We start from the raw sequence: 181576 nt of genomic DNA, 5'->3' as shown, positions 1-181576 counted from the left end.
CCAGAATCCCTCCTTTCGGGAACATATAGAGAAATGATAATAAGAGCCAACGATCAAAAGAAAACGTGTATGAAATCAGCTGTTAATGAAAGAATCGACTGTGGATAAAAAAAGTCGAAAAAAAGGGATTCCGCTCGGATAAGCGAAAAAAAGTAGACGTTATCCGCACCTTTGTGAATAAAATGATTCACAGATGAGGAAATCTGTCCACAAACTTATCCACACGCTGTGGAAAAGTAAAATGTTCGGCTGAAGTTATTCACGTTCCAAAACAAAAACATAATAACAGATAAAAGGCATGACAGCAATGGTTTTTTCATACTTATCCACAAACACAACTGATTGTATACTACACATATTCACACCCCAATATTTTGTGTACAAGCTGTAGATAATCTTGTCGAAAGATGGAAATGTGGATAATAGGATATCCACAGTCTTGGGAAATATCTCTTTGGGGATATTTACCGAGATCCCTGATTTCCAGCCTTTCTTGACTTTTTAGGCGAATCTCCTTATAATGCGTAGGTAATGGTTTTTGAGGACGGAGGTGTATAGAAATGAAACCATCGTTTAACCCAAATAATCGCAAACGTAAAAAGGACCACGGGTTCCGCAAGCGTATGAGCACGAAAAACGGCCGGAAAGTCTTGGCTGCCCGCCGTCGTAAAGGTAGAAAGGTACTTTCCGCATAGGCCACAACTTCAGTGGCCTTTTTTGCTGCATATCGGTCGGGAAAATCTCCTTGTGCGCAGGCTCCCTGGGGGGAGAGACATGTGCTTCTTTATCATTCAGATTTGTGAAACTTTCAGGCGTTGGAATCGTTTTATAGATCGATGCCCGGATTGTTTCGCAGAAAAAGAGGGTTTGATGAGGAGGCTAGCATGGAGCGCCAAGGGGATTTCACCGACTTTTTTCTTACATTGGCTGATGTATATCTGAAGCAAAACCCGTTTCCGGGAATGATCTGTGCGTATGCAGGGGCGTACCGGTACGTGTACGAAGCCCGTTGCGTTTATGATCCAGATGGCCGCTACCGGGCGTGGAAAGAAGAAGCGATTCGTTTCTTGGAGTCGGAGGAAGGAAAAAGCAAAATGCTGGTTCAAGCCCGCACGGTCGTGGACGAGAGGAAGCGATGGGCGGAGGAAGCGCTGCTTGGCGGACTTGCCAAGACAGCATGGCTGGCCGGTGTTTCGGCATGGCTGGATGCAGTCATCATGTACGCCTGGTTCGAGAAGCGTACGCTTGCAACGGGGAAGCTCGTCCCGGCGATGAGGGAGCTGGCGGCCTACGGTGAATTCGTTTCACTGTTTCCGGCCATGTACCGAGATGATCATGATCTGTGGGAGCGCTTTCATTCCGTCGCGGCTTATCGTCGCTACTTCAGGGAGGCAGGAGGGGACGAATTTGCTTGCTCCGAGCTGCAGGATCTGCTGATGGAGCGAAAACTCGAGCGCCTTGTCCGGCAACGAGACGAAGAAGCGGCCCGCTGGCTTTTGCTGACCGAAGCAGCCTGGCTGTATCTGTCCTGTTCCGAAGAGGAGAGCCTTGATGAGCATGTCGCCGCACTGCCGCTGCCTTTGCAAGAAAAGCTGGGGAAAATCGGGTTTTCCGAAGCAAATGCAGACATGATCCGGCACGTCGGCAGGTTGTCCGATCAGGTTGTCGAAGCTGTTTTCCAAAGAAGGAATTGAAGAATAGATGCCGTTTTTGGGAAAAAAGTGGTCGAAACAAGGATATACTGGTAGATGCTGCATACGTTTTCTACTATAATTATGATGTTAGGGGTTGTTTACCTTGCATCGTTCCCATCGGCTCAGAAAGAATGAGCAATTTCAGGAAGTGTTTCAAAAAGGAAACTCAGCAGCCAACAAGCAGTTTGTTCTCTATTCTGCCAAACAGGAGGGACAAGCCGCTTTTCGCGCCGGGATTTCTGTCAGTAAAAAAATAGGTAACGCGGTTATCCGCAATCGGGTCAAACGGTTGATTCGCGAGGCGCTCTCCCGTTTGGAAAGCAAGATCCCATCCGGACTTGACTTGATCATTATCGCCCGTCCTGGTGTGGAAGCGATGTCATTGGATGCCATCGAGCAATCTTTGGTCCATGTCATGAAGCGGGCCAAGGTAATCAGGCAGGTACCGGTACAAAACCACAAAAGAGGGTGAGGCGGTCATGGGGCGCGTATTCATATGGCTGATACGAGGATACCAGTTGTTCATCTCGCCGTATAAGCCGCCATCCTGCCGTTTTGCTCCTACGTGTTCCCATTATGCGATAGAGGCTATTCGCCGTTTTGGGGCATGGAAAGGAAGCTGGCTGGCCATTCGCCGCATACTGAAGTGCCATCCCTTTCATCCGGGTGGATTCGATCCTGTACCCGAACGCCGCAATCATTAGCAGTTTTGATGAAATATAACCGATAACCGTTACAGGGAAAAGGAGGACCATCCCTTGAGCAGACGCATCCTCAGCATATCCATGCTGGCCCTGCTGGTTTTGATTCTGTCGGGCTGTAATCCTCAAGCGGCAGCACCTATTGGGCCGGACGCAGAAGGAATTTGGGACAAGTATTTTGTCTACCCGCTGTCCTGGCTGATCCAAGAGAGTGCCATGCTGCTCGGAGGCAGCTACGGCTTGGGAATTTTGGTAGCGACCATCATCATCCGGCTGATCGTGCTTCCGCTGATGGTGAAACAGATCAAAAGTTCCAAGAAGATGCAGGAGCTGCAGCCTGAGCTGCAGAAAATCCGCGAAAAACACAAGAACGATCCGCAAAAGGCCCAACAGGAAACGATGCTTTTGTTCCAGAAAAATCAAGTGAATCCATTGGCCGGTTGTTTGCCGCTGCTCGTGCAAATGCCGATCCTCATTGCGTTCTATCACGCGATTATCCGGACAGAAGATATCAAGACACATACGTTCCTGTGGATGTCCTTGGGCGAGAAGGACCCGTATTACATCTTGCCGATCATCGCCGGGATTACCACGTATTTGCAGTCCAAAATGATGGGTTCGGTCACTCAAGGCAACCCGCAAATGCAAATGATGCTGGTAATCATGCCGCTGATGATTCTGGCGATCGCCGTCACCTTGCCGTCCGCTCTGTCTCTCTACTGGGTATACGGCAACCTGTTTACCATTGTGCAAACATATTTCTTGTATCGCGATACCAATAAAGCGCCCCGTCCGAAGGAGGGAACCTCCAAGTGAAAAAGGTGGTAGCTACGGCTAAAACGATTGACGATGCTGTGCAAAAGGCCTTGGAAGAGCTGAGTGTGCCTCGTGAAAAAGTTAGCGTTCGCATCCTGGAAGAACCGAGCCGCGGTTTGTTCGGTCTGATCGGTTCCCGCGATGCCAAAGTGGAAGTAGAAGTTCAATTCGATCCGGTTGATCAAGGGCTTGCTTTCCTTCAGGACGTACTTGCCAACATGAACGTGGACGCCAGAGTAGAAATGCGCCGTGGAGAAGAAGGCATGCTGTTTGACATTCAAGGTGCCAACCTGGGAATTATCATTGGCCGCAGGGGACAGACGCTGGATTCGCTGCAGTATCTCGTAAACGTCGTAGCAAACCGCCATGCGGACAAGCATGTACGAATCGTACTCGATGCCGAAAACTACAGGCAGCGCCGCAAAGAAACACTGGAGCAGCTTGCCGAGCGCGTAAGCAGAAAGGCGCTGGCGATGAAACGAAGCGTCCGTCTGGAGCCAATGTCTGCAGCCGAACGAAAAGTCATCCATTCGTTTTTGCAAAAGCGTACGGATGTGGTAACGTACAGCGAGGGTGAAGAGCCCAACCGCTATATTGTCATCGCACCGAAAGAAGCCTCGTCGTAGGCTTCTTTTTTTGCCCATTTGCTCATAAAACGCCAGAGACCGGCGGAATGGAATGGACAGTCTACCGAGTAAAAGGCAATGGGAATAGGCGTCAACGCACAAAAGACATGGATCTATATCTGTCTCTATTCAGGGGACTATAGTCAGGAAGGGAGCACGCTTATCGTGCTTCCTTTTTCTTATCAATTGGTAGAGGTCAACCCGCCGGGTCGAGGCAACGAACAACAATGATAAAAGAATCGAATCATTGAAGAGCTAGTAAATGTGGATAACCAAAGTATAATGGGTTGGAGTCAAATCAAATCGAACATACTGTGGATAACGCTAAAAACAGGGCAATCAGTCGAGCTTGTGGATAAATTCCGGGAAAAGTGCATCAGGATTGTTTCTTTTCTTGGAATTTTTCTAGGTGTTCTGTTATGCTAATAAGTTAGTGGCTGACTCGTTTGTTTGGAAAGCTAGAGGTGAACAACATGAATTTTGATACGATCGCAGCAGTTGCGACTCCGATGGGAGAAGGTGGGGTCGCGATTATCCGGGTCAGTGGACCGGAGGCGATTGAAGTTGTGGATAAAATTTATCGAGGGAAAAAAACGCTGTCCACTGTGGATAGCCATACGATAAACTACGGACATTTGCGAAATCCACAGACAGGGGATTTGGTGGAAGAGGTGCTGGTGTCGGTCATGCGGGCGCCGCGTACGTTTACACGAGAAGATGTGGTAGAGGTCAACTGTCATGGTGGAATTGTTTCTGTAGAGCGGGTGCTCGAGCTGATTCTGGAAAACGGTGCAAGGCTGGCCGAGCCGGGCGAGTTTACGAAGCGTGCGTTTTTGAACGGACGCGTCGATCTGTCTCAGGCGGAGGCGGTCATCGATTTGATCCGGGCAAAGACGGACAGGGCGATGAAGGTAGCGTTGAACCAGGTGGAAGGCAAGCTGTCCAGACTGATTCGGAGCCTGCGACAAAATCTGATCGAAGCAATGGCCCATATTGAAGTCACGCTGGACTATCCGGAGCATGATGTAGAGGATGTTACCCAGAAGCTGCTTCGAGACAAGTGCCTGGAGGTAAAAGCGGAGATCGGCCGCTTGCTGCAGACGGCAAGACAGGGGAAAATTTTGCGGGAAGGGCTCTCCACAGCGATTATTGGGCGTCCTAACGTAGGGAAATCATCGCTGTTGAACAGCCTCGTTCAAGAGGAAAAAGCGATTGTCACAGACGTGGCGGGAACTACGAGGGATGTCATCGAGGAATTCGTAAATGTCCGTGGCGTGCCGCTTCGCTTGATCGATACTGCCGGGATCAGGGAAACAGAGGACATCGTCGAGAAAATCGGCGTGGAAAAATCTCGTCAGCTTTTGCAAAAAGCCGACCTCGTCCTGCTTGTACTCAATTATAATGAACAATTGACAGAGGATGACTATCGGATTTTTGAAGCCGCCAAAGGCTTTGAAGTGATCCTGATCATCAATAAATTCGATTTGCCCCAGCGCATCGATCTGGAGGAGGTTAAGCGTCATTTCCCCAACCAGCCGTTAATCATGACGTCTGCCAAGGAGGAAACCGGCATTGACCTGTTGGAGAAGGCGATCGCCGATCTGTTCTTCTCCGGTCGCGTTCAGCAGGATGATCTGACCTATGTGAGCAACGCGAGACATATCCAGCTGCTGCGGCAAGCGGAGCAGGCCATTGATGATGCGGTAAACGGGATTGAAGACAGAATGCCTGTCGATATGGTCCAGATCGATATCAAGAAAGCCTGGGAATTGCTCGGTGAAGTGATCGGAGAGAGCGTAGGAGAGGATTTGATTGACCAGATTTTCTCTCAATTTTGTCTTGGCAAGTAAACAGCTTTAGAGAATTGACTCACCCAAGAGGAGGAGAATTCATGATCCCAACCTATGAAGCGGAATCGTATGACGTCATCGTCATTGGAGCAGGGCATGCCGGAAGCGAGGCGGCTCTGGCAACTGCGCGAATGGGGTGCAGCACGCTGCTGTTGACCATTAATCTCGATTCCGTTGCGTATATGCCCTGCAACCCGTCCGTCGGCGGTCCGGCGAAAGGACATGTAGTCCGGGAGATCGACGCCCTGGGCGGTGAGATGGGGAAAAATACAGACAAAACGCATATTCAAATGCGTTTGCTCAATACCGGTAAAGGACCGGCTGTACATGCTCTGCGAGCGCAAGCGGACAAAATTGCCTACCAGCACGAGATGAAAAAGACGATTGAAAACACGCCAAATCTGATTCTTCGCCAAGCGATGGTAGAAGAGCTGATCATTAATAACGGCGTCTGCGAAGGAGTTATTACCCAGACTGGGGCTCGTTACAAGGCAAAGGCTGTCGTTCTGACGACCGGGACTTATTTGCGCGGAAAAATCATTTTGGGTGATTTGCAGTACGAAAGCGGCCCGAATAACATGCGCCCCTCTGTCCGGCTCGCTTACCACTTGAAAGAGCTCGGCTTTGACATGGTGCGATTCAAGACGGGAACGCCGCCCCGCGTCCACAAGAGCAGCGTTGACTTTTCCAAAATGGAAATTCAGCCCGGGGACGATGTTCCGCGTGCGTTTTCCTATGAAACAACCGAGTTCATCATGGACCAGCTCCCTTGCTGGCTGACGTATACGAACGAAGAAACGCACCATCTGATTAACGACAACCTGCACCGCGCGCCGATGTATTCCGGCACGATTGAAGGGACAGGGCCGCGTTACTGTCCGTCCATTGAAGACAAGATTGTTCGCTTCAACGACAAGCCGCGCCATCAGATCTTCCTGGAACCGGAAGGCCGCAATACGGAAGAGATGTACGTTCAGGGCTTGTCTACCAGCTTGCCGGAGGAAGTGCAGGTTCAAATGCTGCGCTCTTTGTCTGGGATGGAGAACGTCCGCATGATGCGTCCGGGATATGCCATCGAGTACGATGCGATCATTCCGACACAGCTTTGGCCGACTTTGGAGACAAAGAAAATTGAAGGATTGTTTACAGCAGGCCAGATCAACGGCACCTCGGGGTATGAAGAGGCTGCCGCACAAGGCTTGATGGCGGGGATCAACGCTGCCCGCAAGATCCAGGGCAAGACTCCTGTCATCCTCGGCCGCGAGCAAGCGTATATCGGCGTTCTGATTGACGATCTGGTCACAAAAGGCACCAGTGAGCCTTATCGTCTGCTCACTTCCCGGGCGGAATACCGTCTGCTGTTGCGTCACGACAACGCAGATTTGCGTCTGACCGATATTGGCCATGAGATCGGCTTGATCAGCGAAGAGCGGTACCAGAAGTTCTGTGCAAAACGCGAGCTGATCGAAAAGGAGAAGGAGCGGATCACCAATACCCGTGTTCGCCCAGACATGGCGGAAGTGCAGGAAGTCCTGCGTCAGGCAGGTTCTCCGGAACTGACAGAGGTAATCGAGCTGGCGCAGCTTTTGCGTCGTCCAGAGATCACGTATCAGCATATCGCCCAAATGGCGCCGTCGCCGGAGCCTCTGCCGGAGGATGTGACAGAACAAGTTGAAATCCAGATCAAGTACGACGGCTATATCCGCAAGTCATTGCAGCAAGTCGAGCGGATGAAGAAGATGGAGGAGCGGCGCATACCGGAATCGCTCGACTATCACCAGATTTCCGGCATGTCCAAGGAATCTCGCGAAAACCTGAGCAAAATCCGACCGCTCAACATCGGCCAGGCTTCTCGTATCTCGGGCGTAAACCCGGCAGACATTTCCGTTCTGATGGTCTATCTGGAGCAATACAATCGTGCAGGGACGGCAGCGGAGTAAGCCGCAGGCTGGGTCTGATTTGGCCAGATTGGGCCTCATTTGGTCAATTTGGACCAGCTTGGATCAGATTGGATCCGTTTTGTTCAGTTTGAACCAGGCTGGACCAACTTGGAACAGCTTGAACCAGTCTGAACCAGTCTGAACCAGTCAAAACGTGCTTAGCCGTATAAACCTGCGAGTAAGCCAGTGGGTAAGGGAGTATAGCGTATGAACAAGGAGCAATTTGCCGAAGCTTTGTCTGCCAGGGGAATCGAGCTTTCTGAACGCCAACGGGAGCAATTTGATGGATACTACCGTTTGTTGGTGGAATGGAATGAGAAGATGAACCTGACGGCGATCACCGAAGAAGAACAGGTGTACAACAAGCATTTTTACGATTCGATCACACCGGCTTTCTACTTTCCCTTTGATCAGGTAGAAAAGGTGGCAGATATCGGGGGAGGAGCGGGCTTTCCCAGCATTCCGCTGAAGATTGTCTTTCCCCACCTGCATATGACCATCATTGACTCCCTGAACAAGCGGATGAACTTTTTGCAGCATGTAGCGGACGAACTGGGATTGGAAAACCTCTACCCCGTACACGGAAGGGCCGAGGATCGGGGACAGGAGCCCCAGTACCGGCAGGCGTTCGACTTGGTCGTTGCCCGTGCGGTCGCCAGGTTAAACGTATTGTCCGAATACTGCCTTCCTTTTGCCCGTGTCGGAGGGCACTTCATCGCTTTGAAAGGAGCGGACATTTCCCCAGAGCTAAATGAAGCCAAAAAAGCGATCAAAACGCTCGGAGGCAAGACCAAGCAGGTAGAGACATTCCAGCTTATGGAGGATGCGGGAGAGCGGAACATTGTCATCATGGAAAAGGTAGAGAATACGCCAAAGGGATATCCGCGCAAAGCCGGAACCCCGGCAAAAAAACCTCTGATTTGATTGGTGACAGGGATACGCCATCTTGTAAGGGCTGATCCCGTTATATATGTACGTTCAAGGGCTGTGGCATTTTTGCCGCAGCTCTTTTTTGTATGGAGCGTGCCCAGCAAGCCGTTAATTGCTAGTTGGTGAAAGTCCAACCGAGGCAGGAGCCAAGTCACCTCGTAGCTGACAGGCAACTGGTGGAGAAATCCTAAGGTTGAAGCCCTGTGACAAAGTAACTCGAAAGAGTGCGAGCAAATCAGCAGGCCGTAACATAAAGTGAATCCTGCAGCCTCGTTAAGAAAGACCACCGAGAGGTGGACAAAGGGAAGCCGAGCTTGTTTCATATGGGCGAAGGCCAAGGACGGTGTGGAGAACTTGGAATACAGCACCTATGAATCCCTCGGGGTATGGGGAGCGGTATGTTGAGAAAGTAGTTAACGGAACTGGGGAGACCCTACTCTGCACGCCCCGTCAGGAGCGTAAAACGGAAACCTATAACCGTAAGGGAAGTGGTGGATGGCAGAGAGGGAGTCGGAGGGGTTCATAGTACCGATGAACATAAGGACAACACAACCTTATGGAGGGAAGGAGCCCTGCTTTGTTCACGGGTCGAAGGAGGTAAGAGTGAGTGAATGCAAGTAAACTTGCTAACTACACCGATGTAAAAGCTCGACAACTTTGGACAACCCTATATCTTTGTGCCAAGGCAAACTCAAAACGGCGATTTCATGCCTTGTATGACAAAATCTACCGCCCGGATATTCTAGCGACAGCTTGGAGGAGAGTAAAAGCAAATAAAGGGAGCGGAGGAATCGACGGACAATCCATCGCACAGATTGTGGAGGAGTATGGGGAGAGCCGTTTTCTTAACGAGATCTATCTAGATTTAAAAGAAAAGCGGTATCGTCCACATCCGGTTCGTCGAACTTACATCCCTAAACCGGATGGCAAGAAACGTCCACTCGGCATCCCGACGATCAAGGATCGGGTGGTCCAAATGGCTACTAAGCTAGTCATTGAACCGATCTTTGAAGCTGATTTTCGGGACTGTTCTTATGGCTTTCGGCCAGGAAGAAATGCTCACCAGGCAATTGCACAGATACGCAAAGCAAGCAAGAGGTGTTATTGGGTCGTAGATGTTGACATTAAAGGGTATTTCGACAACATCAACCATGAGAAGTTGATGAAACTGGTCGAAATGAGAATCAGCGACAGACGTGTTCTGAAACTTATCCGACAATGGCTGCAGGCTGGGGTCATGGAAAATGATCAATTCCATGAAACAGAACTGGGAACTCCGCAAGGAGGGGTAATCTCGCCTCTTCTTTCAAACATCTATCTAAACTACATGGACACCATTTGGGAAAATCAATTCTCCCATCTTGGCACACTTATCCGCTATGCGGATGACTTCGTTATCATGTGCAGAACCAAACAAGAAGCATTGGAAAGCATTCAAGTGCTGATGGCTATTCTAAACAAGCTGGAGCTTAGTCTCAGTAAAGAGAAATCTAGACTCGTTAATATTTGGGACAATTCCACTGGGTTTGACTTTCTTGGGCTGCACCATCGCAAATTCCCCGTGTTCAACAAAGGGGGGAGCAAGGTATTTGCTATGTCTCATGTACCAGCTAAGAAAGCAATGAAGGAAATGAGACGTAAAATTAAGGAATACACTGCACCAAGGAACAAACTGTTTCTGTCTCTAGAAGAGCTAGTGAAAGGGCTAAATCGCAAGCTAAGGGGGTTCAAGAACTACTACTTCATCTCGCCCATCGCCAAACGATGGGCAAGACGGATAGACTGGTATGTGATTGAACGCCTTACAATCTTCTGCAACAAGAAAAGAAGCAAGCGGAATAAACATGCCGGAAAGCTGAAGGTCATACAAAACACGCAGGGTAGTTTATTGAAATTAGCCGGATAAAGTAAGCCGAATGCCAAAGAAAGAAGAACATCGGAAAGCCGTATGAGGGAAAACCTCACGTACGGTTTGATGAGGGGGAGCTGAAATGAGCAAGGCGACCATACGGTCGCCCGAAAGTTTCAGTTCTCTACTCTACAATGCTGGTCTTTTGTATGGAAATAGTGGCCTTTTGGGCAAATGTCTGATGCAGCCAACTGCAGAATGAATGTGGGCTGAACCGCCTCAGAGCACCGGAACGCGTGGTTCTTCAGGCGAAAGGCATCGTTCAAAAGGCCGTATGCCCAATTTTTTAAGTTGAACAAGTGATCCTTTAACAAAATGGAGGAAATACTGCAAGCAAATCGAATAAGCTGTCGCTTTGCAAACTGGGAGGTAAGCTCAGGTAAATCAAACGGCTGTCCGTTGGCAAAATGGAAGTAAGCCGCAGGCAAATCGAGCAAAACGTCCCCTTTGTAACCCGGAAGGAGAGCTGTGGGCAAACGCTTGTTTTATTCGGAGAACTGATAAATGGAGTCTTGTCTGCATACATGTAACTAAGGCAGGATTCGTAATGGAGCATACAGGAATGAAGGAATGTTGGAGAGGGGGAATAGGAATGAATACTGCCTTGACGACATTTTTTCCACCGGAATTGCCGACCATACTATTGCGACTGTTTCTGGCTTTTATTGCCGGTGCTGTAATGGGATTGGAGCGGGAGCGTTTTATGAAAGGGGTCAACAGGCAACGCGGGGCTGGCTTTCGGACGTATAGTCTGGTCTGTTTCGGCTCCTGCCTGTTCGGTTTGGCATCCATCTACGGATTTTCGTCAAGCGGAGTAAATAACGATCCGGGACGTGTAGCAGCCCAAGTGGTCACTGGAATGGGCTTTCTGGGAGCGGGGGCCATTATCAAGCTAAATGGAAATGTAAAAGGGCTGACAACGGCCGCCGGCATGTGGGTCGCTTCTGCGATTGGCTTGCTGTTCAGCGCTGGAATGTACATTACGGCTATCGTCGCTGCTTTTTTTGCTTACCTCACACTGGACTTTCATCGTCTGTTCCCGCATCTGTTTCTTTTTTCAAATGATGCGCATGACGCTGATGATGATGTTTTTTCGGAAGATGAACGAAGGCATAAAGAAGAGGATCGAGCCAGGCATCCGGATGAGGATAGTTGATATGCGATTTGTTTCACGTGAAACATAGGAACTCATTCTCTTGTGCTATTTTCGATTTAGCTGGAGAAATAGGAGCATGTAAAAAAGGCTAGGAGGCTGCTGATTCGGGGATACCGATATGGGAATGCAAGAGATAAGCCACAAAGGGAGAAAGGTGTTTCCGTACAAATGTACGTTGAAGGGGCTATGGTGTTATCATCATGGCCCATTTCTTTTTAAAAGGCCGATTTCGGGAGGATGACAGATGATTTTGTTAATGGCGGTGAATTTCCAAGTGCCGTTCCGTCTCTATCCAGAATGATGGAATAACCGACAGGTCTTGGGGAGACTACCTTTTTTGGTGGATGGAGATTTTCCTATGATACATCTATCATTAGTCTCTTTCTATTGTATCGTATGCGACTTTGCGACAAGTCTATAGCCAAGGCTTGGCTGAGAGACGGAAGGCAGGGGACAGAAGACAGAGGCATTGATAGTAATAAAGACAGTGAAAGTGAAAGAGGTAGGGGCGGAGAATTGTAAGAATAAGAGACAGTCACAGAAATAGAAGCAGACACAGAGGCAAAGACAAAGACAAAGACAAAGACAAAGACAAAGACAAAGACAAAGACAAAGACAAAGACAAAGACAAAGACAGTAACTCATAGACAGTAGCCATAGCTAAGCTATACCCAACTATAGCAGTAACAGGGGCAGATTCCTACTTCTATAATTGACTGTGTCATATATTTTCTCCCAAACCAGTGGCCATTCCAAAACTCCCTATCAGCAACTTCTCGGTAAAAAATAATCGCCTAAAAAGGATCTCGGTACTGGTGACGTTACTTTCAACTGACTTCCAAATCCAACCATCCCCGCAATTGTGGCACTAGGGTGAAAGTAGCACATGTTTCACGTGAAACACGCTTTTCACAGCAGGAATTGGCCCTTTGATGCAGAAGTATTTCATTACGAATATAAACAGAAAAGTTGTCGCGATTTTTGCCATAGAAAGCTAATGAACGCAACGGCTGATGGAACGGTTGGAAGTGGGGGATTTTACCATGGCAGTAAAGGATTCGTTTTCTCGTATCTTCGGGTTGACGGACAAGACAGAAAATGAGGAGATCAGGCAAATACCGGTAGATGAGATTGTTCCCAATCCGTATCAGCCTCGTACGGTGTTTGACGATGAAAAGCTTGATGAGCTTTGCCAGACGATTCGGACGCACGGCTTAATTCAACCTATCGTTGTACGGATGAGAGATAACCGATACGAGTTGATAGCCGGTGAACGTCGCTGGCGTGCGACAAAGAAGCTGGGATTGGAACGAATACCTGCGATTGTTAAAGAGTTTAACGATACGCAAACAGCTTCGATCGCGCTGATCGAGAACCTGCAGCGGGAAGGATTAACGGCGATTGAAGAAGCGGTAGCTTACCAGAAGTTGATCGATTTGCATGATCTGACCCAGGAAAGCCTGGCACAGCGTTTGGGAAAAGGGCAATCCACGATTGCCAACAAGCTTCGTTTGCTTAACCTCCCTCAGGAAATTCAGGATGCGCTGTTGGCTCGACATGTGACGGAGAGGCATGCTCGCGCGTTAATCCCATTGAAGGACAGCGAGCTTCAGTTGAAAGTTCTGCAAGAGATTCTGGAGCGGGATTGGAACGTTAAGCAGACTGAGACGAGAGTGAAGCAGCTGTTGGAAGCATCGGAAAACCCGAAGCCGGAAAAAGAACCGAAACCAAAGTGGAAAGCTTTTTCCAGAGATACGCGGATTGCAATCAATACGGTGAGACAGTCGATCGATATGGTCATGCAAACGGGTCTTCCTGTAGAAACAGACGAGGAAGACCACGAGGAGTTTTACCAATTTACGATCCGCATTCCCAAACGCAGGGACGGCAAGTAACGATTGTTTTGATCCGGAATGACAAGACAATCAACCATTGGCATAGCAGCAAGCTGGAAAATGATTGATAGGAAGCAGGACCAAAAAAAGGAGCTATAGTGGGGAGCAGGGGCTGTAAAAAAGGAGAAGATGGTGGCACAGCAGGCCGCCTTTCTTTTTGGCCGAGCTTTCGCGGAAGCCTTCTTCAAGCGTCAGCCGAAGCTCGCAGGGAGTGTTTCTATCTGGCGGGACATTTGTCCAAGAGGTTTGCTGTCATGAGGAAAAATGCTCAATTCAAGAGAAGTAAGTGGGATGGATAGAGAAAAGAGGCGCTGGGAGAGGTGCCTTTTTTCCGCTTTAATCAACAGGCTGACTCACATGAAAAAACGTTTGTACAAACGATACGTTTCAAGCATCGTCTACCGCAGATGCAGTGTTTTTTGGCAACCTGCAGCCAGCCTGAGTCCCGATTGGATGACGATAGAAGCACTTTGGGAAATATTTCTCTTCCAAAAAACAGGGTATGTCAACAATAAATCTGGTAACATGTTTAGTAGATTGGTGTAAAAATGAGGTGGAGAAGTTGGGTAAAATCATTGCGGTAGCAAACCAGAAAGGTGGCGTAGGAAAGACAACCACATCTGTCAATCTGAGCGCATGTTTGGCCTCCCTGGGGAAAAAGGTACTGCTGGTGGATATAGACCCCCAGGGAAATGCTACAAGCGGAGTTGGCGTGAACAAAGCAGACGTGCGTTATTGCATCTACGACGTGCTGATTAACGACATCAGTCCTGTGGATGCTACTTTGCCTACTGAAATCGATGGTCTCAAGATCATTCCTGCTACCATTCAATTGGCCGGTGCGGAAATCGAGTTAGTCCCAACCATCTCGCGTGAGGTTCGCTTGAAAAAAGCACTGGAAGTTGTAAAAGATAAATACGACTATATTATTATTGATTGTCCGCCTTCATTGGGGATTTTAACGGTAAACTCTCTAACCGCATCCGACTCGGTACTGATCCCGATTCAATGTGAATACTATGCGTTGGAGGGCTTGAGCCAACTGCTCAATACGATTCGTCTGGTTCAAAAACATCTGAATTCTCAGTTGGCTATTGAAGGTGTCGTTTTGACCATGCTGGACGCACGGACCAATCTCGGATTGCAGGTCATCGAGGAAGTGAAAAAGTACTTTCAAGACAAGGTATACAAGACAATCATCCCTCGCAATGTACGGTTAAGTGAAGCTCCTTCGCATGGACAGGCCATTATTACGTACGATCCGCGTTCCAGAGGGGCGGAGGTATATACTGACTTGGCGAAGGAAGTGGTAGGTGTATGAGCAGAGGGCTTGGAAAAGGTCTGAATGCACTGATTACGTCCAACATGATTGAAGAAGAAGAGCATGTTTTGGAAATTCCTGTCGCAGATATTCGGCCCAATCCGTATCAGCCTCGAAAGGAGTTCGAATCGTCGGCGATCGAGGAATTGGCTCAATCGATCAAGGAGCATGGCATCATTCAGCCGCTAATCGTCAGAAAGAGCATAAAAGGATATGAATTGGTTGCAGGGGAAAGACGGCTTCGTGCAGCCAAATCACTAGGGCTGAAGAAGGTTGCGGCTGTTGTAAAGGATTACTCTGACCAGCAGTTGATGGAAATTGCGCTGATTGAAAACCTGCAGCGTGAAAATCTGAATCCGCTGGAAGAAGCGGAAGCCTATGAGAAATTGATCAGCCATCACTCTTATACGCAGGAGCAGCTGGCCAAAAAAATCGGCAAAAGCAGACCGCATGTCGCCAATATGCTTCGTTTGCTGCAGCTGCCCGAGCAAATCAGGAAGATGGTCTCGGCATCAGACTTAAGCATGGGACACGCGCGTGCTTTGCTTGGGGTAGAAAAGGAAGAGCTTCAGCTTCAACTCGCCAAAGAGGCAGTAAAGAAGGGGCTCAGCGTACGGCAACTGGAAGAGCTGGTGAAACAGGCAAATGTTTCACGTGAAACATCGAAAAAGAAGCCGCTGAAAAAGGAGCCCCAGCTTATTCAATTGGAAGAAAGATTAAGAAGCAGACTGGGTACCTCGGTAAAAATCAAAAAAGGGACCAAAAGAGGAAAAATCGAAATCGACTTTTACTCCCAAGAAGATTTGCAGAGGATCCTGGAAATATTGGAGCAGGAGTAAGATCACAAGGAGGAAGCCATGCGAGTGATTTACTTGGACAATGCTGCATCAACGTGGCCTAAACCGCCGGCAGTAAAGGAAAACATGGCAGAGGTAATCGAGCATTTTGCAGCCAATCCGGGACGGGGCGGTCATGCGTTGGCAATGAAAGCGAGCAAGGCTGTGTTCCGAACGCGGGTCGAGCTTTCACGGTTGTTTGGGATTCAAAACCCGAATGACCTCTTTTTTTATATGAACGCAACCCAAGCCCTAAATCAGGCGATCAAAGGGCTGCTGAAAGAGGGAGACCATGTCGTTTCCTCTTCAATCGAGCATAACTCGGTGCGGCGTCCATTGGAATATATGGCACGTACAAAAAAGGTCGAGATTACGTTTGTAGAACCACGTGAAGATCAACTGTATTACACAGAAGACTTTGAACGGGCGATGAAGCCGAATACGAGACTGTTGGCAGTCAGTCACGCATCGAATCTGACCGGAGTTATTCTTCCGATTGCAGAGCTGGGAGAACTGGCAAAACGGCATCAGGCTTTGTTTCTCGTGGATGCTTCGCAGACGGCAGGCGTTTTGCCCATTCATGTAGGAGAGATGAAGATTGACATGCTTGCTTTCCCCGGGCACAAAGGACTGTATGGGCCGCAGGGAACTGGCGGACTGTACGTCCATCCTTCTGTCGATTTGGAACCGTTGATTCACGGCGGCACCGGGAGTCAGTCAGAGGCCATCGATCAACCGACGACCAGACCGGATCGCTATGAGAGCGGTACAGCGAATACAGTGGGACTGGCCGGATTGCAAGCAGGTGTATCGTTTGTCCTGGAAAAAGGGGTAGAGAACATCCATGCCCATGAATGGAAGCTGACAAAACAAACAATCAAAGGCTTGCGCCAAATAAAAGGCGTAGAAGTTTACGGACCGGGAGAAGAGGTCGAAAGAGTCGGTGTGATTTCGTTTAACATCGAGGGTGTCGATGCGTCAGAAGCATCGTTTATCCTCGATCAGCAGTACGGAATTGCGACTCGTGCAGGATATCATTGCACACCTCTGGGACATCGGACAGCCGGAACAGAGCAACGTGGAGCAGTGCGGGCCAGCTTTGGCGTATTTAACACTGAACAGGACGTGGAAGCACTGTTGAACGCGGTACGGGAAATCGCATCCGCCTTTCAGTCTTCATGATTCGCAGGGGAGTGGAGTAAGTGATTTTGTTGGGGACTCTGGTTAATGCGATTGCCATTATCGCAGGAGCGTTGTTGGGACGCTTGCTGTCAGGCATACCAGAATCAATTCGGAAAACCGTTATGCAAGGAATTGGGCTTGCGATTGTCTTGCTGGGAATCAAAATGAGTCTGGAAACACAAAATTTCTTGCTCGTTATCCTGAGTATCGTGATCGGTTCGATCCTGGGAGAACTCATTGGCATTGAGTCAGGCTTAAACAAGCTGGGACAGTGGCTGGAGAGCAAAATGGGGGGAAGGAGCCAGGGAAGCATTGCGACTGGCTTTGTCACTACGACACTGGTTTATTGCATTGGCGCCATGGCGGTGCTTGGGGCAATGGACAGCGGACTCAGAAACAACCACGAAATATTGTACACAAAGGCAATGCTGGACGGCTTCTCTGCGATTATTTTTTCATCGACGCTTGGAATTGGCGTTTTGTTCTCTGCAGTGCCCGTTTTCTTGTACCAGGGCGCGATTGCGCTTTTATCCACACAGATTTATAACTTTGTCAGTCAGGAAACACTCGATGCCATGCTGGTTGAAGTGACAGCCGTTGGGGGCTTGATGATCATCGCGATCGGCATCAATATTTTGGAGCTGAAAAAAATCAATGTAGCCAATATGCTGCCGGCTTTGGTTATTGCAGCAATAGGAGTGCCCATCGTACGTTGGTTGGCAGTGTGGTTTGGGTGAGGGGCAGAGAGAAATGAATTCCTTAAAAGAAAAGGCGTGAAGCCAAAAGCAGACGGATTCCCTGAAAAAGGAGTCCGTTTTTTTAGAAGGATTTTGCTAGGCAAAGAAAAAGCAGCATGTAATAATACAGAAAAAACAGCACAGATCGCGGGGAGAGTGCAGATGCTCGGATTTATCGTAAATCCAGTGTCGGGAAATGGAAGAGGGCTGCTGGTGTGGAAGCGCCTTGAGAAGGAACTGGAGAGGCGCAGAGCCATTTTTCGAGTAAAAATGACAACAAAGCAGGGGGAAGCCAAAAAGTTGGCTGTCGAGCTGCTGCAAAAAGAGGAAGTAAGCAAAATTATTGCGGTCGGGGGGGACGGCACAGTAAACGAAGTCATCAGCGGGATGAAAAAAGCCAACATTCCTTGCATATTTGGTCATATTCCGGCTGGCTCGGGAAACGATTTTGCCCGCGGACATTCGTTGCCGGGTGACCCGGTTGCCGCACTTGAACATATCTTGTCCGGCATGGAGGGCAAAGCGATTGACCTGTTCCGGGTAAACGGAGAAATCGCCGTGAACGCGGTAGGAGCCGGTTTCGACGGAGAGGTAGCCCGGGTAACCAATGAAGCTGCTTATAAAAACTGGTTGAATCGTTGGCGGCTTGGAAGGATGTCCTACATCATTTCTGTAATTCGGGTATTTTTGTCTTATCGGACGAGTCGGGTAAAGCTGACGGTTGACGGAAAAGAGACAAGATTGGAGAAGGTCTGGCTGGTGGCGGTGGCAAACATTCCGAATTACGGCGGGGGGATGCTGATTTGCCCGAAAGCTGTGCCTGATGACGGGATGGCAGAAGTATGTGTAGTGAGCAATGTATCAAAATGGTCACTGATTAGGGCCTTTCCGATGATTTTTAACGGTTCCCATGTACGCCACCCTGGCGTTCGGTTTTTCCGGGGAAAACAGATTGTGATAGAGGCGGATAGAGAATTGAAGGTGCACGTAGACGGAGAAGTATCGGCATCAACGCCGATTACGGTAGAAGTAGAGCCAAGAAGCCAGTTGATATGTGGATAGAGCTCCAAGTCACCCGTTCATTTTTATAAGCGCAAAAAGAAGAAAGACTTGGAAATCCCGCGGTACGGGAGGCAAGTCTTCTTTGATCGCCATGATTTCATTTCGGTTTGATCATAATTTTGCAAGCACCGTTAAAAGACGTGGCGGAGCTGTCGTTCTGTGCCTTACTCAGGAAAAGCGCTCACCCGCTGGGAGTCGCCCGACGAGTGAAGCAAGGAAGCTTTAAACAGACCGGCCGCAATGATTTCAGCCATCCGCATGACCACGTACAGCCGGGTATTTTGCAGGACAAAGTATTCCATAAACCCGCCGACATTGACGATTCCTGTGATGTGAAAGGTCCCGACGGCAGGAAGCTCTTTTTTGACACCGGCACCGGGCTTGAGCGGGCCATCGATCACGTTGATATTTCCGACATTGCTGAATTGCCCGAGACAGGCATCGATGGCAATGATCAAGGAGTGCGGATGCTCCTGGCGGATTGCCTCCAGCTTCTCGCTCAGATTCATGGCATGCACGGGATCCTCCAGGGTACCGTAGACATGCAACGGAAGGGGCTTGTATGACAACAGCTTGCTGCCCACGAGGGGGCCGAGCGCGTCTCCGGTCGAACGGTCGGTACCTATACAAACAATGACAATCTCATCGCTGTACGTATGCGAATGAAATCGCTGGACAAGATGTTGAGCCAGTTGGTCGACAGCAGTCTCATTGCGATAATCCACTTTCAGCGGCGGAAGCAATTGTTCCTTGCAGTTATCAGAGAGATTCATGACTACCCCCAATCCTGGCCACGGCCGAAATCAAAAGAGTATTCACAGTATAGTACCGAGAGAGCTTTTTTATACCCGCAAATGCCAACGTTGGGCAGGTTTCGAACAGTTTGCCAACTATCGCGACTCTCATTAGCATGAACAATGGAAACAGAACGGATGATGCAGAGGGGAAGAGAACTGGCGCGAACAGGGCTGAACAAGTAAAATAAGGAGTAGCACATGCGGGCTCCACAGAGCTTTTTTGGCGCGGGCTTGGTAACCGAGGACAGAAGTCTCGCTTGCTCACTTTGCGATCAAAGTCTCGCAGCGGTACCCTATTGCCGATATCACATCGTGTTTTCCTGTCGGCCAAGCAAAAAGAGGGAGGGAAAGGCGTGGAGCAGGATACGGTCTTGATCGCATTTGATTCGACTCAGCAGGCTTTGCGGGCGGAAATGCTGCTGGAGTATGCCGATATCGACATTGATACCCGTCCGACCCCGAAAGAGATCACGGCCGGTTGTGCCCTTTCCATCGAATTTCCCGTGGACAATTACCAACAGGCCCGGGAAATCATTTCTGAGCAGCATGTTGAGATACGCGGCTACTTTCGCTTGTTTTCCGACTGCTACCATGAAATTGACGAATGCGGAAACAGGAAGGAGCAGGATAGATGAACGAAGAAATCGCAAAACAGGGAAGCTGGTTGGAATCGGTATATGAGAAAACCGTGGCCTATGTGACGGACCCGGAGATGTGGGTTCGGATCGGGCTGATCCTGTTGAAAATATTGCTGATTGTGGTTGTATCAAGGATTGTTGTGTCGATCGTCAATGCGGCGGTCAACAAAGTGTTTCAGCACCGGCAGGGAAGCAAGCTCCAGATGGAGCAGCGCCGTGTGGATACTTTGCGTGTACTGGTAAACAATGTTGTACGCTACGGGATTTACTTTTTGGCGATACTGCTTGTCCTTCAGCAGCTAGGAGTGGATCTGAGGCCAGTATTGGTCAGCGCGGGCGTGCTGGGGCTGGCGGTAGGCTTTGGTGCACAGAGCCTGGTGAGGGATGTCATTACCGGATTTTTCATTATTTTTGAAGACCAGTTTGCGGTCGGTGACGTGGTGACTATTAACAATATGACGGGAACCGTTCAGGAGATCGGATTGCGCATTACGCGGATTCGAAGCTGGACAGGCGAGGTGCATATTTTCCCCAACGGTACCATCAATCAGGTCACAAACTTTTCCCTGCAGAACACGTTGTCTGTGGTCGATGTGTCTGTCGCTTATGAGGAAGACCTGAATCGGGTAGAAGAAATCATCAAGGGGACATTGAAAAAGGCACAGGAGGAATTGGAAGACATCGTGGCCGAACCACAGTTTTTGGGCGTTCACGCATTGGGTCCGTCCGAGGTTACGATGCGGATTACTGCCGAATGCAAACCAAATACGCATCACGGCGTAAACCGGAAGCTGCGAGCGATGATTAGACAGGACCTGAGCAAGCAGGGAATAGAGATTCCTTATCCGCGTGTGGTGACCATGCCGGGGAGAGGATTTGAACAGGGGCAACAAAAGCAGTCGCAGTCGTAAAAAACAAGGAAAGAACAAGCAGCCGGCGAGGCAGCTGGAGCGGCAGATAAAGAGAAACAAGGGGGCACCAACATGCAGAGAAAGCAATTTACATTGGGGGATGTGGTCCAGATGAAAAAGGCCCATCCCTGTGGCACGAACGCCTGGAAGGTGATCCGGATGGGGATGGACGTCCGGATCAAATGTACAGGATGTGAGCACAGTGTAATGATTCCGCGGCTGGAATTTGAGCGCAAGATGAAAAAAGTGCTGATCCACGCCGAAGGGACCCCGGAAGAGTAAAGAGAACCGAATAGCGAGACGAAAAGAGGATGCAGCCACTATACTGGGCGTGCATCCTTTTTCATCTAGTCGGTGATGAAAGGTAACCTTACACCCCTTCGACTGGCTGGATGGCAGAGGGATGGTTAGTCGCAATCACAACCAACGATAACAAGCAGGATAAAGAGAACCAGCACGAGCGCGAAATCGTCGAAGTTGCCGTTGAAGAGACCCACTAGCTGACACCTCCTACCATGGATTCAATACCTATGCTATGTCGCAGAGGCAAAAGCGGTATGGGCGTTTGTCACGGGTCTGGGTAAAAATAAGTTATGCACATGCTATCCACAGAAAATGTGGACAACTTGATGCTGAATTGGGCTAATCCAACAATCAACTGTGGATAATAGTTTGTTCGATGAAAAGTTATCCACAAAATTATTCACAAAACAGAAAATTCTTTGGATAAATCAACCCCTTTTCCGTAATATTTAAAAAATTTTTATTAATAAGAAGGGATTTTTGGAGATGGATATAATTAGACTATATAGCAAACGGTAGAAAAGAGAGTAAAGGGGCGATTTTGTTGAAAAAGCAAGCATTTATCACACTGACAGCGATGGCAATTGCGCTGTCAACCGTCAGCACACCGTTTATCCCTTACAGTACACAAGTGGTTGCGGCAGCAGAGAAAGCACCCGTCTACAAAGACCGCTCCGAAATACCGGACGCCTACAAGTGGAAGCTCGACCACATTTATGCGAATGTGAAGGATTGGGAAAATGATGTGAAGAAAGCGGAAGACCTCGCAAATGCCTTTACCAAGCATCAAGGCAAGCTGGGCCAGTCTGCCGATTCTTTGAAAAAGGCGCTCGACGACTACAGCGATCTCATGCGTGTCACTGAGAAGGCCTATGTATACGCCAATATGGCGCTGGATGTAAACTCCGCGAATGCCGATCTGCAAAAGCTGGCTGACCGCGCAGAAAAAATGTACACTCTGGTCTCGGAAAAGACAGCCTGGATGCAGCCGGAAATTGTCGCGATACCGGATGGCAAAATGAAGAACCTGCTTGAGGCAAAGGATCTTGCTGCTTACAAAATGATGTTGGAGGATATGATTCGTACAAAGCCGCACTCCTTGTCAAAAGAAATCGAAGAGCTGCTGGCCAAATCGTCGCCACTGGGCAGCTCGCCGACCAACATTTACGGCATGCTTTCCAAGGACGTCCGTTTTCCGAAAATCAAGGATGAAAACGGAAAAGAAGTGCAGCTGACGAGAGCCAATTTCGTTTCGTATCTGGAAAGCAAGGACCAGCGGGTGCGCAGGGATGCGTATCAGGCTTACTACAAGTCCTTGATCGATTTTCAGGACTCGTTCGCTCAGACGCTGGCAGCCAAGGTAAAGGCGGACAATTTTTACGCGGATGTCCGCAATTACGACTCGGCTCTGGAGGCGAGCCTGAATCCGAACAATATCCCGACCAAGGTGTACGATGAACTGATCGAGACTGTCAATGACAATTTGCCGCTTCTGCACCGCTATATTTCCTTGAAAAAGAAAATGCTTGGCGTTCCCGAATTGCACATGTACGACATCTATGTGCCGATCGTACCGTCCGACGACAAGTACATCCCGTATGAGGAAGGCAAGAAAATGGTCGTGGATGGCCTCAAAGCAATGGGGGACGAATACGTCAAAGTGCTGGCCGAGGGATTGGAGAGCGGCTGGGTGGATGTCTATTCCACAGATGACAAGCGGAACGGCGCGTATCAGTGGGGAACGTACGATACTCATCCTTACGTGCTGTTGAACTACCAGGGCACGCTCGACGATGTTTACACCATCGCTCATGAGATGGGGCATGCCATGCAGTCTTATTACACGAACAAAAACCAACCGTATATTACGTCCAACTATCCGACATTTACCGCGGAAGTCGCTTCCACGATGAATGAGACGCTTTTGTTCAAGAGCATGTACGCTCAGGCCAAAACGAAGGAAGAAAAAATGTATCTCTTGAATCACTATCTGGAAAACTTCCGTTCGACCCTGTTCCGACAAACGCAGTTTGCCGAATTCGAGCGGGCGATCCACGAGAAGGAGCAGGCGGGAGAGTCCCTCAACGCGGAAGCGATCAAGAAGATCTACCTGGACATCAACAAAAAGTACTATGGCAAGGATATGGTTTCTGACGAAGAAATCTCGATGGAGTGGGCACGCGTTTCTCATTTCTTCAATTACAAATACTACGTCTATCAATACGCGACCAGCTTTGCCGCATCACAGGCGCTGGCCAAGCAAGTGATGGACGAGGGAGAAACAGCCGTAGAGCGCATTCAGAAAAACTTCCTCGAAGCAGGCAACTCCGCGCCGCCGATCGAAGTGTTGAAAGCAGCGGGCGTAGATATGTCTACCTCTCAGCCGATCGAACAGGCTATGCAAATCTTTGAAGAGACATTGAACGAGCTGGAAAAACTGGTGAATGAGAAGTAGAGAGCGGGCAAAAGCAGGAAAGCAGGAGAGTAATCTCTCCTGCTTTTTTGTATTCACCCGTGCCATTCGCTCTTCAGCAGGGAGAACATGATGACATCAACGAGTTTTCCTTTCGACATTTCGTATTCCCGCAGTCGTCCTTCTTCCGTAAACTGCAGCCGCTTCAACAGCTTGATCGAAGAGACGTTCTCCGGTTCGACCTTGGCCTCGATCCGGTTCAAACCCAACTGTTCAAACCCAAAGCCGAGCATAGCGCGGATGGCCTCCGAGGCATAGCCGCTGCCCCAAAAGAAACGTCCGAGGTCATAGCCGATTTCCGCCCGTTTATTTTCGTGATCCAGGTAATTGAATCCGCAAGAGCCGATAATTTCAAATGGCTGCCGCAGCGTAATCGTCCACCTGCACGCTTTTCCTTCCTGACTGAGTTCTTGCAGAAGCGAAATCATCTGTTCCGCTTGCGCCACATCTGTAAAAGCTTCAATGTTCATGTGCTTTGTCACAGCAGGATCAGACCAAAACGAAAACAGCGCGGGAGCATCCGTCAGCTCCATTGGCTTCAATTCCAGGCGGTCGGTTGTTACCTTATTCATATTCATTGCGTGTCCTCCCATCTATTGATGCAACTAAATTGAAAAACTGCAGTCTCTACCTGGGCATAATTCAGTCCTTTCAAAAAGAGGGATGACAAGCAATTCCCATAATATCACAAATAAACCGCCAATGCCCTCTCGTAAATAAGGAGAAGGTGCAACTCGTTTGCGTACATGCCTTTCATTGCCGGAAAAATCAAGCGGGAGCACGAATTTTGGCGGAGCCGAGAAATTTTTGACAAGAGCTCTGTCTTTCGAAAAGATATAAATAATAGAAGAAAGAGGAAAGAAGAACGAGTTTCCACATGGATTCGATTGTAATCCGCGTCGCAAGTTTTTATACTAGAAAGGATGTGAATGAAAAAAGGTACAAGGAGTTGTATATAGATGGGTGCATCTTGTGGCATTGTAGGACTTCCCAACGTAGGCAAGTCGACTCTGTTTAACGCGATTACGCAGGCGGGCGCAGAATCGGCCAACTATCCGTTCTGTACCATCGATCCCAACGTGGGGATTGTCGAGGTGCCGGACCCGCGCCTGAACAAACTGACGGAGATCGTCGTTCCGAATAAAGTGGTTCCGACGGCGTTTGAGTTCGTGGATATTGCCGGTCTCGTAAAAGGAGCCAGCAAAGGAGAGGGCTTGGGCAACCAGTTTCTCGGACACATCCGGGAAGTGGACGCAATTGCTCACGTCGTTCGCTGCTTTGAGGATGAAAACATCACACACGTAGCGGGACGGGTAGATCCGTTAAGCGATATTGAAACGATTAATCTGGAGCTGATCTTTGCCGACCTGGACTCGGTAGAGCGCCGGATCGACCGGATTGGCCGCAAGGTAAAAGCGGGAGACAAGGAAGCCAAGCTGGAGCTTGACGTGCTGGAGCGGCTGAAGGCTGCGTTTGAAGCGGGACAGTCCGCGCGCAGCGTCGAGATCAGCGATGACGAATTCAAGCTGATCCGCGAGCTTCACCTGCTCACAATCAAGCCGGTACTTTACGTTTGCAACGTGGCCGAGGACGGGATTCACGATGCCGACAACAATCCTCATGTACAGGCTGTCCGCAAGCACGCTGCGGAAGAAGGCGCACAGGTAGTCGTCATCAGCGCCAAGGTCGAAGCCGAGATCGCCGAGCTGGAGGGCGAGGACAAGCAGATGTTTTTGGAAGAGCTGGGACTGCAGGAATCCGGTCTCGACCGCCTCATCCGGGCTGCGTATGAACTGCTTGGCCTGATCACTTACTTTACGGCTGGCGTGCAAGAGGTGCGTGCGTGGACCATCCGTCAGGGAACGAAGGCTCCCCAGGCTGCAGGCGTTATCCACACCGACTTTGAGCGCGGCTTTATCCGTGCCGAGGTGATCGCTTACGACGACCTGGTTGAGGCCGGATCTGTAGCAGCAGCGAGGGAAAAAGGAAAATACCGTCTGGAGGGCAAGGAATACCTCGTCAAAGACGGAGATGTCATGCATTTCCGGTTCAACGTATAGAACTCAACCTTGCTTCGAACTAGGCATTTTGCTATAATACGATAATGCGAGTATTTATGGAGTGCATGTTTCATGCGTTTCGCAGCACTCGCTCCTTGCCCGCTTGCGGGCCGCTAAGTCCATAAGGAGGTGAAAAGGTATGCGTCAATACGAAGTGATGTACGTATTGCGTCCAGACCTTGAAGAGGAGAAAATCAAAGCTAACGTTGCACGTTACAGCGAAGTTGTAACCAGCTTTGGCGGAGAAGTAACCAAGCTTCAAGAAATGGGCAAGCGTCGTCTTGCGTATGAGATTCAAAAGTTCCGTGAAGGTTACTACGTTTTGATGAACTTCAAAGCGAATGCTGACGCTGTTGCGGAAGCAGATCGTCTCATGAAAATCAACGACGACATTATCCGCTTCTTGTTCGTACGTGAAGAGAAGTAATTGTCGTCTCGGGCAGAGGGGGACCCAAGATGAATAAAGTCATTCTCATCGGCAACCTGACAAAAGATCCGGAGCTGCGCTATACGCCAAACGGCGTGGCCGTTACTACCTTTACCCTGGCGATCAACCGTCCGCGTACCAACCAGGCAGGCGAACGCGAAGCCGACTTTATTAACATCGTCGCATGGCAGAAGCTGGCTGACTTGTGCGCTACCTATCTGCGCAAAGGCAGACAAGCGGCTGTGGAGGGCCGTATTCAAACGCGCTCTTATGATAATAAAGAAGGAAAAAAGGTTTACGTAACGGAAGTCGTCGCTGAAAACGTCCAGTTCTTGGGCGGAAAAGGCGGAGAAGGCGGCGGTTACGATCCAGGCTTTGGCGGCATGAAGCCGTCGGGCGGTCAGAGAGATGAGATGGATGCGTTTGGGGATCCCTTTGCGAATACAGGCAAGCCGATCAACATCTCGGATGATGACTTGCCGTTTTGATTGAAGGACACTCGATCGTATAACGTTCACATTTCCTGATAAAAGGAGGGACTTTCATGGCACGTAAAGGACGTCCAAATAAACGCCGCAAGGTATGTTTCTTTAAGGTTAATAAAATCAAGCATATCGATTACAAAGATACCGATCTGCTGAAGAAATTTATCAGCGAGCGCGGCAAAATCCTGCCTCGTCGTGTAACTGGTACTTCTGCGAAGTATCAACGTGCTTTGACAGTAGCGATCAAACGCGCTCGTCAAGTAGCACTGCTGCCGTACACCACTGAATAATTGTTACAAGCAAAAAAAGGGGGACACAATCGCGTGGCCCTCTTTTTTCCATATTTTTTATTGGTCGTATTGCTTTTACTTTGAAGATACACGATGAGGTGTCGCCATGCCTTCAAAAACAAAACAATTGGCGGAAAACGCCCTTTTGCTGGGAATTGCACTAGTGCTGCTGTTTATCAGTACATACACAATTGCAGGGATGGTCACCAGCCTGCTTTTGCCGTTGCCGTTTGTCATCCTCGGGATGCGGCGGCCGATTTCATCCTCCATATGGATTGTCGCCGTGTTCACGTTTTTAGCTGGAGTGCTAACCGGGATATTCTCGGCTATGATGGCTTTGATGATCGCGCTCTGGGGAACAGTAATGGGTCACATGTACGCCAAAAGAGGGACAGCTATGTCCGCGATTGTCGCGGGAGCTGCAGTCGTTTTCCTCGGGTATGTGGCGATGCTCGCTCTCTCCACGTACGTCATCGGGATGGGCTTGAATGAAATGATTCAGGAGGCAACGAAGCTAAGGCCTGATTTCGTGCCCAAAGAGCAATTTGAACAGGGAATGCAGCTCATCAAAATGGTCATGCCGGCCTTTTTAGTCATGATGAGTTTTATACAAAGCGGGATTACGCACTGGATAGCCCGACTGGTGGGCAAACGGATGAGATTGTCGGTTCCGGCCTTGCCTCCTGCCAGAGAGTGGTCTTTTCCGCGTTCGATCCTCTACTACTATTTTATTTCCATGGTAAGTATTCTTTTGATGGGAGAAGAATTGCAGGGAACATTTTGGACAAGCGCCGTACTCAACGTAAAGGTGATCCTGGATGTGATCCTGACGTTGCAGGGCCTTGCTTTCTGTCTGTTTGCCATTCATTTGTACAACAGGAAGGGATTGGCCCCCGTGCTTATTGTCTCTCTATTTATTTTTCCCCCGCTAACCACTATACTTAGTTTATTAGGCATCTTTGATTTGGGTTTAGGCTTGCGAAAGAGACTGGAAACAAGAGTGAAGAGGGGCTGAGGAAATGCCCAAATTCCTGTTAAAGCGTTGGTACGGGCTACACATGGTCTTGGCTCTAAGCTTTAGCTTGTTGCTGTTGGGAATTTTGACGCTTCATCACTGGATGTACGGGGCGATCGGGATCATTTGCCTGATCGGGCTCGTGGTTTACGCGCTGCAGGCCGAAAAAGGCTTCCAGCGGGATCTTCGTCTGTACTTGGCTACGGTTACCCACCGGGTGAAGAAGGCGGGCGAAGGCGTCATCCAGGAAATGCCGATCGGGATTTTGTTGTTCAACGAAGAAAAGACCATCGAATGGGTAAATCCCTTTATGACCAATATGTCCGGTGATGAAATGTTGATCGGGAAAACACTGCCTGATGTATTCCCGCAGCTCGTTCTGAAACCGGACCAGAAGCGGCTGGAGTTTGTTTACAACGAGCGGACCTATGAAGTGCTTGTCCGAGCAGAGGAGCGTCTGCTTTACTTTACGGACATCACGAATTTCAAAGAATTGACGCTTCGCTACCACCGTGAAAAGGCTGTGCTTGCCATCATCCACCTCGACAACCTGGACGAGGTCGGACAAGTGATGGACGATCAAAGCCGGACACTGCTTTCTACGAGTGTGGCAGGGGTCATTACCGAATGGGCAAACAGGCACGGCATCTATCTGCGCCGCATTTCCGCAGATAAATTCCTGGCGTTGATGGAGCGGGAGACGCTGGACAAACTGGAAGAAAGCCGTTTTGACATTCTGGATGTGGTCAGGGAGATGACTGCAGACAACAAGATACCGATCACGCTTAGCATCGGAGCCGGAGCTGCAGCCAATTCCTATATCGAGCTGGGACAAATGGCCCAATCGAGTTTGGACATTGCTTTGGGCCGCGGCGGAGACCAGGCAGCGGTCAAGATCGGAAACAAGCTGACGTTTTTCGGCGGCAAGTCCAATGCCGTGGAAAAGCGGACGCGTGTACGTGCCCGCGTGATCGCCCATGCGCTGCGCGATCTGATTCACGAAGCGGAGCACGTCATCGTCATGGGACACAAGCAGCCTGACATGGATTCGATCGGCGCCTCCCTGGGCGTACTGAAAGCCGTACAGCTTCATAAAAAAGACGCATATATCGTGATGGATGAAGGCAATTCGTCTGTGGAGCGTCTGATGAAGGAAATTTACGCGCATGAGGAACTGGCCGAGGCTTTCATAACACCGGAGCAAGCGATACGTCTGATTACCGGGCGGACGCTCTTGGTAATCGTCGACACGCATCGCCCGTCGCTGGTAATCGAGCCGCGCCTGCTCAGCGAAACAAGCCGGATTGTGGTGATCGACCACCACAGGCGCTCGGAAGAATTTATCGAGCCGGTGCTTTTGTATCTGGAGCCGTATGCTTCTTCTACAAGCGAGCTGGTTACAGAGCTTCTGCAATATCAAAGCGACCGTCTGAACATCGACAATCTGATCGCTACGGCCTTGTTGGCGGGGATTGTGGTCGATACGAAAAGCTTTGCTTTCCGCACAGGCTCGCGAACCTTTGAGGCAGCTTCGTTTCTTCGCCGGAATGGCGCGGATACTGCGGCTGTCCAGCGCTTGCTGAAAGAGGATTTGACGCAATATGTAAAACGTGCTCGGGTGATCATGAATACCGAGACCTATCGGGATAACATGGCGATTGCCGTGGGCGACCCCAGTGAGGAGTACACGCAGGTACAGGTGGCCCAGGCAGCCGAGCAGCTGTTGACGCTCTCGGGCATTCAGGCGTCCTTTGTCGTTGCCAGAAGAGCTGACGATACGGTGCTGATCAGTGCCCGCTCACTGGGCGACATCAATGTCCAGTCGATCATGGAACACATGGGCGGAGGCGGCCATTTGACCGCAGCAGCCAACCAGATCGAAGGAATTTCCTTAAAAGAGGCCGTCAGACGTCTGAAGGAAGCTATCGATGCAGTCGTCTAGAACAGCCGTCTAGAGGAGGAGGAAGCACAGATGAAAGTTATTTTTCTGAAAGACGTAAAGGGTCAAGGGAAAAAAGGCGAAGTCAAGGATTTGTCGGAAGGCTACGTACGCAACTTCCTGCTGCCGCGGGGATTGGTCAAGGAAGCCACCGAAGCCAATATGAAGACGCTGGACGCGCAGCAGCGCAGCGAAGCCAAGCGTAAAGAGCAGGAAAAGATTGAAGCTCAGCAGCTAGCTGAAAAGATGAACGAGATCACCGTAAAGGTATCGGGAAAAGCAGGGGAAGGCGGCCGCTTGTTCGGGGCTATTTCCAGCAAGCAGGTCGCGCAGGCTTTGGAAGACCAGTTCCAAATCAAACTGGACAAACGCAAGCTGGAAATGGAAGCGATCCGCGCACTGGGCGTTACCCAGGTGAAAGTGAAGCTGCATAATGAAGTGACGGCAACGCTCAAGGTTCATGTAGTGGAAGAATAATGAAGCAGTAATTCATGCTAATACGGGATAAGCGAGGGGTGTGACGTGAGCGACCTGTTTTTGGACCGTGTGCCGCCGCAAAACAACGAAGCGGAACAGTCAGTTCTGGGGGCCGTGTTCTTATCGAAGGAAGCTCTCATCACGGCAATTGAAATTCTTCGACCTGAAGATTTTTATAAAACCGCCCATCAGCGCATCTTTAAAACGATGCAGGACCTCTACGACAAGGGGGAGCCGGTCGACCTCGTAACGGTGACGGCAGAGCTGCAGGACCACAAGCTGCTGGATGAGGTGGGCGGCGTTCCCTATCTCACGGAGATTGCCAGCTCGGTTCCGACTGCGGCCAACATTGAGTATTACGCGAAGATCGTCGAGGAAAAGTCGCTCTTGCGGCGGTTGATCCTGACGGCGACGAAAATTGCCAATGAAGGGTACTCCCGTGAAGACGAGGTCGGGGAGATCATCGCGGATGCAGAGAAATACATCCTCGAAATTGCCCAGAACCGGAACAGCGGCGGCTTTACGCCGATCCGCGACGTACTGCTGGAGACGTATGAACGGATTGAGTTTCTCAGTCAGCGGCGCGGGGATGTGACGGGGATTCCTTCGGGATACCCGGATTTGGACAAGATGACAGCCGGCTTCCAACGAAGCGACCTGATTATCCTGGCAGCCCGTCCGTCTGTAGGGAAAACGGCCTTTGCCTTGAATGTAGCCCAGAACGTAGCTGCTCGCGCCGGCGAGACAGTGGCCATCTTCTCGCTGGAGATGGCCGCTTCTCAGTTGGTACAGCGGATGATTTGTGCGGAGGGCAATTTGGATGCCTCCCGCATGCGTTCGGGTTGGCTGGAAGAGGATGACTGGCAAAAGCTGACGATGGCCATCGGGACATTGGCGAAAGCGCCGATCTACATCGACGATACGCCGGGTGTGACGGTACAGGACATCAGGGCGAAATGCCGCCGTCTGCAAGCGGAGCGCGGTTTGGGCATGATCCTGATCGACTACCTGCAGTTGATTCACGGACGGGGAAAAGGCGACAACCGCCAACAGGAGGTATCGGAAATTTCCCGGACCTTGAAGGGGATCGCCAGGGAATTGAACGTGCCTGTAATCGCCTTGTCCCAGCTAAGCCGTTCGGTGGAGCAGCGTCAGGACAAGCGGCCGATGATGTCGGACATCCGTGAATCCGGTTCGATCGAGCAGGACGCCGATATTGTTGCGTTCCTTTATCGCGATGACTACTACGACAAAGAAACAGAGAACAAAAACGTCATCGAAATCATCATTGCCAAGCAGCGTAACGGCCCGACCGGAACGGTGGAGCTGGCATTTTTGAAGGAATACAACAAGTTTGTCAGCCTGGACAATCGCTATCGCGATGCAGCGGGGTAAAAAGCAATAATAAAAATAAGTTCTACCCAGGTAAAAATCGCCTGTTTTTACGGAAAAGCCGGAACATACTCCGGCTTTTTTTCTATTATGAAAATACCGAACGTATAAACTTTCTAAATTGTTAACGTTCGTATTTTCATTGACAGCAACAAAATCGTTTAGTACACTTAGATTGTTTCAGGCCCAGTAAGGCAATGATGAAATCAGGAGGTGTTTTTCGATGTCAACTGTAGTTGTCGTCGGAACCCAATGGGGCGATGAAGGTAAAGGGAAAATTACCGATTATCTGGCGGAAAGCGCCGAAGTGGTGGCCAGATATCAGGGTGGCAACAATGCTGGACACACGATTATTTTTGGTGGCAACAAATACAAGCTGCACTTGATTCCATCCGGAATTTTTTATACAGATAAAACTTGCGTCATCGGCAACGGCATGGTTATCGATCCGAAAGCGCTGGTAGCGGAGCTGGATTACATTCACAGCTTTGGTTTCAAGACGCACAACTTGAAAATCAGCGATCGCGCGCACGTGATCCTGCCTTACCACATCAAGCTGGATGCTGTGGAAGAAGACAGCCGCGGCGCAAACAAGATCGGTACGACCCGCAAAGGGATCGGACCGGCTTATATGGACAAAGCTGCCCGTATCGGTATTCGCATTGCCGATCTGATGGACAAAGAAGAGTTCGCCCGCAAGCTTGAGCGCAACCTCGCTGAGAAAAATCTTCTGCTGGAGAAAATGTACAATACCAGCGGCTTTGAACTGAACGAAGTGCTGGAAGAATACCTGGGCTATGCCGAGATCATTCGCCCTTATGTCACCGATACGTCTGTCGTCTTGAACGATGCCATCGATCAGGGCAGCCGCGTGCTGTTTGAAGGCGCCCAAGGCGTTCTGCTGGACATCGATCAAGGTACGTATCCGTTCGTGACTTCTTCCAACCCGATTGCCGGTGGGGTCACTATCGGTTCCGGTGTAGGACCGACCAAGATCAACCAGGTTATCGGTGTGGCAAAATCGTACACCACTCGCGTAGGGGATGGTCCGTTCCTGACCGAATTGACTGATGCGACAGGCGATCATATCCGCGAAGTAGGATTTGAGTACGGTACGACGACAGGCCGTCCGCGCCGTGTCGGCTGGTTTGACAGCGTAGTTGTCCGCCATGCACGCCGTGTGAGCGGCATTACGGGACTGGCGATCACCAAGCTGGACACGCTGAGCGGCATTGACACGCTGCGCATTTGCACAGCCTACAAATACAACGGCAAAGTGATCGAGTCCTTCCCGGCGAATCTGAACCAGCTCGCCAAGTGCGAGCCGGTATACGAGGAGCTCCCAGGCTGGAAGGAAGACATCACTGGCGTTCGCAGCCTGCACGAGCTGCCTGAAAACGCACGTCACTACATCGAGCGCATCACGCAACTGACCGGCATTCCGCTCTCCATCTTCTCGGTTGGACCGGATCGCGAACAAACTGTGGTTGTTCGCGGTATCTACGGATAAACAATTGGCTCTATGCGAAAAAGCTGTCGAACCTGGTTCGGCAGCTTTTTTATTGAAAGTAGGAAGGATGCACCTCTCCCGGCGCACGTTGCGGCGCTGCATGGCAGTGGTCGAAAACGATCAGGAAGCAAAAATGGACGACAGGGCTTCTTCTTTTTTTGCAAGGACAGACACGAAAAGCAGACTTCTGGGCATATGGTAAGGCATATCAAGGAAAAATGAGGTGGTCACGATGATGGGATTTGATCAGAAGGCGATGAAGCTTCTGGGCAAGAATGTTCAGGTTAAGATGTTTAACGGCGTCGTCATCAAAGGAACCATGACTCATTTTAACAACGGCTATCTTTGTTTTATTACCACGTACAAACAGCGGGACGACCAAAAAACGACGATTCGCCGTTTGGCGGTCAAAGACATCACGTCGATGGTAGAGGTGTAGATGTGTAACGGCATATAGCCACCTGTCCCGAAAGAGGGGAGGTGGCTCTGTTGGTGCGCCCAGCATGGGCGATAGCTATAGGGTGAAAGTCCCGAACGGGGGTTGGCTGTACCAACCGTTAGCTCAAGGCAAGGGTGTCGACCGCGAGGTCGAATCTGAAGGAAGCCGGCGGCAAAATCCCGACCTGAGGTACACGAACCCAATTTGAGGCTGTTGTATCCGGGCGAGTCTGCCAAACAAGACAAAGCCCCATACAGCCAAGGGATACAGTAGTAAACTTGGGCAGGTACATGGGATGAAAGTTATCGTTCTTACCTGGGGAGGTCTGCATGAAACGCCTTCAACTGTTGGTAACCGTCTCCGTAAGGAGACGCTGAACATGCAGAAGTCAGCAGAGGCCATAGTACCCGAGTAGAGGACGCTTGAATGGGGAAGGGCCGAACATCAAGTCAGCATGCGATCCATGTCTTTTGATACGGTACGTCGAAGCAGAATTCTGTCAAGGAACTACTTTTGAAGAGCAGGGGTGAAGCCCCGAGGGTACAAAAGAGGGCTGAGTATCGTACAGCAAGCACGGAGTCCGCATGTGCGAAGGAAGGAACATCATTATGGATTTGCTGGAAAAAGTCTTATCACGGGAAAACTTACGGATGGCACTCCAACGAGTGGAGGAAAACAAAGGTGTCGGTGGAGTCGATGGTGTTTCAACCGAACAACTACGCGATTATCTACGTGAACACTGGCAAGCCATCCGCGAGAAGATGGAAAGGGGAACCTATAGACCTTCACCTGTTCGCAGAGTCGAAATCCCGAAACCTGACGGTGGTGTAAGGTTATTAGGCATTCCCACCGTGGTAGACCGCTTTATTCAGCAGGCCATCCTCCAAGTGTTAACGCCGATCTTCGACCCCACCTTCTCGGAATCTAGCTATGGGTTCCGTCCAAAACGTAGCGCTCACATGGCAGTAAGGAAAGCGCAAGCGTATATCTCCGAAGGATATCGTTTCGTGGTGGACATCGATCTAGAGAAATTCTTTGATCGCGTAAATCATGATATTCTAATGAGCCGTGTGGCTCGAAAAGTTCAGGACAAGAGAATTTTAAGACTGATTCGTTCCTACTTGAATGCGGGGATCATGATAAATGGCGTCTGTACAACATCAAGTGAAGGAACACCGCAAGGTGGGCCGTTAAGCCCACTTTTGGCAAATATCCTACTTGATGATTTGGACAAGGAACTCGAAAAGAGAGGCCACCGTTTCTGCCGCTACGCAGACGATTGTAATATCTACGTGAAAACAAAACGGGCAGGGGAACGAGTAAAGAAGAGTATTCAAAACCACTTGGAGAAGGTACTAAGGCTAAAAGTAAATGAGGAGAAAAGCGCGATAGACCGACCATGGAAACGAAAATTCTTGGGCTTTAGTTTTACCTTTGCAAAACAGACAAGGATTCGCATCCACCCCAAATCCCTCCTCAAGCTAAAAGAGAAAATCCGCACGATCACGAATCCGGTGTGGAGCATCTCGATGGAGAAGCGGATTGAAAGAATAAATCAGTACCTCATGGGCTGGATTGGATATTTCGCCCTTGCAGACGCGAAGGGCATTCTACAATCCATTGAGGAATGGACAAGGCGCAGGCTCCGTCTTTGTTTGTGGATGCAGTGGAAACGCGTGAGAACCAGATATCGAGAACTTCGTTCTCTTGGCATATCTCACGTAAAAGCCATTGAAATTGCAAATACCCGCAAGGGTGCATGGCGTACCACAAAATCTCCGCATATACACAAAGCCCTCGGCATTGCCTACTGGCAACAACAAGGGCTGAAAAGCTTAGTGCAACGATATTCTCAAATTCGTCAAGCTTGGTGAACCGCCGTATACCGAACGGTACGTACGGTGGTGTGAGAGGACGGGGGTTAGTCGCCCCCTCCTACTCGATTTGTGTTTGGTTTCCTTTGCTGCTGCCTGCAGGAAGCAATCGTTTAGATGGTGCCTCCGAACGATTCGATGATCTGTACGGCTTCATCGCCTCGTTCTTCCGGTACGACTGCTGTCAGTAGAATGTTTCCGATGTTTTCTACTCCGCGATCAGCCATCCCGCTGGCATCCGGACCTGCGGCTGCCAGGACGCTGGCATCCCGGCCATTCGGAAAGTCACCGGCCTGGGTCAGTGTGGCCAGGCTGGGGAAATCGCTTGTAATCGGATTTGTGATCTCTTCCAGTCCGTCGCCCGGGTATTGTCCAATATGGGCGATCTGAATGGTTTCAAAGCCTGCCTGACGAAGGGATTGTGCCGCTTTCTCTGCCGCTTCAATCGTTTTAAAACCAGCCAAAATGTTGCGTTCCTTCACTGCCTGCCGCTCCTCTCGTACCCTTTTGTTAATAACCGTCAAATATGGTGTACCTATTATGAGCAAGAAACCAAAAATCCATTCGACAGCATTTTACACTTGATGTTGTCGTTATTTTTGTGGTAAAGTCGACATAGTTGGTTTCTTTAGGCAATTTGGCAGATAATTGAAACTGAATATCCGGGTTATTAGACCTAGTACATATCGCAAAAAAATTCAAAATAGTTACGTTCATGAAGGAGATGTATCTGTTTTCAGGAGGGACAAGGTATGCAATGGGCCGAATGGATGGCCAAGCTGCAAAACAAGACGAAGCGCATCGTCGAGAATAGCAGCCGAGCTACACAGCGGGCGGTCGAGAGAGCAAGCACGTTTGTCCGCACTCACAAAAAGCAAACGGCAACGATCACAGCAGGACTCGTACTCACAACAGCAATCGGGGCATCCGCCTACTTCTATTACAAGAGCAACATTATTTCGATTTATCATGTAGCAGTGAATGGACAGGAGATTGGTGTCGTCAACAATCCGGAGGTTGTCCATTCGTGGACAAAGGCCAAGCTGGACGAGGAAAAGGCAAAGCACGGCTTGAACCTGACGTTGTCCGACTATATCACATTTACTGAAGAAAAACTGTATAAGGGACACTACGATAACGAGGCAGCCATCAAAGCTCTGTCGGATATTGCCGACATCAAGGTAGAGGCTGTCAAATTGGTCGTTGACGGAAAAGTGGTCGGTTATGCCGAGAATGCAGAGGCAGCCGAGAAAGCGTTGGAATCTGTGAAGGAGAAGTTCTCCGGAATACCCGCAAACAACGTGAAGAAACAGGCGGTAGCAGCCGCATCCATAGACCAGCCGAAAGCTCCTCCTGCGGTGCAAGTGTCGATCAAGGAAGACGTGAAGCTGGAAAGCGATTCGGTAACCGCTGCTCAGGTTCTTCCGGTGGACAAGCTGGAGGAACTCTTGGCCAAGGGTACGTTCAAGCAAGTAACCCATACCGTAGTCGAGGGCGACTGCGTAGGCTGCATCGCCAAAAAGTACGGCATTACGTCGAAAGATATTTATGCCAATAACCCTGGCATAACGGAAAATACATTGCTGCAATTGGGACAAAAGATTAATGTAACGGCGCTTCGCCCGTTGGTGACTGTACAGGTGAAGGAAGAGGTCAGTCAAAAAGAAACCATTCCGTTTGCCACGCAGGTAAGGAATAACGACAAGCTGCCAAAAGGCGAAACAAAGGTTGTCCAGGAAGGAAAAGAGGGCAGCAAAACCGTCCGTTATCTCGTTGTGAAAGAAAATGGACAAGTTGTCGACAAAAGCATCCTGGATCAGCAAGTCATTGACCAGCCGCTGGTCAAAATCGTCGAGCGCGGAACCAAAGTCATTCCGTCTCGCGGGACAGGCCGTCTTTCTTGGCCGGCCAGAGGCTCTATCAGCAGCGGTTTTGGCATGCGCTGGGGCCGTTTGCACAAAGGAATCGACATTGCCGGTTCCGGAGCTGTTCGTGCTGCCGACAATGGCCGCGTCGTACAAGCTGGATGGGATGGCGATTACGGAAATTCCATTTTGATCGACCATGGAAACGGCATGAAGACCCGTTATGGGCATCTTCGCTCCATCAGCGTCAAAGTAGGAGATGTCGTCTCCCAAGGAAAAGCAATTGGGGTCATGGGTTCTACCGGAGACTCTACCGGTGTCCACCTGCATTTTGAGGTTATACAAAATGGACGACTGCAAAACCCGGTCCGTTTCCTAAAATAAGCAGGAAAGTATAGGAAAATCAAAATAATGATTTTCTTTGATTCTTACAATAAAGGGTTCTCTCAAATGAGGGGGCCCTTTTCCTATTGGATGAGGGAAGCGTCCAAGGCGGCTGTCTGATACAATAAGAGCATGTGGAGATGGCAGGAAACATTACCAAGCATCAGATGTGGAGGAAAACACGGACGTTTCGTGGAATCCATTACGTACAGAAGGGGGAGAGCGCTATGGCAAAACTCCTGGTTGTGGACGATGAAAAACCAATTGCCGATATCTTGAAGTTTACCTTTGAAAAGGAAGGGTACCAGGTAGTCTGCGCCTATGACGGAGAGGAAGCTCTTCTTCTCGTGCAGAATGAAAAACCGGACCTTATTTTATTGGATGTGATGCTTCCGGGCCGGGATGGCATGGATGTCTGCCGCTCCGTTCGGAAAAGCTGCGATGTGCCGATCATCATGCTGACGGCCAAGGATTCCGAGGTGGACAAGGTGCTCGGCCTGGAGCTGGGTGCGGATGATTACGTGACCAAGCCATTCAGCGCACGGGAGCTGGTGGCCAGAGTCAAAGCGCAGCTCCGCCGCCAGCAGCCCAAGAGCGAAGAGCAGGACAATCATCTGCTGCGGATTCATGAACTGGAGATCGATCTGAATTCCTATACCGTCGAGAAGATCGGGGAGCAGCTTGAGCTGACCCATCGGGAATTTGAGCTGCTTGTCTATCTGGCTCGCCACCAGGGACAGGTCATGACGAGGGAGCATCTGCTCCAATCCGTCTGGGGATTTGATTACTTCGGGGATGTGCGGACAGTCGATGTGACGATCCGCCGGTTGCGTGAAAAAATCGAAGACGATCCGAGCCAGCCGAAGTATATCATCACGAGGCGCGGACTTGGCTATACCATGCGTAATCCGGGAGCGGGAGGAACTCCCGGATGAGTCCGTTTCGCCTTTTTCGTCTGTTTCGCCTGTTCAAGACGGTCCAGTGGAAAATGGTCGTCATTTACATGCTCCTGATCCTGATGGCGATGCAGTTTATCGGGGCGTACTTTGCCCGGGAAGTGGAAAGCTACTACATCAATAACTTCTCGGAGACGTTGAATGCGCAGGCGAGCCTTTTGGCGACGCTTTCCCAAGGATACCTGCGGCCAAACGAAGGCAAGGAGCAAAGCCAGGATGAGGTCAGGCAGGGAATCGACAATCTGATCACCCATCTGGTGAAGCTGAACGGGGCCAATGTCCGCGTCATCGACTCGAACGGGACGGTTATCAGCACGACGGAAGACAAGCGTACGATCGGGCAGCGAAACACTCAGCCAGAGGTAACGATTGCGCTTTTGGGGACACGCAGCGAGTCGACCCGGATCGATCCGCGGACAGGCGATCGGGTCAAGGTGCTCGTGCTGCCGGTGAAAGGAGACAACATTGTCTACGGGGCAGTATACATGGCTGCTTCCATGGAGGCGACCTATACGACGATCCGCAAGATGAACGGGATTCTCGCTTCCGGGACGATGATCGCACTGCTTTTCACCGCAGCCTTGGGTGTCGTGCTGGCCCGGACGATTACGACGCCGGTCAAGGAAATGACTCGTCAGGCCCGGGCGGTTGCCGATGGAGATTTTAATAGAAATGTACGTGTGTATAGTGATGATGAAATTGGGCAGCTCGGGATGGCCTTCAACCATATGACTTTCAGGCTGCAAGAGGCGATCATGCAGCAGGAGGAAGAGCGGGAGAAGCTGGCCGGTATCCTGCGCAACATGTCTGATGGGGTAGTCGCCTCCAACCGCAACGGTCAGATCATTTTGATGAACCGGTCGGCGGAAGAGATGCTGCAGGTCACCATGGACGACTGCATGGCCAAAGGATTGACGCTGTACGATCTCTTGAAGCTGCCGCCGGAGGAAGAAATGCCGCTGTATTCGCAGGTGGAGCCGTTGATCATTGAAATGGTGCTGCCGAACCGCGAAGTCCTGATCCTTCGTGTGACATTTACACCGCTTCAGCATGACAGCGGGAAGCGGGGCGGCATTATTACGGTGCTGCAGGACGTGACGGAGCAGCAGCGGCTGGACCAGCAGCGCAAGGAGTTCGTCGCCAACGTATCGCATGAGCTGCGGACGCCGTTGACGACGATCAAAAGCTATGTGGAAGCGCTGTTGGACGGCGCAGTAGAGGAACCGGAGCTGTCCAACCGCTTTTTAAAGGTGACCATGTCAGAGACAGAGCGGATGATCCGTCTCGTAAACGACCTGCTTCAGCTGTCCCGTTTTGACTCGCAGGGCATTCACCTCCACTACAAAGAGGTAGACGCCGATCAGCTGCTTCGTTATGCGGCAGACCGCTTTTCCATGTTCGGGGAACAGCAGGGCGTCCAGCTAAAGCTGGAGGTGCCGGAAAATCTGCCTCCTATATACGTGGACAAGGATGCGATCAACCAGGTGCTGGACAATCTGCTGTCCAATGCAGTCAAGTATACGCCCGAGGGAGGCACGGTCGTCCTCATGGCACAGGTCAACCGGCACCAAAAGCGTCTCCACATCTCCATTTCCGATACCGGGATCGGGATTCCCAGCCGGGATTTAAAGCGCATCTTTGAACGCTTTTACCGGGTGGACAAGGCTCGTTCGCGCGGGCAAGGCGGAACCGGTCTCGGCCTCGCCATCGCCCGGGAATTGGTACAGGCTCACGGCGCGGAAATCGAGATCTCCAGCGAATTGAATGTGGGCACGACGGTCACCTTTTGGGTGCCATTTGCAAAAGGAGGGACGGCGGGATGATACGGTGGAAGGAGCCGGCCAAAACCTTGCTGCTCACCTTGCTGGTTCTGTCCAGCTTTCTGTTGACCGCGCTTTTGTGGACAAACCAGCCCCAATTTCAACTGATCGAGCCTGCTCAGTACAAGGAATCAAAGCCGGTACAGGAAAGGCAACTGGAGGACTTGATCGCACCGGAATCGGTCATCTTTCACTACGGGGAGGACCGGCATACAAAGGCGACAGCGACAGACGGCCAGTATCGCATCGTCAAAGAAGAGATGAAGAAATGGATCTTCCTCGATTTCGCGCCATTTTCCTTGCCGATTGAGAAGTGGGAGAAAATCTCCCGGGAGAAGCAAGGAATTGAAATACGCTTTCGCAACAGCGTCCCTCTTTCTGTCGTTGGACGGCTTGTGACATTTCGCGATGAGGTCAGCGACAAAGGAAAGGGAATCGACCGCCTGGTGCTTTATTACGAGGAAGAGGAAGACGTGGTCTATGCCTTGTTTATCCTCTCCGGCGAGGAAATGGTGCTTCGCAGCCGTACCTCGATCAGTCCAAAGGATTTGCGGCAGTCTTATCTGCCGACGGGCAACCTGATGCCGGAACAAATCATGAAGGTCGTCAAGCCGAATCCTGTCCCCCCGATCATAGAGCAGGGGAGGGCGGCAGGGACGATTTACTATTTGCCGAAAAACCCGGTGAAAATGCAGGCCTTTCGCTTTACATTCCGGACGATCGACAACGATCAGCTACTGGATGCGTATTTTCTCGATCGGACACTGGTCCGCCAAATCGTGGAGCGGGACAAGACGATCATCTACACCGATGGCAGCCGCTCCATCCAGTTGCGTTCGGATCAGCAGGCCATTACGTTTACGGACCCGGCCATCCTGTCAGTCGCACCGGAGCTGACGGATGAGGAGAAGGTAAAGGCAGCCATTTCATTTATTAACAAACATTTGGGATGGACGGATGATTTTCATTTCGAGACAATCAGAAAAAGCTATAACGACAAAGACGTTGTTACCTTCCGCCAGTACGTCGGAGCGTATCCGCTCTACAGCAAGGAAGGCTATCCGATCGACACCATCCGGGTGACGATGGAGGCGGGCCAGGTAGTGACGATGGACCGCTCACTGATCGATCTGGACCGCTACATCCAGAACAAAGGGTGGACGGCGATGTCGGGACCGGAATTGTTTCAATACATCCGCGAAAAGGGATTGGCGAATACAGAGCAGATCAGAAACGCATATCTGTCGTATCAGACGGTTACACACGAGGATTATGTGGAGCTGATCCCGATCTGGGTAGTAGAAGTGAACAATTATCCCAACCTGTACATTCCTGCCCAATTGAATCAGGGAGGAGGGCCGGAGCATGGATTGGAGTAAAACGAAAACGATCTTGATCTGGGCCTTTCTCCTGCTGGACGTGTTTCTCGGCTATCAGGTATACGCGACGAGGGGCGGCTACTGGCAAAATCCCGAGGCGTCCCAGAGCGAAAAGTGGGAAATGGATGACTATCTCAGACAGCACAACGTCACACTTGACGCAGAGGTGCCGTCGGACACGCCGGACATGACCTATCTCAATGCAGAGTATGTAGGGATCGGAGCGTTGGAGCTGCAGGGGATGGCAGGCATTGACGCTACCCTGGAAAAAATGGCCCTGGCGGCCAGACTGAAGCCGCCGATCGCCATAAATGGCCAGATCACCCCCAACGAGCTGTTGCGCCAAATCGGACCGCGCATGATGTATTCCGATCAGTACACGGCTGACCTGTACCAATCGAATCAGGGAAGACTTTTGTATTGGCAGGTGTACGATAAGGTGCCGATATTCATCGCGCCGCTCGAAGTCTACTTGGCCGATGGCTCGATTCTCGGGTATCGGCAAACCTATCTGAATATACGCAGCCAGGGTACGAGCCGCCCGATCATTTCTGCATATAAAGCGATCCGTTCGCTGGTGGAAAAACAGGTGATCCATCAGGGCGAGCGTATCGAAAATGTAACGCTGGGCTACTACGGTTCCTATGACGCGGAAATTCAGGGGCTGGCTCCGGTATGGCGGATCATTCACGATGGGAAGCAGCATTTTGTCAACGGATTTACAGGAGCCCAGGAACGCCCTTTGGTCACGAATTATTTCCCGGGGAAATAGGGATGGCGAAAGTAGCGGACAAGCAGGTGTTGGAAGACAGACCGAAAAGCCATCGTTAAAAGGGCAGCAGTTTCACAGCTATAGACAGCATGTTCGATATAGACAACATTTTGCAAGGGAAGCAGGTACACGGCCGCGGTGTGGGGAGATGGAAGGGACGATTCTGCTTACACTGCGGCTCCCTTGTGTGCGTGCAAGCGAGAGAAGAGGGATTTGTAGTGAGATTTAGTGTATTGGCAAGCGGGAGTACCGGCAATGCGATCTACGTGGCAACGGATCGCATCTCGGTGTTGATCGATGTGGGGATTACCGGCAAACAGGCAGAGGCGGCTCTGCGCGAGATCGGCGTGGACCCGACAGAGCTGAGCGCCATTTTGGTAACGCACGAGCACGTCGACCATATTAAAGGAATTGGCGTCATGGCCCGCAGGTACAATCTCCCAATTTATGCCAATCAAAAAACGTGGTCTGAATTGGATGGCCAGATCGGTACGATTCGGGAGGACCAGAAGCAGCTGTTTGAGGTAGGCGAGAAAAAAGAGCTGGAGGATTTGGGAATCGAGTCTTTTGGCATTTCTCACGACGCCGTCGAGCCGATGGGCTTTTGCTTTTACCACAATAACAAGAAGCTGAGTGTGGCGACCGACCTCGGCTACGTCAGCGACCGGATCAAGGAGACGATTCGCGGTGCGGATGCCTATGTGTTTGAATCCAATCACGATGTCGAATTGCTTCGCATGTCGCAGTATCCGTGGAGCATCAAGCGGCGTATTTTGAGCGACGTCGGCCATCTGTCGAACGAAGCGGCTGGCGAAGCGATGATTGACGTTTTAGGCGGACGGGCAGAGAGGGTATACCTCGCGCATCTGAGCAAAGAGAATAACATGATCGATCTGGCGCGTCTGACCGTAAAAGGGATTTTGGAGGAGAGCGGTCTCAAGGTCGGAGATGACGTCCATCTGCGGGAAACGTACCCGGACCGCCCGACCAAGCTGGAGTTTTTATAGACGGCACCCGTATGGATTTCCTGCCGCCAGTTCCACAACCTTTCCATAATTCTCACGCCATTTTGCCGAAAACAGGTCGTATACTGAAGGTGTGAAATGGTATACGCGATAGCAAAATCTGCAAAGCTAGGTAATAGAGAAAGGAGAGCGTGAACCATGGGTTTTTACGATGACATGGCACAAGTGGAACGGAAAAAGCGTTCGAATGGAATCGGGCGCTTGGTGATGACCTCCATTACTTCCGCGGTGATTGGAGGGATGGTAGTTCTCTTGATGCTGCCGTCTCTCTCCAAATCAGGATACATTTCCATGGTAGAGCCGGGTACGGCCAATGCCATGAGCAATCCGGCCGCCAATCTGTTCGCCCAGCCTGTATCGGTCGAGGTTACTTCGGCTACGGTGGATGCGGTGGAAAAAACGGAAGATGCGGTCGTGGGGATCATCAATACGCGCCGGGTCGTGAACTGGTTTAATGAAGAACAGGTTCAGCGCGGCGAGGGTTCTGGCGTCATCTTTGAAAACAAAAACGGCAAAGCGCACATTATTACCAATAATCACGTTATTTCCGGAGGAAGCAAGATCCAGGTAGCACTGCCAAACGGCGACACTGTCGACGCCAAAGTACTGGGAGCCGATCCGTTTACCGATCTGGCCGTTCTGGAAATCGACGGCAGCAAGGTGAAAAAGGTAGCCGAGCTGGGCGACTCCGGTACGCTGAAGGTAGGAGAGCCGGCGATCGCCATCGGCAACCCGCTCGGACTGGAATTTTCCCGTACGGTAACGCAAGGGATCATCAGCTCGCTGAACCGTTCGATGCCGGTGGATATCAACGAAGACGGCCAGGATGACTGGGAGCTGGACGTGCTGCAAACGGATGCGGCGATCAACCCGGGGAATAGCGGGGGCGCTCTGGTCAATATCAAGGGACAGGTAATCGGCATCAATACGATGAAAATCTCCAAGACAGGTGTGGAAGGGCTCGGCTTTGCCATTCCGATCAACGACGTGAAAAAAATCGTCGGCGACCTGATGCAGTATGGGGAGCTGAAACGGGCTTATCTGGGCATCGAGCCGTACAATTTGACCAGTGTGCCGCGCTACCACTGGAAAGAGACGCTGAACCTGCCAAACGATGTGAAAGCGGGCGTCGTGATCAGCAAACAGCCGGGCAGATTTTCGCCAGCAGGCAAGGCTGATCTGAGGCAATACGACGTCATCGTCAAGCTGGATGGCAAAGACATCGACAACGGCGCGCAATTGCGCAAATACTTGACGCTGAACAAAAAGCCGGGAGAAAAAATGGAAGTTACCTTCTACCGCGATGGATTTATGAAAACCACGACGGTGACACTGGAAAATCAACCTTCCAGCAATTAAAGCGGGAACACCGGTTATCCATACTGGCAAGAGCAAAAGCAAATGAAAGACGGAGGCACCCTTTGCGGGACCTCCGTTTTCTTGTTTCGGCTTTAAATTTTGACAACAAGCTGATTGAGGTTTTCCGCCATTCTAGCCAGATCAACGACGGCATTGGAGGTTTCTTCGGTGCTTGCTGACGTTTCCTCGGTCACGGCCGCGATGTTTTGCGCAGCCTTGAGAACTTCCGAGGTCTGGGCGCTTTGCTCCTCGCAGCTCGCGGCTATTTCCGCAATCCGGGTCGACGTCTCTCTAACGTAGCTGACGATTTCATCAAAGGATTGATACGCTTGCGATACGAGGGCGCTGCCGTTGTTGACCGTATCGACTGTTTTTTGTGTGCTCGTCTGCATTTGGCCGATCAGTTCGATGATTTCTTTCGTGGCGATACTGCTTTGCTTAGCCAGTTTGCCTACTTCACTGGCTACGACGGCAAAGCCGCGGCCGTGCTCGCCGGCCCGTGCCGCCTCGATCGAAGCGTTAAGGGCCAGCAGGTTGGTTTGGTTGGCGATATCCTGGATCGAGCTGATGATGCTGTCGATCTTTTGGGAGTTCGCCAGCAGCTCGTCTACCTTGAGCGTGATGTCTTTCATGCCCTCGATAGAGTTTGCCATCATCTGTACGCCGCTGTGCGCGACATCGACCGTTTTGTTGACGAACTCATTGGTCTGCTCGATGTTTACGGCAACCTGGGTAATTGCCTGATTCATCTGCTCGATCATTTCCGAGACATTCGTTACGGTGCTGGCCTGGAATTGGCTGCCGGAAGCGATTTCTTCGACGCTCGCCGAGATTTCTTCCGAGGAGCTGGCAACGCTCTCGGAGGATTGCTGGATCTGCTGCGTGACCTTTTGAATGTCACGCATAATGATGAGGATCAGGAGAATGCCGATGACGATTGCAATCACGCTGATCGCGATCACCGTAATAAATCCGGTGTTATTGAGCGAGACAGCATTCGATGTCGCTGCATTGGCACCATTTCCGTTTAATTCGACGAGCGATGAGATAACCTTTTTCGCATCAGTCCATTGAGCTTGCGTGCGGTTAATGGCCGCTACGGTTTTTGCGGTATCCGTGTTTCTGGCTACTTGCAGTACGGCCGGAATTTGCTGGGCATAGGCTTCCCAGTGGGTTGAAAAACTGCTGTAGATTTCTTTTTCTTCATCGGAAGAAATGAGCTTTTCGTATTCCGCCCGTTTTTGCTCGATGTCCTTCAGAGCATTGTTTACCTGTACTTCAAGGGCATTGATTTTATCGAGATCGGTTTCAAGGCCGATCTGTGAGATAATCATCGGCAGGTTGGTGATGTCTTCATCCAGATCGCCGAGCACCAAAACGCTTGGCATCCAGTTTGTATTTATCTCTTCTGCCTTATTTCCGATTTTCCCCATCAGAAATAACGATATTGTGGAAGCGAGCAGCAATAAACATAATAGCACGATAAAACCGACTAAAACCTTTTTCCGTATGGTCATCGTTGTTCCCCTCTCCATCTGCGGTGTCATACATAGTAAGTACCCACTGGATAACGGGATTGAAACATGCTTGGATGAGATGTCGCCGATTTTTACTTTTACAAAGGATTAGGTAAGTGCTGCGGCATCGTGTACAATGAGATCAAACGGGATAAGGAGAAACTCTGTGACGGGACGTCAACATACAGGAGAGATCAACGCTCAGGGGCAGGGGTGGTTCAGCGAAATGGAGCTGTTTCAACAAATCTATACCGGCCTGTCGATAGTCAATTTGCTGTTGGCAGCGGTTTTAATATTCATGGAGAGGCGAAACATCGCTTCTACCTGGGCGTGGCTCATGGTCTTGCTGTTTTTGCCGGGGATTGGCTTTGTCATCTACCTGGTGTTTGGCCAAAGGCTGTCGCGCCGCAAGCTCTACAAGCTGAGGGAAGGGGAATTTTCCCGTTATCAGGTGGTGCTGGAGGAGCAAATCAGGAAGATGGAAAGCGGGACCATCCGCTTCCACGATCCAGCCATCGTCGACCACCGCGATATGATCCACATGAATCTCGTCAGTGATGCCGCGCTGTATACGCAGGATAATCACATTGACATATATACCGAGGGGCAGGCAAAATTTGAAGCGCTGTTTGCCGACATTGCCAAGGCAGAAGACCATGTCCACCTGCTCTATTACATCATCCGCAAAGACGAGCTGGGAGAGAGGCTGATCCGCGCTTTGACCGAGCGGGCGGCGGCGGGCGTAAAGGTGAGGCTGCTGTACGACGCGATCGGTTCGTCCGAGCTGACGCCGCGCTTTTTCCGCCCGCTGGTGGAAGCGGGGGGAGAAGTGGCCGCGTTTTTCTCATCGCCGATTCCATATGTAAACATGTGGGTCAACTTCCGCAATCACCGCAAGCTGGTGATCATCGACGGCGAGGTCGGCTATATCGGCGGCTTTAACATCGGAAACGAGTATTTGGGGATGGATCGGAAGCTCGGGTACTGGCGGGACACCCATCTGCGGATTACCGGCAGCGCCGTCCATCTGCTGCAGGCGCGCTTTTACCTGGACTGGAATCTGTCGGCCCAGGTACAGCGGAGGATGGAGGACGAGCCGCGCTATTTCCCGCCGAGTCAGAGGACCGGAAACGTCGGCATCCAGATCGTTTCCAGCGGCCCCAACTCCGAGAAGCAGCAGATCAAGCACGGCTATTTGAAAATGATTTACAAGGCAAAAGAGCGCATTTATTTGCAGTCGCCTTATCTAATCCCCGACGACAGCCTGCTGACGGCACTGAAAATGGCCGCCATGTCCGGCGTCGATGTCCGGGTCATGATACCCGGCCGGGCCGATCACAAGCTCGTCTACTGGGCGTCCCAGTCGTATCTGGGCGAGCTGTTGAAGAGCGGCGTGCGCTGCTTCCGCTACGAGAAAGGATTCCTGCACGCCAAAACGATGGTCGTGGACGGACAGATCGCTTCCGTGGGCACGGCCAATCTGGATATACGGAGTTTCAAGATCAACTTTGAGACGAACGCTTTTTTGTTTGACTCGGCTACGGCGGAGCGGCTGGAGCAGATTTTCCTTGAGGATTTGGCTGAGTGTCATGAGGTGACACGGGAGGAGTATGAGAGCAGGCCGCTGAAGGCGCGGTTGCAGGAGTCGCTGACGAGGCTGTTGTCGCCGATTTTGTAGGGCACAAATGGATGGGGCGTTGAAGGGGGAAAGCAAAGCGGCTGGCTGTGGTGGATCGGACTGCATGTCGGGGCAGCCGGTGTGTTGGTGAGCCGGTATGAGGGACTGTAATGTCAGATAGCAGATAAACGGAGCTGACCGCATGCCATAGAGAGCAGGCGAGCAGCAGCTGGTAGGCAGAGAAAATAAGCAGAGCCTGCGAGCAGTAGCAGGTAGACAGAGAAGATAGGCAGAGCGGGCGAACAGTAGCAGGCAGCAAAGTACACAGCAGGAATTGACAGGAAAAAGCGACCGTTTCATCGGCCGCTTTTTTTGTTTTCAGCATTCTTTTCGATTTTCAAAAAATGATGTGTCGATCCCCGAAAGGATGGCGTCTAATTCATGTGAAGGGAGTGAGGGAGGGAAGTGGAAGAATCGACGCCTTTTGATCCGGCCTACTGGGTTTCGCGAGCCAAACGGAAGCGCGAGGATTTTGCTCCGCTGTACGATTTTTATTTTGAGCGAATTTACCGCTATTTTGCATTCAAGGTGGGGAGGTCGCATGCAGAAGATTTGACACAGCTCACTTTTATGAAAGCCCTGAATGGACTGTCGAGCTACCGGGAAGAATCGCTTTTCTCCACCTGGCTGTTTCAGATTGCAAAGCGTGTGCTGCTGGACGAAAACCGGAGGCTTCGACGGCGGCCGAAGGAGACGGAGCTGGATATCATACAGACCGAGCTATCGGAGGGGCATGCTGAGAGGACAGCGATTCAGCTTGACCTGTTATCCGCTTTGCAGCAGTTGCCCGAAATTGAGCGGGAGATCATCATGCTGAGATTTTTCGCAGACTGTACGCTCGTCGAAGTCGCAGAAATTCTGGAGATGGGCGAAAGCGCAGTGAAAAACCGGCTCTACCGGGCTCTGGAAAAGCTGAAAGGCAAATTACGCGGATGGGGGGATTTGAATGAACGGCGACAGGAGAAAAACAGCTTCGTCTGAGCAGACCGAGCAGCTTGCCAAGCAGATGATGAAACCCCGGACGGATTTGCGAAGCGATGTTCTTGAACGGGAATTTCCCGGTTTCATCGAGGTCGTACAGGGGCTTGAACGAGAGAGAGAGGCGCTTTCCCCCGATCCAGGCACGCGAGAGAGAATCAGACAAACATTGTTTGAAACGGCAGGGACCACGAAAGCTCCCGTTCGCCAGCGAAGGGTCGCGAGAAAATGGATGTTTGCAGCAACCGCTGCATGCTTTTTCTTTGTCATCTTGATTGCTGCCGGTTTCTCATCGCCGACGATGGCCGAAAAGCTGAAAAGCATTCCGCTAATCCGATCCGTGTTTTCCCTGTTCAAGGATGAAACCTTGCATATCGCCAGGGAAAAGGGGCTTGTCACACCGGCCAGTCAAAGCGTGACGGTGAACGGAATTACGGTGACAGTGAACGAAGTCTTCTATGACGGCTCGCGTATCGATATCGGGTATGCCATCCAGGTGCCCGAAGCCGCAAGCGAAACAGAAGCCCTTGAAATCGCCCGCAATATCAAGATATGGGAATTTACCGTGGACGATTCCGACAAGCCTGTTCCTTACAAAGGCAGTCAAGATGTGGAGCGGGTGGACAAAAACCTGTTTGCGGGGATGAAGCATATGGAAGTGACAGTGCCGTTGCCTGACAAGTTTACTTTTCATGCAAAGGTATCGGTTGGCGACGACTTGTCAGATCCGAAGACAACGGGGCAGCTGGACATTCCGGTGGTAAAACAGATGAAGCCGGGAGACGGCGCAAAGCTGTCCCCGGACATTTCCCAGACCATGGAAAGCGGCTATGTGTTTGAAGTGGAATCCGTAACGCTTACTCCGGCGTCGACGACCATTTTGCTGAAAGAGATTCCGCCGGACGATAAACCGTATGACCCTGCGTACAGGCTGCTGAACGACAAGGGAGAAGCCATCGAAGAGGCGGAAGAAACCCTCACTTGGGACGAAAAGGGAATCTGGAGAAGGTTTGTCATTCCACTCCGGGAAAGACCGGAGTCCGTGAAGCTCATCCCGAGCATGAACGGCGTCGAGGAAACGGAGAAGGCCGTAGTCATTCCGCTCAAAGCGGACAGTCAAAACAAATAAATGAAAAGAGGAGAGATCATGATGGGAAACAAACGGACACCGCAAACAATCGGCGGTCTAGTTTTGGCCGGCGTGGTCACAGTCGCGGGCATAACGGCAGCGCTTCCGGGGGAGACATCAACCGTGCAAGCGGCGCCTGCGAAAACCGCAACCGGAGCACAGACAAAAGCCGCACAGGCCAGTCCAAGTGTGACGGTGAACGGAATGACAGTGACGGTGAACGAAGTCTTCTATGACGGCTCGCGTATGGATATCGGTTATGCCATCCAGATGCCCAAAACCCAGAATGAAGCAGAAGCTCTCAAAATGGCCCAAACAATCAAGCTTTGGCAATTTACCGTGGACAATTCCGACAAGCCCGTTCCTTACAAAGGCAGTCAAGAAGTGGAGCGGGTAAACGGAAACCAGTTTAAAGGGATCAGGAATATCGAAATCACGGAGCCGTTGCCAGACAAGTTTACCTTGCATGCGAAGGTGGCATTTGGCAATGATGTGACAGATCCAAAGACAACGGGCGAGCTGGACATTCCGGTGGCAAAACAGCAGAAGTCGGGAGTTGGCGCAGGGCTTTCTCCCAAAGGGTCTCCGTCCGGGCAAAGCGGTGCAGGGGGCTCGGCAACGCCTGCTCCTGACAAAGCAAAGGAACCTTTGCCCAAGCATGTTCAGCAAAACTATCAAAAATTATTGGAGGCTGAACCGCTGCTGAAAGGCCTGAAAATGACGGGGTATTCCAAAAGCCCGATGACAGACAACAGGCAAATTCGCGGAGTATGGGGAATCGTGCTCCATGAAACCGGGAATTTTGACGACAAGGGGAAAATGTTTGCCTCGATGCAGTTTGACAGTACGACAGGAGAGCTATTGGATTATGGCTCCTTTGGTTCTCCCACCTTCAGGGAAGAGCCAGAAAAAAGTGCGCAAACGGAGGCTTTTTACAGACAAAAAGCAGCCGAATTTTTTCAGAAGCTGCTCGGCGATGAGCATGTGAAGCAGTATCAGAAGACCGGAACAGTGGAAATAAGCATGAGAACCTACAATAAGACCGTGGAAAGACAAACGGGTACTGCCCAATTTGATTACAAAGGCGAACGTTTTCAGATGGTTGTGGACGTCAACGGCTACCTGCACACGTACAATCGCATACCGCTGTCCCATTTGCTGAAACAGCGGTAAAGGACAAAAAGAATAACAAAGGAAAAAACATCCCGACCCACTATTTTGCAGTGGAACGGGATGTTTTTTAGTGATGCTCTACCAGGCTGTCTACGGGCACGCTTTGTTCGCGCTCTGGCTCGTCCAGCGGATAGACTCTGGCCATCTCGGTTTCTTCATCAACGTGCTGGATATAGACCGGCACCTTATTCAAGGTGACATTCGCCATGACGGGGGAAGCCGCGATTTCCTTGGCGCGCTGCTTGTTCATTTTACAGACCTCCTCGTGATGTTGTCCCCACTAGTATTTGCTGGAGGGGTGGGAGAGCATTCCGAGACGTGTTTTTATGGGGATGAGATTCTCGGGTAGCATATGCCGGGGAACGCTCATTTTTTCCAATGGGGAAACGACATGTGAGGCAGCAGACCGGCCCCATTTGAAAACGAGGCATTCTGGGGTAGAATAAGGACGACAAACAGGAACGGAAAGGACGATTTACGAATGGACAAGAAAGAAAAAACGATTCGCATCGAGGGCAAGGACGTAGCGCTGCACCCGGAGCATCCGGTGCGCTTTGCCTGCATGGAGCATGCGGATACGCAGATAGACGAGTATGTGGATGAGTTCGAGGCTGCGCCGGATACGTACCGCGCCGCTTCTATTGAAGACGACAAGCTGGACAAGCGCTGCCGCGAGTGCGGAGCTCCGGCTGAGATTGCGTTGTTGCGCGAGAAGGGAATGTAAGGGCGTGCAGATTACGATCGTAACGGTAGGCAAGCTGAAGGAGAAATACTTGCGGGAAGGGATCGCGGAGTACACCAAGCGCCTGTCGGCATATTGCAAGCTGCAGATCGTGGAGGTCAGCGACGAGAAAGCGCCGGAAGAGCTGAGTGCAAGCGAAATGGAGCAGGTCAAGCGCAAGGAGGGCGAGCGCATCCTGGCCCAGATCAAGCCGGATCATTACGTGATCGCGCTCGCCATCGACGGGCAGATGTGGTCGTCGGAGAAGCTGTCCAGCGAGCTGGACAAGCTGGCTTTGCACGGGCGCAGCCAGGTGGCGTTTGTCATTGGCGGGTCGCTGGGGCTGTCGGCTGAGGTGCTGAAGCGGGGGGATGTGCAGTTGTCGTTTTCGAAGATGACGTTTCCGCATCAGTTGGTGAGGCTGGTGCTGGTGGAGCAGGTTTATCGGGCGTTTCGGATTGGGCGGGGGGAACCGTATCATCGCTAATGGTAAAATGTTAAGGGAGTTCATCACCTCCCCGAGCCCGGTTTTGTGAAAATTTGCAAGGGTTACACCATCCAGCAAGCGAGGGTCAAAATCAGCGATAAAATCATAGTCGCTATAGATCCTCTTTAACAACTCATAAGTATCGGATTGCAGTGCTTCAATCGTGAAGTCAAAGAGCAAGTTTATTTTTGTTACTCGTCGCCCAATCATTCTTGGCGAATCTTTTGTGATTTGGATATCCTTGATGATCAGCGAAAGAAGGGATTTTTGTTCATTGGGATCGACGCTCATTAGTACGTTATAGAAGTCTGAAAGCAATTTCTTCAGTGAATTGAAGTCCACTGGCTCAGATTCCCGATTGTCCAATTGGAAAAGCAACTCTTCACGTTGTTGCTGGAGAGTTTTTAACTCGTCTTGAAGTGCGATCAGATTCGGCTTAAACATGTCCAATAACTCGGTATCCACTATGATTTTTTCTTTGAGGTTATTGAGTTTTTTTAGTGTCTTGTCAATTTTGCTTTCGATACGCTTCTTTTCTTCGAGAAGCGGTTTCTCTGCATTCATTCTGTCCGTATTAATCTTCTGCACCAGTTTTTTTAGAAGGAGATCGTTTGTTACGATGCGGGAGAGCTCATCGAAAACTTGTTTTTCCGCCACATCGGCACGAATCCCATGAGCACTGCAAACCGTTTTACCTTTATTATGGTATTGACCGCAGTTGTAGTATCGGTAAATTCGTCCGGATGAGCCTGGAGAACGCCCTGCAACCATCCCGTGTCCGCATTCTGGGCATCGTAGCAATCCTGCAAGAATAAATGGAGTATGAGAACGAACTGGCTTATATGAACGTTTTTTCATGATTCGCTGAACATTTTCCCATTGTTCGATAGAGATAATTGGATCGTGGTTGCCGTCGGAAAGGATGTAGTCGGTATTCTTGCCGCTACGCCGCTTTTCAGCCCAGTTTTCTAATTGATTAAAACGAATTTTCCCAATATAGATCGGGTTATTTAAGATGTTTTTAACCGAAAGAGTACTGAATGGATTGCCCTTTTTCGTTCTATATCCCATCTCATTTAATCTGCGTGTGATGGCTTTTAAACCCATATCTTGTTCGGCAAAATTGAAGATGGTACGTACAATATGAGCTTCATCCTCATTGATTATCAATTCCTTGTTAACAGCGTCGTACCCTAAGACAATGCCACCGTTGTACTTGCCTTGCTTGGCCCTCTCAGTCATACCCATTTTGACACGAGTAATAATGGTATTGCGTTCGAGCTCATTGATAGAACTCATGATCTGAAACATCGCAATGCCTACCGGGTTTGAGAGGTCAACATTCTCAGTAATGCTAAGTAACTGAATGTTGTTCTTTTGAAATATTTCAATAATCTCAAGGGAGTCCTTTGTTCTTCTTGAAAGACGGTCAGTTCTGTATATAAGGACTGATTGAAATTGCCGTTGTTTTACCTCCTTTAGTAATCGCCTCATTTGCGGACGGCCTTCAATGGTTTTTCCGCTAAATCCCTCGTCTATGTACCTTTCCACAATGTCTAAATTATTCTGCAATGCATAACGCTCCAACTCAGATAGTTGGGCTTGGATGCTGAACCCTTCGGTTGCTTGTTCCTCTGTACTTACACGAACATAAATAGCGGCTGTTTTCTTATTCATCAATTCCTCACCTCGTTGCTGTACTTTTCTAGTATTTTAGAAATTTGTTCTAACATGTCCTCGGTCTGGTCGTTGCCTAATTTTAATAACGTGACCGTTATCATGTGTAGAATGTCAGAGATGCATGAGAATATCTGATGGTTATATTGCAGTGAAGATAGCTCGGTCAGCAATTTTATACGATCAGTGAGTTCATGTTGGTCTGCAATATTATGGAGTCGATTAAGGGTATTCATTGCAAAATCGTGAATCATAGTATCTTCACGATTCAGCGGTTGTAGAGGCAGACTAGTCTCCAACCATTTGTCGTAAGGCATTTTGACGTTGTACTTATGACAAGTCGAGATCAGGTCAAAAAGTGATTGGCGAAATTGGGCTTGGTATGTCAATAAAACAATTTGCTCCATCTCGATTCCAAGTACATTCGCCAACTTTTCTGCATTTTCAAAGGACGGTGCGTATTTACCGGTTTCTACATCCCGGATGTAGGTATGAGATACACCGGTCTTTTCCGAAAGCTCCCGATAACTCAGTTCCATTTTGACTCGCTTCGATTTTATTAAATCTGCAATATTCATTGTTTTCACCTCAAACTTAGTATAATCGTAAAATAAAAACTTTACAACAATAAATCATTATGATAAAAATATAAATCAAGAACTGTAAATAAAATACTTTACAATAAAAAGAGGTGATGTCGGGTGTCAAGAAAGCCATATGATTTCATTGACACAAAAAATGCATTTGCTCCTGAAGATAGTCAAGATTTAGTTGAGTTTCTTCAAGAGCGGCGGCGTGTAGAGCAACTTTTTCTGTCCAAGCTTGCTCTGATCATTGATTATTATTTGCACAAAAATCGTGATCCACCAGCCGGGACAGATGGTTGTACTCAATAATTTTGAAATTGAATACAGAAAATGCTGTTCCCACTAAGTAGGTCATAAACCGTTCGGGACTACGGACTGAAGGAGGACGAAACCTTGGTAGATACAACGAAATTCGACATTGCGGTTAAACTTACAGAAGCACAAATTGAGCAAATTTCTTGGAGCGAAGTTAAGAAAACCATGAAAAAAGGGCTCGTCACATGCGAGTTGTTTGACCAGTACGATGACACCCAACCACGCCTTATTTACAAATACAAGGAAGATGACCCGAAAAGGGCGTGGTTGAAACTCGAATTATCGGTGCCGCGATTTCTGTACGGAAGCAACGTCTACGAGTTGAAGCAAGTTGAAGTTGAGCCCCTGTTTAGGAAGCTCCGCCGATTTGTCGCAAGTATGTTGCAGATTCCCCTTTCGCAAGTGCCTCATTACAGCGAATGGGAAGTCGAAAAACTGCATGTTTGCAAAAACTTCAATGTCGGCCCGCTGATACAGGATTACCTCAGCCTGCTGTCTGGCATACAAAAGCCCGGCGGGTACAAGACTGTCCCATTCAGGGCCGCCGACAGCAACAAACTGGAATCCGTCGCCTATCAACGTAAATCAAAAAAGAACCGGAGCATCCATAAGTTTTACGATAAGCGGGCAGAAGTGGATCAGATGTCAACTCACCCGAATAAAGCACAACATCTGCGAGATGCTCAAGGCTTGCTACGGTACGAGATTGAACTTACCTACAATGAAATGAGGAAATTCAGCCCCTCAAGGCGGGCAATTGAGTTGCTGACCCCTCAGATTGCCGTTAAGGTACTTCAAGACGGTCTGAGTTCTCTGGGGCTAACGAAACCAATTAAGCATTCTTCAATAAGGGGCATGCTCGACGCCATAAACAGGACAAGCCTCAACGTCAGGACGAAAAACATGCTGATTGCATTTCTCTCCGAATTGCATCTTTATGGCAAGGGCTATTGCAAGAATAAATACCCGAGGACAACCTACTACGACAACTACAACAAGCTAAAGGAAGTCCTCGGGATGGATGAGATTCTTTTCTCCGAAGTTGACCTGCCACCACTCAAAGTCCATAAAGATTCGTTTAAGAACAAAAAAAGTCGCTCCATCAGCAGGCGAGCTGAGGAAACGACCATCCAATAAATTGACTAATGAAATTATAACATACTTCATTCCAATTCAGATACAGCGGAGGTAAAAATACATGATTCAATACATTGAATTTCGCATGTTTGTAGATCTGGATGAAGAGCAAGCAATGCATCTGCAAAAGCGTAAGTCCAACCTTGATATTTCTGTCGAGTTGCCAAGAGTCCGCAACGCACCTCTGCAAGTTGTAAATGTGCGGGTCGATGTTCCTTCTCTGCTTGCGGCTGGGGAGTACGAAGAAAATCTATCGATTGGAAATGTGAGCTCTTTTATCACTAAAATTCAACAATACATCTGCAATTGGTACTATATCAGGCCAGAGCAAGTGCTTCACATTAATCAACTCCCTTATTGCATTGTTGACAAGCTCACTATTGGGCAAAATGTCTTTCTCGGAAATCGGATTTTCTATTACGAAGATATTCCGAAAACAGAATTCATTCGATACCAATCAGATAGTAGATGGGTATACCATTTAGGCCCCAAAGCCGATTTTCTGACAGCATTCCACGGACAAGGTAAAAAGCTTTTTCAGTTGACCGATTCCTTCGCCAAAAGTGATTATACCAGGAACATTCGCATTTCTGAGGGCATATTCAGTTATCGATTTGATCTTACCCGGGAGCAGATGACAAAGATCAGCCAAAAGCGACTATTACATGAGCTTATCGACGATGTCAAGCTTTACGGCTTGCTTAAGGAATGGGCCAACAAATTGCCCAAAATGCCGATGTTTTATTCGATGGAGGAAATCAAGCTGTACATCAGGAGTACTCAGACCTCAATACGAAATAAAGAACGCCTGCTGAGATTCCTTCACCTTTTTTTGACTTGTGGCTATGAAGGATGCAAGCAGTATTATTCACCCGCATCGTTCTCGCGGAATTACTCGGATTTGAAAAAGTTACTTGCAGTTCCGGCTATTCTGCTGGCAGAGCATAACGATCATGTATTGTTTCTCCAACCGTACCGCGAATGGCTGGCAGACAGCCGTCAAGGCCGAGGCGAAGCCGAGCTTGTACCAGCCTTGACGAGCGGATTCTAACGCCAACACTAATGTCTTGTCCTTAGCGTTTAGCTAAGGTACGCCACACGGCGAGTGACGGGATTGCAAAGGGTGGTAATCCTTTGCGTTTCCCCGGACGGGGACGGAAGGGGCGATCTTTTGTTTTGAGTATCGCCACTCTATCCCGACACATCGCTGTGAAGTAATGGGTGGCGGGCGGCGAGTGCAAACGAGCCGCCCAACTTCCCATTACTGGCATGTCGATTGGTTTTCTTGTAGAATCAATCGGCGTATTCATCAAATTGAAGCTCAAAGCCCGGCCCTAATGCTTGTAAAACATCTTGAGGTAAAGCGACCATATATGCGTCATCCTCAACAGATACAGCTACTTTGTACGCATAGAAGGGCAATATAACCGCAGGCCGATGAATCCATCGGCGTCGGCCAGCAAAGATGCAAAGCTCGGTGTCAATTGATGTAACTCGCATCATCCACTCTTCGGCACTCAGTACAAAGCCGGATGGAAACTGCAAGCCTTTCTCGCTTGCTACGAGGCTAATACGGGCGTTCTTACTAGCCGATAGACCCTTTATGCCTCTCGGCACTCTAAGTTCATCTACAGCGGATTTTACGCTCCTTAACGCCATTTCGATCATTCGCGGTAATCCGCCAATCAACTTCAGCAGAGTACGGTATGGCATCCGCAAAACATCCGCGTTGATTAGTAGTATCCTTCCGGCCCGGTCGATCATCATTTTGTAATGGTCAGCGGCAGAGTCACATGCATTGAAGAATTGAACTCGCCAACCGCCGCACAGCTTTTCTAAAGTCCGCCAGAAGAAGCCTGCTTTACTTCGTCCGCTAACTGCATTATTGTCTTCTAATGCTATAATCTCGAAGCGTTCATTTGTCAATTCGAAGATGCATTCAATCTTCCTCATACCTCCTGTGGATTCATCGTGAAGTGAGGCTTCAATAGTACCAACGACGACGATAATTTGCGGATGAAGCCCGACAACGCTATCCGTATCTGCTTGTTGCACCGCCACCGGTAAAAACTGCTGTTCGTCATTTTTGTTCATGTAGATCGTCCTCCAATGTGTGATTTGATGATGCTTAATGAAATGGATGAAGCCCATCGATAAACCGGGCGAGAATCGCTTTCTGAAGGCGTATATGATAATACCTCTGCATCACGTCGGCCTGAATCTCCGCCAACACTTGAATCAAAATGCGGGCCTCATGGTCATCATGCTCGCCGCGATATACATGAACCAGCAGTTTATCAATCAGCCGTCCGCACGAATCAATGCGATGATGCAGATCATCGGCGGCGACCACCAAACGCTCGTACTCTTCCAACCATTGTTTACGCATATCTGTTGCCTCACTTTCATTGTGAAATGAAAACAGCGGCCCGCCGATAAGAGCGAACCGCTGTTGATAATGCGGATGATGAAAAATGACGATGAATTGTTTCGTTACAGAAGGCCGCGTTCCTTAAGACTTGTATAATCTGAACCGCTGACAATGACGTGATCCAGAAGTTCGATACCGATGATTTCACCAGCTTCAGCAAGTCGTTTGGTTAGCTGAATATCTTCTGGGCTAGGAAGCGTACATATTTGAGAAGGGTGATTATGCGAAACGATGATGGAACATGCAGAACGGCGAATGGCCGCTTTATAGACCTCTCTAGGATGGACAATTGCACTATTCAAGCTTCCAATGCTGATCGTCTCTTTTCCAATGATGTGATTCTTAGTCGAAAGAAAGATCACGATGAAGTGTTCTTTCTGCTCATAACCGATTTCCCAACGGAGGTACTCGAAAACATCCCGAGGACTGCGAATGATTGTCGGCTCTGTTTTCGGTACATTCATCATCTTAGCAAGTTGGATGGCGGCAACGATCTGCTTCGCTTTCACTTTACCGATACCACGAATGCTCAACAATTCTTGCTCGGTTACGTCCAGTAGTTGTTGCGGAGAATTAAAATGAGTAACGATTTTTTCTACCAGATAGCTGTTGGCGGATTCACGAAGCGTCTCAGCAAGAAGAGATTTGAATGTATGGTTAATGTTCATGTGTTTAACCTCCATAAAATGCAAAAGGAGAAGCCGCGGCGGCCTCTCCCATTGCGTGATGTGATAAAACCGAGTATTCTTTAAGTAAGCTTATTTTCTTTAGTCGCTCCGTTTACCGGGCGGCTTTTTCTTTTTCAATTTGTTCGATCTCTAGTTCAATAAGCACCAGTTTCGTCAGCACGCGGGCGTATTGAAATCCTTCCTCGGTATGCATCGGGGCATCTTTGTCCAGCGTGCGTTTCACCGACATCCAGAATTGTTTTTGCTTCTGAAGTGTTTGCAGACGATCCATGCGTATCACCTCCTTCGCAAGTAATAAAAAATCCGTCCATCGTTGCCCATCAAAGCAACATTAGACTGATACTTCGTGCTTCACGCAGTATGTGATCAAGACTTCAACTTGCCCGTTCTTCAGGGCAACGACAGCGTTTTTGTTACTGTCGATCTGCACGCTGTATACAAAGCCCTTCAGTTCACAGTAGCCGAGATATTCCTTCTGGCTGTTGCGTTTGAACGCCTGATAATCCATCTTCGTTTCACCTCCTTGCCTTAGTCTGGAACCGACGGTCATTTTGCACCTGCATGTTTCCGGTGAGACTGGAGTTGACGGCTGAAATACTTTTCAAAGTATCGCCGCATGTAATAGGCCGCTGTCTCATCGTCCAACTCCCAACAGCGTCTGAACCATGCGTACAGCAATGTGCCCGCGATTCGCACACTGCCGTTGGCGACCAGCCGCTTTAATAACGTCTGCAACTCATCCGGTAAACCTCTGCGTACGACCATTTGCGTTCACCTCCCTTCCATGTTCCGGCACTCTCACAACCGGTGATTTTCACTGTCAAATGCCCGCGACAAATAACCCGCTTTGATGCAAGCAGGCAAATCAACGATATTGAGTTAAATGTCAGGCTGTTAGGACTGCAACCGCACGGCAATCCGCAACTGACGGCTCAAATACCAACCGTCATGCTGTAAATCCCGGGCGATCTTGCCGTAATCCAGATATGGGATCACTGACGGCGGCACATGGCCGAACAATCCTTCTTCTACCATCTGCTCCGCAACGTCGGCCAAATCATCGATGTCGTAGTACACGATGAACTCCCCGGCCTGCAATGCCTGAATCACCTCATTACGATTGCCTAGAAATTCACACAGTGCTACGACCAGCCTGTCGTCGTAACGGTTCAATATCTTCATGTCATCATTTATGGCAAACACATCCTCGTATTCGCCAATGGCAAAGGGAGATTCATAATCATGAATCGCGTATTCTTCGTCTTTGCCAAGCACATCCCGGATGCATTGCTTCAGTTCATGCCGTTCCATTGGCAACGTGACCCAACGGCCAACCAGTTTCCCTTCGTTGTATTTCGCCAGATTGGCGATATACACGTTGATCAACATTCTGCATCTTCCTTTCTTATTGTTTTTTCAACATAAAGACATCAATTTCAGTTAGTGTTCAGCGGCGGGGCAAAAGCTTGTCGTACTTCACATAGCACTCACTGCATACCACTCTGGATTCGGGCACGGAATAAACAAATGCATCAACAAAGATGTCCTCTCCCTCCTGCACATCCAAAACCTTTCCGCAGTCATCACAATTCACTTTGCCGCTGTCGTATGATTGGGCATTGATTGGATTTCGCTGATCGCCGTCGTTAAGGCTCAATCCCAAGACGGCAATTCTGCTCAACGATAATCGCTTCCGAAGCATGGTAGCACCTCCTTTCTTTGTGATTTGGCAAGCCTCTCACCTTGCCGCTGTGTCCTCGCTGTCAAAACGGTATTTATCGCCTGAAAAACAAAAAAGGACTGCTATCTGCCAAATGAGCAGACAACAGTCCTATGCAACCGGGTGGGGCATGAAACGGAAGGCCCCCCGCCTTCAATTATGCATGGGGGTGCCGCCGGAAAATGTATATCATTTTTCTTCTATATAGGGCCGATTAATGCTGTGCATACGATATTTTCAACGAGTCTTCCGATCAATGGTGTTTAGAAATTCACGGGCCAACGTCAGAACAAAGTCCACTTCTTCAATTTGACGCTCACTCAGTAAAGTGATCAAGTCTTCGATTTTGTTTTGTATTTCGCCATTCCCGGAATGTTCCGTTATTTCATCTATATCCTCAAACAGTTGAGCGGGCCTTACGCCCAAAGCATTGATAATCTTGCCCAACGATTCCAGCGATATATTGCGGGTTCCACGTTCAACATCACTTATATAGCTGAAGCTAAGTCCAGATTGCTCCGCCAGACGTTCCTGCGTCATGCCTCTTAACTTTCGAATCTTGCGGATTTGTTCACCTACCATTTGCTTGAAATCCATTATGTATCACCTCTACTTCAGCTTAGTAGAGTGTGATTGTGACTTTTATCCTAACATAGTGTTGGTAATACTACACTTAAAAGTGAAGTTTGTAGTATAATTGCCTTGGATACATCTGCCAAGATTCTACAATTTCTATCAAGGGGGGACCTATATCAGCAACCGAAATGAGAGATGAATGTGAACCATGTTCAAAAGGGACAAGGAGAAAAGATAGCCATGATGCCCATCCTACGCTACTATCCTATCCTTCAGTCCATTGATAATGTAGCTCTGTTTTTTCAGTAGATTCATAGCTTACGGAGGAATGAAAATGGTACATAAGAAAATCGCATCTGCACTAATAGCAATCCTCATGATATTCACCCTGACCGGAACGATGTTTGCGGCTCCTGTTGAATACGGCGAAGAGCTTCAGAACATGCCGCAGAATACGCCGACAGTATCGTTTACCGATTTGCCGAACACCCATTGGGCGTATAAATATATCGCAGAAATGGTGAACAAGAAAGTGCTTGAAGGTTATCCGGATCATAAGTTCCGCCCGGATAACACAATATCCCGTGCTGAATTTGCAACCATCATCGTCAAAGCGGCTGGCCTGCAAGCGAAAAAAGTCAACTATTCGTCGTTCAGCGACGTAAAGGTAACGGACTGGTACTCGCCTTGGATTGAGACCGCCAAAGACTACCTTACCGGTTACAGGGCGGCAAACGGTGAGTACATCTACAATCCGACAGCACCGGCGTTGAGGGAAGATATTACCGTCGCCATCGTCAAACTGAAGGGGTACGATGTTGCACGTCTGGCCAATCGCTCCATCATCGAAGCAATGTTCAAGGATTACGAGGGCATTTCGGAAAGTGCGAAGGACTACGTTGCCATCGCTGTTGAGAACGGTCTTGTTTCTGGGTATCCCGATGAAACGTTCCGTCCGCAAAACAGCATCACCCGGGCCGAAGCCGCCGCGTTGTTGTGGCGGGCATTCATGTATGGCAACGACAACAAAGGCGTCGGAGGGGGCGACCAATCGACGACAACCCCAACAATACCTACACCGCCCGTAACTCAACCGGGACAAACAACACCGACCCAGCCGCAACAACCGTCGCAGGCGGCAAAATTCAGCGTGGATACCCTTGTTAGCGGGATGGGAGCCGGTATTGTAGATGGGCCGGTCAGACAGGCAAAAATATCGTCAGTGAAGAGCATGACTCTTGATAGAGACGGAGACATTTTCTTTCTTGACAGTGCAGATAATAAAAATAAAGTCCGCAAATTTAATAAATCAAATGGTACAGTCGAAACCATCACAATAGACCGCTCATTCGACTGGGATTATAGAAAAGACGGTAAAGCTGTCCACTACGACTACACGAAATTAATCCCGAAAAAATTGTTATACAATCAAGCAAGCAATAAAGTCTATTTATTAGGGATGAACGATGCCAGTGAACTAATATACGAAATCTACCCAACAGTACAAATGGCAGTATATAATCTGAATTCATATCGCTCGATATACAAATCCTATAACTTTTTTCAATTCTTAAATGACAAAACACTTGTATATGCAGAGACGGAAAGTGATCGTGGTGAATCTTTTGTTTATCAAGGGGAGACAGGTTCGGAAGCTACTCGGATTGCCGCGAGCAACGATCATACTGGAGTGAAGTTTTGGACTAATTTCTATGCGTCTTATTGGGATGAAGATAATAAATATGGCAAAGGTGACGCGGTTCTAACAGATTCAGACTTTTATGTTTTTGACACTGGCAATAAGACTCTCAGTAAGATTCATCTATTCCCTCGAAAAGTAGAGTCAGTCATCAAATTTGACAATATGAGCTTTGATAGTCTTACAGCTTATGAAGGGAAGTTTTATTTATCCAGCGGTACGACAATTTATGAGTTAACCACAGATGGTAAACTGAACATCTTCATCAACGGCAATGACCTGACCTACAACGACGGCAATCCGATCAAAAAAATCAGTCAATTGAGTTTTGACAGCAACGGTAACGTCATTATTTATGATGACGACAATAAAGCGATTCGTCGCATCAATTTGTAGTTTTCTAATCAATCTGTGGGAGCCGCTGTGCTCCCTCTATTTACATTAAGACTTCACTCCAAACATACGAAAGAAGGTACATTCAATGGCAACCTTGGCATTGCTGTTAAAAATCATCGGTGCTGTTTCGGAAGTTTCCGGCATTGTACATATCATTGCTTCGATTAGAAAGAAGAAGAGAACACAAATAGGAATCGGATTCATCATTTTGGTTGTTGGCGTAATTTTGCTTGTGATTGCGACTAACATCGAAGACAAGATGAGAGCCGGATACTACTAAGCATTGAAAGGAAGGTAACCAGTGAGGCTGTTTATAAAGATCATGTTGTCCTTGCTAGCGTGTTGTATTGCCGTCGTAATGATCATCAAGCTCATACCGAAGGAACGGTTATTGTTATCCGCAGTAAACGAACGAGACATGAACATGGTGGACTGGATGTTGAAACTCGGGGCCGATCCGAATGCACATACCGATTCTGCGTACACACCATTGAATCTTGCTGTCAGAAACGGCGACATAAACATGATAAGAAAACTTCTGGCCCATGGTGCCAGTCCGAATGAGCAAGCGAACTACGGAAGCGGGGAGAAGATACTCGTTGGCAATCTATCTATCGCCATAAATTACGTTGATGATCCGGTGCCGGTCATTCAATTATTAATTGAAGCGGGCATAAATGTTGCTGATGATCCATATGCACTGAAAGATGCAATCGAGAGGGGACAAATAAAAGCAGTGGAGTTATTGATTCGGCACGGGGCCGATATTAACGGCGGTCTTCAGTTCGCGATCATGTATGACAAACTCGACATTATCAGATTGATGCTGGAAAGCGGTGCAGACCCAAATCAAGGAGTCATGCTGGCCAAAATGACGTATAACCAAGAGGCATTGCTCATGCTTGAAGAAGCCGGAGCAACCGTAACATCTCCGCCGCGGGAACAAACACATCCAGAGGACTATACAACCGTTAACGGTGCCAAGATTCGGCTTCATTAACGAGAAAAGTTACCTCGAAGATTACGGCAAAGGAGTTAGACATGAACTGCACAAATTGCGGACATACACTACAGGACAATCAAAATTTTTGCGGGCAATGCGGGCAACGGATAGATGCCGGTAATAGTACCAGTTATCATCGACCGCAGAACATCACTGAGACCCAAACGAAAGGTGTTTCCGAAGAAGAGCTTTCTTGGTTCATTGGCAGAAACGCCGATGTATACTTACAGAAATGGAGACGCAATAGCCGTTGGAACTGGCCTGCCTTTCTGTTTGATGCTTACTGGCTGATGTACCGAAAGATGTACCTTTACTGTGTCTTCTATCTCATCATTTGGTTTGTTTGGAGCAACGTGATTGTTGCCTCGGTGTTCAGTGAATGGAACCCGATCGAGAGCCCCGGCCTTCTCCCATTGGTGCTGGTTATCTGTTGCATCCCTAAACCGGTGCTGGGCATTTTTGCAAACAAGTTGTATCTATATCAAGCAAAAAGGAAAATCATCGCCATTGTCCGAGACCCAAATAAGCATGAGTCACGGGAAGCAGAGATCGCAGCGGCAGGCGGAACGAATATGGTATTGCCTCTCACCGTGTTGACGTTGCCTTATTTACTGGCTTTAATTGCAGGGCTGTTTTTCTTTTTCAAATACTATCTGATGTTTAATGACGCTCTTGAGAAGGCAACGGTAACGACCAAGACGGCGGTGACAAATGAAAGCAAAGCACCAGCGACTCAGACAACCGCTCCTGCAAAGTGGGAGAGCACGGACAGGATTAATATTCTGTTATTGGGCGGCGATTCCCGGAAGAAAGACGAGATTCATTCTGCGGACAGCTTGATGATCGTTTCTATCGACCCTGCAACGAAAAAAGTCAAATTGCTCTCCATTCTCCGTGATACATATGTAAAGATTCCGGGTTATGGTGAAGATCGTATCAGCAAGGCGATTACAATGGGCGGTTCCAGTCTCGCCATGCGAACCGTCGAAGAATGGGCGGGTATCCCGATCCAATATTATGTGTACATGAACTTGCCGGGTTTTATCAATTTGATTGACGTAATCGGCGGCATTGATATAGAAGTAGAGAAAGATATGAACTATGTTGATTCCAACGACGATCCGACGTCGATATATCAAATCCATTTGAAAAAAGGCTATCAGCATCTGGATGGAATAAAGGCATTGCAGTACGTTCGATTTCGCCATGATGCCTACGGCGACTTCGCCCGCACGGAACGGCAACGAAATCTTTTGAAGGCCGTCGCCGAAGAGTTGAAAACAAAAACGACGATTACGGAGATTCCGAAACTGATAGAAGCTATCGGACTCTACGTCGAAACGAATCTCAATGTCGATGATATGATAAAGCTGAGCAAACTTGGCTTTGAAATCGACACAGACAGCATCGACAGCATCCAATTGCCGCCAATGGAACTCCTCCAGATGAAATCCGTGAACGGGAAAGACGTGCTGTATGTTGAACCTGATCAGATACAATCATACGTTAAAAGTGTATTTAACGATGAGTCCAAGACTCAAGGCGATTGAATAATCTTCTAATCCAATAGAATCAGCATCCGGCGGAGGGGGCGAACCTCTCCGCTTTTTTAATGATGGCCGAAAGGCGGGATTTGGTCTTGGATAATGAATGTATGCTGCATAGGAACGTGTGATATGACTCAACGAAAGGTGGATAAAATTTGCGATTTTGAGACTAATTTAGAATTCGGCTTTTTATGTAGAGGTTCGTAACAATTTATCAATATTGACGATATATAGAATATAGATAGCCGATTTTAACCATTCACTGATTGAAATGTCGACGTAGGACTAATATCCATAAGGATTTCAGCCTGTGCCAAGTGGTACTGGGCCACAAAATTCCGAATTTGGCGATTCTTTTCCCAATAGGGTAACAAAATATCAATTGTGGTCAACATATTGATCCAAGTTTAGGAAGTAAGACCCAGTGCCTTGTGATAGAATTAAAGAGGTATCTGTCGTTTAGGAGGTTCATCACGGCAATATTCTGAAGGAAGATAATTGGCAAATTTCCCTCGCGGAGTTTTAGGTTTAAAGCCCCTATTCGCCATCAACCAAACGGAGAGCATAGACAACAACAAGATCAATTGTCTCCTCCAATACAAAACATAACAAGTTGGCGTCACCGGCGATCATAAAGTCTATTTAATCCTGCAAGGTAAGGAAGGGTACAAAATCGCTGTTAAATGCACACAATGAATGTCGGCAACGACTTAAAGCCGGAACCATTTTGTTCTCATTAGGAGGCAGAGTTTGCAGGGAAATAATACTTATTGTCGAATAATAACATGATATTATTCAAATGACAACAGATACATCAATTTGATAAAATAGGAACAAATGTTCGCATAGAAAGGTAATGAATATGAGAGTAGCAGATTTCTTTTGCGGTGCTGGAGGTTTTTCTGAAGGATTTAGACAGGCGGGTTTTAAAACTATTTTTGCTGTTGATAAATGGTTGCCTGCTGTAAATACCCACAAAGGAAATCATCCAGAATCCAATACTATATTAGATGATGTTGAAAGAATTTCTTTACTGCCTGATAATGAATTTCATCAATTAGTCCCAGACACAGAAATAATAATCGGATCGCCTCCTTGCGTGGCATTCTCAAACTCAAACAAATCAGGTAAAGCTGATAAGTCACTAGGAATTAGGTTGCTTGAATCCTATCTAAGGATAGTAGCCCGAAAAAAGTTTAAATCGGGCTCAATTTTGAAGTATTGGGTTCTTGAGAATGTACCTAATATTCAAAAGTATATAAAACCATTTTACTCAGCGAAAGATTTGGGATTGAACGATGACTTTATTTTACAAGTTATTTATGAGAACTCAGGCATCTATAATTCCAAAAATTTTGGAGTAGCTCAAAATAGAAAAAGATTTTTATGTGGAGAGTTTCCTAGTCCTCAATTTACTATTATTGATGACAAGGATGTTATTCCGCTGCGGGTTATCTTAAATTCTCTGAGAGATCCCGGAGAAGAACTAGATATGGTTATTTATGACCCATGTTATAATTTTCAAATGGTTTCAAAGGATGTCACTGATCATCATTATATTAAGGAGCTTGCTGAATATGAGTGGAAAAAAGCGAAACAGTTAAAAGAAGATAAAGGGTACATGGGCAAAATGTCTTTCCCAGAAGATGTAAATAAACCAGCAAGAACTGTAATGGCCAATTCATCTGTGGCTTCCAGAGAATCAATCATTTACAGCTACAAAAATGATAGATATAGAATGCCGACAGTTCGTGAGTTAGCATCTGTAATGAGTTTTCCTATTGATTATCGTTTTTATGGTGAATCTAGGGGAGTAAAGTCAAAATTAGTAGGTAATGCGGTTCCTCCTAAAATGGCATATGCATTTGCTAAAGCTATGGCCGAAAGTTTAGGTAGAGTTGTACCTTCACAATACAGGCCGATTCAACATTCACCTAATATTAATTTCCTTAATCTGAATGGCACATTATTTCCTGTTAACAAAGAAAAACGAAAAAGAAACACTGCTCGTTATAAATATCACATCCCATACTTGATAATTAAAGCCTTTAGGGTGGAACTTACTAATTACAAATCCGATTTTGAGAATGAAAAATATAGGTGGAATGTTGAGATTCATAAAAGCCAGGGGCCTAGAGCGAGGATATTTACTCCTTCCATTCACAGTGGCATATTTGACGCGGAGATAGGAAATAAAATTGACTCGTTTATCAATTCCATAGAATGTAGATTAGTCTCTTTCAATATATTCCAGAAACATTATTGTTTAACAACTGAAGAGAGACAAGGTTTATTGGGGCCAGATGAACTTTTGGAATCAGTAAAAAATTTTATAGTAAATATAAGTGAAAACAACCTACCAGGGACAATAGATATTGATGAAGAACCTCTAGTACTTCCTACTCAGATTGCAATAGGTTACGTTGTACTCTCCCAAATAATTGATAAGATGAGAGGAAAAAATGATGAATAAAGATTTGAGAATTAAAAAGCTTAAAGAAATTGTTGACAAACAAACTCCATATATGACCGGTATCAGAATCAGATATAAAGGTGAAATTCGTGAGTTTAATGCTTATCAAATTCCATTAGAATTTTTAATTTATAACAAATATAACGGTAGAATTGGAAGTGTAGTAAAATCGTTTGAAAAGCAACATAGACCACTTAATCCAGAAGATCCTGAAGATATAAAGCGTATTGAAGATTACTTGTATGCTTCGAAGCCCGGTAGAAATGATATAACATTAAAAAACTTGGTTGAGAATGGGCAGCAACAATATGGAATAGTAACTAATGATGGAGTAATAATTGATGGAAATAGACGTGCTTGCTTATTAAATAGGATTTATCGTGACAGAAAAAAATGGCCAAATCATAACTTAGATCATTGTCAGTATTTTATTGCAGTAATATTGCCTGATACCCCGGAGCCGAAAGAAATTATGAGGCTAGAGACTACATATCAAATGGGGGCGGATGAAAAACTTGATTATAATCCTATTGAAAAGTACCTGAAATGTAAAGATTTATGTGAGGTTGGCTATAGTGAATCTGATATAGCAGATATGATGAACGAAAAAGAAAGTACTATCAAAGAGTGGCTTGAGATTATGAAGCTAATGGACAGTTATCTAGAATACTTGGAATATGATGGAATATATACAAGGTTAGAAAAAAGAGAAGGTCAGTTTGTGGATTTAAATGATTATCTAAAAGCTTATGAAAAGGGGACTTCAAAAGTTGAGTGGGGATATAAAGACTCTGATATCTCTGATTTAAAGGCAGTTTGTTTTGATTATATTAGAGCACAATATGAAGGTAAAGAGTTTAGAACAATTGCAAAACCAAGCAAAAAAGATGGGATTTTTTGTGACGAAGCTATATGGAAAGCATTCTTAAATGAACATATTAAGAATATAGAATCTATTAAAGAAGAACCTATTGATCAATTATATAAAGATCACCCGGATGCTGATTTATCGATTTTACTTGAGAATCGAGATGACTATTGGACAAGTAAAGTTAAAGGAATGCTTCAAGGAAATTTAAATATATCTGTTAGAAAATTAGAAGATAAAAAGGATGCTAATCAACCACAAGAGTTACTGAGAAAAGCTAAAAATGCACTCGAAGCAATTAATCCTGATGCATTGGACAAGGGTAATATGAGCCTTATAAAAGAAATCAGTTCAATTATTTGGGATTTCAAAAAATTAATTGAGAAGAAATAGGTGTTACCAATATGCAAATTGAGGTTGGTATTAACCAAGATAAGAAAGAGTTTATATTAACTGGTTCGATAAGTGACCTACTATCTTTTCGTCGTGCAAAGATTTACATGAAAGATTACTTAAAAGCAAGGATATTAGATGATGAGGTCGTTATCCCATATGAAGAAGAAGATAAAGAAAAGACCTTAACAAATATACGTGAAATGCTTTCTAAGTATGGATTTGAAGAAATAAAATCTGAACTTGTAAAAAAAACATTAGATGATTATTTTCAAGAAGAAAAAAACTTTGAAATGTTTTCGAAGCAAGCTAAAGAAATTCGTAATAATAATTGCAGTGTTGATGATTTCGCTGAGTTTACTAAAAGTCTAGCCCAGAATATGAAAAAAAGAACACTGTATAGCCTTCAGTTGTTATCGGCATACCATTTGGCATTTTCTCAAAACGCATGTAATTTTTCGGTTCCGGGAGCTGGTAAAACCAGTATTGTATATGGTGCATATACTTATCTAAAAAATCTTAGCGAAGACAACCCAAAACATGTAAATAGAATTTTAATTATAGGGCCATTAAGTTCATTTGGTCCTTGGGAAAATGAGTATGAGGAATGTTTTGGAGTAAAAGTAAAAGCTAAGAGGCTCTCTGGGGGGATGTCAAAACAAGAAAAATTGAAATACTTTTATTCATTTGAACCTGCTGAATTAACCTTAATGTCATACCAAGCTGTGAGTAGTGTGTTAGACGGACTAATTTATTTTATCAAAAAAAATAAAGTGATGGTAGTTCTTGATGAAGCACATAAAATAAAAAACACAGAAGGTGGGATAATTGCTGAATCAGTACTCAGTATTGCAAAGTATTGCAGATCTCGTGTTGTATTGACTGGTACTCCAGCACCTAATGGTTATGAAGATTTAACAAACTTGTTTCAATTTTTGTGGCCATCAAAACAAATTATTAGATTTCATAAATATCAATTGAAGGAAATGTCAGAAAACCTTCATGATAAAAGAGTTAATGAGTTAATAGAAGATATTTCACCATTTTATATAAGAATTCGAAAAAGTGATTTAGGTCTTCCAGAAGCTATAAATAATCCACCTATTATTGTAAATATGGGTGTACATCAAAAAGAAATATATGATTTTATTGAAAAGAATTATATGGATTATTTTATCGACAAGAGCGATCTGAGTGATATTAGAGGAACGTTAATAAAAGCACGATTAGTTAGATTAATGCAGGCAGCCACAAATCCAAATCTATTAATGAAACCAATCGATGAGTATTTTAAAGAACACGGGTTAATCGAAGGTACATATATAGACGATTCGGAGATTATTAATAAAATTATTAAATATAAAGAAGCCGAGGTCCCTGAAAAATTTAAAGCTGTTCAGAAGTTAGTCAAAACAATCATTGATAATAATCAAAAAGTAATAATATGGGCAGTATTTATTGAAAATATGATAGAGTTACAGAAATATTTAGAAGATCATGGGATAGAATCTCGTTTGCTTTATGGAGAAGTCCCTGTAGAATCCGATGATAAATTTACAATGATTGAAACTCGCGAAAGTATAATTCGAGAGTTTCATAGCCATGATTCAAAGTTTAAGGTTATCATTGCAAATCCATTTGCTGTATCGGAATCAATTTCTCTACATAAGGCATGTCATAATGCTATATATTTAGAACGTACTTTTAACGCTGCACAATTTATACAATCTAAAGATAGAATACATCGTTTTGGTTTAAAACCGAACGATAAAATTAATTATTATTTTATATTATCGAATAATTCCATAGACCTAACTATACACGAAAGACTTGAGTTTAAAGAGAATAGAATGAATCAAATTATTGAAAATGAACCTATTCCTTTATTCTCTTTAGTTGATGAGGATGACTTTGGATACGATGATATAAAGGCGTTGATAAACGATTATGTCAACAGAGTTAAGAAAGTACAGTAACTTAGGAAATCTTGAGGAAGTAATATTTGTGATCACTCAGGTGGTATCTCATGAACCCAGATCATTAACAGATATTGAAAAATTTTGTTTGAGTAACACTTCTTTTTATAATATACCTATAAAGGGAATAGTGGCTTTGTTGGAGTTCATTTCAGCAGTTTCACATAACGACAATGGACTGTTTTTAACTAAGTTCGGTCAGGAGCTAATAGACTCAATAATAGATAATACTATCTCGAAAAGAATATCAATAGCATTACTTACAAAAATTATATCAGAGGAGGTTTATTCGGATTTTTTAGATTTAGAATCAATTAATTTTGATCATATTCATGAAGCTTATATTATAAAAAATAATTATATACCTTTTAAATATTCTGGAATTAGAAATCTGTTAATTAATTTGGGTTTCTTTAAATATAGCCTTCAGGTTAAAAATATATTGATAATCGATGAAAGTTATAATGATTTTTTAATTTCAATTCTTAAACCTGTTAGAGAGAAGATTAGTTTAGAAAAGTTAAAAGAAATGTTTGTGCTTAAAGAAAAATATGGGAAGGAGGCAGAAGAATTTGTATTAGACTATGAAAAAAAACGTCTTTATGGGCACTTACAGATAGATAAAATATCACGGATTTCAGAAATAGATGTTAATGCAGGCTATGATATTATATCATTTGATTCAGTAAATTCAGAGACTCTTGATAGATTCATTGAGGTCAAATCATATTCAAAGAATATGAGCTTTTATTGGACAAAAAACGAAATTGATGTATCGAAAAATAAAGGATCAAGTTATTATCTATATTTAGTAGATAGGGAAAAAATGAATCAACCTGATTTCCAACCTTACATCATTGCTAATCCCTACGATTTAGTGTTTAAAAATAATACTTGGAAACGAGAGGCACAGAACTGGATTTTTTATCCACCATCTCAATACTGATTTTTTATGAGGAGAGGCAAAATCGCCCCTCCATTTTTAGTTTACCATATCAAGTGATACGGTGAACCGTATCATAAGTGAGGGCGAAAAATATCCCAGAAATACAAGTGATTTAGAATTATGTTAATATAGAGTGAATTATAACTAAGGGAATGGTCAAAGAATGATATTGGGCGTATTTATTAATGGATTCAAATCTTATGCTCAAACAGCATATATTCACCTGTGCATAAATGAAAATTATAAATTTACAACTATTGTTGGGAAAAATGGAACAGGTAAGAGCGCAATATTGGAGGCTTTAAACTACTATTTTAAACAGGGAATATGGAATATTAATAGAGAAAGTAAAAACAGAGAGGATTTATTTATATCCCCTGTATTCCTCATGGAAAAAAAATCCTTAGAGCAGTGGTTAGAGAATTCCGATTTTAAATCAAAAGCTGAGGAAATTAAGGCTGCTTTAGAACGTGTGAGTAATTATCTTTGGAAAGAAGCAAATGATTCGTTTAAAGGCGCTACACGGAGGGCAAATATAGTTGAGTTTTTTAGTCAAATTGAAAAACTTAAAGCAAGCTATTCTGAATCCCACTATTTGTTAGTAGTAGGTCGGGACGTTGATTCTAAAAGCACAAGCAAGCCGTTCTCAAATATAGCTAAGGATTTAGGTTCAGTTTCGTTAGACCAGGTTAACAATCTCATAGAGGGGTACTATAACTATATTTATATTCCCGTAGAACAGCAGGCAAATTCAACCCTTCGAATTGAGAATATACAAATGCAAAAAATAATGAATCAAAATGTTATTCTAAAAATCGAACAGCTTCTAAGGGAAAAGATGAATGTAGACGATAAAAATCAATCATTAATTGATCATATAAATAGTCAATTGTCGGTGTTTATTAATGATATTAATAGTGTCATAAAGTCGGTAAACCCTGAGTATGAATTTAAAGCAGTAAGAAATAGAAAACAAAATATAACTCCTTCTGATATTGTTGATAATATATTAGAAGGATACTTCTCTAAGAGAACACTAAAAAGTTCTCAAAAAGAAATTGAAGAATTGAGTTCGGGAGAACAGCGGAGAGCACTTATTGATGTAATATATGCATTTTTAAGTAATAGAGGAAAAGAAGAAGAGTCAAAGGGTAGGAATGTAATATTAGCTATTGATGAACCTGAGGTTTCACAAGACCTTACTCACTGCTTTGAACAATTTGAAAGGCTAGAAAAGCTTTCGAATGTACTTGGAAATCAAGTTTTGGTAACAACTCACTGGTACGGTGTGTTACCAGTAATAGAGAATGGAACTTTATTGCATTTAGCTGATACTGAAGAGTCAAATTATGAGGGGAAGTTTTCAATTTTCGACTTTTATAATTATCTTGATAATCAAGAGTATTTCCCCGATGAGATAAAATTAAAAAGTGTCTATGATTTGGCGATAAGTCTCTCAGCATATATTAGAAAAGAATCTTCAAAACATTTAATTTTGTGTGAAGGAGGAACAGATAAGAGATATTTAGAAACATTTCTAAACGTGGAGAAAGTTAGGGTTTTACCGGTCGGGGGAGTTAACAATGTAAGGAACCTTTACAATTTATTAGTTATGCCCCTTAAAATTGACAAGAGAGCGAATAGTGTTAAGAGAGTTCTTTGTTTGACTGATACTGATCCGAATCTTACGGACAGCACAGACTTTGGCAAAGATCCTTCTGGAAAAATACAGTTGAAACGTATACAAATAAATCATGAGAGTAATAAAGTAGATTTGGTTAGCTTTGACAGTTATAATCCAAGTATGGTTTATACGGTTACAAGAATTGAAGATGTCCTAATCCCGAAGATATACAAGAAAGTAATTGAACTCATTATAGATAAGTACAGGGGAGAGTATCAGGACATATTATTTGATGAATACGAATTTATAGAAACATCTTTTTTTACCAATCTTCGAGGAGAAACAAAGTTTTTATTTTGTAAGTCACATAAAGCTAGTGAAGGGAAGAATAATTTAGTTTCATTTATTGAATCTAAGAAATCAGAGATATCTTATCTATATGTAGAGGAGTTTAATACTTCATTATCCAAAGAAGTAATTCAGCCGCCTCCTGTTTTTGAAAGTCTTAATGACTTTTTTAAAGAAGATGTACTCAAGAAACTAACTCCAACGACCGAGATGTCTGTGGGGGTTGTTAATTAGCGACAAACCCCTCCAAAAAACCGCGTGTTGTTCCTGCAGGAAAAAATTAAAGGAGAATAGTTATAATAGTGTTCTTTTTTTGGAGTCTGTAAAATATTTTGTGTAAACTCTCAACCTCTAAACTACATTTAGGAAATAGAAAGGTTGGGAGATTTTTATTATGTCAAAGAGCAGATCAAGCAGTGGATCAAAGAGAAAAACATGAAGTCAGTGGACGATGTACAGTCAGCGTTAAAGGATCTATTCGGAGACACAATCTAAGAAATGCTGGAAGCTGAAATAGAGTCCTCTCTTAGATACGCCAAGCATGACATGAAAAACAAGCCGACAACCAACAGCCGCAAAGGGTATGGCAAGAAAACCGTCCGTTCTGAGAACGGGGATGTTGACATTTTTGAACCGAACATTGTAAAGAAACATCAATCCAATGTTACAGGGATCGAAGATCAAATTCTTGCCTTCTATACCAAAGGCGTATCCACTCGCGCTATCCAAGACCATCTGCAGCAGCTCTATGGCATCGAAGTCTCACCAACGCTCATGTTGAATGTAACTAATAAGATTGTACCGTTGATCAAAGAGTGGCAAAATCGCCCCTTGCAAGCGGTTTATGCTGTTGTTTTCCTCGACGCCATTCACTTTAAGGTAAAGCAGGACGGAGCTATCGTCAACAAAGCAGCCCTTATGGTAATGGGTATTGACCTTGACGGTCATAAAGGTGTACTTGGGATCTGGATTGGGGAGAATGAATGGGCAAAATTCTGGATGAATGTTCCCAATGAACTGAAAAATCGTGGGGTCCAGGATATTCTCATTACAAGGGTCGATAACCTTCGCAGCTTTACAGAAGCCATTTTAGAATGTTATCCGACAACGGAGATTCAGAAATATGTAATCCCATCCATCAAATCCGAAGCTCCATCAAGTATGTTTCCAATAAGGATCTCAAAAAGGTCACGTCCGAGCTAAAACTCATCTATAAAGCTCCAACGTAGCAAGCCGCGTTGGAAGAACTCGAGCAGTTTGAACAAATCTGGGGCAGTAAATGTGTTTATGGCAGACTAAAAATGTAGGTTATGGCAGTTAATTTATGCAGACCCGTAGGGGCTGCATAAATTAAAAAACCACTTGCCAACATCCCCTTATCAAAATACACTCCTGTTGGGCATTACAGACGACGGGAGGTATAAAGTTAGGAGATGTTAGCAGTGGCAGAAATTAATTATATCAGGCATGAGGCAAACAAAAAAGGGCGAGCTTATAGCAAGATTGCCAAACAAATGAATCGTGATTCAAGGACGGTTCAGAAGTATGCAGAAATGGATGATTTCAATCTACAAGAAAAGCCCAAGCAAATTCGAAAAGCTAGAGTCATGGAGCCCGTTAAACCTATTCTTGATCAATGGATCAAAGAGGACTTGAACAAGAAAAAGAAGTTCCGAAGAACAGCACAACGCTTGTTCACGCAATTAGTGGAGGAATACCAATTTACAGGATCATCTCGCTCTGTCAGACAATATGTTTCCCAACGTAAGCACCAGTTAGCGGAGACAAGTGATGCTGCGGCATTGCCATTGGAAACGAGACCTGGATCAGCTCAAGTTGATTTTGGAGAAGCACCATTCAAATATCAGGGAGAAAGTGTTACCTTGCCATTCCTCGTTCTCTCGTTTCCTTATAGCAACACGTTCTACTTTCAAGTTTTCCAGTCTCAGAATCGAGAATGCTTTCTGGAGGGATTAAAGCGTATCTTTCACTATATAGGTGGAGTTCCAAAGGTCATTCGATTTGATAATTTATCACCAGCGGTGAAAAAGATCATGCCAAATGGTCAGCGTGAACTGACGGAGGAATTTCAAAACTTCGTTTTTCATTATGACTTTGAATACGAGTTTTGCAATCCCGGTAGTGGCAATGAAAAAGGGCACGTAGAGGCGATGGTCAAGTACGTTCGCAACAACTTCCTGCTTCCTGAGTTGCAGATACACAATCTTGATCAGCTAAACGAAACCCTTTGGAAAAAAGCCGAGAAAGATCGGGAGAGACCTCATTATGTGAAAGAAACCATGCTTTCCGAACTATATTTGGCAGACAAGGAACACCTTCTTCAATTACCTGCCAAAGAGTTTGATTGTATCCGATATGAACGAGTAAAAGCGGATAAATACGGATATATCCGAGTCGAAAATAAACTCTACTCAACGTCTCCCCGTTTTGCCAAATGTATGGTTTTGGCAAAGATCTCATTTGACCGAGTCGATATTTTAACTGAAGAATATGAGCTGATCGTACAGCATCCCAGGCTGTATGGCAAAGAGCCAAAATCAGTGATTTGGCAGCCATATTTGATATTGATGGCAAAACGGCCAACTGCTATTAAATACACAAGTTTTTATGAACAATTGCCAATCGAATGGCAAGTCTATCTCTCGAATTGCACGGTCCCAGAGAAGCAAGAAGCTCTCCAGCTACTATCCGTCATTTTAAAAAACGATGATATGAAAATACCCACGCAAGCTTTGCAGCTTGCCTCTGAGAATGGTCACCCAGCCGTTGATTCTATTAAGCAGATCTATTATCAACTCATGAATGGCCGTGGACAAAGGGATACCATCCAACCGAAAGGTTTTGTTCCTGCCGTTCCAACAGCCACTAGAGGATTAGCCCATTACAATGAATTTTTTAAGGGAACGGGAGGTCATCACTAGTGGATGCATTGATAAAAGAATATTCAAAGCGTCTCAAGTTGAGTTGGGTTCGGCAACATTTCCATGAGGTTGAAGCTACTACAAATGAAGAGTACTTACTCAAAATACTAGAAAACGAGATACAACAACGAGAAGTACGGAAAATCAATCTGCTCTTTAAACAATCTTCCTTGCCAAGAATAACAGGAAAGCCATTTGAATGGGGTCATATTCAGATGGGACAAGGTCTCACGCAGGATCATATCCTTCATGGTGGATTTATAGAGGAGAAAGAAAATCTGATCTTTTATGGCGGTGTGGGAACGGGGAAAACGTACTTATCCACTCTGATTGGCTTAAATGCCATTCAGCAGCAAGGGAAAAAGATAAAGTTCTTTACTGTCGCTGGATTAGTCAATCGGCTGCTAGACGCTCACGAGACTGGCTCGTTGAGCCGATTCTTTAACCATATTGAGAAGCTAGATCTGTTAATACTCGACGAACTGGGGTATATTCCTCTGCATAAACAAGGTGCAGAACTGCTATTTCAGATTATCTCCATGTGCTACGAAAGAAAAAGTATTATTATCACGACCAATCTACAGTTTGGCCAATGGAATCATATATTTGGTGATCCAATTTTAACAGAGGCAGTTATTGATCGCTTGATTCATCACTCTCATTTGATCGTCTTCAATGGCGAAAGCCATCGATACAAAGAATCGCTATTACACGGTAAATAATTTAGGGGTTGGCAAGTGGTACATTTTTAATTGCCATTTGCTACATTTCTTACTTGCCAAAAACATAAATATCCCTTGATGGTTCGTTTCTGGTGGGGATAACTGGGACGAGATTGCCACCTTCTTTAGATATCCTCCAGTTAACAAATAAAAGGCTTCATCCCCGAAGGGGTGATCTTTCTCCCCACCAAAACGTCAAGGGTTCACTTCGCCTTACGCCCTTGACTCTATTGGTTTCGAAAAAGACGCCCCAATTAGAGAGGCCTGCAAAATACCTCTTTTGAGGTTTGCGGATCGGGTAACCCACACTATTTTTTACAAAAAAGGACTTTAACGAAAAATGCAGCCCATTCTCCTTTAAGAGGCGGGCTGCATTTTTTCTGCCAATTTTATCATCCGTTTTACATTTACGACGAAAGTCGTAAGTATTGCCTGTATTCGCATACGAAAGAGACCACGGTACTTGGCCTTGGTCATCCCATGATACCTTTTTAATTCAGCATTTTTGTGCTCAATAATCGATCTGCGACGAATACGTTCTTTGAACGTATCGCTGTTTTCAAACTCGATTTGCGCCTTGTAGGTTTCCGCCACGATCCGGATGGAGTAGGTCTTGCTCTTCGCTCCTGGTTTGAAACAGCCTTCCCTAAGTGGGCATGTCTTACATTTCTCCGTATCGAAGTAGAAAACGAGAGAACGACTTTTGCCACTCTTGCTTCCTTGGACAGCCTTTCGGATACTATGTTGTCCTGCCGGACAAATAACAAAGTCTGCATCCTTGTTGTACTCAAAACCTTCTTGCCTTAGCCCTCCGTTATGTACGATTGGGTTTAGTGGGACGACGGGTTGAATCTTCTTGGCTTTCATCTCGTCCAAGTTATCTTTACCCGAATATGCGGTGTCAGCAATCACTTCTTGTACTTCTATTCCTACGTCAAGCGATTGGTTCAAAAGTTGTTTGAATTGTTTTCCGTCATCCGTACTTCCTCCGGTGACCTCCACAGCCGTAATGATTTCTTCTTCGGTCATGGCAATATGCTCTTTGTAGCCAAAAAAGGATTTCGTATTACTCTTCCATCCAAAGCGTGCATCTGGATCAATGGCCGACATAATACCTTTATTGGCGAGGAGACGTTCGTCTTCCACGATGGCCTTGGCGATCTTGACCTTCTCCGAGATGGAACCCTCATGATCGGGTAACAAAGTCTCGACAGTCTCTCCAAGTTCCGCCAAGTAGTGAAGCATGATCTTCTCAGCATCCTCTTGATCTTTCTTCAACTCCGGTAACCGTGGGAGTTTCTTTTCGAGTTTTGGATGCTTTTTCACCACAACACGGAATAAGCGCTTCGCCGCATCCCGCAGTACTTCAAGCGGCTTTTGTTTTTGTGAAGCTGCCAGTGTATGGGTGGAATCCATGATGATCGTCTTTGACTTCACAAGTCCTTTTTCGATGCACTGACGTACAACTGATTTAAGCACCTCATCCACGGCTCCGGCCCCTAACCGATGATTACGAAAGCGGGATAATTGAGAGGGGTCAGGAAGGGGATCTTCTGGATTTAAACCTAAAAACCACTTATAAGCGAGGTTTACCTGCGTTTCCTGAATGATGCGTTCATCCGAAAGATTGTAGAGAACTTGTAAAAACAATAGACGAAACAGGAGTTCGGGTTCGTTAGCAGGTCTTCCGTAATGCTCACAATAAGAGGAACGAACCAACTCATGAATGAATGTGAAATCTACGATTTCATTGATTTTACGTAAAGGGTGATCCGCGGGAATTAGTTTATATAATTCGGCATGGAAGGATGCCGTGATTTGTTTAGAGGGCTGTAGCAATGGTTCCAACTCTTTCGTTTTCTTTTCATTGTACAACAAACCCAGTGTCGAAGGGGCATTGGGTTTCAGCCTGTTGAAAACCTACTGTTTCGGAGGAGAAGCATGTTTCCAGGCGGAGCGACTGGCGGAGTCCAGCCAAGCGGAACAGCGAGCCCGGGGAAACAGAAGCGCAATCTATGAGTAAACCCCGGAGCTGCGCGCCGTTTTGCGCTTCCCCCGGGATCGCTGTGGAGCGGACAGTTTCACATCCTTGCAGGACGTAGACCGGAGCGCAGATCGGAAACATGCTTCTCCCCACTACAGCTACATTCTCGATACTTAAAACCCCAGTACCTAAGGGCACTAGGGTTACGGTTTACAGATATTAGGTGGACTTTTGCAGGACTCTCAATTAGGGGGATGAAATCTTTTCATATCTCGGTTGACTGAGTTTACACAAAAATCTTGACAGACCCCCAAAAATACACGACTTTAACACAACAAGGACAACCTGAAGGCTGTTCCTGTTTCCATTTGTTACCACTTAGCATACAACGTCATCTTCCAATAAGCACCTATATCTGCAGAATTGATAGGTGGAAAAACTTCATCATTCTCCAGTTTAATCTTTATTTCCTCATCTATAGGTCTCGGTGAATAAGTCCCATCGGTGTAACCATCCCATGCATAATACCCATTTGCCGAGGATTTTTGTCCGGTTTTGTAACGATCCCCAATTGCCATGGTAGAAATACTCCTTAGATAATATAGAACATACGTTCCTGTGATATTGTAAAATTCCTATTCAATTATTTCAAGCATTTCCTCGCAAAACTATCAAACAATTTTTAGCAAAGATGGTAAGATAAGAATGAGCTATGTAACCAAAAGAGATATACATAACCAACGGCGAGATAATAAAAGAAAGCTTGCCAACCAAATAGGTTACTTCATATAGACATTCATGGGGGAGGTACTCTTTTGTCGAATAATCATTCCCTTGCCAACTATAAAGCCATAACCGAAGCCAAATACCTGTCAGTAGAAAACGCATACCGCTACCGACCAATCTTGCGCTATTTCTACGAGCAACAACAGCGACTTCGCTACTGGCTAAGACCGGAAGAAATTTTGCAAGCGGTAAAAGAACGGATGGAGCCAAGCGAGGCATCCGTATACACCGAAGACTTGCTTCAGTTGGATTTACAACAGTTGCACGATTGGGGAAACTTGCAGCGAAAACAATCGGGCAAGGTGAACAAAATAGAAGATTTCAAGAAAAAAAGGTATCGCTATCAAGCGAGCCCGTACACAATTAAGTTCGAGCGTTTGATCGAAGAGTTGGAAGAAATGGGAGATACATACGGTGGCTCTCTGGAGTCTACCCAGTTTGATAAACTGGTAGAAACCTTGAGATTCTTGACACGACTGGCTCGTACCTCCTTTCACAAACCGGGAGAGCGTCCGCGTTTTGAGATAGAAGATTGGACAGATGAGAAAATGTACCATTGGTGGACGGAATTGTACGAATTGTTTCGTAAGGTGACCAATAACGCCCGGGACTATATGGCGAACCTAGATAGCGTTCAAGTTGAAGATGTAATGATGACGGAACAGTTTCTTCTTTACAAAGATAAAGTGACCGACTACCTGAGACGCTTCATGATGGGATTGCAGCGAAGCTCTTACCAGATAGAAGGCTTGCTCGAACAAGTGAATCGGGCCTTATTGAATGACATTTTCCATAGGATAGCAGATTACGAAGTCTCTATCCCTCGTTTTGAAACGACACCCCTGGTAAAAGAGGATCTTGTGAAGCGCTATTACGATCAGTGGGAAGGAATCTGGCAATGGTTTCTGGGAGACGGAAGCGGTCGGGGCAGTGATCTGGAAGACTTGCAGCGGGAGACTACTGAAGCGATACGCCGCATCACCCGTTATGCTCAGCGCATGGGGGAACGGCAATCCAGCATGCGGAGCCGCAGGGCAGACTACCTGTATCTCGCAAAATGGTTTGCCTCTTTAGAAGATGTGAAAGAGGCCCATTGTTTATCGGCAGCAGTATTCGGTATTTCCCGGATGAGGCATATGTGGGTAGATACACCGAAGGTTACGGAAGACATCTACTCCACCATCTGGGACATGAAGCCAGCCGAATATGTGGTGAAGCCGCGCGTGCAGGAATACCGCGAGAGAACGAGACCAAGCAAAATCGACTCGAAAGAAGAGGAGAAAAAAGCGATGTTGGCTGAATATTTGAAACAGAAGGCGGAGCGGCAAGCCAGATTGAATCAGATATTTGCAGGGTATCGGGTGAGTGTGCGGGAGCTTCCGGTCATCGAACCATTTGTACGGCAAACCTTGCTTGGATGGATCGGTAAAAGTATGGCGTCACCAGGAAGAGAAGGAAAGACAGACGACGGCAGACGGTTCAAAGTGGTCGAGTCTGGTACAGGAGAACGGGTGCGTTTGCGGTGCACAGACGGCATTCTGGAAATGCCCGATTATGTGCTTTACTTTCTTGATGAAAGCAAGGTGAAGAGATGAGCCAGGTTGAGCGAACCGACGCGAAGTATACACCTCGTTTTGATGAGTTGGCTCAGCAAGCGGCGTGGGAATTGCTGGAGAGATTCTGGATTCCACGCAGCGACATGGTTTGGTATCAGGCGGTTCGAGATCGCGAGCATGTGCTAAGACCCTTTTTTAATGAAAAGCTGGGGTTTCGTCTGCTGATACATTACGAATTTGTCAAATTGGAAAAGTTTGTGAGCAGGCAAATAGAACCGTGCATGGGATTGCCTGGGTTTGTGGAAGTCCGGGATTATACGTTTTTTTCTTTGTTGATGGCGTATTTGGAGGCAAAAAGCATCGACGATCAATTCTTGCTTTCCGATATATGCGAGGAAATAAAAGTCACCTACTCGGGCCCCGGTACGGTGGATTGGACCAATTACAACCATCGCAAGTCGCTAGTCCGCGTCCTGCAGCTTGCCCGTGAATGGAAGCTACTGGTTGTTGTGGATGGCGACGATCAAGGGTTTGCGGCTTCAGAACAATCGGATGTCTTGTATGAGTCTACCCCTTTGGTGAAATATTTTCTACGAGCATATCCGCGTGACTTGATGCAATTCCAGACGACAGAGGATCTTTTGAAAATCGTTGACACCGAAAACGAAACATTGGCGCGGAGGCATCGTGTTTACCGCCAATTGTTGCTAACTCCCGGAATACGGGAGGAAGAGATGGCGGATGGGGATTGGACGTATCTTCGCAACCAGCGAAATGTAATAATGCGAGACTTTGAAGAGACAGTGGGACTTGATTTGGAGATCTATGGACAAGATGCAATGCTGGTGCATCATGGGAGAAGCCTGGGAAGCACACTTTATCCTGATACCAGAGCGATCAGCGATGTGGTTTTCTTTTTTGCCGGGACTGTTCGCGCAGCGGTTGAAGCAGGCTCTTTTCCCCTGCAGAACGACGGCCGTCTGCTCTTGACACAAGTGGATTATGAGATGCTTTTGGATCAATGCCAGGCTGAATATGGCCATGGCTGGGGAAAAGCGTTGCGTGAGATGTCGACCAGGCAGTTGGCGCATCAGTTACTGGAAGAGATGGAGGCATGGAGATTGGCTTATCGGGATGAAATGGAACAATTGATCGCGATCATGCCACGATTGGGGAGAATTATGTCCCAATATCCGAAAGATTACCTGAAGAAGCGAAAGGAAGGGGAGGAGTAGCAGGATGGAAGCGAATAGATGGCAGTTGTCCAGAGCGGGTTTGGTCAATTTCTGGTATTACGATGACGAGTGTTTTGAATTTGCCAATGGCAAGCTGTTGCTGCGTGGAACCAACGGCTCTGGAAAGTCGGTAACGATGCAAAGTTTGCTGCCGGTAGTACTGGACGGCAAAAAAAGTCCGGATCGCCTGGACCCTTTTGGTTCCAAGGCAAGGCGGATGGAAGACTACTTGCTGGGGGAAAAGGAAGTAACCGGCCGTGATGAGAGAACCGGCTATCTGTATTTGGAATTTTGCAAACCGTACACGAATCAATTCATGACGATCGGGATCGGTTTAAGAGCCAAGCGCAATGCGCAGATGGACTTCTGGGGCTTTTCCGTTCAGGACAACAGAAGGATTGGGCATGACCTGTTTTTGTACCGGCTGGTATACAATGCGGAAAAGCAGGAGCAAGAGCGCATTCCGCTGGGTAAACGGGAACTGGAGAAGGAGATCGGCCCCGGGGGCAGGGTCGTTTTCTCGCAAAGCGATTACGCGGAGATGGTGAACAAACTTCTTTTTGGGTTCCCTTCACTGGAAGCTTATGAAGATTTGATCAAGCTTCTGATTCATTTGCGGAGTCCCAAACTGTCCAAAGACTTTAAACCGACTGTGATCTACAATATCCTGGAAAATTCGTTGCCGGGTCTCTCTGATGAAGAGCTGCGCCCTTTGTCCGAGGCGATTGAATCAATGGACCGTACGAAACTGCAACTGGAACAATTGGAGCGGGACCAGAAGGCGCTCTCGAGGATTGCTAGGGAGTACACCGAATACAACCGGTATATCTGGTACGATAAAGCGAAGGGGTTGGCCGATGCTGTCAACGCAGCTCGGGCTGCGCAAAACAAGGTGGAGGAGTACCGGCACCTGCTAGTCCAAAAGGATGATGAAAGAATTCGATTGCAATCCCAACTGGATACCTTCAGAATAGAACAGCAAACCCTTACAGAAGAACATGAGCGTTTACAGGATCACGACATCTCAAAGGCGGAAGAAGAACGGATCAAGGTTAAGCAGCAGCTACAGCAGGAACAGCGTCGCTTGGAGGATAAGCAGAAAGAAAGCGATGGCAAACGGGTAAAGGTCAATCAGTTGCGACTGACCATTGAAGATATCGGTGTGAATATCAAAAACGCCGAAGATCAAATGGCCGATCTGCTCGAAGATATGGAGCAGGCGGTGGAGGAAAACGAATTTCCTGCGCATGAGATGGCCCGCAGGGAGTTTGAAAAGGCGCAGCCAGGATATTCGATGGAACTGTGGCAAAAGGAGTCGCGGGAATATCGGAACCAACTACAGCTGACTCATCATCAGGCCGTAAAGACAGCAGAGGCGGAACGGATTCGCATGGAAGCGGAGCGTGCGCTGGGTGACGCTCAAAAGCAGGTGGATGAATATCAACGGGAAAAAGAAAAATGGGAACTTGTGGTAGAGGAGGAAAAAGAGAAATTGATCGCCCGTATGCACCAATGGCAGGGAGAGGTGAGCGAGCTTCTGCTATCACCCGAGACGGTGCGTGAAACGATTCGGCAGATTGCTCAGTTCGAATCGTCAGTTCGCTTTGAAACGGTTAGAGATCCGATCGTTTACGCCTATCAGCTACTGCGCCAGGATTTGCGCGATCTCCATGGGAATGTGCAAAGGCAGGTGCAGGAAAAGCAACGGGAGCGTGAGCAAGCCGAAGAAGAGTATCGCATGTGGCAAACTAGAAAAGATCCAGAACCACCCCGCCATGAGCAAACAACCAGAGCGAGAGAGTGGCTGAGTGAGCAGGGAATTCCACATGTGCCGCTCTATGCTGCAGTGGAGTTTCGACAGGAAGTGCCGGAGATGGTACGCGCTGCAATAGAATCTGCTTTGTCGGAAGCGGGACTGCTGGACGCATTGATCATTCCCACGTCATATCTGGATCACATAGATGTTTGGGCCGAATATGTAAAAGACAAAGTGATCGTGCCGGATCCTCAACTACTTTCGTATACGATCAGCGAATGGTTGATACCAACCCCTACGGAAGGGACAGGAATTATTCAAGAGGAGATTGAAGCGGTACTGCATACAATTTTGGCGGAAAGAACTACCGGGTCATCCTTACCTGCGTTTGTTACAGCAAGCGGAAGCTTTGGAGTGGGCGTCTTGAGCGGACATGCTCCTGTCATTGAGAAGTCGGTATATGTGGGACGCGAAGCGAGACGCAGGTATCGTGAGGAGCAATTGGCGCTCTGGAAACAGCGTTTGGAGGATTTGGACAAGGAACTGGAAAGCCTTCAGGAAAAAATGAGTGATATAGAAAAACGTCTCCAGATTCTTGCCGAAGAATTTCAGGGCATTCCCTCCGAAAAGGATTTGTTGGACGCTTTGCAAGCGGTGGAACAATCAAAACAGCGGTTGACAGTATGGCAGGAGGAAGTACACAGACGCAACCAAAGAGTGCGAGAAGCGATCGAAATGCTTTATAAGGAACGTGATCTCCTGAAACAAACAGCAGAGGGGCTGACGATCCCGTTGGATGTAGATACGCTTCGCCATGCCCTTCTGTCCATGCAGGACTACATGGACGATCTGCGCAAACTGGAAACCGCCTACCGCGAAAAGTGTAACCTGCTCCTACGGCAGCGAGAGACCGAGGAGATGCTGGAAGATACGAACTATGAATGGGATCGGTTGCGCGGAGAGGTTAATGTCGCTGAGGGGGAAGTGGAAAAGCAGAAGCAACGCTTGCAAGCGATTGACCGCATGCTGGCCACTCAGGGAGCCGAAGAGATCCGGGAAAGAATCCGCTATTGTAAGAATAGACTACACAGGCTGCCCGACGAGTTGCAAGCCACATCGAGGGCAATCGGGGAAGCCGACAACAGCAGTAAGCAACTTCAGGAAAATCTGCTCGAAGCGGAAAAGGTCGCAGAAGTGCGAGAACAACTTCAGACCGCTTGGTGGAAAGTTTTCTCTGACGAATATGCGCTTGGGCTCTGGGGTTATCTCGACGGCTTTAAGGAAGATGGTGATCCGGCAGAAGGTGAAATGCACAGGCTGGATGACGTGGCATTTCGCGTACTGAAAAAGTTGCAAGCAGTAATGACTAGTCGTGAGCGAGAAACTTTTAACAATCAACTGCAAAGGATCTTTGAAACAGAACGGCAAATCAACTTGCTTGAGTATCAGCCATCACTCGATTACGCGCTACAGTTCAAGGTGGAAGAAGGATGGGAGGAACAAGCGGAAGCGCTGTCGCTGTCCCATCTTTGGACCGAGCTGAAAACAAGAGCAAGACGTCGCACGGTGCTGTTAGAGTATGAAGGAAAGAGATGCCACCCGTACATGCTGCTGGAAAGGCTGGATCACGAGATTGACTTGCACCGCCTGTATCTGACCGCAGAGGATCGGAAAATCTTTGAAGAGGTAATCCTGCAGAGTGTTGGACGGGTGATCAAACATCGAATTCACCGTGCGGAAAAATGGGTTGAAAGAATGAATGAACTGATGAGACAGCGGAACAGTTCGAGCGGCCTCACCTTCTCCTTAAAATGGATACCCCGAACTGCGGAAGACGAGTCTCAGATAGACACGGCTGAGCTGGTCGAGTATTTGCGAAAAGACCCAGCCTTGATGAGGGATCAAGACATCGAGCGAATCACCAACCATTTCCGTTCCCGTATCGAGCGGGCCAAGCGAGATCTGGCAGACTCTGCGGAAGGTGGCGGACAAACCCTCCACCAAATCATGAGGAGGATTCTGGATTATCGCCACTGGTTCACCTTTAAACTGTTCCATAAGCGGGAAGGAGAAGCAAACAAAGAGCTGACAGATCGCATCTTTTTCACATTTAGCGGCGGAGAAAAGGCAATGGCCATGTATATCCCGCTCTTTTCGGCTGCCTATTCCCGATATATGGAAGCTGACCCGCAGGCACCCAGGGTCATTTCACTTGACGAAGCATTTGCCGGAGTGGACGAAAACAACATACGTGACATGTTTATGCTGGTTGAACAACTAGGTTTTAATTATATCATGAACTCGCAAGCGCTTTGGGGAGATTATGACACGGTCTCTCGTCTGGCTATCTGCGAATTGATACGGCTCAAAAATGCCGCTTTTGTATCCGTAGCCCGATACCTGTGGGATGGCAGCACCTTGTATGTATTGAATGAAGAATGGGAGGACTGGAGCCAGACTGAGGTGGCAGTTAGCTTGGAAGAGGAGAATACGGATGATGATGACAGACCATAAACTGCTGCAGCAAGCGGTGGCCTATTTTCGTTCACAATCCCAAGGTTATGATCGACTTTTTCGGGAACTAAAGCGAAAATATAGAAGTTTGGGTTACCTTGGTGGGAAAGTATCGATACGGAGCATGACCCCGGCAGAAGCAGAGGCACTGACAGGCTTGCTGAATCGTCCATTAGATACCGGTACTAATGAAATCATCCGTGTAACAGATATAGAACAGGGATTAACGAAAACTAAGTTTTCTGAAGTGCCACTGCTGGATATTTTGGAGGGGTATTTCGGCGAGTCTCTGATCAGTAAAAAAGAGGAACAACTCCAGAATCTCCAGGTTTGGAATAAATTCTGGGAGGAAGTATTAGTTGAAACAAGTGCTTACAACCATCCCTTAGCGAAAGAGTGGATACAGGGGTTGTCCCAACACGAAGGAGTAGGCGCGATGGCAGTTCGGCAATGGTGGAATACGTCTCCCCAAGATATCAAGCGATGGTTGCTGTTAGTAGTAAAGGCGATGTACTATCTTGATCGCATGGAGCCGACAGCATATATACGCCTGCCCGTTCTGTCTACTCATATGACAGGAAATCCGCATGCTTTTGACATGAATTCACCATTGGGAAGATTGTTGCTCTATGCCCTTTGTTACATAAGAGGGAAAAACGCTCCAACCAATTCAGAGGATACCATGCAAATTCTGTACGATCATCGTATATTGCGGGATGATCTGTCTTCACAGGTTGTGGTTAGCGGGATCCGTGGTAAAAATGATTGGGGAAGCAGTAAAGTGGGGAGCAAAAAAGAAGTAGTTAGCCTTCCTCTTCGCACAGTTGTTAGATGTACGGATTTTGAGCCATATTTGCAGGAAGAATCGCCCAAACATGTGTGGATAGTGGAGAATCCCTCAGTATTCTCATCATTATTGGATCAATGGGAACATGAATTTAAAGAGAGACCATTACCTCCTTTGGTCTGTTCTTCCGGGCAGTTCTCCCTGGCGGTTCTTGCTTTATGTGATCGACTGGTATCTGCAGGTTGTCAATTGCATTATTCAGGAGATTTCGATCCTGAAGGCTTTCAGATGGCCGTACGGTTATGGCGTCGCTATGGAACAGGGAACATACTATTCTGGCGATACACCCCGGAGGACTACGCTTCCGTGACCCAAGATATTCATATCGAGGAGTGGAGGTGGAACAATCTTCACAAGCTGATTGTTGAAGTGGAAAACCAAGGATTTCCCACCCCATTTGTCCAGACCGTTAAAACAGCTCTTCAACAGCGAACCCCGGTATATCAGGAATCACTAGTGGATCAACTTTATAACGATATAAAATCAGCGTTGATACCAATATCCGTTTGAAAGGCTTCAAAATATGCTAAGGTGGCTAATAAGAAGATCAGTAAGAGGTAATTCCGGATGAATCCACTGAATAAATCTTCGAAGCGTACGGATCAGGTTAGATATGAGATTGTACTCATTCCTGCAGAGCTTATAGATATTGTAAAAGAAAAACTGGGTGTTTATTTGGGATTACGATGAGAATACACAGGAAAGCAGCGGAGGTCGGGGTGGAGACATTGGAGGACTATCGAGGAAAAGGATATGCAATTCGATTGGCATCTTCCTGGGCTAACGCTATACGCCAGTCTCAAAGAATCCCTTTATATAGTACATCATGGGAAAATTACTCGTCGCAGTCTGTTGCAAAACGCCTTCAACTTCACTTTTATGGAACGGATATCTCAATATATTAAGATCTGCAAAAAGAGTACTCTACAAAAAGGCCATCCCAAAAGGATGGCCTCAAAACTTTTCGTAACAGACAACACGGTGAGCCCTACTACAAATAACCGCAACGGTTTTTTGAATTGTTTCCATTACTAGCACTTGAGTCCCAGAGTGTAATAAATAATACCTATGTTCCTGCTAGGAGGGAAAAAATGGCGGTACCTGCGAGGAAAGTTACAGCGACTAACCTGTCGAAACACCAAAAGAAACTTTTATCGATCAAAGAAAACTTGAATTACCCAGTTCGTCATTGTAAAATTTGTAAAATATAGGATAGTTTTTCCGGGGGCGATTTATTTTGAGTTCAACGATTGGAACATATACAACGATAGGCGACCTCATAAAGAAATACAGGGGCGACTTATCTTGGGGGGAGTTGTCAAAGCTAACAGGCATTGAAAAAAGCATCATCAGAAAGATTGAAAACGGCGACACAAAGAGACCCGAGTTAAAAACAATTATACCTATATTCAAAGCGCTAAACGCTCCACGCGAAGAAGTAATCGAAACTTGCATCATGACGGAGAATCGGTTGTCCGTTTTGCGTGAATTATTGTCGGAAGCGATTCATTTAGTAAACGCAAACCTCATCGAGAAAGCAACCGTTCGTTTGCTGGAATGCCCCCAAGCGAAAAGCGAGGAGATCGTCGAAGAGTTGTACCATACTGCAATTTCAGTTGACGATACAGGTGTGAAATGCCTGCTTTTCAACAATATCGTACAGTATTGCAGGCTGCGCGGTATTCAACCCTATACAGCGAAGGCTTTATTTCAAAAATACCGCATTGATCGGACAGAGGTCAGTCAACTGGAGGAAGCTTATCGTCTTGGAAAAGAGGTTTTGTATTACACAGACTTTTTAAGCCAGGAAGAGAAGATCACGCTCTACTATCTGATGGCGTACGATGCCCACGATATGGAAAAATACGAGGAATGTATTGCGTACGGAAAAACGGGACATGCCGAGGACCCAACAAACAATGAGGTGAAAGAGCGGGTCGCTCTGGCTATATGCAACTCTTACTTTCATTTAGGCCGATATGATGAGATGGAAGAGCATATTCAACAGTATGAGAGCTTGGGCTATGAATTTATCAAGGTACGTTCCAAATACCTCCGGGCTATCATTTTATCGAAAAAAGGGTACTACAACGAGGCTATACCGTTATTGCGCGAGTGTGTAACAGAGGCAACCAAGAACAATCGGATCCATCGGGTGAATCAGCTGCTAGAGGCATTGCTAGGCATAAACGATACAGACTCGATTCAACAGATCATCGACACCGAGGAGAAACATTTTGCGTTTGATTTTCAGAATACATACACATTTTCAGAGCTAGGCAAATTTTTTCGCTATAAGGGTTCCTTTCTGGTCTCGCGTGGTTTGTTTGATGAGGGGATGGAGGCCTATTTGCAAAGTATTATGTACTTTGGGAAAATAAATGATCGCGACAAAATCTTGTCTTGCGCGGTAGAAATCAATAAGCATCACTGTGAGTTCGGTAAAGAACATTTGGGACTTCTGAAAAGGCTTAATGAGGTATATAATATAGTAAATATAAATTGAAGGAAAAGGAAGGGATGTAAAATGAAGAAATTCTTTCATATTTTTTCCTCGGTCACATTGGTAATTGCCTGCGCCTTTTTTATCGGTTCTATTGATGCCGGAAAGAATGCCGGAAAGAATGTCGGAAAAGACAAACCTATTGTTGTATACACTGACAACCCACAGGGATAATAAACCAGTCATGATTCCTACTTTATGATCTATATGATCAAAACTCGGTTCAAAAGGAACGCTCTTTTCAAGGGCGTTCCTTTTTATTTTCAAAGAGAAACGGGTGGGTCAAAGGCATTTTTTTCCAAGGTTTTCTTGCCCCATCTTGTAAACTACAGTTGGAGATGATCCAGATAACCGGATTGCTTGGTGTACAACATATTCTGGCGACTCGAAGGAGGTTGACAACATGGGAGCTGTTGAACGTAAAAAGGACGTTCCTCTATGCTGCCAAGCAAAAGGAACGCCTTCACCACGAGCGACAACATATATCGTTTCTATACATTGCAACCCTTTGTGTTTCGTAGAGGAAAGAGACTTGTACCAGACAATAGAAGATTTACGGCGCGAACTTGTTCGACTGGTGCAGGAGAAGGGAAGCTTTACGGATGAAGTTGTGGTAGAGCTGAGTCAGCGTTTGGACGGTTACATTTACGCTATTCAATCAGATAGACATAAACGGTCAAACATTACTACAGAGGAAGGCTAAGGCAGGGGTAAAGGGATTGTAGATGGATTTGCACGTTTTGTGATATTACGGAAAAAATATCAAAATACAGATAATTGGTGAAAAATCACGAAAGTAAAAAGCTGAATAAAATTGTGATACTTACTAATAAAACTAAGGTAAGGGGGAGGGGATTAAAGTGAGCAAGAAATCAGTATTACTCATTTTTGGGTTAGCGGTGGTCTTTATGACTATTTGGGTTTATGCCACTCAAAATAGTAGCTTGACTTTCAATGGGGAAAGTGACCACTGGAAAGGGAATCTTAAGATTACAGGAGCCCGACAACAACTTGATCAAGAACTGACTTTGACATTTAAAGATGCTGATGCACCCGATACTCCCATAAATTTTTCTTTTAAAACTACCTTTGGTGGCGGAGAGGTAGCCGGAGCTAGACTTAGAAAAGATCAATCAATTACGTTTATAAGTGGTGGATCAGGGGGTGATCTCACTCAAGTCCCAGACGAAGAAATTACGGTAAATATTTATTGGGGAAGTTTCCATGAAGAACTGGTTCTAGGAAAAACTAAATAAGAAAGTGAGGAGATTCTACCCTCACTTTTTAAAATCCTGTTGGTTCAGTTCTTGTATTTATAGTCTTTTGAAAAGAGCCGTCGCAATAGATATCCGCTTTTACATACGCCTGAATCCAAGTGGTTCCAGTTGAGTTAACTGGAGGAACATTGATAATTGATGAATTCCAGATCCAAGAATATGATGTTGTGCTTGTCTCCCATCCGGGGGTGTGAATGCTAATCTAATAATTGACCACCTAGTGGTACATTGCTCATAAAAAAGTTGACCACCTGAGCACCTCTTTCCTGTATCTTGAAGTTGTCGGACCACAAGATATAGGAGGAAAGGAAATGCTTCAGATGGCTAATTACGAGTTTATCAGGAAACAACACATTCTGCTAGGAAAGTCGATTCGCCAAATTTCTCGAGAGACCGGCTATTCCCGTCAAGTGATACGAAAGGCTTTGAAATCCTCTGAGATTCCTGTGTATCAGCTTTCAAAACCGAAGCCAAAGCCAGTCATTGATTCTGTCAAGCCCATCATCTTGGAGTGGCTGCATCAAGATGAACAAGCTCCCCCGAAGCAGCGTCATACTGCCAAACGCATTTACCAGAGACTCGTTGACGAACATGGATTCACCGGCGGTGAATCTACTGTACGACGCTACGTCAGAGAGTTGCGGGTTTCTCCCCCTAAAGCATTTGTCCCTCTCGATTTCCCGCCAGGGCGCTTTGCTCAATTTGACTGGGGTGAGGTTACGGTTCATTTACAAGGGAAACAAGTAAAGGTTCAAGTCTTTTGTATGCGTTGCACATACAGCAGAAAGATTTTTATCAAAACATTTGCTCATCAGAAGCAAGAGGCTCTTCTCCAAGGTCATGTAGATGCTTTTGAATTTTTCGGTGCTGTTCCCCAAGTCATCACATACGACAACCTGACAACAGCCGTTAAGAAGGTATTGGAGGGTAAAAATCGCGAGGAACAAGAGCGATTTACTCAGCTACGTGCCCACTACCTGTTTGAAAGCTATTTCTGTGATCCCGGAAAAGGGCATCAAAAAGGCCAGGTGGAAAACCTCGTACAGTTTGCTCAGAGGCAATTTTTTACCCCTGTACCCAGTGTTTCTTCTCTGGAGGAGCTCAATCAAATCCTCCTCGAAAAATGTATCTCTTACGAGAATACAACCGTTCCAAGGTCTTCACTAACGGTTGGAGAAGCATTTGCTCAAGAGTTGCCTATCATGCTTCCATTGCCTCCACGGCCATTGGATTGTTTCCGTGTTGTACCCGTGAAAAGCAATACGCTATCCATGATCCACATTGAGAAAAATGCCTATTCCGTCCCCGTTTCCTATGCATCGACCCAGCTTACTTGCCGAGTGTTTGCTGAAAAAGTTGAGGTGTATCACGGAAAAAGCCTGATTGCGACGCATGAGCGGTGTTTGGAAAAGGGAAAGGAGATTTTGCAATACGATCATTATCTGGATTTACTTCTTATTCGTCCAGGAGCAGTTCTTTATGCTAGACCATTGCATCAGGCAGGATTACCCGCCATTTACCAAAAGTTCTTGGACAAGTGCCGCAACCGACCAGGAGGGATGAAGGAGTTCGTTCGACTCTTGCTTTTGCACCGTGAATTCGATACTTCTCTTGTCGAAGAAGCACTGGAGGAGGCCTGCCAAAAAGGGATGTTCCAATATGATGCCGTAAGGCAATTATTGTTTCAGCGAACATTGCCGGAACACCGTCTACCCCAACTCTCGTTGGTGGAGGATAGCTCTGTTCCACGTATTCAGGTAAAGGCCCCAGATCTTAGCCAGTACAATCGTTTGTTACAGAAAAGGAGTGTGGTTCATTGAGTACGAGTTTCCTGCTTGAAACCTACGCGAAACGCCTTCGCTTACCTGCGATTAAACGTGTCTATAAGGAAATCGCCCATGATGCTGCTGAACGGCAAATTCCCTACGAGGAGTTCCTCTTAGCCCTACTAGAGCAAGAAGTTCAGCAAAGGGATGCTAACCAAATCGCGAGTCGCATCAAGCACGCCAAATTCCCTTCTATGAAAACGCTCGATCAATTTGAATTCTCGGCGATTCCGTCCCTCAATAAGCCCAAATTGCTTCAACTGGCTCGTTGTGAGTACATCGAAAAGGCAGAGAACATCATGTTTATCGGAAACTCTGGCACTGGCAAAACTCATCTCTCCATTGCACTCGGGAAGGAAGCTTGCCATCATGGCTATTCCGTTCAGTTTTGGACTGCCGCTAAAATATGTAACGAGCTTATGGAAGCTCAGTCCCAAAAGCGAATCCTCCAGCTAGAGAGGCAATGGTTGAAAACAGATTTGATTATTTTGGATGAAGTCGGGTTTGTCCCTCTGAGTCGGACCGGGGCGGAGTTATTATTCCAATTTTGTGCGGCCCGCTATGAGAAAGGAAGCATGATCATTACCAGTAATCTGGAATTTACGGAATGGACACAGATTTTCAAAGATGAGCAAATGACGTCAGCCCTGGTTGATCGGCTTACCCATCGTGCCCATATCTTTGCAATGAATGGAGACAGCTATCGCTTTAAGCAGAGCATTCAAAGATCGTGATCATGAAAAAGTTACCCACCCGACGGGTGGATTGATTTTTGCCATGGTGGTCAATTTTTTGATGAGCACTGTGGTCAACATTTTGGTTGACATTCACACGGGGGAGTCCCATGGATTATCACTGTTCGGGTAATTTTTGGATATTGTACCACCGCACCAGCTCGTTTATCGGGCGTTTCGGATTGGGCGGGGGGAACCGTATCACAAATAGTGGTAAAGCAGAGAGTGGAAGTAACTCTGGATAAAGATTTCTTAAAGAGGCTAATTTAAATTGAAGGAGACCGTTGGTTATTTAAACGGTCTCCTTTTGGTTTTCTTATACTTGTACTTCACTCATAAATGCATGAGTATTATCTTCTGTATCTTTAAAAAATACCATCCATGTTTCTGTTTGTCCCATTTTCGCTACAACATGTGGTTCATCAATAAAGATAACTTCTTTACCTACTAAGCGCTCATAAGTATCTTTAATATTAGTTACTTGAAAATAAATAACTGAACTTGAATGAGCGAATTCATCTTTTTCTGGTAGTGATAACATTAGTCGCAACCCATCACATTCAAAGAAAGCCATACTATCAGTGTTAAATAAAAGGGAGAGACCTAATTTCTCTTTGTAAAAATCTAATGCTCTATTCAAGTCTTTGACAGGTACACCAATCTGTCCAACCTTTTGAACCATCGTTGTTTCCATAATACATTTCTCCTTTCAAATATCTATTCAAGATAAGCATAAATAATTCCCTCTAATTTTTCTTATCCAATATCACCTTTTTTCGATATTCTATAGGAGATATACCAACATGCTGTTTAAACATTTTACTAAAGGACACAGGGTTTTGAAATCCAAGTTCAAAGGTTATATCAGTCATATTTTTATCTACTTTTGATAATAGTTGCTTTGCTTTTTGTATTCTAAATTCTGAAATATGCTGATGGGGTGTTCTACCGTATATTTGATTGTATGTTCTTAATAAATGGTTAGGTGATAAACATGCAATCCTAGAAATTTCATCTAGTTTTATAGGTTGATTAAAATATGATCTAATATAATCATGTGCAATACTTACTCTTCTATATAATTCTTCACGTGTAGAATTGCGAATTGCATGTAATGATTCTATTTCTGTATATGTATTTAAGTGTTCATTTATAATGGAATACATTATCTTATGAAATTGTTCCTCATAACCAACGGAATCAATATCAAGACTAGGTAATATCTTCATGAAATTTTCCAGTTGAGAAGATAAAATACTATTTTTATGATAGGTTTTTTCAAAAAAGCCAATAGAACTTGTATCCTTAAACGGATCGCTTAGAAGACGATCATTTGTTTCTTTTAAGGAATGAAGGACTTCTTCTGCAAACCCATCTTTAAAGAAAAGACAAAAGGATTCTACAACTTTAGGTTCATCAATTGAAATTGTGTATGCACCTTTATTGAGGAGTAGGTATCTACTCTCTTCAACAGCAAAAAAGCCTTTGTTAGTTTTATAATGGGCTTTACCATTAAAGAATGTTTTAATGGACAGTTGACCATTTCCTTCCCAGTAAAACTGTTCACTTTTTGCATGCAATACGAAATTGTTAGATTCATTTTTTGTCATAATACAAACTCCATAATAGATAACTTATTTTTCCATAGTATTATTATACATAATAATAGAATTTTAAGTATGTTCATATATGTTACCAATGAATTTGGATGAACCGTATCATAAGTGACGGCAAGTTTTTTCGGTCTTGGAAAAGCGCATTGCCGGGCATGGGTTTGGGAAGGGCCACGCACGGCTGAAAAGTCGGCGCAAACGGGTTTCTGCAAGCGTTTTGGGGTCCACCAAACGATGCGGTACCTGGAGGGGGACTTTCGCTTGCGGAAAGCGAAAGTCCCCCTCCGCCGTCTTGGCGGAAGGGGCCAGTTCAAAAAATGCTTTTGGACAGTCGGGTCAAACTCAAGCTTGATTACGCTACGTCACTTATCGGCAGTTTACCATCCGACGCTTCGCAGTAGGAAAGGAACGTGGGTCCGGGCATAGCCCGCAAACCGCCTCACGGCCAGGCTTCGTCGACCCCTTCGAGCTCGGGGAGCCCCGCCTTGCGCCGCTGCTCGATGATATATTGGACGTACCACTCCGGGTTCTCGGTATTTTTCCGGATCGAGCGAATCGTACCCAGCCAGCGGTCGTTCCAGCTCATGCCGTCGGAGTTCACGTGTCCCCGCTTCTCCATCTCGATCGTCTGGTCGTACGAGGAGGCGGCAAAGATGCGCATCCTGGGCGTATCGAGCAGGATCACGTTGCCGTTCTCGTCCCGCCTGGTGTCGAATTCGTTGCTTCTTCCCTTGAGCACCGCGTAAGTTCCCGCCGCCGCCACGAATAGAATTGCGACTGCGGCGAGCGAACCGAATATCCACAGCATGACGTTCATCTTCCGGCCTCCCGAATCAAGGTATAGGCGGAACCCGAATGACCGAATCGGTCCGATATCTCGATCATAACACAAGGCGACCTTCCGACAGGGAAGTTTTTTTGTTATGGCTGCAGCGCATCGAAAGGGCGACACAGTGCAGGTCAAGGGCGGTTGAAAAGCCTTGCTGGTCTTGGAAAGTGCAGCAGGAATTAGTCAAAGAAAGTCAAGGTCATAACGGAGAAAACTTGCCGTTACAGGCAGCACGGAGAGCCGTACCATCAGTAGGGCAAAATATTCCCCCCACAATACCCATGCTATATCCACAGTACCCATGCTATATCTCTTCAGGTTACATTTAAACCCTTGCCATGCAAATACTCCGTCATGCCGCTGAGCGGCAATTGCAATTTGAGCAGGTCGATGTGACTTCGCGACCAGCCGGCGTCGCGGTTATTCTCGCTGCGGGTTTGGTAGTAGTGTCTCATGTCATGATCGTACGCTTCGATTCATTCCTTCAAATCGCTTTCGGATGGGTACCTATTTTCGAAGTAAACGGCTTCTAGCGGAAGGCGGGGCTTAATCTCAGGCTGCTGGTCGGGTACGCCGACAGCGATGCCGAAGAGCGGGACGACATATTCCGGCAGTGCAAGCATCTGGTCAAGCCGCCGAATATCTTTGGAGACTGATCCTATAATAACGGCGCCAAGCCCTAAAGATTCTGCAGCCAGTACGGCGTTCTGAGCGGCGAGCGCTGTGTCGGTGACAGCGATTTGATAAAAAACAGAGCTTTCCAGCATCATTCGCATATCCTGCTTCTCTTGCTCGGTACCCATAACCGTGAGTCGTTTTAAATCCGCGCAGAAAATGAACAGGTGTCCGTTCTCCTCAATATACGGCGTCTTTGTGATTTCGCTTAACTCCCGCTTCAGGGCGGAATCGGTAAGCCCGATAATCGAGTAGGCTTGCATGAATCTGGATGACGAGGCCATCTGGGCGGCCCGAACGATAGTTTCGATCTGGGATGGTGTCAGCTTTTCGTTTTTGAATTTGCGGATCGAGCGATGACTCATAATAGCTGCCAGCACTTCATTAAAGGTGTTATTCATGGCAAGGCACTCCTTATTCACTTTTGTTTCCTGGAAACAATATAACAGAAGGGATTTCGGGTGTCAATATTGTTTCCGGGAAACATTATTTACGAATCTTGATTTAATTTGTTATACTGAGGACAATGCTACGGTGAAAAGGAAAGGAACAAAGGGAACATGAATCAGCCTCACGATGAACGGTTGCTCCGGGAAGTGTTTGAGGTATTTACACGATTTGCAAAAAAAATACAGGAAGAGGACGATGAGGAAAAGGCTTGGATGTTGGCGCAAACCTCGGATGAGCAAGTGCAGGCCATATTGAGCGAGATGACGTTTATGATGCTTCATGTGTTGGATGGAATCGGCAAGCTCGGCCGGACGAATGGAAGCACGCTGTCTAGCCAATTCGGCATTCCTAAGGGAACCGTTTCTAAACTAACGAAACGTCTTAAGGTGCTCGGCTTGATCGCGTTCGAGACTATTCCGGGCAATAAAAAGGAACTGTATTTTGTGCTTACACCGCAGGGAGAGACGATCTATAAGCTACATGAGCGGCTGGAAGAACGCATCCAGGCCGCTGCGGCCCACTTTATGGCCGGGTATACAAGGGAACAACTGGAGTTCATCAGGGATTTCATGAACAAGCTGACGTCCCACTCTTTTCTTCAGCTTGACGAAGAACAAGCACGAGAGTCAAATTCTTGACGCTGCTTGGCGGTCCGCAATTCAAATTCACAGAGGCTATATCTTTTATTGTCCATTGTGATCATCAAGAAGAATTGGATTACTTCTGGGACAAGCTCTCCGAGGGTGGAGACGAGAAGGCACAGGTGTGCGGGTGGTTGAAACACAAGTTCGGAGTATCGTGGCAAATTGTCCCAAGCAATTTAACCGAAATGATATGCAGCCCCGATCCGGAAAGATCAGAAGGAGTAATGAAGGCATTACTTCAAACGAAAGCGAAAATCGATATGAGATCATTAGAGCAAGCATACGAGGGGTAATGTATATCCCGTGATGAAAAGGCCGTCCCACAAGGATGGCCTTTTCAATTTTCAACTTGCCGTTACCAGATTTGGCATCATGAAGCGCGCTCGCGGGAGAAAGATTATGATTCCGATTTCTGTCCATGAAACGCAGCAGTCGGTTGAAGACGATGGAGTCGGAATGGACGACGTTTTATTACAACGAATATTGGACAGAAAAGCAGATGGCAGGTCAGGGGTTGGATTGATAAATACAGATCGGCGATGAAAACGGTCACTCCGGGACGGGGCTTCTGTTTAAAAGTGCGGTAGGTACAGGGGCAACGGTAACTTTTCGTGTCCACAGCAGGATGAATAACAAGTAGTTGGGATAATGGAGGTGTCGTAATACATTCACCCTGTTCGCACCTCCAGAAGTCTGCGATGATGAATCCATCAAGGGTTCGATGTCACCGGGCTTCGCGCTTTGACCTCGGCCTTTGGCCTTCAGGCTATTGCGATCCTTCCTTCTATGACAAAATTGGAAAAGTAGGGTCGCAGCTTTCCTGAAGGATCATCAGGAGAGGAGGCATCCGGGCTTTCATATCCACCTTATCCTTCATTCTCTAACACGGAGTACGGATATAAAATTGCCTGGAGTCTTTGCGATGATCAATACCATCTATTTGCGGCGAGCAAACAAACTGATTGTGAACACGGAAAACGCGGTGCAAGGGTCTCCCCGACTTTCGGAAGCTTATTTGGCTACGGCCATGAAAAATATCGAACATCTCGGGTTTACGTTCTCGCCTCAATTCATGTACACCGTTCGTAGCTTGTCCAAAGAGCAGTTCGAAGCGTTCTATCATCAATTGGTAGCCGATCTAAAGCTGCTGGTTGGCGCTCACGTGGAGTACAAGCCGATGTACCCGGGCTTCCCGATGCAAGTGATGGAGTATCACGATGCCGAGCTTTACCTGAATGCCATCTATCACTATCTGACTCTGGATTTGCCTGAGTACGAGACGGTGCACAGACAGCCTTTATTGGATAAAGGAAACCTGAAAGTGATCGATCTTGGAACCAAAGCGGAGTTTCATGCCATGATCCGCCGGCTGATTCAAGCCAAGGTGTCGATCTCCGAGACAGACAGAGAAGACATCGATGCGGCGATCGGGTGGGCGGATTCGGCTGACTTGGATGAGATTCTCCCTTCGGAGATTCCGTTCAAGGAGAATGTCGGATTCGTGGTCGGTTCCCTATTAAAGCATGACAAGGCAGATATAAAGCTTATCGGGCGTTACATAAAGACCGCAACAGATGTCCTTCGTCTGGCTGTAGCCTGGTCACAAGGCGATGTCAGTCTCGCCGAGGCTGCGCGTTTCCGCAAATTCAAGCGCTCAGAGAGACGGCTGCTGCTTGGCTTGCTGGAACAATGCCACCCGATAACAGAGGATATGCTGAGATATAAACAGCGCTGGATTCGATTGGGCGAAATCCTGCATCCATCGAAATACAAGCATCAGTTTCCGCGATGTCAGGAAGCCTTCGATATTTTGCGCAATAACAAGTCATTTGCGACCTTCAACGCAAGCGTTGAACTCGCCTTCCAATCTCGTGATGTGTGGTCACTGATCGATCTATTGATGCAGCGTCCGGGCGAGTTTGCAAGAAGATTGGATCAGTTGCTAAGATCAACCGATGAGACGGAGTATGTAGTGCTGGCATTCGGCGAGGTCGCGAGCCAAGTATCGACGCCTGTGCTCTTGCAAGTGAAGTCTCATTTTGCACATCGCCATGAGCCTCACGATCTGCGAATCTTTTTCCCAAAAGGAATTGTGGCCAAAGCGTTTGCGATCCCCAATGCTCTCCCCGAGATAGATGCAGCGGTATGCCAAGACATCGTGCAGTTGTGCGATCAGGTGCTCATCCAGCGGTTTTCGGCGCTGGCTCCGCTCGGGAAGACGTATATCGATGAACGCTTGAAGCGGTACCATGTCCCGTTCTCCCAAAGATCGGCAAGCAAAGCCTTGCGTACGATTTTCCGGGGAAGCCGTTTGCCGATACCAGAGGGGGATACGATTCGTTTCTTCAACTGGTGGAAGGAGGGCATGGTTGACGGCAAGCCTACGGATCGTGTAGATATTGATTTGTCCGCTGTCATGTATGATCGAAACTGGGAGTATGTCGAGCATATTTCCTATACCAATCTCCGATCCTCCAAGTATCGGGCCGTGCACAGCGGTGATATCGTGGCAGCTCCCCAGGGAGCGTGCGAGTTCATTGATCTGCATATTCCGTCCATTGTCGATTATGGCGGTCGTTATATTGTGGCTGCGCTTCATTCTTTTACCGATCAGCCTTATTGCGACTTGCCGGAGTGTTTCGTGGGCTGGATGATGCGAAAGAAACCGGGGTCTGGCGAGATCTTCGAGCCAGCGACGGTGGAAAATAAAATCGATGTCGCAGCCGATACGCAGATTGCGATCCCCGTCATTTTCGATCTGGTGGAACGCACAATCATCTGGACCGACTTGGCGCTGACGAGAAATCCCGGCTACTACAACAACATAGAGGGGAACCAAAAAGGGATGGTCTTGATGGGGAAAGCCATGACTGCATTGCGGAAGCCAGACCTGTACGATTTATTTACGCTCCATGCCCAGGCAAGAGGGGAGCAAGTGAATACTCCGGAGCTGGCAGATGCGATTTTTTCCGTGGAAAACGGAGTAACTCCGTTTGATATTGAGCAGATTATGGCTGAGTTTCTTGTTTGAGTGAGAGTTTTATGCCTATCTCGGGTTGAGAGGAGCAGCATTGTACTGCTCTTTTTTTCATGGGGCTGTACAGTCTCAAAGGATAAACGTAAGCGTATGACTAGGCTGACTTTTGTTAGCTTCAATCAAAAAACGATTGATCAATAACATATTTTTTACTTTATATTTACACGAGACACATTGATTTACCAAATGTTTTTCCACCGAATATAATTGTGTTCACCAAAAAAACATATTACAATAAAAGCAATTCAGCAACGAACCCAAGGGGAATAGATGTTCCAGTTTTCTTACTATTGGGAATGCTGAGTAAAAAATGTGCAATCATGGAGTAGAACGGTTTCTTTCTATTACGTACAAACTATATGTACAAACACGGATACCCGCCTCTTCACTGCGGATCGGACCCAGGGTATCGAGAGCTTTCCCGAGAATTCAGCCAGAGGCAGCAGAAAGGAAGAGAACCGGAGTGGCAAACAAAGAATTGAACAGGGGCCTGCAAGCGCGTCACATCCAGATGATCGCTTTGGGCGGGACAATTGGTGTCGGTTTGTTTATGGGGTCGGCAAGCACGATCAAATGGACTGGTCCGTCCGTTATGCTTGCGTATGCAATTGTTGGGATTTTCATCTTTTTCATCATGCGTGCGATGGGAGAAATGCTGTATCTGGAGCCAAGCACAGGTTCGTTTGCGACCTTTGGCCACAAGTACATCCATCCCTTGGCCGGATATTTGACGGCTTGGAGCAACTGGTTCCAGTGGGTCATTGTCGGGATGTCGGAGATTATCGCGGTCGGGACGTATATGAAGTACTGGTTCCCGGATTTGCCCGCCTGGATACCGGGTTTGATCGCGATGGTGATTCTCGGTGCAGCGAACTTGTTCTCGGTGAAATCATTTGGCGAATTCGAGTTTTGGTTTGCGATGATCAAAATCGTCACCATCGTCTTGATGATCGTTGCCGGGTTTGGCTTGATTTTCTTTGGTATCGGCAACGGAGGAGACGCGATCGGATTATCGAACCTGTGGGAGCACGGTGGCTTCTTTACTGGCGGTTGGACAGGCTTTTTCTTTGCGCTCTCGTTGGTGATCGGGGCCTATCAGGGTGTCGAGCTCATCGGGATTACAGCAGGGGAAGCCAAGGACCCGCGCAAAACGTTGACGAGCGCGATTCAAACTATCATTTGGCGCATTTTGATCTTCTATATTGGCGCGATCTTTGTTATTGTAACCGTTTACCCGTGGGATCAATTGGACGCGATCGGCAGTCCGTTCGTGGCAACCTTTGCGAAAGTGGGGATTACGGCTGCGGCGGGGCTTATTAACTTCGTCGTCATTACGGCTGCGATGTCTGGCTGCAACAGCGGCATTTACAGTGCGGGACGCATGCTGTATACGCTCGGTGTAAACGGACAGGCTCCCAAAATATTTACGAAGCTGTCCGGCAACGGCGTGCCTTTGCTCGGAACGATCGGCGTTCTGGTCGGCTTGTTCGTAGGCGTTGTTCTGAGCTACATTGCGCCGGAAAATCTGTTTGTGTATGTGTACAGCGCAAGCGTGCTTCCCGGTATGGTTCCATGGTTTGTCATCCTGATCAGTCAAATCCGTTTCAGAAAAGCAAAAGGAGCGGAAATGGCCAACCATCCATTCAAAATGCCGTTTGCACCGGTGACAAACTACGCGACGATCGCATTTTTGATCATGGTACTGATCGGCATGTGGATTAACGATGAAACACGCGTCTCCCTGATTGCGGGTATTGTTTTCCTGGGTATTGTCGTGATCAGCTATTACGCTTTTGGCGTCGGCAAGGCCGCTCCATTGGCTGCGGACACGGATGATGAACACACGAACTGATAGAGTATCGGGCAAAAATAGAATAATCGCGATAATCGGGACATTGCTAAGCGATGTCCCGATTTTATTTTCTCAATCGAAGGCAGAAGCGGTGCTTTTGGCGAAAAAGTATTCTCAAAAGCTTTCCAAACAAGCGCGCAGGCCGCACAAAAACAAGGGAGGAAGCGTTGGCAACCAACGTGATACATAACAATGCGGGTAGATCGATTACTTTCCATGGTCCTGATCATCTCCAAAAAAGGGACGGTTACAGGCAAAGAGCTTGCAGAGCATTTTGAGGTATCGTTGCGAACCATTTACAGAGATATTTGTCCCATTTCAGCATGGAAAAAGAACTGCGGGAGTACTTGTTTCTGATCAACAAGGCGCTTAAGTTCTCGGTATAGGGATTTAAAGCCACCCTTTCTCATCGGCAATTTGCACGGCCTGCTGTCTCGATTCGGCTTCCAGCTTTTGTATCGCCGAAGATAAATAGTTTCGCACGGTTCCTTTTGTTAAGTACAGGGCCTTGCTGATGTCATCTGTCGTCATTCCTATTTTGGTCAGGCGCAGCATTTCGATTTCCCGTTCGCTTAACGGATTTTCCTCTTTCATAAAGAGTGTTGCCGCCAAATCCGTGCTGACCACGCGTTCTCCCTTCATCACTTTGCGGATGGATTCAATCAGAAAATCAATCGGTTCATCTTTTAGCAAGTAGCCATCCACCTGGGCATCGATCGCTTTCTTTAAATAGCCGGGACGGGCAAAGGTCGTGACAATCATGATTTTACAGGGCAGGTTGGCTCTTCTTATCAGCTCGGCCAACTCAAGACCGCTGATAAGAGGCATTTCGATGTCAAGCACGCACACATCAGGCTGGTGCTTTTGTATTGCCTCCCAGGCTTGCTTCCCATCCGAAGCTTCTGCCAGCACCTCAATATCGGTTTCAAATTTTAACAAAGAGGCGAAGGCGCCGCGAAGCATTTGTTGATCTTCTGCAATGACGACGCGAATCATAGCGCAGGGTCCTCCTTTCCTTGCCGACGGAGTGGAAGCTTCATGGAAACAACGGTTCCGCCCGTAGGCGAATCAGTTACGATGAAGGTTCCGTGAAGAGCTTGCATCCGCTCGTTCATCGACTGAATTCCATTTCCGCTTTTTTGGTTTACAAGCCCGACTCCGTCATCGGTAATCGTTACCCAATAATGATTGTCCATGGTTTCCAATTGTAGCGTACACCGCTTGGCCCGGCTGTGCTTGACGATATTCGTCATGGCTTCGCGGATAGAGAGAGCGACCATCGTCTCCTCCACACTGGATAACAGCGGAGGCTTCCCCTTTTCCACGACTTCAAATTCGATACCCGCTGTGTGCAGCAGCTCTCGGGAATGCTCTATTTCATTTGCCAGAGAGGTGAATTTCATATCAGAGACCAGTTCTCTGACTTGTTTCAAAGCGATTCTCGATGTGGCCAGGATATCCTTCAGCTCTTCCTTGGCCTGCGAGGGATCTTTGTCTATCCATTTTGTAGCCAGCTCGCTTTTCAATTTGATCATGGTCAGGGTTTGCCCCAGTGTATCATGCAGATCTCTCGCGATACGCTGCCTTTCCTCCTGTTGGATAAATTTTCCGAGCTGTTTATTTGCGGCATCCAACTCACCTTGCAGGGTCTTCGCTTTTTCTTTGATATAAATCACAATCGGAAAAAACATTTGAATAATCATAAACGGGAGAAGGATCGAATTCTCATCGAGAAGGTTGCCCGTTCTCTTCCAGAAAACAGCCATAAACATGAGGGCGATGGCTGCAATCCCTACACCAATATGCCATTTGGACTTTGATCTTCCCAGAAGATCAGCAAAGATGAACCCATAAAACAGGAGATTCGGACCGACATACATACCGAGCAGAGCAAGCGTAACAAAGCCGGTGAGAACGGCCGCCAAAAGGTATAGATTCCGATACCAAAGCCCCATGTAAAATGAAACGAGGAATGCCAGCAGAAGAATGAAGCTTCCCGAGAGACCAAGCGTTGAATTCGAACGTAGAACATAATAAAACAAAAACACAACCGATATGACATCTAAGAGCAGATAGTTTTTGATTTGTTCTCTCGGGTAGAGCTTCCTTATCATTGATAGCCTCCAGAGCGGTTATCTCGTATCGAAAATCCCTATTGCACGTCTACGGAGCGTTTCCATAGGTCCAAACCTGAAACCTTGAAGCCATGCCGTTGCAAACAGTATTTGGAATACGGATATTCCGATCCAAACTACGATAATTGTCACGGAATCCAGCTTTCCGCCAAGAGCAAAACCCCAACCGTAGAAAAGAATGGAACAAATGATATTTTGCATGACATAGCAGCTTAAAGACATTTTTCCGGCATTTTCAAGAAGGCCCCAAAGCCAATTCAACTTCGTATATTGTATCATTCTTCCAATAATCGCCAAATACCCTACGGAAAGAAGGGGCGCGAATAAATAGCGAACAGGGAGATCAAAAACGCCTCCAGGGATAAAAATCAACAGGTTTAAAGGCAAGCCGATAAACATTCCCAGTTTGAAAAGCTTGTCGCGCTGTTTTTTGCCGTTCTCATCTTGAGAAAAGACCCCCGCACGCATGAAGCGAACACCAAGCAAAAATAAAAAGACATTCATGGGAATCGTGAAGATCGCTTCCAATCTAAGCGGGACGAAATGAGACAGGCGATAATGGACTTGCTGCAGCCAAGAGCCGTCTCTATAAAGAGCGATGACTTCGTCAGAACCGCGCAGTGTCATATTGGCATCAATCAGACTAATCACCAGGATCCCCAGGATGGCAGTTGCATGCAGGCTTCCAAGCACTTTCATCGTTATGGATATCAAGCGGTCGCCGCCTTTGACGATGTAGGCGACGATCATTGCAGTTATGCCATAGCTCATTAAGATGTCATACTCCATGACCAGGGTAAAATGCAGCAAGCCTTCCAGGAATAAAAGCGAGGATACCCAAATATAGATTCCAGGCCAAGCGTTCCCTTTGCGAATGGCTTGCTGATATTTTAGCTCAAGTCCTACTCCAAACATGATTGTCAACAATCCCAGCAGCTTCCCGTTGACGAGAAATAACACGATCATCCTGATGAGATCGTCTTTTGCCCACCACCCAGAATAATCATATGTCGTAAGGTAGGTAAGATCCCCCAAATGGGCGAAAATCCATATGTTTGTCCCTAACGTCCCGAGGATTGCAAAGCCTCGCAGAATATCAAGAAGACGGATTCTTTCTTTGCGTTGTTCCATATCCCTCACCCTTTTGCGTATGAATTTCATGTAGTCTTAGTGTAGCCATGAAAAGAGCGAGGGAACATTCACACCTGTAAAGAGATGTTTATGACTCGTGTCATAAAGTTTGTAACAAGCAATCAAATCAAGCCGTTTGCTGGTCGGCCTCAGATGGTGGAATTGGCTCAAGGCTGTTTTCCAAGGGACAGGAAGAGGATGGGAGTCCCCGCTATGGTAAGTAACAAATGATAAAATACGGGTGATGCTATGTTTATAAGGAGATTGGTACCGTTCGTCGTCTGTTTCCTGCTGGCTGCTTGTGCGAGCTCTACTGTAAGCATTGATAAAATAAAAAAACTGAGCTTTCAAGTATTCTTACCGGAGTCTCTGCCGGATGGTTATACTGAACAAAAAACGCTCTTGGATCTAAATGAAGGGTCTCTCTTAATCTCGTACGTAAACAGCGATACGTACATTGAACTTCTGCAAATGAAGAAATCAACATACGACTACCATCCGATGATCGAGTGGTACGCAAATAAAGGCAACAGTCAGAAATCCGATGATCGGTTTGAGATAGTCGGCAATTATGTGGTAGATATGGATAATTCGTTAAACAAACAAGGTGTGTGGGAAGCAGTATTTCTGCCGAAACAAGACTTGGACAGTCAGACGAAATACAACGAGCTTCGCTATTATCATCTGCAGTCAAACAGCAACGAAGAAGAGCGGAAAACATTCATGGAGAGCCTCGCCCCCATACATTGATGAGAGGAATAAGTCTTTTTGCGCATACAGGAACGCAAAAAATAGTCTGCCAGCATCATTTGGAGAAAAGACCCAGGTTGACAGAATTAACATAACATTGTAAACTCAAAAACATAATTGAATATGGACCTCACTTAAAACAGTGAGGTAGAGGTTGCGATATTTAACAGTCCTTGGCGGAGTTCGAGAAAGCGTTGATGCCAGGGAGAAGGAAATGTCGCCGAAGCTTGCAATATTTCTCGGTATTGCATTGCTGGGTCTGCAGTTAAGAGCTGCAGGACTGTCTCAATAAATGACCCGATTTATTGAGTTGTGCTATCTCATCTGGGAAAAGAGAGGTATTTGGGCAACTATGTTTGTAGTGCGACCTGAGTCTATCTCAGGTCGCTTTTTGCATTTTTTCAGCCAAAAAACCAGAAGCCAAAGGAGAAAATGAACCATGAAAAAACAGTCATCATTCATAGCTATGTTTCTATCCGCTGTACTTTTGCTCGCAGGATGTGGGACAGGCGGAGGCAGCTCGCAATCTGCCTCAACCGATGAGGGAACATTCAAGGTAGGGATGGAAGCGGGATACGCTCCGTTCAACTGGACCCAAATGGACGATTCCAACGGTGCTGTGAAAATCGACGGCAATGCGGAGTACGCAGGCGGATACGATGTAGAAATTGCGAAAAAGATTGCGGATGGCCTGGGCAAAAAATTGGTCATCGTGAAAACGGAGTGGGATGGCCTTGTTCCTGCATTAACCTCCGGCAAAATCGATGCGATCATTGCAGGGATGTCTCCAACTGCAGAGCGCAAACAAACGATCGATTTCTCGGACAACTACTATAAATCCAATTTGGTCATGGTCGTGAAAAAAGGCGGAAAATACGAGAACGCTACTTCGATCCAGGATTTCAAAGGGGCAAAAGTGACTGCCCAATTGAATACATTCCACTATTCCGTGATCAATCAAATCGAGGGCGTCGTTCAGGAGCCTGCGATGGACAACTTCCCGGCGATGCGCGTAGCGCTTGAATCCGGAATGATTGACGGTTACGTCTCTGAGCGTCCGGAAGCCGTCAGTGCCTCCACGGCCAACCCGAACTTTGCCATGGTCGAGTTTACGGATGGATTTACGACCTCGGAAGATGATACGGCCATCGCTGTCGGCGTGAAAAAAGACAGTGAATGGACGAAAAAAATCAATGAGATTTTATCCGGCATTTCGGAGGAAGAGCGTACCAGGATCATGGATACAGCCATCAAAAATCAACCAGCAGCACAATAATCGCTTGCGAACCGGCTGCATCTCCATGCAGTCGGTTTTATGCGCATAGGGCAGGGGAGCTTCCCTGCATGAACGGAGGAGAACGATGAGCTTCGAGTGGATTGTAAAAATCATTTCCGAAAACTGGCCCATGTTCCTTCGCGGAGCGGGAATGACCCTATTCATCGCTTTGCTCGGAACGATTTTGGGAGCCATCATTGGCCTATTGATCGGGCTTATCCGGACGATCCCCGTTCCGGAGCGGGGAGCCAAAAGGGCGATTTTGAAAGCAGTCAATGCCATTCTAGCTACGTATATCGAATTTTTCCGGGGAACACCGATGATTGTGCAGGCGATGGTCATCTACTACGGTTCCGCCTTGGCATTCGGGGTTGATATGGACCGGATTCTGGCCGCCGTCTTCGTCGTGTCGATTAATACGGGAGCGTACATGGCCGAGATTGTTCGCGGCGGGATTATTTCGATTGACAAGGGACAGTTTGAAGCAGCCCATGCGATTGGGATGAATCACGTTCAAACGATGATGAATGTCGTGCTGCCGCAAGTGATTCGCAATATCCTGCCGGCAACGGGGAACCAGTTTGTCATCAATATCAAGGATACTTCCGTACTCAATGTCATTTCGGTCACCGAATTGTATTTCACGACCAAATCGATTGCCGGGAATAACTTCAGATATTTCGAGTCCTTTTTTGTTGCGTGTGTGATGTATTTCATCATGACCCTGATCGTCACGAAAATTTTGCGCTATTTCGAAAGAAAGCTGGAAGGCCCGGACAATTACGCCGTAATGGCGAATCCCGTGCAGGTAGAAGGCAAGAAATAATCGAGGAAGGAGGCGAGCATATGGAGGCCATCATAGAAATTAAACACGTCAACAAATACTTTGGCAGTCACGAGGTATTAAAGGACATCGATTTTTCGGTCAAAAAAGGAGAAGTCGTCACGATTATCGGTTCCTCCGGATCGGGCAAATCAACGCTGCTTCGATGCATCAATCTATTGGAAAAGCCGAGCGGCGGGGAAATTATGTATAAGGGTGAAAACATTTTAGACGAGAAGCACGACATTTTCACCTACCGCCGAAAGCTGGGCATGGTATTCCAGCAGTTTAACCTGTTCAATAATCACAATGTGCTGAGCAATTGCGTGGTCGGGCAAGTAAAGGTGTTAAAGCGATCCAAGGATGAAGCTGAAAAAGTCGCGATGAAGTATCTCAAAATTGTCGGGATGGACAAGTATGTGAACGCCAGGCCGAATCAATTGTCGGGCGGGCAAAAGCAGCGCGTGGCCATTGCGCGGGCTCTTTCCATGGAACCGGATGTGATGCTGTTCGATGAACCGACATCGGCGCTTGACCCGGAAATGGTGGGCGAGGTGCTGAAGGTGATGAAGCAGCTTGCCGAATCCGGTCTGACGATGTTGATCGTCACGCATGAAATGGAGTTCGCAAAGGAAGTCTCCGATCGCGTGGTCTTTATGGACAAGGGAGTCATCGCAGAGGAAGGAAGTCCCGAGCAAATTTTCAACCATCCGACTCAAGAGCGGACGAGAGAATTCTTGAAGCGGACGTTGCGCAGCTCCTGAGTGTCTGATACGTTTCGGAATGTTGATACGTTCCAGAGTGTCTGATACGTTGCTGAGCGGTGAGCGTCTCCTGCACGCGCATCATTATAAAAAGAACGCAGTGAAGGCAGTTTTTACGCCAAAAGCCAGGTTCCTCCGGTGAGGGAGCCTGGCTTTTCGTATTTGTTATCACATTTGGCAAGTTCATGTAAAGAAAACACTTATCGCGCCCGTTCTCCGGGGACATTGATTACGCACAAGACCAGGAGGGCAAGTTTACAGCGACTCGGCCATCTTCTTTAGCTCATCAATGGGGGCGTTCGCTTTCAGGCTATACACCACGCCGTCTTTTTCCCATACCAATACCGGGAGCTGTTTTAATTCAGGATGCATAAAGCTTGACAGAGGTGCCGTTCCGACGAAGGCAGTTCCCTGGCCAAGTTGAACAGGCTTCATGTCTGCGGTATCCTCTTTCGAGAGAGTTCTCTTTTCGTGCACCAGAGAGAAGTAGCTTCCTGTGATCCCTGCTGCCCCGTCGTAAATCGTGATGGTCGAGCTGCCTTTGTAGATGTTGGCGCTAATTTTGACGTTCTCTTTTTTCACGTTGCCGGGTAGATAGGCCGGCAATTTGACAGCCGCGCCAAACAGTTCCGAGGCTTTGGCGGTATCAAGCTCATGTACCAGTACTTGCTCCTCGTCCGAATCCTCAATGACGTTTACTTTATTGCCTTTTTCCACAGACTCGGCGATTTTGACCAATTCCTCGGGCGAAAGCCTGCTGGTCAAACGATAAAGAATGCCGTTTTCCTCTTCCCAGATCAACACATGTACATCGCCGTGCGCTTCCTTTTGCACTCCCTGGTAGGCTGGCCCCTTCTTGGTTGCAATCCTGGTCAAGCCTTTGCTCTCTGCGGCGAAATCGCCTTTCCACATTTCCAGGTAGAACGGCAATTCTGTTTGACTGAAAAAAGAACCTGCGACATGTTTGGTTTTCTCCGAGAAACGCAGAGTAACGGATGTCCTGTCTCCCGGAATGTAGCTGGGAAAGTGCAGCTCGAATCCGGCTTGCCTGGAAATGACGGTAGCCTTGTCTTCCGCTTTGGAAGAGGCAGGTTGTTTCGGCAACTGCGTTTGGTTTAGGGATGGTGCTGAAGATGGCGGGAGCGGTGATTTTGCATCACTCGCCGCACTTGCCGGAGAAATCGACACGATCAACATCGCTCCAAGTGCATACGCAGAAATTTGTTTTTTGAGATTCGTTTTCTTTTTCATTTCAGAAGCCTCCTGTTTTTTACATGATTTGGCATACACTCCTCATTACTGAATTGCGCTTGTGAATCTTACAGTAAAAATGATTGATTGGCTCATTCGGCGATTTGTGGAAAAAAGGTGTAAGTTTTTGTTTGGTTTTTCAGTATTGGTTGGGTAGGGAGCGTGAAAAGGAGGAACATCGATGGATGAAGATCGGAACTGGGTCCTTCAGGTGTTGGACGGCAACAAACAGGCGTATGCGCATCTCATTACCAAATATAAAGACAGAATATACAACGTCCTGTACCGCATGGTTCACTCAAGAGAAGAGGCAAAAGACCTGACGCAGGAATGCTTTATAAAAGCGTTTCAAAAGCTCGCCAGCTATGATCTGAACAGAAAGTTTTACCCGTGGCTCTGTCGGATCGCGATCAACCATTGCATTGATATGCAGAAAAGTCAAAGGCTTCAGACTGTAGATTTTCATGAGATCGATCAGCTTTCGATGACGAATGAACAAACGCCGGAAAGCGCCTATATTCAAAAGGAGTTTGCTTCCGAAATGCGGGAAATGCTAGACGCGTTGCCAGAGAGCTATCGGCTTGTCTTGCTTCTCCGCTATAGCAATGACCTTTCTTACCAGGAAATCAGCGACATCCTTGGCATCCCCGTCAGTACAATCCAGGTAAAGCTGCATCGCGCCAAACAAAAATTACGAGCGAATACCATGCGCTGCTCGCCAAAGGGGTGGTCCGTATGAAATGTGAGGAATGCCAAGCGCTTCTGCCCACCTATGCAGACCGGGAAACAGACGCGGCCGATACTCTGCGGGTGGAGGCTCACTTGCGCCATTGCAGGAAATGCCAGGCTGTCTATGCGAGGGTGAGTGAAGAGGTTGAATTGATCCGGGATGGATGGATGATGGAGATGCTCCCTGACGATTTTGCAAACGAGGTGATGCAGCAAATCCAAGACGAAGGAATAGAAGTAGAAAAATCTGATCCAGTGCTGAAGAAGGGCGGGGGGCCAGCCAAAAGGAGAGGACTGCTAGTCTCATCTGTTGTCGCGGCGGCTGTGCTGGTTATGGCGATCGGTACCCAGGTTTCTCCTGCGTTTGCTGCTTTTCTGTCTTCCTTTTTCCAGACGATCACAGGCGAGGCAGGCTTGAGACAAGCGGCAAAACAAGGCTTCTCCACCGAACTGAATCAAGCGGTGTCGGACAACGGAATAACGCTGAGGGTAAAGGAAGTCATAGCCGATCCCACCAGGATTGTGCTGTCGTATGTCCTGGAGGATGCGCAAGGACGGATACTCCCGGACCAGTTTTTTCCTGCCTATGGAGCAAACAACGTATATGTTGTGGACGCAAATGACAAGGTAATCCGGCGAAGCCCGCTGTTTCGTAGGACAGATAAGTATGCAGACCTGGTGTTTCCTCTCGAAAATCCCCCTGAGCAGGTCACAGTCCATCTGGAGATTAAGGGCATCGGTTCCAAGGAGCTGCATAAGACCCATCTGAATATGGAGATTCCTGTTGATTTGCGCAAAGGTATTGCTGCAACCAAAAAGCTGAAGGTTGAAGAGCAGTACACAAGCCCAAAGGGAATGACCGTCAAGTTGGGACAAATCACATATGCGCCAAGTGCGACCGCATTGGAAGTAGAGACGGAGTGGACCTTGGAAGCAAGGGAGAAAATAGTGCGGCAAGTGGAAGAGTTGAAAGCAAAGGGCGCAAGGGAAGAGGTGGCCACTCGACTGCTCTCATCCCATCACCCGGAATTTACGATCCGTGATAAAGAAGGCAACATACTCGCAGATTCCCGCCAAAACAGCAATTATCAATTCGAGTCGGGGTTGATTTATACACTTCCCGGCTCAAACGAGCAGCAAGCGGGCAGCAACAAAATGACCTATTACTTCGCACCGTTTGAAGAACCGGCAGAAGACGTGTTTTTCCATTTGGAAGACGTCTTCATTACCGAAAGGGCAGATTTCTCGCTGGTTGTTCCTCTTCATGGCGAAGGCTTACGGGGAGGGGAATACGAAGGGAATCACTACGAGGTACTAGACGTTCGGGAAGAAAAAGCAACGGAGTCTGCCTTCTCTACCTACAGGATTACGGTTGATTCTATCCAGAAATCTATTGGCAACGATCCTCCAGAATGGCTGGTCACGGATAAAGAGGGAAACGTGTATAAAGCGGAGTTTGATGTAGAGAAAACAAGAAGCTATTCGGATCAGAAGGGAAGTCATACGGTGACGACCCTGATCGTCAAAGAAGTGCCCAAAGAGGCAAAAGAAGTAACGCTATCGCTTGTCCTTGTAGAAAGGCAGCTTCCCGGTGGAGAGTGGAAGATAAAGCTGCCTGATAAAAATGCACATTTTCTTTGGCAGATCAGGCAATAATCGGTATAGCCAAAAGTAATCCGCATACGCCCAAAGGGGGAATCCAATATGAATGTGTTAGTGGTAGGTTCGCACGGAAAAATAGGAAAGCAGGTCGTGTCTTTGCTTGGCCAAAAAGGCTTCCATCCCGTAGCGATGATTCGCGATAAAAATCAAACAGAAGAAATGGAAGCGTTGGGTGGCGAAGTGGTCGTCGCCGATCTAGAAGAAGATTTCAGCCATGCACTGGAAAATGTCGATGCTATTGTCTTTACAGCCGGTTCGGGAGGGCATACGGGCAGCGATAAAACGGAGCTCGTCGATCGCCTGGGAGCAATCAAAATGATTGAAGCGGCGGAGCGGAAAGGCATTACCCGATTCATCATGGTAAGCTCGATGAACGCCGATACGCCCGAAAAGGGGCCGGAATCGATGAGACATTACTATCAGGCAAAAGGAGACGCCGATGAAAAGCTGGCATCAACCAGGCTCAACTATACAATCATCCGGCCTGGCAGGCTGCTGGACGTTCCGGGAACGGGGAAAATCCAAGCGGCCGAGCGGATAACGGGAGATCGAACGGTCGGCATCCCCCGTGCTGATGTGGCCCAAGTAATAGTTGCAGTCATCAATGCGGAAAACACATACCGTAAAACCTTTGAACTTCTGTCGGGAGAAACACCTGTTGAAGAGGCTGTTGGTTCCTTGTAAAGCGCGTGGCGGGAGTAGGGGAGTATGTGCGGGCTGTTTGCTTGCCTGGGCAAGGAAAACGAACGGGGTACAGGTTGGGCAGGAAAAGGCTCATCCGCCATTTTTCAGGTAAGGGGGATGAGCCTTTGGTGGCAACAAAACGGTTGACTGAACGGTTTTGCGTCATTTTCTCAGCAACAGGTAAATAAAGTACGGCGCTCCGATCAGAGCAACCATGATCCCTGCCGGAATGCCTTCGGGGTCCACGAGATTGTGCCCGATGGTATCTGCGAATAACAGCAGCCATCCGCCGATCAGAATCGCGATGGGGAGCGACAGTTGGTGTCTCGGGCCGACGAGAGCCTTCGCGATGTGGGGGGCCATCAGTCCGATAAACGCGATCCCTCCCGTAATTGAAACAGCCGCAGCAGCCAGCGCGACAGCCGTCACCAGCAACACGAGACGTTCTTTTTCAATCTCCAGCCCGACGCCGATCACCACAGGCTCGTTTAACGAAAGGAGATTCAATCGCTGGCTTTTGTAGAACGCAAACGGAACCAGGATCACCAGCCACGGGAGAATGGCCCAAATGAAAGGCCAGTCCGAGCCCCAAATATTCCCCGCCAGCCATTTGGCGATAAAATCCACCTTCTCGCGTTCGGCAGATGAGATGAGCACGATCATGACGCCTGACAATGCCATCGAAAAGCCAACCCCGGTCAGCACGAGCCGCACGGACTGCAGACCGGATTTTTTGCTGTAGGAAAACAGGTAGATCAGGCAGGCCGTGACGATAGCCCCGGCAAACGCGACCAGCGGAAGCAAATAGACAAAAGCGCCGGCCTTCACCGGGAAAAACAAAAAGAAAACGGCCAGGGCGACGCCTGCTCCCGAGTTGATGCCGATGACTCCGGGATCAGCCAGGTCATTTCGGGCGATGCCCTGCAAAATGGAGCCCGACAACGCGAGCGCCATCCCCGCAAGCAGGGTGACGATCATGCGGGGCAAACGGATGGAAAACAACACGAATTCCTCTTTGAACGTGCCTTGGCCGAGAAGCGTCGGGATCAGCCGGTCATAAGACAGGGAGGAGTACCCGATACCCATGGCGATGGCAAAGGTCGCGATAATCAGAGCGAGCAGAACAGCCAGCACGACGCGCTGTTTTCGGAGCAAAGCGGGATGAATCATGAGAATGCTTTCCCTCCCTTGCGCACGACGAACAGGAAAAACGGAAGCCCCATCATCGCAACGATAGCCGCCACTGGCGTTTCATACGGGGCGTTCATGGTCCGTCCGAGCATATCGGCAAACAGCATGAATGAGCCCCCGGCTATCGCCGACATCGGAATGATAAAGCGGTAATCCGTTCCTACAATGGCCCGGACGATATGGGGAACCATCAGTCCGATGAAGGTCATGTTTCCGACCAGGGCCACAGATGCGCCTGTAAGCAGAATGATGACAACAAACAGAACCGTCTTGATCTGCATCGTCTTTTGACCCAATCCGACGGCCACTTCTTCGCTCAGGCTGAGAATCGTCAGCTGCCGGGAAAGGAAAACCGCAAGAAGAATGCCGAGTACAATAAACGGAACAATGATTTCGAGCTGGCTCCACGACGTGCCGATCAATCCGCCAGCGGTCCACATGGAAACGTCTTTGGAAATTTTAAAGTAAATGCCGACGCCTTCCGCGACTGCGTACAGGAACGCGGACACGGCAGCACCGGCCAGGACGATGCGCAGTGGAGAAAAGCCGCCTTTTTTCATCGCACCCATCCCGAAAACCAGTATCGCTCCGATCGCTGCGCCAATAAAGCAGGCGATCATCAGATGAAAGGAATTGGCGGACGGGAGCAGGGCAATCGCGACGGCCAGAGCCGCGTTGGCGCCAGCCGTCAAACCGAGCAGACCCGGGTCAGCGAGCGGGTTTTTCGTCATCCCTTGCATGATGGCACCGGCCACCGCCAGTGCAGAGCCGACGAAAATGGCGCCAATCTCGCGCGGAAGACGAATTTCCCGAATCATCGAGAGCGTATCGCCAGTCGCATCGGAAGCAATGGCCAGCCATACGTCGCCGATAGTCGTGTCAGCGGCCCCGAATACCATGGCGATCACAAACATGGCGGCAAATGAAAGCAAGCCCGCGATCAATTTGTATCCAAATGGGATCGAGCGTTGGTTTTCTTTCGTCATCTGTCTACCATCTTTTCTTTGTTTTGGATTAAAGGGGGGCCTGACAGGAGACAGGCGATCAGGGAAAACCCCCTTGATAGGAACCTTCAGCACGATAAGCAGGATCAATCAGCGGCCAAGAAAGCTTTTTGTAAAGAACTCCAGTTGATACTCCAGTGTTAGAGGATCGTTAAAATAAAACTCCATCATAGGCGCTTCAAAAACGCGATTGTTTTTAACCGCCGGAATGTTTTTATACGTTTCGGTCTCCTGGAATGAATTATCTGTATCCTTGTTCTTGCTGAGAATCAGGTAATCGCCGACGAACTCGGGGAGAACTTCCAATGAAACCGCGTAGTAGCCGCTTTTGAGAGCTGTTTCCTTGATCTTTTCGGGCATGTTCAGCTTCATTTCCTGATAAAGAATCTCTGTGCCGCGGCCCCAGTTGTTGCCGTATACATATAGCTGCTTGTCGAATTTTTCAAGCACGGAAACGGTTTTGTCCTCACCGATTTTCGCTCTGATCTCGGCTCCGACCTTTTGGGTCCGCTGCTTGAAGTCATCGATCCACGCTTGCGCCTCTTTTTCCTTGTTCAACAGCTTGCCGATCTCCAGGAACTGCGTCAGGTAATCCACCTTTCCGTACGTGTAGATAACCGTAGGCGCGATTTTGTTCAGTTTGTCCACGTTATTGACGTTTGACAGGCCAATGATCAGATCGGGCTGCAGCTCAATAATTTTTTCCAGCGTCTCATCGGACACTTCTTGAGCGTCTTTCAGTTTTTCCGCAAAACGAGGGTTTTTTAACGACCATGAATCGGTGCCTACGACGTTCACCCCAAGAGACAGCACGTGTCCGGTGAAGTTGGACAGCACGATCACCCGCTGGGGGTGGGCAGGCACCTGAACAGGCCCGTTTTCCGACTGGTAGGTAATCGTTTCCGAAGCGGTTTCCGCGGGGGATGCGGCTCCCTTTTGCTCAGTCGGCTGTCCGCTGCAGGCACTGACGATGAGGGAGAGCAGCAGAAAGAAGGGGAACAAAAACTTTTTCATCGCGTTAATCTCCTTTGATCAGGTTGTAGGTGACGCAAACCGGTTTGTTCGTACGCGGGTCGCGCCCGATTTCCGCATCGATGCGAAACACTTTTTTAAGGACCTCGGGTGTCATCACTTCTTCGCAATCTCCCGCCTTCACGACTTCCCCGTCCTTCAAGGCGATGATGAAGTCGGCAAAGCGGGCGGCCTGGTTCAAATCATGCAGTACCATCACAATCGTGCGCTCCTGTTCCGCATTCAGTCTCTGCAGCAGCTCCAGAACCTCCAGCTGGTGGGCCATATCCAGATAGGTTGTCGGCTCATCGAGAAAAATAATTTCCGTTTCCTGTGCGAGGGCCATGGCGATCCACACCCTTTGGCGCTGGCCGCCTGACAAGGCGTCGACAGGACGGAACTTGAACTCTTTTGTTCCAGTCACCTCGAGTGCCCAGTCAATAACTTCATAATCTCTTTTGCTCAAGCGCCCAAAGCCTTTTTGATAAGGAAAGCGGCCATAGGAGACCAGTTCGCCGACCGTAAGTCCGCTGGCGCTCTCCGGCGTTTGCGGAAGAATGGCCATTTTTTTCGCCAACAGCTTGGTGTTTTCTTTGGCGATGCTTTCTCCGTCCAGAATGACTGCGCCGGACTGATGTGAAATAATGCGCGTGATTGCTTTTAGCAGCGTAGATTTTCCACAGCCGTTTGAACCGATGATGGTGGTGATTTTTTTGTCGGGAATCTGAACGCTGAGGTTTTTCACAATCAAGCGCTCTCCGTAGCCAATGCTTACATTATCCGTATACAGCCGAACCATGTGTCACACCCCGTTTACAGGAATATGGAAATAGGTGATAATGATTATCAGTATCGCTTCCAAAAATAATATAGTATCCGCCTTTTTTGTTGTCAATAGCTGCACTGGATTGTAAAAACAAAGAAATGCGTGTATACTTCGTTGATAATGATAATCAATTGCATGTTATTGGTCAAGGAGTGAATCGGACATGGAGCGTCAGGAACTATTCGATGTGACAGTGATTGGCGGGGGACCGGCAGGGCTTTACTCCACTTTTTACAGCGGGCTGCGGGAGATGAAAACAAAGCTGATCGAATACCAGCCGCATTTGGGCGGCAAAATTCACGTCTATCCGGAAAAAATGATTTGGGACGTGGGAGGGCTGACTCCGATAACCGGAGAGAAATTGATCGAGCAGTTGGTCAAGCAAGGATTGACGTTTCATCCGGAGGTTGTGTTGAACGAGAAAATAGAGTCAATCACCCGAGACGAGGAAGGGATTTTTGTCCTGCATGCGGCCTCTGGCCGAAAGCACTACTCAAAAACAGTGATCGTCGCTGTCGGAAGCGGGATATTGACTCCGCAAAAGCTGGAGATCGAAGGTGCCGAGAGATTTGAGGTAGCCAACTTGCACTACACGGTAAAGTCTTTGAAGTATTTCCGGGATAAGACCGTCATCATTTCCGGCGGAGGGAATTCTGCGATCGATTGGGCCAACGAATTGGAGCCGATCGCGAAAAAAGTGTACCTGACGTACCGAAAGGACGCGCTAAAGGGCCATGAAGCGCAGGTCACGCAGCTTTTGAACAGCTCTGCTGTCTGCTTTTTTCATACGTCGATTACGAAGCTGGTCGCATCGGCGAATCACGAAGAAATCGAGAGTGTTGAGCTGACGAACCATGAAACGGGAGAGGTTTCGTATTTGCCCGTCGATGAAGTCATTATCAATCACGGCTATGAACGAGATTCGGGCCTATTGAAAAACAGCACACTGAACATCGACTTGGTCGATGACTTCTATGTCTCCGGCAATGCCAACTCCGAATCCTCGGTAGCCGGACTTTACGCTGCCGGAGATATTTTGCACTACGACGGGAAGCTGCACTTGATCGCGGGGGCTTTCCAGGATGCTGCGAACGCTGTAAACAAAGCAAAGCAATTTGTCCAGCCGGATGCCGGCAAAAGCGCAATGGTCTCCTCCCACAATGAGGTGTTTAAACAGCGCAATCGTGAATTGGTGAGACAAATGATGAGATCGTAAAACGAAAACATACGCAGCCTGGCTGTACGTCCGCACATAAAAAAGGCTTCATCCCTGAGAAGCGTCTGTTTCTCTTTGCCATCGCGTCAAGGGCGCTCATTTGTCCCTGCGCCCTTGACTATGCTGGCTTTGAGCTTTGAAAAGACGTCTTGCTTCAAGGAGTGAAGCCTTTTATTTATTGGTTATTGCTTGTTTTTTACTGATTTTTTACAACCTCTTGTCCGCGTACATTCCATGTAAGCGCAAATACGAGAGCTGCCAAAGCGCACGAAACCGTGAGCAAAATAAACCCTGCATCCCAGCCGGACGCGTCAACGATGACACCCATCAAGGCGTTGGCTGTAACCGTACCGCCCAGGTAACCAAACAGACCCGTAAGGCCGGCAGCGGTTCCGGCAGCTTTTTTCGGAACAAAATCAAGCGCTTGCAAACCGATCAACATGACTGGACCGTAAATCAGGAAACCGATTGCAATCAAGCAGATCATATCGATTACGGAATGTCCAGGCGGGTTGAACCAGTAAACAAGAACAGCGATCAATACGCCCAGCATGAAGACAAACCCTGCAGGTCCCCGGCGTCCTTTAAACAGCTTGTCGGAGATCCAGCCGCACAAGAGCGTTCCCGGGATGCCTGCCCACTCGTACAGGAAGTAGGCGACGCTGGACTTGCTCATGTCAAAACCTTTTTCCTCGCTCAAGTAGGTCGGTGCCCAGTCCAGAACGCCGTAACGTACGAAGTAGACAAAAATGTTGGCAATCGCGATTGCCCAGACCCATTTATTATTCAGTACATATTTGAACAGGATTTCCTTTGTAGACAATTCCGTTTCAAACGTTTTCTTTTCTTTGGTCGGATAGTCATTGCGATATTCTTCGATCGGCGGCAGACCTACCGACTGCGGAGTATCGCGCACCAGCGCATACGTGACAAAAGCCATGACAACTGCTACGAGAGCAGGCAGGATAAACACGCCTTCATACCCGGAGGAGGAGCCTCCCGAAAGCCCGGCGAACAGGGCCACACCCGCAACAGCAATCGGCGCCATCAACCCTCCGCCGACGTTGTGGGCTACGTTCCAGATGGCGGTCTTGTTTCCGCGTTCGCTAATGCTGAACCAGTGGACAAGGACACGCCCGGATGGAGGCCATCCCATACCCTGGAACCAACCGTTCAGGAACAGCATGACAAACATGATCGTCACAGAAGAAGTGAAGAAAGGGACGAATCCCATCAGTAAACTGATGATGGCAGAAAGAATCAAACCGGCTGGCAGGAACATTCGCGGGTTGCTTCGGTCCGATATGATAGCCATGACAAATTTGCTGATCCCGTAGGCGATCGAAATGGCTGACAGGGCGAAGCCAAGCTCGGATTTTGAAAACCCTTCCTCGGTCAGATACGGCATGGCAAGCGAGAAGTTTTTGCGAAGAAGATAATACGCTGCATAACCGATGAAGATTCCCAGAAAAACTTTCAGCCTGTACTTTTTATACTCAGAATCAATTTTCTCGTCAGGCAGTCTTTCGATAGGTGGCGCAGGCCGAAATAGTGATAGCATTTTTTCTCCTCCTCTAAAAAAATTTAACAAAGATAAACCATGCACAGCAAAAAACTCATACTTTAAAAGCCCTTTCATAACTGAAAGTGCCAAAAAGTATGAGTCTCCGAATCTCCATCATAGTTAACTTGTCATTACGTGTATTTTATTATTCGTTGTAAACGTTGTCAATGAGGTGTTGCGTGTTTTCGCCTCGTCTCTGCATTGGAAAACCATGGGGGTTTTTCTCCCTACAACCCCCATGGCTGAGAGGAATCTCTTTTCTCATTCTTTTCTCATTCCGGATCACCTTCATTGGCGATTGCGATCCGGAATGACGAAAGACACAGAGGTGCCTTCGCCTGCCTTGCTTTGAATAGAGAGTCCTTGTCCATACAATTGGGTTAACCGGCGATTCGTGTTGGAAAGTCCGATGCCGCCTTTGGAATTTTGGACCGGGTCCAAAATGTGGCGGATTTTTTCTTGCTCCATCCCGACGCCGTCATCTCTTACCTCAATGAGCGTAGAATCTGTTTGGCGAACAATCCGGATCAGTACGTTCCCGCCCTTGGCCCGTCTCAGGACACCATGTCTGACCGCATTTTCGACCAGTGGCTGAATCGAAAGGGGAGGAAGAAGCAAATCCAGGTGGGGATCAACTTCCCACTGGACGGACAGCCTTTCTTCAAACCGCTCTTTCTCGATGTAGAGATAGGCATGCACCAGCTCCAGTTCATGAGAAAGCGCCACTAGCTTTCCTGTGCTGAGGAAGTCAAAGCTGATCCGCAAGTAGGACGTAAAGGCCTCTCCGAGTTTGCGCATCCGCTCTATATCCAGGTCGCTCAGCGCCATGATCGAATTCAGCGTATTGAACAGGAAATGCGGGTGGATCTGGGCCTGCAAATAGGCAGCCTCCATCCGCAGCCGTTCATTGACGGACTGCTTTAATGCGATAAGAGACCAGATCCGGTATTTGAGCTCCAGAGCGTCGACCGGCTTGGTGACGTAATCATTGGCCCCAGACATAAATCCGGTATAGATGTCTTCCGGCTCGCTGCGGGCCGTCAGCAGCAAAACGGGGAGCTCGGCGGCAGTGAAGCGCTCCCGTACCTTTTGTGTCAATTCATAGCCGGACATTTGCGGCATCATGACATCCGTGACCAGCAAATCCCACTGCTGCGTAGACAGGATTTCCAGCGCTTCGCGAGCCGAAGTAGCCGACCTGACGTAGTACGCCTCTGCTGAGAGGATGCCAGCGAGCACCTTCAAATTGACGGGATCGTCATCGACAATGAGTATGTTTGCTTTTTCCTCCCCGAAAGACGGCAAGGCAAGCGGCTCGGAGGTTCGTTCGTTGGGCGCAGCTTCCGTAGAAAAACGGGAGACTGCAGTTTCCTCAAAAGCTTCTGTCCGGGGAGGAGGAGAGCTTTTCACAGCGGGCAAACTTTGCGAGTCGGCCAAAGGGAGCGAGAAGCTGAACACGGAGCCTTTGCCGATCTCCGAGCGAACCGTGAATTCACCCTCGTGGAGCTCCACCAGCTGTTTGCAAATGCTGAGGCCGAGCCCGATTCCGCGGCTATCGCCTTTTCCGCGGGCTCCCTGCTCGTAAGGCAGAAAAACCCGTGCCTGCGTTTCTTCGTCCATACCCGCACCCGTGTCGGACACGTGAATAACGGCACGCCCATTCAGAACCTTGGCTGAAACGGAAATGGTCCCTTCTTCGGTAAATTTGAGCGCGTTATGCAGCAAATTGAACAAGATCTGAACGAGTCGCTTTTCATCCGCCAAAACGGGGGGCATCGACTCGTCAATGTCCATTTTTAGCTGAACGGGCTTGCCTTCCGCCATAAATCTCAGCATCCCGAACACGCCGGAGACAACAGATTGAACAGGCAACGGCTCCTTTTGCAGCAAGATGCGGTTTTCCTTAATCCGTACGATGTCGAGCAGATCGTCCAGCAGATGGGACATTCGACGGCTGACTGTGATCAGCAGCTCCAAATCCTCCAGGGCTTCGTTGTCCATCGCGTGCTTCTGCTTGGTTGCGATGTTCCGTGCGATATTCATGATTCCGTGCAGCGGTGTCCTCAGCTCATGCGATGTGTTGGCCAAAAACTGGTCCTTCATTTTGTCCGCTCTGGTCAGCTGTTCGTTCAGCTTGATGTTTTCCTCGGAGTTGCGAAAGTACTTTTTAAACCAGTAAGCGGAGAATCCGACAATGGCTGCGAACACATCGATGGGATAGTAGACGCTGGTTATTTCCATATAAAAATTAAACGCACCCCACACAGCGCTCGATATGATGCTGGTGGCGGTGAGTTGCAGAAAAATAGCATCCTGCTGGTTTTGGATGATCATTTTCGCGATGATAAAGATAAACCAGATCAATGGAAACAAATAAAGAACGGTGAACACTTTGGCTTCGAACGTATAGTAAATGAGCGCTGGAGACCCAGCCAGCACAACAGTTGAATACAGGACGAGAATAGCGGTATACGTCCGAAACAGTTTGGCGAAACCTGCGTGACCGGAAAATATTCTGGCCAGCAGCAGGATGAAAAAGGACATCCACATATAGGAAAGAAGTCTGGCTTTCAGCACCCCGGCATAATCCAGCGGCAGCCACAGCGTCAGCAACTGGTCGTGATCCGAAACAACCGAAATAGAGGATGCTACCAGCAGAAAGAAGAAAACCAGGAACGCCTTTTGCCGTCTTGGATTGAACAGGAACAGGATGCAGGCGTACATGCTATGCAGAATCAAGACGATGAACGTAACAAGCTGAAAGCCGATGGAATACCAGCGTTCGGTATCCAGTGCCGCCTGTGATCCAAAGCGGATGGATTTGGCGATACCTCCTTCAATTGGGTTGTCAAAATTAGCCACACGAATAAGCAGCTCGATTTCTTTTTCTCCTTCTGACGTGTAGGAAGCTGTATAGGAGACATTCCTTGGCCAATACCCCTCCGCCTTCTCCGCAGGCTGGCCTATGGCAGCTCCTATCTTACCGTTGATTTCAACGGCGGATGAGGCCTCGAGATCGCGAAACCAAAAGGCATAAGGCTGATCCAAAGGCTTATCGATCAGGATGCGGAGCCGGTACGTCCCGTAACCAAACGACGATTCCGAACCTGCCGGGAAAGCGCTTCGCCAATCTCCGGGAACCTGGATAAAATGCGGTCGCTTCGTTGACATCCGTGCTATATCTTCATGCGAGACAAGTTCCCCGGGGTAAAACTCCCATTCCCCATTCAGCGCGATGGTGGGAGATTCCTCGAAAGGCCAGCCGCGCATGTCAAGCACGCCTTGTACTGCATCGGGATGCTCTGCGGTACGAAACACTTCGGACCAGAGCGACCGCAGGCTTAGGAGGACAGAGATAAAAAAGAGAGTTGTCAAAACGTATTTGAATATGGGTTTTTTGAGAATTTGCATCATGTGCCAATAGATTCGCTTTACTTCACATGTTTCCCTTTTTCCAAATGCTTGCCAGGGGGCTTGAGGAAAGGAGCAGGCACATGACTACCGTGCTTTGCCTCTTGGTTTGTTAAACGGGATTGGCGCTATATTCCTGAAGCCGTTTTTGTTACAATGGGGGCTATAAACCAAGGGAGAATGGAAAACATGTCGACATTGCCGAATTGCCCGAAATGCAGCTCGTCGTACATCTACGAGGATGGGTTTTTTTGATTCGGTTTTGGAGCGATGCAGTTGAAATCGGAATTTGTGAAGAAGATCTAAAGGTCTGCACGAAAAACAAGAAAGCCGCTTCGACATCGAAGCGGCTTTTGTCGTTCAAAATACGCCGGCCAAAACGGGCACGAGCCACGGGGCCACGCCCAGCGTCATCAGCGCTGCTAAAATCATCGACAAGCTGGAAATCGTGCCAGTGATCGGGCTAAACTCGAACGCCTTGGACGTACCGGCTCCATGGGCCGCTGTGCCGAGAAGCACGCCGCGGGCAATGTCGTTTTCGATCCGCAGCAAGCGGATGACCATCGGTCCGATAACAGACCCGAGAAGGCCCGTCATGATCACAAATACCGCAGTGATCGCCGGAACTCCGCCGATGCTCGCCGATACGCCCATCGCGATGGGGGTGGTGACGGAGCGCGGAATGAGACTGTCGACAATTTGCATGTTGAGATGGAGCAGCCGGGCGATGAACAGCGAAGAAACAATCGCTGCAACCGAACCGGACAGCACGCTGACGATGATCTCGGCCGCATGTTTTTTCAGAATGTGAAAATATTTGTACAGCGGGACGGCAAAAGCGATCGTAGCCGGCTCAAGCATGTCGCTCAGCCATTTCGCCCCCGTCTGATAAGAGTCATAGGGTGTATCTGTCCATACTAGTAACGCGACGATCAATAGCGGTGCCGTCAGCAGTGGAGACAGGTAAACCTTTGGCTTGAGGCGGTAGCACCGCTTTGCGCCCCAGTACAGGATGATGGTGAGGATGAGACTCAGAAAAGCAATCATGGCAGCGGAGTCCTCTCCTTTTTCTCGCCAATTTTTTTCGCGACCAGTCCTGCGCTGGCCATGACGATGACGGTGCTGACGACAATCACCAACGTGACGTAGACGCCGTCACTGAGCAAGACGCTTTTGTATTTCATGATGCCCACAGCGGAGGGAATGAAGAAGAGCAAAAGCTCCGCCAGCAGCCATTGGGCGCCTGCTTCGATCCAGTCCAGGCGAATCCATTTTGCTTGCAGAAGGATGAAGACAATCAAAATGCCCAAAATGCTGGCCGGAATTTTCAGTTGAAAGAAATCGACCAGCTTGTGCAGGAGCAGGGAAAATGCGCAAAGCAGAATCACTTGTCCCGCGCTTTTCAGCAGGGTTGCCACATCGCTCCCTCCTTTCTGTGAAAAGTTTACATGATCTGTTTGCATAGGTAAAATGAATAGATAGAATGACTGACATTCATTTTATCTATGCATAAATGAGGAGACCGTACATGGATATTCGCCATTTGCAATATTTTCTAAAGGTGGCTCAATACAAGAGCTTTACGAAAGCAGCGCGGGCACTGTACATCACACAGCCGACCATCAGCAAAATGGTCAAAAACCTGGAGGAGGATCTGGGGGTTGTGCTGTTTCACCGCCTGGGCAAGCAGTTGGAATTGACGGATGCCGGGGAAATTCTGTTCGTTCAGGCGCAGGATATTGTGCATTCCTTCCAAAACCTGTCAGCCGAACTCGGGGACTTGATGAACCTGAAAAAGGGGCACATTCGCATCGGATTGCCGCCGATGATCGGGTCGAGCTTTTTCCCCAATGTGCTGGGGAAGTTCCGGGAGCACTATCCCGCTATCACGATTCAGCTCGTGGAAGACGGGGCAAAGAAAGTGGAAGCGGATGTGGAAACCGGCGTGTTGGATATAGGAGTCGTGCTGTCGCCGACAAATGAGGAGCTGTTTCATTCCTTTTCGCTTGTAAAGGAGAAGCTGATGCTGCTCGTCCATCCCTCTCATCGGTTGGCCGACAGAAAAGCGGTGTCGTTATCCGAACTGGCTGAAGAGGATTTCGTTTTCTTTCGCGAGGATTTTGCCCTCCATGACCGGATTACGGCAGAGTGCGTACAAGCGGGGTTTCAACCGAAGGTCATCTATGAAAGCTCCCAGTGGGATTTTATCAGCGAGATGGTGGCGGCCAATTTCGGCATTGCTTTGCTCCCCGAACCGATCTGTCGCGAGCTTGATGAGGAGCGGATTCGGGTTTTGCCTCTCGATCAGCCCGTGATCCCCTGGCACCTGGTCATCATTTGGCGCAAGGATCGGTACCTTTCGTTTGCCGCACGGGAATGGATCCGGTTTACCCAGAATCTTTTCGAGGAGTGGAGGGGCAAAAACAAACACCCGCGCGAGCATGGCTGATCGGGCTTTTCCATGGGAACAGGTCTGGCGGGAAACCGTTCCGGGGGCTCAGAAGCGCCATGCAGCGCCGGTACGTTTGCCGGGAGAGGAAACGTCCGAAAGCAGCGAAAAAGATGGGAACATACACGAACCTCGTCTGTAAAGCAGTCGGGGTCTTTTTCATTCTGCTGTGACTTTCATAAAAGTTTCAGAACGGTGTTGTATGATAAGTCCGCAACCAGTCATCAGTGAAAAAAACGTCTTTTTCAGAAAAGCGTTTTGAACGGGGAAAAGGAGTTGGTAAAATAAATGGGAACCTGTCCATTTTCAAGCCTTATACATGTCTTTGGAGGAAAGAAAAGGTCTGCTAGCCATTTCAAATGGCTGAAGAGATTGGAATGGCAACCGACCAAGTGGTTGCCTCCGCAGGTATGTTACAAAGGGCGGCGGCAAGCGTCTAATTGTGTGAGTCCGATCCGTATACTCGAGAGTGGTTTTCTGCCTGATGGTCAGCTGAACAAAGAAAGCAGGTGAGAAGTTATGGATCATCAGATACATGGGACGTACGACACGTTTTTGGTTATCCTCTCCTATTTAATTGCGGTCACAGCCTCGTATTCCGCGCTTGATCTGGCCGGAAGGGTGAATGTAAGCCGCGGGAAGCATAGATTGCTTTGGCTGGTTTTTGGCGCCATGTCGATGGGGCTGGGCATCTGGTCCATGCATTTTGTCGGGATGCTAGCCCTTGCCCTGCCCGTCAAAGTGCTCTACGACCTTTCGCTTGTCATCCTATCTGTTCTCTTCGCCATTTTTGTCTCAGGCATTGCCCTTTTGACCGTATCGAGAAACAAGCTGGAGGTCAAGGAGCTTGCCATCGCCGGCGTATTGATGGCCGGCGGCATATCCGGGATGCACTACACCGGGATGGCAGCGATGATGATCGGCATTACCTATGACAAGGGGCTCGTTATCCTTTCTGTTGTCATTGCCGCTACGGCCTCGTTTGCGGCCTTGTGGCTCCTGTTTTATTTCCGCAAGGACCAATCCCGATTTGCCTACTTGTACAAGCTCGGCAGCTCGCTCATTATGGGGGCGGCGATTGCGGGGATGCACTATACGGGCATGGTTGCGGCCCATTTCCATGCGAGCGAGCACCAGTATGGTGTCGAGGTGCAAATCGAAACGGAAACGCTTGCCTACATCATTGTCCTTGCTACCTTCCTGCTATTGGGCATTACACTGGCAGGCGTATTCATCAACAAACGGCTGTCGCAAAAGGACCTGGTCATCCAGGAAAATGAAAGCTGGTATCGTTCGCTATATAAAAATAACGAATACGGCATTATTTCTCTGGATAAGGCCGGGACCATCATTAATATGAACCCTGCTGTCCCCAAAATGATCGGCATTCAGGCAGAAGATTACCTCAACAAGCACTTTTCTGCGATCGGGTTGGACATGAGCGCCAAAGATAAGACGAAAACAGACGCAGTGGATGAGCAATCATCCAGGCTGCTGCCCAAAGACTTTGAGACCTCTTTTGTTCAACCGAACGGTAATTTGGTCGAGCTGAGCGTAATGAATATCCCTGTGGAGATAGATGGCAAAATAGTCGGAAATCATATTTTCATAAAGGATATAACGGAAGAAAGCAAAGCCAAAAAGAAAATCAAACATTTGGCTTATCACGATGAATTGACGGGCTTGCCCAATCGGAGGAAGCTCAATGAGCGCTTGGATCAGTCCATTGAGCAAAGCAATCGGGACTCATCCACCTTTGCCGTGATGGTTCTGGATATTGACCGTTTTAAAATGATCAACGATTCACTCGGACATACGTATGGAGATATCTTTTTGCAGGGCGTAAGCGACAGAATCGTCAAGAGCGCCGAGGGGTTCGAAGCAACGATTGCCCGCATGGGGGGAGATGAGTTTATCATCCTCTGCAATACCGGCCCGGAAGGCGAGGAAGCGGCAGAGCTGGCGGAACGGATCATCGAAGCGCTGAAGAAGCCCTTCCATTTGAAAGACAACGACTTCTACATATCTGCAAGCATCGGAACCGCACTGTTTCCGGTTCATGGCAGGGATGCCGTCGAGCTTCTGAAAAAAGCGGATACGGCGATGTACAAGGTGAAAAAGCAGGGCAAGAACGGACATCAATTTTACTCGCCGGATCTCGACGTTCAACTGCTGGAGAATATCGGCCTGGAGAGCGATCTTCGAAAAGCGATTGAACGCAACGAGCTGGTCGTGTACTACCAGCCGCAATTCCATGCCCAAAGCAACCGAATGATCGGAGTGGAGGCGCTGGTCAGATGGAATCATCCCACCAGAGGGATGCTGTCTCCCGGCGTATTTATTCCAATCGCAGAGGAGACCGGCTTGATTTACGAAATCGGTACATGGGTTCTGAGCGAAGCATGCCGGCAAATGAAAAAATGGCATGATGAAGGCGGTCCTTTGATACCTGTCTCCGTCAATCTCTCCTCTCATCAATTCCATCAGCCGAACCTGGTCGAGTACATCGTCAAAATCCTCGAGGAAACAAAGCTGGAGCCCCAATACCTGGAGCTGGAAATTACCGAGAGCATGATGATGGACCCGGCCGTATCGATCAGCATTCTGGAGGAGCTGAACAAGATCGGGACGAGGATCAGTCTGGACGACTTTGGAACGGGCTACAGCTCGCTTAGCTATTTGAAAAAGTTCCCGATCCACAAATTGAAAATCGACCGTTCCTTCATCACCGATATATCCGAAAACCACAACGACAAAGCAATCGTCGCGACGATCATTTCCATGGCACAGCATCTGAAGCTGGATGTGATCGCGGAAGGAATCGAAACCAAGGATCAGCTCGACATTCTCACGGAAAATGACTGCCACGAAATTCAAGGGTATTATTTCAGCAGCCCATTGTCTGCCAGTGAGGTGGAAAAAACGTTTTTTGTCCCCAACCGTTTGCCCAGCTATCAATAGTGGACAAGCTGGCAATCAGCCAGGATCGATGTTCGCATAGGCCTGCCAAAAAGAAATCCCGTCTCATCAGCAAAGTGAGACGGGATTTTTCTGTATGGTGACTGGACTCGCTTTCTGTGATCTGAAAGCCCGGTCAGAGGCATGCGGTTAAATCTGTGCCGGCTCCGGAATTCTCTCCCCGATGTTGCGCCCAATCGCAATCGAGGCTGTCGCCGCAGGTGAGGGCGCATTCAAAATATGGGTGGAGCGCTGATTGGTGACGATCAGGAAGTCATCGACCAATTTCCCGTCCTTTGTAAGCGCTTGGGCCCTGACGCCATTCTGGGACTCGACCAGATCCTCGGCGCGAACTTCCGGTATCAAGCGCTGAAGGCTCTGGACGAACACCTTTTTGCTGAATGAGCGGACCATTTCCTTCCAGCCCTCGCCCAGGTTCTTGTAGGCAATTTTCCAAAAGGCGGGATAGGTCAGGACTTCGGTTATATCCTTGAGATCAAAGTCTGTCTTGCGGTAGCCTTCCCGTTTAAAGCTCAGCACCGCATTCGGCCCGGCGTGCACGTGGCCATCCATCATCCGGGTGAAGTGGACGCCGAGGAAGGGAAAGTTCGGATTCGGAACCGGATAGATCAAATTTTTCACCAGATAGTGCTTTTCCGGTTTCAATTCGTAGTATTCGCCGCGGAAAGGGACGATTTTCATATCGGTTTTCAATCCTTGAAGCGCTGCGATGCGGTCGCAATGGAGGCCGGCGCAATTGATCAGATAGCGGGCTTGGATCGTCTTGTTGGTGCATTCGATCTCGACTCCGGAGCTGCTTTCCTTTATATTTTCGACTTTTGTCCCCAGAAGAATATCGCCGCCTTTTTCCTGGATGACCTTGGCAAGTGACTCGGCGACGCGCTTGTAATTGACGATTCCGGCTTCCTTGACCCGGATGGCTTTGAGGCCATATGCATGGGGCTCGATCTCTGCAAGCTGATCCGCATCAATGATGGATACGTCGAGCTGGTTTTCAAGACCGCGTTTATATAGATTCTCAAGCAGGGGCAGCTCATGCTGGTTGGTTGCCACAATCACTTTTCCGCACATATCGTAAGGAATTTCGTGCTGGTTGCAAAATGCGCGCAGCAAGTCGCCGCCTTCCCTGGAAAGCTTTGCTTTCAGGCTGCCCGGCTTGTAATAAATGCCGGAATGGATTACTCCGCTATTATGGCCGGTTTGGTGAAAAGCAAGGGTGCGTTCCTTTTCGACGACGGCAATTTTGGCTTGTGGGTACTTTTCGACAAGCGCATAACCGGTAGAGAGACCTACGATACCGCCCCCGATAATGACATAGTCATACATGATATCACCTTTCTCCGCTAAGCATTCCTGAATATCTCTGCAATGTACAAGCATGAATGAGAAGTTGTATTACAATTATAATACACATGTAATACAAATCAACCTAAATGAGTTCAAAAGAAATAAATTATTTGGAATATAGACAAACTTATAATCGTGTTGTATTCTTTATATCACCATATATAACGTATCAAATCGGGTTTTGTACAAAAGGGAGTGATGAAAAAAGCTTGTATTTTTGTAGTACAAGTTGTTATAACAACTTATCGGTCATTCTGGCAAAAACAGAATGTTGAGAAACAAATGCTTGCGCAATCGGGTTGAGCATGCGGACAAGAGACTCCCTTTGAATCCAAACCCGTGAGCAGGGCGTATACAGCAAACAAAATGCGACGCAGAAAAGGCAGGAAACCAACATGGAAATTACCGTCTTGTATCAAGGCTTTCCGGGAAGATCAAGCCGTGGTTTTCTTGGATGGAGCAGTTGCGTGTTGATTCGCCGAGAAGGAAAAGCGCCGATTTTGTATGACACCGTGGGCTTTCATGAGCGATATTCGCTGCTGGCCAAACTGAAGGAGCTGGGGGTTGGCCCCGAAGATGTCGGTACGGTCCTGTTAAGTCACTTTCATTTTGATCACGCTGTCAACTATCCGCTGTTTCCGAACGCTACGTTTTACCTGCACGAAGAGGAAGTCAAACATATAGAAGAGAACGGGACAAAGGACCTCGCCGTCCCTCGCGAGATGTTTCCGGCTTTGCGCGATTCCGGGAAGCTGTCGCTACTGTCCGGAGAGTCCGGCGTCGTCGAAGGACTTCCGTGGCTGCTTACACCGGGGCATACGCCGGGCTTGTATTCCATTCTGACTGAATACCAGGGGAGAAAGTGGGCGTTGGTGTCAGACGCGGTGAAAAACATCCTGGAGCTGACCAGTGGCGACGCAGTGATGACATGGGATGACGCCAAAAGCAAAGAGAGTATCCGGGCGATCGCCCAGTGGGCAGATGTTGTCGTCCCCGGCCATGATCGATTGCTGGAGATCGAGAGAACCGGCCAGGGAATCGTCGTCAACCCGTTGCATGAAAGCGCTGTACAAATTATCGTACCTTGGAAGGACGAGACATTCTCGCTCAAAATCTGAAATGACAGAAGGTGGTTGAAATGAACGATCTAAAAGGTGCCATTGATATACACGTCCACTCCAGTCCCAGCATTTTTCCCCGTTCGGTAAATGATCTGGAGCTGGCGGAGCAAGCCAAGCAAGCGGGGATGCGGGCTATCGTCCTCAAGGCGCACGAAGAATCGACCGTTTCCAGAGCGAAGCTGGTCAGCAAAGTGGTGGAAGGAATCGAGGTCTACGGCTCGCTGGTGCTCAATGAGTACGTCGGCGGTCTCAATCCTTACGCCGTAGACATGGCGATTCAGCAGGGGGCAAAGCTGATCTGGATGCCTACCGGCTCAGCCAAGCATCATCTGGATCATTACGGCGGAAAGAGCGACTACAAGGAACAAAAATCGACCATTCGCCTCCTGCCCCAGAAAGGGATCACGATCCTTTCGGAGGACGGCGAGCTGCTGCCCGTCGTCTATGACATCATCGATTTGATCAAGGGCACCGGAGCCGTATTGGCAACGGGTCATCTCTCTCCGCTGGAAACCCGGAAGCTCGTGGAAGTCGCGACGAAGCGCGGGGTGGAAAAGGTGCTTGTCGCCCATCCTGATTTGAAAATCAACAAAATGGATCTTTCGCTGCAAATCGAACTCGTCAAAATGGGCGCGTATGTCGAGAAGTCGATGCTGACGCTGATGCCGCTGTGGAAGTCGATCGAGCCGGACGAGCTGGTGCGGGGCATCCGCCAGATCGGCATTGAAAAGTGCATTTTGCAAACCGATTTCGGACAGGCCAACCATCCGGTGCCGACGGAAGGGTACAACCAGTTTATTCAAATCTTATTGGAGCAGGGCATGACAGAGAAAGAGGTTGAGCAAATGGCTTGTTTCAACCCGGCGGAATTAATCGGGCTTACGTAAAGACTAGAGAAAAAGGGGTTGAAAAAGTATGGCGCAAGCACAGTTGTCAAACAAGCCATGGTATAAAGAGGTTACGCAAAACCAATGGCGGGCGTTAATCGCTGCCGGGTCCGGATGGGCTCTGGATGCGATGGATGTGATGCTGTACTCCATGGTTCTGGTACAAGTGATGCAGGAATTGCAGATGGACAAGACGGCCGGCGGATTTTTGGCAACGCTTACCCTGCTCAGTTCTGCCTTCGGCGGACTATTGTTCGGGATGGTTGCTGACCGGTATGGCCGCACGAAATCATTGATGATCAGTATTATCGTGTACTCATTGTTTACATTCCTCTGTGGATTCTCGCAAACGGTTACACAATTGGCCGTATTCCGTTTGCTGCTCGGGCTCGGAATGGGTGGAGAGTGGGTTGCGGGCGCAGCCCTGATTACGGAAACCTGGGACGCAAAGCATCGCGGAAAAGCGATGGGTCTCGTACAAAGTGCTTGGGCAATTGGTTACGCGCTGGCTGCGATTGTGGCCGGTCTGGTCATTCCGCTGTGGGGCTGGCGCGGAGTGTTTTTCTTCGGAATTGTTCCGGCTTTGGTCGCCATTTGGATCCGCAAAGGCACAAAAGAGCCTGAGATCTGGGAAAAAATGAAGCAGGAGGCCACCACGCAGAAAAAGAAAAGCAAGCCTAAGCTGGTTGAGCTGTTTTCCGGGAAGGTACTCCGTTGGACCATACTCGGTGCGGCATTGAGCGTTTGCGCGCAATTTGGCTACTGGGGCCTGTTCACCTGGATTCCGTCCTACCTCGGCACTCCAGTCGATCAAGGCGGGGCCGGTCTGGATATTATGAAATCGACGACCTGGATTGTCATCATGCAGGCAGGTGCCTGGTTGGGTTACGTCTCCTTCGGCTTTTTGGCGGACAAGATCGGACGGAAAAAGACCTTTATCCTGTTCTTCGCGCTGGCGGCGCTGCTTGTTCCGTTTTACGGCATGTCCAGCGACGCGACCAGACTGCTGATCCTCGGTCCGTTTGTCGCCTTCTTTGGATCGGGCTACTTCAGCGGCTTTGGAGCGGTTCTGGCCGAGCTGTTCCCGACTGAGATTCGCGCGACCGGACAAGGGTTCTGTTACAACTTTGGACGCGGAATCGCTGCAACTGCACCGACTGTAGTCGGATTTATGGCAACCGGCATGGGGCTCGGTGCGGCATTCGGGTTCCTGGCCATCTCGTTTGCGCTGGCGGCAATCCTCGTACTGCTGTTCTTGCCGGAAACGATGGGCAAGCAATTAAATTAGCATACAGTTGCACATAGACAATCGATTGTCGACAAGAAAAGTTCATTGTGGATGAGGAGTCCATCATGAACTTTTCTTTTTCCTTGTTATTTGTATTACAATTATTGCGAGAGTGAACAAGTGCTCTCCTTTTCCTGTCCTTCTTTTGCTCAGTTTGTCTGCAAAACAATGGTAAAGAGTCGACCGGAATTGACTTTGCCATCTGAATAATTTACAATTTGTATTACAAATAAACCAAAATGAGAATCGGAGATGTACGATGTCCAAAGAAAAACTGTCGCAAATCATTTCACGTGAGTTGTTAAAGTTGATCGAGGCGGGCAAATATCCCCCAGGTTCGAAATTGCCGACGGAAATGGAGCTGGCTGCCCAGTTTGGCGTAAGCCGAATCCCGATCCGGGAAGCGCTCAGCGTATTGCGGGCAGCCGGTGTCATCAACTCTCGCCAGGGGGGCGGGAGCTTTGTCGAAGAGCGAAACGGTTCCAGCATATTCAGCAACATCCAGATTGAAAATGACGATGCCGAGCTGATCAGACACCTTTTTGAGATGAGGAAGATTCTTGAGCCTGAGGCCGCCTATCTGGCTGCCCTGAGGCGAACGCCTGAACAACTGGAACGAATGAGAGAGGCGCTCCAGTGGCTGGAGGCAGAATTGGCCGACGACAGCAAGATTGGCATGGAAGCGGATATGGAGTTCCACCGGTCGATGTTTTTGGCCACGCATAACCCGGTCATGATCCAGGCGATGGAAAACCTGTCTTCTCTCTACGAGCGTGCCCTGCAGATCACTCTTCAGTCCAACCTGGGCTTGAAACAGAAGCGCAAAGCGGTCTATCAGGAGCACCTGAACATCCTGTCGGCCATTGAGATGGAGGAACCGGAACTGGCGAAAATCCAATGCGCCATTCACCTCAAAAATGCGGAGAAAAAGCTGGACCTGTTCTCTTAGTCCAACAACAAGAGGAGAAAAATGAGACGATGACGGACATGCAAATCAAACAGATTGTTGACATTGTCAAAACAGGCAGAGTGCTTACCGATGAAAGCGACCGGTTCAGCTACTCCTTTGACGCCTCGTTTGGAACCTTTCTTCCCGATGCAGTCATTCAGACGAAGAGCGTCGAGGAAGTAGCCGAGCTGGTGAAATTCGCCAACCGCGAGAAAATCCCTGTTTATCCGCGCGGCCAATCGACCAGTTTGAGCGGCGGTCCTCTCCCGGTCAAGGGAGGCATGGTCATCGATTTATCGGTCATGAACGATTTGCTCGAAATCGACGAAGAAGATTTGGTCGCGGTCGTCTCTCCGGGTGTACTGACTGCCGACATACACAAAGCGGCGGAGGCAAAGGGACTCATGTATCCGCCTGACCCGAGCAGCTCCCATGTGTCTACCATCGGCGGAAATCTGGCGGAGAACTCAGGCGGACCGCGCGGCTTGAAGTACGGCGTGACAAAAGATTACGTCATCGGCCTGGAAGTCATCACCCCGGAGGGCGAGATCATCCGCACGGGCGGGAGAACGGTCAAAAACGTGACCGGTTACGACCTGACCAAGCTGATCGTCGGCTCGGAAGGCACGCTTGGCATTATTACAAAAGCAATCCTGCGGCTGATCCCGAAGCCTCCCGCTTCGGAAACAGTGATGGCGGTCTTTGACAGCCTCGTTGACGCGGGGAGAGCAATTTCCCAGATCCTCACCTCAGGCATCCTGCCGTCCAAAATGGAGCTGATGGATCAGGCCTCCATGGTGGCAGTGGAAAACTACCAGCCGTCAGGATTGCCGACAGATGCGGAGGCACTGATCCTGATCGAGCTGGACGGCCACCCGATGGCGGTACGAGATGAAGCCGAGCAGGTCTCGCAGGTATGCAAGCAAATTGGCGCGAGGGAAGTGCGCGTGCCGCAAACAAAGGCGGAAAAGGAAGATGTCTGGAAGGCGAGAAAGCTGGTTTCTCCGGCCATCGTCAGGGTGAAGCCGACGAAGATTTCCGAGGATGCCACTGTGCCGCGCAGCAAAATTCCCGAGATGTGCCGACGCCTGCAGGAGATCAAGGAGAAGTACAATATCCATCTCGTTGTATTCGGCCACGTGGGCGACGGAAATCTCCACCCGAACATCATCGCGGACAAAGCGGACAAGGAAGAAATGGCCCGCGTGGAAAAGGCCGTTGCGGAAATTTTCGAAGCCGCTGTGCAGCTAGGGGGCACGCTGTCCGGAGAGCATGGCATCGGAACGATGAAGGCGCCGTTTATGGAAATGGAATTGGGAGCCGCGGGCCTGGATATGATGAAGCGGATCAAGCAAGCCTGGGATCCTCATAACATTATGAATCCCGGCAAGATTTTTCCGGAGCCCGGACAAAAGTTGGTGTTGAGCGAATGAGTGAGAATCTTGCAGCATTGCGTGCGGAACTGAATTACGACAAAACCAGCAAATGCGTGCAGTGCGGCTACTGTCTGCCCGCCTGTCCGACTTATTTGACAATGGGCAAGGAAACGCATTCCCCGCGCGGCCGGATCAACCTGGTCAAGATGGCCGGCGAGGGGAAAATCAAGGATCTTTCGGTACTGGAGGAGCCGCTGGATCTGTGCCTCGGCTGCCGGGCCTGCGAAACGGTCTGTCCGACAGGTGTGGAATACGGCGCGATCCTGGAATCGGCTCGTGCAGCCGTGACGCGGCGCAAGAAGTTTTCCGTACCGGTAAAAGCGCTCAGAAACACGCTGTTCAAAAAGGTTTTCCCCAGCCGCAGGGCGATGAAGCTGATCGGCAACGCCATGTGGCTGTATGAAAAAACAGGTGTCCAAAAGCTCGCGAGAAAAAGCGGGCTGATGGAGAAGCTGCCTGCTCATCTGGGTGAATTTGAAAAAATCATGCCGGCTCCGGTATCGCCGGGCGAGCGCTCCAGCTTGCCTGCGGTAACGAGAGCCAAGGGTGAAAAGAAATACACGGTCGCCTTCTTTGTCGGCTGCGTCATGGACGCCATGTTCAGAAGGATCAATCATCTGTCCGTCCAGCTTCTGGCCGAGGTCGGCTGCGATGTGATCGTAGTCGAGAAGCAGACGTGCTGCGGCGCGCTGCATGCCCACACGGGGGAATTGGACGAAAGCAGAAAGCTGGCGAAGCAAAATATTGTCGCTTTTGAACAGGCGGAAGTCGATTTCATCGTGAACAACGCCGGCGGCTGCGGCGCGATGATGGTGGAATACGACCACCTGCTCGCGGGCGAACCGGAATGGGCTGAGCGGGCCCGCCAATTTGCCGGGAAAACGAAAGACATTTCCCAGGTGCTCGCCCTGTGCGGCGGGATCAAGGGACAGGAGAGACCGGCAGAGAGAGTCACGTACCAGCGTTCTTGTCATATGACAAACGTCCAAAAAGTGACCGAAGACCCGCTGGGGCTGATCAAAGGCCTGCCAAACGTGGAGCTGGTCGAGATGAAAGAGGCCAATATGTGCTGCGGTTCGGCGGGGATCTACAACATCGTGCAGTACGATGCCTCGATGGAAATCCTCGACTACAAAATGAAGCACGTCAAAGATACGCAGACCACCACGATTGTCACGACAAACCCGGGCTGCCTTTTGCAAATGAAGCTCGGCATCGAGCGGGAAAACTTGAACGACCGGATGCGGGCCGTCCACCTGGTGGAATATTTGGCCGAAAGGTGCGGCATCAACTTATAGGTACAAGCATGTGATACATGCAAGCATGAACTGTTCGGCCGGTACTAGCATAAACTACCCGGAAAAGCGCTGCCCGGTACAAGCACCAACTGTTCGGGACAGACAGAAAAAAGCGGATCATCAAGGACGTCAAGCGCCTGATGATCCGTTTCTATTTTGTCGTCTGTGGCTGTAGCGGCATGTTATTTATATTTCACATAAATAAACTTGTTCAGTATATAAACGCAGAGAGCGACGCCAAACATGCCGCAGCCTCTCCCACTCCGAAACGTCGGAATCTCTGTGCAGCAGGTGAAGAGGGATTTTCAGGTTCAGCAAGCGACCGTTGATCTGGAAGCGGGTGACCCCTGCCGGGAGCACGCGCCCTGCTTCCATCACGCGTTCCAGCTCCGCGTACGAGAGCGGCTTGAATCTGATCAATAGCATCCCGCTGTCCGGCAGAAGGCAGGTTCTGGCAGGGACCCGTTTGACCGCTCCGCGGGCGTTGTATGCGGAAACGACCTTGTGCCAAGCCTCCAGAAAGTCGTGGCGAACTCCGCAATCCAGGGCCCGCACATTGCCGTGCTCATCCACGATCTCCAGCCAGCCTTGTCGCTGTGCAGCAGCTCCGCTCCCCGCCGTCCAGTGGAGGGAAGGGTCCTCAAAAAGCTGCTGTACCCCCGCGTCTGCAGGAACGAGATGATGCCACGCCTCGATGGAGAAATCGTCCTGCCTCGCTACCTGTACAGGCACCTTGCAATACCCCAGCAGCCGAAGAGCGCCGATGCGGTGGGCTCCATCCAGCACCAGATAGCGGCCGTCTCTCATTTCCGTCGCCAGGATCGGATGGCGCAAAAACCCATCCTCCCGCATCGACTGGCTGACACGTTCAAGCCTCGACGGTTCATGCTCTTCGTGTAGCGACATTTTGTCCAGCTCGATCAATTGCAGTGACAGCAAAACCTCTGACATGAGAGCCTCCTTTTTACCTTGCCACTCGGGATGGCTATGTGAGAACAGATGTGTTTGTCAAATACATATGCTCGGGATGAGGGTGGCTGAGGAAATCGTGGTGTGAAATCGCCCACCCGTACGCCCCGGCGTACAAAAAGAGAACCACGTCACCGATACGGATGCGGTCGATGGGCACATCCCTGGCAAATGCGTCTTTCGGCGTGCAAAGCTGGCCGACGATGGTCACATCGCTGTCCTTGATTTCCTTCCGCTCGAACGGATAGTTCCAGATGTCCAGCGGCACGACGGCGAATGGATGGTTGTGCTGCCAGGACACCGGCAGACGGAAATGGTGCGTCCCTCCCCTGACGATGACAAAATGCTTGCCGTGGTTTTTCTTGATGTCGATCACTTCCGCGGCATAGTAGCCGCAGGCTGCTGTCAAAAACCTCCCGCATTCAAACAGAATCGAGGTCCCCTCTTTGTTCCGCTCGCTGATGAGACGGGAAAGGCCGTCGGCAAACTCGCTCCATCCAAACTGGCTGCCGATGTCAGCGTAATTGATCCCGATCCCGCCCCCGACGTTGATCGTAGAGATGTTGATATCGTATTGCCCGGACCAGCCATCCACCTTGTCAAAATAATAGGCGAGCAGCGCCAGATGGCTGCGCCAGTCGAGCTGGTTGGACAGCGAGTGCAGATGGAAGCCCTCCAGCGAAATGTGCGGGCAGGACAACGCCAGTTGGATCGCTTCTCCGACGAGCGATTCGTCGATGCCAAACTGCGTCGGCGTCCCTGCCATGGCGAGAGTCGCTTGCGGGAAGGGTCCGCTCAGATTGATGCGGAGGAGGATGGAGACGGTCCTGTTCATGGCTGCGGCAATGTGTTCGACTCTTTTCAGCTCGTGCATGCTCTCCACATGCAAGAGCGTGACCCGCTGCTCAATCGCTCCCCTGATTTCCTCATCCGTCTTCCCTGGCCCGCCGAAGATGACAGGGATCCGTTCACTTGCGGCCCGCGCCTTCATCACTTCGCCGAGGGAAGCCACCTCAAAGCCGTGCACACGCCCGCTGAGCGTTTTCAGAATCTCCGGGTCGGAGTTGGCCTTCATCGCGTAAAACAGCCGGCAGGAAGGAGGAAGTGCGCGTGTCACTTCCTCGGCATGCCGGGAAAGTCCCTCCAGATCGTACAAATAGGCACATATCGGCTGGTCTTGGGTGCGCTTTTTTTCCTCGATGATCCGAGCCAGTTGATTTAACTGGTTCAGGGGACCTGGTGGATACGGCAGATTCATACCATCAGCTCCTTCAAGGCGCTGTGCAGCGGATTGGAAACCGCATGCTCCCGGTACAGGGTTTCTCCGCATAAACGGCGGATCGTCAATTGCCCGACCAGCACGTTCTCCTGGAACAGATCGAGCTTGGCGAACAGTTCGCGAAGCTGAGGGAATTGCTTTTGGTAAGCAAGAATAATCTCGGCAGCCATCGCCCAAAAGGTGTGCTCGGAAAAACCATACTGGTCCTCCAGGAACATGGCAAACTCCGACAGGTTGATATGGAAAAACGCATCGTGCAAAAAGTCGGTGACCTCGGAAGCCTGCTCGGTGGCCATGGACGAAATCACATTGGAATGGAAGGCAGGCGGAGCCTTCAGATGGGGCTGGGACGCTTTATCGGCCAATTCCCCTGTGTAGTAGCGGATGCCTCCGGGAAAATCGCGCAGAGCGACCCGCGTGGGCATTCCGTTGCGGTGGAGCAGCACCATGTTTTGGGCATGCGATTCCAGGGCGATGCCGTGGGCATACATGAAATGCACGAGCGGGAGAATGGAGGCTTCCAGCACGCGCTTCAGCCATGCAGGCAAGCCGTATGTCTGGACCCATGCATCAATGAAAGGAATGCCGTCCGCACCGATGTGGCACAGCGCCGTAAAGGGAACGGCGCTTTCGTCCGAGTCCAGATAAAGGGACACATTTTCCCGCCAAATCGCGCCCAATGAACCGTACATCTCCCTTTGAACGGCTTCGGGCAGATCCGGATCGGAAAAGTGGACGCCCAGCACCTCCTGCAGCAAGACCACACGGAGTTCGTCCCGCAAGTAAGGATCGCTTTTGCGGATCGACTCCAGCCAATCGGAGACAATCGCGGCGTTTTCCACATGATGATGGCCGAGAATGCGGCTTGCCGACGTATTCTGGATGCCCAGCGAAACCTTGACGTACGCCTTCCCGGGAGACGTCCGGTTGGTCAGTGTGCGGATGGACTGCTGGGGGCTGTAAGCATCGGTACCCTCCCCCAAAAGAAGAAGCTGTCCGCTGCCGATCTGCTCGAAAAAGGCGTCCGCAACTTTCCTCTCCCACTGCCACGGGTGAACAGGCACGAGCGCGTACTCCTTTGGATCGTATCCCCGGCTTCGGATTTGCTCGGCGAACGTGCGGTACAGAGCTTCTCCCAGCTCGCTTCTCAGAAATTCCTCAACATCCAGTCCCGCCGAGGAGGAGACGACGGCGCGCTGCTTGTGCACGGCTACCCAGAAGAGCTTGAACAACGGCTTGAAGTCGGGGCCATAGGCCGCATTGTCCGCCGGACTGAAGCCGATCCTTGACTTGTAGCAAGGATGGTACGGATGGCCGTCCAGAATGTCTCCTTCCAGCTCGGCATAGCTGTGGGCAGGAGAAGCGGGCGGACGCTTCGTCTGCAGAAACTTGGCGTGCGTGTCATGAAGCAGCGTTTGACGGATTTCCTTGAGAAAGCCTTCCAGCTGCTTCGGCTCCTCTTTGGCTGTCGGGCCGATTTCTTCGAGAAAGGTGGCCAGGCAGACGGCTTCTGTCTCGTTGCCGTCTACCCTTCTCGTGATGGGTGCGGCCGTCAAACGGACCCTCGCATAGCTCAGCTTCCTTTGGCCGCGGCAAAGATATTGCACCGGTTTTCCTGTCCGGGAGCGGCCCTCCAGCACGAATCCCCTCTCGCCGTCAGGAAGCGCCAGCGTTTTTTCCTCGACCAGCTCTTCGTAGATCAAGGATTCAACGATCTGCCGGAAAATCCGTCTGCGCACCTTGGCGTATTCGGGACTGCGCAAGGCGGCCTCCCAATCCTGCATCGGGAGAGCGGGATCAAAAGATTTGCTCATAACGTTCTCCATGGTTTCACCCCTTCGTGGTAAAGGCAGTTCGTGTACGGTTTATCGCTCTTCAGCAGCGTATCGGATTGGGAATGTCGACATAGAGCGGTGATTCGCCTCTCCGCTGAAAGATGCTGACCAGATTGGCTTTTGCCGGCAAGGTTTTGTCATGCAGCAAAGCATCGATGCAGTCTGCCATTCGCTCGGACAAGGGGCGCTGGCGCTGCTCCAGCAGGGTATTTCTGACTATGCTCCAGAACGTGGACTCGTCCTGCCCGCCGTATTTGGCAAGGGTACGGACGACATAGCCGAGGTGGTTGACAAAAAAGTAGTATTGCAAACGGAGCCACGCCTGCTCCCGCGTATAGAGAACCGGGCTGTCCGCATCTACCAGTCCGCCGACCCAGCCCTTGCCAATGGCGACTTGCCGGTCTACGCTGATGCCCTCCAGATCGCGCACGTACAGCTTGACGGGCCAGCCGTTCTCCAGCTTGACCAGCGAATTTTGGGCGTGTGCTTCCAGACTCACTCCCATTTCCGCAAAAAGCGAGAGGATTGGCAGCATGCTGATCGCAAGGTACTGCCGGAACCAATCGCCCAGATCGGGCAAACGGCTCTCTTCGTGGTCCCGCATGGCACGGAATAAAGCGGGTTCGGTCTCGCCGGGCGGCGTTTCCATCAAGGAGCCGACGACGAAGGCAGGACTTTCCTTGCCCATCAGCTCGGGCGGATTTTCCCGAAAGACAACGGCGCATTCCTGCATGAACAGGTCGTTTTCCTGAGGGGGAACATCCGGCAGGGAGATGCTCCGATACCCGTATTCCATCAATACCTGCAAGCGCTCGGTATAAAAGGCTTCCTGTTCGTGCCGGACGATTTTCGCCGCATCCATCGTCCGCTTGATTTGCTCCTGCGTGTTTACTCTGACAAAGTTCGTGATGCGCACATGGAGCGGCAGCTTGTATTGGCAGCAGTGTCCAGGCTCCCAGACGGTCCTCACCGACGAAGTGGGATATGTGCGCTCTCCCAGCGGCCCCAGATCGGTGATTTTTCCCGCAAGAAAAAGGCTCCGGAATGGCTCGCGCGAGGACAGGTAGTGTGCCTGCCACGGGTGGCAAGGAAGCAGCTTGTAATGTTCTCTTCCCCTCTCCGCTTTTGATGCCGCCGCTTTCCGAACACCTTGCGGGATGCAAGCTTCCTGGCTGTCCCCTTCAGGGGCTTGAATCCACTCCTCCACGATCAGCTCAGGGGAAACAGCCAAATAGTGCAGCTGAAATGACGCCCCCAGCTCCGGTGCGAACCTGTGCAGCTCCCCTTTGGCGAATCCTTCCGAGCTCTTCGGGGTCGGGTGAAACGGATGGCCGCGAAAGAGCGATTGTTCCGACGGAAGAAAGCCGTGGGACGGATGCCGAGTCTTTTGCTGGAGCAGGAAATGCCGAAGGTAGCTTTCTGTTTTTTGCACGCTGTTTTGGATGTTCAGAAGCAGTTCGCCTTTCTTTTGGAGGCGAATGTCTTCGTTCTTTTCCAGGCAGGAAAGCTCATCGAGGATAAAATGAATCAGCTGCCAGCCTTCCACCTTTTGATAGGAAGACCCCGTTGTTTGATAGAAAGAGGTGCCATACGCGTGTTGCCCCCCTCTGGACCAAAAGCTCATCTCCCCTGCGAGTGAAACGCCGGTGTTGGGCAAGTCAAGGCGAAACATCGCCCCGTCCGTGAGCGGAATGGATAGCTGTTTTTGATCAGGCTGGACTCTCGGGTCAAAAATGCCGTTTTCGCGAAGATAGGCGTTCAAAATCCGCTCGATTGCCGCATGTTCGGCCAGCCGCGCCTCCAGTGGCTTGTGCGGCTCCAGCGGCTCCAATGGCTCCGGTGCCTCCATTGCCTCCAGCGGCCGCTTTTGGTGAACGGTACCCTCTGCATGTTTCATTGCCGGATCCCCTGCCTTTCGTTTTCAAAAATTCCGAAAAGGTTGCTCGGAAAGCAAAGCGTCAATACAAGGAAAGCGGAAGGCCGACCCCGAGCTCCACTGCCCTCTGATACATTTTTTGGGCGCAGGCGATGTCCTCGACAGCCATGCCCATCGGGTTGAGGATAATGATTTCTTCGTCTGTCTCCCGGCCGCATTTTTCGCCGATGACGATTTCGCCCAGCTCCGCATGCAGCCGCTCGCGCGAGAATTTTCCTTCCAACACGAGCTGGTTGATCACTTTTTTCTCCCGGTTGCACTGCTCCCAGTCGTCGACAACCACCTTGTCGGCGCGGATAAACACTTCTTTATGCAAGTCCATAATCGAGACATTGCTGACAAAGGCCCCTTTTTGCAGCCATTCAAACGGAATGTAGGGCTGGTCCGCGACGGTGCACGTCACGACGACTTCTCCCTGGCGAATCGCTTGCTCGGCTGATCGGTCCACGGCAAAAGCGACAGCCGGGAAGGCTTCAGCCATATCCTGGGCGAGCTGCCGGGCCGCCTTTTCGTGCAGGTCGAACAAATGGACGGATTGAATCTGGGGGAATTGTTCCAGCAGGGATTGGAGCTGCCGTCTGGCGATGAGTCCGCAGCCGATGCACGATACGGTGGCAAACCCTTGCTTGGCCAAGTGGCGGGCAGCCACGACCGTGACCGCCGCCGTTCTCATGCTGCTGATCATGCCCGCCTCCATCACCGCGATCGGGTAGCGTGAGACAGGATCGTTCAAAATAATCAGACCGCTCGCTCTCTCCAGCCCTCTTTTTTCCGGATTGTCATGCTTGCTGCCGATCCATTTGATGCCGGAGACGGAATCCTCCCCGCCGACATGCGCAGGCATGGCAATAATCCGGTCGGCGATATGGCCGTCTTTTTCGTCTGTCCGCAGGTACGGCTTCAACGGCTGGACGTATTGGCCGCGGGCGTGCTTGGCGAGCACCTCGGCGATGGCTTCGACATAGAGGGCGGACGTGTTCCCGCCCAGTGAAGCGATGGCCTCCCTGTTGAGATAAAGCAGGGAGGGAGCATGGGAAGCAGCATGGTTCGTGAGCGCGTTTTGCTGATTGGTTGCGTGGATCACGGGACACACCTCTTTCGTTTTGCGTAGTGTTTAAAGCGAAGGCAAACCGGATGCCCAATCGTCATCGTAAACCGTGTCGAGGTAACGGTCCCCTCTGTCCGGCAGGATGACGGCGATGCGATAGGAGGGAGGAAAGGAGGGAAGCAGCTTCCGAACAGCGGCGATGACCGAACCGGAAGAACCTCCGGCGAAGATCCCCTCGTGGAACAGCAGGTCCCTGCAGCCCTGCACGGATTCGCGATCGCTCACGTGCACGACCTCGTCAATTTCGTCCGGGTTCAACAGCTCGGGGACGCGGCTGGAGCCGATGCCCGGCAGTTCCCGGGGAGCGGAGGGTGAACCGAAGATGACCGAGCCGACTGCATCCACTGCCACGATTTTGATGCTCGGAAAAGCTTCCCGCAGGCGACGGGCGTTGCCCATGATGCTGCCTGTCGTGCTCACGGCGGCAAACAGGCAATCTACCGGCCCGTCCAGTTGTTCCACGATCTCGCTGCCGGTCCCGTGATAATGGGCCTTCCAGTTCAGCTCGTTGGCGTACTGGTTGATCCAGAAGCTGTCGGGGAGTATGGTCAACAGCTCCTTTACTCTGCGGATACGGGTCTGCAAATATCCGCCCTGGTCGTCAGGCTGATCCACCATGTCAATATTTGCGCCGAGCTGGTGCAGGATTTGGAGATTTGCCTTCGTAATTTTCGGATCGACGACGCATGTAAACGATAAGCCGTAGACTCTGGCAACCATTGCAAGCGCGACGCCGAGGTTGCCGGATGTGCTCTCGATGATGTGGGTGCCGGGACGAATCGTCCCATCCCGCAGCCCCTGTTCGACGATGTAGCGGGCGGGACGGTCCTTCATGCTGCCGCCCGGGTTCATAAACTCAAGCTTCGCCAGCACGCTCAGCCCTGGACGCGCAAAAAGCCGTTTGAGCTGAACGAGAGGAGTGTGTCCGACGCAATCGACGATGGAGGATGCGATAGTGGGTCGTGTTCCTGCAAAAGGCATACGGTTGCCCTCCCTCAAATAAAAATGATAATCATTATCATTGTCGTTCAAAAAAATGAGGATTTGCCTGATAGGAAGATCCCTTTGCGTTTACATCCATGCTTGATTTTGCTACATTCAGAAAAGGCGCCCTACTTTGCCCAGCAAAAAACGGGGTGCGAAAACGAACGCCGTGACCAGGCTGTACCGGCCAAAGTCTGTCTGGTTGACGGCTTTTCGTGTTTTTGCGAAAACAGTTTCACTTCACCCTCACCGATCAGAAAATCACCTCCTTTCCCGTCCAATTCTCCCGTGGGCAACCCCATTTTAGATGATATTGATAATCATTGTCAATAATGTCTTTTCCTTACATTTTTCCTGATTTTTTATTTTCCGTCAGAAGCAGATAAATAAAATATGGGGCCCCGATCATCGCTGTAATCAATCCGCAGGGAAGCTCTACCGGAGCAGCGATCGTCCGGCCTACAAAATCGGAAGCAAGAACAAGGAGCCCGCCGGTCAGTGCAGAGGCCGGAAGCAGCGTCGTATGGGAGGGACCGAACAACCGTCTGGCGATATGGGGAGCCATCAAGCCGACAAAATACACGGTTCCGGCGGTCGCCACGGAAGCTGCTGCCAAAGCGACGCTGACCAGAATCAGCCCGCCCCGCACCCACTCGATTTTGCTGCCGAGCCCTTTGGAGACGTCGTCGCCGAGCTGCAGCAGGTTCAGTTGGCGGGAAAGCAGAAACGCCAGCGGGAGAAACAGGATCATCCAGGGAAGGAGGGCATAGAAGTGCTCCCAGCCTCTGCCGTAGACGCTTCCCGTCATCCAGATCAGGGCCTGCGTCACGAGCATGATCTTTCCCGACATCATGATGATCGTAATAAAGGCTTGCGCGATTGCGGAGACGCCCACTCCGACCAAAATGATCCGGTACATCGAGCTCCCCTCCTTCCAGCCGAGCCAGTAGGTGAGAATCGCCGCGAGCAGCGCTCCTGCAAAGGCGGCAGGCGGCAAAAAGCCGAGCGGAACCGCCGGCAGGGCGACGATGACGAGAACAGCGGCGAGAGATGCCCCTGCATTCAGTCCGATGACGCCGGGAGAAGCGAGAGGATTGGAGGTAATCCCTTGCAAAATCGCTCCCGAAACAGCCAGTCCCGCCCCTACCAGAAAAGCAATCAAAGCACGCGGAAGACGCAGCGTATTGACGATAAACGAATGTTCCCCGCTCCCCAGTCCGAACAGCGTCTGAACCACTTCCCACAAAGACAGCTCGTATTCGCCCGCCCCTATATTGGCCATAAAAAAAGCGATGGCAAGCAGGATGAGCAGGGCAAAAAGCGTTGTCGGGCGCCTATTCATCATTTCCCCTCTCATAGCTTGTGCACCCTCCTCCGCGCCAGGTAGATAAAGAATGGAGCCCCGATGATAGCTGTCATCACGCCGACAGGCAGCTCCTGGTTGTCCAAAATGAAGCGCGCCGCCACGTCAGCAAGCAGCAGCAACGCAGCTCCCGCTACCGCCGAGTAGGAAAAGATCCAGCGGTGGTCTTTGCCGACGATGGACCTGACCAGATGCGGAACAGCGAGCCCGACAAATCCGATGGGACCGGCCACCGCCACGCTGCTGCCAGAGAGCAGCACCACAGAAATGAAGGCGAGCGTTCGCACCATTTTCGTTGGCTGTCCCAGGCTTTTGGCTACATCGTCTCCGAGCTGCAGCGTATCGACTTCCCTGCTCAGGAAAAAGGCAAGCAACAGCCCGGCTGTCATAAAGGGAAGCACCTGAACGAGAAGCGCAAGATCCCGCCCTACGACCGACCCTGCCAGCCAAAAGCGCATTTCGTCAAGGGAGCGCTCGTGAAAGATCAGGATCGATTGGGTGGACGCGGACAAGAGGGTCGTGACAGAGACGCCGGCCAGCGTCAGCTTCAGAGGAGTCATGCCGCCGCGCCCGGCAGAACCGAGCAGAAAGACGAGGATGGACACCGCCCCCGCCCCGAGAAAGGCTGCCCATGCATAAAGGGTGAGATTATGCCCGCCGACGAGAAACAGGGACAGGACAACCAACAGCGCGGCTCCGTGATTGATGCCCAGCAGATCGGGAGCAGCCAATGGGTTTCGGGTCAGAGCCTGTGTCATAGCCCCCGCTACGGCGAGGCACGCTCCTACCGCCGCGGCAATCAACGCCCGGGGAAGACGGGTGGTAGAAATGATCAGATGTTCCCTGGACCCGTCAAATTCCAGGAATGCTTCGACAACCGTCAGCATACTGATGTCCACAATCCCAAATGAAATGCTGATCCCGATGAAGAGAAGGACTGCAACAAGTCCCATGATCAGCCCGGCAAGCAGCCGGAGATGTTTCCGCGATTTGCCCACAACGTTCACTCGCAATCCGGATGTGATTTACACAAATATCCTTGACAACCTTATTTATCAAGTATATGATTCGTAATTGTGAGAATAGTTATCATTCTCATGAAAAATATACAAAGCAAGGGGGAATCTGTCAATGTATTCCATGTCAAGACATGCCCTTTTCTTTTTTCTACTGATACTGTCGCTCTCTCTTTTCCTGGTTGGATGCGGCAATTCGGCTGCGCCATCCGCTCAGGGAGCACCGGCGTCCAACGCTGCGAACTCCAGTACCTCGCCCCAGGAGAATGCGCCAAGCCAGGAAGGTACGCAAGCGCATGCCGTAAAGGACGCGATGGGAGAAGTAAAGGTGCCGGCCGAACCCAAGCGCATCGTCGTTCTGGACAATGGCGCTCTGGATAATCTTCTGGCACTCGGCGTAACACCTGTTGGCGCTGCCACAGTGTCTCTCGACAAACCGTTTTTCTCGTATCTGGGCGACAAAACGAGCGGAATCGAAAAGGTGGGAACGATCGACCAGCCGAATCTGGAGGCCATCGCGGCATTAAAGCCGGATTTGATTCTGGGAACCAAAGACCAGCACGAAGCGATTCATTCCAAGCTGATGGAAATGGCCCCCACTGTTTTTGTTGAGACGATGGGGCTGGATTGGAAGGGAAACCTGAAGCTGCATGCCGAGGCTGTGGGGAAAGCGCAGGAAGCGGAAAAGCTGATAGCCGATTATGAAAAGCGGGTGGCTGACTTTCAAGCAAAGATGGGCGATAAGATCGGGAAAACAGAAGTTTCCGTGTTGCGGATGAATGCGGACCACGTTCGCATTTACCTGTCGGAATCGTACAGCGGGAAATTTATCGAGGAGCTTGGATTTCCCCGCCCGAAGGCCCAGTCGGAGAAAGACTTTGCCAAGAAAGCAACCGAGGAGCAAATCGCCGATATGGACGGAGACGTCATTTTCTGGTTCAGCCGCGACCAGGAAAACATCATGACAACCAAACTGAAGGGAAATCCCCTTTGGGCGACATTAAAGGCAGTTCAGGCCGGGAATGTGTATGAGGTATCGACTGACCCGTGGCTGAGCGGGATGGGGATTTTGTCGCGAAACCTGATGCTGGATGAAGTGATCAAGCATCTGGACAAGTAGAGTGGGCATTAATAATGGAGCCAGTGTGTTTCGGGGTTCGACCGGAGCATGCTGGCTTTTATTTTTTCTGAGAACGTCCACGGGCAAAAAATAAAATTCCACAGAAACCAGCTATTGACAGTTTGTATTTACAAATGTAATATCAAAGGCAGTCAGTTTCTTTTACAAATGTAAATGGTAAACCCAAATTGCCGGAGAGGGGAAAACATGGATATTTTGATTCGCGCTTTTCTTTGGTTCCTGGATGCTACCGCAGCGGCGAGCGTCGTCCTGCTGCTGGTGCTGGCTGTGCAAAGACTGCTGCGCCGCAGGCTGAGTCCCCGTCTTGTGCATGCTTTGTGGCTGCTGGTGCTGTTAAGGCTGCTAGTCCCTGTTTTTCCGGACAGTCCGGTGAGCATTTTCCACCTCTTGCAGCTGGGCAAGGCAAGCAAACAGGCCGTCGTGTTGGAACCGCTGGCTGAGAACCGGCTGCCTTCGGAGATGGTTGAAAATCTCCACTATGCTGCATTTCCAAAGACTCAGATGCATCCGCCGCTTATGGAAGGCTCGCAGCAGCCAGCGAACGTCCCTGCCCGTCAAGCAGATGAAGGGACGGAACAAGCGGGCTTATCCTATTCACTCGCTTTGCGACTAGCCGCTGTCGCGTGGCTGGCCGGAGCGGCGGCCCTGATTCTGTATGTGGCCGCATTTTCAGTGAAAATGGGTCGCCAGCGCAGACGGCTGGAGCTGCTGACAGATCCCCAAATCGTGTCAATCATAGAGGATTGCCGACTGCGCCTGGGGATCAGGGAACCTGTTCCTGTCTATACCGGACGACAGGGGAAAAGCCCGTACCTCTCCGGACTTTTCCGCCCGTGGATCTATTTGCCTCAGGAAATGGCCAGGGAGCTGAGCGCTTCCCAGCTTGCCCACATCCTTTTGCACGAGCTGGCCCATCACAAGAGAAAAGACATCATGTGGAATGCGATAGGGAGCTTGGCGCTGGCGATCCATTGGATGAATCCGCTGGTGTGGATTGGCATGAAGCGGATGAAAGCAGACAGGGAGCTAGCCTGCGACGCCTGCGTTCTGGAGGTGCTCGGCGAAGCGGAGGCGGTGCCATATGGGATGACGATCATCGAATGCCTGAAGCGCTTTTCGCCCGTTGGCCGCCAGTCTGAGCTGCTGTATTTTTTCGGACCCAATCAACAAATGGAAATGAAGAGGAGGATTCACATGATCAAGTCGTTTAAAAAGGGATCGTATAAACTGTCTGTCGCTGCCGTTTTATGCGTAGGGATGCTGGGGGCAGCCACATTGACCAACGCCAGCAGTCCGGTGCCTTCGACTGGCCCGGTGCCCGCCAGCGCTCCTCAAACTCCCGGGAGCCAGTCCGCAAGCACGGAGTCGGTTGAGAAGGAACGAATTCTGTTCGATTATGATTTTCAGCGGCCTTATGCCAGTCTGGAAAAGGTCGTCAAGATTTCCGGCTTCAAATTTAAGGTTCCGGCAGCCTTGCCTGACGGGTACCGTTTTACAGTCATCCACTTTGCCCCGAAGGAAAAAGCAGGCACAAGCTTGGCGTCATTGCGCTTTGCCAAAACTGTCGAGGGCATCAACCACGGCAGCTTTCGGTTAAAGGCACAGCCTGCCGAGGCTGATCTGGAAGCCGTGACCGACGATTTCGATCAAAACGACTTTACAACGATAACGATTATGGATGGCGATAAAAAGACCGAAGAAAAATTGGAGAAGAAGAAAGAGACCTTCAACGTTAACGGGCAGAAAATCGTAAAATTCACCATACAGCACGGGGACGAAAAGGACTTTCAGCGGCATTATTTTTGGCAGGACCAAGGCGTCCAGTATGAGATCACAAATTCCGGATCAAACTTCAAGTTCAAGGATGACGAGATTATCAGCATCATCGGCTCGATGAAATATCCTGATGAGGAGCTGTACAAGCGATTTATCAGCGAAGAACAGTTGAACAAAGGCATTTACGACACAGGAGATGTAAAGCGGCTGCCTGAAGCGATTGGCTTTGTGCCCAAGTTTCCCTTTGAGCTCCCGGGAGCGATTCAAGCCGACCGTGCCTGGATTGGCGACAAGATGAACTTCAGTTTTCCAGAAAATGAGGCAGACAAAAAGAACAGGGATCTCACCATTTTCTATAAACCGAAGGATGAGACCAAGGCGGGAGTCAAAAGGGTAAAGCTTCAGCAAATCAAAAACAACAGCATGTACGAAACGATGAAGAAGAACGGTACCGTCGCTTTTGAGCGGATCGACGGCGAAAAAAATGAAGTGAAGCTGCAGCCGGTCAGCATAGCGGGAAAAGAGCTGCTCAAGACGGTCAACCATAAAACAGACGGACCATTGAGCAGCGCGAGGGAGGCGGAGCTGGTCGTCTACTTCTGGAAAGAAGACGATGTATGCTTGAAGGTCACCTTTTGGAATGACGGCCCAGCCGATGACAGTCCCGAGCGGAACAGGATTTTGCAATTCCTGATGAATGAAAAGCCCATCGATTTGGTCAATTTCAAATAACATTGACAGCTTGCGTTTACGCCTGTACGATTATGACTCACAATTTCTTTTGTTTACGAGTGTAAATAGGAATTATAAAGGGAAGCAGGGTGACCATATGGCCAATACGCCGAAAATATCGGAATCCGAGTGGGAAATCATGAAGATAATCTGGAAGGACAACCCGATAACGGCCGACCAAATTACTCTGCAGCTGCCGAAAGAGATCGAGTGGAGCGATCAGACAGTCCGCACATTTATAAATCGACTATTGAAGAAAAAAGCCATCGGGTTCGAGAAAGAAGGAAGAAGCTACAAATACTACCCTTTGGTATCGGAAAAAGAATGTATTCGAGCCGAAAGCCAGTCTTTTCTCAAAAGAGTGTTCGGCGGAGCAGCTCATCTCATGGTCAGCAACTTTCTGGAAGATGCCCATCTATCCGAAAAGGAGATTGAGCAGCTGCAGAAAATTTTGCTGGAGAAGCAGGATTCCAACAAAAGGACATAACCTTTTCCATCGCAGCCTCGCTATTTTCTTGTACACAAGCAAACCAGAAAGAAGCTGTACCGCACAAAGACAGCTTCTTTTTTGCAATTCGTTTTGATAGGAAATTTGCTATCTTTTCTCCTATAATCCTTGGATTCACAGCCGCAATCGTGTACCTTAATAAAGGAGTTATTCATCGAGGCAACGATTATGTCCCCAGATACAGAGCAGTAGGGTCTAATAGTTTTCATCTAGTAGGAGTGTGAATCCATTGAGCTTATGGGAAGCGTTTGTCGCCCTGATCCTCGGACTGGTTGAGGGACTCACCGAGTTTGCGCCGGTCTCTTCTACCGGCCACATGATTATCGTCGACGATTTCTTGTTCCAGACCAAAGAACTGTATTCCCCGGAAGTCGCCAATACGTTTAAAATCGTGATCCAATTGGGGTCGATCCTCGCAGTCGTCGTTCTGATGTGGGACCGCTTCATGAACCTGCTCGGGCTTAAAAAGATGCCGGGCCAGTCCACCTCCGGACCGCGCCTGAATCTTTTGACCGTGCTGATCGGTCTCATTCCAGCCGGGATTTTTGGCGTTCTCTTTGACGATTACATCGATGAATACCTGTTCTCGACAAAGACGGTCGTCATCGGCCTCGTCATCGGTGCGCTGCTGATGATTGCGGCGGACTGGTTCCGTCCGGGCCGACCGAAAGTAGTGACAGTCGACCAAATCACCTATAAACAGGCGCTGATGGTCGGACTGATCCAATGCTTGTCGCTGTGGCCGGGCTTTTCTCGCTCCGGGTCCACGATCTCTGGCGGTGTCCTTCTCGGGATGAGCCACCGGGCGGCTGCCGATTTTACGTTTATCATGGCAGTGCCGATCATGGCGGGAGCAAGCTTCCTGTCGCTTTTGAAAAGATGGGAATACATCACCTTCGATGCCGTTCCTTTTTTCATCGTCGGGTTTATCAGCGCGTTTGTCTTTGCGCTTATTTCGATCCGCTTCTTCCTGAAGCTGATCAACCGCGTCAAGCTGGTTCCGTTTGCGATTTACCGCTTGGTGCTCGCGGCTGTGATTTACTTTGTGTTCCTGTAAGACGGCTTGATTTAACAGCCATGTACAGATTGACACGTCTCCTTGCCGAATGGAGACGTGTTTTTTTATGTGAAGCGTGCCCAGCAAGCCGTTAATTGCTAGTTGGTGAAAGTCCAACCGAGGCAGGAGCCAAGTCACCTCGTAGCTGACAGGCAACTGGTGGAGAAATCCTAAGGTTGAAGCCCTGTGACAAAGTAACTCGAAAGAGTGCGAGCAAATCAGCAGGCCGTAACATAAAGTGAATCCTGCAGCCTCGTTAAGAAAGACCACCGAGAGGTGGACAAAGGGAAGCCGAGCTTGTTTCATATGGGCGAAGGCCAAGGACGGTGTGGAGAACTTGGAATACAGCACCTATGAATCCCTCGGGGTATGGGGAGCGGTATGTTGAGAAAGTAGTTAACGGAACTGGGGAGACCCTACTCTGCACGCCCCGTCAGGAGCGTAAAACGGAAACCTATAACCGTAAGGGAAGTGGTGGATGGCAGAGAGGGAGTCGGAGGGGTTCATAGTACCGATGAACATAAGGACAACACAACCTTATGGAGGGAAGGAGCCCTGCTTTGTTCACGGGTCGAAGGAGGTAAGAGTGAGTGAATGCAAGTAAACTTGCTAACTACACCGATGTAAAAGCTCGACAACTTTGGACAACCCTATATCTTTGTGCCAAGGCAAACTCAAAACGGCGATTTCATGCCTTGTATGACAAAATCTACCGCCCGGATATTCTAGCGACAGCTTGGAGGAGAGTAAAAGCAAATAAAGGGAGCGGAGGAATCGACGGACAATCCATCGCACAGATTGTGGAGGAGTATGGGGAGAGCCGTTTTCTTAACGAGATCTATCTAGATTTAAAAGAAAAGCGGTATCGTCCACATCCGGTTCGTCGAACTTACATCCCTAAACCGGATGGCAAGAAACGTCCACTCGGCATCCCGACGATCAAGGATCGGGTGGTCCAAATGGCTACTAAGCTAGTCATTGAACCGATCTTTGAAGCTGATTTTCGGGACTGTTCTTATGGCTTTCGGCCAGGAAGAAATGCTCACCAGGCAATTGCACAGATACGCAAAGCAAGCAAGAGGTGTTATTGGGTCGTAGATGTTGACATTAAAGGGTATTTCGACAACATCAACCATGAGAAGTTGATGAAACTGGTCGAAATGAGAATCAGCGACAGACGTGTTCTGAAACTTATCCGACAATGGCTGCAGGCTGGGGTCATGGAAAATGATCAATTCCATGAAACAGAACTGGGAACTCCGCAAGGAGGGGTAATCTCGCCTCTTCTTTCAAACATCTATCTAAACTACATGGACACCATTTGGGAAAATCAATTCTCCCATCTTGGCACACTTATCCGCTATGCGGATGACTTCGTTATCATGTGCAGAACCAAACAAGAAGCATTGGAAAGCATTCAAGTGCTGATGGCTATTCTAAACAAGCTGGAGCTTAGTCTCAGTAAAGAGAAATCTAGACTCGTTAATATTTGGGACAATTCCACTGGGTTTGACTTTCTTGGGCTGCACCATCGCAAATTCCCCGTGTTCAACAAAGGGGGGAGCAAGGTATTTGCTATGTCTCATGTACCAGCTAAGAAAGCAATGAAGGAAATGAGACGTAAAATTAAGGAATACACTGCACCAAGGAACAAACTGTTTCTGTCTCTAGAAGAGCTAGTGAAAGGGCTAAATCGCAAGCTAAGGGGGTTCAAGAACTACTACTTCATCTCGCCCATCGCCAAACGATGGGCAAGACGGATAGACTGGTATGTGATTGAACGCCTTACAATCTTCTGCAACAAGAAAAGAAGCAAGCGGAATAAACATGCCGGAAAGCTGAAGGTCATACAAAACACGCAGGGTAGTTTATTGAAATTAGCCGGATAAAGTAAGCCGAATGCCAAAGAAAGAAGAACATCGGAAAGCCGTATGAGGGAAAACCTCACGTACGGTTTGATGAGGGGGAGCTGAAATGAGCAAGGCGACCATACGGTCGCCCGAAAGTTTCAGTTCTCTACTCTACAAAGCGAAAGGGTTTGATTCAGCATTGCTTTGTGATATAGTAGGTTACACCTTAATTATTTAGGTAATACCTTAATTTATTAACTGCCGGTTCATAACGGATATTCCAATAAGGAGCGATCAAGATGCTTGTATGGATGCTACGCAAAGTAATGGCGGAGAGAGGAATCTGGACAGGCGCAGCTTTGGCGAGGCTTTTGAAAGAAAAAGCGGGGTACAGTCTGTCGGCTGCCTCCATCAGCGCCTTGCTGACCGGTCAACCCAAACAGATGAAAGCGGACACGCTTGACGCATTGTGCACAGCTTTGGAATGCACACCAAGCGATTTATGGGTACATACACCACCCAAACAGAAAGAAGGCGCATAACGATGGCCAGCAAACAGATTTTGCCGTTCGGAGAACCGATTTTGCGGAAAAAGGCTAAGCCGGTCGATTCCGTTACTCCCGCTACGATCAAGCTTTTGGATGATATGGTGGAAACGTTGTACGCCACTGACGGCCGAGCCGGTCTGGCTGCGCCGCAGATCGGGATATTGCGAAGAGTGGTCGTCATGGACTGCGGCGATGGATTGATTGAACTGATCAATCCCGAGATCGTCTCCATGAGCGGAGAACAGCTCGGACCGGAAGCCTGTTTATCCTTCCCCGGCTATTGGGGATATGTGAAAAGGGCCAATCACGTAACAGTAAAGAGCCTGAACAGGCAGGGAGAGGAATTCACGCTTGAGGCCGAAGGGTATCTTGCCCGCTGTATCCAGCATGAAGTGGACCACTTGGATGGAATCCTGTTTGTAGACCATGTCCGGGACCAGTGGCTGTACCACGAGGCGACCAAGCGGAAGGTCGCTGTCATGGACGTGATTCGCTTGACCAATCAGGGAATGTAGCGGGGAGGTGAGACTGTCACGGGTACGGTACTGCTGTTTATTGCGATCATGTTGGTAGCCTCTGTCCTGCAAACGAGCACAGGCTTTGGCTTTTCGCTTATGGCGACACCGTTTCTGCTCCTTCTGTTTGAGCCAAAAGAAGCGGTTCAAATCAATCTGCTCTTGTCGCTTGTTATCTCCGTCGCGCTTATCACGAAGATAAAAAAGGACATTGATAAAGGAATCCTAAAAAGATTTGTGGTCGGCAGTGCGGTCGGACTGCCGATAGGGATCACCGTCTTTTTAACGGCAGACATCAGCATGCTGAAGCTTGGCATTGGCATCATCATCCTGCTTTTAACCGTCTTGTTGATTCTAAAACTTCGCATGGACCAGACCAAGGCGAGGGATTACGCCGTTGGAGGATTGTCGGGGATCCTCACCACTAGCATAGGCATGCCTGGACCGCCGCTGCTTTTATACTTTTCCGGGACAGACACGCAAAAAGAAAAACTGAGGGGCACGACGTTAGCCTTCTATTTGTTCATCTATTCGATGAGCCTGCTCGTCCAAATCCTCTTTGCCGGAACGACAGACACGATCTGGATTTCCAGCGGTTATGCGCTGCCGCTCGTTTTTCTGGGACTATTTCTCGGCCAGATCTTGTTCAAGAGGATTAACCAGCAGCTCTTTCGTATTTTTACATATGTCATCTTGCTGTTCACCGGGGTTTATATGCTGCTGGAGGGCTTGAGCAGTATTGCGGCGAGCCACTGAGGAAATCGAGTCATAGAAGGGGAGAAGCGGTATGGACATGATTCAGAATCTGTTTTCGTTAAAAGGAAAGACAGCCCTGGTGACGGGGGCGCGGACGGGGATCGGCCAAGCCATCTCGGTAGGACTGGCATCTGCGGGGGCGCATGTGCTGCTGCTGGGCCATCGCGACAATCTCGATGAAACAAAAGCCAAGATCGACGAGGCGGGCGGCAGCTGCGAAACGGTTTTGGTTGATTTGGGCGAAGTGTCGCAGATTCGGGAAAAGATCAAGCCGGTGCTGGAAAAACACAGCATCGACATCCTGGTCAACAACGCGGGTATTATTTACCGTGAACCGGCAGTCGATTACGACGAACAGGAATGGATGCGTGTCATCGATGTGAATCTGAACGCTGTGTTTATCCTCTCGCAGGAAATCGGCAGAGGGATGGTCGAGCGGGGATCGGGCAAGATCATCAATATCGCTTCTCTGCTTTCCTTTCAGGGCGGCGTATTTGTTCCGGCGTATACGGCGAGCAAGCACGCGGTAGCCGGTTTGACCAAATCCCTTGCCAATGAATGGGCAGGGCATGGCGTACAGGTGAACGCGATTGCCCCGGGCTATATCGAGACGAATAACACCGAAGCCATTCGAAATGACAACAAACGCCAGCAGTCCATTTTGGAGCGGATTCCGGCAGGACGATGGGGAAGGCCTGACGATATGGTCGGAGCGGCTTTGTTCCTGGCTTCGAAAGCATCCGACTATGTCAACGGTCATGTGCTCGTTGTCGATGGCGGCTGGATGGCCAGATAGAACGACAGAAGCAACGATTTCTGCCCTATGAAAAAACCAGACGGCCCGAACAGCAGGCCGTCTGGTTTTTTGTGGTCAATGGGAGAGTCTGATTTGCAATGGTTGATACCTAATAGCGATTCAATTCCTTCAGCGTTTCCTGCCCCAGGCCTCCGAGCTTCCACAGGGCGATCTTCTCATATCCGGCCTGACGCGCATCGTCGATCCACTGGGCCAGGGTGACATGGTCGGCATACCAGACCGTGTGCTTTACGTTGTTATCATCGGTGTAGTGGAAGTAGAGACTTCCGCTGCCGGCGTCGCGCCTGGGAGCCTCTTGGCTTAGCTGCGACAGCTCTGCTGCCTGTTCTTCTGTTACCGAAGCGACCTTGCCCGATTCCGCCCAGTCAAATCCTCCGGCAGCAAACGCGATGAAGGGTTCGCCGGGCAGCTTGTCCATCCTGCGGGCCAGATCGGCGATAAAGGCGTGATCGGCTTTCGGTCCGGGTCCGCTGTGATTGCCGAAAAGGTTGTATGCCATCATGACGTAGACGGGGCCTTCCGGCAGCTTGAGCTTATCGATAGGGGCCCGTGGCTCCAGCACGATTCGCAGCGATTTTTCCAAAGGGCGGAGTCTTTCATAAAGCTCTCTATAAAACGCGAGCACATGGTCCCAATCCTCGCTGCGGATATTTTCGTAATCGATCTCCACTCCGCGAACATCGTACTTGGTGACGGCAGCCAGGATGTTGTCGATATGCTTTTTGCGGCTCTGCTCTGTGGCCATCAGCCTGGTCACAAGCGCAGGGTCTTTTTGAACTGATGTGCCATCCCCTAAAATTACATCGTTTACGATGGTCAGGTCCACATACACCAGGCTGCTTTGCTTGGACGCCTCTACGATTTGCGGCAAGGCTTCGCGAAGCTCCTCGGTGAGGTGAAGGTTGTCCTTGTCGTCAAAGTACACGGCGAAGGCCTGCAAGCTGGTGAGGCCCTCTGTAATTTGTCTGAATTCGTCCAGGCCGTCCCCCCACTGCCAGTCGGCGAGCCAAGCCGATAGCTCCACATGAGGCTGGTTTGGGTCGGGCTTCTTTGAACCGGTACTTTTCATCACAAAGATGAGGACGGCCAAGAGGGCAATCATGAATACAGCGATGGCGATTGCATGCTTGCTTGTCAAATTCACTTGTGCTCCCCCTCGGCGCTCGTCCCCGCCTCTGCGAGATCAGAAAGTATCAATAGCCCAATCGATAGATGCGTTAATCGCTTTTTCAACATGGTGAACGACTCCTTGGAAACCGGTATGCTTGTTGCTGAACAAAACAGCCGGAGAGCTGTTTTCTTTCTCGAGGGAAACGATCTGCACGTCGTCGAACACGCCGTCGTAGATGTCGTCCTTTTTATTTTGCTTGCTGTATTCCGAAGCGAGCGCCACACCGCCGTTTCCGATGGCGCTGTCCACCTCCTGATTGTCCAGCAGCGTTTGCCCGTCGATGGCGAGCTTCCATTTGTTTTCTTGCACTACAATCTCAACGTCCCTGGTATGTTTGATGTTGACAGGGTATTTTCCTTCGTCGGATGGTGCGCCGGCGGCCGTTTGCTCTTTGGAGTAGACGGTAGCTTTGTCAAAGGACAGGTCTTCCGGTTTCCATTGGATTTCGCTCAATGGCTGGATGAAAACCTGCTGGGCGGCTTGGCCCGGTTTTTTCTGCTCGACACGTACTTCGTTATTTTCAAATGTGACGCGGATAAACGAATCCTTCTCGCGGTCATAGCGAACGTAGAACATCTGCTTTCCGACCACATTCCCCGCGATCTTGGCGGTCAGCCCGACATTCTTGAGGCCGTTGCTGTCATGCAGGTAGAGCATGCCAGCTCCGGCAGGCGGTGAGGTAAGGGCAATCCGGTTGTCGATAAACTCAGCCGCGCCGCTGATTCGACGCCACTGGTCCGCATGCTGTTCGTCACCTGAGACAAATTTCATTTTCTGTCCGGTGTCCTTCTGAATTTTCATTAACAAATGATTCGTGTACCAATATGGTGCGGGCTGGACCCTCGTCAGGTCGTACAAGCTTCGTTCACTATCGTTGAATGCATTTCCTTCACGATTGAAATGCATCTTGAAAAGCTGCTTGATGTTTTCCGAGTTCGCATTGGACACGAGCGGATTCATTCCCTCGTACAGAACATTCGCATGCATGATCATGTAGACCTGCGGGACAAAACCGAGACTGCCCGTATAAATGTCTTTCATTGCCTTGTAGTCGTGATTGATCCGCTCCTCCATAACGGTGCGGTTTTCCACCGGGATCATGTTTTCGTCCCGGATGAAGTCCATCAAGTAGTGATTGTAATACTCGACATGTTCCTTGCTTACAAGCTCGGTCTCGTCTTTCATTCCGATGAACCGGCCCTGTTTGTCAAAAATGTTGATGTAGGTCAGCCGGTAGCCGTTCGTGCCCAGCTCCCAATAGCCGGTTTTCATCATCTTCAGCATGTCTTTGGGCTGGAGAAATTTATGATCGCTGTTGCCCATCTTGTTTGCGTAAGAAAGAAAGGTTGCCTTGTAATTGTACTTTTCGAGGAGCGGCTGGGCAAACAGGCTGGAATCGTTCCGTCCATCCTCAAAAGAGAGGAACAGCGCTTTCTCCGGCAACGGCTTCCCTTTTTCATAGAAGTCGAGAATATCCTGCTGCGAGATGGTGACATATCCCTGATCGTAGAGTGCCTTCAGGTGCTCGTCCAATTGCTTTTTGGCGACCAGTTTGGGCGTGCCCGACCGGCCGACGCCAAAGTAAGACAGGGCGATAAAACCGTCATGATTGCTCCATGCCGTCTTGTCCGGTTCGGCGTATTTTCGGACGTCAAACACTGTCTGGTAAAGTAAAATGGCTACCGCCAGCAGCAGGATGAGCTGCACGATCGTTTTCATCCTTTTCGCGCGATTTTTCTTGCGATAATCAAGGACTACGTTCTGTTTTCCTTGCGTCATTTCAGCTAGCCTCACTCTAAGAATCATGTGGCGATTGCATCAAAATGGCAACCAGATTCTCTTTTTATTCTTCTTACGCATTTCTTTTTTCAGTCTCGCTTCGACGTCCTGTGGCGTTTCCCGCGTGCCCCAAGTCGATTTCCAGAAGGTTACCCAGGCGACAGGCATTTGCCAGAGCAGCACAAATTCGTAATACAGGCAAAAGACAAATCCGAACACCCACAGCTTGCTCTTGCGGAACATCAGATGGGCAAGACTCATGAGCATCGCCATCAGCAGCAGCCCCATCAAAAATGTTCCCGGGAAGATCTGATAGACGAGAGGGACATATACCAGGTTGTACAGCACGACAATCGGAGCGGCGATCGGAACGATCAGGCCGATGTAAAAGAACAGCGCCATAAACGGTTCCTTTCGCCAAATGAACGTGGCCGCCCGAAGCGACTCGCGCAGCCAAGATCGCTTCCAACGCATCTGCTGCTTCAGAAAGACGTTCATTTTCGAGGGCACGATCGTCGAGCAGATGGCTGCGTCCTGATAGCCTGTCCGATGGGTTTTCAAGATGAAGTTCGTCATGCTTCGGTCATCGCCGAACGTAGCCGGCTGGCCGAGGAACTTCTGATTCAGCCACGCTTCGGCATGCTGGAGCACCAAATCCTTTCGGTAGCAGGACAGCGGGCCTGACAGGCAAGTGACACTGTCAAACCAGGACTCGGCTGCTTTGATGACACGAAAAGCAATGTAGTATCGGACACTTTGGAGTTTGGTGATGGAGTTGGTGAATTTGTTTTCGACATCTGTGCGGCCGGCGACACCGCCCATTTGCGGGTCCTGGAAGGGTTGTACAAGATGCTTGATCGCCGTAGGCTCAAGGAAGCTGTCGGAATCTACGAAAACGACCAAATCGTGCTTGGCCATCTCCACGCCTTTTACCAAGGCCTCCCGTTTGCCGCGGTTTTCGGGCAAAACAACCATTTTCAGCCGCTCGCGGGTCCCAAAACGTTCGGCCATGCTGTGAATCATATCAATTGCCTTTTGGATTTCCTCGACGGATCTGTCTGTTGAGCGGTCGTCGACGACGATGACCTCGAGCTTGTCGATCGGGTAATCCTGGTTCATACAACTGATAATCGTCCGGCGGATCCACTCTTCCTCGTTGAAGCAGGGGATGATAATGGATACGCCTGGCGTATAGTCGGGATTGATGGGCACATCCCGGTAGAGCGCGCCGAATAGATAGCGGGTCAGCAAAAATACGGCCGCAGCAAGGCTGTACAAATACAAGAACATGTTGTATTTGAAGTAAATAAAGCTTTCCATGCGCATGAGCATGATGAAGGCCACTGTGACAAACAGCATGCTGCTGCCCATGTAAACGGAATACCCCCACCTTTTTTTCTGGAAGTACTCTGTCAGGGGCTTGGCAAATTGAAAGGCCACCATCCGCTTTTCGCGGTCTTCCTGCTGTTCGGTCTCTGACCTGACTGCTACGGCATCGATCTTGACTGTCGACTCAAAGCCCTCCGGCATCGTGCCCGCCGGTATTTCAAAACGCATTCTGACCGTATCGCCGACCTTTACGCTGTTGCCGGCACCAGCATCCAGCTTCACCAGCAAGCCTGTAGCGGAGATGTCGACAGCCCGGGCTTTGACGATTGTTTTCCCGGCTTCGCTCCGAGCCTGGATCAACACGTCAAAATCGGCCAAATAGCGCAAGCCCAGCACCCGCAGCTTGTCCAAATAATCCTGGTCCCTGTTTTCGCCAGGCGAATCCGAGAGCCCCCTGCGATCGGCAGTGACGCGGATTTGATCCGGGTCCGGGACATTGTTGAGCGTCCGCCGGTCTGCTTTCGGAACAGAAAGTTTTTCAACGATTTCTTTTTTCTTTCTTATCATCACTGTTGCCGTCTCCAATCCTTTGTTTACAAGCTCCAGTAATAAAACCCGCTGTTTTCAAAGTCTGATCGATTGTATATGCCTTTTATGTCGACCATGATCTTCGGTCCTTGATCAGGAGCAAAAAGGTTCTCAAAATCGCTGCTGTTCATGTTTGCGAAGTCGCTATGCGGTACCGCGACGATCACCATATTCAAGTCTGTGAGAGCAGACATGCTGGACAGCTCGATGCCGTATTCCTCGTACACCTGCTCGGGGTTCGCCCACGGATCAACGACGAGCGGCGTGATGCCGTACTCGCTCAGCTCTTCGATCATATCGGTGACCTTGGTGTTGCGGATATCCGGGCAATCTTCCTTGTAGGTCAAGCCGAGCAGCCCGATTCTTGCATTTTTGATATCCAGCTTCATCCGAACCAGTATTTTGATGATCTGCTGGGCCACGTATGTCCCCATTCCATCGTTAATGTGCCGCGCCGCCAGAATGATTTTCGAATGATACCCGGTGTCCTCGGCCTTGTAGGTTAAATAGTACGGATCGATGCCGATGCAGTGTCCGCCCACCAGTCCGGGGGTAAACTTCAAAAAGTTCCATTTGGTAGCGGCAGCCTGCAGTACGGCTTTCGTATCGATGCCCATTTGGTTGAACAGCATGGACAGTTCGTTCATGAACGCAATGTTCACATCCCTTTGGGCGTTCTCGATTACTTTTGCGGCCTCGGCAACCTTGATGCTTTCGGCTTTGTACACCCCTGCTTCGATAATCAGCTCGTAGACCCTGGCGACCGTTTCGGCAGTTTCTTCATCGATTCCGGAGACGATCTTGACGATGTTTTCGAGCCGGTGGACCTTGTCTCCCGGATTGATCCGCTCCGGGGAATACCCGACCTTGAAGTCTGTTCCGCAGCGCAATCCCGATTCGGCTTCCAGGATCGGAATACACACGTCCTCCGTCACCCCCGGATAAACTGTCGATTCGAATACGACGATAGCCCCTCGCGAGAGCTTCTTCGCGATCAGGCGGCTGGCGCTTTTGACATAGGCGAGATCCGGGACATTGCCGCTCTTGATCGGAGTAGGGACCGCCACGATGAAGAAGCGTACCCCGTCCAGCTTGTCCGGGTCGGATGTGAAATCGACGCTGCAGCTACGCAGGGCCGCATCTCCGATATCTCCGGTTACATCAATGCCCCGGCGATAGCTTTCAATTTTTTGCGTGTTAACATCGAATCCGATGACGTCTGCCCGTTTTGAAAAGGCGACCGCGATCGGCAAGCCGACGTAGCCGAGGCCGACGACAGCGAGTTTTCCTTGCCGGTCGGCAATTTCCTCATAAACTCTGAATGCTTCTTCCATTTCGTCCATCTCCATTATTTTGAATTCATGCCGATCATGTCCGCCATTTTGACAAAGGTATAGCCTTTTTTCTTCAGGCCTTCGATCGCGGTCGGCAGTGCCTCAATCGTATGGATGTCGTCCAGCATGTGAAGCAGGATGACGCTTCCGGGTTTTGTCTTGCTCATAATGCCGTTCACGATATCTTGCGCGCTGTTGTTTGCATCCCAGTCCAATGTCGTGACGTCGTACATGGCGATGATGGGATAACCGGCCGAGGCTACCGCCTTGCCTGCCTGGTCGTTGATTTCTCCTGTCGGGGGGCGAAACAGCATGGTCGGCTGCTGCTGAATCGCTTCCGTAATCACTTTATGGGCTTCCACGACCTCCTGCTGCAGCTTCTCTGGAGGCATATCGGTAATGACTGGATGGCTGTACGTGTGATTAGCCACATCGTGTCCATCTTCGAGGATCGCTCTTGCCAGGTTCGGATTGCTCTTGACGCCGTTGGCCCGCAGGAAAAATGTCGCGGGAACCTGGTGCTCCTTCAAAATGTCCAATATTTTGGAGACAGTCTTGTCGCTTCCCCAATCATCGAAGGTCAGAGCCACCTGCTTTTTGTTTGTGTCGACGTTGTAAACGAGCTTGTATGCCGGATTTTTCGCATTCAGGTTGATTTGGGCTTTGTCATAACCGGGTATTTGCTCCAGCGGCTTCCTCTCTCCGCCATTTTTCATCAGTTCGTCAAGGGTAATCAGCTTGTAGTCGATTTCCTTCGCTGCTTTGGCGATGAGAGCAATGGCGGGAATCACTTCCGGATTTTTGTCTGTATTTAATGAAATAATGCTTCCCCGGGAAATGTACCGTTCCACATAGTGGCCAATCGCCTGGGCATCCTTCATGTCCCAATCCTTCGGGTTGATGTTGTATTGGATGACGGCATCCATGCCCAGGTGGGCAGCCGCCAGCCGAACATCGTCATTGTAATCGCCGGATTTTGTCCTTACATAGCGAGGCTTCACGCCTGTTTCTTTCCAAATGACCTCATTGGCCAAGTGAATTTCCTTGTAGATTTGTTCGTAGCTGAGCTTGGTCAAATCCAATCGGTTCAATGTGTTATTCTCGATCTCATGGCCCCGGGCCAAAATGTCCCTGGCGATGTCCGGCTCTTCGGCCACCCTCATCCCAGGCAGGAAAAATGTGGCCTTGATTTGGAACTTGTCCAATTCATCAAGCAGGCGGCGCATCGTTTGGGAGTCGCCCATCCCGTTAAAGGTCAGGGCCAGCTCCTTTCTCGCTGTATACACATACGAAACGGCTCTGCTCTTTTCACCATGATAGGGAACAATTTTCTGATCGAGCGAGCCGGTCTCGGGACCACTTTCGACGGTATCGCTTGTGGTTGGCTGGCAACCCGACATCACTGTCAGTGCCGCTAGCAGAGCGAGTATGCCGGCAAACATTTTGCATCCCGCAAAAATGCGATGCTTTCCCATATTTGTACTCCTTTCGAGAGAGTTATTGTCTGTATGGGTTGGTAAATTTGGGCTGCTATAAGAGACAACGCCCCATTCTAACGAGCGGGTCTGTACAAATTCTAAACAACGGTTCTGCAGCAGATGACGCGACGATCGGCGAGAGTGCTTTATAATAAAGGGAATTGCTGAAAAGAGAGAGAATACAACAAGACATAGAAAGCTTGCTTGTTATAGAAAGAAAATCGGGATCGAGCCAAGGGTTGGACTCGGCTCCATCTTTTTGTATGAATAACCATGCCGCTAAGGACTTTCTTCTTCTGCCTGGAAGGCAGACCAAGATCTTCAGACAGAGGGCAACCAAGTGTTGACCTGAGGAATATAGAGCGTCGAATGAAGCAGCTCTACGGACGGGGAATGTCCAATCAAAGCGATCCACATAGGGGACTACCATAGAACTGCGCTTTCCTAAATGAGAGGAGAAGAATTAGAGTAGGAGGGGGAGTGGGGAACGTGAGAGTGTTGCTGATCGATGATGAACGGATGGCGCTCCGGTACTTGGAAAAATTGCTGCAAAATATAGAAGGCCTGCAGCTTGTAGGCAAGTTCCAAGACCCCCGGGAGGCTCTTGAAGTGATTCAAAAAAAAAGGCCAGACCTTGTGTTTCTGGATGTAGAGATGCCGGAGATGAACGGTATCGAGACGGCGGAGCAAATTCTTCTGCGCTCGCCTGAGACCGACATTGTTTTTGTAACTGCTTTTGGCGATTATGCCGTCAAAGCATTTGAATTGAATGCGCTCGATTATCTATTGAAGCCAGTCCAGAAAGAGCGATTGCAAAAAACGTTGATGAGGATACAAAAGGAGAAGGAGTCCAGGGATGACAATAGCCCGGCAACTGGCTCTACACAGTGTATCCGTTGTTTTCAGTCTCTTCAGGTAGAACTGTCGGAAAGTCGTGGTCCAGAAACCATCCGCTGGCGGACGAACAAGGCTCAGGAACTGTTTTCCTACTTTCTCCATCGCCGGGGCCAGCCAGTCCGCAAAGACCTGCTGCTGGATTTGTTCTGGGAAGAGGTGGATTGGAAGAAGGGGTATGCCCAGCTGTACACAACGGTATATCAAATACGGAAGACGTTGGATCAGCTCAGGATTGGCGTCAAGATTATAAACTGTGACGATGGTTATTTGTTAGAGATGAACAACGTCAGTCTCGACGTGGATGAATGGGAAAATGGCCTTCGCAGCCTGCCTCCGCTCACAGAAGAGAGCGTTGGCGATTATACGCGGCTGCTTGAGCTATACAGAGGAGACTACTTTGCAGAATACGACTACTTGTGGGCAGAAAGTGAGCGCCAACGGCTCCGAATGGATTGGTATAATCTCGCCAGCCAGGTCGGAAACTTTCTCGTCGCGAATGGCGAATATTCCAAAGCAATCGTCCTCTATCTCCGGATTCAGCGGTTCTATCCCCATGTGGAGGAGCTGTACTTTTCATTGATGAAGCTCTACGATGTGCTGGGAGACCGTGAAGCGGTGGCAGGACAGTATAACAGTATGAGGGAGATGCTCCGGGAAGAATTTGAAGCGGAAGCGCCCCCGCATATAAAAGAATGGTATCAGCAATGGAAAAATCGAAAGTAAATGCATCGGCGAAAGCAAGCTGGGAAGGGGAGTGTGCCTTTCTCAGTTTTTTTTTTGCCCTGGCCGGACTTGTTCAGAATTTGTTTAGGCCGGTTCTGTAGTATCCAGAATGGACTACAAAAGGAGCGGGCTTTTTTGTTTTGAAAATAGAAGAGGCGCGCAAATACGTATAGGAGAACCAGGTATGGAATGAAAAGTATCATGATTGTCGATGATATAGTGTTAATGAGGTTTATGATGTGGAATATATTTGAGTCGTTGGGCTTTGATGTAGTGGCGGAAGCGGCGACAGGTCAAGAAGCTGTGCAAAAGTACCGCATGTATCGGCCGTCGCTGGTGGTGATGGACATCTCCATGCCTGAGATGGATGGGCTGAGTGCGGTTAAAAAAATCATGGAGATCGACCGAAATGCCAAGATCATCATTTGTTCAGCATTAATGCAACGCGATATAGTCTTGGAAGCCATCCAGGCGGGAGCCCGGGATTTCATCGCAAAGCCGGTGCAGAGAGAACGAATGGAGTGGTCCGTTCGAAATGTGATGGGATTGTAAATTCAGATAGAGCTTCAGGAAGAATAGGAGAGAATCCCTCTAGCAATTTGAGGGGTTCTTTTATATTGGAATTATATCCATTTTTGGTAGAAATAGGTTCAGAAATTGTTCAGAACGTTTTTTTATACTCAAATCTACGCGAAATTCGACTGTCCAAAATGCTGATCGCAAATTCGAATGTCGCGGCAAAGAATCTCAAGGTAGCAGGAGAGGAAAGGAGGGCAGTGTTATTGGATTGCCGGTTGCAAGGAAAGCCGTTGTGACTGTCTTGATTTGGCTGCTGCTGTGTGCAGGCATTGTTTTGGTTCTCTACCCTTACGTGGACAGGTGGATGCAGGAGAAGCAACAAACGCGGCTATTGAACGAATGGAAGCAGTATAAGAACCAGCTCGCGACCCAGACCGGATCGACTCCCCCCATTTCCCAAGCTCCTGTCTCGGTTGAGAAACCGGGTGATGACGGGGTGCTTGGCATGATCAGCATTGACAAAATCGGTTTGGAAGAGCCGATCCTGCCGGGTTCCGAAGAAGAGCAGCTTCGGATTGGCATCGGCGTAGTGGAACCGGACCGGAAACCGGGAGAAGCGAACAACTATGTGCTTGCCGGTCACAGGAGCTGGACGTACGGGAAGCAGTTCAGTCGGCTGAATGAGCTTGCAGAGGGCGATCTTATCCGTATCGAATCTGGCAATGGCAACTTCGAGTATTATGTCACCGACACTTTTCTCGTAAAACCGGAGGATATCCAGGTGCTTGACAATAGCCGGGGAAAATCGGAAATCACCTTGATCACTTGTGATCCTCCACGCAATCCGACTCATCGTTTGATTGTCAAAGGAACTTTGAGGAATGGAGGGAAATAGCAGTACATGAAGATTGGAAACAAGCTGCACCTGATTCTGTTGGCTTTTTTGCTTCTTGTGCAAATGACCCTGCCACATGCGGTTGTCCATGCAGAAACGGTGCGAGTATTGCAGGCGGAGACAGGTGACCCGGTAGTCGTGACAGCGGATGAGGATAGCCCTAAAATCCCGCCAGCGAACGGAGAGACACCAGAGACTCCGCCAGCGAACGGAGAGACACCAGAGACTCCGCCGACGAACGGAGAAACGCCCGGCACTCCGCCGACGAACGGAGAAACGCCCGGCACTCCGCCGACGAACGGAGAAACGCCCGGCACTCCGCCGACGAACGGAGAAACGCCCGGCACCCCGCCGACGAACGGAGAAACACCCGGCACTCCGCCGATGAACGGAGAAACGCCTGGTACCCCGCCGACGAACGGAGAAACGCCCGGCACCCCGCCGACGAACGGAGAAACGCCCGGCACTCCGCCGACGAACGGAGGAGCACCCGGTACCCCGCCAACAGGGGAACCTCTTCCGGGAACACCGCCAGTTACACCGCCACCGCCACCAGTTACACCACCAGTCACACCAACCCCGGAGGAACTTGACGAACTGATTGTACTCGATCTTAAGGCCAGCAAGGATCATGTGAAGTCCGGAGAAACGTTTGAGTATACGATCAGATACAGCGTGTCCAGTACGTCAAAGCTTGAGTTTGAATCTCCGAAAATCGTATTTCCGCTGCCAGATGGCGTCGAGTTTGTCGATCTGGTCGATAGCGAAATTTCGGAGGGCAGCTTTGACAAAGACAAAAACACAGTAACCTTTACCTTTCTCGATGACCCGCTCCCGGCTGGTTCCACTGGCTCGCTGAAGGTCCAGGCCAGATATCCCAACTACAAAACGCCGGACGGGACGTCTACAACAGCGCAATGCACGTTTGAAACGACGGTTGATGCGGAACCGAAAGAATTGCCTTCCAACGAAGCTGTGGTTACTGCCGAAGCCAAAGCAGAGTGGGAGCTGACCAAAAAGAAGATAAGGCCCCTGCCTGATCCGCTGAAAGGCTCGGAAGTCGAGTATCAAATCGATTTCACTGAAAAAGGTTCGACTTCTACCGGCAGACTCGATATCAAGAACATTACGATCGTAGATACACTGCCGCCGGAGGCGGTGTATGACGACTCTGATCCCTCGGCCTCCTCTCCGAAAGGGGAGTACGATCCGGAAACGCACACCATAAGCTGGAAACTGGAGGATGACACCAGAGGGAAGAAGATCTTCAAAGTGAAGGTGAAATACCCGGAAGACCTTGACAAAGACACGGTGAAAAACACAGTAACTGCAAAGTTTACCCCGTTGGAGCAGGAAGAAGTCACCCTCGATGCCTTCGTCGAGCACAAATTCCACACAAATCCGGACGACTTCGGAGCTTCCATTCGCAAGCAGCCTTTTTGGTACAACAAGGAAGTATCCCCAAACCAAACCGTTTCTTTTACAATCGAAGGCTTTGAAAACAGGTCAAACAAGACCATACCAAAAGCGCTCATCACCGATATGACCCCGACAAAGGCCGGATCTTCGATACCTGGAACCGAGGATATCGATATCGAGTTTGTTCTTGAAGAACTGGAAACCGCCACCTTCTCCGGCATTGAAAAGTATGACATCTACTACACGGAGACAGAAAACCCAACAGACGCTGACTGGGTGCCTTTGAAGCAGGACATTTCGGCTTCCAAGTCGCAGAAGCTGGTAGTGAGCGACGTGGTGCCGGGCAAGGTCATCATGGGAATTCAATATCGTTTCGAAAACCTCCCCATCAATTTTGTTCAGGGAAAAGCATTCGTCCTGACCTACCGCGTACCAGAGAACCTTCCGCTAGCTGATGATGAGGCCAAAAAAATTACCAATACGGCTCTGTTGCAGTATGAATTCGAAGGCAAGCCAAGAGAGGAAACAAGTTCGGCCACTATTGACGTCGTCAAGCCCCGGCCGTTGGTGAACCTGGAAAAGAAGGCGAACCGAACCTCTTTGCAGCCTACAGAGGAAGTTGCATTCACCCTGACGATGCAAAACACCAAATACGGCAGCGCAAACCTGACTAACCCAAAGTTGACAGATATCTTGCCAGCCGATCTTGTATTTGACGAATGGAAAATGACCAAAGCTCCTGCGGGCCTCCCGGAACCATCGTTTCATGAGGATACTCAAGGTGACGGCACGAAGCAGCTCGTATGGCATTGGGAGAACAGCAGCTTGAAGCCTGGGGAAACGGTCGAGATCGTCCTGCGTACCCATGTCAAGGCGGGTGCAAAGCCGGGCGAGATTGAAAACAAGCTGCAGCTTACCTCGGATGACGATTATCTCAACGATGTCTCCTTTACGTACAAAAAATGTCCGGACTGCAAGCCGACAGACGGTACGTATGTTATCGAGCGGTCTGCGAAAGTCGCGGTCGTGGTCAGTGCTACCGTTCAATCGATCATGTGGATACGAGGCGAGCTGGATGGAGACTGGTCCCGCTATCCGGACAAAGGAAGGACAACGCCGGGCGGCACCGCCGACTACCGGTTGAAGATTTCCAATGTTGGAAATCAAACACTGCAAAATCTCGTCATGATCAACACATTGCCGAGAATTGGCGACACGGGAGTCGTCTCCACAAACGGCAAGCGGAAAAGCCAGTGGGGCCCTATTCTGATGGGGGAAGTCAGCGTTTCCGAACACATAACGGTGTACTATTCCACTACGCCCAATATCACGATGCACCCGGTAACGGGCGTTGATAACGGTCATTGGGAAGCAAGTCCGCCTTCTGACATTACAAAGGTGACAGCGCTGAAATTCGTCCTTGACCCGGGTATTTATCTTGAGCCTGAGGATGAACTGGAAATCCAGTGGCCGATGAGGGCGCCGGTCGGTGCACCTACGAACGGGGAAGTAGCCTGGAACTCCTTTGGATACATGGCGGAGACAAAAGCTGGAGAACCGCTTCTGCCTGCCGAGCCTCCCAAGGTCGGAATGACCATTTACGAGAGCAACAAAGCGGAAATCGGTGACTATGTATGGTCTGACAAAAATGAGAACGGCATTCAGGACGACGGCGAAGAGGGAATCAACGGAATTGTCGTGGAACTGTTGAACGCGCAAGGAACAACGCTGGAGAAGACGGTGACGGGCGACGATTTCAATGGAAATCCGGGTTATTACCTGTTCCCCAACCTGGAGCCGGGCTCATACATGGTCCGTTTTGGAAGCTCCCTCCATCATGAGAAGCTGACAGTGAAAAAGGCGGGCCAGGATGCGGCAAAGGATTCGGATGCCGATCCCGCTACCGGCAGAACCGACCTGATTACGCTGTCGGAGAACGAGAAGAACCACACCATTGACGCCGGCTATATTCCAAACAAAGGCGCGATCGGCGACTACGTCTGGCTCGATGCCAACGACAACGGAATACAGGATGACGACGAGTCCGGAGTCGATGGAGTTGTTGTCGAGCTGTATAGCGGTGAAAACAGTCCGCCAATCAAGACGACAACAAGAACCAAGGACGGCAAGCCAGGGTATTACCTGTTTGATCAGCTGCCGCCAGGCGACTACAAGGTAAAGGTAATCGCTCCGTCCATCGCCTATGGCTTTGGCAAGCAGGAGCAGGGCTCCGACCGTGGAAAAGATTCCGACGTGGACAGAGAAGGCTGGTCAAAAGTGATCAAGCTGGGCCAAGGCGAGCTGAACCTGACGATTGACGCCGGATTGGTTAAACTGCCGCCAGCCGCTTTGGGTGACTATGTATGGGTCGACAGCAACCGAAACGGCCTTCAGGATGCTGGTGAAGCGGGCCTGGACGGTATGACCGTCGAGCTCTACAACAGTAAAAACGAACGGGTAGCGACGACGAAGACACAAACCAAGGACGGCAAAAAGGGCTACTATCTGTTCGATTCACTGGATGCGGGCACGTACAAAGTCCGGTTTGTTCCGCTTTCAGCGTATGTGTTCACGACAACCGGCGCGGGCTCCGACAGGGCTGCCGATTCCAACGCAAAATCGACGGGCTGGACCGATGAGATTACTCTTCAGCCGGGCGAGACCAACCTGACGATTGATGCGGGAGTCTATTCGGCTCCGGTAGGTCCTGTACTGAAGGCAAAGCTGGGTGATACAGTATGGATCGACGAGAACAAAAACGGTCTTCAGGACGAAGCCGAAAGCGGTCTTGACGGTGTAACCGTCCAGCTCTTTGACGAAACGGCGTCACTGATCGCGACCACGGAAACGGCGACAGTCAACGGGAAAGCCGGCTACTATGAGTTTAACCAGTTGACGGGCGGTACCTATCTGGTTCGCTTCCTTCTTCCTGACGGGTACGAGTTTACCTTGACGGAGGAGGGCGAAGACCGGAGCAAAGATTCAAACGCAAACGAAGAAGGCTGGACCAAGCCGATCATCCTCGGAGCCGGAGAGACGAATCTGACCATTGATGCCGGAGTCTACGCGTCCACTGGCAACAGCGGAAAAGCGAAACTGGGCGATACGGTCTGGATCGACAAAAATAAAAACGGCCTTCAGGATGAGGATGAGCCCGGTATAAACGGCGTCAAGGTCGAGCTGTATGATGACAACGGAAAACAGCTTGATCATACGGTGACAGCAACCGTCAACGACAAAAAGGGGTATTACGAGTTTGCCCGTCTGGATGCGGGTACCTACCAGGTCCGTTTTATCTTGCCGGAAGGATACTCCTTTACCGAAAGGCTAGTCGGTTCTGACGAAAATATTGACTCAGATCCTGACAAGGACGGCTGGACCAAGCGGATCAAGCTGGAGCAGGAAGAGGAAAATCTGAGCATCGATGCAGGTCTGGTGTCTAAACCAGACAAACCGGAAAAACCGGAGAAACCTGAGAAACCTGAGAAACCGGATAGGCCGGATAAACCAGATAAGCCAGATAAGCCAGATAAACCGGATACCCCGGATAACCCAGGAACCCCTGATAATTCAGGCAGTCCGGGCAATCCAAGTAATCCAGGCAATCCGAGCAACCCTGGCACTCCGGTACAACCGGGTACGGGCAATCCCGGTGGAGGAAACGTCACTCCGACTCCGGGCACGGGCCAACCTGGCGCTGCAACACCAAACACTCCGCCAACCGAAAATCTGGAAACCATTGACCCTGACGATATCCCGGCAGGGGCAGGGTCCCTGGAGCCAGACAACCAAGCTCCTCCTGCATCCGAGGACGGAACACCGGGCAAGACTCTTCCCCAAACAGGCGAGTCGATGTCGTACTTGCCGTTTATAGGAGTTGCCTTCTTCCTGATAGCAGGGGTCTTGTACCGGTTGCGACAAAAAATCTAAACGGTGCAGTTGCATCTCCGAATGCGACAGGCAACAAATGAAGCAAGGCTAGCCGCGGCACAGAATGCCGCTGGCTAGCCTTTTTCTCATTATCAGGGGGAGGACAGATTCCTACTTTTTAACGGAAAAAGTAATGGCGGTGCCCTGACCAGGAATGCTCTCGATATGCAGACCTTTCCCGTAGATCTGTTTCAATCGCCGGTTCGTATTGATGAGTCCAATGCCCCGGGGTTTCTCCAAGGTACCCTCGAGGACGTTTTTCAGCGTGTAGTCATCCATGCCTACGCCGTCATCGACTACAGAAATTTCCACATACTCCTTGCAATTGGTCACACGTATGTGGATTTTTCCTCCTCTTGCCCGTTTCATGAGGCCATGTCTGATCGCATTTTCGACGAGAGGCTGGATGGAAAGAGGCGGAATTTGCACCTTGATGTTGTCGTCTACTTCCCAGACGACGTCCAGCCTGTCGTCATGCCGCTGCTTTTCGATGAACAGGTACGAGCGGACAAAGGCAAGCTCATGCTCAATCGGCACCAGCTTCTTGGAATTGTTGAAATCAAAGCTGGCCCGCAAATATTTACCAAGCTCCTCAAGCAGGGCTGTCATTCGGGCTGAATCGATATCGCTGAGTGCGGCAATGGTGTTCAAGGTATTAAATAAAAAGTGAGGTTGAATCTGTGCCTGGAGCCATGCAGCTTCCAGACGCAGTCGTTCGCTGACGGAGTTTTTCAGCTCGGTCAAGGCCCGTACCCGGGATCTCAATTCCATCGCATCGACCGGTTTTGTGACATAATCGTTGGCGCCGGAGTGGAAGCCCGCTTCTATATCCTCGGGGCGATTGCGTGCGGTCAAAAGCAGGATGGGCAGCTCAGAAATGGAAAACCGCTCACGAATTGCCGCCGTCAACTCATACCCCGACATCTGCGGCATCATCACGTCCGTAATAACCAGGTCCCACTCGTTTTCGCTCAAAATGGCCAGCGCTTCCTTTCCGCTCGAAGCGGTGACGATTTCGTAGTGATCCAACGACAAAATGTTTACGAGTACGTTGACGTTTACCGGATCATCGTCGACGGCCAGGATGCGTGCTCCTTCCGTTGCCGGGACTTTGGCTTCGCCGCGACCGCGGGCAGCTCGGAAACGGATACGGCAGTTTCCAGACGGGTAACCGAATCGGATGAGGCCAGAACGGAAACATTGCCAGATGGAAGACGAGATGGATCAGTAAGCGGCAGGCTGAAGGTAAAAGTAGTGCCCTTTCCAGGCGTCGAGCTTACCTCAATGGTGCCGCCATGCAGCTCAACCAATTGCTTGCATATGCTCAGGCCCAATCCGAACCCGCCGCCTTCCATCCCGGCGCTTCCCTGTTCGTAAGGCTGGAAAATCCTTAGCTGTGTCTCTTTGTCCATCCCGACTCCGGTATCGGAGACCATGATAAAGACTTTCCCCGCTTTTGCCTGTGCTTTGACGACGATGTCTCCTTCGGGCGTATATTTCACCGCATTGTGAAGCAGATTGAACAAAATCTGGATCAGGCGGTGTTCGTCGGCCATGACGCCGGGCAGGTTGTCGGGGATCTGATTGACGAGCCGCACAGGTTTTCCTTCCGTAAGAAAACGAATCATATCCAGCACGCCCGAGGCAACGGTTTGCACTTGCACGTTTGCTACCTGAAGCTGAATCCGCCCCTCCTTGAGACGATTCAAATCAATCAGGTCATTGAGCATCAGGGACATTCGTCTGCCGACGGAAATGAGCAGCTTCATGTTTTCCCTGCTGTTGTTGTCAGAAATGCTTCCGCTATCAAGTACCGACTGTGCAATCGACAAAATGCCGTGCAGCGGATTTCGCAGTTCATGCGAGGTGTTCACCAGGAAGTCGTCCTTCAGCTTGTCTGTCTTTTTCAGCTTCTCGGCAAGCAAGGCCGTCTGGGTGGAAGCCCTGAAATAGCGCCGGAACCAGTAGGAGGCGAGAGCGATGACCGTTGCGATCATATCAAGCGGGTAATAACCCAACTCCATCGAGCTGTTGCCTTTGATAATCCCCCATAGCATGTTGAGCATGATGCTGATGGCGCCGAGACACAAGAAGACGACATCCGGGTCATCCTTCAAGGTCTTTTGGAAAAAGAGCCCGGGGATGATCAAAAAAGGAAAGAGGACGACAAGCACCTTAAAGAGATTGATGGCAGGGTACAGGGCAGACGTCGACAAATTCAGGATCAAACTGATGCAAGCAGCGACGAGGTACCAACGGGAAGCTCGAAAGACCACAAAATCCGGAAAGAGGTGCCTGACATATTGAAAGAGAAACACGGAAGCCCCCAGAAAGGAAATGGAGACCAGCTTCCGGTGCCATTCGTATTCGAGCGGCATCCATTGCAGGAGGAGCCGATCATCATCCAGCACAATCGTGAAAATGGCCGACATCATCAACAAAGCAAAATAGATGAGCGACTTTTGCCGTACCCCGAGAAAAAAGAAGATCAAGGCATAAATAATGTGCAGGCTCAAAATCAGGATGACAACGACTTGGGTTCCGACGGAAAATTCCACGGCCCGATTCACCGCTTGCTGGGACCCGAACTTGACGGGGTCCACCATTCCCGCGGAAACGCCGTTGTAGTAATTGGCGGCGTGAATGACGATGTCTATCTCCCCGCTGTCCGCCGTAAAAACAGCAGAATAAGGGACACTGATCGCTTTGGTTTGTTCAGCGTTTACATCCGGATAGCCGGCTTGCCCCATCAAACGGCCGTTTACGTACAGTTCAGAGGCGGAGACGATGCGGTGGACACGTATTTCGTACGGTTGATGGCGGTCAGGATTCACCAGTACGCGCAAGCGATATGTACCGTACCCGAATGATGAGTTCTTTTCGGAAGTAAGATAAGATTTCCAGTGGCCGGGTACTTGAACGATTTTCTTGGATGTCTCCGTTTGCCCTTGCAAACCTGTATCCGTGCCTGAGTGCCTTGCGAGAAACTGACTGGGATAAAACTCCCACTCGCCCTTCAAAGAAATCGGACGCTCAGACGCAAAGTCCCAATCACGCAAGTCCAGTACGCCCTGGACAGCGCGTGGCTGATCCGGAGGGAAGTTCAGGTACATCCATAAAATCCGGATACTTGTCAAAGTCAGTATAAAGATAATAGCAATTAGGAAAAGTTTTCTTTTCGTCATAGTTTCAATAATTCTATTTAGGCGATACAATCCCTTTTATTCAGGGGGGGAATAAAATGCCTTTCGAGCATTGGCGGGCGCAAAATGGACATGGATCCCTCACAAACATTGTTCAAGAGACAGAGAATTGATTATGATGGGGGAAGGATTCTCTGAAGAGGAAAGAACATCACGGCAAACAAACACCGGTCCCTCTTCACTTCTCAAGAAAGGATGTCATCAATGAGCAAAACGTTGGTACTGGCTGAAAAGCCTTCCGTTGGTCGGGATATAGCAAGAGTGCTGCATTGCCATAAAAAAGGAAACGGCTTTTTCGAGGGAGACAAGTATATCGTAACGTGGGCCTTGGGCCATCTTGTTACCCTGGCTGATCCGGAAGCGTACGGCGAGCAGTTCAGTTCGTGGAAGATCGAGGACTTGCCGATCCTGCCGCCTTCCTTCCGGCTGGTGGTGATCAGGGAGAGCAGCAAGCAATTTCATGCGGTGAAACAGCAAATGCTCCGCAAAGACGTAAAAGACATCGTCATCGCCACAGACGCGGGCCGCGAGGGAGAGCTGGTGGCCAGGTGGATCATCGAAATGGTCCGGACAAACAAGCCGCTCAAACGCCTCTGGATTTCGTCCGTGACCGATAAAGCGATCAAAGAGGGCTTCCAACGGTTAAAAGACGGCAAGGAATTCGAGCATCTATACGCCTCTGCGGCTGCCCGCGCGGAAGCGGACTGGGTAGTAGGCATCAACGCGACGCGGGCTTTGACCTGCAAGCACAATGCCCAGCTTTCCTGCGGACGGGTACAGACGCCCACGCTCGCCATCATTGCCAAAAGAGAGGAAGAAATTCGCCGGTTTGTGCCAAAGCCTTATTACGGCATTGCCGCTGTCGCTGAAAACAACCTGCGGCTGATTTGGCAGGACCCGAAAACAAAGGAAACGAGAACCTTTTCCAAGGATGCCAGCGATCAGATCCTGAAGGACATCAAGGGGAAGGAGGCCGAAATCGTCGAAGTCGCGAAAACGCTGAAAAAGAGCTATGCTCCGCAGCTCTACGACTTGACCGAATTGCAGCGGGATGCCAACAAGCTGTTCGGCTATTCGGCCAAAGAGACGCTTTCCATCATGCAGAGCCTGTATGAAAACCACAAGGTGCTGACCTATCCGCGAACCGATTCCCGTTACCTGTCCTCTGACATCGTTGAGACGCTGGCGGACCGGATCAAAGCGGTACAAATCAAGCCGTATGCCCAGTTGGCTGCGAAGGTGCTGCGGTCCGGAATCAGGGCAAACAAGTCCTTTGTCGATGACAGCAAGGTATCCGATCACCATGCGATTATTCCGACTGAGCAGAAGGTCTTTTTGGGAGACTTGAGCGACAGGGAGCGAAAGATTTTTGACCTGGTGGTAAAACGCTTTCTGGCGGTGTTGTTCCCGCCGTTTGAGTACGAGCAGACGACGATCCAGGCGAAAATCGGCGTTCATTTGTTTACAGCCAAAGGAAAAAGGGTCACGGCTTCCGGCTGGAAAGAAGTGTACGATCACGATTACGAGGAAGAGGAGTCAAAAGAAGGTGTAGCCGATCAACTGCTGCCAAGCATCTCCAAGGGAGACCGGCTGCGCATCAGTTCAGCGACGCGGACAACCGGGGAGACGAAGCCGCCGGAGCCGTTTACCGAAGCGAGCCTCTTGTCCGCGATGGAAAATCCGGCAAAATATATGGCGCACGAAAAGAAAGAGCTGATCCAGACCATCGGCGAGACGGGCGGGCTCGGAACGGTCGCGACGCGCGCCGACATTATCGAAAAGCTGTTCAACAGCTTCCTGATCGAGAAAAGGGGCAAGCACATC

154 protein-coding genes, 3 pseudogenes and 1 riboswitch (1 of these 158 only partly in view) are annotated in these 181576 nt (G+C 49.0%); of the genes and pseudogenes, 106 read left to right on the top strand and 51 right to left on the bottom strand.

Features of this window, described 5'->3' with window-relative positions:
- Positions 1 to 560 precede the first annotated feature (560 nt).
- The 17 genes from rpmH to NSQ24_RS26050 all read left to right on the top strand — a co-directional run bounded on the left by rpmH (position 561) and on the right by NSQ24_RS26050 (position 18655).
- The gene (gene rpmH / locus NSQ24_RS26130; protein WP_003388866.1) at positions 561 to 695 is read left to right on the top strand and encodes a 50S ribosomal protein L34; all 135 of its coding nucleotides are present in this window, start codon (positions 561 to 563) and stop codon (positions 693 to 695) included.
- Positions 696 to 884: 189 nt separating this feature from the next.
- Entirely contained in the window at positions 885 to 1694 is an 810-nt protein-coding gene (locus NSQ24_RS26125; protein ID WP_031932428.1) for a hypothetical protein, read from the top strand.
- 103 nt (positions 1695 to 1797) lie between these two features.
- Entirely contained in the window at positions 1798 to 2166 is a 369-nt protein-coding gene (rnpA, locus tag NSQ24_RS26120) for a ribonuclease P protein component (RefSeq protein ID WP_003388864.1), read from the top strand.
- 7 nt (positions 2167 to 2173) lie between these two features.
- A complete protein-coding gene (gene yidD / locus NSQ24_RS26115) occupies positions 2174 to 2398 on the top strand; it encodes a membrane protein insertion efficiency factor YidD (RefSeq protein ID WP_003388863.1) in 225 nt (74 codons plus the stop codon).
- 54 nt (positions 2399 to 2452) lie between these two features.
- Entirely contained in the window at positions 2453 to 3211 is a 759-nt protein-coding gene (gene yidC / locus NSQ24_RS26110; RefSeq protein ID WP_003388862.1) for a membrane protein insertase YidC, read from the top strand.
- Positions 3208 to 3837 carry an RNA-binding cell elongation regulator Jag/EloR gene (gene jag, locus NSQ24_RS26105; protein ID WP_003388860.1) on the top strand — a complete coding sequence of 210 codons (630 nt, stop codon included), beginning with the start codon at positions 3208 to 3210 and terminating at the stop codon, positions 3835 to 3837. Before yidC ends, jag begins: the two co-directional genes overlap by 4 nt.
- A gap of 473 nt (positions 3838 to 4310) precedes the next feature.
- The gene (mnmE, locus tag NSQ24_RS26100; RefSeq protein WP_003388858.1) at positions 4311 to 5687 is read left to right on the top strand and encodes a tRNA uridine-5-carboxymethylaminomethyl(34) synthesis GTPase MnmE; all 1377 of its coding nucleotides are present in this window, start codon (positions 4311 to 4313) and stop codon (positions 5685 to 5687) included.
- Positions 5688 to 5728: 41 nt separating this feature from the next.
- Positions 5729 to 7627 (top strand): tRNA uridine-5-carboxymethylaminomethyl(34) synthesis enzyme MnmG, encoded by a 1899-nt coding sequence (gene mnmG / locus NSQ24_RS26095; protein ID WP_003388856.1) that lies wholly within the window; start codon positions 5729 to 5731, stop codon positions 7625 to 7627.
- Positions 7628 to 7834: 207 nt separating this feature from the next.
- Positions 7835 to 8551, top strand: a complete 717-nt coding sequence (rsmG, locus tag NSQ24_RS26090) for a 16S rRNA (guanine(527)-N(7))-methyltransferase RsmG (protein ID WP_003388853.1) — start codon at positions 7835 to 7837, stop codon at positions 8549 to 8551.
- Between the two features lie 613 nt (positions 8552 to 9164).
- Positions 9165 to 10463, top strand: coding sequence for a group II intron reverse transcriptase/maturase (gene ltrA, locus NSQ24_RS26085; RefSeq protein WP_024985477.1), 1299 nt, complete (start codon positions 9165 to 9167; stop codon positions 10461 to 10463).
- 595 nt (positions 10464 to 11058) lie between these two features.
- On the top strand, positions 11059 to 11622 hold the full coding sequence (locus NSQ24_RS26080; protein ID WP_024983207.1) for an MgtC/SapB family protein: 564 nt from the start codon (positions 11059 to 11061) through the stop codon (positions 11620 to 11622).
- A gap of 1043 nt (positions 11623 to 12665) precedes the next feature.
- Positions 12666 to 13517 (top strand): nucleoid occlusion protein, encoded by an 852-nt coding sequence (noc, locus tag NSQ24_RS26075; RefSeq protein WP_003388850.1) that lies wholly within the window; start codon positions 12666 to 12668, stop codon positions 13515 to 13517.
- Between the two features lie 562 nt (positions 13518 to 14079).
- A complete protein-coding gene (locus NSQ24_RS26070; protein ID WP_003388847.1) occupies positions 14080 to 14838 on the top strand; it encodes an AAA family ATPase in 759 nt (252 codons plus the stop codon).
- On the top strand, positions 14835 to 15677 hold the full coding sequence (locus NSQ24_RS26065) for a ParB/RepB/Spo0J family partition protein (RefSeq protein WP_003388846.1): 843 nt from the start codon (positions 14835 to 14837) through the stop codon (positions 15675 to 15677). The genes NSQ24_RS26070 and NSQ24_RS26065 overlap by 4 nt, the downstream gene beginning before the upstream one ends.
- Positions 15678 to 15695: 18 nt before the next feature.
- A complete protein-coding gene (locus tag NSQ24_RS26060) occupies positions 15696 to 16856 on the top strand; it encodes an aminotransferase class V-fold PLP-dependent enzyme (protein WP_024983208.1) in 1161 nt (386 codons plus the stop codon).
- 20 nt (positions 16857 to 16876) lie between these two features.
- Entirely contained in the window at positions 16877 to 17593 is a 717-nt protein-coding gene (locus tag NSQ24_RS26055; RefSeq protein ID WP_003388844.1) for a DUF554 domain-containing protein, read from the top strand.
- Positions 17594 to 17755: 162 nt separating this feature from the next.
- Positions 17756 to 18655 (top strand): diacylglycerol kinase family protein, encoded by a 900-nt coding sequence (locus NSQ24_RS26050; protein WP_003388843.1) that lies wholly within the window; start codon positions 17756 to 17758, stop codon positions 18653 to 18655.
- A gap of 164 nt (positions 18656 to 18819) precedes the next feature.
- Here NSQ24_RS26050 and yyaC read toward each other — a convergent pair whose 3' ends face one another.
- Complete coding sequence (gene yyaC, locus NSQ24_RS26045) at positions 18820 to 19428, bottom strand: spore protease YyaC (protein ID WP_003388842.1); 609 nt, start codon at positions 19426 to 19428, stop codon at positions 18820 to 18822.
- Between the two features lie 377 nt (positions 19429 to 19805).
- On the opposite strand from yyaC, the gene NSQ24_RS26040 reads away from it, so the two are divergent.
- The 3 genes from NSQ24_RS26040 to NSQ24_RS26030 all read left to right on the top strand — a co-directional run bounded on the left by NSQ24_RS26040 (position 19806) and on the right by NSQ24_RS26030 (position 21283).
- Complete coding sequence (locus tag NSQ24_RS26040; protein WP_003388840.1) at positions 19806 to 20087, top strand: DUF3343 domain-containing protein; 282 nt, start codon at positions 19806 to 19808, stop codon at positions 20085 to 20087.
- Complete coding sequence (locus NSQ24_RS26035; protein WP_003388839.1) at positions 20084 to 21001, top strand: mechanosensitive ion channel family protein; 918 nt, start codon at positions 20084 to 20086, stop codon at positions 20999 to 21001. Before NSQ24_RS26040 ends, NSQ24_RS26035 begins: the two co-directional genes overlap by 4 nt.
- A 72-nt stretch (positions 21002 to 21073) precedes the next feature.
- On the top strand, positions 21074 to 21283 hold the full coding sequence (locus NSQ24_RS26030) for a DUF951 domain-containing protein (protein ID WP_003388838.1): 210 nt from the start codon (positions 21074 to 21076) through the stop codon (positions 21281 to 21283).
- Positions 21284 to 21408: 125 nt separating this feature from the next.
- On the opposite strand, the gene NSQ24_RS26025 is transcribed toward NSQ24_RS26030, so the two are convergent.
- Entirely contained in the window at positions 21409 to 21498 is a 90-nt protein-coding gene (locus NSQ24_RS26025) for a YjcZ family sporulation protein (RefSeq protein WP_031932431.1), read from the bottom strand.
- 350 nt (positions 21499 to 21848) lie between these two features.
- Between NSQ24_RS26025 and pepF the strand changes: the two genes are divergently transcribed.
- Positions 21849 to 23759: an oligoendopeptidase F gene (pepF, locus tag NSQ24_RS26020; RefSeq protein WP_003388837.1), complete on the top strand. Its 1911-nt coding sequence runs from the start codon at positions 21849 to 21851 to the stop codon at positions 23757 to 23759.
- A gap of 53 nt (positions 23760 to 23812) precedes the next feature.
- Here pepF and NSQ24_RS26015 read toward each other — a convergent pair whose 3' ends face one another.
- Positions 23813 to 24349 carry a GNAT family protein gene (locus NSQ24_RS26015; RefSeq protein ID WP_243014737.1) on the bottom strand — a complete coding sequence of 179 codons (537 nt, stop codon included), beginning with the start codon at positions 24347 to 24349 and terminating at the stop codon, positions 23813 to 23815.
- Between the two features lie 387 nt (positions 24350 to 24736).
- Here NSQ24_RS26015 and ychF point away from each other — a divergent pair, with 387 nt between their 5' ends.
- The 11 genes from ychF to ltrA (NSQ24_RS25960) all read left to right on the top strand — a co-directional run bounded on the left by ychF (position 24737) and on the right by ltrA (NSQ24_RS25960) (position 35685).
- A complete protein-coding gene (gene ychF / locus NSQ24_RS26010) occupies positions 24737 to 25837 on the top strand; it encodes a redox-regulated ATPase YchF (protein ID WP_003388835.1) in 1101 nt (366 codons plus the stop codon).
- A 139-nt stretch (positions 25838 to 25976) separates the two neighbouring features.
- Positions 25977 to 26264, top strand: coding sequence for a 30S ribosomal protein S6 (gene rpsF, locus NSQ24_RS26005; protein WP_003388833.1), 288 nt, complete (start codon positions 25977 to 25979; stop codon positions 26262 to 26264).
- Between the two features lie 29 nt (positions 26265 to 26293).
- Positions 26294 to 26752 carry a single-stranded DNA-binding protein gene (gene ssb / locus NSQ24_RS26000; protein ID WP_003388831.1) on the top strand — a complete coding sequence of 153 codons (459 nt, stop codon included), beginning with the start codon at positions 26294 to 26296 and terminating at the stop codon, positions 26750 to 26752.
- A gap of 56 nt (positions 26753 to 26808) precedes the next feature.
- Complete coding sequence (gene rpsR / locus NSQ24_RS25995; protein WP_003388829.1) at positions 26809 to 27039, top strand: 30S ribosomal protein S18; 231 nt, start codon at positions 26809 to 26811, stop codon at positions 27037 to 27039.
- A gap of 106 nt (positions 27040 to 27145) precedes the next feature.
- Positions 27146 to 28054 carry a DUF2232 domain-containing protein gene (locus NSQ24_RS25990; RefSeq protein WP_003388828.1) on the top strand — a complete coding sequence of 303 codons (909 nt, stop codon included), beginning with the start codon at positions 27146 to 27148 and terminating at the stop codon, positions 28052 to 28054.
- Positions 28055 to 28058: 4 nt separating this feature from the next.
- A complete protein-coding gene (locus tag NSQ24_RS25985; protein ID WP_003388827.1) occupies positions 28059 to 29996 on the top strand; it encodes a DHH family phosphoesterase in 1938 nt (645 codons plus the stop codon).
- A 30-nt stretch (positions 29997 to 30026) separates the two neighbouring features.
- On the top strand, positions 30027 to 30470 hold the full coding sequence (gene rplI, locus NSQ24_RS25980) for a 50S ribosomal protein L9 (protein WP_003388826.1): 444 nt from the start codon (positions 30027 to 30029) through the stop codon (positions 30468 to 30470).
- 45 nt (positions 30471 to 30515) lie between these two features.
- Entirely contained in the window at positions 30516 to 31865 is a 1350-nt protein-coding gene (dnaB, locus tag NSQ24_RS25975) for a replicative DNA helicase (protein ID WP_003388825.1), read from the top strand.
- 220 nt (positions 31866 to 32085) lie between these two features.
- Positions 32086 to 33372, top strand: coding sequence for an adenylosuccinate synthase (locus NSQ24_RS25970; protein ID WP_243014735.1), 1287 nt, complete (start codon positions 32086 to 32088; stop codon positions 33370 to 33372).
- Between the two features lie 232 nt (positions 33373 to 33604).
- Positions 33605 to 33811: a hypothetical protein gene (locus NSQ24_RS25965; protein ID WP_031932433.1), complete on the top strand. Its 207-nt coding sequence runs from the start codon at positions 33605 to 33607 to the stop codon at positions 33809 to 33811.
- Between the two features lie 608 nt (positions 33812 to 34419).
- Positions 34420 to 35685, top strand: a complete 1266-nt coding sequence (ltrA, locus tag NSQ24_RS25960) for a group II intron reverse transcriptase/maturase (protein ID WP_024985202.1) — start codon at positions 34420 to 34422, stop codon at positions 35683 to 35685.
- Positions 35686 to 35798: 113 nt separating this feature from the next.
- On the opposite strand, the gene NSQ24_RS25955 is transcribed toward ltrA (NSQ24_RS25960), so the two are convergent.
- Positions 35799 to 36167, bottom strand: a complete 369-nt coding sequence (locus NSQ24_RS25955; RefSeq protein WP_003388822.1) for a hypothetical protein — start codon at positions 36165 to 36167, stop codon at positions 35799 to 35801.
- 270 nt (positions 36168 to 36437) lie between these two features.
- Here NSQ24_RS25955 and NSQ24_RS25950 point away from each other — a divergent pair, with 270 nt between their 5' ends.
- From NSQ24_RS25950 to NSQ24_RS25920, 7 genes are all read left to right on the top strand, one after another.
- Complete coding sequence (locus NSQ24_RS25950) at positions 36438 to 37934, top strand: M23 family metallopeptidase (protein WP_243015072.1); 1497 nt, start codon at positions 36438 to 36440, stop codon at positions 37932 to 37934.
- Positions 37935 to 38161: 227 nt separating this feature from the next.
- A complete protein-coding gene (yycF, locus tag NSQ24_RS25945) occupies positions 38162 to 38869 on the top strand; it encodes a response regulator YycF (RefSeq protein WP_003388820.1) in 708 nt (235 codons plus the stop codon).
- Positions 38866 to 40713, top strand: a complete 1848-nt coding sequence (walK, locus tag NSQ24_RS25940; protein ID WP_052259670.1) for a cell wall metabolism sensor histidine kinase WalK — start codon at positions 38866 to 38868, stop codon at positions 40711 to 40713. The genes yycF and walK overlap by 4 nt, the downstream gene beginning before the upstream one ends.
- Entirely contained in the window at positions 40710 to 42089 is a 1380-nt protein-coding gene (gene yycH, locus NSQ24_RS25935) for a two-component system activity regulator YycH (RefSeq protein WP_003388817.1), read from the top strand. The genes walK and yycH overlap by 4 nt, the downstream gene beginning before the upstream one ends.
- The gene (gene yycI / locus NSQ24_RS25930; RefSeq protein WP_024984460.1) at positions 42076 to 42861 is read left to right on the top strand and encodes a two-component system regulatory protein YycI; all 786 of its coding nucleotides are present in this window, start codon (positions 42076 to 42078) and stop codon (positions 42859 to 42861) included. The genes yycH and yycI overlap by 14 nt, the downstream gene beginning before the upstream one ends.
- A 218-nt stretch (positions 42862 to 43079) precedes the next feature.
- Positions 43080 to 43868, top strand: a complete 789-nt coding sequence (locus NSQ24_RS25925) for an MBL fold metallo-hydrolase (RefSeq protein WP_003388813.1) — start codon at positions 43080 to 43082, stop codon at positions 43866 to 43868.
- 156 nt (positions 43869 to 44024) lie between these two features.
- On the top strand, positions 44025 to 45245 hold the full coding sequence (locus tag NSQ24_RS25920; RefSeq protein ID WP_003388812.1) for a trypsin-like peptidase domain-containing protein: 1221 nt from the start codon (positions 44025 to 44027) through the stop codon (positions 45243 to 45245).
- Positions 45246 to 45337: 92 nt separating this feature from the next.
- Here NSQ24_RS25920 and NSQ24_RS25915 read toward each other — a convergent pair whose 3' ends face one another.
- A complete protein-coding gene (locus NSQ24_RS25915) occupies positions 45338 to 46762 on the bottom strand; it encodes a methyl-accepting chemotaxis protein (protein ID WP_170208404.1) in 1425 nt (474 codons plus the stop codon).
- Between the two features lie 226 nt (positions 46763 to 46988).
- Between NSQ24_RS25915 and cls the strand changes: the two genes are divergently transcribed.
- The 4 genes from cls to NSQ24_RS25895 all read left to right on the top strand — a co-directional run bounded on the left by cls (position 46989) and on the right by NSQ24_RS25895 (position 51720).
- Positions 46989 to 48440, top strand: a complete 1452-nt coding sequence (cls, locus tag NSQ24_RS25910) for a cardiolipin synthase (RefSeq protein ID WP_122957871.1) — start codon at positions 46989 to 46991, stop codon at positions 48438 to 48440.
- Positions 48441 to 48845: 405 nt separating this feature from the next.
- Entirely contained in the window at positions 48846 to 49421 is a 576-nt protein-coding gene (locus tag NSQ24_RS25905) for a sigma-70 family RNA polymerase sigma factor (RefSeq protein WP_024984314.1), read from the top strand.
- Complete coding sequence (locus tag NSQ24_RS25900; RefSeq protein ID WP_339166942.1) at positions 49387 to 50547, top strand: DUF4179 domain-containing protein; 1161 nt, start codon at positions 49387 to 49389, stop codon at positions 50545 to 50547. Before NSQ24_RS25905 ends, NSQ24_RS25900 begins: the two co-directional genes overlap by 35 nt.
- Positions 50548 to 50565: 18 nt before the next feature.
- The gene (locus NSQ24_RS25895; RefSeq protein ID WP_338463059.1) at positions 50566 to 51720 is read left to right on the top strand and encodes a DUF4179 domain-containing protein; all 1155 of its coding nucleotides are present in this window, start codon (positions 50566 to 50568) and stop codon (positions 51718 to 51720) included.
- Positions 51721 to 51787: 67 nt separating this feature from the next.
- Here the strand turns inward: NSQ24_RS25895 and NSQ24_RS25890 are convergent, their stop codons facing one another.
- Positions 51788 to 51970: a small acid-soluble spore protein H gene (locus NSQ24_RS25890; protein WP_122957867.1), complete on the bottom strand. Its 183-nt coding sequence runs from the start codon at positions 51968 to 51970 to the stop codon at positions 51788 to 51790.
- A gap of 231 nt (positions 51971 to 52201) precedes the next feature.
- On the opposite strand from NSQ24_RS25890, the gene NSQ24_RS25885 reads away from it, so the two are divergent.
- Entirely contained in the window at positions 52202 to 52444 is a 243-nt protein-coding gene (locus NSQ24_RS25885; protein ID WP_003388805.1) for a CxxH/CxxC protein, read from the top strand.
- Positions 52445 to 52448: 4 nt separating this feature from the next.
- Positions 52449 to 52928, top strand: coding sequence for a 23S rRNA (pseudouridine(1915)-N(3))-methyltransferase RlmH (gene rlmH, locus NSQ24_RS25880; protein ID WP_338463450.1), 480 nt, complete (start codon positions 52449 to 52451; stop codon positions 52926 to 52928).
- 639 nt (positions 52929 to 53567) lie between these two features.
- Here rlmH and NSQ24_RS25875 read toward each other — a convergent pair.
- Together NSQ24_RS25875 and NSQ24_RS25870 are read right to left on the bottom strand one after the other, a co-directional pair.
- Positions 53568 to 54605 (bottom strand): annotated as a pseudogene (locus NSQ24_RS25875) (recombinase family protein); the annotation flags it as partial.
- Positions 54605 to 55183, bottom strand: a complete 579-nt coding sequence (locus NSQ24_RS25870; RefSeq protein ID WP_339166941.1) for a helix-turn-helix transcriptional regulator — start codon at positions 55181 to 55183, stop codon at positions 54605 to 54607. The gene NSQ24_RS25870 and the pseudogene NSQ24_RS25875, both read right to left, overlap by 1 nt.
- Positions 55184 to 55306: 123 nt before the next feature.
- Here NSQ24_RS25870 and NSQ24_RS25865 point away from each other — a divergent pair, with 123 nt between their 5' ends.
- From NSQ24_RS25865 to NSQ24_RS25855, 3 genes are all read left to right on the top strand, one after another.
- Positions 55307 to 55501 (top strand): hypothetical protein, encoded by a 195-nt coding sequence (locus NSQ24_RS25865; RefSeq protein WP_124332262.1) that lies wholly within the window; start codon positions 55307 to 55309, stop codon positions 55499 to 55501.
- Between the two features lie 84 nt (positions 55502 to 55585).
- On the top strand, positions 55586 to 56644 hold the full coding sequence (locus NSQ24_RS25860; RefSeq protein ID WP_316560575.1) for a hypothetical protein: 1059 nt from the start codon (positions 55586 to 55588) through the stop codon (positions 56642 to 56644).
- A gap of 61 nt (positions 56645 to 56705) precedes the next feature.
- Positions 56706 to 57695 carry a hypothetical protein gene (locus NSQ24_RS25855; RefSeq protein WP_339166938.1) on the top strand — a complete coding sequence of 330 codons (990 nt, stop codon included), beginning with the start codon at positions 56706 to 56708 and terminating at the stop codon, positions 57693 to 57695.
- Positions 57696 to 57937: 242 nt separating this feature from the next.
- Here the strand turns inward: NSQ24_RS25855 and NSQ24_RS25850 are convergent, their stop codons facing one another.
- The 9 genes from NSQ24_RS25850 to NSQ24_RS25810 all read right to left on the bottom strand — a co-directional run bounded on the left by NSQ24_RS25850 (position 57938) and on the right by NSQ24_RS25810 (position 62081).
- The gene (locus tag NSQ24_RS25850; protein WP_124332266.1) at positions 57938 to 58738 is read right to left on the bottom strand and encodes a hypothetical protein; all 801 of its coding nucleotides are present in this window, start codon (positions 58736 to 58738) and stop codon (positions 57938 to 57940) included.
- Between the two features lie 34 nt (positions 58739 to 58772).
- A complete protein-coding gene (locus NSQ24_RS25845) occupies positions 58773 to 59033 on the bottom strand; it encodes a hypothetical protein (RefSeq protein ID WP_124332267.1) in 261 nt (86 codons plus the stop codon).
- Positions 59034 to 59137: 104 nt separating this feature from the next.
- Positions 59138 to 59743 carry a DNA repair protein RadC gene (radC, locus tag NSQ24_RS25840; protein ID WP_213510157.1) on the bottom strand — a complete coding sequence of 202 codons (606 nt, stop codon included), beginning with the start codon at positions 59741 to 59743 and terminating at the stop codon, positions 59138 to 59140.
- 112 nt (positions 59744 to 59855) lie between these two features.
- Positions 59856 to 60035, bottom strand: a complete 180-nt coding sequence (locus NSQ24_RS25835; protein ID WP_213510156.1) for a hypothetical protein — start codon at positions 60033 to 60035, stop codon at positions 59856 to 59858.
- 60 nt (positions 60036 to 60095) lie between these two features.
- Positions 60096 to 60272: a hypothetical protein gene (locus NSQ24_RS25830; protein WP_213510155.1), complete on the bottom strand. Its 177-nt coding sequence runs from the start codon at positions 60270 to 60272 to the stop codon at positions 60096 to 60098.
- A gap of 38 nt (positions 60273 to 60310) precedes the next feature.
- Positions 60311 to 60529: a hypothetical protein gene (locus NSQ24_RS25825; RefSeq protein WP_124332270.1), complete on the bottom strand. Its 219-nt coding sequence runs from the start codon at positions 60527 to 60529 to the stop codon at positions 60311 to 60313.
- A 129-nt stretch (positions 60530 to 60658) separates the two neighbouring features.
- Complete coding sequence (locus tag NSQ24_RS25820) at positions 60659 to 61153, bottom strand: antirestriction protein ArdA (RefSeq protein WP_339166932.1); 495 nt, start codon at positions 61151 to 61153, stop codon at positions 60659 to 60661.
- Between the two features lie 58 nt (positions 61154 to 61211).
- The gene (locus NSQ24_RS25815; RefSeq protein ID WP_339166930.1) at positions 61212 to 61466 is read right to left on the bottom strand and encodes a hypothetical protein; all 255 of its coding nucleotides are present in this window, start codon (positions 61464 to 61466) and stop codon (positions 61212 to 61214) included.
- A gap of 255 nt (positions 61467 to 61721) precedes the next feature.
- Entirely contained in the window at positions 61722 to 62081 is a 360-nt protein-coding gene (locus tag NSQ24_RS25810; protein ID WP_339166928.1) for a helix-turn-helix transcriptional regulator, read from the bottom strand.
- 313 nt (positions 62082 to 62394) lie between these two features.
- On the opposite strand from NSQ24_RS25810, the gene NSQ24_RS25805 reads away from it, so the two are divergent.
- The 12 genes and pseudogenes from NSQ24_RS25805 (at position 62395) to istB (NSQ24_RS25750) (ending at position 78997) form a co-directional block, all read left to right on the top strand.
- Positions 62395 to 64155 (top strand): S-layer homology domain-containing protein, encoded by a 1761-nt coding sequence (locus NSQ24_RS25805; RefSeq protein WP_339166927.1) that lies wholly within the window; start codon positions 62395 to 62397, stop codon positions 64153 to 64155.
- An 85-nt stretch (positions 64156 to 64240) separates the two neighbouring features.
- Entirely contained in the window at positions 64241 to 64435 is a 195-nt protein-coding gene (locus NSQ24_RS25800; protein WP_041049469.1) for a hypothetical protein, read from the top strand.
- Positions 64436 to 64456: 21 nt separating this feature from the next.
- Entirely contained in the window at positions 64457 to 65155 is a 699-nt protein-coding gene (locus NSQ24_RS25795; RefSeq protein WP_339166923.1) for an ankyrin repeat domain-containing protein, read from the top strand.
- 41 nt (positions 65156 to 65196) lie between these two features.
- Positions 65197 to 66708, top strand: coding sequence for an LCP family protein (locus tag NSQ24_RS25790; RefSeq protein WP_339166921.1), 1512 nt, complete (start codon positions 65197 to 65199; stop codon positions 66706 to 66708).
- A gap of 859 nt (positions 66709 to 67567) precedes the next feature.
- Complete coding sequence (locus NSQ24_RS25785) at positions 67568 to 69178, top strand: DNA cytosine methyltransferase (protein ID WP_339166919.1); 1611 nt, start codon at positions 67568 to 67570, stop codon at positions 69176 to 69178.
- Positions 69171 to 70439 (top strand): hypothetical protein, encoded by a 1269-nt coding sequence (locus tag NSQ24_RS25780; protein ID WP_339166918.1) that lies wholly within the window; start codon positions 69171 to 69173, stop codon positions 70437 to 70439. The genes NSQ24_RS25785 and NSQ24_RS25780 overlap by 8 nt, the downstream gene beginning before the upstream one ends.
- A gap of 11 nt (positions 70440 to 70450) precedes the next feature.
- Positions 70451 to 72415 (top strand): DEAD/DEAH box helicase, encoded by a 1965-nt coding sequence (locus NSQ24_RS25775; protein WP_339166916.1) that lies wholly within the window; start codon positions 70451 to 70453, stop codon positions 72413 to 72415.
- A 28-nt stretch (positions 72416 to 72443) separates the two neighbouring features.
- Complete coding sequence (locus NSQ24_RS25770) at positions 72444 to 73361, top strand: DUF3883 domain-containing protein (protein WP_339166914.1); 918 nt, start codon at positions 72444 to 72446, stop codon at positions 73359 to 73361.
- 163 nt (positions 73362 to 73524) lie between these two features.
- Complete coding sequence (locus NSQ24_RS25765) at positions 73525 to 75567, top strand: AAA family ATPase (RefSeq protein ID WP_171506851.1); 2043 nt, start codon at positions 73525 to 73527, stop codon at positions 75565 to 75567.
- Between the two features lie 201 nt (positions 75568 to 75768).
- Positions 75769 to 76559: pseudogene (locus NSQ24_RS25760) on the top strand (IS256 family transposase); the annotation flags it as partial.
- 207 nt (positions 76560 to 76766) lie between these two features.
- On the top strand, positions 76767 to 78275 hold the full coding sequence (istA, locus tag NSQ24_RS25755; protein WP_024985313.1) for an IS21 family transposase: 1509 nt from the start codon (positions 76767 to 76769) through the stop codon (positions 78273 to 78275).
- Positions 78275 to 78997, top strand: coding sequence for an IS21-like element helper ATPase IstB (istB, locus tag NSQ24_RS25750; RefSeq protein WP_122915621.1), 723 nt, complete (start codon positions 78275 to 78277; stop codon positions 78995 to 78997). The genes istA (NSQ24_RS25755) and istB (NSQ24_RS25750) overlap by 1 nt, the downstream gene beginning before the upstream one ends.
- A 357-nt stretch (positions 78998 to 79354) precedes the next feature.
- Here istB (NSQ24_RS25750) and NSQ24_RS25745 read toward each other — a convergent pair whose 3' ends face one another.
- The gene (locus tag NSQ24_RS25745) at positions 79355 to 80815 is read right to left on the bottom strand and encodes an IS1182 family transposase (protein ID WP_327927883.1); all 1461 of its coding nucleotides are present in this window, start codon (positions 80813 to 80815) and stop codon (positions 79355 to 79357) included.
- Positions 80816 to 81352: 537 nt separating this feature from the next.
- A complete protein-coding gene (locus NSQ24_RS25740; RefSeq protein WP_171506850.1) occupies positions 81353 to 81559 on the bottom strand; it encodes a YjzC family protein in 207 nt (68 codons plus the stop codon).
- A gap of 237 nt (positions 81560 to 81796) precedes the next feature.
- On the opposite strand from NSQ24_RS25740, the gene NSQ24_RS25735 reads away from it, so the two are divergent.
- From NSQ24_RS25735 to istB (NSQ24_RS25685), 11 genes are all read left to right on the top strand, one after another.
- Positions 81797 to 83362 (top strand): TIGR02677 family protein, encoded by a 1566-nt coding sequence (locus tag NSQ24_RS25735; RefSeq protein WP_024985535.1) that lies wholly within the window; start codon positions 81797 to 81799, stop codon positions 83360 to 83362.
- Positions 83359 to 84558: a TIGR02678 family protein gene (locus NSQ24_RS25730; RefSeq protein WP_024985534.1), complete on the top strand. Its 1200-nt coding sequence runs from the start codon at positions 83359 to 83361 to the stop codon at positions 84556 to 84558. Before NSQ24_RS25735 ends, NSQ24_RS25730 begins: the two co-directional genes overlap by 4 nt.
- A gap of 4 nt (positions 84559 to 84562) precedes the next feature.
- Positions 84563 to 88828, top strand: a complete 4266-nt coding sequence (locus NSQ24_RS25725) for a TIGR02680 family protein (protein WP_339166912.1) — start codon at positions 84563 to 84565, stop codon at positions 88826 to 88828.
- Entirely contained in the window at positions 88809 to 90185 is a 1377-nt protein-coding gene (locus NSQ24_RS25720; RefSeq protein WP_024985532.1) for a TIGR02679 domain-containing protein, read from the top strand. Before NSQ24_RS25725 ends, NSQ24_RS25720 begins: the two co-directional genes overlap by 20 nt.
- A gap of 176 nt (positions 90186 to 90361) precedes the next feature.
- The gene (locus NSQ24_RS25715; RefSeq protein ID WP_081787888.1) at positions 90362 to 90580 is read left to right on the top strand and encodes a GNAT family N-acetyltransferase; all 219 of its coding nucleotides are present in this window, start codon (positions 90362 to 90364) and stop codon (positions 90578 to 90580) included.
- 332 nt (positions 90581 to 90912) lie between these two features.
- Complete coding sequence (locus NSQ24_RS25710) at positions 90913 to 92181, top strand: helix-turn-helix transcriptional regulator (RefSeq protein ID WP_339166910.1); 1269 nt, start codon at positions 90913 to 90915, stop codon at positions 92179 to 92181.
- Positions 92182 to 92202: 21 nt separating this feature from the next.
- Complete coding sequence (locus NSQ24_RS25705) at positions 92203 to 92352, top strand: hypothetical protein (RefSeq protein WP_157211817.1); 150 nt, start codon at positions 92203 to 92205, stop codon at positions 92350 to 92352.
- 229 nt (positions 92353 to 92581) lie between these two features.
- The gene (locus NSQ24_RS25700; protein WP_003388790.1) at positions 92582 to 92881 is read left to right on the top strand and encodes an aspartyl-phosphate phosphatase Spo0E family protein; all 300 of its coding nucleotides are present in this window, start codon (positions 92582 to 92584) and stop codon (positions 92879 to 92881) included.
- A 157-nt stretch (positions 92882 to 93038) separates the two neighbouring features.
- A complete protein-coding gene (locus tag NSQ24_RS25695) occupies positions 93039 to 93434 on the top strand; it encodes a hypothetical protein (protein WP_122958819.1) in 396 nt (131 codons plus the stop codon).
- Positions 93435 to 93766: 332 nt separating this feature from the next.
- The gene (istA, locus tag NSQ24_RS25690; protein WP_024985261.1) at positions 93767 to 95275 is read left to right on the top strand and encodes an IS21 family transposase; all 1509 of its coding nucleotides are present in this window, start codon (positions 93767 to 93769) and stop codon (positions 95273 to 95275) included.
- Entirely contained in the window at positions 95272 to 96015 is a 744-nt protein-coding gene (gene istB, locus NSQ24_RS25685; RefSeq protein WP_025846873.1) for an IS21-like element helper ATPase IstB, read from the top strand. Before istA (NSQ24_RS25690) ends, istB (NSQ24_RS25685) begins: the two co-directional genes overlap by 4 nt.
- 316 nt (positions 96016 to 96331) lie before the next feature.
- On the opposite strand, the gene NSQ24_RS25680 is transcribed toward istB (NSQ24_RS25685), so the two are convergent.
- From NSQ24_RS25680 to NSQ24_RS25665, 4 genes are all read right to left on the bottom strand, one after another.
- A complete protein-coding gene (locus NSQ24_RS25680; protein ID WP_024983653.1) occupies positions 96332 to 96709 on the bottom strand; it encodes a VOC family protein in 378 nt (125 codons plus the stop codon).
- A gap of 52 nt (positions 96710 to 96761) precedes the next feature.
- Positions 96762 to 97625 (bottom strand): AraC family transcriptional regulator, encoded by an 864-nt coding sequence (locus NSQ24_RS25675; RefSeq protein WP_024983654.1) that lies wholly within the window; start codon positions 97623 to 97625, stop codon positions 96762 to 96764.
- Between the two features lie 442 nt (positions 97626 to 98067).
- Positions 98068 to 98445, bottom strand: coding sequence for a hypothetical protein (locus tag NSQ24_RS25670; protein ID WP_003388788.1), 378 nt, complete (start codon positions 98443 to 98445; stop codon positions 98068 to 98070).
- A gap of 488 nt (positions 98446 to 98933) precedes the next feature.
- Positions 98934 to 99533 (bottom strand): nitroreductase family protein, encoded by a 600-nt coding sequence (locus tag NSQ24_RS25665; RefSeq protein WP_339166905.1) that lies wholly within the window; start codon positions 99531 to 99533, stop codon positions 98934 to 98936.
- A gap of 159 nt (positions 99534 to 99692) precedes the next feature.
- Between NSQ24_RS25665 and NSQ24_RS25660 the strand changes: the two genes are divergently transcribed.
- From NSQ24_RS25660 to NSQ24_RS25640, 5 genes and pseudogenes are all read left to right on the top strand, one after another.
- Positions 99693 to 100220: a MarR family transcriptional regulator gene (locus tag NSQ24_RS25660; RefSeq protein WP_339166903.1), complete on the top strand. Its 528-nt coding sequence runs from the start codon at positions 99693 to 99695 to the stop codon at positions 100218 to 100220.
- A complete protein-coding gene (locus tag NSQ24_RS25655) occupies positions 100217 to 100519 on the top strand; it encodes a VOC family protein (protein ID WP_243014807.1) in 303 nt (100 codons plus the stop codon). Before NSQ24_RS25660 ends, NSQ24_RS25655 begins: the two co-directional genes overlap by 4 nt.
- A gap of 629 nt (positions 100520 to 101148) precedes the next feature.
- Entirely contained in the window at positions 101149 to 103257 is a 2109-nt protein-coding gene (locus NSQ24_RS25650) for a TerD family protein (RefSeq protein WP_339166901.1), read from the top strand.
- Positions 103258 to 103726: 469 nt separating this feature from the next.
- Positions 103727 to 105115, top strand: a complete 1389-nt coding sequence (locus tag NSQ24_RS25645; protein ID WP_172920908.1) for an amino acid permease — start codon at positions 103727 to 103729, stop codon at positions 105113 to 105115.
- 192 nt (positions 105116 to 105307) lie between these two features.
- A pseudogene (locus tag NSQ24_RS25640) lies at positions 105308 to 105424 on the top strand (HTH domain-containing protein); the annotation flags it as partial.
- A gap of 81 nt (positions 105425 to 105505) precedes the next feature.
- Here the strand turns inward: NSQ24_RS25640 and NSQ24_RS25635 are convergent.
- From NSQ24_RS25635 to NSQ24_RS25625, 3 genes are read right to left on the bottom strand one after another with little or no spacing between them, the layout of a single operon-like run.
- Positions 105506 to 106111 (bottom strand): response regulator transcription factor, encoded by a 606-nt coding sequence (locus NSQ24_RS25635; protein WP_003388779.1) that lies wholly within the window; start codon positions 106109 to 106111, stop codon positions 105506 to 105508.
- Positions 106108 to 107229, bottom strand: a complete 1122-nt coding sequence (locus tag NSQ24_RS25630) for a sensor histidine kinase (RefSeq protein ID WP_003388778.1) — start codon at positions 107227 to 107229, stop codon at positions 106108 to 106110. The genes NSQ24_RS25635 and NSQ24_RS25630 overlap by 4 nt, the downstream gene beginning before the upstream one ends.
- A gap of 18 nt (positions 107230 to 107247) precedes the next feature.
- Positions 107248 to 108381, bottom strand: a complete 1134-nt coding sequence (locus tag NSQ24_RS25625) for a DUF418 domain-containing protein (RefSeq protein WP_003388777.1) — start codon at positions 108379 to 108381, stop codon at positions 107248 to 107250.
- 471 nt (positions 108382 to 108852) lie between these two features.
- Here NSQ24_RS25625 and NSQ24_RS25620 point away from each other — a divergent pair, with 471 nt between their 5' ends.
- The 4 genes from NSQ24_RS25620 to NSQ24_RS25605 all read left to right on the top strand — a co-directional run bounded on the left by NSQ24_RS25620 (position 108853) and on the right by NSQ24_RS25605 (position 111994).
- Entirely contained in the window at positions 108853 to 109131 is a 279-nt protein-coding gene (locus NSQ24_RS25620) for a hypothetical protein (RefSeq protein ID WP_152562218.1), read from the top strand.
- 140 nt (positions 109132 to 109271) lie between these two features.
- A riboswitch (Lysine riboswitch) is annotated at positions 109272 to 109457 on the top strand.
- Positions 109458 to 109570: 113 nt separating this feature from the next.
- Positions 109571 to 110407, top strand: a complete 837-nt coding sequence (locus NSQ24_RS25615) for a transporter substrate-binding domain-containing protein (RefSeq protein WP_003388774.1) — start codon at positions 109571 to 109573, stop codon at positions 110405 to 110407.
- Between the two features lie 85 nt (positions 110408 to 110492).
- Positions 110493 to 111233 carry an amino acid ABC transporter permease gene (locus tag NSQ24_RS25610; RefSeq protein WP_171506847.1) on the top strand — a complete coding sequence of 247 codons (741 nt, stop codon included), beginning with the start codon at positions 110493 to 110495 and terminating at the stop codon, positions 111231 to 111233.
- 20 nt (positions 111234 to 111253) lie between these two features.
- Entirely contained in the window at positions 111254 to 111994 is a 741-nt protein-coding gene (locus NSQ24_RS25605) for an amino acid ABC transporter ATP-binding protein (RefSeq protein ID WP_024983661.1), read from the top strand.
- A 255-nt stretch (positions 111995 to 112249) separates the two neighbouring features.
- Here NSQ24_RS25605 and NSQ24_RS25600 read toward each other — a convergent pair whose 3' ends face one another.
- Entirely contained in the window at positions 112250 to 113245 is a 996-nt protein-coding gene (locus NSQ24_RS25600) for a DUF4367 domain-containing protein (protein WP_339166897.1), read from the bottom strand.
- A gap of 181 nt (positions 113246 to 113426) precedes the next feature.
- On the opposite strand from NSQ24_RS25600, the gene NSQ24_RS25595 reads away from it, so the two are divergent.
- The 3 genes from NSQ24_RS25595 to NSQ24_RS25585 are packed head-to-tail and all read left to right on the top strand — an operon-like array spanning position 113427 to position 116320.
- Complete coding sequence (locus tag NSQ24_RS25595; RefSeq protein WP_024983663.1) at positions 113427 to 113984, top strand: sigma-70 family RNA polymerase sigma factor; 558 nt, start codon at positions 113427 to 113429, stop codon at positions 113982 to 113984.
- Complete coding sequence (locus tag NSQ24_RS25590) at positions 113981 to 115630, top strand: DUF4179 domain-containing protein (protein ID WP_024983664.1); 1650 nt, start codon at positions 113981 to 113983, stop codon at positions 115628 to 115630. Before NSQ24_RS25595 ends, NSQ24_RS25590 begins: the two co-directional genes overlap by 4 nt.
- Before the next feature lie 48 nt (positions 115631 to 115678).
- Entirely contained in the window at positions 115679 to 116320 is a 642-nt protein-coding gene (locus NSQ24_RS25585) for an SDR family oxidoreductase (protein ID WP_339166894.1), read from the top strand.
- A gap of 162 nt (positions 116321 to 116482) precedes the next feature.
- Here the strand turns inward: NSQ24_RS25585 and NSQ24_RS25580 are convergent, their stop codons facing one another.
- The 4 genes from NSQ24_RS25580 to NSQ24_RS25565 all read right to left on the bottom strand — a co-directional run bounded on the left by NSQ24_RS25580 (position 116483) and on the right by NSQ24_RS25565 (position 120325).
- Positions 116483 to 117490 (bottom strand): iron ABC transporter permease, encoded by a 1008-nt coding sequence (locus tag NSQ24_RS25580; RefSeq protein WP_339166893.1) that lies wholly within the window; start codon positions 117488 to 117490, stop codon positions 116483 to 116485.
- Complete coding sequence (locus tag NSQ24_RS25575) at positions 117487 to 118497, bottom strand: iron ABC transporter permease (protein WP_003388766.1); 1011 nt, start codon at positions 118495 to 118497, stop codon at positions 117487 to 117489. Before NSQ24_RS25575 ends, NSQ24_RS25580 begins: the two co-directional genes overlap by 4 nt.
- A gap of 108 nt (positions 118498 to 118605) precedes the next feature.
- Positions 118606 to 119529 carry an iron-hydroxamate ABC transporter substrate-binding protein gene (locus tag NSQ24_RS25570; RefSeq protein WP_003388765.1) on the bottom strand — a complete coding sequence of 308 codons (924 nt, stop codon included), beginning with the start codon at positions 119527 to 119529 and terminating at the stop codon, positions 118606 to 118608.
- A 4-nt stretch (positions 119530 to 119533) separates the two neighbouring features.
- Entirely contained in the window at positions 119534 to 120325 is a 792-nt protein-coding gene (locus NSQ24_RS25565; protein ID WP_003388764.1) for an ABC transporter ATP-binding protein, read from the bottom strand.
- 190 nt (positions 120326 to 120515) lie between these two features.
- On the opposite strand from NSQ24_RS25565, the gene NSQ24_RS25560 reads away from it, so the two are divergent.
- Positions 120516 to 121568, top strand: a complete 1053-nt coding sequence (locus NSQ24_RS25560) for an NAD(P)/FAD-dependent oxidoreductase (RefSeq protein ID WP_003388762.1) — start codon at positions 120516 to 120518, stop codon at positions 121566 to 121568.
- Between the two features lie 196 nt (positions 121569 to 121764).
- On the opposite strand, the gene glpT is transcribed toward NSQ24_RS25560, so the two are convergent.
- The 4 genes from glpT to NSQ24_RS25540 form a co-directional block, all read right to left on the bottom strand.
- Positions 121765 to 123129 carry a glycerol-3-phosphate transporter gene (glpT, locus tag NSQ24_RS25555; RefSeq protein ID WP_003388760.1) on the bottom strand — a complete coding sequence of 455 codons (1365 nt, stop codon included), beginning with the start codon at positions 123127 to 123129 and terminating at the stop codon, positions 121765 to 121767.
- Positions 123130 to 123420: 291 nt separating this feature from the next.
- On the bottom strand, positions 123421 to 126546 hold the full coding sequence (locus NSQ24_RS25550) for an ATP-binding protein (protein ID WP_338463106.1): 3126 nt from the start codon (positions 126544 to 126546) through the stop codon (positions 123421 to 123423).
- A gap of 357 nt (positions 126547 to 126903) precedes the next feature.
- Positions 126904 to 127590 (bottom strand): CidB/LrgB family autolysis modulator, encoded by a 687-nt coding sequence (locus NSQ24_RS25545; protein ID WP_171506841.1) that lies wholly within the window; start codon positions 127588 to 127590, stop codon positions 126904 to 126906.
- A complete protein-coding gene (locus tag NSQ24_RS25540; protein WP_024983668.1) occupies positions 127587 to 127961 on the bottom strand; it encodes a CidA/LrgA family holin-like protein in 375 nt (124 codons plus the stop codon). The genes NSQ24_RS25545 and NSQ24_RS25540 overlap by 4 nt, the downstream gene beginning before the upstream one ends.
- Before the next feature lie 110 nt (positions 127962 to 128071).
- Between NSQ24_RS25540 and NSQ24_RS25535 the strand changes: the two genes are divergently transcribed.
- Both NSQ24_RS25535 and NSQ24_RS25530 read left to right on the top strand, forming a co-directional pair.
- On the top strand, positions 128072 to 128992 hold the full coding sequence (locus NSQ24_RS25535; protein WP_003388756.1) for a LysR family transcriptional regulator: 921 nt from the start codon (positions 128072 to 128074) through the stop codon (positions 128990 to 128992).
- A gap of 519 nt (positions 128993 to 129511) precedes the next feature.
- Positions 129512 to 131953, top strand: a complete 2442-nt coding sequence (locus NSQ24_RS25530) for an EAL domain-containing protein (protein WP_339166890.1) — start codon at positions 129512 to 129514, stop codon at positions 131951 to 131953.
- Positions 131954 to 132100: 147 nt separating this feature from the next.
- Here the strand turns inward: NSQ24_RS25530 and lhgO are convergent, their stop codons facing one another.
- Entirely contained in the window at positions 132101 to 133297 is a 1197-nt protein-coding gene (lhgO, locus tag NSQ24_RS25525; RefSeq protein ID WP_339166888.1) for an L-2-hydroxyglutarate oxidase, read from the bottom strand.
- A 488-nt stretch (positions 133298 to 133785) separates the two neighbouring features.
- Between lhgO and NSQ24_RS25520 the strand changes: the two genes are divergently transcribed.
- The 6 genes from NSQ24_RS25520 to NSQ24_RS25495 all read left to right on the top strand — a co-directional run bounded on the left by NSQ24_RS25520 (position 133786) and on the right by NSQ24_RS25495 (position 140297).
- Positions 133786 to 134436: an MBL fold metallo-hydrolase gene (locus NSQ24_RS25520; protein ID WP_157211815.1), complete on the top strand. Its 651-nt coding sequence runs from the start codon at positions 133786 to 133788 to the stop codon at positions 134434 to 134436.
- 20 nt (positions 134437 to 134456) lie between these two features.
- On the top strand, positions 134457 to 135326 hold the full coding sequence (locus tag NSQ24_RS25515; protein WP_003388752.1) for a DUF6282 family protein: 870 nt from the start codon (positions 134457 to 134459) through the stop codon (positions 135324 to 135326).
- Positions 135327 to 135354: 28 nt separating this feature from the next.
- Positions 135355 to 136614 carry an MFS transporter gene (locus NSQ24_RS25510; protein WP_003388751.1) on the top strand — a complete coding sequence of 420 codons (1260 nt, stop codon included), beginning with the start codon at positions 135355 to 135357 and terminating at the stop codon, positions 136612 to 136614.
- Positions 136615 to 136873: 259 nt separating this feature from the next.
- Positions 136874 to 137563 (top strand): FadR/GntR family transcriptional regulator, encoded by a 690-nt coding sequence (locus tag NSQ24_RS25505; RefSeq protein ID WP_003388750.1) that lies wholly within the window; start codon positions 136874 to 136876, stop codon positions 137561 to 137563.
- A gap of 38 nt (positions 137564 to 137601) precedes the next feature.
- Positions 137602 to 138996 carry an FAD-linked oxidase C-terminal domain-containing protein gene (locus tag NSQ24_RS25500; RefSeq protein ID WP_035979411.1) on the top strand — a complete coding sequence of 465 codons (1395 nt, stop codon included), beginning with the start codon at positions 137602 to 137604 and terminating at the stop codon, positions 138994 to 138996.
- Positions 138993 to 140297 carry a (Fe-S)-binding protein gene (locus NSQ24_RS25495; protein WP_003388748.1) on the top strand — a complete coding sequence of 435 codons (1305 nt, stop codon included), beginning with the start codon at positions 138993 to 138995 and terminating at the stop codon, positions 140295 to 140297. Before NSQ24_RS25500 ends, NSQ24_RS25495 begins: the two co-directional genes overlap by 4 nt.
- A 186-nt stretch (positions 140298 to 140483) precedes the next feature.
- On the opposite strand, the gene NSQ24_RS25490 is transcribed toward NSQ24_RS25495, so the two are convergent.
- From NSQ24_RS25490 to NSQ24_RS25455, 8 genes are all read right to left on the bottom strand, one after another.
- A complete protein-coding gene (locus NSQ24_RS25490) occupies positions 140484 to 141248 on the bottom strand; it encodes a ParB N-terminal domain-containing protein (RefSeq protein WP_024983674.1) in 765 nt (254 codons plus the stop codon).
- Between the two features lie 34 nt (positions 141249 to 141282).
- Positions 141283 to 142524 carry a type III PLP-dependent enzyme gene (locus NSQ24_RS25485; RefSeq protein ID WP_003388745.1) on the bottom strand — a complete coding sequence of 414 codons (1242 nt, stop codon included), beginning with the start codon at positions 142522 to 142524 and terminating at the stop codon, positions 141283 to 141285.
- Positions 142521 to 144359: an IucA/IucC family protein gene (locus NSQ24_RS25480; protein ID WP_243014994.1), complete on the bottom strand. Its 1839-nt coding sequence runs from the start codon at positions 144357 to 144359 to the stop codon at positions 142521 to 142523. The genes NSQ24_RS25485 and NSQ24_RS25480 overlap by 4 nt, the downstream gene beginning before the upstream one ends.
- A gap of 61 nt (positions 144360 to 144420) precedes the next feature.
- On the bottom strand, positions 144421 to 146277 hold the full coding sequence (locus NSQ24_RS25475; protein WP_243014995.1) for an IucA/IucC family protein: 1857 nt from the start codon (positions 146275 to 146277) through the stop codon (positions 144421 to 144423).
- 61 nt (positions 146278 to 146338) lie between these two features.
- A complete protein-coding gene (gene sbnB, locus NSQ24_RS25470; RefSeq protein ID WP_031932471.1) occupies positions 146339 to 147337 on the bottom strand; it encodes a 2,3-diaminopropionate biosynthesis protein SbnB in 999 nt (332 codons plus the stop codon).
- Positions 147338 to 147430: 93 nt separating this feature from the next.
- Complete coding sequence (sbnA, locus tag NSQ24_RS25465) at positions 147431 to 148405, bottom strand: 2,3-diaminopropionate biosynthesis protein SbnA (protein WP_003388741.1); 975 nt, start codon at positions 148403 to 148405, stop codon at positions 147431 to 147433.
- Positions 148406 to 148751: 346 nt separating this feature from the next.
- Positions 148752 to 149765: an iron ABC transporter permease gene (locus tag NSQ24_RS25460; protein ID WP_003388740.1), complete on the bottom strand. Its 1014-nt coding sequence runs from the start codon at positions 149763 to 149765 to the stop codon at positions 148752 to 148754.
- Positions 149762 to 150724, bottom strand: a complete 963-nt coding sequence (locus NSQ24_RS25455) for an iron ABC transporter permease (RefSeq protein WP_081607767.1) — start codon at positions 150722 to 150724, stop codon at positions 149762 to 149764. The genes NSQ24_RS25460 and NSQ24_RS25455 overlap by 4 nt, the downstream gene beginning before the upstream one ends.
- A 178-nt stretch (positions 150725 to 150902) precedes the next feature.
- On the opposite strand from NSQ24_RS25455, the gene NSQ24_RS25450 reads away from it, so the two are divergent.
- The 9 genes from NSQ24_RS25450 to kduD all read left to right on the top strand — a co-directional run bounded on the left by NSQ24_RS25450 (position 150903) and on the right by kduD (position 160466).
- A complete protein-coding gene (locus tag NSQ24_RS25450) occupies positions 150903 to 151907 on the top strand; it encodes an iron-siderophore ABC transporter substrate-binding protein (protein ID WP_003388737.1) in 1005 nt (334 codons plus the stop codon).
- Positions 151908 to 152114: 207 nt separating this feature from the next.
- Positions 152115 to 154436 (top strand): M56 family metallopeptidase, encoded by a 2322-nt coding sequence (locus NSQ24_RS25445; protein WP_339166882.1) that lies wholly within the window; start codon positions 152115 to 152117, stop codon positions 154434 to 154436.
- Positions 154437 to 154533: 97 nt separating this feature from the next.
- Positions 154534 to 154923 carry a BlaI/MecI/CopY family transcriptional regulator gene (locus NSQ24_RS25440; protein ID WP_003388735.1) on the top strand — a complete coding sequence of 130 codons (390 nt, stop codon included), beginning with the start codon at positions 154534 to 154536 and terminating at the stop codon, positions 154921 to 154923.
- A gap of 250 nt (positions 154924 to 155173) precedes the next feature.
- Complete coding sequence (locus NSQ24_RS25435) at positions 155174 to 156001, top strand: undecaprenyl-diphosphate phosphatase (RefSeq protein WP_024983682.1); 828 nt, start codon at positions 155174 to 155176, stop codon at positions 155999 to 156001.
- Positions 156002 to 156591: 590 nt separating this feature from the next.
- Complete coding sequence (gene ltrA, locus NSQ24_RS25430) at positions 156592 to 157890, top strand: group II intron reverse transcriptase/maturase (protein ID WP_024985477.1); 1299 nt, start codon at positions 156592 to 156594, stop codon at positions 157888 to 157890.
- 260 nt (positions 157891 to 158150) lie between these two features.
- Positions 158151 to 158393, top strand: a complete 243-nt coding sequence (locus tag NSQ24_RS25425) for a helix-turn-helix transcriptional regulator (protein WP_003388733.1) — start codon at positions 158151 to 158153, stop codon at positions 158391 to 158393.
- Positions 158394 to 158395: 2 nt separating this feature from the next.
- Entirely contained in the window at positions 158396 to 158914 is a 519-nt protein-coding gene (def, locus tag NSQ24_RS25420) for a peptide deformylase (protein ID WP_227277648.1), read from the top strand.
- 48 nt (positions 158915 to 158962) lie between these two features.
- Positions 158963 to 159670 (top strand): sulfite exporter TauE/SafE family protein, encoded by a 708-nt coding sequence (locus NSQ24_RS25415; protein ID WP_024983684.1) that lies wholly within the window; start codon positions 158963 to 158965, stop codon positions 159668 to 159670.
- Positions 159671 to 159701: 31 nt separating this feature from the next.
- Positions 159702 to 160466: a 2-dehydro-3-deoxy-D-gluconate 5-dehydrogenase KduD gene (gene kduD / locus NSQ24_RS25410; protein WP_339166880.1), complete on the top strand. Its 765-nt coding sequence runs from the start codon at positions 159702 to 159704 to the stop codon at positions 160464 to 160466.
- A gap of 109 nt (positions 160467 to 160575) precedes the next feature.
- On the opposite strand, the gene NSQ24_RS25405 is transcribed toward kduD, so the two are convergent.
- Genes NSQ24_RS25405 through NSQ24_RS25385 form a run of 5 tightly spaced genes read right to left on the bottom strand, consistent with a single transcriptional unit; the run spans position 160576 to position 168163 of the window.
- On the bottom strand, positions 160576 to 161631 hold the full coding sequence (locus NSQ24_RS25405; protein WP_031932475.1) for a glycosyl hydrolase family 18 protein: 1056 nt from the start codon (positions 161629 to 161631) through the stop codon (positions 160576 to 160578).
- 39 nt (positions 161632 to 161670) lie between these two features.
- A complete protein-coding gene (locus NSQ24_RS25400; protein WP_024983687.1) occupies positions 161671 to 163437 on the bottom strand; it encodes a polysaccharide deacetylase family protein in 1767 nt (588 codons plus the stop codon).
- A 39-nt stretch (positions 163438 to 163476) separates the two neighbouring features.
- Positions 163477 to 165333, bottom strand: coding sequence for a glycosyltransferase (locus NSQ24_RS25395; RefSeq protein WP_003388727.1), 1857 nt, complete (start codon positions 165331 to 165333; stop codon positions 163477 to 163479).
- Between the two features lie 26 nt (positions 165334 to 165359).
- The gene (locus NSQ24_RS25390) at positions 165360 to 166688 is read right to left on the bottom strand and encodes a nucleotide sugar dehydrogenase (protein ID WP_243014929.1); all 1329 of its coding nucleotides are present in this window, start codon (positions 166686 to 166688) and stop codon (positions 165360 to 165362) included.
- A 14-nt stretch (positions 166689 to 166702) separates the two neighbouring features.
- A complete protein-coding gene (locus NSQ24_RS25385; protein WP_243014928.1) occupies positions 166703 to 168163 on the bottom strand; it encodes a polysaccharide deacetylase family protein in 1461 nt (486 codons plus the stop codon).
- Positions 168164 to 168655: 492 nt separating this feature from the next.
- Here NSQ24_RS25385 and NSQ24_RS25380 point away from each other — a divergent pair, with 492 nt between their 5' ends.
- From NSQ24_RS25380 to NSQ24_RS25365, 4 genes are all read left to right on the top strand, one after another.
- Positions 168656 to 169786, top strand: coding sequence for a response regulator (locus NSQ24_RS25380; protein ID WP_031932477.1), 1131 nt, complete (start codon positions 168656 to 168658; stop codon positions 169784 to 169786).
- Between the two features lie 189 nt (positions 169787 to 169975).
- The gene (locus NSQ24_RS25375) at positions 169976 to 170338 is read left to right on the top strand and encodes a response regulator (protein WP_003388720.1); all 363 of its coding nucleotides are present in this window, start codon (positions 169976 to 169978) and stop codon (positions 170336 to 170338) included.
- 259 nt (positions 170339 to 170597) lie between these two features.
- Positions 170598 to 171200: a class D sortase gene (locus tag NSQ24_RS25370; RefSeq protein WP_035979792.1), complete on the top strand. Its 603-nt coding sequence runs from the start codon at positions 170598 to 170600 to the stop codon at positions 171198 to 171200.
- A gap of 6 nt (positions 171201 to 171206) precedes the next feature.
- Positions 171207 to 176549 (top strand): SdrD B-like domain-containing protein, encoded by a 5343-nt coding sequence (locus tag NSQ24_RS25365; RefSeq protein WP_339166875.1) that lies wholly within the window; start codon positions 171207 to 171209, stop codon positions 176547 to 176549.
- Positions 176550 to 176660: 111 nt separating this feature from the next.
- On the opposite strand, the gene NSQ24_RS25360 is transcribed toward NSQ24_RS25365, so the two are convergent.
- Positions 176661 to 177578, bottom strand: coding sequence for a histidine kinase (locus tag NSQ24_RS25360; protein WP_339166873.1), 918 nt, complete (start codon positions 177576 to 177578; stop codon positions 176661 to 176663).
- Positions 177579 to 177607: 29 nt separating this feature from the next.
- Positions 177608 to 179662, bottom strand: a complete 2055-nt coding sequence (locus NSQ24_RS25355) for an ATP-binding protein (protein WP_339166871.1) — start codon at positions 179660 to 179662, stop codon at positions 177608 to 177610.
- Positions 179663 to 179956: 294 nt separating this feature from the next.
- Here NSQ24_RS25355 and NSQ24_RS25350 point away from each other — a divergent pair, with 294 nt between their 5' ends.
- A protein-coding gene (locus NSQ24_RS25350; RefSeq protein WP_024983039.1) for a DNA topoisomerase III crosses the window boundary here: on the top strand, positions 179957 to 181576 show its 5' portion. Its footprint extends 579 nt past the window's final position; only the first 1620 of its 2199 coding nucleotides appear in the window; its start codon is at positions 179957 to 179959; its stop codon lies beyond the right edge, outside the window.

It is taken from the genome of Brevibacillus sp. FSL L8-0520, from assembly GCF_037963895.1.
Taxonomy (GTDB): Bacteria; Bacillota; Bacilli; order Brevibacillales; family Brevibacillaceae; genus Brevibacillus; species Brevibacillus borstelensis.
This window is presented reverse-complemented; position numbering and strand designations above follow the sequence as displayed.

Excerpts from the sequence above, each read along its gene's own strand:
- NSQ24_RS25920 (WP_003388812.1), top strand. The coding sequence starts at position 44,025 with ATGGGTTTTTACGATGACATGGCACAAGTGGAACGGAAAAAGCGTTCG.
- radC (WP_213510157.1), bottom strand. The coding sequence starts at position 59,743 with ATGAACATTAACCATACATTCAAATCTCTTCTTGCTGAGACGCTTCGT.
- NSQ24_RS25985 (WP_003388827.1), top strand. The coding sequence starts at position 28,059 with ATGCCCAAATTCCTGTTAAAGCGTTGGTACGGGCTACACATGGTCTTG.
- NSQ24_RS25425 (WP_003388733.1), top strand. The coding sequence starts at position 158,151 with ATGCTTGTATGGATGCTACGCAAAGTAATGGCGGAGAGAGGAATCTGG.
- lhgO (WP_339166888.1), bottom strand. The coding sequence starts at position 133,297 with ATGTATGACTATGTCATTATCGGGGGCGGTATCGTAGGTCTCTCTACC.
- NSQ24_RS25825 (WP_124332270.1), bottom strand. The coding sequence starts at position 60,529 with ATGGTCGTACGCAGAGGTTTACCGGATGAGTTGCAGACGTTATTAAAG.
- NSQ24_RS25365 (WP_339166875.1), top strand. The coding sequence starts at position 171,207 with ATGAAGATTGGAAACAAGCTGCACCTGATTCTGTTGGCTTTTTTGCTT.
- NSQ24_RS25440 (WP_003388735.1), top strand. The coding sequence starts at position 154,534 with ATGGCCAATACGCCGAAAATATCGGAATCCGAGTGGGAAATCATGAAG.
- NSQ24_RS25490 (WP_024983674.1), bottom strand. The coding sequence starts at position 141,248 with ATGTCAGAGGTTTTGCTGTCACTGCAATTGATCGAGCTGGACAAAATG.
- rpmH (WP_003388866.1), top strand. The coding sequence starts at position 561 with ATGAAACCATCGTTTAACCCAAATAATCGCAAACGTAAAAAGGACCAC.
- NSQ24_RS25610 (WP_171506847.1), top strand. The coding sequence starts at position 110,493 with ATGAGCTTCGAGTGGATTGTAAAAATCATTTCCGAAAACTGGCCCATG.
- NSQ24_RS25580 (WP_339166893.1), bottom strand. The coding sequence starts at position 117,490 with ATGATTCATCCCGCTTTGCTCCGAAAACAGCGCGTCGTGCTGGCTGTT.
- NSQ24_RS25675 (WP_024983654.1), bottom strand. The coding sequence starts at position 97,625 with ATGACAAAAAATGAATCTAACAATTTCGTATTGCATGCAAAAAGTGAA.
- NSQ24_RS25820 (WP_339166932.1), bottom strand. The coding sequence starts at position 61,153 with ATGTTGATCAACGTGTATATCGCCAATCTGGCGAAATACAACGAAGGG.
- NSQ24_RS26125 (WP_031932428.1), top strand. The coding sequence starts at position 885 with ATGGAGCGCCAAGGGGATTTCACCGACTTTTTTCTTACATTGGCTGAT.
- NSQ24_RS25725 (WP_339166912.1), top strand. The coding sequence starts at position 84,563 with ATGGAAGCGAATAGATGGCAGTTGTCCAGAGCGGGTTTGGTCAATTTC.
- NSQ24_RS26035 (WP_003388839.1), top strand. The coding sequence starts at position 20,084 with ATGAACGAAGAAATCGCAAAACAGGGAAGCTGGTTGGAATCGGTATAT.
- ssb (WP_003388831.1), top strand. The coding sequence starts at position 26,294 with ATGAATAAAGTCATTCTCATCGGCAACCTGACAAAAGATCCGGAGCTG.
- NSQ24_RS25805 (WP_339166927.1), top strand. The coding sequence starts at position 62,395 with ATGGTACATAAGAAAATCGCATCTGCACTAATAGCAATCCTCATGATA.
- NSQ24_RS25780 (WP_339166918.1), top strand. The coding sequence starts at position 69,171 with ATGAATAAAGATTTGAGAATTAAAAAGCTTAAAGAAATTGTTGACAAA.
- walK (WP_052259670.1), top strand. The coding sequence starts at position 38,866 with ATGAGTCCGTTTCGCCTTTTTCGTCTGTTTCGCCTGTTCAAGACGGTC.
- NSQ24_RS25815 (WP_339166930.1), bottom strand. The coding sequence starts at position 61,466 with ATGCTTCGGAAGCGATTATCGTTGAGCAGAATTGCCGTCTTGGGATTG.
- NSQ24_RS25590 (WP_024983664.1), top strand. The coding sequence starts at position 113,981 with ATGAAATGTGAGGAATGCCAAGCGCTTCTGCCCACCTATGCAGACCGG.
- sbnA (WP_003388741.1), bottom strand. The coding sequence starts at position 148,405 with ATGCCTTTTGCAGGAACACGACCCACTATCGCATCCTCCATCGTCGAT.
- NSQ24_RS26080 (WP_024983207.1), top strand. The coding sequence starts at position 11,059 with ATGAATACTGCCTTGACGACATTTTTTCCACCGGAATTGCCGACCATA.
- NSQ24_RS25680 (WP_024983653.1), bottom strand. The coding sequence starts at position 96,709 with ATGGAAACAACGATGGTTCAAAAGGTTGGACAGATTGGTGTACCTGTC.
- NSQ24_RS25400 (WP_024983687.1), bottom strand. The coding sequence starts at position 163,437 with ATGACGCAAGGAAAACAGAACGTAGTCCTTGATTATCGCAAGAAAAAT.
- mnmG (WP_003388856.1), top strand. The coding sequence starts at position 5,729 with ATGATCCCAACCTATGAAGCGGAATCGTATGACGTCATCGTCATTGGA.
- NSQ24_RS25375 (WP_003388720.1), top strand. The coding sequence starts at position 169,976 with ATGAAAAGTATCATGATTGTCGATGATATAGTGTTAATGAGGTTTATG.
- NSQ24_RS25730 (WP_024985534.1), top strand. The coding sequence starts at position 83,359 with ATGAGCCAGGTTGAGCGAACCGACGCGAAGTATACACCTCGTTTTGAT.
- NSQ24_RS25415 (WP_024983684.1), top strand. The coding sequence starts at position 158,963 with ATGTTGGTAGCCTCTGTCCTGCAAACGAGCACAGGCTTTGGCTTTTCG.
- NSQ24_RS25845 (WP_124332267.1), bottom strand. The coding sequence starts at position 59,033 with ATGCGTAAACAATGGTTGGAAGAGTACGAGCGTTTGGTGGTCGCCGCC.
- NSQ24_RS26065 (WP_003388846.1), top strand. The coding sequence starts at position 14,835 with ATGAGCAGAGGGCTTGGAAAAGGTCTGAATGCACTGATTACGTCCAAC.
- NSQ24_RS25615 (WP_003388774.1), top strand. The coding sequence starts at position 109,571 with ATGAAAAAACAGTCATCATTCATAGCTATGTTTCTATCCGCTGTACTT.
- NSQ24_RS25510 (WP_003388751.1), top strand. The coding sequence starts at position 135,355 with ATGGCGCAAGCACAGTTGTCAAACAAGCCATGGTATAAAGAGGTTACG.
- NSQ24_RS25665 (WP_339166905.1), bottom strand. The coding sequence starts at position 99,533 with ATGAATAACACCTTTAATGAAGTGCTGGCAGCTATTATGAGTCATCGC.
- NSQ24_RS25965 (WP_031932433.1), top strand. The coding sequence starts at position 33,605 with ATGATGGGATTTGATCAGAAGGCGATGAAGCTTCTGGGCAAGAATGTT.
- NSQ24_RS25705 (WP_157211817.1), top strand. The coding sequence starts at position 92,203 with ATGAAGAAATTCTTTCATATTTTTTCCTCGGTCACATTGGTAATTGCC.
- NSQ24_RS25355 (WP_339166871.1), bottom strand. The coding sequence starts at position 179,662 with ATGTACCTGAACTTCCCTCCGGATCAGCCACGCGCTGTCCAGGGCGTA.
- NSQ24_RS25890 (WP_122957867.1), bottom strand. The coding sequence starts at position 51,970 with ATGAACAAGCAGCGCGCCAAGGAAATCGCGGCTTCCCCCGTCATGGCG.
- NSQ24_RS25495 (WP_003388748.1), top strand. The coding sequence starts at position 138,993 with ATGAGTGAGAATCTTGCAGCATTGCGTGCGGAACTGAATTACGACAAA.
- NSQ24_RS25700 (WP_003388790.1), top strand. The coding sequence starts at position 92,582 with ATGGGAGCTGTTGAACGTAAAAAGGACGTTCCTCTATGCTGCCAAGCA.
- NSQ24_RS25830 (WP_213510155.1), bottom strand. The coding sequence starts at position 60,272 with ATGGATTATCAGGCGTTCAAACGCAACAGCCAGAAGGAATATCTCGGC.
- yycF (WP_003388820.1), top strand. The coding sequence starts at position 38,162 with ATGGCAAAACTCCTGGTTGTGGACGATGAAAAACCAATTGCCGATATC.
- NSQ24_RS25900 (WP_339166942.1), top strand. The coding sequence starts at position 49,387 with ATGAACGGCGACAGGAGAAAAACAGCTTCGTCTGAGCAGACCGAGCAG.
- NSQ24_RS25565 (WP_003388764.1), bottom strand. The coding sequence starts at position 120,325 with ATGGTTCGGCTGTATACGGATAATGTAAGCATTGGCTACGGAGAGCGC.
- ychF (WP_003388835.1), top strand. The coding sequence starts at position 24,737 with ATGGGTGCATCTTGTGGCATTGTAGGACTTCCCAACGTAGGCAAGTCG.
- NSQ24_RS25885 (WP_003388805.1), top strand. The coding sequence starts at position 52,202 with ATGGACAAGAAAGAAAAAACGATTCGCATCGAGGGCAAGGACGTAGCG.
- NSQ24_RS25460 (WP_003388740.1), bottom strand. The coding sequence starts at position 149,765 with ATGAGAGGGGAAATGATGAATAGGCGCCCGACAACGCTTTTTGCCCTG.
- NSQ24_RS25455 (WP_081607767.1), bottom strand. The coding sequence starts at position 150,724 with ATGGGACTTGTTGCAGTCCTTCTCTTCATCGGGATCAGCATTTCATTT.
- NSQ24_RS25395 (WP_003388727.1), bottom strand. The coding sequence starts at position 165,333 with ATGATAAGAAAGAAAAAAGAAATCGTTGAAAAACTTTCTGTTCCGAAA.
- NSQ24_RS25500 (WP_035979411.1), top strand. The coding sequence starts at position 137,602 with ATGCAAATCAAACAGATTGTTGACATTGTCAAAACAGGCAGAGTGCTT.
- NSQ24_RS25895 (WP_338463059.1), top strand. The coding sequence starts at position 50,566 with ATGATGGGAAACAAACGGACACCGCAAACAATCGGCGGTCTAGTTTTG.
- NSQ24_RS25915 (WP_170208404.1), bottom strand. The coding sequence starts at position 46,762 with ATGACCATACGGAAAAAGGTTTTAGTCGGTTTTATCGTGCTATTATGT.
- NSQ24_RS25480 (WP_243014994.1), bottom strand. The coding sequence starts at position 144,359 with ATGAGCAAATCTTTTGATCCCGCTCTCCCGATGCAGGATTGGGAGGCC.
- NSQ24_RS25790 (WP_339166921.1), top strand. The coding sequence starts at position 65,197 with ATGAACTGCACAAATTGCGGACATACACTACAGGACAATCAAAATTTT.
- NSQ24_RS25475 (WP_243014995.1), bottom strand. The coding sequence starts at position 146,277 with ATGAAACATGCAGAGGGTACCGTTCACCAAAAGCGGCCGCTGGAGGCA.
- NSQ24_RS25950 (WP_243015072.1), top strand. The coding sequence starts at position 36,438 with ATGCAATGGGCCGAATGGATGGCCAAGCTGCAAAACAAGACGAAGCGC.
- NSQ24_RS25635 (WP_003388779.1), bottom strand. The coding sequence starts at position 106,111 with ATGATTCGCGTCGTCATTGCAGAAGATCAACAAATGCTTCGCGGCGCC.
- NSQ24_RS25585 (WP_339166894.1), top strand. The coding sequence starts at position 115,679 with ATGAATGTGTTAGTGGTAGGTTCGCACGGAAAAATAGGAAAGCAGGTC.
- NSQ24_RS25515 (WP_003388752.1), top strand. The coding sequence starts at position 134,457 with ATGAACGATCTAAAAGGTGCCATTGATATACACGTCCACTCCAGTCCC.
- yycI (WP_024984460.1), top strand. The coding sequence starts at position 42,076 with ATGGATTGGAGTAAAACGAAAACGATCTTGATCTGGGCCTTTCTCCTG.
- NSQ24_RS25785 (WP_339166919.1), top strand. The coding sequence starts at position 67,568 with ATGAGAGTAGCAGATTTCTTTTGCGGTGCTGGAGGTTTTTCTGAAGGA.
- NSQ24_RS25810 (WP_339166928.1), bottom strand. The coding sequence starts at position 62,081 with ATGGATTTCAAGCAAATGGTAGGTGAACAAATCCGCAAGATTCGAAAG.
- rpsR (WP_003388829.1), top strand. The coding sequence starts at position 26,809 with ATGGCACGTAAAGGACGTCCAAATAAACGCCGCAAGGTATGTTTCTTT.
- kduD (WP_339166880.1), top strand. The coding sequence starts at position 159,702 with ATGGACATGATTCAGAATCTGTTTTCGTTAAAAGGAAAGACAGCCCTG.
- NSQ24_RS25620 (WP_152562218.1), top strand. The coding sequence starts at position 108,853 with ATGAAGAAATCAACATACGACTACCATCCGATGATCGAGTGGTACGCA.
- yyaC (WP_003388842.1), bottom strand. The coding sequence starts at position 19,428 with ATGAATCTCTCTGATAACTGCAAGGAACAATTGCTTCCGCCGCTGAAA.
- mnmE (WP_003388858.1), top strand. The coding sequence starts at position 4,311 with ATGAATTTTGATACGATCGCAGCAGTTGCGACTCCGATGGGAGAAGGT.
- NSQ24_RS25445 (WP_339166882.1), top strand. The coding sequence starts at position 152,115 with ATGGATATTTTGATTCGCGCTTTTCTTTGGTTCCTGGATGCTACCGCA.
- NSQ24_RS25720 (WP_024985532.1), top strand. The coding sequence starts at position 88,809 with ATGATGATGACAGACCATAAACTGCTGCAGCAAGCGGTGGCCTATTTT.
- NSQ24_RS25605 (WP_024983661.1), top strand. The coding sequence starts at position 111,254 with ATGGAGGCCATCATAGAAATTAAACACGTCAACAAATACTTTGGCAGT.
- NSQ24_RS25545 (WP_171506841.1), bottom strand. The coding sequence starts at position 127,590 with ATGATTGCTTTTCTGAGTCTCATCCTCACCATCATCCTGTACTGGGGC.
- NSQ24_RS25390 (WP_243014929.1), bottom strand. The coding sequence starts at position 166,688 with ATGGAAGAAGCATTCAGAGTTTATGAGGAAATTGCCGACCGGCAAGGA.
- NSQ24_RS25630 (WP_003388778.1), bottom strand. The coding sequence starts at position 107,229 with ATGATAAGGAAGCTCTACCCGAGAGAACAAATCAAAAACTATCTGCTC.
- NSQ24_RS26015 (WP_243014737.1), bottom strand. The coding sequence starts at position 24,349 with ATGAATAAGGTAACAACCGACCGCCTGGAATTGAAGCCAATGGAGCTG.
- NSQ24_RS25560 (WP_003388762.1), top strand. The coding sequence starts at position 120,516 with ATGGAGCGTCAGGAACTATTCGATGTGACAGTGATTGGCGGGGGACCG.
- NSQ24_RS25535 (WP_003388756.1), top strand. The coding sequence starts at position 128,072 with ATGGATATTCGCCATTTGCAATATTTTCTAAAGGTGGCTCAATACAAG.
- NSQ24_RS25385 (WP_243014928.1), bottom strand. The coding sequence starts at position 168,163 with ATGGGAAAGCATCGCATTTTTGCGGGATGCAAAATGTTTGCCGGCATA.
- NSQ24_RS25650 (WP_339166901.1), top strand. The coding sequence starts at position 101,149 with ATGATCAATACCATCTATTTGCGGCGAGCAAACAAACTGATTGTGAAC.
- NSQ24_RS25530 (WP_339166890.1), top strand. The coding sequence starts at position 129,512 with ATGGATCATCAGATACATGGGACGTACGACACGTTTTTGGTTATCCTC.
- glpT (WP_003388760.1), bottom strand. The coding sequence starts at position 123,129 with ATGCTATCACTATTTCGGCCTGCGCCACCTATCGAAAGACTGCCTGAC.
- NSQ24_RS25570 (WP_003388765.1), bottom strand. The coding sequence starts at position 119,529 with ATGAAAAAGTTTTTGTTCCCCTTCTTTCTGCTGCTCTCCCTCATCGTC.
- yidD (WP_003388863.1), top strand. The coding sequence starts at position 2,174 with ATGGGGCGCGTATTCATATGGCTGATACGAGGATACCAGTTGTTCATC.
- NSQ24_RS25765 (WP_171506851.1), top strand. The coding sequence starts at position 73,525 with ATGATATTGGGCGTATTTATTAATGGATTCAAATCTTATGCTCAAACA.
- NSQ24_RS25600 (WP_339166897.1), bottom strand. The coding sequence starts at position 113,245 with ATGAAAAAGAAAACGAATCTCAAAAAACAAATTTCTGCGTATGCACTT.
- NSQ24_RS25990 (WP_003388828.1), top strand. The coding sequence starts at position 27,146 with ATGCCTTCAAAAACAAAACAATTGGCGGAAAACGCCCTTTTGCTGGGA.
- NSQ24_RS25485 (WP_003388745.1), bottom strand. The coding sequence starts at position 142,524 with ATGAATCTGCCGTATCCACCAGGTCCCCTGAACCAGTTAAATCAACTG.
- noc (WP_003388850.1), top strand. The coding sequence starts at position 12,666 with ATGGCAGTAAAGGATTCGTTTTCTCGTATCTTCGGGTTGACGGACAAG.
- NSQ24_RS25775 (WP_339166916.1), top strand. The coding sequence starts at position 70,451 with ATGCAAATTGAGGTTGGTATTAACCAAGATAAGAAAGAGTTTATATTA.
- NSQ24_RS25850 (WP_124332266.1), bottom strand. The coding sequence starts at position 58,738 with ATGAACAAAAATGACGAACAGCAGTTTTTACCGGTGGCGGTGCAACAA.
- yycH (WP_003388817.1), top strand. The coding sequence starts at position 40,710 with ATGATACGGTGGAAGGAGCCGGCCAAAACCTTGCTGCTCACCTTGCTG.
- NSQ24_RS25595 (WP_024983663.1), top strand. The coding sequence starts at position 113,427 with ATGGATGAAGATCGGAACTGGGTCCTTCAGGTGTTGGACGGCAACAAA.
- NSQ24_RS25625 (WP_003388777.1), bottom strand. The coding sequence starts at position 108,381 with ATGGAACAACGCAAAGAAAGAATCCGTCTTCTTGATATTCTGCGAGGC.
- rplI (WP_003388826.1), top strand. The coding sequence starts at position 30,027 with ATGAAAGTTATTTTTCTGAAAGACGTAAAGGGTCAAGGGAAAAAAGGC.
- NSQ24_RS25660 (WP_339166903.1), top strand. The coding sequence starts at position 99,693 with ATGAATCAGCCTCACGATGAACGGTTGCTCCGGGAAGTGTTTGAGGTA.
- NSQ24_RS25550 (WP_338463106.1), bottom strand. The coding sequence starts at position 126,546 with ATGATGCAAATTCTCAAAAAACCCATATTCAAATACGTTTTGACAACT.
- NSQ24_RS25715 (WP_081787888.1), top strand. The coding sequence starts at position 90,362 with ATGAGAATACACAGGAAAGCAGCGGAGGTCGGGGTGGAGACATTGGAG.
- NSQ24_RS25835 (WP_213510156.1), bottom strand. The coding sequence starts at position 60,035 with ATGGATCGTCTGCAAACACTTCAGAAGCAAAAACAATTCTGGATGTCG.
- NSQ24_RS25505 (WP_003388750.1), top strand. The coding sequence starts at position 136,874 with ATGTCCAAAGAAAAACTGTCGCAAATCATTTCACGTGAGTTGTTAAAG.
- NSQ24_RS25670 (WP_003388788.1), bottom strand. The coding sequence starts at position 98,445 with ATGAACGTCATGCTGTGGATATTCGGTTCGCTCGCCGCAGTCGCAATT.
- ltrA (WP_024985202.1), top strand. The coding sequence starts at position 34,420 with ATGGATTTGCTGGAAAAAGTCTTATCACGGGAAAACTTACGGATGGCA.
- NSQ24_RS26060 (WP_024983208.1), top strand. The coding sequence starts at position 15,696 with ATGCGAGTGATTTACTTGGACAATGCTGCATCAACGTGGCCTAAACCG.
- NSQ24_RS25450 (WP_003388737.1), top strand. The coding sequence starts at position 150,903 with ATGTATTCCATGTCAAGACATGCCCTTTTCTTTTTTCTACTGATACTG.
- rpsF (WP_003388833.1), top strand. The coding sequence starts at position 25,977 with ATGCGTCAATACGAAGTGATGTACGTATTGCGTCCAGACCTTGAAGAG.
- istA (WP_024985261.1), top strand. The coding sequence starts at position 93,767 with ATGCTTCAGATGGCTAATTACGAGTTTATCAGGAAACAACACATTCTG.
- cls (WP_122957871.1), top strand. The coding sequence starts at position 46,989 with ATGGAGCTGTTTCAACAAATCTATACCGGCCTGTCGATAGTCAATTTG.
- NSQ24_RS25740 (WP_171506850.1), bottom strand. The coding sequence starts at position 81,559 with ATGGCAATTGGGGATCGTTACAAAACCGGACAAAAATCCTCGGCAAAT.
- NSQ24_RS25575 (WP_003388766.1), bottom strand. The coding sequence starts at position 118,497 with ATGACGAAAGAAAACCAACGCTCGATCCCATTTGGATACAAATTGATC.
- def (WP_227277648.1), top strand. The coding sequence starts at position 158,396 with ATGGCCAGCAAACAGATTTTGCCGTTCGGAGAACCGATTTTGCGGAAA.
- NSQ24_RS25855 (WP_339166938.1), top strand. The coding sequence starts at position 56,706 with ATGATTCAATACATTGAATTTCGCATGTTTGTAGATCTGGATGAAGAG.
- NSQ24_RS26030 (WP_003388838.1), top strand. The coding sequence starts at position 21,074 with ATGCAGAGAAAGCAATTTACATTGGGGGATGTGGTCCAGATGAAAAAG.
- NSQ24_RS25800 (WP_041049469.1), top strand. The coding sequence starts at position 64,241 with ATGGCAACCTTGGCATTGCTGTTAAAAATCATCGGTGCTGTTTCGGAA.
- istA (WP_024985313.1), top strand. The coding sequence starts at position 76,767 with ATGTTAGCAGTGGCAGAAATTAATTATATCAGGCATGAGGCAAACAAA.
- NSQ24_RS25870 (WP_339166941.1), bottom strand. The coding sequence starts at position 55,183 with ATGAATATTGCAGATTTAATAAAATCGAAGCGAGTCAAAATGGAACTG.
- rsmG (WP_003388853.1), top strand. The coding sequence starts at position 7,835 with ATGAACAAGGAGCAATTTGCCGAAGCTTTGTCTGCCAGGGGAATCGAG.
- NSQ24_RS25970 (WP_243014735.1), top strand. The coding sequence starts at position 32,086 with ATGTCAACTGTAGTTGTCGTCGGAACCCAATGGGGCGATGAAGGTAAA.
- NSQ24_RS26050 (WP_003388843.1), top strand. The coding sequence starts at position 17,756 with ATGCTCGGATTTATCGTAAATCCAGTGTCGGGAAATGGAAGAGGGCTG.